The sequence below is a fragment of the Pseudomonas urethralis genome (assembly GCF_021602465.1).
GTDB lineage: Bacteria > Pseudomonadota > Gammaproteobacteria > Pseudomonadales > Pseudomonadaceae > Aquipseudomonas > Aquipseudomonas vlassakiae.
Genome location: NZ_BQIJ01000007.1, coordinates 57,440 through 284,161, shown reverse-complemented (window position 1 = coordinate 284,161; position 226,722 = coordinate 57,440). Strand labels below are relative to the sequence as shown.

The 226,722-nt window shown below is 61.7% G+C and carries 201 protein-coding genes, 13 tRNA genes and 1 pseudogene (2 of these 215 only partly in view); 139 read left to right on the top strand and 76 right to left on the bottom strand.

Annotation, left to right across the window (positions count from 1 at the left end):
- Both minD and minC read right to left on the bottom strand, forming a co-directional pair.
- A protein-coding gene (gene minD / locus L6D64_RS14460) for a septum site-determining protein MinD (protein WP_054886417.1) crosses the window boundary here: on the bottom strand, nucleotides 1-303 show its start. It extends 510 nt beyond the left edge of the window; only the first 303 of its 813 coding nucleotides appear in the window; it begins with the start codon at nucleotides 301-303; its stop codon lies off the left edge, out of view.
- Nucleotides 304-403: 100 nt separating this feature from the next.
- Nucleotides 404-1,168 carry a septum site-determining protein MinC gene (gene minC, locus L6D64_RS14455; protein WP_176507176.1) on the bottom strand — a complete coding sequence of 255 codons (765 nt, stop codon included), beginning with the start codon at nucleotides 1,166-1,168 and terminating at the stop codon, nucleotides 404-406.
- A gap of 111 nt (nucleotides 1,169-1,279) precedes the next feature.
- On the opposite strand from minC, the gene L6D64_RS14450 reads away from it, so the two are divergent.
- Both L6D64_RS14450 and L6D64_RS14445 read left to right on the top strand, forming a co-directional pair.
- The gene (locus tag L6D64_RS14450) at nucleotides 1,280-2,215 is read left to right on the top strand and encodes a lipid A biosynthesis lauroyl acyltransferase (RefSeq protein ID WP_176507175.1); all 936 of its coding nucleotides are present in this window, start codon (nucleotides 1,280-1,282) and stop codon (nucleotides 2,213-2,215) included.
- 84 nt (nucleotides 2,216-2,299) lie between these two features.
- Nucleotides 2,300-3,448, top strand: coding sequence for a patatin-like phospholipase family protein (locus L6D64_RS14445; protein ID WP_176507174.1), 1,149 nt, complete (start codon nucleotides 2,300-2,302; stop codon nucleotides 3,446-3,448).
- A 112-nt stretch (nucleotides 3,449-3,560) separates the two neighbouring features.
- Here L6D64_RS14445 and L6D64_RS14440 read toward each other — a convergent pair whose 3' ends face one another.
- Together L6D64_RS14440 and L6D64_RS14435 are read right to left on the bottom strand one after the other, a co-directional pair.
- Nucleotides 3,561-4,304, bottom strand: coding sequence for an MlaA family lipoprotein (locus tag L6D64_RS14440; RefSeq protein WP_371870300.1), 744 nt, complete (start codon nucleotides 4,302-4,304; stop codon nucleotides 3,561-3,563).
- Nucleotides 4,305-4,380: 76 nt separating this feature from the next.
- Nucleotides 4,381-5,679, bottom strand: a complete 1,299-nt coding sequence (locus L6D64_RS14435) for an alpha/beta fold hydrolase family protein (RefSeq protein WP_176507172.1) — start codon at nucleotides 5,677-5,679, stop codon at nucleotides 4,381-4,383.
- A gap of 189 nt (nucleotides 5,680-5,868) precedes the next feature.
- Between L6D64_RS14435 and L6D64_RS14430 the strand changes: the two genes are divergently transcribed.
- Nucleotides 5,869-6,234, top strand: coding sequence for a hypothetical protein (locus L6D64_RS14430; RefSeq protein WP_176507171.1), 366 nt, complete (start codon nucleotides 5,869-5,871; stop codon nucleotides 6,232-6,234).
- Nucleotides 6,235-6,261: 27 nt separating this feature from the next.
- On the opposite strand, the gene L6D64_RS14425 is transcribed toward L6D64_RS14430, so the two are convergent.
- Entirely contained in the window at nucleotides 6,262-7,827 is a 1,566-nt protein-coding gene (locus L6D64_RS14425; protein ID WP_176507170.1) for a glycoside hydrolase family 17 protein, read from the bottom strand.
- Between the two features lie 196 nt (nucleotides 7,828-8,023).
- Here L6D64_RS14425 and L6D64_RS14420 point away from each other — a divergent pair, with 196 nt between their 5' ends.
- The 3 genes from L6D64_RS14420 (at nucleotide 8,024) to L6D64_RS14410 (ending at nucleotide 11,127) form a co-directional block, all read left to right on the top strand.
- Nucleotides 8,024-8,884, top strand: coding sequence for a glycine betaine ABC transporter substrate-binding protein (locus tag L6D64_RS14420; RefSeq protein WP_176507169.1), 861 nt, complete (start codon nucleotides 8,024-8,026; stop codon nucleotides 8,882-8,884).
- A gap of 270 nt (nucleotides 8,885-9,154) precedes the next feature.
- On the top strand, nucleotides 9,155-9,466 hold the full coding sequence (locus L6D64_RS14415) for a DUF485 domain-containing protein (protein ID WP_054886409.1): 312 nt from the start codon (nucleotides 9,155-9,157) through the stop codon (nucleotides 9,464-9,466).
- Complete coding sequence (locus tag L6D64_RS14410) at nucleotides 9,463-11,127, top strand: cation acetate symporter (RefSeq protein WP_054886408.1); 1,665 nt, start codon at nucleotides 9,463-9,465, stop codon at nucleotides 11,125-11,127. The genes L6D64_RS14415 and L6D64_RS14410 overlap by 4 nt, the downstream gene beginning before the upstream one ends.
- Nucleotides 11,128-11,180: 53 nt before the next feature.
- Here the strand turns inward: L6D64_RS14410 and L6D64_RS14405 are convergent, their stop codons facing one another.
- The gene (locus L6D64_RS14405) at nucleotides 11,181-11,333 is read right to left on the bottom strand and encodes a DUF3309 family protein (protein WP_012271016.1); all 153 of its coding nucleotides are present in this window, start codon (nucleotides 11,331-11,333) and stop codon (nucleotides 11,181-11,183) included.
- Nucleotides 11,334-11,583: 250 nt separating this feature from the next.
- Here L6D64_RS14405 and L6D64_RS14400 point away from each other — a divergent pair, with 250 nt between their 5' ends.
- Nucleotides 11,584-12,393, top strand: coding sequence for an SDR family oxidoreductase (locus tag L6D64_RS14400; RefSeq protein WP_176507168.1), 810 nt, complete (start codon nucleotides 11,584-11,586; stop codon nucleotides 12,391-12,393).
- Nucleotides 12,394-12,521: 128 nt separating this feature from the next.
- On the top strand, nucleotides 12,522-12,704 hold the full coding sequence (gene csrA / locus L6D64_RS14395; protein WP_099814771.1) for a carbon storage regulator CsrA: 183 nt from the start codon (nucleotides 12,522-12,524) through the stop codon (nucleotides 12,702-12,704).
- 153 nt (nucleotides 12,705-12,857) lie between these two features.
- Here the strand turns inward: csrA and L6D64_RS14390 are convergent, their stop codons facing one another.
- The 5 genes from L6D64_RS14390 to mnmC form a co-directional block, all read right to left on the bottom strand.
- Nucleotides 12,858-13,085 (bottom strand): YheU family protein, encoded by a 228-nt coding sequence (locus L6D64_RS14390; protein WP_054886405.1) that lies wholly within the window; start codon nucleotides 13,083-13,085, stop codon nucleotides 12,858-12,860.
- Between the two features lie 55 nt (nucleotides 13,086-13,140).
- Nucleotides 13,141-14,325 carry an osmoprotectant NAGGN system M42 family peptidase gene (locus L6D64_RS14385; RefSeq protein ID WP_176507167.1) on the bottom strand — a complete coding sequence of 395 codons (1,185 nt, stop codon included), beginning with the start codon at nucleotides 14,323-14,325 and terminating at the stop codon, nucleotides 13,141-13,143.
- Between the two features lie 126 nt (nucleotides 14,326-14,451).
- Entirely contained in the window at nucleotides 14,452-16,197 is a 1,746-nt protein-coding gene (gene ngg, locus L6D64_RS14380; protein WP_176507166.1) for an N-acetylglutaminylglutamine synthetase, read from the bottom strand.
- A 3-nt stretch (nucleotides 16,198-16,200) separates the two neighbouring features.
- Nucleotides 16,201-17,988, bottom strand: coding sequence for an N-acetylglutaminylglutamine amidotransferase (locus L6D64_RS14375; RefSeq protein WP_176507165.1), 1,788 nt, complete (start codon nucleotides 17,986-17,988; stop codon nucleotides 16,201-16,203).
- Nucleotides 17,989-18,437: 449 nt separating this feature from the next.
- Entirely contained in the window at nucleotides 18,438-20,405 is a 1,968-nt protein-coding gene (gene mnmC / locus L6D64_RS14370) for a bifunctional tRNA (5-methylaminomethyl-2-thiouridine)(34)-methyltransferase MnmC2/FAD-dependent 5-carboxymethylaminomethyl-2-thiouridine(34) oxidoreductase MnmC1 (protein ID WP_236192478.1), read from the bottom strand.
- 106 nt (nucleotides 20,406-20,511) lie between these two features.
- Between mnmC and pap the strand changes: the two genes are divergently transcribed.
- Together pap and L6D64_RS14360 are read left to right on the top strand one after the other, a co-directional pair.
- Nucleotides 20,512-22,005 (top strand): polyphosphate:AMP phosphotransferase, encoded by a 1,494-nt coding sequence (gene pap / locus L6D64_RS14365; RefSeq protein WP_176507393.1) that lies wholly within the window; start codon nucleotides 20,512-20,514, stop codon nucleotides 22,003-22,005.
- A gap of 117 nt (nucleotides 22,006-22,122) precedes the next feature.
- Nucleotides 22,123-23,076 carry a DMT family transporter gene (locus L6D64_RS14360; RefSeq protein ID WP_176507392.1) on the top strand — a complete coding sequence of 318 codons (954 nt, stop codon included), beginning with the start codon at nucleotides 22,123-22,125 and terminating at the stop codon, nucleotides 23,074-23,076.
- Between the two features lie 71 nt (nucleotides 23,077-23,147).
- Here L6D64_RS14360 and L6D64_RS14355 read toward each other — a convergent pair whose 3' ends face one another.
- A complete protein-coding gene (locus L6D64_RS14355; RefSeq protein ID WP_176507391.1) occupies nucleotides 23,148-24,542 on the bottom strand; it encodes a class II fumarate hydratase in 1,395 nt (464 codons plus the stop codon).
- A 152-nt stretch (nucleotides 24,543-24,694) separates the two neighbouring features.
- Here L6D64_RS14355 and L6D64_RS14350 point away from each other — a divergent pair, with 152 nt between their 5' ends.
- From L6D64_RS14350 to L6D64_RS14320, 7 genes are all read left to right on the top strand, one after another.
- Nucleotides 24,695-25,219: a DUF2059 domain-containing protein gene (locus L6D64_RS14350; protein WP_027918170.1), complete on the top strand. Its 525-nt coding sequence runs from the start codon at nucleotides 24,695-24,697 to the stop codon at nucleotides 25,217-25,219.
- Nucleotides 25,220-25,229: 10 nt separating this feature from the next.
- Nucleotides 25,230-25,526 carry a BolA family protein gene (locus tag L6D64_RS14345; RefSeq protein WP_176507390.1) on the top strand — a complete coding sequence of 99 codons (297 nt, stop codon included), beginning with the start codon at nucleotides 25,230-25,232 and terminating at the stop codon, nucleotides 25,524-25,526.
- 109 nt (nucleotides 25,527-25,635) lie between these two features.
- A complete protein-coding gene (gene trhO, locus L6D64_RS14340; RefSeq protein ID WP_176507389.1) occupies nucleotides 25,636-26,568 on the top strand; it encodes an oxygen-dependent tRNA uridine(34) hydroxylase TrhO in 933 nt (310 codons plus the stop codon).
- Between the two features lie 3 nt (nucleotides 26,569-26,571).
- Entirely contained in the window at nucleotides 26,572-27,204 is a 633-nt protein-coding gene (locus tag L6D64_RS14335; protein WP_176507388.1) for a DsbA family protein, read from the top strand.
- Complete coding sequence (locus L6D64_RS14330) at nucleotides 27,197-29,029, top strand: ABC transporter ATP-binding protein (protein WP_176507387.1); 1,833 nt, start codon at nucleotides 27,197-27,199, stop codon at nucleotides 29,027-29,029. The genes L6D64_RS14335 and L6D64_RS14330 overlap by 8 nt, the downstream gene beginning before the upstream one ends.
- Nucleotides 29,030-29,252: 223 nt before the next feature.
- Nucleotides 29,253-31,709, top strand: a complete 2,457-nt coding sequence (locus L6D64_RS14325; protein WP_176507386.1) for an EAL domain-containing protein — start codon at nucleotides 29,253-29,255, stop codon at nucleotides 31,707-31,709.
- A gap of 40 nt (nucleotides 31,710-31,749) precedes the next feature.
- On the top strand, nucleotides 31,750-32,535 hold the full coding sequence (locus tag L6D64_RS14320; RefSeq protein WP_176507385.1) for an iron-containing redox enzyme family protein: 786 nt from the start codon (nucleotides 31,750-31,752) through the stop codon (nucleotides 32,533-32,535).
- Nucleotides 32,536-32,656: 121 nt separating this feature from the next.
- Here the strand turns inward: L6D64_RS14320 and L6D64_RS14315 are convergent, their stop codons facing one another.
- The 3 genes from L6D64_RS14315 to ubiG form a co-directional block, all read right to left on the bottom strand.
- A complete protein-coding gene (locus L6D64_RS14315; protein ID WP_176507384.1) occupies nucleotides 32,657-33,397 on the bottom strand; it encodes a YciK family oxidoreductase in 741 nt (246 codons plus the stop codon).
- A 61-nt stretch (nucleotides 33,398-33,458) separates the two neighbouring features.
- Complete coding sequence (mupP, locus tag L6D64_RS14310; protein WP_176507383.1) at nucleotides 33,459-34,130, bottom strand: N-acetylmuramic acid 6-phosphate phosphatase MupP; 672 nt, start codon at nucleotides 34,128-34,130, stop codon at nucleotides 33,459-33,461.
- Nucleotides 34,131-34,132: 2 nt separating this feature from the next.
- Nucleotides 34,133-34,831 (bottom strand): bifunctional 2-polyprenyl-6-hydroxyphenol methylase/3-demethylubiquinol 3-O-methyltransferase UbiG, encoded by a 699-nt coding sequence (ubiG, locus tag L6D64_RS14305; RefSeq protein ID WP_027918179.1) that lies wholly within the window; start codon nucleotides 34,829-34,831, stop codon nucleotides 34,133-34,135.
- Nucleotides 34,832-34,943: 112 nt separating this feature from the next.
- On the opposite strand from ubiG, the gene mtnA reads away from it, so the two are divergent.
- From mtnA to rpsA, 7 genes are all read left to right on the top strand, one after another.
- A complete protein-coding gene (gene mtnA, locus L6D64_RS14300) occupies nucleotides 34,944-36,020 on the top strand; it encodes an S-methyl-5-thioribose-1-phosphate isomerase (protein WP_176507382.1) in 1,077 nt (358 codons plus the stop codon).
- 351 nt (nucleotides 36,021-36,371) lie between these two features.
- Nucleotides 36,372-39,134, top strand: a complete 2,763-nt coding sequence (gyrA, locus tag L6D64_RS14295) for a DNA gyrase subunit A (protein WP_176507381.1) — start codon at nucleotides 36,372-36,374, stop codon at nucleotides 39,132-39,134.
- Nucleotides 39,135-39,394: 260 nt separating this feature from the next.
- Nucleotides 39,395-40,480: a 3-phosphoserine/phosphohydroxythreonine transaminase gene (serC, locus tag L6D64_RS14290; protein WP_176507380.1), complete on the top strand. Its 1,086-nt coding sequence runs from the start codon at nucleotides 39,395-39,397 to the stop codon at nucleotides 40,478-40,480.
- A complete protein-coding gene (gene pheA, locus L6D64_RS14285; RefSeq protein ID WP_085675434.1) occupies nucleotides 40,480-41,574 on the top strand; it encodes a prephenate dehydratase in 1,095 nt (364 codons plus the stop codon). Before serC ends, pheA begins: the two co-directional genes overlap by 1 nt.
- A gap of 137 nt (nucleotides 41,575-41,711) precedes the next feature.
- A complete protein-coding gene (locus L6D64_RS14280) occupies nucleotides 41,712-43,952 on the top strand; it encodes a bifunctional prephenate dehydrogenase/3-phosphoshikimate 1-carboxyvinyltransferase (protein ID WP_176507379.1) in 2,241 nt (746 codons plus the stop codon).
- Nucleotides 43,949-44,635 carry a (d)CMP kinase gene (gene cmk, locus L6D64_RS14275; protein WP_054886603.1) on the top strand — a complete coding sequence of 229 codons (687 nt, stop codon included), beginning with the start codon at nucleotides 43,949-43,951 and terminating at the stop codon, nucleotides 44,633-44,635. The genes L6D64_RS14280 and cmk overlap by 4 nt, the downstream gene beginning before the upstream one ends.
- A 124-nt stretch (nucleotides 44,636-44,759) precedes the next feature.
- Nucleotides 44,760-46,436: a 30S ribosomal protein S1 gene (gene rpsA / locus L6D64_RS14270; protein WP_012313291.1), complete on the top strand. Its 1,677-nt coding sequence runs from the start codon at nucleotides 44,760-44,762 to the stop codon at nucleotides 46,434-46,436.
- A gap of 147 nt (nucleotides 46,437-46,583) precedes the next feature.
- Here the strand turns inward: rpsA and L6D64_RS14265 are convergent, their stop codons facing one another.
- The gene (locus L6D64_RS14265) at nucleotides 46,584-47,177 is read right to left on the bottom strand and encodes a hypothetical protein (RefSeq protein ID WP_176507378.1); all 594 of its coding nucleotides are present in this window, start codon (nucleotides 47,175-47,177) and stop codon (nucleotides 46,584-46,586) included.
- 356 nt (nucleotides 47,178-47,533) lie between these two features.
- Here L6D64_RS14265 and ihfB point away from each other — a divergent pair, with 356 nt between their 5' ends.
- From ihfB to L6D64_RS14140, 25 genes are all read left to right on the top strand, one after another.
- Nucleotides 47,534-47,830, top strand: a complete 297-nt coding sequence (gene ihfB, locus L6D64_RS14260; RefSeq protein WP_176507377.1) for an integration host factor subunit beta — start codon at nucleotides 47,534-47,536, stop codon at nucleotides 47,828-47,830.
- Nucleotides 47,831-47,852: 22 nt separating this feature from the next.
- Entirely contained in the window at nucleotides 47,853-48,116 is a 264-nt protein-coding gene (locus tag L6D64_RS14255) for a LapA family protein (protein ID WP_176507376.1), read from the top strand.
- A gap of 102 nt (nucleotides 48,117-48,218) precedes the next feature.
- On the top strand, nucleotides 48,219-49,646 hold the full coding sequence (locus tag L6D64_RS14250) for an MBL fold metallo-hydrolase RNA specificity domain-containing protein (protein WP_176507375.1): 1,428 nt from the start codon (nucleotides 48,219-48,221) through the stop codon (nucleotides 49,644-49,646).
- A gap of 212 nt (nucleotides 49,647-49,858) precedes the next feature.
- Nucleotides 49,859-50,908, top strand: a complete 1,050-nt coding sequence (locus tag L6D64_RS14245; protein ID WP_176507374.1) for an LPS O-antigen chain length determinant protein WzzB — start codon at nucleotides 49,859-49,861, stop codon at nucleotides 50,906-50,908.
- A 114-nt stretch (nucleotides 50,909-51,022) separates the two neighbouring features.
- On the top strand, nucleotides 51,023-51,970 hold the full coding sequence (locus L6D64_RS14240; RefSeq protein WP_176507373.1) for a Wzz/FepE/Etk N-terminal domain-containing protein: 948 nt from the start codon (nucleotides 51,023-51,025) through the stop codon (nucleotides 51,968-51,970).
- 24 nt (nucleotides 51,971-51,994) lie between these two features.
- Nucleotides 51,995-52,267 (top strand): hypothetical protein, encoded by a 273-nt coding sequence (locus L6D64_RS14235; RefSeq protein ID WP_176507372.1) that lies wholly within the window; start codon nucleotides 51,995-51,997, stop codon nucleotides 52,265-52,267.
- Between the two features lie 445 nt (nucleotides 52,268-52,712).
- Nucleotides 52,713-54,023, top strand: a complete 1,311-nt coding sequence (wbpA, locus tag L6D64_RS14230; RefSeq protein ID WP_176507371.1) for a UDP-N-acetyl-D-glucosamine 6-dehydrogenase — start codon at nucleotides 52,713-52,715, stop codon at nucleotides 54,021-54,023.
- Nucleotides 54,024-54,094: 71 nt separating this feature from the next.
- Complete coding sequence (gene wbpB, locus L6D64_RS14225; protein ID WP_176507370.1) at nucleotides 54,095-55,045, top strand: UDP-N-acetyl-2-amino-2-deoxy-D-glucuronate oxidase; 951 nt, start codon at nucleotides 54,095-54,097, stop codon at nucleotides 55,043-55,045.
- A gap of 78 nt (nucleotides 55,046-55,123) precedes the next feature.
- Nucleotides 55,124-57,016 carry an acyltransferase family protein gene (locus L6D64_RS14220; RefSeq protein WP_236192476.1) on the top strand — a complete coding sequence of 631 codons (1,893 nt, stop codon included), beginning with the start codon at nucleotides 55,124-55,126 and terminating at the stop codon, nucleotides 57,014-57,016.
- Entirely contained in the window at nucleotides 57,013-57,600 is a 588-nt protein-coding gene (gene wbpD / locus L6D64_RS14215; RefSeq protein ID WP_176507369.1) for a UDP-2-acetamido-3-amino-2,3-dideoxy-D-glucuronate N-acetyltransferase, read from the top strand. Before L6D64_RS14220 ends, wbpD begins: the two co-directional genes overlap by 4 nt.
- Nucleotides 57,597-58,682: a DegT/DnrJ/EryC1/StrS family aminotransferase gene (locus tag L6D64_RS14210; RefSeq protein ID WP_176507368.1), complete on the top strand. Its 1,086-nt coding sequence runs from the start codon at nucleotides 57,597-57,599 to the stop codon at nucleotides 58,680-58,682. The genes wbpD and L6D64_RS14210 overlap by 4 nt, the downstream gene beginning before the upstream one ends.
- Nucleotides 58,676-59,920: an oligosaccharide flippase family protein gene (locus tag L6D64_RS14205; RefSeq protein WP_176507367.1), complete on the top strand. Its 1,245-nt coding sequence runs from the start codon at nucleotides 58,676-58,678 to the stop codon at nucleotides 59,918-59,920. The genes L6D64_RS14210 and L6D64_RS14205 overlap by 7 nt, the downstream gene beginning before the upstream one ends.
- A 31-nt stretch (nucleotides 59,921-59,951) precedes the next feature.
- A complete protein-coding gene (gene wecB, locus L6D64_RS14200; protein ID WP_176507366.1) occupies nucleotides 59,952-61,019 on the top strand; it encodes a non-hydrolyzing UDP-N-acetylglucosamine 2-epimerase in 1,068 nt (355 codons plus the stop codon).
- Nucleotides 61,020-61,125: 106 nt separating this feature from the next.
- A complete protein-coding gene (locus L6D64_RS14195; protein WP_176507365.1) occupies nucleotides 61,126-62,337 on the top strand; it encodes a hypothetical protein in 1,212 nt (403 codons plus the stop codon).
- Nucleotides 62,334-63,623, top strand: a complete 1,290-nt coding sequence (locus L6D64_RS14190; RefSeq protein WP_176507364.1) for a glycosyltransferase — start codon at nucleotides 62,334-62,336, stop codon at nucleotides 63,621-63,623. Before L6D64_RS14195 ends, L6D64_RS14190 begins: the two co-directional genes overlap by 4 nt.
- Entirely contained in the window at nucleotides 63,620-64,768 is a 1,149-nt protein-coding gene (locus L6D64_RS14185) for an N-acetyl sugar amidotransferase (RefSeq protein WP_236192475.1), read from the top strand. The genes L6D64_RS14190 and L6D64_RS14185 overlap by 4 nt, the downstream gene beginning before the upstream one ends.
- Complete coding sequence (gene hisH, locus L6D64_RS14180; RefSeq protein ID WP_176507363.1) at nucleotides 64,765-65,379, top strand: imidazole glycerol phosphate synthase subunit HisH; 615 nt, start codon at nucleotides 64,765-64,767, stop codon at nucleotides 65,377-65,379. Before L6D64_RS14185 ends, hisH begins: the two co-directional genes overlap by 4 nt.
- 14 nt (nucleotides 65,380-65,393) lie before the next feature.
- Entirely contained in the window at nucleotides 65,394-66,176 is a 783-nt protein-coding gene (locus L6D64_RS14175; RefSeq protein WP_176507362.1) for an AglZ/HisF2 family acetamidino modification protein, read from the top strand.
- Between the two features lie 31 nt (nucleotides 66,177-66,207).
- Complete coding sequence (locus L6D64_RS14170) at nucleotides 66,208-67,242, top strand: polysaccharide biosynthesis protein (protein ID WP_176507361.1); 1,035 nt, start codon at nucleotides 66,208-66,210, stop codon at nucleotides 67,240-67,242.
- Between the two features lie 3 nt (nucleotides 67,243-67,245).
- On the top strand, nucleotides 67,246-68,373 hold the full coding sequence (gene wbjC, locus L6D64_RS14165; protein WP_176507360.1) for a UDP-2-acetamido-2,6-beta-L-arabino-hexul-4-ose reductase: 1,128 nt from the start codon (nucleotides 67,246-67,248) through the stop codon (nucleotides 68,371-68,373).
- A gap of 12 nt (nucleotides 68,374-68,385) precedes the next feature.
- Complete coding sequence (wecB, locus tag L6D64_RS14160) at nucleotides 68,386-69,516, top strand: non-hydrolyzing UDP-N-acetylglucosamine 2-epimerase (RefSeq protein ID WP_176507359.1); 1,131 nt, start codon at nucleotides 68,386-68,388, stop codon at nucleotides 69,514-69,516.
- Between the two features lie 70 nt (nucleotides 69,517-69,586).
- A complete protein-coding gene (locus L6D64_RS14155; protein ID WP_176507358.1) occupies nucleotides 69,587-70,783 on the top strand; it encodes a glycosyltransferase family 4 protein in 1,197 nt (398 codons plus the stop codon).
- On the top strand, nucleotides 70,780-71,745 hold the full coding sequence (locus L6D64_RS14150; RefSeq protein ID WP_176507357.1) for a UDP-glucose 4-epimerase family protein: 966 nt from the start codon (nucleotides 70,780-70,782) through the stop codon (nucleotides 71,743-71,745). Before L6D64_RS14155 ends, L6D64_RS14150 begins: the two co-directional genes overlap by 4 nt.
- Nucleotides 71,742-72,761 (top strand): MraY family glycosyltransferase, encoded by a 1,020-nt coding sequence (locus L6D64_RS14145; protein WP_176507356.1) that lies wholly within the window; start codon nucleotides 71,742-71,744, stop codon nucleotides 72,759-72,761. Before L6D64_RS14150 ends, L6D64_RS14145 begins: the two co-directional genes overlap by 4 nt.
- Nucleotides 72,762-72,811: 50 nt before the next feature.
- Nucleotides 72,812-74,809 (top strand): polysaccharide biosynthesis protein, encoded by a 1,998-nt coding sequence (locus tag L6D64_RS14140; RefSeq protein WP_176507355.1) that lies wholly within the window; start codon nucleotides 72,812-72,814, stop codon nucleotides 74,807-74,809.
- A 79-nt stretch (nucleotides 74,810-74,888) separates the two neighbouring features.
- Here the strand turns inward: L6D64_RS14140 and rffA are convergent, their stop codons facing one another.
- From rffA to L6D64_RS14100, 8 genes are all read right to left on the bottom strand, one after another.
- Complete coding sequence (rffA, locus tag L6D64_RS14135) at nucleotides 74,889-76,025, bottom strand: dTDP-4-amino-4,6-dideoxygalactose transaminase (protein WP_176507354.1); 1,137 nt, start codon at nucleotides 76,023-76,025, stop codon at nucleotides 74,889-74,891.
- 116 nt (nucleotides 76,026-76,141) lie between these two features.
- On the bottom strand, nucleotides 76,142-77,011 hold the full coding sequence (locus L6D64_RS14130) for a class I SAM-dependent methyltransferase (protein WP_176507353.1): 870 nt from the start codon (nucleotides 77,009-77,011) through the stop codon (nucleotides 76,142-76,144).
- Between the two features lie 7 nt (nucleotides 77,012-77,018).
- A complete protein-coding gene (locus L6D64_RS14125) occupies nucleotides 77,019-77,447 on the bottom strand; it encodes a GtrA family protein (protein ID WP_176507352.1) in 429 nt (142 codons plus the stop codon).
- Nucleotides 77,448-77,452: 5 nt separating this feature from the next.
- Complete coding sequence (locus tag L6D64_RS14120) at nucleotides 77,453-77,689, bottom strand: acyl carrier protein (RefSeq protein ID WP_176507351.1); 237 nt, start codon at nucleotides 77,687-77,689, stop codon at nucleotides 77,453-77,455.
- A gap of 100 nt (nucleotides 77,690-77,789) precedes the next feature.
- Complete coding sequence (locus tag L6D64_RS14115) at nucleotides 77,790-78,413, bottom strand: hypothetical protein (RefSeq protein WP_176507350.1); 624 nt, start codon at nucleotides 78,411-78,413, stop codon at nucleotides 77,790-77,792.
- On the bottom strand, nucleotides 78,413-79,327 hold the full coding sequence (locus L6D64_RS14110; protein ID WP_176507349.1) for an LbetaH domain-containing protein: 915 nt from the start codon (nucleotides 79,325-79,327) through the stop codon (nucleotides 78,413-78,415). Before L6D64_RS14110 ends, L6D64_RS14115 begins: the two co-directional genes overlap by 1 nt.
- Nucleotides 79,327-80,301, bottom strand: coding sequence for a glycosyltransferase family 2 protein (locus tag L6D64_RS14105; RefSeq protein WP_176507348.1), 975 nt, complete (start codon nucleotides 80,299-80,301; stop codon nucleotides 79,327-79,329). The genes L6D64_RS14110 and L6D64_RS14105 overlap by 1 nt, the downstream gene beginning before the upstream one ends.
- The gene (locus L6D64_RS14100) at nucleotides 80,301-82,100 is read right to left on the bottom strand and encodes a DUF2339 domain-containing protein (RefSeq protein WP_176507347.1); all 1,800 of its coding nucleotides are present in this window, start codon (nucleotides 82,098-82,100) and stop codon (nucleotides 80,301-80,303) included. The genes L6D64_RS14105 and L6D64_RS14100 overlap by 1 nt, the downstream gene beginning before the upstream one ends.
- A gap of 233 nt (nucleotides 82,101-82,333) precedes the next feature.
- Between L6D64_RS14100 and rfbB the strand changes: the two genes are divergently transcribed.
- From rfbB to L6D64_RS14085, 3 genes are all read left to right on the top strand, one after another.
- Complete coding sequence (rfbB, locus tag L6D64_RS14095; protein ID WP_176507346.1) at nucleotides 82,334-83,416, top strand: dTDP-glucose 4,6-dehydratase; 1,083 nt, start codon at nucleotides 82,334-82,336, stop codon at nucleotides 83,414-83,416.
- Nucleotides 83,413-84,306, top strand: a complete 894-nt coding sequence (rfbA, locus tag L6D64_RS14090) for a glucose-1-phosphate thymidylyltransferase RfbA (protein ID WP_176507345.1) — start codon at nucleotides 83,413-83,415, stop codon at nucleotides 84,304-84,306. Before rfbB ends, rfbA begins: the two co-directional genes overlap by 4 nt.
- A 186-nt stretch (nucleotides 84,307-84,492) precedes the next feature.
- Nucleotides 84,493-84,825, top strand: a complete 333-nt coding sequence (locus tag L6D64_RS14085) for a ComEA family DNA-binding protein (RefSeq protein WP_176507344.1) — start codon at nucleotides 84,493-84,495, stop codon at nucleotides 84,823-84,825.
- 52 nt (nucleotides 84,826-84,877) lie between these two features.
- On the opposite strand, the gene L6D64_RS14080 is transcribed toward L6D64_RS14085, so the two are convergent.
- Complete coding sequence (locus L6D64_RS14080; protein WP_003252762.1) at nucleotides 84,878-85,045, bottom strand: DUF2897 family protein; 168 nt, start codon at nucleotides 85,043-85,045, stop codon at nucleotides 84,878-84,880.
- Nucleotides 85,046-85,228: 183 nt separating this feature from the next.
- Between L6D64_RS14080 and pyrF the strand changes: the two genes are divergently transcribed.
- Nucleotides 85,229-85,930, top strand: a complete 702-nt coding sequence (gene pyrF / locus L6D64_RS14075; RefSeq protein ID WP_054886624.1) for an orotidine-5'-phosphate decarboxylase — start codon at nucleotides 85,229-85,231, stop codon at nucleotides 85,928-85,930.
- Between the two features lie 54 nt (nucleotides 85,931-85,984).
- Here pyrF and kdsA read toward each other — a convergent pair whose 3' ends face one another.
- On the bottom strand, nucleotides 85,985-86,827 hold the full coding sequence (kdsA, locus tag L6D64_RS14070; protein WP_054886636.1) for a 3-deoxy-8-phosphooctulonate synthase: 843 nt from the start codon (nucleotides 86,825-86,827) through the stop codon (nucleotides 85,985-85,987).
- A 57-nt stretch (nucleotides 86,828-86,884) separates the two neighbouring features.
- Nucleotides 86,885-87,886 carry an NADP-dependent oxidoreductase gene (locus tag L6D64_RS14065; protein WP_176507343.1) on the bottom strand — a complete coding sequence of 334 codons (1,002 nt, stop codon included), beginning with the start codon at nucleotides 87,884-87,886 and terminating at the stop codon, nucleotides 86,885-86,887.
- Nucleotides 87,887-88,059: 173 nt separating this feature from the next.
- On the opposite strand from L6D64_RS14065, the gene L6D64_RS14060 reads away from it, so the two are divergent.
- On the top strand, nucleotides 88,060-88,821 hold the full coding sequence (locus L6D64_RS14060) for an SDR family oxidoreductase (protein WP_176507342.1): 762 nt from the start codon (nucleotides 88,060-88,062) through the stop codon (nucleotides 88,819-88,821).
- A 90-nt stretch (nucleotides 88,822-88,911) separates the two neighbouring features.
- Complete coding sequence (locus L6D64_RS14055; RefSeq protein WP_176507341.1) at nucleotides 88,912-89,739, top strand: lipopolysaccharide biosynthesis protein; 828 nt, start codon at nucleotides 88,912-88,914, stop codon at nucleotides 89,737-89,739.
- Nucleotides 89,740-89,748: 9 nt separating this feature from the next.
- Here L6D64_RS14055 and L6D64_RS14050 read toward each other — a convergent pair whose 3' ends face one another.
- On the bottom strand, nucleotides 89,749-90,909 hold the full coding sequence (locus L6D64_RS14050) for an MFS transporter (protein ID WP_176507340.1): 1,161 nt from the start codon (nucleotides 90,907-90,909) through the stop codon (nucleotides 89,749-89,751).
- Between the two features lie 228 nt (nucleotides 90,910-91,137).
- On the opposite strand from L6D64_RS14050, the gene L6D64_RS14045 reads away from it, so the two are divergent.
- The 3 genes and pseudogenes from L6D64_RS14045 to L6D64_RS28535 all read left to right on the top strand — a co-directional run bounded on the left by L6D64_RS14045 (nucleotide 91,138) and on the right by L6D64_RS28535 (nucleotide 94,590).
- On the top strand, nucleotides 91,138-92,535 hold the full coding sequence (locus tag L6D64_RS14045) for an aminotransferase-like domain-containing protein (protein ID WP_176507339.1): 1,398 nt from the start codon (nucleotides 91,138-91,140) through the stop codon (nucleotides 92,533-92,535).
- Nucleotides 92,536-92,652: 117 nt separating this feature from the next.
- Nucleotides 92,653-93,729, top strand: a pseudogene (locus L6D64_RS28540) (HAMP domain-containing protein); the annotation flags it as partial.
- Nucleotides 93,709-94,590 carry a methyl-accepting chemotaxis protein gene (locus L6D64_RS28535; protein WP_371858380.1) on the top strand — a complete coding sequence of 294 codons (882 nt, stop codon included), beginning with the start codon at nucleotides 93,709-93,711 and terminating at the stop codon, nucleotides 94,588-94,590. The pseudogene L6D64_RS28540 and the gene L6D64_RS28535, both read left to right, overlap by 21 nt.
- Nucleotides 94,591-94,716: 126 nt before the next feature.
- On the opposite strand, the gene L6D64_RS14035 is transcribed toward L6D64_RS28535, so the two are convergent.
- On the bottom strand, nucleotides 94,717-95,907 hold the full coding sequence (locus L6D64_RS14035) for a benzoate/H(+) symporter BenE family transporter (protein ID WP_176507337.1): 1,191 nt from the start codon (nucleotides 95,905-95,907) through the stop codon (nucleotides 94,717-94,719).
- 146 nt (nucleotides 95,908-96,053) lie between these two features.
- Here L6D64_RS14035 and L6D64_RS14030 point away from each other — a divergent pair, with 146 nt between their 5' ends.
- Entirely contained in the window at nucleotides 96,054-96,656 is a 603-nt protein-coding gene (locus L6D64_RS14030) for a glutathione S-transferase family protein (RefSeq protein WP_176507336.1), read from the top strand.
- Nucleotides 96,657-96,803: 147 nt separating this feature from the next.
- Here L6D64_RS14030 and L6D64_RS14025 read toward each other — a convergent pair whose 3' ends face one another.
- The 5 genes from L6D64_RS14025 to L6D64_RS14005 form a co-directional block, all read right to left on the bottom strand.
- Nucleotides 96,804-97,169: a glutathione S-transferase N-terminal domain-containing protein gene (locus L6D64_RS14025; RefSeq protein ID WP_176507335.1), complete on the bottom strand. Its 366-nt coding sequence runs from the start codon at nucleotides 97,167-97,169 to the stop codon at nucleotides 96,804-96,806.
- A gap of 58 nt (nucleotides 97,170-97,227) precedes the next feature.
- Nucleotides 97,228-97,773, bottom strand: coding sequence for a GTP cyclohydrolase I FolE (folE, locus tag L6D64_RS14020; protein ID WP_103449647.1), 546 nt, complete (start codon nucleotides 97,771-97,773; stop codon nucleotides 97,228-97,230).
- 69 nt (nucleotides 97,774-97,842) lie between these two features.
- Nucleotides 97,843-98,403 carry a Smr/MutS family protein gene (locus tag L6D64_RS14015; protein WP_060479984.1) on the bottom strand — a complete coding sequence of 187 codons (561 nt, stop codon included), beginning with the start codon at nucleotides 98,401-98,403 and terminating at the stop codon, nucleotides 97,843-97,845.
- A gap of 162 nt (nucleotides 98,404-98,565) precedes the next feature.
- Entirely contained in the window at nucleotides 98,566-98,886 is a 321-nt protein-coding gene (locus L6D64_RS14010; protein ID WP_176507334.1) for a hypothetical protein, read from the bottom strand.
- An 88-nt stretch (nucleotides 98,887-98,974) separates the two neighbouring features.
- Entirely contained in the window at nucleotides 98,975-99,565 is a 591-nt protein-coding gene (locus L6D64_RS14005; protein ID WP_054883673.1) for a cysteine hydrolase family protein, read from the bottom strand.
- 181 nt (nucleotides 99,566-99,746) lie between these two features.
- Between L6D64_RS14005 and prmB the strand changes: the two genes are divergently transcribed.
- A complete protein-coding gene (gene prmB / locus L6D64_RS14000; RefSeq protein ID WP_176507333.1) occupies nucleotides 99,747-100,655 on the top strand; it encodes a 50S ribosomal protein L3 N(5)-glutamine methyltransferase in 909 nt (302 codons plus the stop codon).
- A 37-nt stretch (nucleotides 100,656-100,692) separates the two neighbouring features.
- Here prmB and L6D64_RS13995 read toward each other — a convergent pair whose 3' ends face one another.
- Nucleotides 100,693-101,481, bottom strand: coding sequence for a hypothetical protein (locus tag L6D64_RS13995; RefSeq protein ID WP_176507332.1), 789 nt, complete (start codon nucleotides 101,479-101,481; stop codon nucleotides 100,693-100,695).
- Nucleotides 101,482-101,584: 103 nt separating this feature from the next.
- Nucleotides 101,585-102,547 carry an alpha/beta hydrolase gene (locus L6D64_RS13990; RefSeq protein WP_176507331.1) on the bottom strand — a complete coding sequence of 321 codons (963 nt, stop codon included), beginning with the start codon at nucleotides 102,545-102,547 and terminating at the stop codon, nucleotides 101,585-101,587.
- Nucleotides 102,548-102,768: 221 nt separating this feature from the next.
- Here L6D64_RS13990 and aroC point away from each other — a divergent pair, with 221 nt between their 5' ends.
- From aroC to L6D64_RS13975, 3 genes are all read left to right on the top strand, one after another.
- Nucleotides 102,769-103,860 carry a chorismate synthase gene (gene aroC, locus L6D64_RS13985; protein ID WP_110639703.1) on the top strand — a complete coding sequence of 364 codons (1,092 nt, stop codon included), beginning with the start codon at nucleotides 102,769-102,771 and terminating at the stop codon, nucleotides 103,858-103,860.
- A gap of 133 nt (nucleotides 103,861-103,993) precedes the next feature.
- Entirely contained in the window at nucleotides 103,994-105,151 is a 1,158-nt protein-coding gene (locus L6D64_RS13980) for an MFS transporter (RefSeq protein ID WP_176507330.1), read from the top strand.
- A complete protein-coding gene (locus tag L6D64_RS13975; RefSeq protein ID WP_176507329.1) occupies nucleotides 105,148-105,684 on the top strand; it encodes an oxidase in 537 nt (178 codons plus the stop codon). Before L6D64_RS13980 ends, L6D64_RS13975 begins: the two co-directional genes overlap by 4 nt.
- Nucleotides 105,685-105,807: 123 nt before the next feature.
- Here L6D64_RS13975 and L6D64_RS13970 read toward each other — a convergent pair whose 3' ends face one another.
- The gene (locus tag L6D64_RS13970; protein WP_054883680.1) at nucleotides 105,808-106,080 is read right to left on the bottom strand and encodes a DUF3509 domain-containing protein; all 273 of its coding nucleotides are present in this window, start codon (nucleotides 106,078-106,080) and stop codon (nucleotides 105,808-105,810) included.
- Nucleotides 106,081-106,348: 268 nt separating this feature from the next.
- On the opposite strand from L6D64_RS13970, the gene L6D64_RS13965 reads away from it, so the two are divergent.
- The gene (locus tag L6D64_RS13965) at nucleotides 106,349-106,891 is read left to right on the top strand and encodes an ankyrin repeat domain-containing protein (RefSeq protein WP_236192468.1); all 543 of its coding nucleotides are present in this window, start codon (nucleotides 106,349-106,351) and stop codon (nucleotides 106,889-106,891) included.
- Between the two features lie 60 nt (nucleotides 106,892-106,951).
- Nucleotides 106,952-107,482, top strand: coding sequence for a hypothetical protein (locus L6D64_RS13960; protein WP_176507328.1), 531 nt, complete (start codon nucleotides 106,952-106,954; stop codon nucleotides 107,480-107,482).
- Nucleotides 107,483-107,612: 130 nt separating this feature from the next.
- Here L6D64_RS13960 and L6D64_RS13955 read toward each other — a convergent pair whose 3' ends face one another.
- Entirely contained in the window at nucleotides 107,613-108,551 is a 939-nt protein-coding gene (locus tag L6D64_RS13955) for a ZIP family metal transporter (protein WP_176507327.1), read from the bottom strand.
- Nucleotides 108,552-108,674: 123 nt separating this feature from the next.
- On the opposite strand from L6D64_RS13955, the gene L6D64_RS13950 reads away from it, so the two are divergent.
- The 4 genes from L6D64_RS13950 (at nucleotide 108,675) to L6D64_RS13935 (ending at nucleotide 111,944) form a co-directional block, all read left to right on the top strand.
- Nucleotides 108,675-108,866 (top strand): PLDc N-terminal domain-containing protein, encoded by a 192-nt coding sequence (locus L6D64_RS13950; protein ID WP_176507326.1) that lies wholly within the window; start codon nucleotides 108,675-108,677, stop codon nucleotides 108,864-108,866.
- Between the two features lie 144 nt (nucleotides 108,867-109,010).
- Entirely contained in the window at nucleotides 109,011-111,068 is a 2,058-nt protein-coding gene (locus L6D64_RS13945) for an LTA synthase family protein (RefSeq protein WP_176507325.1), read from the top strand.
- Between the two features lie 132 nt (nucleotides 111,069-111,200).
- The gene (locus L6D64_RS13940; RefSeq protein ID WP_054883686.1) at nucleotides 111,201-111,437 is read left to right on the top strand and encodes a hypothetical protein; all 237 of its coding nucleotides are present in this window, start codon (nucleotides 111,201-111,203) and stop codon (nucleotides 111,435-111,437) included.
- A gap of 174 nt (nucleotides 111,438-111,611) precedes the next feature.
- Nucleotides 111,612-111,944, top strand: a complete 333-nt coding sequence (locus tag L6D64_RS13935) for a ribonuclease E inhibitor RraB (protein ID WP_176507324.1) — start codon at nucleotides 111,612-111,614, stop codon at nucleotides 111,942-111,944.
- A 95-nt stretch (nucleotides 111,945-112,039) separates the two neighbouring features.
- On the opposite strand, the gene L6D64_RS13930 is transcribed toward L6D64_RS13935, so the two are convergent.
- Nucleotides 112,040-112,840 (bottom strand): c-type cytochrome, encoded by an 801-nt coding sequence (locus L6D64_RS13930; RefSeq protein ID WP_176507323.1) that lies wholly within the window; start codon nucleotides 112,838-112,840, stop codon nucleotides 112,040-112,042.
- A 478-nt stretch (nucleotides 112,841-113,318) separates the two neighbouring features.
- Here L6D64_RS13930 and L6D64_RS13925 point away from each other — a divergent pair, with 478 nt between their 5' ends.
- Nucleotides 113,319-114,053: an amidotransferase gene (locus tag L6D64_RS13925; protein ID WP_054883689.1), complete on the top strand. Its 735-nt coding sequence runs from the start codon at nucleotides 113,319-113,321 to the stop codon at nucleotides 114,051-114,053.
- Between the two features lie 32 nt (nucleotides 114,054-114,085).
- Here the strand turns inward: L6D64_RS13925 and L6D64_RS13920 are convergent, their stop codons facing one another.
- From L6D64_RS13920 to L6D64_RS13910, 3 genes are all read right to left on the bottom strand, one after another.
- Nucleotides 114,086-115,057, bottom strand: coding sequence for a magnesium and cobalt transport protein CorA (locus L6D64_RS13920; protein WP_054883690.1), 972 nt, complete (start codon nucleotides 115,055-115,057; stop codon nucleotides 114,086-114,088).
- 96 nt (nucleotides 115,058-115,153) lie between these two features.
- Complete coding sequence (locus tag L6D64_RS13915; RefSeq protein ID WP_176507322.1) at nucleotides 115,154-115,873, bottom strand: lysophospholipid acyltransferase family protein; 720 nt, start codon at nucleotides 115,871-115,873, stop codon at nucleotides 115,154-115,156.
- A gap of 81 nt (nucleotides 115,874-115,954) precedes the next feature.
- Nucleotides 115,955-116,644, bottom strand: a complete 690-nt coding sequence (locus L6D64_RS13910) for a crotonase/enoyl-CoA hydratase family protein (RefSeq protein WP_176507321.1) — start codon at nucleotides 116,642-116,644, stop codon at nucleotides 115,955-115,957.
- A gap of 290 nt (nucleotides 116,645-116,934) precedes the next feature.
- Here L6D64_RS13910 and L6D64_RS13905 point away from each other — a divergent pair.
- Nucleotides 116,935-117,024: transfer RNA gene (locus L6D64_RS13905), tRNA-Ser, on the top strand.
- A gap of 87 nt (nucleotides 117,025-117,111) precedes the next feature.
- Here the strand turns inward: L6D64_RS13905 and L6D64_RS13900 are convergent.
- From L6D64_RS13900 to L6D64_RS13890, 3 genes are all read right to left on the bottom strand, one after another.
- Nucleotides 117,112-117,492, bottom strand: coding sequence for a hypothetical protein (locus tag L6D64_RS13900; protein WP_054883694.1), 381 nt, complete (start codon nucleotides 117,490-117,492; stop codon nucleotides 117,112-117,114).
- Nucleotides 117,493-117,611: 119 nt separating this feature from the next.
- Complete coding sequence (locus tag L6D64_RS13895) at nucleotides 117,612-118,793, bottom strand: MFS transporter (protein ID WP_176507320.1); 1,182 nt, start codon at nucleotides 118,791-118,793, stop codon at nucleotides 117,612-117,614.
- A 137-nt stretch (nucleotides 118,794-118,930) separates the two neighbouring features.
- Nucleotides 118,931-119,680 (bottom strand): 3-oxoacyl-ACP reductase family protein, encoded by a 750-nt coding sequence (locus tag L6D64_RS13890; protein ID WP_176507319.1) that lies wholly within the window; start codon nucleotides 119,678-119,680, stop codon nucleotides 118,931-118,933.
- Nucleotides 119,681-119,798: 118 nt separating this feature from the next.
- Here L6D64_RS13890 and L6D64_RS13885 point away from each other — a divergent pair, with 118 nt between their 5' ends.
- Nucleotides 119,799-120,731: a LysR family transcriptional regulator gene (locus tag L6D64_RS13885; protein WP_176507318.1), complete on the top strand. Its 933-nt coding sequence runs from the start codon at nucleotides 119,799-119,801 to the stop codon at nucleotides 120,729-120,731.
- A gap of 12 nt (nucleotides 120,732-120,743) precedes the next feature.
- On the opposite strand, the gene L6D64_RS13880 is transcribed toward L6D64_RS13885, so the two are convergent.
- Entirely contained in the window at nucleotides 120,744-121,214 is a 471-nt protein-coding gene (locus tag L6D64_RS13880) for a GreA/GreB family elongation factor (protein WP_176507317.1), read from the bottom strand.
- Between the two features lie 2 nt (nucleotides 121,215-121,216).
- On the bottom strand, nucleotides 121,217-121,603 hold the full coding sequence (locus L6D64_RS13875; RefSeq protein WP_176507316.1) for a hypothetical protein: 387 nt from the start codon (nucleotides 121,601-121,603) through the stop codon (nucleotides 121,217-121,219).
- 129 nt (nucleotides 121,604-121,732) lie between these two features.
- Between L6D64_RS13875 and earP the strand changes: the two genes are divergently transcribed.
- Together earP and efp are read left to right on the top strand one after the other, a co-directional pair.
- Nucleotides 121,733-122,866 (top strand): elongation factor P maturation arginine rhamnosyltransferase EarP, encoded by a 1,134-nt coding sequence (gene earP / locus L6D64_RS13870; RefSeq protein WP_176507315.1) that lies wholly within the window; start codon nucleotides 121,733-121,735, stop codon nucleotides 122,864-122,866.
- Nucleotides 122,867-122,914: 48 nt separating this feature from the next.
- The gene (gene efp, locus L6D64_RS13865; protein WP_054883702.1) at nucleotides 122,915-123,484 is read left to right on the top strand and encodes an elongation factor P; all 570 of its coding nucleotides are present in this window, start codon (nucleotides 122,915-122,917) and stop codon (nucleotides 123,482-123,484) included.
- Nucleotides 123,485-123,540: 56 nt separating this feature from the next.
- Here the strand turns inward: efp and L6D64_RS13860 are convergent, their stop codons facing one another.
- From L6D64_RS13860 to L6D64_RS13850, 3 genes are all read right to left on the bottom strand, one after another.
- The gene (locus L6D64_RS13860; protein ID WP_176507314.1) at nucleotides 123,541-123,969 is read right to left on the bottom strand and encodes an organic hydroperoxide resistance protein; all 429 of its coding nucleotides are present in this window, start codon (nucleotides 123,967-123,969) and stop codon (nucleotides 123,541-123,543) included.
- Between the two features lie 141 nt (nucleotides 123,970-124,110).
- A complete protein-coding gene (locus tag L6D64_RS13855) occupies nucleotides 124,111-124,566 on the bottom strand; it encodes a MarR family winged helix-turn-helix transcriptional regulator (RefSeq protein ID WP_054883704.1) in 456 nt (151 codons plus the stop codon).
- 55 nt (nucleotides 124,567-124,621) lie between these two features.
- Nucleotides 124,622-125,578: a LysR family transcriptional regulator gene (locus tag L6D64_RS13850; protein ID WP_054883705.1), complete on the bottom strand. Its 957-nt coding sequence runs from the start codon at nucleotides 125,576-125,578 to the stop codon at nucleotides 124,622-124,624.
- Between the two features lie 112 nt (nucleotides 125,579-125,690).
- Between L6D64_RS13850 and L6D64_RS13845 the strand changes: the two genes are divergently transcribed.
- Complete coding sequence (locus L6D64_RS13845) at nucleotides 125,691-126,440, top strand: sulfite exporter TauE/SafE family protein (RefSeq protein ID WP_176507313.1); 750 nt, start codon at nucleotides 125,691-125,693, stop codon at nucleotides 126,438-126,440.
- A 3-nt stretch (nucleotides 126,441-126,443) separates the two neighbouring features.
- On the opposite strand, the gene L6D64_RS13840 is transcribed toward L6D64_RS13845, so the two are convergent.
- Nucleotides 126,444-127,295 carry a LysR substrate-binding domain-containing protein gene (locus tag L6D64_RS13840; protein WP_176507312.1) on the bottom strand — a complete coding sequence of 284 codons (852 nt, stop codon included), beginning with the start codon at nucleotides 127,293-127,295 and terminating at the stop codon, nucleotides 126,444-126,446.
- 96 nt (nucleotides 127,296-127,391) lie between these two features.
- On the opposite strand from L6D64_RS13840, the gene L6D64_RS13835 reads away from it, so the two are divergent.
- Nucleotides 127,392-127,610, top strand: a complete 219-nt coding sequence (locus L6D64_RS13835) for a DUF1127 domain-containing protein (RefSeq protein WP_176507311.1) — start codon at nucleotides 127,392-127,394, stop codon at nucleotides 127,608-127,610.
- 128 nt (nucleotides 127,611-127,738) lie between these two features.
- Complete coding sequence (locus tag L6D64_RS13830) at nucleotides 127,739-128,959, top strand: winged helix-turn-helix domain-containing protein (RefSeq protein ID WP_176507310.1); 1,221 nt, start codon at nucleotides 127,739-127,741, stop codon at nucleotides 128,957-128,959.
- Here the strand turns inward: L6D64_RS13830 and L6D64_RS13825 are convergent.
- Nucleotides 128,940-130,286: a class II 3-deoxy-7-phosphoheptulonate synthase gene (locus L6D64_RS13825; RefSeq protein WP_176507309.1), complete on the bottom strand. Its 1,347-nt coding sequence runs from the start codon at nucleotides 130,284-130,286 to the stop codon at nucleotides 128,940-128,942. The genes L6D64_RS13830 and L6D64_RS13825 overlap by 20 nt on opposite strands.
- 116 nt (nucleotides 130,287-130,402) lie before the next feature.
- Here L6D64_RS13825 and L6D64_RS13820 point away from each other — a divergent pair, with 116 nt between their 5' ends.
- A complete protein-coding gene (locus L6D64_RS13820; protein ID WP_176507308.1) occupies nucleotides 130,403-131,158 on the top strand; it encodes a spermidine synthase in 756 nt (251 codons plus the stop codon).
- 432 nt (nucleotides 131,159-131,590) lie between these two features.
- On the top strand, nucleotides 131,591-133,273 hold the full coding sequence (locus L6D64_RS13815) for a DEAD/DEAH box helicase (protein ID WP_054883710.1): 1,683 nt from the start codon (nucleotides 131,591-131,593) through the stop codon (nucleotides 133,271-133,273).
- A 150-nt stretch (nucleotides 133,274-133,423) separates the two neighbouring features.
- Here the strand turns inward: L6D64_RS13815 and L6D64_RS13810 are convergent, their stop codons facing one another.
- A complete protein-coding gene (locus L6D64_RS13810) occupies nucleotides 133,424-134,176 on the bottom strand; it encodes a DODA-type extradiol aromatic ring-opening family dioxygenase (protein WP_176507307.1) in 753 nt (250 codons plus the stop codon).
- Between the two features lie 101 nt (nucleotides 134,177-134,277).
- On the opposite strand from L6D64_RS13810, the gene L6D64_RS13805 reads away from it, so the two are divergent.
- On the top strand, nucleotides 134,278-134,925 hold the full coding sequence (locus L6D64_RS13805; RefSeq protein ID WP_176507306.1) for a thiopurine S-methyltransferase: 648 nt from the start codon (nucleotides 134,278-134,280) through the stop codon (nucleotides 134,923-134,925).
- Nucleotides 134,926-134,975: 50 nt separating this feature from the next.
- Here L6D64_RS13805 and htpX read toward each other — a convergent pair whose 3' ends face one another.
- Complete coding sequence (gene htpX, locus L6D64_RS13800; RefSeq protein WP_003259721.1) at nucleotides 134,976-135,863, bottom strand: protease HtpX; 888 nt, start codon at nucleotides 135,861-135,863, stop codon at nucleotides 134,976-134,978.
- A 371-nt stretch (nucleotides 135,864-136,234) separates the two neighbouring features.
- Nucleotides 136,235-137,446 (bottom strand): pyridoxal phosphate-dependent aminotransferase, encoded by a 1,212-nt coding sequence (locus tag L6D64_RS13795; RefSeq protein ID WP_012313392.1) that lies wholly within the window; start codon nucleotides 137,444-137,446, stop codon nucleotides 136,235-136,237.
- 165 nt (nucleotides 137,447-137,611) lie between these two features.
- On the opposite strand from L6D64_RS13795, the gene msrB reads away from it, so the two are divergent.
- A complete protein-coding gene (msrB, locus tag L6D64_RS13790) occupies nucleotides 137,612-138,013 on the top strand; it encodes a peptide-methionine (R)-S-oxide reductase MsrB (protein ID WP_176507661.1) in 402 nt (133 codons plus the stop codon).
- Between the two features lie 2 nt (nucleotides 138,014-138,015).
- Nucleotides 138,016-138,504: a glutathione peroxidase gene (locus tag L6D64_RS13785; protein ID WP_054883714.1), complete on the top strand. Its 489-nt coding sequence runs from the start codon at nucleotides 138,016-138,018 to the stop codon at nucleotides 138,502-138,504.
- Here L6D64_RS13785 and L6D64_RS13780 read toward each other — a convergent pair.
- Complete coding sequence (locus tag L6D64_RS13780; RefSeq protein ID WP_176507660.1) at nucleotides 138,494-140,806, bottom strand: hybrid sensor histidine kinase/response regulator; 2,313 nt, start codon at nucleotides 140,804-140,806, stop codon at nucleotides 138,494-138,496. The two genes, L6D64_RS13785 and L6D64_RS13780, sit on opposite strands and share 11 nt — an antisense overlap.
- 224 nt (nucleotides 140,807-141,030) lie before the next feature.
- Here L6D64_RS13780 and L6D64_RS13775 point away from each other — a divergent pair, with 224 nt between their 5' ends.
- The gene (locus tag L6D64_RS13775) at nucleotides 141,031-141,918 is read left to right on the top strand and encodes an ATP-binding protein (RefSeq protein ID WP_176507659.1); all 888 of its coding nucleotides are present in this window, start codon (nucleotides 141,031-141,033) and stop codon (nucleotides 141,916-141,918) included.
- Nucleotides 141,919-141,920: 2 nt separating this feature from the next.
- The gene (locus tag L6D64_RS13770; RefSeq protein ID WP_176507658.1) at nucleotides 141,921-142,403 is read left to right on the top strand and encodes a GAF domain-containing protein; all 483 of its coding nucleotides are present in this window, start codon (nucleotides 141,921-141,923) and stop codon (nucleotides 142,401-142,403) included.
- A gap of 110 nt (nucleotides 142,404-142,513) precedes the next feature.
- Here the strand turns inward: L6D64_RS13770 and L6D64_RS13765 are convergent, their stop codons facing one another.
- Complete coding sequence (locus L6D64_RS13765) at nucleotides 142,514-143,281, bottom strand: hypothetical protein (RefSeq protein WP_176507657.1); 768 nt, start codon at nucleotides 143,279-143,281, stop codon at nucleotides 142,514-142,516.
- A 337-nt stretch (nucleotides 143,282-143,618) separates the two neighbouring features.
- Between L6D64_RS13765 and L6D64_RS13760 the strand changes: the two genes are divergently transcribed.
- From L6D64_RS13760 to L6D64_RS13740, 5 genes are all read left to right on the top strand, one after another.
- A tRNA-Glu gene (locus tag L6D64_RS13760) sits at nucleotides 143,619-143,694 on the top strand.
- A gap of 2 nt (nucleotides 143,695-143,696) precedes the next feature.
- Nucleotides 143,697-143,772 (top strand) — tRNA-Gly (locus L6D64_RS13755).
- Between the two features lie 92 nt (nucleotides 143,773-143,864).
- Nucleotides 143,865-143,940: transfer RNA gene (locus tag L6D64_RS13750), tRNA-Glu, on the top strand.
- A 3-nt stretch (nucleotides 143,941-143,943) separates the two neighbouring features.
- Nucleotides 143,944-144,019, top strand: a tRNA-Gly gene (locus tag L6D64_RS13745).
- Nucleotides 144,020-144,105: 86 nt separating this feature from the next.
- A tRNA-Gly gene (locus L6D64_RS13740) sits at nucleotides 144,106-144,181 on the top strand.
- Between the two features lie 48 nt (nucleotides 144,182-144,229).
- On the opposite strand, the gene L6D64_RS13735 is transcribed toward L6D64_RS13740, so the two are convergent.
- The 4 genes from L6D64_RS13735 to L6D64_RS13720 form a co-directional block, all read right to left on the bottom strand.
- A complete protein-coding gene (locus L6D64_RS13735; RefSeq protein ID WP_236192467.1) occupies nucleotides 144,230-145,723 on the bottom strand; it encodes a hypothetical protein in 1,494 nt (497 codons plus the stop codon).
- 56 nt (nucleotides 145,724-145,779) lie between these two features.
- On the bottom strand, nucleotides 145,780-147,972 hold the full coding sequence (locus L6D64_RS13730) for an autotransporter outer membrane beta-barrel domain-containing protein (protein ID WP_176507656.1): 2,193 nt from the start codon (nucleotides 147,970-147,972) through the stop codon (nucleotides 145,780-145,782).
- A gap of 187 nt (nucleotides 147,973-148,159) precedes the next feature.
- On the bottom strand, nucleotides 148,160-150,166 hold the full coding sequence (locus L6D64_RS13725; RefSeq protein ID WP_176507655.1) for a hypothetical protein: 2,007 nt from the start codon (nucleotides 150,164-150,166) through the stop codon (nucleotides 148,160-148,162).
- Between the two features lie 132 nt (nucleotides 150,167-150,298).
- Entirely contained in the window at nucleotides 150,299-155,212 is a 4,914-nt protein-coding gene (locus L6D64_RS13720) for an RHS repeat domain-containing protein (RefSeq protein ID WP_176507654.1), read from the bottom strand.
- Nucleotides 155,213-155,414: 202 nt separating this feature from the next.
- Between L6D64_RS13720 and L6D64_RS13715 the strand changes: the two genes are divergently transcribed.
- Genes L6D64_RS13715 through L6D64_RS13690 form a run of 6 tightly spaced genes read left to right on the top strand, consistent with a single transcriptional unit; the run spans nucleotide 155,415 to nucleotide 169,430 of the window.
- Nucleotides 155,415-157,220, top strand: a complete 1,806-nt coding sequence (locus L6D64_RS13715; RefSeq protein WP_176507653.1) for a hypothetical protein — start codon at nucleotides 155,415-155,417, stop codon at nucleotides 157,218-157,220.
- 26 nt (nucleotides 157,221-157,246) lie between these two features.
- On the top strand, nucleotides 157,247-159,706 hold the full coding sequence (locus L6D64_RS13710) for a hypothetical protein (RefSeq protein WP_176507652.1): 2,460 nt from the start codon (nucleotides 157,247-157,249) through the stop codon (nucleotides 159,704-159,706).
- A gap of 56 nt (nucleotides 159,707-159,762) precedes the next feature.
- Nucleotides 159,763-162,198, top strand: a complete 2,436-nt coding sequence (locus L6D64_RS13705) for a hypothetical protein (RefSeq protein ID WP_176507651.1) — start codon at nucleotides 159,763-159,765, stop codon at nucleotides 162,196-162,198.
- Between the two features lie 4 nt (nucleotides 162,199-162,202).
- Nucleotides 162,203-165,088 (top strand): hypothetical protein, encoded by a 2,886-nt coding sequence (locus tag L6D64_RS13700; RefSeq protein WP_176507650.1) that lies wholly within the window; start codon nucleotides 162,203-162,205, stop codon nucleotides 165,086-165,088.
- An 11-nt stretch (nucleotides 165,089-165,099) separates the two neighbouring features.
- Nucleotides 165,100-165,603 carry a hypothetical protein gene (locus L6D64_RS13695; protein WP_176507649.1) on the top strand — a complete coding sequence of 168 codons (504 nt, stop codon included), beginning with the start codon at nucleotides 165,100-165,102 and terminating at the stop codon, nucleotides 165,601-165,603.
- A 29-nt stretch (nucleotides 165,604-165,632) separates the two neighbouring features.
- Nucleotides 165,633-169,430, top strand: a complete 3,798-nt coding sequence (locus tag L6D64_RS13690; RefSeq protein WP_176507648.1) for an RHS repeat domain-containing protein — start codon at nucleotides 165,633-165,635, stop codon at nucleotides 169,428-169,430.
- A 48-nt stretch (nucleotides 169,431-169,478) separates the two neighbouring features.
- Here L6D64_RS13690 and L6D64_RS13685 read toward each other — a convergent pair whose 3' ends face one another.
- The 6 genes from L6D64_RS13685 to L6D64_RS13660 all read right to left on the bottom strand — a co-directional run bounded on the left by L6D64_RS13685 (nucleotide 169,479) and on the right by L6D64_RS13660 (nucleotide 177,674).
- Nucleotides 169,479-170,576: a fimbrial protein gene (locus L6D64_RS13685; protein ID WP_176507647.1), complete on the bottom strand. Its 1,098-nt coding sequence runs from the start codon at nucleotides 170,574-170,576 to the stop codon at nucleotides 169,479-169,481.
- 51 nt (nucleotides 170,577-170,627) lie between these two features.
- On the bottom strand, nucleotides 170,628-173,123 hold the full coding sequence (locus tag L6D64_RS13680; RefSeq protein WP_176507646.1) for a fimbria/pilus outer membrane usher protein: 2,496 nt from the start codon (nucleotides 173,121-173,123) through the stop codon (nucleotides 170,628-170,630).
- 33 nt (nucleotides 173,124-173,156) lie between these two features.
- The gene (locus tag L6D64_RS13675; RefSeq protein WP_176507645.1) at nucleotides 173,157-173,936 is read right to left on the bottom strand and encodes a fimbrial biogenesis chaperone; all 780 of its coding nucleotides are present in this window, start codon (nucleotides 173,934-173,936) and stop codon (nucleotides 173,157-173,159) included.
- Between the two features lie 53 nt (nucleotides 173,937-173,989).
- Complete coding sequence (locus L6D64_RS13670; RefSeq protein WP_176507644.1) at nucleotides 173,990-174,532, bottom strand: fimbrial protein; 543 nt, start codon at nucleotides 174,530-174,532, stop codon at nucleotides 173,990-173,992.
- 215 nt (nucleotides 174,533-174,747) lie between these two features.
- Nucleotides 174,748-175,158, bottom strand: a complete 411-nt coding sequence (locus tag L6D64_RS13665; protein ID WP_176507643.1) for a PA2817 family protein — start codon at nucleotides 175,156-175,158, stop codon at nucleotides 174,748-174,750.
- 68 nt (nucleotides 175,159-175,226) lie between these two features.
- Entirely contained in the window at nucleotides 175,227-177,674 is a 2,448-nt protein-coding gene (locus tag L6D64_RS13660) for an acyl-CoA dehydrogenase (protein ID WP_176507642.1), read from the bottom strand.
- A gap of 167 nt (nucleotides 177,675-177,841) precedes the next feature.
- On the opposite strand from L6D64_RS13660, the gene L6D64_RS13655 reads away from it, so the two are divergent.
- The 3 genes from L6D64_RS13655 to L6D64_RS13645 all read left to right on the top strand — a co-directional run bounded on the left by L6D64_RS13655 (nucleotide 177,842) and on the right by L6D64_RS13645 (nucleotide 180,318).
- The gene (locus L6D64_RS13655) at nucleotides 177,842-178,465 is read left to right on the top strand and encodes a glutathione S-transferase (protein ID WP_176507641.1); all 624 of its coding nucleotides are present in this window, start codon (nucleotides 177,842-177,844) and stop codon (nucleotides 178,463-178,465) included.
- 144 nt (nucleotides 178,466-178,609) lie between these two features.
- Nucleotides 178,610-179,542, top strand: coding sequence for an ABC transporter ATP-binding protein (locus tag L6D64_RS13650; RefSeq protein WP_176507640.1), 933 nt, complete (start codon nucleotides 178,610-178,612; stop codon nucleotides 179,540-179,542).
- Nucleotides 179,539-180,318, top strand: a complete 780-nt coding sequence (locus tag L6D64_RS13645; protein WP_176507639.1) for an ABC transporter permease — start codon at nucleotides 179,539-179,541, stop codon at nucleotides 180,316-180,318. Before L6D64_RS13650 ends, L6D64_RS13645 begins: the two co-directional genes overlap by 4 nt.
- Here the strand turns inward: L6D64_RS13645 and L6D64_RS13640 are convergent.
- A complete protein-coding gene (locus L6D64_RS13640; RefSeq protein WP_176507638.1) occupies nucleotides 180,202-180,828 on the bottom strand; it encodes a DUF2062 domain-containing protein in 627 nt (208 codons plus the stop codon). The two genes, L6D64_RS13645 and L6D64_RS13640, sit on opposite strands and share 117 nt — an antisense overlap.
- 142 nt (nucleotides 180,829-180,970) lie before the next feature.
- On the opposite strand from L6D64_RS13640, the gene L6D64_RS13635 reads away from it, so the two are divergent.
- From L6D64_RS13635 to murB, 8 genes are read left to right on the top strand one after another with little or no spacing between them, the layout of a single operon-like run.
- Entirely contained in the window at nucleotides 180,971-183,238 is a 2,268-nt protein-coding gene (locus L6D64_RS13635) for a DNA internalization-related competence protein ComEC/Rec2 (RefSeq protein ID WP_176507637.1), read from the top strand.
- Nucleotides 183,239-183,292: 54 nt separating this feature from the next.
- Nucleotides 183,293-183,928, top strand: coding sequence for a MotA/TolQ/ExbB proton channel family protein (locus L6D64_RS13630; RefSeq protein WP_016391244.1), 636 nt, complete (start codon nucleotides 183,293-183,295; stop codon nucleotides 183,926-183,928).
- Nucleotides 183,925-184,359 (top strand): ExbD/TolR family protein, encoded by a 435-nt coding sequence (locus L6D64_RS13625; RefSeq protein ID WP_176507636.1) that lies wholly within the window; start codon nucleotides 183,925-183,927, stop codon nucleotides 184,357-184,359. Before L6D64_RS13630 ends, L6D64_RS13625 begins: the two co-directional genes overlap by 4 nt.
- On the top strand, nucleotides 184,359-185,360 hold the full coding sequence (lpxK, locus tag L6D64_RS13620) for a tetraacyldisaccharide 4'-kinase (protein ID WP_176507635.1): 1,002 nt from the start codon (nucleotides 184,359-184,361) through the stop codon (nucleotides 185,358-185,360). Before L6D64_RS13625 ends, lpxK begins: the two co-directional genes overlap by 1 nt.
- Nucleotides 185,361-185,403: 43 nt before the next feature.
- Nucleotides 185,404-185,589 (top strand): Trm112 family protein, encoded by a 186-nt coding sequence (locus tag L6D64_RS13615; RefSeq protein WP_003247142.1) that lies wholly within the window; start codon nucleotides 185,404-185,406, stop codon nucleotides 185,587-185,589.
- Entirely contained in the window at nucleotides 185,586-186,350 is a 765-nt protein-coding gene (gene kdsB, locus L6D64_RS13610; protein WP_176507634.1) for a 3-deoxy-manno-octulosonate cytidylyltransferase, read from the top strand. Before L6D64_RS13615 ends, kdsB begins: the two co-directional genes overlap by 4 nt.
- A complete protein-coding gene (locus L6D64_RS13605) occupies nucleotides 186,350-186,814 on the top strand; it encodes a low molecular weight protein-tyrosine-phosphatase (RefSeq protein WP_176507633.1) in 465 nt (154 codons plus the stop codon). Before kdsB ends, L6D64_RS13605 begins: the two co-directional genes overlap by 1 nt.
- Entirely contained in the window at nucleotides 186,811-187,830 is a 1,020-nt protein-coding gene (murB, locus tag L6D64_RS13600; RefSeq protein ID WP_176507632.1) for a UDP-N-acetylmuramate dehydrogenase, read from the top strand. Before L6D64_RS13605 ends, murB begins: the two co-directional genes overlap by 4 nt.
- A gap of 98 nt (nucleotides 187,831-187,928) precedes the next feature.
- On the opposite strand, the gene rne is transcribed toward murB, so the two are convergent.
- Entirely contained in the window at nucleotides 187,929-191,207 is a 3,279-nt protein-coding gene (gene rne, locus L6D64_RS13595) for a ribonuclease E (RefSeq protein ID WP_176507631.1), read from the bottom strand.
- A gap of 801 nt (nucleotides 191,208-192,008) precedes the next feature.
- Between rne and rluC the strand changes: the two genes are divergently transcribed.
- From rluC to L6D64_RS13580, 3 genes are read left to right on the top strand one after another with little or no spacing between them, the layout of a single operon-like run.
- Complete coding sequence (gene rluC, locus L6D64_RS13590; RefSeq protein WP_027919450.1) at nucleotides 192,009-192,965, top strand: 23S rRNA pseudouridine(955/2504/2580) synthase RluC; 957 nt, start codon at nucleotides 192,009-192,011, stop codon at nucleotides 192,963-192,965.
- Nucleotides 192,955-193,635: an HAD family hydrolase gene (locus L6D64_RS13585; RefSeq protein ID WP_176507630.1), complete on the top strand. Its 681-nt coding sequence runs from the start codon at nucleotides 192,955-192,957 to the stop codon at nucleotides 193,633-193,635. The genes rluC and L6D64_RS13585 overlap by 11 nt, the downstream gene beginning before the upstream one ends.
- A gap of 2 nt (nucleotides 193,636-193,637) precedes the next feature.
- The gene (locus L6D64_RS13580) at nucleotides 193,638-194,672 is read left to right on the top strand and encodes a S49 family peptidase (protein WP_236192465.1); all 1,035 of its coding nucleotides are present in this window, start codon (nucleotides 193,638-193,640) and stop codon (nucleotides 194,670-194,672) included.
- 76 nt (nucleotides 194,673-194,748) lie between these two features.
- Here the strand turns inward: L6D64_RS13580 and L6D64_RS13575 are convergent, their stop codons facing one another.
- Complete coding sequence (locus L6D64_RS13575) at nucleotides 194,749-195,327, bottom strand: Maf family protein (RefSeq protein WP_176507629.1); 579 nt, start codon at nucleotides 195,325-195,327, stop codon at nucleotides 194,749-194,751.
- Between the two features lie 96 nt (nucleotides 195,328-195,423).
- On the opposite strand from L6D64_RS13575, the gene L6D64_RS13570 reads away from it, so the two are divergent.
- The 12 genes from L6D64_RS13570 (at nucleotide 195,424) to L6D64_RS13515 (ending at nucleotide 205,222) form a co-directional block, all read left to right on the top strand.
- Nucleotides 195,424-195,951: a YceD family protein gene (locus L6D64_RS13570; protein ID WP_027919446.1), complete on the top strand. Its 528-nt coding sequence runs from the start codon at nucleotides 195,424-195,426 to the stop codon at nucleotides 195,949-195,951.
- Between the two features lie 13 nt (nucleotides 195,952-195,964).
- Nucleotides 195,965-196,147, top strand: a complete 183-nt coding sequence (gene rpmF, locus L6D64_RS13565; protein ID WP_003247154.1) for a 50S ribosomal protein L32 — start codon at nucleotides 195,965-195,967, stop codon at nucleotides 196,145-196,147.
- 3 nt (nucleotides 196,148-196,150) lie between these two features.
- A complete protein-coding gene (plsX, locus tag L6D64_RS13560; protein ID WP_176507628.1) occupies nucleotides 196,151-197,161 on the top strand; it encodes a phosphate acyltransferase PlsX in 1,011 nt (336 codons plus the stop codon).
- A 127-nt stretch (nucleotides 197,162-197,288) separates the two neighbouring features.
- Nucleotides 197,289-198,227, top strand: a complete 939-nt coding sequence (gene fabD, locus L6D64_RS13555) for an ACP S-malonyltransferase (protein WP_082433413.1) — start codon at nucleotides 197,289-197,291, stop codon at nucleotides 198,225-198,227.
- Nucleotides 198,228-198,242: 15 nt separating this feature from the next.
- On the top strand, nucleotides 198,243-198,983 hold the full coding sequence (gene fabG, locus L6D64_RS13550; RefSeq protein ID WP_176507627.1) for a 3-oxoacyl-ACP reductase FabG: 741 nt from the start codon (nucleotides 198,243-198,245) through the stop codon (nucleotides 198,981-198,983).
- Nucleotides 198,984-199,186: 203 nt separating this feature from the next.
- A complete protein-coding gene (acpP, locus tag L6D64_RS13545) occupies nucleotides 199,187-199,423 on the top strand; it encodes an acyl carrier protein (RefSeq protein ID WP_009685065.1) in 237 nt (78 codons plus the stop codon).
- Nucleotides 199,424-199,596: 173 nt separating this feature from the next.
- Complete coding sequence (gene fabF, locus L6D64_RS13540; RefSeq protein WP_176507626.1) at nucleotides 199,597-200,841, top strand: beta-ketoacyl-ACP synthase II; 1,245 nt, start codon at nucleotides 199,597-199,599, stop codon at nucleotides 200,839-200,841.
- Nucleotides 200,841-201,656 carry an aminodeoxychorismate lyase gene (pabC, locus tag L6D64_RS13535; RefSeq protein WP_176507625.1) on the top strand — a complete coding sequence of 272 codons (816 nt, stop codon included), beginning with the start codon at nucleotides 200,841-200,843 and terminating at the stop codon, nucleotides 201,654-201,656. Before fabF ends, pabC begins: the two co-directional genes overlap by 1 nt.
- Before the next feature lie 4 nt (nucleotides 201,657-201,660).
- Nucleotides 201,661-202,788: an endolytic transglycosylase MltG gene (mltG, locus tag L6D64_RS13530; RefSeq protein ID WP_176507624.1), complete on the top strand. Its 1,128-nt coding sequence runs from the start codon at nucleotides 201,661-201,663 to the stop codon at nucleotides 202,786-202,788.
- Nucleotides 202,789-202,797: 9 nt separating this feature from the next.
- A complete protein-coding gene (gene tmk, locus L6D64_RS13525; protein WP_176507623.1) occupies nucleotides 202,798-203,430 on the top strand; it encodes a dTMP kinase in 633 nt (210 codons plus the stop codon).
- Entirely contained in the window at nucleotides 203,423-204,409 is a 987-nt protein-coding gene (locus tag L6D64_RS13520; RefSeq protein WP_176507622.1) for a DNA polymerase III subunit delta', read from the top strand. The genes tmk and L6D64_RS13520 overlap by 8 nt, the downstream gene beginning before the upstream one ends.
- A 30-nt stretch (nucleotides 204,410-204,439) precedes the next feature.
- Nucleotides 204,440-205,222 (top strand): TatD family hydrolase, encoded by a 783-nt coding sequence (locus L6D64_RS13515; RefSeq protein ID WP_176507621.1) that lies wholly within the window; start codon nucleotides 204,440-204,442, stop codon nucleotides 205,220-205,222.
- A 1,055-nt stretch (nucleotides 205,223-206,277) separates the two neighbouring features.
- Here L6D64_RS13515 and L6D64_RS13510 read toward each other — a convergent pair.
- Nucleotides 206,278-207,411, bottom strand: a complete 1,134-nt coding sequence (locus L6D64_RS13510; protein WP_176510210.1) for an aminotransferase class V-fold PLP-dependent enzyme — start codon at nucleotides 207,409-207,411, stop codon at nucleotides 206,278-206,280.
- Nucleotides 207,412-207,482: 71 nt separating this feature from the next.
- Here L6D64_RS13510 and L6D64_RS13505 point away from each other — a divergent pair, with 71 nt between their 5' ends.
- The 5 genes from L6D64_RS13505 to L6D64_RS13485 all read left to right on the top strand — a co-directional run bounded on the left by L6D64_RS13505 (nucleotide 207,483) and on the right by L6D64_RS13485 (nucleotide 210,954).
- Nucleotides 207,483-208,118: a TetR/AcrR family transcriptional regulator gene (locus tag L6D64_RS13505; protein ID WP_054883760.1), complete on the top strand. Its 636-nt coding sequence runs from the start codon at nucleotides 207,483-207,485 to the stop codon at nucleotides 208,116-208,118.
- Between the two features lie 107 nt (nucleotides 208,119-208,225).
- Complete coding sequence (locus tag L6D64_RS13500; RefSeq protein ID WP_176510209.1) at nucleotides 208,226-209,194, top strand: GTP 3',8-cyclase MoaA; 969 nt, start codon at nucleotides 208,226-208,228, stop codon at nucleotides 209,192-209,194.
- Nucleotides 209,195-209,260: 66 nt separating this feature from the next.
- Nucleotides 209,261-209,866 (top strand): DUF4823 domain-containing protein, encoded by a 606-nt coding sequence (locus L6D64_RS13495; protein WP_176510208.1) that lies wholly within the window; start codon nucleotides 209,261-209,263, stop codon nucleotides 209,864-209,866.
- Nucleotides 209,867-209,876: 10 nt separating this feature from the next.
- Entirely contained in the window at nucleotides 209,877-210,437 is a 561-nt protein-coding gene (locus tag L6D64_RS13490) for a DUF1285 domain-containing protein (protein ID WP_176510207.1), read from the top strand.
- Between the two features lie 100 nt (nucleotides 210,438-210,537).
- On the top strand, nucleotides 210,538-210,954 hold the full coding sequence (locus tag L6D64_RS13485) for a cupin domain-containing protein (RefSeq protein ID WP_371870338.1): 417 nt from the start codon (nucleotides 210,538-210,540) through the stop codon (nucleotides 210,952-210,954).
- A 276-nt stretch (nucleotides 210,955-211,230) separates the two neighbouring features.
- On the opposite strand, the gene L6D64_RS13480 is transcribed toward L6D64_RS13485, so the two are convergent.
- Nucleotides 211,231-211,306: transfer RNA gene (locus L6D64_RS13480), tRNA-Asn, on the bottom strand.
- A 62-nt stretch (nucleotides 211,307-211,368) separates the two neighbouring features.
- Nucleotides 211,369-212,565 (bottom strand): amino acid aminotransferase, encoded by a 1,197-nt coding sequence (locus tag L6D64_RS13475; protein ID WP_176510206.1) that lies wholly within the window; start codon nucleotides 212,563-212,565, stop codon nucleotides 211,369-211,371.
- 287 nt (nucleotides 212,566-212,852) lie between these two features.
- On the opposite strand from L6D64_RS13475, the gene uvrB reads away from it, so the two are divergent.
- Nucleotides 212,853-214,868: an excinuclease ABC subunit UvrB gene (gene uvrB / locus L6D64_RS13470; protein ID WP_176510205.1), complete on the top strand. Its 2,016-nt coding sequence runs from the start codon at nucleotides 212,853-212,855 to the stop codon at nucleotides 214,866-214,868.
- Nucleotides 214,869-214,980: 112 nt separating this feature from the next.
- On the opposite strand, the gene L6D64_RS13465 is transcribed toward uvrB, so the two are convergent.
- Both L6D64_RS13465 and L6D64_RS13460 read right to left on the bottom strand, forming a co-directional pair.
- Complete coding sequence (locus tag L6D64_RS13465; protein ID WP_189660721.1) at nucleotides 214,981-216,531, bottom strand: MDR family MFS transporter; 1,551 nt, start codon at nucleotides 216,529-216,531, stop codon at nucleotides 214,981-214,983.
- Entirely contained in the window at nucleotides 216,521-217,576 is a 1,056-nt protein-coding gene (locus L6D64_RS13460; protein WP_176510204.1) for an HlyD family secretion protein, read from the bottom strand. Before L6D64_RS13460 ends, L6D64_RS13465 begins: the two co-directional genes overlap by 11 nt.
- Nucleotides 217,577-217,718: 142 nt before the next feature.
- On the opposite strand from L6D64_RS13460, the gene gltX reads away from it, so the two are divergent.
- From gltX to L6D64_RS13400, 12 genes are all read left to right on the top strand, one after another.
- A complete protein-coding gene (gene gltX / locus L6D64_RS13455) occupies nucleotides 217,719-219,200 on the top strand; it encodes a glutamate--tRNA ligase (protein ID WP_176510203.1) in 1,482 nt (493 codons plus the stop codon).
- Nucleotides 219,201-219,487: 287 nt separating this feature from the next.
- Nucleotides 219,488-219,563 (top strand) — tRNA-Ala (locus L6D64_RS13450).
- 72 nt (nucleotides 219,564-219,635) lie between these two features.
- Nucleotides 219,636-219,711: transfer RNA gene (locus L6D64_RS13445), tRNA-Glu, on the top strand.
- A gap of 53 nt (nucleotides 219,712-219,764) precedes the next feature.
- A tRNA-Ala gene (locus L6D64_RS13440) sits at nucleotides 219,765-219,840 on the top strand.
- Between the two features lie 42 nt (nucleotides 219,841-219,882).
- A tRNA-Glu gene (locus L6D64_RS13435) sits at nucleotides 219,883-219,958 on the top strand.
- Nucleotides 219,959-220,022: 64 nt separating this feature from the next.
- Nucleotides 220,023-220,098 (top strand) — tRNA-Ala (locus tag L6D64_RS13430).
- Nucleotides 220,099-220,140: 42 nt separating this feature from the next.
- Nucleotides 220,141-220,216, top strand: a tRNA-Glu gene (locus L6D64_RS13425).
- Between the two features lie 172 nt (nucleotides 220,217-220,388).
- A complete protein-coding gene (locus L6D64_RS13420) occupies nucleotides 220,389-220,928 on the top strand; it encodes a TetR/AcrR family transcriptional regulator (protein WP_176510202.1) in 540 nt (179 codons plus the stop codon).
- Nucleotides 220,929-220,953: 25 nt separating this feature from the next.
- Nucleotides 220,954-221,781, top strand: a complete 828-nt coding sequence (locus L6D64_RS13415; protein ID WP_176510201.1) for an alpha/beta hydrolase — start codon at nucleotides 220,954-220,956, stop codon at nucleotides 221,779-221,781.
- Nucleotides 221,782-221,824: 43 nt separating this feature from the next.
- Entirely contained in the window at nucleotides 221,825-222,259 is a 435-nt protein-coding gene (locus L6D64_RS13410) for an acyl-CoA thioesterase (RefSeq protein ID WP_176510200.1), read from the top strand.
- A 50-nt stretch (nucleotides 222,260-222,309) separates the two neighbouring features.
- Entirely contained in the window at nucleotides 222,310-223,281 is a 972-nt protein-coding gene (locus tag L6D64_RS13405; RefSeq protein WP_176510199.1) for a tRNA dihydrouridine synthase, read from the top strand.
- 234 nt (nucleotides 223,282-223,515) lie between these two features.
- Nucleotides 223,516-223,959 carry an Hsp20 family protein gene (locus tag L6D64_RS13400; RefSeq protein WP_176510198.1) on the top strand — a complete coding sequence of 148 codons (444 nt, stop codon included), beginning with the start codon at nucleotides 223,516-223,518 and terminating at the stop codon, nucleotides 223,957-223,959.
- Between the two features lie 44 nt (nucleotides 223,960-224,003).
- Here L6D64_RS13400 and L6D64_RS13395 read toward each other — a convergent pair whose 3' ends face one another.
- Nucleotides 224,004-226,722: the 3' portion of a PAS domain S-box protein gene (locus L6D64_RS13395; RefSeq protein WP_176510197.1), read on the bottom strand. It continues 578 nt past the right edge of the window; 2,719 of the gene's 3,297 nt are visible here — the last part of the coding sequence; its start codon lies off the right edge, out of view — the gene reads right to left on this strand; its stop codon occupies nucleotides 224,004-224,006.

The following is a 226,722-nucleotide window of genomic DNA, read 5'->3' as shown; positions in this document are numbered from 1 at the left end:
GCCTTCCTGGGTCAGCGCGTCCTTGTCGCGGGTCTGGCTGGCGGCCAGCACGAACAGGTTCTCCAGGCGCTTGTCCTTGATCAGGGCCTGCTGCAGGTTGGCTTCGCCGTTGACCACGTTGACGAAGTCGTACACCACGCGGCGCTCGCAGCCCATGATCAGGTCGAGGTTACGCAGGCCCACGTCGAAGTCGACGATGACAGTCTTGTGGCCGCGCAGTGCGAGGCCGGTGCCGATGGCGGCGCTGGTGGTGGTCTTGCCCACACCCCCCTTGCCGGAAGTAACGACGAGAATCTTGGCCAAGGTGTTTCACCCCTAAATAAGTCGGGACAGGTGTCCCAGCAATATGCAAATAAACGGCAACAGATGAAAAAGTTGCTCTAAAAATGACGGCAAGTATCCGTTAAAGACGGGTGATGTTCAACACGTCACCGGACAGGCTGACTTGCACGCCAGCGCCCCACAGCGGGTCGCGGCGCAGGTCTTCGCACACTTTGTACTGGCCGGCGATCGAGACCATTTCAGCGGTCATCTGCTGGCAGAAGATACGTGCCTTGGTATTGCCTTTGATCCCTGCCAGGGCGCGGCCGCGCATGGCGCCGTACACATGGATGTTGCCATCGGCGAGAAGTTCCGCACCCGGGCTGACCGAGGCGGTGACCACCAGGTCGCCACCCTGGGCATAGATCTGCTGGCCGCCGCGCACGGGGGCGGTGATGATGCGGGTCGGGCGCACCTCTGGCACAAGCGCAGGCTCTGGTGCCGGAGCAGGCGCAGGCTCGGCCTTCTTGACCTCGGGTTCGGGCTCCAGCGGCCGCTCACGGGCGCCGGACGGTGGCAGTACCGGCAGGTCGATGGCGATCGCCGCCGCGATGTCCTCGATACGGTTGGCGCGGATCGCCAGGGTACGCAGGCCATGATGGCGGCAGATACGCATCAGCCCGGGCAGGTCGATTGCCCCTTCGTTGGCGGGCAGCTTGTCCAGCGCCAGCACCAGCGGCGTGTTGCTGAAGAAATTCGGTGCCTGGGCCACTTTCGCCGCCAGCTGGCGGTCGAGGGCTTCCAGGTCGTTGCGCCCCAGTTCCAGCACAGTGATGGCGAGCATGCTGCCCTTGAGCTGGAACACGGAGGCGGTGTCGGGTGTGGGGTTTGGGCTCATGGTCTGCATAGACGGCTTGTTGCGAAAAAAGTGCCCTGACTTATAACGATAAGACCGGTTGGCCGCAACCGGTGCCGATCCGATGTAGAATGCTCGGCCTTTGTCTTGCCGGAAGCTTCAATGGAACGCCCGCGTTTTCGACCCTATTTCCTCCACCCGCGATTCTGGGGCCTGTGGCTGGGCCTGGGCCTGCTGTGGCTGGTGGTGCAGTTGCCCTACCGTGCCCTGCTATGGCTCGGCGCTGCCCTGGGCGCGCTGATGTATCGCGTGGCCGGCGAGCGCCGGCGCATTGCCGCACGCAACCTCGAGCTGTGCTTCCCGGAGCTGTCCGGCGACGAACGGCGGCGCCTGCTCAAGGCCAACTTCGCCTCGACCGGTATCGCCTTCTTCGAAATGGCCATGAGCTGGTGGTGGCCCAAGGCACGCCTGGCACGCCTGGCCCACATCGAAGGCCTCGAGCACCTGCAGGCGGCGCAGCAGGCCGGGCAGGGCGCGATTCTGATGGCGGTACACTTCACCACCCTGGAAATCGGCGCCGCGCTGCTCGGCCAGGCCCACACCATCGACGGCATGTACCGCGAGCACGGCAACCCGCTGTTCGACTTCATCCAGCGCAGTGGCCGTGAGCGACACAACCTCGATTCGCTGGCCGTTGAACGTGATGACGTGCGGGGCATGCTCAAGCTGCTGCGCTCGGGCCGGGCGATCTGGTACGCACCGGACCAGGACTACGGCACCAAGCAGAGCATTTTCGTGCCGTTGTTCGGTATCCCGGCAGCCACGGTCACCGCGACCACCAAGTTTGCCCGCCTGGGCAAGGCCCAGGTGATTCCGTTCACCCAGAAGCGCCTGGAAGATGGCAGCGGCTACCGTCTGGTGATCCACCCGCCGTTGGCAGACTTCCCCGGCGAGAGCGAAGAAGCCGATTGCCTGCGTATCAACCAGTGGGTCGAGGGTGTGCTGCGCGAATGCCCAGAGCAGTACCTGTGGGCGCATCGGCGCTTCAAGTCGCGGCCCGAGGGTGCACCGCGGCTTTACGACAAGAAAAAACGCTAGGCCTTTTGTTGCCTGTGCCGGCCCTTTCGCGAGTTTACTCGTGAAAGGGCCGGGCCTGAAAACAGCTGATCCAGGAAGGAATCCATGGCGCCATCCCCGGTAACCGGTCTGATCCTCTCTGGCGGTGGCGCCCGCGCCGCCTATCAGGTCGGCGTCCTCGCCGGTATCGCCGAACTGCTGCCGCCCGGTGCGCACAATCCGTTCCCGGTCATCGTCGGCACCTCGGCCGGCGCCATCAACGCCGTCACCCTGGCCAGTGGTGCCAGCCGTTTCAACGACACCGTACAGCGCCTCACCGCCTTCTGGCAGAACTTCCGCAGCCACCTGGTGATCCGCAGCGACTGGCCTGGTGTGGTGCGCCAGGCCAGCCGTTTTGTCGGCCACAGCCTGTTGGGCCTGGGCGGGCAGGTGCCGGTCGCCCTGCTCGACAGCAGCCCCCTGCGAGGCCTGTTGCAATCGCACCTGGACCTGGATGGCATCGGCCATTCCATCGCCGCCGAGCAGTTGCGGGCGGTCGCCGTGACCGCCTTTGGTTACGAAAGCGGCCAGGCGGTGACCTTCTACCAGGGGCGCGGCACCATCGACGCCTGGCTGCGCCACCGCCGCATCGGCGTACCTACGCCATTGACCATCGATCACTTGCTGGCCAGCGCGGCCATCCCGCTGCTGTTCGCCCCGGTGCGCCTGGGCGACGAGTACTACGGTGACGGCGCGGTGCGCCAGTCGGCACCGATCAGCCCGGCCCTGCACCTGGGCGCCAGCCGGGTGCTGGTGGTCGGGGTCAGCGGCAACCCGCAGCGCCCGGCGGCGCCGTTGCCGACCCAGCGCGTGTTCAGCGGCCAGCAGCCGAGCCTGGCGCAGATTGGCGCGCACATGCTCAACAGCACGTTCATCGACAGCCTGGAGGACGATATCGAGCTGTTGCAGCGGCTCAACCACCTCAGCCGGTTGCTGCCGGCGCACCTGGATGCACGGCGCCTGGGGCTGGCGCCGATCGAGGTGCTGGTGGTAGCGCCCAGCCAACCGCTGGACGAGATTGCGGCGCGGCACCGACGCGAGCTGCCGGCGGCGTTGCGCCTGTTCCTGCGCGGCCCGGGGGCGACCCGGACCAGCGGAGCAGGGGTGTTGAGCTATCTGCTGTTCGAGGCCAGTTATTGCAGTGAACTGATCGAACTGGGGCGGCGCGATGCCCTGGCCAAGAAGCGCGAACTGTGCCAGTTCCTGGGGATTTGATGTCGCCGGTACTGGCCTCTCGCGGCTAAAGCTCCTACAGGGATTACCTCAGGCCTGAGACCAGCATTGGTACCTGCAGGAGCGGCTTCAGCCGCGAACAGGCCGGGCCTGCTTACTCGGCTATCTGCAGCTTGCGCGCCTGGGTGTACACATAACGCACCTTCTCATACTCGAACGGCGAGTTGAGCTGCCCATAACGGAATTTGGTGGTGTAGCGCTTGTCCACCACGCGCAAGGCAAAGATCTCCGGGTGATGCTCGCTGGCTTCGGCCACGTTCAGGTAATTGACCGCCTGCTCGCCGGCATAGTCCACCACCAGTCCGGTCGTGTCGCGCAGGTTTGACGGGCCGAGCACCGGCAGCATCAGGTACGGCCCCTCCGGCACGCCATAGAACCCCAGGGTCTGGCCAAAGTCCTCGCTCTGGCGCGGCAGGCCCATGCTGGTGGCCGGGTCCCACAAGCCGCCCACGCCGATGATGGTGTTGAACATCAGCCGCGCGGTGATCTCCGCCGAGCGTTTGGCCTTGAGCTGCAGCACGCTGTTGAACAGGTTCGGTATGTCACCCAGGTTGTTGAAGAAGTTGCTCACCCCAGTGCGCACGAAGCTGGGCGTGACGTACTGGTAACCGCTGACCAGCGGCAGCAGCACCCATTGGTCAAGGCGGTAGTTGAAGTGGTAGATGCGCCGGTTCACCGACTCCAGCGGGTCGTACACGTTCAGCGCTTCCAGGGTCGAGCGTTCGAATTCGCGCTGGTCCAGCCCTGGGTTGAATTTCAATTCGCGCAGCGGGTCGATGAAACCGTCGGCCTCTGGTGTCAGCGGCGCCTGGGTGACTTGCGGGTCGGCTTCGACCACGCTGGCCCGTGGTGCGGTTTCGGCTGCCAGGGCATTGCCGGCGGCGACGAGCAGCGCGGTGGCGAGGAGGAATTGGTTAGCCACGGAAGAACTCCAGCATGGCGTCGCTGTTGACGCGGTAATTGAGGTTGCCGCAATGGCCGCCATGGGGGTAAAGGGTCAGGCGATCGCCGAACACCTTGCGCAGGAAGCCGATATCACCGGGGCCGAGGATGACGTCGTCGGCGTTGTGCATCACGGCGATCTTGTCGCTGTTGCGCAGGTAGTCTTCCAGCGCATACAGGCTGACCTGGTTGACCAGCTGCAGGATGCTGTTGCCATCGGTACGCGCGCGCCACATCGGGATCACCTGTTCGGTCATGTAGCAGTCGAAGTCGCATTGCAGCGCCCGTTTGAAGAACGGCGTCAGGCTGCTGCCCTCGGTGATCGGGAACTTCGGCGGAATGATCAGGCCGCGGCGGTTGATCAGGTCGGAAGTAAAGGCGATGTCGGCCGCCGAGAAGCGGAACGAGGTGCCGATGAGCATGGCCATCTGTTCATTGGACAGGTGCTGTTTCGACTGCTGGAAGTCGTACAGCAGAGCGTCGTTGAGGTCGATGTAGCCCTTGTCCTGGAAGTAGCGGGTGAGCTTCGCCAGCATCAGTTCGTAGAAGGTCGTGCTGCGGTCGATGCCCTTGACCTGGGTCTGCACCAGTTTGTCCAGGTTGTTGATCGAGGTGTACAGGTTGACCGGCGGGTTGAGCAGCAGCACGCGCTTGAAGTTGAAACTGCGGCGGGTTTCGTCGAGGTGGCTGACGAAGGCAGCGTCCAGCGCGCCCAGGCTGTAGCCGGTCAGGTAGTACTCGCTGACCGGCAGGCGCGGGTGTTGGGCACGCACGGCCTGCATCACCCGGTACAAGTCCTCGGCGTCCTCCTGGCTGACCCCGGGGGTGGCGAAGCGCGAGGCGGCGCTCATGAAGTCGTAGCTGGTCGGCGACGACAGCTGCACCACGTGGTAGCCGGCCTGGTAGAACAACTTCTTGAGGTATTCGTTGATGCTGCTGGAGTAGGGCGCACCGGTACCGGCGATGAGGAAGATCAGCGGCGCCTCGTGGTCCTGGCGTGCCAGGCGATACTTGAGCTTCTTCACTGCCCAGAAGTTGTCGGGCAGGGAGAACTCGCGCTCCGGGCGCAGGTTCAGGCTGTAGTCGGACTGGTCGATGTCATCGTCGCTGGGCAGGGTCGGGCGCTGCTCCGGCGGCGTAGTGGCGATGGTCGCCTCGAACGGGTTGGTCAAGGGGTAGCCGTAGCTGGCGGCGTCGATATCCCGCGCCGAAGCGGCCGCAGCCATGAGCAGGCCGCCAAGTAGGGCGGCGAGGCGCCAAGATCGAAGCATGTATTCCCCCAGAAAGATCAAGGTCGTGCAGTACGCAGGCTAGGACCACGGTTGCCTGGGCAAAGTTGCCGAGTGCGGTGGCCTTTGGTGTGCTTGTTATCTGCAACATAGCTGCAGGGTTGTGATTTTGCCTTACAACAGGGCTTGGGCGATCATGGATGATTTCGATTACCGCTATTGGAGAACGGGATGTCTCGATCGCTGCCGGGCGCTCTATTGCTGATGTTTCTGGCCATCTGGCTCGCCGCCAGTTATGGCGTGCGCTATGGGCTGATGGAAGATGGCCAGTGGGTGGGGCTGTGCTCGACGCCGGGCGACCACTGGCAATGCCAGGTGCGTTCGCTGCTGGGGCTGGGCATTCATTTCCAGGTGTTGGCCTGGGCCGGGCTGGCGCTGGCCTTGCTGGCGCAGTGGGTTGCCGGGCGTGCCGGGTGGTGGCTGGCGGTGCTGGCGCTGTTCTTCGGCATTCCTGCCCTGGTGCTGTATACCGCCAGCATCGCGGTGTTCGTGGTGGTGCTGGCCGGGTTGCGCCTGGTCCGGCAACCTGCCGCCTAGGTGCTGCAAGGCCGCTCCCACAAAAACTCAGTGCTTGCTGGTAATCCGCAAGCTCCGCCACAAGGCTGCAGTCATCAACACACTGACCACCGCCCAGCCCCAGGCCTGCTGGTTCTCCAACCCTTCCCGAAACAGCTGCGGCAACACCCCGGCGCCGACGATGAAGGCCAGCAACGCCACCTCCGCTCGCCGCGCCGCCACCGGCCTCAGCAGGTACACCAGCGCCGGCAGTGCCAGCGCCACGCTGGGGAAGCTGCGGTAGCGCGGGTCGAACACCATCGCCAGCATGCTCACCGCCGCTGCAAAACCGGCCGCGAGCAACAGCCAACCCGCCCGAGCCTGCATAGCGTCGAACAGCCGCCGACGCCAGCCGTCGCGGTGGGCGAGGGAAAGGGCCGCATGCATCAGCACCAGCAGGTTCAACCCGGCAAGCACCACCGCCCACACCCATTCCCCGGCAAACCGCGCATGGGTGCGCATCAACTCGCCCCACAAGCCCAGGCAGCCCGCAGCGAACGCGGCCAGCACCGGCAACAGCAGGGCTGCCAGCGGTGTGGCGGGGCGCCCGGCCATCAGCAGCGTGGCCGCCATCAACAGCGCGCTCGCCAGCAACCACTGCGGCCAGTAATGCAAATTGCTGACCGGCCCTTCGAGCACGCCTTTGTCCTGCCGGTCGGCATCGTACAGCCCCCAATAGCCGCCCACGGCGCCTTCACTGGCGCGCTTCCACGGCTGGTCGAAGGCTTCGATCAGGTTGTAGTGCCAGCCATTGGCCTCGGCCATGCTGACGAAACCACGGATGAAACGCGCCTCGTTGGCCCGGCTGGGCACCGCGGTCTCGCGTTGGCGACCTTCGCTGGGCCACCCGGTTTCGCCGATGAAGATGTCCTTGGGCGCGAAACGGTTGCCGAACACCTGGCGCACGTCGGCAACATGGGCCAGGGCATCGTCGATGCCGCGTGGGTCGTCTTCCCAGTAGGGCAGCAGGTGGATGGTCAGGAAGTCCACGGCCGGCGCCACCTGAGGGTGCTGCAACCAGAACTCCCAGACATCGGCATAGGTCACCGGCACCCTGACCTGGCTTTTCACCTTTGCGATCAGCGCGGCCAGCTGCTCGCCGGTCACTTCCTTGCGCAGCAGCGCCTCGTTGCCGACGATGACTGCGCTGACCACGTCCGGGTTGGCATTGGCGGCGGCAATCAGCGCGTCCACTTCCTTGTTGGTGTCGACCGGGTTGGCGTTGACCCAGGCGCCGAGCATGACCTTCAGCCCATGCTTGCGCGCCAGCGCCGGGATTGCCTCAAGGCCGGTCATCGAATAGGTGCGGATGCACTGGAATCGCTCGGCCAGCAACGCCAGGTCGGCATCCATGCGCGCCGGGCGCAGGCGGAAAGGTTGGTCGAAGGGCGACTGGTCCTTGTCGAACGGGGTGTACGACGCACACTGCAATTTATGCGTGGGGCTGGCCGCGTCGGGCAACTGCACCGGCTTGCCCAGCCCGTACCAGAGCGCTCCCAGCCCGAGCAGGGCGAGCAGGCAGGCGAGCAGGTACAACGGCAGCAGGCGGGAGGCATCAGGCATCGGGCGGTCCATCGTCAGGCGCAAAACGTTAGATAGTAGCCTGACGCCAAACCTTTGGCATGCAAGGATCGCGCAGGGCGCTGTAGCTCGATGCCGCTAATGGCACAGTGCTGTCGCCTATGGTGTGGTACAGGTCGCAGTGGGAGCAGGTCGCGCTTTGTTGCAGGAAGATGATGCAATCTCCAAGACCTGACGAGGGGATGCTTTGATGGCTACTTTTACAAGAATGCGCCGTTTCCTGGGGGTGGGCACCGCCCTGGTATTGACCATGGGCGCTGCACAGGCCATGGCCAAAGAAGTCAGCATTGGTTACGTGGATGGCTGGGCTGACAGCGTGGCGACCACCAACGTCGCCGCAGAAGTGATCAAGCAGAAACTCGGTTACGACGTGAAGCTGCAGGCCGTGGCCACCGGCATCATGTGGCAGGGTGTGGCCACCGGCAAGCTCGACGCCATGCTCTCGGCCTGGCTGCCGGTCACGCACGGTGAGTACTGGACCAAGAACAAGGACAACGTGGTCGACTACGGCCCGAACTTCAAGGATGCCAAGATCGGCCTGATCGTCCCCGAGTACGTCAAGGCCGTGAGCATTGCCGACCTCAAGACCGATACCAGCTTCAAGCAGAAGATCGTCGGTATCGATGCGGGTTCGGGGGTGATGCTCAAGACCGACCAGGCCATCAAGGACTACGACCTGACCGGCTACAAGTTGCAGGCCAGCTCCGGCGCGGCCATGACCGCCGAACTGGGCCGCGCGTATGCCAAGCAGCAGTCGATTGCAGTGACTGGCTGGGTGCCGCATTGGATGTTCGCCAAGTGGAAGCTGAAATTCCTCGAAGACCCGAAAGGCGTATATGGCGCGGCAGAGACCGTGAACAGCATCGGCAGCAAGGAACTGGCGACCAAGGCGCCGGAAGTCGCGGAGTTCCTGAAGAAATTCCAGTGGCAGTCCAAGGATGAGATCGGCGAGGTGATGCTGGCGATTCAGGAAGGCGCCAAGCCTGAGGCAGCGGCCAAGGACTGGGTGGCCAAGCACCCGGACCGGGTGAAGGACTGGACTGGCAAGTAAACAACCCTTCTGGGCCGGTTTTGATTGATCGCGGATAAATCCGCTTCTACAGGGTGAGTTGCGCCCCATTGGTTGGACAAGAATCCAACCGCAGGGGCCCAGTTCAGGGGCCCGGTAGGAGCGGATTTATCCGCGATGGGCCATCACGTTGTTACGCAATCGGTAAAACACCGTTGCATCTAAGACTAAGGTCGTCTGGTTGGCGTCCAACAGCTGCATAAAGTAAGGGTGTGGGTTCCATCCCCTACCTGTGCTGCTAGGACAAAAACAATGAACGACAGCATTTACCTCTCGATACAAAACAGCCCGCGCTTCAAGGAGCTGGTCAGCAAACGTGAACGGTTCGCCTGGATTCTCTCGGCGATCATGCTTGGCCTCTACTGCGCCTTCATCCTCCTGATCGCCTACGGTCCACAGATTCTGGGCACCAAGCTCAGCCCTGGCTCGTCGATTACCTGGGGCATTCCCCTGGGCGTCGGCCTGATCGTTTCGGCATTCGTCCTGACCGCCATCTACGTGCGCCGCGCCAACGGTGAATTCGATGAGCTGAACAAGGCCATCCTGAAGGAGGCGCAACAATGATTCGCCACGCCAAAGCCCTGGCCATCATGGCCTGCGGAGCCTTCGCACCCGCCGTGTGGGCCGCCGATGCCCTGACCGGCGAGGTGCAGAAACAACCGCTGAACGTCCCTGCGATCGCCATGTTCGTGGCCTTCGTCGCCTTCACCCTCGGTATCACCTACTGGGCCTCCAAGCGCAACAAGTCGGCGGCTGACTACTACGCCGCCGGTGGCAAGATCACCGGCTTCCAGAACGGCCTGGCGATTGCCGGCGACTACATGTCGGCGGCCTCGTTCCTGGGTATTTCGGCCCTGGTGTTCACCTCTGGCTACGATGGCCTGATCTACTCGATCGGCTTCCTGGTCGGCTGGCCGATCATCCTCTTCCTGATTGCCGAACGCCTGCGCAACCTCGGCAAGTACACCTTCGCCGACGTTGCCTCGTACCGCCTTGGGCAAAAGGAGATCCGCACGCTGTCGGCCTCCGGTTCGCTGGTGGTGGTGGCGTTCTACCTGATCGCGCAGATGGTCGGCGCGGGCAAGTTGATCGAGCTGCTGTTTGGCCTGGATTACCACGTCGCGGTGATCCTGGTGGGTATCCTGATGTGCCTGTATGTGCTGTTCGGCGGCATGCTGGCCACCACCTGGGTGCAGATCATCAAGGCCGTGTTGCTGCTGTCCGGTGCCAGCTTCATGGCGCTGATGGTGATGAAACACGTCGGCTTCGACTTCAATACGCTGTTCTCCGAAGCGATCAAGGTGCACGCCAAGGGCGAGGCGATCATGAGCCCGGGTGGCCTGGTGAAAGACCCGATCTCGGCGTTCTCCCTGGGCCTGGCGCTGATGTTCGGTACCGCTGGCCTGCCGCACATCCTGATGCGCTTCTTCACCGTCAGTGACGCCAAGGAAGCCCGCAAGAGCGTGCTGTACGCCACCGGCTTCATCGGCTACTTCTACATCCTGACCTTCATCATCGGCTTTGGCGCGATCCTGCTGGTCAGCACCAATCCGGACTTCAAGGACGCCGCTGGCGCCCTGATCGGCGGCAACAACATGGCGGCGGTGCACCTGGCCGATGCCGTGGGCGGCAGCGTGTTCCTCGGCTTCATCTCGGCCGTGGCCTTCGCCACCATCCTGGCGGTGGTTGCCGGCCTGACCCTGGCCGGTGCCTCGGCGGTTTCCCACGACCTTTACGCCAGCGTCTGGCGCAAGGGCAAGGCCAACGACAAGGACGAGATCCGCGTGTCGAAGATCACCACCATCGCCCTTGGCGTGCTGGCGATCGGCCTGGGCATCCTGTTCGAGAAGCAGAACATCGCCTTCATGGTCGGCCTGGCGTTTTCCATTGCCGCCAGCTGCAACTTCCCGGTACTGCTGCTCTCGATGTACTGGAAGAAGCTGACCACCCGCGGCGCCATGATCGGCGGCTGGCTGGGCCTGGTGAGCGCGGTGACGCTGATGATCCTTGGCCCGACCATCTGGGTGCAGATCCTCGGCCATGAGAAAGCCATCTACCCGTATGAATACCCGGCGCTGTTCTCGATGATCATCGCCTTCATCGGGATCTGGTTCTTCTCGATCACCGACAAGTCCAAGGCAGCGGATGACGAACGTGCCAAGTTCTTCCCGCAGTTCGTTCGCTCGCAGACCGGCCTGGGCGCTTCCGGCGCGGTTTCGCACTGATCCACCGGCAATGAAAAAACCGCGCCTTGGCGCGGTTTTTTCATGGGCTGCGGCTAGATCATGCCTAGCAGCAATAGCACCAGCAGAATCACCAGCACCACGCCAACGATGCCGGACGGGCCGTAGCCCCAGCTGCGCGAGTGCGGGAAGACCGGTAAGCCACCAATCAGCAGAAGGATCAGGATGATGATGAGAATCGTGGTCATGACGGAGTCCTTGCGTGGTTGAAGGTCAAGGGCCTCGGACTGCTGGCCTCTTGTAAATTCGGACTGTTGCCGCTTGTGAAAGATTCCATTTGTGTATTGCCTGTAGCGGCCTCTTCGCGGCTAACGCCGCGAAGAGGCCGGCACCGACTACACAGTCATGCCCGGCCATTCACTATCCTGATGGATCCTGCCTCCGGCCGAAGCCTTGATTAGACTCGCTGCACAACCTGTCAGAACAAGGCGTGCCACCATGCAAAACCGCATCATGATCACTGGCGCCGGCTCCGGCCTTGGCCGCGAGATCGCCCTGCGCTGGGCGCGTGAGGGCTGGCACCTGGCGCTGGCCGATGTCAACGAAGCGGGCCTGCGCGAAACCTTGGCGCTGGTGCGGGGTGCAGGGGGCGAGGGCTTCGTCCAGCGTTGCGACGTGCGCGACTACAGCCAGCTCACCGCCCTGGCCCAGGCCTGCGAAGAGAAGTTCGGCGGCATCGATGTGATCGTCAACAATGCCGGCGTTGCCTCGGGCGGCTTCTTCGCCGAGCTGTCGCTGGAAGACTGGGACTGGCAGATTGCGGTCAACCTGATGGGCGTGGTCAAGGGGTGCAAGGCGTTCCTGCCGCAGCTGGAGCGCAGCAAGGGCCGCATCATCAACGTCGCGTCAATGGCGGCGCTGATGCAGGGGCCTGGCATGAGCAACTACAACGTGGCCAAGGCCGGGGTGCTGGCTCTTTCGGAGAGCCTGTTGGTGGAGCTGCGCCAGCTCGAGGTGGCGGTGCACTGCGTGTGCCCGTCGTTCTTCCAGACCAACCTGCTCGACTCGTTCCGTGGGCCCAACCCGGCGATGAAGGCCCAGGTCGGCAAGCTGCTGGAAGGCTCGCCGATCAGCGCGGCGGATATCGCCGACTACATCCACCAGCAAGTCGCGGCGGGTGAGTTCCTGATCCTCCCCCATACGGCCGGGCGCGAGGCTTGGCAGCTCAAACGCCAGGCGCCGGAGCGGCTGTACGATGAGATGGCGGACATGGCGGTGAAGATGCGGGCCAAGGCGCAGCCGCGTTGATTGTAGGAATTGTCTGTAGGAGAAATTACCTGCCTGCGTAGGCTTGCTCTGAATTGCAGGCGAAGTATTGTCCAGAGGAATATCCCTAAGCACTCTGCGGTCTTTTCCTGTTGTGAGAGGGCCGGGACATGTTGGTGATCACGCGTGAAATCGGTGAAGTCATCACCATTGGTGACGATATTCGGATCAAGGTAGTGGAAACGCGCAATGGCGTGGTGCGCTTTGGCGTGGATGCGCCGCGCAAGGTGCCGGTGCACCGGGCCGAAGTCTATCGGCGGATCAAGGCTGCGCTGGCGCGCAAGGCTGATTGACCTGCACCGGCCTCTGTGGGAGCGGCCTTGCGTCGCGAAAGGGCCGCAAAGCGGCCCCAGGATATCAGCGACTACGCCGAGATTGCTGGGGCTGCTCTGCAGCCCTTTCGCGACGCAAGGCCGCTCCCACAGGACCCGCGACAAGGCACGATGTCACTCGAGCAGCTCGCGGGGTACGTCATGCCTGGCCAGCAGCTGGCACTGCTGGCTCTCCGGGTCGAACAGGATGAACGCCTGGCCCTTGGCCAACGCCTGGCGCACCCGCAGCACACGGGTCTCCAGCGGGGTATCGTCGCCGTTATCGGTACCGTCGCGGGTGACGAAGTCTTCGATCAGGCGGGTCAGGGTTTCGGCTTGCAGTTGGTCGTAGGGGATCAGCATGGGCAGCGCACAGTCTCGTTCATGAGGGTCTGCATGCTACGCGATTCCACGGCCATCAGCTTTTGTTTCCTACCAGGCTGTCCACGGCCGGCACGCGGGTATCGCTCTCCATCTGTGCATCGTGCTCCAGCTGGTGGCTGAAGCGCTCGAGCGAGGCATTGGCCGGTTGCGAGTCGCTGGCAAACACAGGTGGGCTGAGCAGGTAGGCCGAAAGCAGGCGGCTGAGCGCAGCCAGGCTGTCGATATGGGTACGTTCGTAGCCATGGGTGGCATCGCAGCCGAACGCCACCAGCGCGGTGCGGATGTCATGCCCGGCGGTCACGGCCGAGTGGGCATCGCTGAAGTAGTAGCGGAACAGGTCGCGGCGCACCGGCACGTCCTGGTCGCCGGCCAGTTTCAGCAGGTGGCGTGACAGGTGGTAATCGTATGGCCCGGACGAGTCCTGCATGGCCACGCTCACCGCATGCTCGCTGGAGGCCTGGCCGGGGGCGACCGGGGCGATGTCGATGCCGACGAACTCGCTGACATCCCAGGGCAGGGCAGCGGCGGAACCGGAGCCGGTTTCCTCGGTGATGGTGAACAGCGGGTGGCAGTCGATCAGCGGCTGGCGGCCGCTTTCCACCACTGCCTTGAGGGCGGCCAGCAGGGCTGCCACGCCGGCTTTGTCGTCCAGGTGACGGGCGCTGATGTGGCCGCTTTCGGTGAACTCTGGCAGTGGGTCGAAGGCGACGAAATCACCGATGGCAATGCCCAGCGTTTCACAATCGGCGCGGGTGGTGCAGTAGGCATCCAGGCGTACCTCGACATGTTCCCAGCTGATCGGCATCTGGTCGATGGCGGTGTTGAAGGCATGCCCGCTGGCCATCAACGGCAATACGCTGCCACGGAATACGCCAGTGTCGGTGAACACGCTGACCCGGCTGCCCTCGGCGAAGCGGCTCGACCAGCAGCCTACCGGGGCCAGGGCCAGGCGGCCGTTGTCCTGCAACTGGCGCACGCTGGCGCCGATGGTGTCGAGGTGGGCCGAGACGGCGCGGTCGGGCGAGCTTTGCCGGCCCTTGAGGGTGGCACGGATGGTGCCGCGGCGGGTCAGTTCGAAGGGGATGCCCAGTTCGTCCAGGCGTTCGGCCACGTAACGCACGATGGTATCGGTGAAACCGGTCGGGCTGGGGATGGCGAGCATCTCCAGCAGGACGCGCTTCATGTAGTCGAGGTCGGGTTCGGGGAGTCGATCGGACATGGGGATTCCTCGTTTCCTGTGCTGGCCTCTTCGCGGCTGAAGCCGCTCCTGCAGGAACGGCGACGCTATCAGGGGGTGTGAAATCCCTGTGGGAGCGGGTTTACCCGCGAAGAGGGCATTGATGTGTTACGCCAAAGGCCGGCTATGCGGGAACAGCAAATCGACAAACCGCTCGGCCGTCGGCTGCGGCTCATGATTGGCCAGCCCGGCCCGCTCGTTGGCTTCGATGATCACGTAATCCGGTTGCTCGGCATCGCGCACCATGAAGTCCAGGCCCACCACCGGAATTTCCAGCGCGCGCGCCGCACGCACCGCCGCATCTGCCAGCACCGGGTGCAGGCGTTCGGTGACGTCTTCCAGGGTGCCACCGGTATGCAAGTTGGCCGTGCGACGCACCGCCAGGCGCTGGCCGGCAGGCAGCACGTCGTCATAGCCGTGCCCGGCACTGTGCAGGGTGCGTTCGGTCTCGTCGTCCAGCGGGATGCGGCTTTCGCCACCGGTCGCCGCCTGGCGCCGGCGGCTCTGCGCCTCGATCAGCTGACCAATGCTGTGCTTGCCGTCACCGATCACCTGGGCCGGGTGGCGAATCGCCGCCGCCACCACTTCATAGCCGATCACCAGAATGCGCAGGTCGCTGCCGGCATGGAAGCTCTCCAACAGCACCCGGCTGTCGAAGCGGCGGGCGCTTTCCACGGCCTGTGTCACTTCCTCGATGCTGGTGAGATTGACCGCCACCCCCTGGCCCTGCTCGCCGTCCACAGGCTTGACCACCACCGCGCCATGCTCGTCGAGAAACGCCAGGTTGTCGTCGGCATTGCCGGCCAGCTGCTGCGCCGGCACCTGCAGCCCGGCGTTGCGCAGGGCATGCTGGGTAAGGCGTTTGTCCTGGCACAAGGTCATGGTCACGGCACTGGTCAGGTCACTCAGCGACTCGCGGCAGCGGATCCGGCGCCCGCCCAGGCTGAGGGTGAACAGACCGGCAGCGGCATCGTCGACCTGCACCTCGATACCGCGGCGCAACGCCTCGTCGACGATGATGCGGGCGTATGGGTTGAGGCCGGCTTCCGGGCCGGGGCCGAGAAACAGCTGCTGGTTGATGCCATTCTTGCGCTTGACCGCAAAGGTCGGCAGGTTGCGGAACCCGAGTTTCTCGTACAGCCGCTTGGCCTGGTGGTTGTCGTGCAGCACCGACAGGTCGAGGTAGGCCAGGCCCCGGCTCATGAAGTGCTCGACCAGGTGGCGCACCAGCACCTCGCCAACCCCCGGACGGGTGCACTGAGGGTCCACGGCCAGGCACCACAGGCTGCTGCCGTGTTCGGGATCGTCGAACGCCTTGCTGTGGTTCAGGCCCATGACACTGCCGATCACCGCGCCGCTGTCCTCATCTTCGGCCAGCCAGTACACCGGGCCACCAAGGTGGCGGGGGGTGACCAGCTCGGGGTCGACCGGCAGCATCCCGCGCGCCTGGTACAGGGTATTGATCGCCTGCCAGTCGCTGGGGGTTTGCGCCCGGCGCACACGAAAGCCGCGGAACACCCGCTGCGCCGGGCGGTAATCGGTGAACCACAGGCGCAAGGTGTCGGAAGGGTCGAGAAACAGCTGCTGCGGTGCCTGGGCGAGCAACTGCTGGGGGGCGGCCACGTAGAGGGCGATATCGCGCTCGCCGGGGCGCTCCTCCTGCAAGGCGGCGGCCAGGCTGGCTGGGTCCGGGTAGGTATGACCGATCAGCAGACGCCCCCAACCGCAGTGCAATACACGCGGCTGGTCGTGGGGCTCGCTGCCGTCGCCGGCCAGGCGCGCCTGCAAGCGCTCGTAGGACGGCGCCTGGCCGCGCAGAAGGCGCTGACCGTAGGCGATTTCGTGGGTTTTCATCGGTCAGATTCCTTGTTCGCTGAGCCACAGGTTCAGGGCCGCCAGCTGCCACAGTTTGGAACCGCGCAGCGGGGTGAGCTGGCCGTGCGGATTGCTCAGCAGGCGGTCAAGCATGGCCGGGTTGAACAGGCCACGGTCCTGGCTTGGGTCGGTCAGCAGGTCGCGCACCCAGCCGAGCGTTGCGCCTTCCAGGTGCTTGAGGCCGGGCACCGGGAAGTAGCCCTTCTTGCGGTCGATCACCTCGTGGGGGATCACCCGCCGCGCGGCTTGCTTGAGCACCTGCTTGCCGCCGTCGGGCAGCTTGAAGCGTGCCGGAATGCGTGCCGACAGTTCGACCAGGCGGTAGTCGAGGAACGGGGTGCGCGCCTCCAGGCCCCAGGCCATGGTCATGTTGTCGACCCGTTTGACCGGGTCATCGACCAGCATCACCGTACTGTCCAGGCGTAATGCCTTGTCCACGGCTTCGGGGGCGCCGGGGCGGGCGAAGTGCTCGCGGACGAAGTCGCCGGCCGCGTCGGTCTCCAGCAGCCATGGGGCCTGGACCGTGTCGCGGTACTCGTCATGGCTGCGGTCGAAGAAGGCGTCGCGGTAGGCGGCGAAGGCATCCTCGGCACCGTTCACCTTCGGGTACCAGTGGTAGCCGGCGAACAGCTCGTCGGCGCCCTGGCCGCTCTGCACGCCCTTGCAATGCTTGGCCACTTCCCGCGACAGCAGGTAGAAGGCGATACAGTCGTGGCTGACCATCGGTTCGCTCATGGCACGGAAGGCCGCCGGCAACTGCTCGATGACCTCGTGCTCGGCGATGCGCAGCTGGTGGTGGCGGGTGCCGTAGTGCTTGGCGATCAGGTCGGAATACTGGAACTCGTCACCGCGCTCGCCGCCGGCATCCTCGAAGCCGATGGAGAAGGTCGACAGGTCGTCCACCCCGACCTCCCGCAGCAGGCCGACCAGCAGGCTGGAATCGACACCGCCAGACAGCAGTACGCCGACGTCCACGGCGGCGCGCTGGCGGATGGCCACGGCGTCGCGGGTGGCGTCGAGCACGCGGGTGGTCCAGCCTTCCAGGTCGAGGTCGCGCTCGTCCGGGTTGGGGCCATAGTGCAACTGCCACCAGGTCTGGCGCTCGACTTCGCCGTGACGGTCGATGCGCATCCAGGTGCCGGGCTCGAGCTTCTGCACATTGGCCAGCAAGGTGCGCGGTGCGGGCACCACGGCGTGGAAGTTGAGGTAGTGGTTGAGCGCCACCGGGTCGATCATCGGATCGATATCGCCCCCCTTGAGCAGCGCCGGCAGTGTCGAGGCGAAACGCAGGCGCTCGCCGTTGCGCGACAGGTACAGCGGCTTGACGCCCAGGCGGTCGCGGGCCAGGAACAGGCGCTGGTTGTCGCGCTCCCAGATGGCCAGGGCGAACATGCCGTTGAGCTTGGGCAGCAAGGCCGCGCCCCAGGCGTGGTAGCCCTTGAGCAGCACCTCGGTGTCGCCGTCGGACCAGAAACTGTAGCCCAGCGCCTGCAATTCCTGGCGCAGCTCGGGGAAGTTGTAGATGGCGCCGTTGAAGGCCAGTGACAGGCCCAGGGTGTTGTCGACCATCGGCTGTGCCGAACCGTCGGACAGATCCATGATCTTCAGGCGGCGGTGGCCGAGGGCGATCGGGCCCTGGCTATGGAAGCCCCAGGCGTCGGGGCCACGGGGCGCCAGGTGGTGGGTTATGCGCTCTACCGCAGCCAGGTCGGCTGGGCGAGGGGCCTGGTCGATGGGGGTGAAACGCAACTCTCCTGCTAATCCGCACATAGGTCCTTACCGGTTTTTCCGTTGGGGAATGAGTGCCCCGGATTAGGGCACCCTGTAAGGAACTGACCTGTGCGGTTTGTGGGAGTTTTAGATCGATCTGTTATAAGCGGGGGTGAGGCTTGAAGTTTAGGCCGATCAATCTGTGTCGCCTGTGAGATCGAGCGCCGCCCGCGCGGCGCATCGCGGGCAAGCCCGCTCCCACATCTGTTTCGGGCCAATTTCGCCTGTGCCGCCAACAGGGACCGCCTTGTTTGTTCCTTTCGAAATTGTGGTGGGCGCTACTGCTTTTCATCGATTTTCGGTCATGCACCAAGGCGGATCCTGTTGGCGGTACAGGACAGACTGGCCCGAAACAGATGTGGGAGCGGGCTTGCCCGCGATGCGCCGCGCGGGCGGCGCTCGATCTCACAGGCGCTGCAAATCCATCGCCATACGCCCCCAGCCCCCCCTCACTTCCCGCGAATCAGCCGGCGCAGCATGAACCGGTTCGGGTGGCAGGCCTCAGCCACCGCCCGTGGCAACGGCAACGGTTCGCCACTGGCCCAGGCCGCAATCAGCTCGCCACTCAACGGCGCCGTGATCAACCCTCGCGAGCCATGCCCACTGTTCACATACAGCCCATCCAGCCACGGGCACGCCACCTCTGGTACCTGTCGCGCATCTTTGCCGAGCACGGCATACGCCTGGGCAAACACTTCAGGGTCGGCGACCGGGCCGACTATCGGCAGGTAATCCGGACTGGTGCAGCGAAACGCTGCCCGCCCCTGCAGTCGCTCGGCGTCGAGTGCCTCCGCGCCCAGCCGTGCGGCCAGGTCGGTGGAAATCTCATCCAGCAACGCCAGGTTGCCTTGGTGCTCGGCAACGGTCGGGGTCAGGTCATCATTGTGGAAGTCGAAACTGGCGCCCAAGGTGTGCTCATCACCCCGGGGCGGTGCGACGTAGCCATCGGCACACACCACGGTGCGCAAGGCACGGCTGGCTTCGGTGGCGGGCAGGCGCGTGATCTGCCCGCGAATGCGCTTGAGCGGCAGTTGCGCGCAAGGCGCGAAGCGGCGCACATCGGCGGCCCCGGCCAGCACCACCAGCGGCGCGCTGGCCAGCAAACGCTCCCCATCCCAGGCCTGCCACAGGCCGTCGGCCTTGCGCAGCTCGACCACATCTTGATGGAGTTGAACGCGAATGTTCGGGTGCTGCAACTGCGCCTGGCACAAGGCAGGCGGGTGGACCCAGCCACCCTCGGGGTAGAACAGGCCGCCCGCAGGCAGCGCCACCCCGGCAATCGCTTCGGCATCAGCCTGCTCCAGCGCCCGCAGCAGGCTGCTGTCGAAGGCCTCGGCAAGCTTGGCCTGGCGCGCGCCTTCCTGGCTGTCGAAGGCCAGCTGCAGCACACCGCAGGCGTCCCAATCGCGGCCACGCTGCAACCGTTCGAGCTGGCGCCGGGTAAAGCCGAAACCGGCCAGGATCATCTGCGACAAGGCGGTGCCATGGGCGGACAACTTCAGGTACAGCACACCCTGCGGGTTGCCCGAAGCCTCCTGCGCGGGCGCCGCGTGGCGTTCCAGCACCGTGACCTGCCAGCCGCGTGCGGCCAGGCTGGCGGCGCTGGCGCTGCCCGCCAGGCCGGCACCGATCACCAGTGCCTGGCGCGGGCCTGCAACAGGCGCGGGGCGGGCGTACCAGGGCGTGGCGATGGCCGGCGATGGATGGCCGGTGTATTCGCCACTCATCACCTCCCACTTCTTGCCGATGCCTGGGATCTTCTTCATGGTGAAGCCCGCATCGATCAGCCCGCGGCGTACCCAACCGGTGGTGGTGAAGGTGCCCAGCGCGGTGCCGGGGTGGGCCAGCCTTGCCAACTGGCCGAACAGCTCCGGGGTCCACATGTCAGGGTTCTTCGCGGGGGCGAAGCCGTCGAGAAACCACACGTCGATGCTGGCGTCGAGCTGCGGCAGTTGCTCCAGTACGTCGCCGATCAGCAGGGTCAGGGTGACCCGGCCGTTGTCGAAACTGAACTGCTGGAAGCCCGGGTGCACTGCCACGTACTGCGCCAGGAAGGGCTCGGTGAAAGCCGCCATCTCCGGCCACAAGCGCGCGGCGCGAGCCATGTCGTCGCGGCCGAGCGGGTACTTCTCGACGCTGATGAAATGCAGGCGTGCATCGGCAGGGGCCTGTTCGGTGAACAGCTGCCAGGCGCAGAAGAAGTTCATGCCGGTACCGAAGCCGGTCTCGCCGATCACCAGGCAAGCGTGTGGGGCCAGGGCGGCGAAGCGCTGCGCCAGGCGCGTCTGTTCGAGGAATACGTAGCGGGTTTCGTCGGTGCCTTCATTCTTGGAGAAATAGACGTCGTCGTACTGCCGCGAGTGGGGGCGGCCCTGGTCGTCCCAGTCGATCTGGGCATGCTGGAGGAGGGTGGACATGGTTGGCTCGGTTGCAGCGGATGTGCGGATTTTATGTCATCTGCCGGGTTTGCGCAGGCGCTACGCAAATCCGCTAGTCTTGCTTATCCAATGAAGGAGCCAGTGCATGTTCGAATCCGCAGAAATCGGTCACAGCATCGACAAGGAAACCTACGACGCAGAAGTGCCTGCCTTGCGCGAAGCGCTGCTTGAGGCGCAATACGAACTCAAACAGCAGGCGCGGTTCCCGGTGATCGTGCTGATCAATGGCATCGAAGGCGCCGGCAAGGGCGAAACGGTCAAGCTGCTCAACGAGTGGATGGACCCGCGCATGATCGACGTGCTCACCTTCGACCAGCAGACCGATGAAGAACTGGCCCGGCCACCGGCCTGGCGTTACTGGCGAGCGTTGCCACCCAAAGGGCGGATGGGTGTGTTCTTCGGCAACTGGTACAGCCAGATGCTGCAGGGGCGGGTCCATGGCCAGTTCAAGGACGCCGTGCTCGACCAGGCCATCACCGGTGCCGAACGGCTTGAGCAGATGCTCTGCGACGAAGGCGCACTGATCATCAAGTTCTGGTTCCACCTGTCCAAGAAGCAGATGAAGGCGCGCCTGAAATCGCTCAAGGACGACCCGTTGCACAGCTGGAAGATCAGCCCGCTGGACTGGCAGCAGTCGGAAACCTACGACCGTTTCGTGCGCTTCGGCGAACGCGTGCTGCGCCGCACCAGCCGCGATTACGCGCCGTGGCATATCGTCGAAGGCGTCGACCCGAACTACCGCAGCCTGGCGGTGGGGCGCATCCTGCTGGAAAGCCTGCAGGCGGCGCTGGCCAACAACCCCAAGGGCAAGCACCAGGGCAACGTCGCTCCGCTGGGCCGGAGCATCGATCAGCGCAGCCTGCTCGGTGCCCTGGACCTGACCGTGCGCCTGGACAAGCAAGACTACCAGGAGCAGCTGGTCACCGAACAAGCCCGCCTGGCCGGCCTGCTGCGCGACAAGCGCATGCGCCGGCATGCCCTGGTGGCGGTGTTCGAAGGCAACGATGCCGCCGGCAAGGGCGGCGCCATCCGCCGCGTGGCGGCCGCGCTGGACCCGCGCCAGTACCGCATCGTGCCGATTGCCGCGCCCACCGAAGAAGAGCGTGCGCAGCCTTACCTGTGGCGATTCTGGCGGCACATCCCGGCGCGCGGCAAGTTCACCATCTTCGACCGCTCCTGGTACGGCCGGGTGCTGGTGGAGCGGGTGGAGGGCTTCTGCACGCCGGCCGACTGGATGCGTGCCTACAGCGAAATCAATGACTTCGAAGAGCAATTGGTCAATGCCGGCGTGGTGGTGGTCAAGTTCTGGCTGGCGATCGACCAGCAGACCCAGCTGGAGCGCTTCGAGGAGCGCGAGCAGATCCCGTTCAAGCGCTACAAGATCACCGAGGACGACTGGCGCAACCGCGACAAGTGGGACGATTACACCCAGGCCGTGGGCGACATGGTCGACCGCACCAGCAGCGAGATCGCACCGTGGACGCTGGTCGAAGCCAATGACAAGCGCTGGGCGCGGGTGAAGGTGCTGCGCACGATCAACCAAGCCCTGGAGGCAGCTTTCGCCAAGGACAAGAAATAGCCAGGCATGCCGCCGAGGAATGACCCGATGAATTTATTTCCCGGCATTTTCCTCCGGCTCGGTGCTCCAAGCCCTTAGAATTCGGTTACCCCCACCAAGGGCACATTCGAGGACTGTATGCACACAACTTCCGGCCGTTGGGGCTACGGCCTGTTTCTGGCACTGCTGACCGCGCTGCTCTGGGGCATCCTGCCGATCAAGCTCAAGCAGGTGCTGCAGGTGGTCGACCCGATGACCGTCACCTGGTATCGCCTGCTGGTTTCCGGCGGCGTGCTGTTCGCCTGGCTGGCCGCGCAGCGGCGCCTGCCGTCGCTGCGCAAGCTGGCGCCCAAGGGCAAGGCCCTGATCGTGGTCGCCGTGTTCGGGCTGATGGGCAACTATGTGCTGTACCTGATCGGCCTGAACCTGCTGAGCCCGGGCACTGCCCAGCTGGTGGTGCAGATCGGCCCGGTGTTGTTGCTGGTGGCCAGCATGTTCGTGTTCAAGGAGCGCTTCAGCCTGGGGCAGGGCATTGGCCTGCTGGTGCTGCTGGGCGGTTTCGGCCTGTTCTTCAACCAGCGCCTGGAAGAGCTGCTGACCTCGCTGGGCGCCTACACCACGGGTGTGCTGACCATTCTCCTGGCCACCAGCATCTGGGTGTTCTATGCCCTGAGCCAGAAGCAGCTGCTGACGGTGTGGCATTCGCAGCAGGTGATGATGGTCATCTACCTGAGTTGTGCGGCCCTGTTGACGCCCTGGGTGCATCCGCTGGAGGCGCTGCAATTGAGCCCGGTGCAGGGGTGGCTGTTGCTGGCCTGTTGCCTGAATACCCTGGTGGCCTATGGCGCGTTTGCCGAGGCGTTGGCGCATTGGGAGGCGTCACGGGTGAGCGCCACGCTGGCGCTGACACCGCTGGTGACCTTTGTCGCGGTGGCGCTGGCTGCCGTAGTGTGGCCTGAGTATGTGCACGCCGAAGACATCAATACCCTGGGCTATATAGGCGCGGTGACGGTGGTGGCGGGGTCGAGCCTGGTGGCGCTGGGGCCTTCGCTGGTGGCCGGGTGGCGCGCCAGAAGAGCACGCCTGGCTTGAACTGGAGGGTTGCCTGTGCCGGCCTCTTCGGGGGTTCAACCGCGAAGAGGCCGGCACAGGGTTTACATCATTCAGCCCTTGCCGCCAGGCGCAAGCATGTGCTCCGGCCTGACCCACTGGTCGAACTGCTCGTTGGTCAGGTACTTCAACTCCAGCGCCGCCTCACGCAAGGTCTTGCCCTCGCTGTAGGCCTTCTTGGCTATCTCCGCCGCCTTGTCATAGCCAATGTGCGGGTTCAGCGCCGTCACCAGCATCAGGCCACGTTCCAGATGCGCCGCCATCTGTTCGGCATCCGGCTCGATTCCGGCCACGCAATGCTGCTGGAAGTTGCGGCAACCATCGGCCAGCAGCTCGATCGATTGCAGCAGGTTGTGGATGATCACCGGCTTGAACACGTTCAGTTGCAGGTGACCCTGGCTGGCGGCAAAGCCGATTGCCGCGTCGTTGCCCAATACCTGGCAGGCCAGCATCGACAGCGCCTCGCACTGGGTCGGGTTGACCTTGCCGGGCATGATCGAGCTGCCCGGCTCGTTGGCCGGCAGGCGCACTTCGGCCAGCCCGGCCCGCGGGCCGGAACCGAGCAGGCGCAGGTCGTTGGCGATCTTCATCAGCGCCACTGCCAGGGTCTTCAGCGCACCGGCCAGGCTGGTCAGCGGCTCATGGCCGGCGAGGGCGGCGAACTTGTTGGGGGCAGTGACGAAGGGCAGGCCGGAGAGGGCGGCCAGCTCGGCGGCCACGGCCTCGGCAAAACCATGCGGAGCGTTCAGCCCGGTGCCGACGGCGGTGCCGCCCTGCGCCAGCTCGCACACCGCCGGCAAGGTGGCGCGGATGGCGCGCTGGGCGTAGTCGAGCTGGGCGACGAAGGCCGACACCTCTTGGCCGAAGGTGATCGGTGTGGCATCCATCATGTGCGTGCGGCCGGTCTTGACCAGCTTGCTGTGGCGCGCCGACAGCTCGGCCAGGCCCGACGACAGCTCGGCGATCGCCGGCAGCAGCTTGTCGTGTACCGCCTGGGCGGCGGCGATGTGCATGGCGGTGGGGAAGCAGTCGTTGGAGCTCTGCGAGCGGTTGACGTGATCGTTGGGGTGGACTGGCGCCTTGCCGCCGCGGCCTTTGCCGGCCAGCTCGTTGGCGCGCCCGGCGATCACCTCGTTGACGTTCATGTTGCTCTGGGTGCCGCTGCCGGTCTGCCAGACGACCAGCGGGAACTGGTCGTCATGCTCGCCATCGAGCACTTCGTCGGCGGCTTGTTCGATCAGCCGGGCGATGTCGGCGGGCAGGTCGCCGTTGCGGTCGTTGACCCGCGCGGCGGCTTTCTTGATCAGTGCCAGGGCGTGCAGCACCGCGAGCGGCATGCGTTCCTTGCCAATGGCAAAGTTGATCAGCGAGCGCTGGGTCTGCGCGCCCCAGTAGGCGTCCTCAGGAACTTCGACCGGCCCCAGGCTGTCTGTCTCGATACGGCTCATGCTGCGTTCACTCCTTGTCAGTCAGAATCAGCAGTTTAGGCCCTCATGCGTGCGAGCGGTTCATTCGCTCGTCGTGCCACTTGAGCGCTGCGCCCCTGCGGGAGCAGAATGCTCTACTCTGAGGTACCGCCTCCCCTCCTGAAGGAAATGCAATGACCCGTCTCCGTGTCCTCTGTGCTGCCGTCGCCCTGGCCTGTGCCAGCGGCCAGGTACTCGCTGCCACCGCCAGCCACAATGCTGCCGCCGAGAAATTCCTGACCCTGGCCAATGCCGACAAGCTGGGCACTCCGGTGTACATGCAGGTCCAGCAGATGTTCGCCCAGCGCTTCGCCCAGACCAAGGCCCCAGCCTCCAAGCAGCCGGTGCTCGAGAGCTACCAGGCCAAGGCCAACGCTGCCCTGGACAACGCCATCGGCTGGAACAAGCTGAAGCCGAAGATGGTCGACCTGTACACCCAGACCTTCACCGAGCAAGAGCTCAAGGACCTGGTCAAGTTCTACGAGTCGCCGCTGGGCAAGAAAGTCCTGCGTGAAATGCCCAAGGTCACCCAGCAGTCGGCCCAGCTGACCCAGACCAGCCTGGAACCGGCGGTACCTGTGGTCAACAAGCTGCTCGACGACATGACCAAGGAGCTGGACCCGAACGCTGGCAAGGCCGCCGCCCCGGCCAAGAAGTGAGTAACACCCGATGAGCATGCAGCACCGCATCGAGCAGCAACTGGCCGCGCTGGCCCCGCAACACCTTGAAGTGCACAACGAAAGCCACATGCACAGCCGTGGCCAGGAAACCCACTACAAGGCGGTGATCGTCAGCGAGCAGTTCGCCGGGCTCAACAGCGTCAAGCGCCACCAGAAGGTCTACGCCACCATGGGTGAGCTGATGGGCGAGATCCACGCCCTGGCGATTCACACCTACACGGCCGAGGAGTGGGCCAAGGTGGGTGTGGCGCCTGCCTCGCCGGTGTGTGCTGGCGGCGGGCACTGAATCCTTTCCGGCATTCTGTTAGACTGCACGACGCGCCGCTTGCCGGCGCGTTTTTATTTGTCATTCCGGTCCGCCCCTTACGAGGGTGACCACCTGGAGAACCGATTTCATGTCCCAAGCTATCGTCGTGGCGGCGCTGTACAAGTTCGTCACCCTGGAAGATTACGTCGAGCTGCGTGAGCCGCTGCTCAAGACCATGCTCGACAACGGCGTCAAAGGCACCTTGCTGCTGGCCCACGAAGGCATCAACGGCACCGTTTCGGCCACTCGCGAGGGCATCGACGGCTTGCTCGCCTGGCTGCGCAACGACCCGCGCCTGGCCGATGTCGACCACAAGGAATCCTACTGCGACGAGCAGCCGTTCTACCGTACCAAGGTCAAGCTCAAGAAAGAGATCGTCACCCTCGGCGTGCCGGGTGTCGACCCGAACCAGGCCGTCGGCACCTATGTCGAGCCCAAGGACTGGAACGCCCTGATCAGCGACCCGGAAGTGCTGCTGATCGACACCCGCAACGACTACGAAGTGGCCATCGGCACCTTCAAGGGCGCCATCGACCCGAAGACCGAGACCTTCCGCGAGTTCCCCGAGTACATCAAGGCCAACTTCGACCCAAGCAAGCACAAGAAGGTCGCGATGTTCTGCACCGGCGGCATCCGTTGCGAAAAAGCCTCCAGCTACATGCTCGGTGAAGGCTTCGAGGAGGTCTATCATCTTAAGGGTGGCATCCTGAAATACTTCGAGGAAGTGCCTCAGGAAGAGAGCCTCTGGGACGGCGACTGCTTCGTCTTCGACAACCGCGTCACGGTGCGCCATGACCTGAGCGAGGGCGAGTACGACCAGTGCCATGCCTGCCGCCACCCGGTCGATGCCAAGGACCGCGAGTCGGAGCACTATTCGCCAGGCGTGAGCTGCCCGCATTGCTGGGACACCCTGAGCGAAAAGACCCGCCGCAGCGCCATCGATCGGCAGAAGCAGATCGAGCTGGCCAAGGCCCGCAACCTGCCGCACCCGATTGGTTACAACTACAAAGCCGAGGCTTGAACCATGACCGCCCGCCTGATCTATGTGATGGACCCGATGTGCTCCTGGTGCTGGGGTTTCGCACCTGTGGCTGCGGCCCTGATCGCACAGGCCGCCGAGGCGGGCGTCAGTACCCGCCTGGTGCCGGGCGGCCTGCGCACGGGCGGCAGCGCGCTGGATGGCTCGACCCGCAAGTACATCCTCGAGCACTGGCAGGCGGTGGCCGAGGCCACCGGGCAACCGTTCCGTTTCGACGGCGCCATGCCTGATGGTTTTGTCTACGACACCGAGCCTGCCTGCCGCGCCCTGGTCACGGCCCGCGAGCTGGATGCCGAGCGTGTCTGGCCGCTGCTGGGGCTGATCCAGCGCGCTTTCTACGAGCAAGGCGTGGATGTCACGCGTGCCCCGCAACTGGTCGAACTGGCCGAACAGGCCGGCTTCGACCGTGAGCGCTTCGCCCAGCAGTTCACCAGCCATGATATTCGCGCCGCCACCAGCGCCGACTTCAGCTGGGTGCAGGACCTTGGCATCGCCGGCTTCCCCACCCTGCTGGCTGAGCGCAACGGCCAGCTGGCGTTGCTGACCAACGGCTACCAGCCGCTGGACAGCCTGCAACCGCTGCTTGGCCGCTGGCTACAGCAGGCCGTCTGTGCTTGATCTGCCAGGGTCGCCCGACCCTGTGCCAGGGAAGCCCGCCGCTGTGTCCGATCGCCTGAGCTGGGCGGAAATCCGTCGTCTGGCCCTGCATCACAAGAAAAACCTCTGGGCCGCCAACCTGGTCGCCGTACTGGCAGCCTGCTGTGCCGTGCCGATCCCGTTGCTGTTGCCGTTGCTGGTCGACGAAGTGCTGCTGGGCCACGGCGACGCCGCGCTGAAATGGATGAACCAGCTGCTGCCGAGCGCCTGGCAAGTGGCGGCCGGCTACATCGGCCTGATGCTGGTGGCCACGTTGTGCCTGCGCCTGGCGGCGCTGGCCTTCAACGTGGTGCAGGCCAAGCTGTTCGCCGGCCTGGCCAAGGACATCGTCTACCGCCTGCGCATTCGCCTGATCGAGCGCCTCAAGCGCATTTCGCTGAAGGAATATGAAAGCCTCGGCAGCGGCACCGTGACCACGCACCTGGTCACCGACCTGGATACCCTCGACAAGTTCGTCGGCGAGACCTTGAGCCGCTTCCTGGTGGCCATGCTGACCCTCACCGGCACGGCGGCAATCCTGATCTGGATGCACTGGAAACTGGCGTTGCTGATCCTGTTGTTCAACCCGCTGGTGATCTACTTCACCGTGCAGCTGGGCAAACGCGTCAAGCACCTGAAGAAACTCGAGAACGACAGCACCTCGCGTTTTACCCAGGCATTGTCGGAGACCCTGGATGCCATCCAGGAAATCCGTGCCGGCAACCGCCAGGGCTATTTCCTCGGCCGCCTTGGCCTGCGGGCCCGCGAAGTGCGCGACTATGCCGTGGAATCGCAATGGAAGAGCGATGCCAGCGGCCGCGCCAGTGGTCTGCTGTTCCAGTTCGGTATCGACATCTTCCGTGCGGCGGCGATGCTGACCGTGCTGTTTTCCGACCTGTCGATCGGCCAGATGCTGGCGGTGTTCAGCTACCTGTGGTTCATGATCGGCCCGGTGGAACAGCTGCTCAACCTGCAGTATGCCTACTACGCCGCCGGCGGTGCGCTGAGCCGGCTCAATGAGCTGCTGTCGCGGGCCGACGAGCCGCAGTACCCGGGGTCCTGTGACCCGTTCAGCGGCCGCGAGACGGTGGGTATCGAGGTACGCGACCTGCGGTTTGCCTATGCCGACGAGCCGGTGCTGGACCAGCTGAACCTGGCCATTGCCCCCGGTGAGAAAGTGGCCATCGTCGGTGCCAGTGGTGGCGGCAAGAGTACCCTGGTGCAGTTGCTGCTGGGCCTGTACAGCGCGCAGGCCGGGACTATCCGCTTTGGCGGTGCCAGCCTGCAGGAAATCGGCCTCGAGACCCTGCGCGAGAATGTCGCGGTGGTGCTGCAGCACCCCTCGCTGTTCAACGACAGCGTGCGCGCCAACCTGACCATGGGCCGCGAATGCACTGACGAAGCGTGCTGGCAGGCACTGCGCATCGCCCAGCTGGACGCCACCATTGCCGCCTTGCCGCAAGGGCTGGACAGCGTGGTCGGCCGGTCCGGGGTGCGCCTGTCCGGTGGCCAGCGCCAGCGCCTGGCGATTGCCCGCATGGTCCTGGCCGAGCCCAAGGTGGTGATTCTCGACGAAGCCACCTCGGCGCTGGATGCTGCCACCGAGTACAACCTGCACCAGGCATTGGCGCGCTTCCTCAGTGGCCGCACCACGCTGATCATCGCGCACCGCTTGTCGGCGGTGAAACAGGCCGACCGGGTGCTGGTGTTCGACGGTGGCCATGTGGCCGAGGATGGCGACCATCAGCAGCTGATTGCCGAGGGTGGGCTGTATGCCAAGCTGTATGGGCATCTGCAGCAGACTTGACCTTTTGATTTTGCCTGATCCGGCCTGTTCGCGGGTGAACCCGCTCCCACAGCGCCTGTGCTGATCTCGAGCGCAGTGCAGTACGGGTGGGGGCGGGTTTACCCGCGAAGAATCCAGCGCCGCTCTCCAGGCACAAAATTCCCCTCCACTCAGATGGCAAATGGCCTACGCTGTGCTTGTCTGGGTTGATTCAAAGTCTTATCTGCTCTGCGACAGGGACTAAATGAAGGGAAATCGCACACAAGAAGCGCCTAGGTTGGCAGGTATCATCTGGCCCTTCATCGCCGTTGTCGTGTTCCAGGTGTTGCTGGGTAGCCTCAGCCTTTATGCGTTGTCGGCGGTGCGTGCCTACGTCGCCGGTGAAAGCCTTTGGTCCAAGGCGCAGAAAGACGCCATCTATTACCTCAACCTGTATGCCGATGACCGCGACGAGCGTACCTATCAGCGCTATCGCCAGGTCATGGCCGTGCCTCAGGGCGACCACGAACTGCGTGAACTGCTCGACCAGGCCAGCCCGGACCTGCAAGGCGCCCGCCAGGCTGTGCTGCAGGGGGGCAACCACCCGGACGATGTCGACCGGATCATCTGGTTCTACCGTAATTTTCGCCAGGTCAGCTACATGCAGACGGCGATCGATTACTGGAACATCGGCGACGATTACCTGATCAAGCTCGATATGCTGGCCAGCGACATGCACGCGGGTTTTGCTGCGGGGCAGGTCAGCGCTGCCCAGCTCGCTGACTGGAAAGCCCGCATCGTCGCGATCAACGAAGGCGTCACGCCGGCCGCCAAGGCCTTCAGCGATGCGTTGGGCGAAGGCTCGCGGATGCTGCTGCGGGTGCTGCTGGTCACCAACCTGCTGACTGCGCTATTCCTCATCACCTTTGCCTGGCGCCGTTCGAGCAAGCTGCTGGCCCAGCGCCAGGCCTTCGCCAATGCCCTGCGCGAGGAGAAGGAGCGGGCGCAGATCACCCTTGAGGCGATTGGTGACGCGGTGATCACTGCCGATGTCGAGGGCAATATCGGCTACATGAACCCCGCTGCCGAGCAGTTGACCCACTGGCAATCCGGGCAGGCCCTGGGGCTGCCGTTGGGGGCGTTGTTCAGCCTGCTCGACGAGCAGGAGGAGGGCGAAGGCAGCACGCTGGTCGAGCAGGTGCTCAGCGGCAGCCTCAAGGGCGGCGCTGAGCATGCCCGGCTGATACAGCGCCTGGATGGCAGCACGGTCTCGGTCAACCTGGTCGGTTCGCCGATCATCAACAACGACCAGGTGGCGGGCATCGTGCTGGTGCTGCACGACATGACCCAAGAGCGCCAGTACATCGCCAACCTGTCCTGGCAGGCCACCCATGACGCCTTGACCGGCCTGGCCAACCGTCGCGAATTCGAATACCGCCTGGAACAGGCGCTCAATAGCCTGGTGCGCCAGGCCGGGCGGCATTCGCTGATGTTCCTCGACCTCGATCAGTTCAAGCTGGTCAACGACACCAGTGGCCATGCGGCGGGTGACGAGCTGCTCAGGCACATCTGCGCGGTGCTGCAGTCCGGGCTGCGCGAAGGTGACACCCTGGCGCGCCTGGGCGGCGATGAATTTGGTGTATTGCTGGAGAATTGCCCGTCCGAACAGTCCGAGCGCATCGCCGAGAACTTGCGCCAGGCCGTGCAGAGCCTGCACTTCGTGTGGAAGGGCAGGCCGTTCGTGACCACCGTCAGTATCGGCCTGGTGCACATCGCGCAGGTGCCGGGCACGCTGGAGGCCTCGTTGCGAGCTGCCGACATGGCCTGCTACATGGCCAAGGAAAAGGGCCGTAACCGGGTACAGGTGTACCACGCCGACGACAGCGAGCTGTCCATGCGCTTTGGCGAGATGGCCTGGATCCAGCGCCTGCACGTGGCCCTGGAGGAGAACCGCTTCTGCCTCTATTGCCAGGAAATCGCCGCGCTGAAAGACATCGAGGGGCCGGGCCATATCGAGATACTGCTGCGCCTGCATGACGAAAGCGGTCGCACCATCCTTCCCGACAGTTTCATCCCGGCCGCCGAGCGCTATGGCCTGATGACGGCGCTGGACCGCTGGGTGGTGCGCAACGTCTTCCAGGTCATCCGCCAATGCCTGGATGAAGGGCGGGAGGGGCCGTTGGCAATGTGCGCGATCAACCTTTCAGGGACGAGCATCGGTGATGACAAGTTCCTAGAGTATCTGCAGCGGTTGTTCGTCGAATATGCCATTCCGCCGCGCATGATCTGCTTCGAGATCACCGAGACCAGTGCCATCGCCAACCTGGGCAGCGCAATCCGCTTCATCAATGAATTGAAGGGGCTGGGTTGCAAGTTCTCGCTGGATGACTTCTGTGCCGGGATGTCGTCATTCGCCTATTTGAAACATTTACCGGTCGACTTCTTGAAGATCGACGGAAGTTTTGTCAAAGATATGCTCGACGACCCGGTCAATCGTGCCATGGTCGAGGTGATCAATCACATCGGCCACGTCATGGGCAAGCGGACCATCGCCGAGTTCGTCGAAACACCGTTGATCGAGCAGGCCTTGCAGGAGATCGGCGTGGATTACGCCCAGGGCTATCTGATTGAACGACCGCAGGTGTTCACCTGCGACAGTCTGCAGCGCCAACGGATTGCTGCGCGGCCCTTGCTGCATCGGGCGCCAGGTACTTTTCGCTGAACACACGTCCGCCAAATCACAAGGATCAAGGAGCTGAAAAGTGATTGATGCATTCGTACGTATCGGGCCCTTGATGGACCCGGCCAGTTACCCCCAGTGGGCCCAGCAGCTGATCGAGGATTGCCGCGAAAGCAAGCGCCGGGTGGTCGAACATGAGTTCTACCAGCGTCTGCGCGATGGCCAGCTGCGCCAGTCGACCATTCGCCAGTACCTGATCGGTGGCTGGCCGGTGGTCGAGCAGTTTTCCTTGTACATGGCCCATAACCTGACCAAGACCCGCTACGCCCGCCACCCTGGCGAAGACATGGCGCGGCGTTGGCTGATGCGCAATATCCGCGTCGAGCTCAACCATGCCGACTACTGGGTCAACTGGTGCCAGGCCCATGGCGTGCACCTGCACGAGCTGCAAGCGCAGGATGTACCGCCAGAGCTGAACGGGCTGAACGACTGGTGCTGGCGGGTGTGCACCACCGAGTCGCTGGCGATTGCCATGGCGGCGACCAATTATGCGATCGAAGGGGCGACGGGCGAGTGGTCGGCGGTGGTCTGCGCTGAGGACACCTACGCCATGGGTTTCCCCGAGGATCAGCGCAAGCGGGCGATGAAATGGTTGAAGATGCATGCCCAGTACGACGACGCGCACCCGTGGGAGGCGCTGGAGATCATCTGCACGCTGGCGGGCGAGAACCCGACCCTGGGGCTGCGCACCGAGCTGCGCAAGGCCATCTGCAAGAGCTATGACTGCATGTACCTGTTCCTGGAACGGTGCATGCAACTGGAAGGGCGCCAGCAAGGGCGCATGCGCCCGGCGTTGGCCGCTGGCTGAGTCCTGAACTGGCCTCTTCGCGGGTAAGCCCGCTCCTACAGGTATTGCATAGGCCTCTAGGCAGTGAAAATCCTGTGGCAGCGGGTTTAGCCGCGAAGAGGCCGAGCAGGCGACACAAGCCTTACTGGGCGTTGAACGCCTGGCCGTTCACCGCTTTGCTATCCGGCCCCATCAGGTACAGATAGACCGGCATGATTTCTTCCGGCAGCGGGTTGTTCTGCGGGTTCTCGCTCGGATACGCCTGGGCCCGCATCGCCGTGCGCGTAGCGCCGGGGTTGATGCTGTTGGAGCGCACCGGCGCCACGCCTTCCAGTTCATCGGCCAGGGTCTGCATCAGCCCTTCGGTGGCGAACTTCGACACCCCGTAGGCACCCCAGTAGGCCCGGCCCTTGCGCCCGACGCTGCTGGAGGTGAACACCACCGAGGCATCTTCAGACAACTTGAGCAGTGGCAACAAGGTGCTGGTGAGCATGAAGGTGGCGTCGACGTTGATGTGCATCACGCGCATGAAGTTGTCGCCCGACAGCTGCTCCAGCGGCGTGCGCGGGCCGATGATCGAGGCATTGTTGAGCAGGCCGTCGAGGCGGCCGAACTGCTCCTCGATCATGACCGCCAGCTCGTCGTACTGATGGGGCAGGGCGGTTTCCAGGTTGAACGGGATCACCACCGGCTGCGGGTGGCCGGCGGCCTCGATCTGGTCGTAGACCTCGTTGAGGTTGGCCTCGGTCTTGCCCAGCAGCAGCACGGTAGCGCCCACGGCGGCATAGGCCTTGGCAGCAGCGGCGCCGATGCCGCGGCCGGCGCCGGTGACCAGGATGACGCGGCCGGCGAGCAGGCCGGGGCGGGCGGTGTAGTCGAACATGGTTCTGTCCTTCGAGTTCGTGGGAGCGAACACCCGCTCCCACAAGGGCATAGGGCGGTGTTCAGCAGCCGCACAGGGCGCTGTCGATCACCTTGCGCAGTTCCAGCGGGTGGTCCACCACCACATCGGCGCCCCAGTTGTTCGGGTTGTCCTCTGGATGAATATAGCCGTAGCGCACCGCCGCCGTGCGGGTGCCGGCGTCGCGGCCGGACTCGATGTCGCGCAGGTCGTCGCCGACGAACAGCACGCTGGCAGGGTCCAGGTCCAGCGTCTTGCACGCGAGGATCAGCGGCTCCGGGTCGGGTTTGCTGTTCTTCACGTGGTCCGGGCAGATCAGCAGGGCCGAACGCTCGGCCAGGCCCAGTTGCTGCATGATCGGCTCGGCGAAGCGCACCGGCTTGTTGGTCACCACGCCCCACAGCAGGTTGCCCTTTTCGATGTCGGCCAGCAGCTCGCCCATGCCGTCGAACAGCTTGCTGTGCACGGCGCAGTCACGCTGGTAGCGCTCGAGGAATTCCAGGCGCAGGGCCTCGAAGCCTTCGGCCTCGGGGGCCATGGCGAAGGTGGCCGCAACCATGGCGCGGGCGCCGCCGGAAATCACGTCGCGGATCCGCTGGTCATCGATGGCCGGCAGGCCGCGCTCGGCGAGCATGGCCTGGCAGATGGCGATGAAGTCCGGCGCCGTGTCGAGCAGGGTGCCGTCCATGTCGAAGAGTACTGCTCGCAAACGCATGGTCATTCCTCGCGCAGGGTCTGGATCATGTAGTTGACGTCAACGTCGCTGCTGAGCTTGTAGTGCTTGGTCAGCGGGTTGTAGGTCAGGCCGATGATGTCCTTGACCTCGAGGCCGGCGACACGGCTCCAGGCGCCGAGCTCGGACGGGCGGATGAACTTCTTGAAGTCGTGGGTGCCGCGCGGCAGCATCTTGAGGATGTACTCGGCGCCGACGATGGCCAGCAGGTAGGCCTTCGGGTTGCGGTTGATGGTCGAGAAGAACACCTGGCCACCGGGCTTGACCATGCGGTAGCAGGCGCGGATTACCGACGACGGGTCGGGTACGTGCTCGAGCATTTCCAGGCAGGTGACCACGTCGAACTGCTCGGGCATCTCTTCGGCCAGGGCTTCGGCGGTGATCTGCCGGTATTCGACCTCGACGCCCGACTCCAGCTGGTGCAGCTGGGCGACCGCCAGGGGAGCCTCACCCATGTCGATGCCAGTCACGGTGGCGCCGCGCAGGGCCATGGCCTCGCTGAGGATGCCACCGCCGCAGCCGACGTCCAGCACCTTCTTGCCCGCCAGGCCGACGCGCTCGTCGATCCAGTTGACGCGCAACGGGTTGATGTCGTGCAGCGGCTTGAACTCGCTTTCGCGGTCCCACCAGCGGTGGGCCAAGGCTTCGAACTTGGCGATTTCGGCGTGGTCGACGTTGCTCATTGAACAATCCTCTGGAACTTGCACTTCAAATGGGGCGCAGTATACCCGAGCGTCTGCGGCCCAGGGTCGCTATAATCGCCGGCTTTTGATATCCGAACGACGGGGAGAGGCAATGCGCGAGCGACTTTTGGCGGCGGAGAAGGTGACCGGGATGCGCTGGCAAGGCGGCGCCCTGCACCTGCTCGACCAGCGCCTGCTGCCGTCGGAAGAACGCTGGCTGACCTGCGACAATGTCGCGCAGGTGGCGGCGGCGATCCGCGACATGGCTGTGCGTGGCGCCGCTGCCATCGGCATTGCCGCTGCCTATGGCCTGGTCCTGGCCCTGGAAGAGCGCCTGGCCCAGGGTGGCGACTGGGAAATGGACCTGGAAGAGGACTTCCTCTGCCTGGCCGAAGCCCGGCCCACCGCGGCCAACCTGTTCTGGGCGCTGAACCGCATGCGTGAGCGCCTGCTGCGGGTGCGTGGCGCCGAAGACGTGCTGGCCGCGCTGGAAGCCGAAGCGATTGCCATCCATGAAAGTGACCGCGAAGCCAACCTGACCATGGCCCAGCACGGTATCGAGCTGATCCGTCGCCACCAGGGCAACGAGCAGACCTTGCTCACCTACGGCAACGCCGGCGCCCTGGCCAGTGGTGGCATCGGTACGGCCCTGGGGGTGATTCGCGCCGGTTATCTGGAGGGGATGGTCGAGCGGGTGTACGCCGGCGAGACCCGCCCTTGGCTGCAGGGCTCGCGCCTGACGGCCTGGGAGCTGGCCAACGAGGGCATCCCGGTGACGCTGTGCGCCGACTCGGCGCTGGCCCACCTGATGAAGACCAAGGGCATCACCTGGGTGGTGGTCGGCGCCGACTGCATCGCCGCCAATGGCGATATGGCGAGCAAGATCGGCACTTACCAGCTGGCCGTCAGTGCCATGCACCATGGCGTGCGCTTCATGGTGGTGGCGCCGAGCACCAGCATCGACCTCAACCTGGCCACCGGTGAGGACATTCCGCTGGAGGAGCGTGAGGCCGATGAGTTGCTGGACTACGCCGGTACCCGTGTGGCACCGCCGGTAGAGGCGTTCAACCCGGTGTTCGACGTGACCCCGGCCGACCTGATCGACGTGATCGTCACCGAGCGCGGCATCGTCGAACGGCCGGATACTGCCAAGCTGGCGCAGTTGATGTGTCGCAAGCGGTTGCATTGATTTTCTCCTGTGCCGGCCCTTTCGCGGGTAAACCCGCACCCACAGGTGTATCACTGCCCTCAGGTCCGGTGATATCTCTGTGGGAGCGGGTTCAGGCCGGCACAGGTGATGAAATTCACAAGATTCACACCGGCTTGAAGCAACCTGCCATATCTCCCCACCGCCCCGCCTTTGTGATAACATCCGGCAGTTTCCAAGACCGCCCACGAAGGCGGCCTTCATTGCGCAGATCCATGCAACAACTCATTGATTTGTCGTAAGTCGTCGCACCCCTATGCGTTGCGGCGGCGAGCTTCGTTCGGCCCTTGATGGAGCTGCGAAGTTTCACCAGAAAAAGGAATCAGGCTTCTCATGGGCGAACTGGCCAAAGAAATCCTCCCGGTCAATATCGAAGACGAACTGAGACAGTCTTACCTCGACTACGCGATGAGCGTGATTGTCGGGCGAGCGCTGCCCGATGCGCGTGATGGCTTGAAGCCCGTGCATCGTCGCGTTCTCTATGCGATGAGCGAACTGGGCAACGACTGGAACAAGCCGTACAAGAAATCCGCCCGTGTGGTCGGTGACGTGATCGGTAAGTACCACCCGCACGGCGACACTGCGGTCTACGACACCATCGTGCGTATGGCGCAGCCGTTCTCGCTGCGCTACCTGCTGGTCGACGGCCAGGGCAACTTCGGTTCGGTCGACGGCGACAATGCCGCCGCCATGCGATACACCGAAGTGCGCATGACCAAGCTGGCCCACGAGCTGCTGGCCGACCTGCACAAAGAAACCGTCGACTGGGTGCCCAACTACGACGGCACCGAGCAGATCCCGGCAGTCATGCCGACCCGTATCCCCAACCTGCTGGTCAACGGTTCCAGCGGTATCGCCGTGGGCATGGCGACCAACATCCCGCCGCACAACCTCGGTGAAGTCATCGATGGTTGCCTGGCGCTGATCGACAACCCGGACGTCACCGTGGATGAGCTGATGCAGTTCATCCCCGGCCCGGACTTCCCGACTGCCGGCATCATCAACGGCCGTCAGGGCATCATCGAGGCCTACCGCACCGGCCGTGGCCGCATCTACATGCGCGCCCGCTCCGAAATCGAAGACATCGACAAGGTCGGTGGCCGCCAGCAGATCGTCATCACCGAGCTGCCGTACCAGCTGAACAAGGCCCGCCTGATCGAGAAGATCGCCGAGCTGGTCAAAGAGAAGAAGATCGAAGGCATCACCGAGCTGCGCGACGAGTCCGACAAGGACGGCATGCGCATCGTCATTGAGCTGCGCCGCGGCGAGGTGCCGGAGGTGGTGCTCAACAACCTCTACCAGCAGACCCAGCTGCAGAGCGTGTTCGGCATCAACGTGGTCGCCCTGGTCGACGGTCGCCCGCGCCTGCTCAACCTCAAGGACCTGCTCGAAGCGTTCGTCCGTCACCGCCGCGAAGTGGTGACCCGCCGCACCGTGTTCGAGCTGCGCAAGGCCCGTGAACGCGGCCACATCCTCGAAGGCCAGGCGGTCGCGCTGTCCAACATCGACCCGGTGATTGCCCTGATCAAGGCTTCGCCGACGCCGTCCGAGGCCAAGGAAGCGCTGGTTTCCACGCCCTGGGAATCCAGTGCCGTGCAGGTCATGGTCGAGCGCGCCGGCGCCGATTCCTGCCGCCCTGAGGACCTGCCGGAGCAGTACGGCCTGCGTGAAGGCAAGTATTACCTGTCGCCGGAACAGGCCCAGGCCATCCTCGACCTGCGCCTGCACCGCCTGACCGGCCTGGAGCACGAGAAGCTGCTGGCCGAGTACCAGGAGATTCTCGAGCAGATCGGCGAACTGATCCGCATCCTCAGCAGCGCCCAGCGCCTGATGGAAGTGATCCGCGAAGAACTCGAAGCGATCCGTGCCGAATACGGCGATGCCCGTCGCACCGAAATCCTCGATGCCCGTCACGACCTCAACTACGGCGACATGATCCCGGAAGAAGAGCGCGTGGTGACCATCTCCCACGGCGGCTATGCCAAGACCCAGCCGCTGTCCGCCTACCAGGCCCAGCGCCGCGGCGGCAAGGGCAAGTCGGCCACCGGCGTGAAGGACGAGGACTACATCGAGCACCTGCTGGTCGCCAACAGTCACGCCACCCTGTTGCTGTTCTCCAGCAAGGGCAAGGTGTACTGGCTGAAAACCTACGACATCCCTGAAGCCTCGCGCGCTGCCCGTGGCCGCCCGCTGGTCAACCTGCTGCCGCTGGAAGAGGGTGAGCGCATCACCGCCATGCTGCAGATCGACCTGGAGGCCCTGCAGCAGAACGCCGACCCGGAAGAAGAACTGGAAGACGGTGATGAGGGTGTCATCGAAGGCGAAATCGTCGAAGCGGAAGAAATCGACGAGGAAGACGGCGACACCCCTGAGTGGGTCGCTGAGCCGACCGGCGCCTATATCTTCATGGCCACCGCTTCCGGTACCGTCAAGAAGACCCCGCTGGCACAGTTTGCCCGCCCACGCTCCAGCGGCCTGATCGCCCTGAAGTTGAAGGAAGGCGACACCTTGATCGCAGCGGCGATCACCGACGGCGCCAAGGAAGTCATGATGTTCTCCGACGCCGGCAAGGTCATCCGCTTCGCCGAGAGCGTGGTTCGCGAAATGGGCCGTACCGCCCGCGGCGTGCGCGGCATGAAGCTGGGCAAGGGCCAGCGGATCATTTCGATGCTGATCCCGGAGTCCGGGGCGCAGATCCTCACCGCTTCCGAGCGTGGCTTCGGCAAGCGCACCCCGCTGTCCAAGTTCCCGCGTCGCGGGCGTGGCGGCCAGGGCGTGATCGCCATGGGCACCAAGGGGCGCAACGGCTTGCTGATCGGCGCCATCCAGGTGCAGGAAGGCGAGGAAATCATGCTGATTTCCGACCAGGGCACCCTGGTGCGCACGCGGGTCGGTGAGGTGTCGAGCCTGGGGCGTAACACCCAGGGTGTGACCCTGATCAAGCTGGCCACCGATGAAACCCTGGTGGGCCTGGAGCGTATCCAGGAGCCATCCGAGGACGAACTCGATGATGTGATCGAGACGGACGAGGAGGGCGTCCAGGCCGATGCGCCGGACGATGAAGCTGCAGGTGCCGAAGAGGCTCCGCAGGAATAAGCAAGCGTGAACCCGAGCGGGGCGACCAAGGTCGCCCCGTTTGACTGATTACAGCAGGCAACGCGATTGTGGAATCTGCCCTTTGTGGGAGCGGCCTTGTGTCGCGAAAGGGTCGCGAAGCGGCCCCCCTGATTCCAGCGTCAACGCATGGATTGCCGGGGCTGCTTTGCAGCCCATTCGCGACACAAGGCCGCTCCCACAAGGGTGTTGTGCGGCCCGCAACTTAAGATTTTGTTCTATTTGGCAGAGCGAGAGTGGATGTGAGCAAACGAGCCTTTAACTTCTGCGCAGGCCCTGCCGCGCTTCCTGACGCTGTGTTGCAGCGTGCCCAGGCCGAAATGCTGGACTGGAACGGCAAGGGCTTGTCGGTGATGGAGATGAGCCATCGCAGCGACGACTACGTGGCCATCGCCGAAAAGGCCGAGCAGGACCTGCGTGACCTGCTGTCCGTCCCCTCGAACTACAAGGTCCTGTTCCTGCAGGGCGGTGCCAGCCAGCAGTTCGCGGAAATTCCGCTGAACCTGCTGCCGGAAAACGGCACTGCCGACTACATCGAAACCGGTATCTGGTCGAAAAAGGCGATCGAGGAAGCGCGCCGCTTTGGCACCGTCAATGTGGCCGCCAGCGCCAAGCCGTACGATTACCTGGCCATTCCGGGCCAGAACGAGTGGAAGCTGACCAGGAACGCCGCTTACGTCCACTATGCGTCCAACGAGACCATCGGTGGCCTGCAGTTCGACTGGGTTCCGGAAACCGGCGACGTCCCGCTGGTGGTCGACATGTCCTCCGACATCCTCTCGCGCCCGATCGACGTTTCGCAGTACGGCATGATCTATGCCGGCGCGCAGAAGAACATCGGCCCGAGCGGGCTGGTGGTGGTGATCGTTCGTGAAGACCTGATCGGCCGCGCCCGCAGCAGCTGCCCGACCATGCTCGACTACAAGGTCGCAGCCGACAACGGCTCGATGTACAACACCCCGGCCACTTACTCCTGGTACCTCTCGGGCCTGGTGTTCGAATGGCTCAAGGAGCAGGGTGGCGTCGAGGCCATGGAGCAGCGCAACCGCGCCAAGAAGGACCGCCTGTACGGCTTCATCGACGCCAGCGAGTTCTACACCAACCCGATCAGCCACAACGCCCGTTCGTGGATGAACGTGCCGTTCCGCCTGGCTGACGAGCGCCTGGACAAGGCCTTCCTCGCCGGCGCCGATGCCCGTGGCCTGCTCAACCTCAAGGGCCACCGCTCGGTTGGCGGCATGCGCGCCTCGATCTACAACGCCCTGGGCCTTGAGGCGGTAGAAGGCCTGGTGGCCTACATGGCCGAATTCGAGAAGGAGCACGGCTGATGTCCGAACAGGAACTCAAAGCCCTGCGCGTGCGCATCGACAGCCTCGACGAAAAGATCCTCGAGCTGATCAGCGATCGCGCCCGTTGCGCCGAAGAAGTGGCGCGGGTCAAGACCGCGTCCCTGGCTGAAGGCGAGAAGCCGGTGTTCTACCGCCCCGAGCGCGAGGCCGCCGTGCTCAAGCGCGTGATGGAGCGCAACAAGGGCCCGCTGGGCAACGAAGAGATGGCGCGGCTGTTCCGCGAAATCATGTCCTCCTGCCTGGCCCTGGAGGAACCGCTCAAGGTCGCCTACCTCGGCCCTGAGGGCACCTTCACCCAGGCTGCGGCCATGAAGCACTTCGGTCACGCCGTGGTCAGCCGCCCGATGGCGGCCATCGATGAAGTGTTCCGCGAAGTGGCGGCCGGTGCCGTCAACTTTGGCGTCGTCCCGGTGGAAAACTCCACCGAAGGTGCGGTCAGCCACACCCTGGACAGCTTCCTCGAGCACGACATGGTGATCTGCGGCGAAGTCGAGCTGCGCATCCACCATCACCTGCTGGTGGGCGAGAACACCAAGACCAACAGCATTACCCGCATCTACTCCCACGCCCAGTCACTGGCCCAGTGCCGCAAGTGGCTGGACGCGCACTACCCGAATGTCGAGCGCGTGGCGGTTTCGAGCAACGCCGAGGCGGCCAAGCGGGTCAAGGGCGAGTGGAATTCGGCGGCGATCGCCGGCGATATGGCGGCCAACCTGTATGGCCTGACTCGTCTGGCCGAGAAGATCGAAGACCGCCCGGACAACTCCACGCGCTTCCTGATGATTGGTCAGCAAGAAGTACCGCCGACCGGCGACGACAAGACCTCGATCATCGTCTCGATGAGCAACAAGCCAGGGGCGCTGCATGAGCTGCTGGTGCCATTCCACGAGAACGGCATCGACCTGACCCGTATCGAAACCCGCCCGTCGCGCAGCGGCAAGTGGACCTACGTGTTCTTCATCGACTTCGTCGGTCACCACCGTGACCCGCTGATCAAGGCGGTACTGGAGAAGATCAGCCAGGAGGCCGTGGCGCTCAAGGTGCTGGGTTCCTATCCGAAGGCAGTGCTTTGATCTGAGGTTGTTGGGGCCGCTCCGCGCCCCTCGCGGCTGAAGCCGCTCCCGTAGGAGCGGATTTATCCGCGATGGGCGGCAACGCCGGCCCAATGGTCTCGCAGAACTGCCTAGATTTCTGAACAGGGTTCGCACCAGTGGTAAATGCAGCAAAAACCAAACCCGCGCCAATCATCGATCGCCTGGTCGTAGTCGGCCTCGGCCTGATCGGTGGCTCCTTCGCCAAGGGCCTGCGTGAAAGCGGCCTGTGCCGCGAAGTGGTCGGCGTCGATCTGGACGCCCCGTCGCGCAAGCTGGCTGTCGAGCTGGGCGTGGTCGACCGTTGCGAAGAAGACCTCGCGGCCGCCTGCATCGGCGCCGACGTCATCCAGCTCGCCGTGCCGATCCTGGCCATGGAAAAGGTCCTCGCCCGCCTGGCCCGGCTTGACCTCGGCAATGCCGTGATCACCGACGTCGGCAGCGCCAAGGGCAATGTCGTGCGTGAAGCGCGTGCCGTCTTCGGTGAGCGCCTGCCGCGCTTCGTGCCCGGCCACCCCATCGCCGGTTCCGAGCAGAGCGGGGTAGAGGCCTCCAACGCTGCCCTGTTCCGTCGGCACAAGGTCATCCTTACGCCGCTGGAGGATACCGACCCCACCGCCCTGGCCCTGGTCGACCGCCTGTGGCGTGCGCTGGATGCCGATGTCGAACACATGCCGGTGGCGCGCCATGACGAAGTGCTGGCTGCCACCAGTCACCTGCCGCACCTGCTGGCCTTTGGCTTGGTCGATTCGCTGGCCAAGCGCAATGAAAACCTCGACATCTTCCGGTACGCTGCGGGAGGTTTCCGCGATTTCACGCGGATCGCCGGTAGCGACCCGACCATGTGGCACGACATCTTCCTCGCCAACCGCGAGGCCGTCCTGCGCACCCTGGACACATTTCGCAGCGACCTCGACGCCTTGCGCGACGCAGTCGATGCTGGGGACGGGCACCAGCTGCTGGGTGTTTTCACTCGTGCACGCGTTGCCCGCGAGCATTTCAGTAAAATCCTGGCCCGCCGGGCCTATGTGGACGCTATGAACGCCAACGATCTGATTTTCCTGGCCCAACCGGGTGGCCGCCTGACCGGGCGAATCCGCGTACCGGGCGACAAGTCGATTTCCCACCGTTCGATCATGCTCGGCTCGCTGGCCGAAGGCACGACCGAAGTCGAAGGTTTCCTCGAGGGCGAGGACGCCCTGGCGACCCTGCAGGCATTCCGTGACATGGGTGTGGTCATCGAAGGCCCGAACCATGGCCGCGTGACCATCCACGGCGTCGGCCTGCACGGCCTCAAGCCGCCACCTGGGCCGCTCTACGTCGGCAACTCCGGCACCTCGATGCGCCTGCTCTCCGGCCTGCTGGCCGGCCAGCCGTTCGATGTCACCATGACCGGCGACGCCTCGCTGTCCAAGCGCCCGATGAACCGCGTGGCCAACCCGCTGCGCGAAATGGGCGCGGTGGTCGAGACTGGCCCCGACGGCCGACCGCCGCTGACCATTCGTGGCGGTAGCAAGCTGAAGGCGCTGACCTACACGCTGCCGATGGCCAGTGCCCAGGTCAAATCCTGCCTGCTGCTGGCAGGCCTGTACGCAGAAGGCAAGACCACCGTCACCGAGCCGGCCCCGACCCGTGACCACACCGAGCGCATGCTGCGCGGCTTCGGCTACGCGGTCGAGAGCAACGGCCCGGTCGCCTCGCTGCAATCCGGTGGCAAGCTCACCGCTACCCGCATCGAAGTGCCGGCAGACATCTCGTCGGCGGCATTCTTCCTGGTGGCTGCATCGATTGCCGAAGGCTCCGAGCTGGTGCTCGAGCACGTCGGCATCAACCCGACCCGTACCGGCGTGATCGACATCCTGCGCCTGATGGGCGGCGACATCACCCTGGAGAACCAGCGTGAAGTCGGCGGCGAGCCCGTGGCCGACCTGCGCGTGCGGGGTGCCAAGCTGAAGGGTATCGATATCCCTGAAGAGCTGGTGCCGCTGGCCATCGACGAATTCCCGGTGCTGTTCGTGGCCGCTGCCTGCGCCGAAGGGCGTACCGTGCTGCGTGGTGCCGAAGAGCTGCGGGTCAAGGAATCGGACCGCATCCAGGTCATGGCCGACGGCCTGATCACCCTAGGCATCAAATGCGAGCCGACCCCGGATGGCATCATCATCGAGGGCGGCCAGCTTGGCGGTGGCGAAGTGCACGGTCACGGTGACCACCGTATCGCCATGGCCTTCAGCGTTGCCTCGCTGCGTGCCAGCGCACCGATCCGCATCCATGACTGCGCCAACGTCGCCACCTCGTTCCCGAACTTCCTCAAGCTGTGCGCCGACGTCGGCATCCGCGTCGCCGAAGAGGGCAAAGCGTGAATAGCCTGGCACCGGTCATCACCATCGACGGCCCAAGCGGCTCGGGTAAAGGGACGGTCGCCGGGCTGCTGGCCCGCGAGCTTGGCTGGCACCTGCTGGATTCCGGCGCGCTCTACCGCTTGCTGGCCTTCAACGCCAGCAATCACGGCGTCGACCTGACCAACGAAGAGCTGCTGACCAAGCTTGCCGCCCATCTGGATGTGCAGTTCATCGCCGCCCAGCCCGGTAAGCTTCAACAGACCATTCTCGAGGGCGAGGACGTCAGCCAGGTCATCCGTACCGAAACCGTCGGTGCCGGTGCTTCGATGGTCGCCTCGCTGCCGGCAGTGCGTGATGCGCTGCTGGAGCGCCAGCGCGCGTTCCGGGAAATGCCAGGCCTGATCGCAGACGGTCGCGACATGGGTACCGTGGTGTTCCCGGACGCGCCGCTGAAGGTGTTCCTCACCGCCAGTGCCGAGGAGCGCGCCCGTCGCCGCTACCTGCAGTTGAAGGGCAAGGGTGAAGATGTTAGTCTGTCGAGTCTGCTAGATGAGATTCGTGCGCGTGATGAACGTGACACACAGCGTGCAGTGGCCCCGCTGAAACCAGCGGCCGATGCCATTCAGCTGGACTCTACCGAGTTGTCCATCGAGCAGGTGTTGCAACGTATCAGGAGCGAGCTCGCCCAGCGCGACTTGGTCTGATAGCCAGGAGAGCAGGCGGGGGCACCAGTCAACGTCCTGCCGGCTTTCCTTTACTTAAAACAAACCCACATTGTCTGGAATGTGGCGATGGGCGTCTGTTTCGCCCGAATCTACAGGAATTAAAATGAGCGAAAGCTTTGCAGAACTCTTTGAAGAAAGCCTGAAAACCCTCAATCTTCAGCCGGGTGCCATCATCTCCGGTATCGTTGTCGACATCGACGGCGACTGGGTTACCGTACACGCTGGCCTGAAGTCCGAGGGCGTCATCCCGCTCGAGCAGTTCTACAACGAAGCTGGCGAGCTGACCATCAAGGTCGGTGACGAAGTTCACGTTGCGCTGGACGCGGTCGAAGACGGCTTTGGCGAAACCAAACTGTCCCGTGAAAAAGCCAAGCGCGCCGAGTGCTGGATTGTTCTGGAAGCAGCTTTCGCCGCCGAAGAAGTGGTCAAGGGCGTTATCAACGGTAAGGTTAAGGGCGGCTTCACTGTCGACGTTAACGGCATCCGTGCGTTCCTGCCGGGCTCCCTGGTTGATGTCCGCCCAGTGCGCGACACCACCCACCTGGAAGGCAAAGAGCTGGAATTCAAGGTCATCAAGCTGGACCAGAAGCGCAACAACGTTGTCGTTTCCCGTCGCAGCGTGCTGGAAGCCGAGAACTCCGCCGAGCGCGAAGCCCTGCTGGAAACCCTGCAGGAAGGCCAGCAAGTCAAAGGTATCGTCAAGAACCTCACCGACTACGGCGCATTCGTGGACCTGGGCGGTATCGACGGCCTGCTGCACATCACCGACATGGCCTGGAAGCGCATCAAGCACCCATCGGAAATCGTTAACGTTGGCGACGAAGTCGACGTACGCGTTCTGAAGTTCGACCGTGAGCGCAACCGCGTTTCCCTGGGTCTGAAGCAGATGGGCGAAGATCCGTGGGTCGCTATCACTGCACGTTACCCAGAAGGTACCCGTGTACAGGCTCGCGTTACCAACCTGACCGACTACGGCTGCTTCGCTGAGCTGGAAGAAGGCGTTGAAGGTCTGGTACACGTTTCCGAAATGGACTGGACCAACAAGAACATCCACCCGTCGAAAGTCGTTCAGGTTGGCGACGAAGTGGAAGTCATGGTTCTGGACATCGACGAAGAGCGTCGTCGTATCTCCCTGGGCATCAAGCAGTGCAAGTCCAACCCATGGGAAGACTTCTCCGGCCAGTTCAACAAGGGTGACAAGATCACCGGTACCATCAAGTCGATCACCGACTTCGGTATCTTCATCGGTCTGGACGGCGGCATCGACGGCCTGGTTCACCTGTCCGACATCTCCTGGAACGAAACCGGCGAAGAAGCCGTACGTCGTTTCAAGAAGGGCGACGAGCTGGAAACCGTCATCCTGTCGGTTGACCCAGAGCGCGAGCGCATCTCCCTGGGCATCAAGCAGCTGGAAGACGATCCGTTCTCCAACTTCGTTGCTGTCAACGACAAGGGCGCTATCGTCAAGGGCATCGTGAAAGAAGTTGACGCCAAAGGCGCCATCGTCACCCTGGCCGACGACATCGAAGCCACTCTGAAAGCTTCCGAAATCAGCCGTGACCGCGTTGAAGACGCGCGTAACGTCCTGAAGGAAGGCGAAGAGATCGAAGCCAAGATCATCAGCGTTGACCGCAAATCGCGCGTCATCAGCCTGTCGATCAAGTCGAAAGACGACGCTGAAGAGCGTGAAGCCATCCAGAGCCTGAAAAACGCTCCGGAAGCGGCTGCCGACACCACCATGGCCGCGCTGCTGCGCGAAGCTATGGCCAAGCAGAACTGAGTTCTGTTTGATCGGTAAAAAGGGGTGGCCTTCGGGCCACCCCTTTTTTTTGCCTGCGATTTCGTTGAAGTAATGCGTTTCGTGTAGGGCGGTTTAACACGGTGTCAAACCACCGAGAGCACGGGAGAAGCCCCAGGCCTCTCTAGCTCAGCGAGCAGCAGTTTGTTCGCTTGGGGTGCCGGCTGCCGAGTTAGCGCCCAAAGTTTTGAGGTCTGCTGCCGAAGGTGTGAACGTCACGGTATAGCGACTCAGGTCGCTTTCGTTTCGCTGGAAATGCACTGCGACTCGCTTGCCTTGCCACGAGATGGTCTTCATCTCATAGGAAGCGCCCGAGCTTAGCTGGATCCGGCGGCTCAAGCTCGAGCTAGGTTGCCCTAGGGTATCCGTCAGAAAATCATTGACCAATTCGAGGCTGCTGGAATTGCCGGTCAACATCAGCTGACTGACAGCGTCGTCCTTCACGGCCGCGAAAAGCTGGTATCCAGAACTGATCGGAAGGTAGGGCAGTCCGTGAATCTCATACTTGTCAGGATCCGTGGTGCTTGTCCGGCACAGCGTCGCTTGGCGTGGGCTGCTGTCAGGGCATTCAGGAACCTGGGCTTTGAAGTCGCCCTGAAACGGGACGCCTAGAAACTCTGATGGCTCATTGTCCCAAGGTTGCGGCTGGCCGCCGGATTGAGCAAAGCTGACAGAGGTGGTTAAGAGGGGCGCAAGTGCGAGCGAAAGGGGAGAGATCCGCATAAACGATCCTTGTGAGTACGGCTCAACGAGCAGGGTAGGTTAGGTATTTTGGCATCCGCTTCAAGTCAGATCAAAGCAGATGCGTCCTACTCGCGATTATGACAAATCCTACAAGGCTTAGGTGTGTCGCGCTGACGATTTTCACGTATACGCTGGCTACCTTTCCGGTTTATGACATCAACGCTGCCTCCAGCAAAAGGCGGCATGACCGTCAAAAGCGGGGGTCAGCTCTTATTTCTTAACAATCCAATCTTGAATTTTTTTATTAAGTCAAGAACCACCCTGTTCAAATCCCTCCGAGCGTGCTACAAACTGATTAAGCAATGATCTAGCTGCTTGATAACGAAGGGAAAAATATGACGAAGTCGGAGCTGATCGAACGTATTGTCACCCATCAGGGGCTGCTCTCGTCCAAGGACGTGGAGTTGGCCATCAAGACCATGCTTGAACAGATGTCCCAATGCCTGGCCACCGGAGATCGTATCGAAATCCGCGGTTTCGGCAGTTTCTCCTTGCACTACCGCGCTCCGCGGGTAGGTCGCAACCCCAAGACCGGCCAGTCGGTCGAGCTCGAAGGCAAGTTCGTGCCGCATTTCAAGCCGGGCAAAGAGCTGCGTGACCGGGTCAATGAAGAAGAGCACGAGCACTCTTGAGTTTTAAACAAGGAGCAACCTGATGCGTAACCTTAAGCGCGCCTTGGCTGCGTTATTCGTGCTGCTGCTGGCGGCTGTGGTGCTGTTCTTTGTGCTGGAGAATCAGCAAGCCGTATCATTAGTGCTCTTCGGTTGGTCGGCGCCGGCATTGCCGGTGGCTGTGCCTGTGCTTGCCGCCCTGGTGGTGGGCCTGGCTGTCGGTCCGCTGCTCGGTGCTTACGGCGTCCAGCGCAGCAAGCGGAAGATTCGCGCGTCGGCACGCCAGGCGATGCTCAGCGGCAACTGACGAAAATGCCTACAGCTTTGTAAGAATGCATCACCTATGCACGCAGCCGGTGAAATGGAGTAATACGCATTCCATTCAGCAGCCCGGCGAGCGTGCGACTCAATGCAATTCCCCAGCATTTCCCATCACGGTGGCGTCAGTGGCGTAGCAGGGTCCTGCCACCGGCTCCATCTGAATTCGACTACCAGCCTGTTGGTGGATTGCGGCCTGGAGCAGGGCGCCGAGGCGCCCCCGGGGGCGGGTTCGCTGCCTCCCGACTTTGCAGTGCAGGGTATCCAGGCCCTGGTGATCACTCACGTGCATCTCGACCATGTCGGGCGAATCCCGGCACTGCTCGCCGCCGGTTATCGTGGCCCGATCCTGTGTAGTGAACCATCTGCAAAGTTGTTGCCACTTGTTCTGGAAGATGCCTACAAGCTGACCATCAGCACTGAGCCTGCCCACGTAGCGCGATACCTTGAGATCATCGATAGTCTGGTAGTGCCGGTTCCCTTTGGGTATTGGCACACAGTGGTCGAAAAATCTGAGCTCAAGTGCATGATTCGTTTGCAGCGTGCTGGGCATTTGTTGGGCTCCGCCTACGTGGAATGTGATGTGCAAGCGGCTGACGTCAATCAGCGTATCGTCTTCTCCGGTGACCTTGGTCACGAGGGTAATCCACTACTACGCCAGGTTCAGCCGCCGGAGCGGGCAGATGTACTGGTGCTGGAAAGCACCTACGGTGACCGCCTTCATCCGGATCGCAGCGATCGACAGCAGCAGCTAGAGCGGATCATCGATCGCGCACTGCAGGACCGCGGCACTGTCCTCATTCCTGCGTTCAGCCTGGGCCGCACCCAGGAGTTATTGTTCGAACTCGAAGATATCCTTCACCGCAAGGCATTGCTTGGCGACCCTGCGGTGGTGCAGGGCGATGACACCTATGCATGGTCGCAGCTACCCATTATTCTCGACTCGCCACTGGCTCAGCGTATAACGGGTGCATACCGGCAGTTGCATGACTACTGGAATGACGAGGCCAATGCGCGGGTGAGCCAGGGGCGCGACCCCTTGGGGTTTGGTCAGCTAGTGTGCGTCGATACGCACGCCCGCCACCGGCAGGTGGTGAATTACCTGAAAAGCACCGGGCGGCCGGCGATTGTCATTGCTGGCAATGGTATGTGCTCAGGAGGGCGGATTGTCGGCTATCTCAAGGCGATGCTGGCGGACCCGCGGCATGAGGTGGTGTTTGTTGGTTACCAGGCCAAAGGCACTCCTGGGGCTGTGATCCAGGCTAGTGAAGGTGCGGAAGGATTTGTGCAGATTGATCTGGATGGTGAGCTGTATGAGATCCGGGCCAAGGTGGTTTCGCTTGGAGGTTATTCGGGGCATGCGGATCAGGCGGGGCTGGTGAGATTTGCGCGGGGTTGTAATGCTCAGCATGTAGTGTTGGTGCATGGAGAGGGGCGGGCGAAGCAGGCGCTGGCACGGGTGTTGAAGGAAACGTTTGCAGCGGCGGGAAATGAGTTGAGCGTCACAATTGCGGAATGACCGTTGGGCGGGAAGCGCGTATTCTGGCAAAAGTGAGGAACTTCTTAAGGTTGGGTCTCTCTACTGCTAATTAAATCGAAGTGATTGAATTATCGCAGGCAGGTTGGCAAATTGCCGCTACGCTGGACCCGATAGGGGTGGGAGGGCCTTGCTGCTTGGAGGTGGCCCCCTCTGTTGACGCAATCAGACGGACCCAAGGAAAAAAAGACTAAATGCGCAATGAACGCGAGCGCCTGAGTGGTAGCGATGAGATTGACCTAGTTGAGCTTGTGCGGGGAGTTTGGCGGCAAAAGCTTTGGATGGCGCTAGTCGCGGTACCAGTGATTGGAATGGCTTTGGCGTATGTGATGCTCGCCTCTCCGGTGTACGAGGCGAAGCTGTACATTCGGCCCCCTACTCAGAATGAGATTGCACAGCTGAACTTCGGCCGAGGGGAGGGTACGGGGCTGACCCCGCTGAACGCCAAGGATGTATACAGCATTTACATGAAGGCACTTCAATCTGAAGCAGTTCGCGACAAGTTCTTCCGAAATGCCTTTCTACCCACGTTAACCCAAGAGGAGCGTCAGGGCTCGCGTGACGCGTTGTACGCTCAATTCAACGGCATGTTGACGGTGGCTCTCGCGGCTAGGGACATGCCTGATCGATATGTTATTACCGCTAGCATTGAGGACCCGCGGCTAGCTGCGATATGGGTGTCCAGCTATGCCGAAATGGCCGCAGACCGGGCAAAGGATGAGTTGTTAAGCGGTACTCGCAGCGATATATCAATCATGGCAGACAACCTGGAGCAACAGATACGGGCTTCGCGTGCCAGTGCGAGTAATCAGCGTGCCGATCAGATTGCGCAGCTTAAAGAAGCGTTGCGGATTGCGAAATCTATAGGTTTGGAGAAGCCTCCGATCATCTCAAACACCTTATCCGGCGAGGTGTCTGCCGGGATGGGGGGCGCTCTCACGTACATGCGCGGTGCAAAGGCTCTGGAGGCTGAGATTGCGAACCTCGAGGCCCGCTCTTCAAATGATCCCTATATACCGGGTCTACGCGAGAGGCAGGAGAGGCTTAATTTTCTGCGCAATCTGAAAATTGACCCTTCGCTGGTCGCTATGTATCAGCAGGATGGCGCGGTGTCTCCTCCGGATAAGCCTGTCAAGCCACGCAAGGCGATCATCATGATGCTCGCAATACTTGTAGGCATCGGTATGGGGGCGTGTGTAGCGATCGGTCGCGAGCTGTGGTTGAGGAGACGACGCACCGAGTGATTTAATTAAGCTAGCTAAATCAGGTCGCGGGGCGTTGTTGTCGACTGTGGAAGGTGCAACAATGCGCCCTCGCCGCCGATGACATGGATAGCTGGAAGATGGTGCACGAAGCGCTTGCCTGCCCTGCCTGTCTTGGATGATACCACCGTAGCTTGCAGGCAAATCATTTTGAATATTGATCCTCGTGGCCCCTTCGTGGCCGCTTCTGGCGAAGCAGACATCATTGGTCTTTTCCGTATTATCTGGCGCAGGCGTGCTTTCATCCTCGCAACGGGGTTGGCTTTTGCGATCATCGGTGTCGCCCTGAGCTACGTCATTCCTCCAGTATACGAAGTCTCTACCACCTTGCGCCCAGTTGAACTCAATCAACTGGATGCGTTGAATCGCTCGAAAATCTACTCACTGCCCCCGGCAGAAGCGTTGAAAAAGGTGGGTGCAAGACTGGACTCCTATAATGCTAGGTTAGAGTTTTTTCGAATCAGGCCAGATCTAATCGAAGCCTTCCAGGATGAGGGGCAGAATATTGAACAGGCTTTTCAGGAGTTCAACAAAACAGCACTTAGTGTGGTTCTGGCTGATCGCAAAAAAACCGATTTGTTAAGCGAATTTATTGGTTTGAAGATGCACTATGGGAAAGATATCAATGGCGCGGCTGTCCTCAATGAGTTGGTTGATTATGTCATTGAGCAAGAGCGGACCCAGCTGTCCAGGGATATGCAGGTCATTCTGTCCAATCGCATGCTCGAGGTAGATGCCAAACTGCACTCCGCGCTTTCAGAATACCGGGCTGGGAACGATGGGCGTATCGCTCGCCCCGAGGAAGATGACGCTATCAGGCGTACGCAACTGGATGATGAGCTCGAGGCGTTGCGTGTGCAATTGAAACTGCAGCGTCAGGCACGTTTGGCAGGGCTTGATGAGGCTATATCCACTGCAAGTAGCCTAGGTTTGAAGAAGCCATCTACACCATCCCTGATGGCTGATGAAGTTTCCGCGAGTAGTAATATCATTCGTACCGAAGTTAATGGTCGTCCGGTTCCGTTGTACTTCATGGGTACATAGGTGCTAGTGGCCGAGCGAGCAGCCTTGCTCAAGCGCACGTCTGACGACTTTGTTGAGCCAAGAATCGGCCAGATACGCAAGGAGCTCATTCTGCTCTCTAACAATCGCAGTGTGGAGGGTATTAAGGTGCGCGCAAACGAGCAAGATTTCCTGGAGGGTGTCGAAGCACTGCGGGTAGAGCGTGCTCGCCTGCAATCCATTGATATTCAATTGATTGGCTTGCATCTCGTCAGTATCGACCAGCGAGCGGTGGCTTCTGATAAACCGATAAGCCGCGCAAGGTATTTGTTCTGGTGATTGCATTGGTAGTCGGCCTCGTTCTAGGGATAATCATTGCTTTGGTGCGGGCAGCTTTCAAGAGTCGTGTGCGTCAAATGCGTACGCTAAGGCCAGGGGTCGCTGTTGCGCCTGTAGTGCCTGAGTACCTTTCGCGTCAGGGCGGCGTACTGTTGTCGGAGGCTCAGGTCAGGCCTGCGAAAGGGTGATGGTATTTCGATGGCCTTCTGCTTGTCGGTTCCAGAGGAAAACACCGATGGAATGCGGCAGCTGAACAGCCTATGATTGTGGCGCCTTTCATTTTTGGCAGCCATCGGGCGTGTCGGCTGGGTGCTTTGCGGAGGGGCGGCGAGTGCCTGCTGCTGGTGGATGGATTCACTCGACAGACGAATGAATCGCTATAGGTTCTTTGACCCGTTATGCAAAAAAGGCGACGGGCGGCTAAATTCAAGGTGAGTTGCAAAGCATGACAGACAAGAATACGGTAGTTGAAAAGTTTAAAAGCCGACAGGCATTGATTGGTATTGTCGGTCTCGGTTATGTCGGCTTGCCGCTAATGCTTCGTTATAACACGATTGGTTTTAACGTACTGGGCATTGATATTGATCACAGCAAGGTAGAAAAGCTCAATCGTGGCGAGAGTTATATTGAGCATATACCAGGATCTAGTATTGGCAAGGCACGCCAAACCGGTTTTGAAGCGACCGCTGACTTTAAGCGTGCCAGTGATTGCGATGCGCTGATCCTTTGCGTGCCAACGCCGTTGAACAAATATCGCGAACCAGATATGAGTTTCGTGATCAATACTATCGATGCACTCAAGCCTTATTTACGCGCCGGTCAAGTGGTCTCGTTAGAAAGTACAACCTATCCAGGTACCACTGAAGAGGAGTTGCTGCCACGTGTGCAGGAGGGTGGTTTGGTGGTCGGTGAGAACATTTATCTGGTTTATTCACCTGAGCGTGAGGACCCGGGTAACCCTAACTTTGAAACCCGCACCATTCCAAAAGTCATCGGTGGCCATACTCGCGAGTGTCTTGAGGTAGGTATCGCGCTGTATGAACAAGCAATTGATAGGGTAGTACCTGTCACCTCGACCAAAGCTGCCGAGATGACAAAACTGCTGGAAAATATCCATCGCGCAGTGAACATCGGCTTGGTAAACGAGATGAAGATCGTTGCCGATCGTATGGGAATCGATATTTTCGAAGTTGTTGATGCAGCGGCTACCAAGCCATTCGGTTTCACTCCGTATTATCCCGGCCCCGGCCTGGGTGGTCATTGTATTCCCATCGACCCATTCTATCTTACTTGGAAAGCTCGAGAATATGGTTTGCATACCCGTTTCATTGAGCTTTCAGGTGAAGTGAACCAAGCGATGCCCGCGTATGTTTTGGGTAAGCTCATGGATGGCTTGAATGATAGTGGCAAGGCGTTGAAGGGCAGTCGCGTGCTAGTACTTGGCATCGCGTACAAGAAAAACGTCGACGACATGCGCGAGTCACCTTCTGTTGAAATCATGGAACTCATCGAGGCCAAGGGGGGGGTTGTTGCTTACAGCGATCCACACGTACCGGTCTTCCCTAAGATGCGTGAGCACCATTTTGAGCTGAGCAGTGAAGCACTAACTGCGGAAAACCTGGCCAGCTTTGACGCTGTGGTGTTGGCAACCGATCACGACAAATTTGACTATGAGTTGATCCAGGCCAAGGCTCAACTGATTGTTGATAGTCGAGGAAAATACCGCGATGTCACGGCCAATGTGATTAAAGCGTGATCGGAAGTTTTACTGTGTTCCGCCTGGGGTAATAGCCGGGCGGTTTTTTCGTTGTTTTGGAAGGTAGACGCATGAAAAACTTTGCTCTGATCGGCGCCGCTGGTTACATTGCCCCGCGACACATGCGAGCCATCAAGGATACCGGTAACCGTCTTGTCTCTGCCTATGATGTGAATGATTCCGTAGGCATCATCGACAGTATTTCCCCTCAAAGTGAGTTTTTCACGGAATTCGAGTTTTTCCTGGATCATGCTTACTCGTTGAAGCGAGATCCGGCAAATACATTGAATTATGTCGCTATTTGCTCGCCCAACTATCTGCACTATCCACATATAGCTGCCGGATTACGTTTGGGGTGCGATGTTATCTGTGAAAAGCCGCTTGTTCCAACCCCGGACATGCTTGATGAACTCTCTCTCATCGAGCAGGAAACCGGTAAGCGGCTTTTCAATATTCTTCAACTTCGGCATCATCAAGCGATTATCAAGCTGAAGGAGAAAGTTGCGAGAGAAGAGCGAGCACACAAGTATGAAGTTGATCTTACCTATATTACTTCTCGTGGTAACTGGTACCTGAAAAGTTGGAAGGGAGATCCACGCAAATCGTTCGGCGTAGCGACGAATATTGGCGTACATTTCTATGATATGCTGCATTTCATTTTTGGTAGGCTACAGCGTAACGTTGTTCACTTTACATCGGACCATAAGGCTGCAGGCTACTTGGAGTATGAGAAGGCGCGAGTGCGCTGGTTCTTGTCAGTTGATGCCAATGACTTGCCGGAATCTGTTAAAGGCAAAAAGCCAACTTATCGCTCGATCACCGTTGACGGTGAGGAGATGGAGTTCTCTGAAGGCTTTACGGATTTGCATACTACCAGCTACGAAGAAATACTCGCTGGTCGTGGATATGGCATTGAAGACGCGCGCCACTGTGTTGAAACTGTGAATACCATCAGGAGTTCTGTTATTTCGCAGGCAAAAGACAACGAGGCGCATCCTTTTGTCCTTGGGCTTTTTCGCTGATAGAGCGTAATATTTAGGGTGGCCTTAGGCCACCCGGCTCAGCATGTAATTACACATATTCACAAGGTCTTGGCTAGCGTGGTTACCATTAATCCATCCCCCTCTGCCGTATCGGGTTCGCCAAAACCAGTTGGGGGCATCCGTTTGGATGTCCAGGGGTTGCGCGCGGTCGCAGTCTTGGCTGTCATTCTCTATCACGTGAACGGGGAGTGGCTAAAAGCTGGGTTTATTGGGGTTGATGTATTTTTCGTCATATCCGGATTTATTATTACGACGTTGTTGACTGAGCCTGGCCGCAAAGTTGATCTGTTGGCGTTCTATGTCGGTCGCGTCAAACGGATTGTACCGGCCTATGCGGTCATGTTTACCATTGTCTGCCTGCTTTCAGCCTTTCTTTTCCTTCAGCCTGATTTCAGTTTTTTCTATCGAAGCCTTAAATCGGCTGCGCTTTTCATTAGTAATCATTATTTTGCTGAGTTTGGTAGCTATTTTGCTCCCAAGGCCGAAGAGTTGCCTTTGCTGCACACATGGTCGCTGGCCGTTGAAATGCAGTTTTATGTATTCTTTCCATTGTTGATATTGTGCTTGCCACGGTCCTGTCATCTACCGGTATTGTCATTGATTGCACTGGTTTTGTTTGCGTGGTCGGGTGTCCAGGTTTCATTGGGTCAACAGGATAAGCTCTACTTTTCTTTGATTGCGCGTGTACCTGAGTTCATGGTTGGCGCAATTGTAGCGATCGGTATGCGCCGCGCGGTAATATCCTCACTATTATCAACGCTTCTCGGTGTGTTGGGCGCAGTACTGCTTATTTTTGGTTTTCTATTCATTGACAAAGAAAGCTTTCCGGGTTTTTTGTCGATAGTGCCTTGCGTCGGAACGGCCGCGATAATAGTCGCGCGCCGTGGGCCTATCAACGATTTACTCTCGACACGTGGCCTGGTTTGGCTGGGTGGCATCTCCTACTCGCTCTACCTCTGGCATTGGCCAGTTCTAGCATTTATCCGCTATTACACGGGGCAGTATGAACTTGGTTCGGGATGGGTGGTATTGGCTTTGATAGCATCTTTGGCGTTGGCTTGGTTGTCGTATCACTTCGTCGAAGTGCCGGGGCGTAGGAAGTCGAACATCGGTAAACCATTTGCTAAATGGGCTGCCGTAGCAGGCTTGATGCTTCTATTCATCCTGCTGGCGCGCCATGGCAATCGTCTATTGGATAGCCCTTTGCCCGTAGAGCAGAAGCGCTATGCGGACGCTGAATTGATTTGCCATGGGCATCAAGTGGGGGACTGCAAGCGAGGTGCTAAAAAAGTTCGGACTTCCATCTTGGTAATTGGGGATAGTCATGCAGCCCAGCTAAATTACTTTTTCGATCAAGCTGGCAATGAGCTAGGTATAGCTTATCGCGTGTTGACAGCGAGTAGCTGCGTGCCTATTCCAGGCTTTGATATTGAGCGCTTGCCTGAATGGGCTCGAGAAGCTTGCAAGGCACAGATTGATGCTGTGGAAGAGGCGCTGCCGCATACAGATAAACTCATAATCGCTGCCATGTGGGAATACCAGATGCAGAGTGTACCATTCGTAACGGCGCTAAGGTCATTTTTAGATAATGTCGAGCGATCTGGCAAGCAAGTTGTTGTCATGGGTCAAGTGCCGATGTTCAATTCTAATGTTCAGCGCGTCAGGCGATTTCAGGAAATCGGATTACCTGCTTCTCTTACGTTAGGCGATGACTGGCGTATTGCCAATCGCCAAGTCGAGGCATTAGCTGCAAGTCATAAGTCTGTGCATTACATAGACTTCTCCAGTTCGACTTTTTTTGCAGATGCCCCTTACGAGCAGGGCGATCTGATTTACTTGGATAATCAACACTTGAATGAGGTCGGCTCGCGTCGCTACGGGCATTTTGCTGGCGCGAAATTACAGAGCTTGTTCGAGCAATCCCAATCTGAGGTGAGTCTTAAACAATGAACCACTATCAACATCCCAGTGCGATCGTCGATGAAGGCGCCCAGATTGGTGCAGGGTCGCGTGTATGGCACTTTGTGCATGTCTGCGGGGGTGCGCGCATTGGAGCAGGCGTTTCCTTGGGACAAAATGTCTTTGTCGGCAACAAGGTAGTTATCGGCGACCATTGTAAAGTTCAAAACAATGTTTCGGTCTATGACAATGTTACGCTTGAAGAGGGCGTATTTTGCGGCCCCAGCATGGTTTTTACCAACGTTTATAATCCGCGCTCCTTGATCGAACGTAAAGATCAGTATCGCGACACCCTGGTGAAGCGGGGGGCGACCTTGGGGGCAAACTGCACGGTTGTTTGCGGGGTCACTATTGGTGCGTTCGCTTTCATCGGAGCGGGTGCCGTGATAAACCGTGATGTGCCTGACTATGCTCTTATGGTTGGTGTCCCGGCTCGTCAGATCGGTTGGATGAGTGAGTATGGAGAGCAGCTAGCTTTGCCGTTAAGCGGTGAGGCATCGGTCATGTGTGAGCACAGCGGTGTCACCTATATGTTGCAAGGCAACGTTATCTGCAAAATGGAAGCTGTTAAATGATCGAATTCATTGACCTGAAGAAGCAGCAATCACGCATCAAAGATAACCTTGATGAGGCTATTCAGCGAGTTCTAAGCCATGGCCAGTACATCTTAGGCCCTGAAGTGTCAGAGCTTGAAGAGAAACTGGCGTCTTTCGTTGGTGTCAAGCACTGTATTACGTGTGCCAACGGAACTGATGCTCTTCAAATTGCTCTCATGGCCTTAGGTGTCAAAGCTGGCGATGAGGTTATAACGCCCGGATTCAGTTACATTGCCACCGCCGAGGCCGCTGCAGTGCTCGGTGCCAAAGCTGTGTACGTTGATGTCGATCCTAAGACCTACAACATGGATGCAGACCTGCTGGAGGCACGGATCACGGAAAAAACCAAAGCAATTATTCCAGTCTCCTTGTACGGCCAATGTGCAGATTTTGACAAGATTAACGCAATTGCAAGCAAGCACAAGATCCCCGTTATCGAAGACGCAGCGCAGAGTTTCGGTGCCGTTTACAAAGGCAGGCGCTCCTGCAGTCTCAGTACCGTAGCTTGCACGAGTTTCTTTCCGAGCAAGCCGCTGGGTTGCTATGGTGACGGCGGTGCTATGTTCACCAATGATGATGATATTGCATTAGCTTTGCGGCAAATTGCGCGGCACGGGCAGGATCGTCGATATCACCACGTCCGCGTGGGGATGAATAGCCGTTTGGATACGCTCCAGGCTGCGATTATCTTGCAAAAACTCACTATCTTCGATGAGGAAATTTCGCTTCGTCAACAAGTGGCTGATCTATACGAGGAGAAATTGAGTGGCTTGGGTTTGCTAAGCCTGCCTTACATAGAGGAGCATTCAACTAGTGTGTATGCTCAATATACAGTAAGGGTTGCTGATCGCCCTTCGGTGCAGGAGACCCTCAAGGCTGAAGGAATTCCGAGTGTGGTTCACTACCCTATTCCTCTGAATAAACAGCCGGCAGTGGCGGATGAAAGCGTCTTTTTGAATGTAGGTGACGAAGTCGCTGGTCAGGTGCTAAGCCTGCCCATGCATCCGTATCTCACGGAACAAGAGATCAACCTTGTTGCTGCAGCGCTAGAGAAATGCTGACTCGAATTTATTCGAAGTTCAACACTGGCTTTGTTCGCGCCGTGGTTTTGGTGGCGGGCGGGGCCTTTGTGTCTCAAGGGCTGATTGTTGCTGTCACTCCGCTCCTAACGCGGTTATTTAGTCCGGAAAGCTTTGGGGTGCTCGCGGCGTTTACGTCGGCCCTCACGATAATGATATCGCTTGCATCGCTAAAATTTGAGTTGGCTATTCCTCAAGTCAAGGTGGAAAGACAGGCCTTTGAGGTGGCAGTTCTATCTTTTTATATTCTCGGCGTGTTGGCCGTGATATCAATAGTCCTGCTGGTAGGGTTATGGCTGCTGGTGCCCGATTCATTTCAGGATTATTACTGGTTAGCTCCCCCGGGCTTGCTATTTGGTGGGGCATTTCAGATTGCGACGTACATTGCTATCAGAAATAAGGACTTTAAAGGGCTGACCAGTGCTAATATTCAGCGAAGTGTGGTTCAGTCTATTCTGCAAGTGGCAGCTGGCTTGGCCTCGCTGGGCGGCTTTGCATTAGTTATTGGTTATGTTGTTAGCCAGGCCGCTGCGGGTTTGCGTATTATCAGCAGGGCCTTTGAAGGGCGTAGGGCTCCCAGCAGGCTCAGGCTGGTAGCGCTTGTGAAGAAGTATAAAAATTTCCCACTCTTGGCTGCGCCTGCAGCCATGCTGAATGCTGCTGCGCTAAATGTCTCCCCATTTGTCATCATCTATACATTCGGTATGCATGAGGCGGGACTTTTTGCGCTCGCGCAACGGGCAATGGGCGTGCCTATGGCGTTTTTGGGTACAGCAATTGCGAATGTCTACTTATCTGAAATACCAAGGGTTGTTGAGGCTTCCAGGCCGGATGCCGCTAACTTCTATAAACGTTCCTTAAGAAATCTGACGATTGCAGGGTTGCCGGTGGTCATTCTTGCGGCCGTGGTCCTCTATTTGACAGTTGACATGATTTTTGGCGCAGAGTGGTCTGAGGCATCAGGGATCATGATCCTGCTGGTCCCAATGTTTCTTGGGCAGTTCGTGGTGTCGCCGTTAAGCCAGACGTTGAATGTGATTCAGCGGCAAGATGTTCAACTGAAATGGGATTTTGCAAGACTCATCGTGCCCAGTTCTGGCTTGGTGATAACCGCCGTTTCAGGCGCGAGTTTCGCCATGAGTATGTTGGCGTTTAGTGTGCTGATGTTTGTCATGTATGCAATCAATGTTGTTGTGACATTGCGGGTTCTGAAAGATTAAACACGGATTGAGTTCTGGGGGTTGTAGAGAAATGAAAGTATTCACCGTCGTAGGTGCAAGACCGCAATTCATCAAGGCTGCAGTGGTATCGAGAGCGCTTGCCGAGGCAGACTTCCCGGTTAAAGAGATTCTGGTTCATACGGGACAACATTATGACAATAATATGTCGGATGTATTTTTCGATGAGTTGAGTATTCCGAAGCCGGATTACAATTTGGGCCTGGGCGGGGGAACCCATGGACAGAACACCGGAAAAATGATTGAGGGTCTTGAGGCTCTAATGCTAAAAGAGCAGCCGGATTGGGTTCTAGTCTATGGGGATACTGATAGTACCCTTGCCGGTTCGATTGCCGCAGCTAAGTTGCACATACCTATTGCGCATGTCGAAGCTGGCTTGCGCTCGTTCAATCGAGCGATGCCTGAGGAGATCAATCGGGTTTTGACTGATCACGTCTCTAGCGCGCTCTTTGCACCTACTGTAGTTGCTAAACGCAATCTCGAGCGAGAAGGTATTGGAGCGGAAAAGATTCACGTAGTAGGGGATGTGATGTGTGACGCGACGGCATTCTACAAGAGCAAAGCTGAAAAGCCCAATTGGTTTGAGGCGCTCAATCTTGCAGAGTATGATTTCATTCTTTGTACAATCCATCGTGCTGAAAACACAGATTCGGAAGTGCGTCTGAAAAGTATTGTAAAAGGCCTTCGGGAATCACGGTTGCCAATCATTCTGCCTCTCCATCCGAGAACGCGTAAAAAAATAAAAGATTTGGATATTGCTTTTTCAGAAAATATTCATGTCGTAGATCCGCTGGGCTACCTTGAAATGAATTGGCTAGAATCCAGGTGCAAGATGATTGCAACCGATTCCGGTGGAGTACAAAAAGAAGCGTATTTCCATGGTAAATTCTGCGTCACATTGCGCGACGAGACTGAATGGGTGGAGCTCACAGAGAAAGGGGTAAACGTCCTTGTAGGTGCTTCCGCAGAAAAAATCGCTGCAACGCTTCGATCAAATTTCGAGCATGATTTTGGTGAAGACTTGTATGGAAATGGTCAGGCTGCGAGCAACATAGTTCAGGTGTTGAAACAGTTGGCTTGATTCAGGTTGCTGTCATACTTAACGTGCAAGGGTGAGTCAATTGTATAGAGGTTTGGGTACTAAATTATTCTCCCCACGATTCGGGTTCTTCCTGTTCGTGTGTGCCGTGGGCTTTACCTACGGCATATTGCCATTTTATTTGTATTCATGTGGAGGAGCCAGCGAGTACTTTCTGAAGCTTTCGCTTCTTACTGCTGTGTCTATACTTGGACTTTTTTCAGGTTACATGCTTCCTGTGCTGGATGGTCAATTTGTTTCAGGTGCGCCGAGAATTATTCTGTCGAGTGACTTATTTAACTTTATTGTATGGGGTTTCTTCTTCATATTTGCATTTTATACGTTTTACACTGCCCCTTCCATACCGTTGCTAAGTGCAATTCAGGGGGCGAGTGCTGATGATCTCAGTCAGCAGCGAGGAGACTTTTTCAAAGGGCGTAGTGGTTTTGAGGCTGCCTTGCTGTATTTGAGTACTATTTTTACAACTGTGCTGATTCCATATAGCTTGGTACTGATGTTTCTGAAGCGGTCAGCACTCAGGTATCCGTTTCTCTTGGTTGCGTTTGTCTTCTGCATCAGCTTTCTGCAGAAGTCTCTTTTTTTAAATGTATTCATGCCCGTTATGGTCTGCTTTGCTTTATCCGGCAGGCTGTCGTTTAAGGCGTTGGTTTTGTGCATGACTCTAGCCGTTCTGTTGTTGTTGGCCGCAGTCTTCATATCGCTGGGTGGTGGGGATGGCGGCGCCGGCTTTGCAGAGAGTACACCGTTGGCAGAATATTTTTCAGCCACCTATTTACCCATCGGTGGAGGGGATTATTTTATCTGGCGTGCGTTCGCGGTACCGCTATTCACGGCGACAGATACGTTGCAGGTGCACACAGAAATTTTCAATGGCGAGTACCTGATGGGGGCGACCAGCCTTCTTTTATCTCTTCTCACTGGCGCTGAGCGAATCAATATCGAGCGCTACGTGTTTCAACACCAGTTTGGTAGTTGGAATGAGATTGCCAATGCTAATGCGGTATTCATAACGGATGCGTTTGTTAATTTTGGTTGGCTGGGGGTGATACTTTTCAGCATGGTGATCGGGCAGGTGTTCAGGTGGTTTAGACTATCGAAAGACATAGCGTTTAAGTCGCTTTGGCCCGTTTTCGCGTTTACCTTGTTTTCCGCGTCGCTGATAGGTATGCTTATAAGTAACGGCTTTGTGTATATGTTGTTACATGCTTTGTTGATTCGGGTCAATTTGGGTGTAGGGAATAGAGCTATCGCTGGCGATCAGTTCGATTCGCCAAGTGTGCAAAAGGTGCATGTAGAATGAATATTGTTTTTTTGGTTCATTATTTTCCGCCGGTGAATAGCTCTGGTGCGAAACGCGTTGAGGCGATCTCGAAGTATCTTGCTGCTGACGGTCACGATATCACGGTTATTACGACTAGTAAAAGTGCCGCTGATGGTCGCTTTACAGAAGTCTACCCGAAAGGCGTTCGTGTTATAGAGCTTGATGCCTTCGGCCGCTTACAAAAATCTCAGGAGTCGTCGGGCGTTTTCGAGCCGATGTATACAGAGCGTCCTTCGTTGAAGCGACGAATAAAAGACGTTGTCTTGAATCTCTTCGGCCAAGTACCTGATCCTCGGCTTCCATTTGCGATTTCTTTCGCGAGTCCATGGGTGAATGTGGATGTCAAGAACGCTCTGAGTAAGGCGGATGTAGTAATCGGATCTGCTCCCCCGTGGCCGATGCTGCTCGCCGCGGTTATTTGCAAAAAGCGATTTAAAGTTCCTTGTATCCTGGATTATCGTGATCACTTTAGCGAATGTCATGAAATGCCAGGGGGGGCATTCGCTAAATGGTTAGAGCTTAAGATCGACAGGTGGCTGGTTGGAAATGCCAATCAATTGGTTACTATTTCTGAGCCGATGAGTTCTTATTACCGGACTATGTCGCCAAACGTGGCAACGATCATGAATGGCTATGATCACGAGGTCCTCGATGCTGCCAGGCTTCAAGCGGGAGCGTCAACTGCTGGTGTTGTTGTGCTTCGCTATATGGGTATCGTTTCACCAGGCCGAGTTCCACATAACATCATGCAGGCTTTGGTTAAACTTAAGCAGGTTTCGCCAGAAATGTTCGGGCGCTTTCGCATTGAATATTATGGAGGCGCAGATTTGATCAAGGATGCCGTCTCTCGGCAGTATCCTGCCATCGCTTCGGCATTCTCCTATTACTCAGCAGTTCCTTATCTTGACTCGCTGCGTTTGATTGTCGAAGCGGATTATTTACTTTTTGCAGAGACGTCTTCAACTCAGACGTTGAGTGCTCAAGGTATTTTGACTACCAAGCTCTTTGAATACTTGGGTGCGGGCCGGCCGGTGCTTGGTGATATTTCAACCGAAACGTTGGCGGGATCTTTCCTGAAGCGTGCGGGCGATGAAAATGTGATTGGTGTTCGCTCGGAGATTTTCTTCGAGAGATTTTGTGAGCCCGCATTTTATGAGCGTAAACCTAACTCGGTTTCGGAGTTTGCTCAGGGGTTGTCGCGGCGCTCGCAGGCGACACAGTATGCGGAAGTTATTGGCCAGGCAAAGGCAAGAGATCACAAATGATTATTAAAAACCCGAGTTATAAAATTTGCGCATCTTGCATTATGGATACTTCGGACCCAAATATTGCGTTTGATGCTCAGGGTGTGTGCGAATATTGCAATAACTTCAACACTAACATCAAGCCTAATTGGGACACTGGCTCGGCGGGAGAGGCCGAGTTGATGAAGGTCGCTGAAAAGATCAAGGCTGATGGCAAGGGCCGAGATTATGATTGCATCATCGGACTGAGCGGTGGCCTAGACAGCTCCTACCTTGCTTACGTTGCTAAGGAAAAAATGGGCCTACGCCCTCTGCTGTTCCATGTCGATGCTGGTTGGAACACTGACCAGGCTGTCGGCAACATTGAACGTCTGGTGGATGGCCTTGGCCTCGAACTCTTTACCGATGTAATCAATTGGGAAGAGATGAAAAGCCTGCAAGTGGCGTTCCTCAAGGCGCAGGTGCCGGATCAGGATATACCGCAGGATACCGCTTTTTTCTCTGGTCTTTACAAGTTCGCTAAGGCAAACAAGATAAAGTATGTGCTAACCGGGGGTAACTACTCGACGGAGTGCTGCCGTGAGCCAGAAGAGTGGGGTGCATACCCTGGTATCGACACAACCCTGATCAACGATATTCACGGCAAGTTCGGCACGCGCAAGCTCAAGTCGTTCCCGCTGGTAGATGTGCTGTCGTACAAGATTTACTACAGATATGTTCTGGGTATGCAAGTTGTCCGGCCGTTGAACCACGTTCCCTATGTCAAGCATGAAGCAGAAGCGACGCTGGAGCGCCTGTTCGGCTGGAAGCGATTTCAGCACAAGCACCATGAATCCCGTTTCACTCGCTTCTACGAAGACTACTGGATGCCGCGCAAGTTCGGTTACGAGAAGCGCCGCGCGCATTTCTCCAGCCTGATCATGACCGGGCAGATGACACGTGAAGCAGCGCTGGAGCGCATCGCCAAGCCTGAACTGGACGAAAATTTCCTCAAGTCGGAATTTGAGTATGTCGCTCACAAGTTGGACTTGACCGTGCCCGAGCTTCAAGGCATTTTCGAGGGTGAGAACAAGACCTATCATGACTACAAAAATAAGCGTTTCTTGATTGGTATCGGCGCTCGGGTGCTCAGTGCCATCGGACTGGAGAGAAGGCTGTTCAGATGATCACCATCATTGACTATGGTCTCGGCAATATCCAGGCCTTCGTAAACGTTTATCGACGCTTGCATATCCCCGTGGCAGTCGCACAGAACGCAGCGCAGTTGGACGGCGCGACAAAGCTGATCTTGCCTGGGGTGGGTGCTTTCGACCACGCGATAGAGCGCCTGGATGCGTCCGGTATGCGACCGACGCTGGATGAACTTGTACAAAAGCACAAGGTACCGGTGCTCGGTATCTGCGTCGGCATGCAGATTCTTGCCAACAGCAGCGACGAGGGCCGTCTGCCGGGTTTGGGCTGGGTGCCGGGACGGGTGCGCTCGTTCAAGTCGGTGCCTGACCTGACCGACCTTCCATTACCTCACATGGGCTGGAATGACGTAGCGGCACTCAATGACAACGCCTTGTTCAAAGGTTTCGAGGAGGAGGCACGCTTTTATTTCCTCCATTCGTACTTCTTCGAATGTGAGCAAGAGCAGCATCGGGCAGCCATGTCTTCCTATGGCTTGGAATTCAGCTGCGCTGTACAGGCAGAAAACGTATATGGTGTGCAGTTCCATCCAGAGAAAAGCCACCATTTTGGCGTAGGCCTGTTGAAAAACTTCGCGGAATTGTGAGCGGAAACTGACAAATGCTAAGACCCAGGATCATTCCATGCTTGCTCATCCAGGACGGTGGGCTGGTAAAGACGGTTAAGTTCAAGGAACCGAAGTACGTCGGAGATCCCATCAATGCGGTGAAGATCTTCAATGAAAAGGAAGCTGATGAGCTGATCGTCGTCGATATCGATGCAACCGCGCATGGTGTCGAGCCGAACTACACGCAGATTGCCAAGCTTGCCGCCGAGTGCCGCATGCCGTTGTGCTATGGCGGTGGCATACGCACTGCCGAGCAGGCCAAGAAAATCATCCAGCTGGGCGTCGAGAAAGTCGCCATCAGCTCAGCTGCGCTCGACAACCCGCGCTTGATCACCCAGATTGCCGAAGAGATTGGTAGCCAGAGTGTGGTTGTGGTGCTTGATCACAAGTCTCGTCTGCTGAGCAAGACCCAAGAAGTGTGGACCCACAACGGCACGCGCAATACCAAGCGCAGCGTGCTGGAAGTCGCCCAGGAATTTGAACAGCTCGGTGCCGGTGAAATAGTCCTCAACTCCATCGAAAATGATGGAAAGATGAAGGGTTATGACATCGAACTGGCAAGCAAGCTCCGCGCTGCTGTTCATATTCCGATTACCATCCTTGGAGGTGGCGGTTCGCTTGAAGATATGGCTAGCGTGATCAAGGCATGCGGTGTGGTTGGTGTGGCTGCGGGCAGTTTCTTTGTGTTCAAAGGGGCCTACCGCGCTGTGTTGATCAGCTATCCAAGTGCTCAGCAGAAAGACGACATCATTTATTCAGCTCTGCGGGCTCGATAACTCTTCAGGCGCGTGGCAAGGGTCAGATCATATGTTCAAGGGTAAAAAGCTTCTCATCACCGGTGGTACCGGTTCGTTCGGCAATGCAGTTCTAAAGCGGTTTCTCGACAGCGACATCGCGGAGATTCGTATATTCAGCCGTGATGAAAAGAAGCAGGACGACATGCGCAAGCGTTATGACAACGCCAAGCTGAAGTTCTACATCGGTGATGTCCGCGATTATCAGAGTGTGCTCAACGCTACGCGGGGTGTTGACTATATCTTCCATGCGGCGGCGTTGAAGCAGGTACCTTCTTGCGAGTTTCACCCCATGGAGGCGGTGAAGACCAACGTCATCGGTACCGAGAATGTTCTTGAGGCAGCCATTCAGAATGAAGTGCGACGTGTCGTTTGCTTGAGTACCGACAAGGCGGTCTACCCCATCAATGCGATGGGTATTTCCAAGGCGATGATGGAAAAAGTCATGGTGGCCAAGTCGCGCAATGTCGATGAGGCCAAAACCGTCATTTGCGGAACCCGTTACGGTAACGTCATGGCGTCCCGCGGTTCGGTCATTCCGTTGTTCATTGATCAGATCCGTGCCGGCAAGGCGCTGTCAATCACCGATCCCAACATGACCCGCTTCATGATGACCCTGGCGGATGCCGTGGATCTGGTGCTATACGCCTTCGAACACGGCAACAATGGTGATCTGTTCGTGCAAAAGGCTCCAGCAGCGACTGTTCAGACGCTGGCAAAGGCTCTGACCGAGTTGCTCGGTCAGGACAAGCATCCCATTCAGGTCATTGGCACGCGCCATGGCGAGAAACTTTACGAAGCCTTGTTGAGCCGTGAGGAAATGGCGTGCGCCGAAGACATGGGGGATTACTTCCGTGTGCCGCCGGATCTGCGTGACCTTAACTACAGCAAGTTCGTCGAGCAGGGCGAAGAGAAGATTTCTCACACCGAAGACTACAACTCGCATAACACCGAGCGCCTCGACGTCGCCGGCATGCAGGCGCTCCTGCTGAAGCTCGAGTTCATCAAGGCCATCCAGCGTGGCGAGCATGCAACGCCGGAGGAGTGATTGATGAAAGTCCTGGTTACCGGTAGCAACGGTTTCATTGCTCGCAACCTGCTGGTTCATTTGGGTGAGCGTAAGGATGTCGAGGTAAGCCTGTTCGCCCGCAGCGATGATCTGAAAGCGCTGCATGCAAAAGTGGCCGAGGCGGATTGCATCTTCCATCTGGCAGGGGTCAACCGGCCTCAGGACCCCATGGAGTTTAGCAGCGGCAACAGCGAGCTCACCCAGCAGCTCTGTGACGCAGTAAAAGCATGCGGGCGCAAGCCGACGGTGCTCTATACCTCGTCCATCCAGGCCGAACGTGATAACCCGTACGGTATCAGCAAGTTGGCGGCCGAGCGCGCGCTGCTCCAACTGGCTGAGCAGCATGGCAGCCCGGTTTACATATTCCGTCTGCCGAATGTATTCGGTAAATGGGCGCGCCCGAACTATAACTCGGCAGTAGCGACGTTCTGCCACAACATCGCGCGTGACCTGCCAGTTCAAATACATGACGAGTCGGCTGCACTGAACCTGGTCTATGTGGATGACGTGGTTCGGCGTTTCGTCAGCATCATGGATGGGGCCGCGATGGCGCCCGGCATGGTCGATGTAGAGCCCGTTTATTCCACAACAGTGGGCGCACTGGCTGAGCAACTTCGCCGCTTCCGCGGCAGTCGCTCTACACTGGTCACCGAAAATGTCGGGGTTGGATTGGTGCGAGCACTTTATTCTACCTACCTGAGCTACCTGCCGCCGGAATCGTTCACCTACGAAGTGCCAAAATATGGCGACCCTCGTGGTGTGTTCGTGGAAATGCTAAAAACCCCGGAGGCGGGGCAGTTCTCTTATTTCACTGCACATCCAGGGATTACCCGCGGCGGTCATTATCACCATTCCAAGACCGAGAAATTCCTGGTCATCAAGGGAAGGGCCAACTTCCGCTTCCGCCATGTAGTCACTGATGAATTCTACGAGCTGCAGACCAGTGGCGATACGCCAACTATCGTCGAAACGGTGCCTGGTTGGACCCATGACATCACCAACATTGGTGATGACGAAATGATCGTCATGCTCTGGGCCAACGAAATCTTCGACCGCGAACTACCGGATACCTATGCCTTGCCAGTCTGCCCCGACCTGGCAAAAGCATGAATTGAGGTTTTTATGAAAAAGCTGAAAATCGTTACCGTCGTTGGCACTCGTCCTGAGATCATTCGTTTGTCGCGTGTTTTGAGCGCGCTTGATGAGCACTGTGATCACATTTTGGTCCATACCGGACAAAACTACGATTACGAACTGAATGAGATCTTTTTCCAGGACTTGGGTATTCGCAAGCCGGACCACTTCCTCAATGCGGCGGGTGCATCCGGCGCTGAGACAATTGGTAATGTGATCATTGCAGTGGATAAGGTGCTGGCCGAGGTGCAACCGGAAGCCATGCTGGTACTCGGGGATACCAACAGCTGCATGGCAGTGATCCCGGCCAAGCGCCGCAAGATTCCGACGTTCCACATGGAGGCAGGAAACCGTTGTTTCGACATGCGTGTGCCGGAAGAGATCAACCGTCGTATCGTCGATCACACCGCAGACATCAACCTCACCTACAGCACCATTGCCCGTGATTATCTGTTGCGTGAGGGCCTGCCTGCAGATCGCGTCATCAAGACTGGCAGCCCGATGTTCGAAGTCCTCAACTTCTACCGGGAAGGCATTGAGACTTCTGACGTGCTAGAGCGCCTGGGCCTGGAGGCAGGCAAGTTCTTCGTGGTCAGTGCACATCGTGAAGAGAACATCGATTCCGACAAGAACTTCCTCAAGCTGGTCGATGTGCTCAACACCGTGGCCGAGCAGTTTGACCTCCCGGTAATCGTCTCTACTCACCCGCGTACGCAGAAGCGGGTCGATGCCATGGGTGTGACATTCCATGCCAATGTACGTCTGCTCAAGCCACTCGGTTTCAAGGACTACAACAAACTGCAGCTGACTTCCAAAGCGGTGCTATCTGATAGCGGCACGATCAACGAAGAAGCTTCGATACTCAACTTCCCAGCGCTGAACATACGCGAAGCGCATGAGCGCCCGGAAGGCATGGAAGAGGCCGCAGCGATGATGGTTGGGCTCGATACGGAGCGCGTGCTGCAAGGTCTGAGGATTCTTGAAAGCCAGCTGCGTGGTGCAGAACGTAGCTTGCGCCTGGTCGGCGATTACAGCATGCCCAATGTTTCGGACAAGGTCGTGCGAATCGTTCACAGCTACACCGATTACGTGAATCGAATTGTCTGGAAGCGGTACTGATCACGTGGATGGACTAACGCAAAAGCAGCTGAAGATTCTCGTTGTAACCCAGTACTTCTGGCCCGAGAACATGCGTGTCAACGACATGGTTCGCGACTTTGTTGAGAAAGGCCATGAGGTTACCGTGCTTACTGGGTTGCCCAACTATCCGGAAGGGCAGGTGTTTCAGCGATACAAGGATGATCCCGCTGCGTTTTCCAGCTATGAAGGCGCAGAAATCGTGCGCGTACCGCTGGTTCCGCGCGGGAAACGTAGTATTCAGCTGGTTCTGAACTACCTGTCGTTTCTCGTTTCGGCATCGATTGTTGGCGCTTTCAAGTTAAGAGGGCGCCGCTATGATGCAATGTTCGTCTATGCAGTGTCGCCGATTCTTTCTGCGATTCCTGCAGTTCTGCTTGGCAAACTAAAGCGCGCTCCGGTTTTTGTCTGGGTTCTCGATCTTTGGCCTGAAACGCTTCGCGCGGTGAATGTCATCCATAACCCTAAACTGTTGGGGTTGGTTGGCAAGGCGGTGTCTTGGATTTACAACCGTACCGATTATTTGCTGTTGCAATCGCATGGTTTCTTCGACAACGTTCGTCAGTACTGCACCCGGCCTATCGATGCAGAGCGCCTGGTGTACTTCCCCAGCTGGGCTGAAGATGATTTCTCGGCCAAAGACCTTGAGCCTTCAAAGCTGGTCGTGCGTGATGACGCCACCTTCACTGTTGTGTTCGCAGGCAACGTAGGGGAAGCGCAGGATTTTCCGGCGATTCTCGACGCAGCCGAAGCGCTACGCGGCAAGCTGTCCATCCGTTGGGTGATCGTCGGCGACGGGCGAATGAGCGGTTGGCTTGAGGAGCAGGTTCGCAACCGGTCGCTGGACAATGTGCTGCTGCTTGGCCGTCATCCACTGGAGGCCATGCCGCCCTTGTTCGCCCAGGCGGATGCGCTGTTGGTATCTTTGCGCACCAATGATGTGTTCGAAAAGACCATTCCCGGCAAGGTGCAAGCCTACTTGGCTTCCGGCCGGCCTGTGATCGGTATGATTAATGGTGAGGCTGCGCGGGTTATCGAAGAGTCGGGTGCCGGCTTTGCTTGCGAGTCTGGAAATGGCTTGGCGCTCGCCGCCGTTACCGAGAAACTGGCGGGCTTGCCGTTGACTGAGCGCAACAAGATGGGCGAGTCCGGGCGCCAGTATTATGAACGCGAGTTCGCCAAGTCCGCCTTGCTATCGCGTCTGGAACGTCTGTTCAGCGAGGCTACTTTGAGAAGGTCAGGACGATGACACAAAAGGTTTTTCTCACCGGAGCCAGTGGTTTCGTGGGTAGCGCCGTACTGCGCAGGCTCAGCTCTGAGGGGCGTGAGGTGATCGCCGCTGTGCGCCAGGGGGGCTCGAAGCTGCCTGCAAGCGTGCGCACCTTTGCCTTTGAGGCATTAGGGGAGGGTAATGACTGGCATGGAGTTCTGACTGAATGCGAAGTAGTCATTCACAGTGCTGCCCGTGTCCACGTGATGAACGATACCGAAACCGACCCACTGGCGGCCTTTCGCAAGGTCAATGTCCAGGGAACGCTTGCATTGGCACGGCAAGCGATCGCCGCTGGTGTTAAGCGCTTCGTGTTCATCAGTTCGATCAAGGTCAACGGCGAGGGAACCCCCAAGGGTAAGCCCTATACTGCTGATGATCAGCCCATGCCTCTGGACCCTTATGGCGTTTCCAAGATGGAGGCGGAAGTGGAGCTGCGCAAGCTGGCACAGCAGTCTGGCCTGGAAGTGGTGATCATCCGTCCTGTGCTGGTCTATGGGCCGGGAGTGAAGGCTAACTTCCTCAACATGATGCGCTGGCTCGATCGCGGTGTGCCACTGCCATTCGGTGCCATCGACAATCGCCGTAGCCTGGTGGCTTTGGATAACCTGGTCGATTTGATCGTGACGTGTATCGATCACCCGGCGGCGGCCAACCAGACCTTCCTGGTCAGCGACGGTGAAGACCTTTCCACCACGGCATTGCTGCGGCGAATGGCAATGGCGCTGGGCAAAACTGCGCGGCTATTGCCTATCCCGGCTTGGGCCCTGAGCGCAGCCGCTATTTCGCTCGGCAAGCGCTCGCTGTCCCAACGCTTATGTGGGTCGCTGCAGGTGGATACTCGTAAAACCCGCGAGTTGCTCGGATGGCAACCACCGGTCAAAGTTGATGTGGCCTTGCTGGCCGCTGCCAGGCACTACCAGGAAACCGTTAAGAAATGATGCTTTTGTGGTCTCTTCTCGCCTTATTGATCGTGTCGTTGGTGATGACGGCTGCATTGCGACGCTACGCGTTGGCGCGTAGCGTCATCGATGTGCCCAATGCGCGCAGCTCTCACACGGTGCCCACGCCACGTGGCGGTGGGGTGGCCATTGTCATGTCGTTCCTGCTGGCGATTGTGGCGTTGACTATGACCGGTGCCGAGCACATTTCCACTCTCGTTGCGCTTGGCGGGGGTGGTGCGCTGATCGCGATCATCGGTTTCATGGATGACCACGGCCATATCGCCGCACGCTGGCGGCTGCTCGGGCATTTTGCCGCTGCGGCATGGATCTTAGCCTGGATGGGTGGGCTGGCCCCCTTGTCACTGTTTGGCTGGGACTTGGACTTGGGGTGGGTCGGGGGCGTGCTCGCAGCTGTCTATCTGGTCTGGTTGCTCAATCTCTATAACTTCATGGATGGGATTGATGGCATCGCCAGTATTGAGGCAATCACTGCATGCTTGAGCGGCGCTCTGTTGTATTGGCTTTCTGGCCTTAACGGGCCCGCCATCCTGCCATTGCTCATGGCCGCAGCGGTGGGTGGTTTTCTGTTCTGGAACTTTCCGCCAGCTAAAATTTTCATGGGCGACGCTGGCAGTGGCTTCATAGGCATCGTGCTGGGTGGGCTGTCGTTACAAGCGGCCTGGGTTTCGCCGCCGATGTTCTGGTGCTGGCTGATTCTGCTCGGCGTGTTCATCGTCGATGCTACTTACACCTTGATCAGGCGCTTGTTGCGGGGTGATAAGGTGTACGAGGCGCACCGCAGTCATGCTTATCAGTTTGCTTCGCGCAAGTATGGCAAACACCTGCCTGTTACGCTCGCCGTCGCAGCGCTCAACCTGTGCTGGCTGCTGCCAGTTGCATATTGTGTGGCGCAGCTTGGGCTGGACGGCGCTTTGGGTGTCGTTATCGCCTATGTTCCGCTAGTCGCCCTTGCGGTTCGCTATCACGCAGGCGACCTGGAAGATAGGCACTAGAGTTGGGTAGAGCGTTTCGCTTAGGTAATGTGGAAGCCTTCAGGGGATTTATGGATAACGTGCGTACAAAACTGCTAGCTCTGCCACGCCGGCACAAACGGCTGTTGCAGGTCATGACTGATATCGTGCTGATATGGGTTGCCTTGTGGCTGGCTTTTGTCGTGCGCCTGGGCATCGATGAGATGGCCAACCCGATCATCGATCACACATGGCTCTTCGTGTGCGCGCCACTGGTGGCGATTCCGCTGTTTATCCGGTTTGGCCTCTATCGCGCCGTGATGCGCTACTTCGGTAACGACGCGCTAATTGCCATCATTAAGTCGGTCACACTCTCGGCTCTGATTCTCGGATTCGTCATCTACTGGTCGAGCAACCATCAGAATGTGGTACCGCGCTCAATTACCTTCAACTACTGGTGGTTAAGCCTGATCATGGTTGGTGGTCTGCGCTTGGCGATGCGCCAGTATTTTCTTGGCGACTGGTTCACCGCCGCGGTGCAGCATGTGCCGTTCGCTAGCCGTGACGATGGCCTGCCTAAAGTCGCTGTTTACGGTGCTGGTGCAGCAGGCAACCAGCTGGTGGCTGCGTTGCGGATGGATAAAGTCATGCGTCCGGTAGCCTTCATTGATGATGACGCTAGCCTGACCGACCGCGTAATTGCCGGCCTGCAGGTGTATCACCCGGAGCAGTTGCAGCGGCTGATCGACGTAACGGGCGCTCAAGAAATTCTGCTGGCAATTCCATCGTCCACTCGCACGCGTCGCCGGGAGATCCTCAATTTCCTTGAAGGCTTCCCGCTACATGTACGGACGATCCCCGGATTCATGGATCTGGCCAGTGGCAGGGTCAAGGTCGATGATATTCGCGAAGTCGATATTGCCGATCTGCTTGGCCGCGATGCAGTCCCTGCACAGCCTGACCTATTGCAGCGTTGCATTGTGGATCAGACCGTACTGGTGACGGGGGCAGGGGGCTCGATCGGTTCGGAACTGTGTCGCCAAATACTCGGCCAGGCGCCACGCACCTTACTGTTGTTCGACCACAGTGAGTTCAACCTGTACAGCATCCTTTCGGAGTTGGAGCAGCGTATCGCTCGTGAGTCCCTGACAATTCGCCTAATACCGATTCTCGGTTCAGTGCGCAACCAGGCGCAGCTGCTGGACATCATGAAGACCTGGCACGTCGACACGGTTTATCACGCCGCAGCTTATAAGCATGTGCCTATGGTCGAGCACAACATTGCTGAAGGCTTACTTAACAACGTGATCGGCACTTTGCATACCGCCCAAGCTGCGTTGCAGGCTGGCGTGGCCAACTTCGTGCTTATCTCCACCGACAAGGCTGTGCGTCCGACCAACGTGATGGGCAGCACCAAGCGTCTCGCCGAAATGACTTTGCAAGCGCTTAGTCGGGAGCTGGCACCGGTACTGTTTGGTGATGTAGGGAATGTCTCGCAAGTTAACAAAACCCGTTTCACCATGGTGCGCTTCGGCAACGTGCTGGGCTCGTCAGGTTCGGTGATTCCGCTGTTCCACAAGCAGCTGAAGTCTGGTGGCCCCCTCACGGTCACGCATCCGAAGATTACCCGCTACTTCATGACCATTCCGGAAGCTGCGCAACTTGTCATCCAGGCTGGGTCGATGGGCAAGGGCGGGGATGTATTCGTCCTGGACATGGGCGAGCCGGTTCGCATCGTTGAACTGGCCGAAAAAATGATTCATCTGTCAGGTTTCAGTGTTCGTTCCGAGCGCAACCCCATGGGTGACATTGCCATCGAGTTCACCGGTTTGCGCCCGGGAGAGAAGCTTTACGAAGAACTCCTGATTGGCGACAACGTGCTTGCCACGCGGCACCCGATGATCATGAGTGCCAACGAAGACTTCATCCAGTGGGATACACTCAAGGATGCGTTGGCGCAGTTGCTGGACGCAGCATCGCATGATGATTTTGTGCGGGTCCGTCAGTTGCTGCGTGAAACCGTGATTGGCTATGCCCCTGAGGGAGAGATCGTCGACTGGATCTACCAGCAGCGCCGGCTTGAACCCTAAGCCAAACCCTGATGTTAAGAAAAGTTTGAGCCCCGTGCCAATCGCCAAAGATCGTTCTACGAATGGCACGGGCAGACGATCAGGCCATAGCGTTGTGTATTGTCCGCACAATTCGCTCCTGCTGTTGCAGTGGCAAGCTGTGCCACAGCGGTAGGCGCAACAGACGTTCCGAGTGCCCCTCGGTCACCGTCAGGTCACCATGGGTACGCCCGTAGCGTTGCCCAGCTGGTGATGAATGCAGCGGAACATAGTGGAATACAGCGTTGATGTCGTTTTTCTTCAATTCAGCCAGCACGTGTCGGCGGTCAATCTCGGGCGCCAGCAGTACGTAGTACATATGGGCGTTGTGCTGGCATTCTGCCGGAATGATTGGCCGCCGCAAGAGTCCCTGTTGTTCCATCGGTTGTAACAGGTCATGGTAGCGTTGCCAGATGGCCAGGCGGTCTTCGGTGATCTGCTCGGCTTCTTCAAGTTGTGCCCAGAGAAACGCTGCGATCAGCTCACCTGGCAGGAACGACGATCCCACTTCTTGCCACGTGTATTTGTCTACCTCGCCGCGGAAGAAACGACTGCGGTCAGTGCCTTTTTCACGAATGATCTCTGCGCGCTGCGTCAGTATCGGATTGTTGACCAGCAGCGCCCCGCCTTCACCAGAGATAACGTTTTTGGTTTCATGGAAGCTGTAGGCGCCCAGGTCGCCGATGCTGCCCAGCGGTCGACCTTTGTAGGAGGCCATTACCCCTTGGGCGGCATCCTCCACCACTTTCAGGCCGTGGCGTGCGGCGATTGCCATGATGGCGTCCATCTCGCAGGCAACGCCTGCGTAGTGCACTGGTACGATTGCGCGGGTGCGTGGCGTGATGGCGGCTTCGATAAGGCGCTCGTCAAGGTTCAACGTGTCTTCGCGGATGTCGACGAAAACCGGTACGCCGCCGCGCAGTACGAAGGCATTGGCTGTCGAAACGAAGGTATACGACGGCATGATGACTTCGTCGCCTGGCTGAATGTCCAGCAACAGGGCCGCCATTTCCAGTGCGGCGGTGCAGGAGTGGGTGAGCAAGGCTTTGTTGCAACCGCTCTTATGTTCCAGCCACTCGTGGCAATACATGGTGAAAGGGCCATCGCCGGCCAGTTTGTTCCCGAACTTGGCTTCGGCAATGTAGTACAACTCTTTACCGGTCATGTAGGGACGGTTGAACGGAATCTTTTCAGTCACAGGTTGGTACCTTTTAACTTAAGATGGCTGTCGACAAGTTCGAGACGGATCATCAGCGTTCGCTGGTGTGGGATGAAAGCGCAGCTTGGACGTCCGAGCGGGGTTGAGGTACGCGACTAAGCGTCCTTGATTCCGACCAGCAGGCGGGAGCCGCCTACGGGGAGGTCAAGTCCCCATTTGATGAGCTGGAGTTCGACGCGCATGATCGCTTCAAAAATTCGCTCAAGTGTCGGGTTCAGTAAAATGGCCTCGCTGCCCCCGGCACGACCGGTGCGTCGAGCCTTCCAGCGTGCTGCCATCATCATTGGCAATAACAAGGTTACGAATGAGGTGCTGCGCACAATGCGGAAACCCGCAGCTGTCACTTTGTTGTGCAGATCTTCGGGGCTGTAACGGCGCTTGTGGCAGGCCGCATCGTCAGCCGGACTCCAAAGCCACTGGTGCTGCGGTACCGTCAACAGACAAAGCCCACCGGGTTTGGTGGCGCGATAGAAGTTCTTCAACACCAGTTCGTCCTCGACGATATGCTCTATTACGTCGAATGCGGCGACAACATCGAATTCGGCTTCGTAGGGCAGTCGACGTGCGTCCATTTGCAACAGTTCGGCGCCTGGCAGTCGCTTCGCTGCGAATGAAAGCCCGGCAGTGTGGATCTCGCTGCCGCAAATCCGCGCATTTGGGAAACTGTTAGCGATGCCGGACAGTACGAACCCGGTGCCACAGCCCACCTCCAGCAGCGACTGGAAACTCGGAAAGTAGTTGCGTAGTGCCCATTTCACGATCGCATTACGTGATTTGAACCAGAAGCTGCCGGCTTCTACGCGAGCTAGCCCTTCGAAGCTTGTCTCGTGAAAACTGTCGTTATGCTTTGCAAGTTCAGGCGCCCAAGCCAGGAAACCATCGACCCGTACGGGTTCGAAGTGACATTGAGGGCAGGCCTGTTCGGCTTTGATGTTCTGTTTACCGCACGAAGGGCATAGAAGCATGATTAGCTCAAGATGGCATTGGGCGATTGGGGAAAACGAACCAACGGAACAGTATGAACAGAATGCCGGCCACCGCGAAAATAGCGAAAATCTGCACCAACTGATGAGCAAATCCCAATTTGTCGGAAAACAAGTAAAGGATACCGATGTTTGCGCTGTAACCGATCGCATGGGCAATACAATAACGAAGTGCCCCGTGCGCCGCGCTTCCCTTATATGAAAATGAATAGCGCGCATGGCCGAAGTAAGCCAAGGTGGCTCCAACGGGGTACATGATGGCCACCGCTGTCTTGGGTTCGATCCAGAGCCACGTCAGCAGCAGGTAGATCAAGTAGCCACGCAGGTTATTGAGCACGCCGACGATGCCATACCGAACAATTGGATAGCGGGTGCCTTTTCGAAACAGATCGACGAGGCGCCCGCAGCTTGCACTCATGGTTTTCACGCGGTGTGTGTGTTGGCGTAAGCCACCAGGTCATCGAGGGTTTGCAACTGGTCGACCTCGGCATCGTTGTTGGCGATGCCATAGGCATCCTGTACGGCCAGTACAACGCTGAACAGGCCGAGAGAGTCAACGCCCTGCTCGGTAATGCTCATTTCAGGTCGCAGGCTTTCCGGTGCTTCGATCGCCTTTGCCTTCCGGATTACCTCAATAATATCTTCGCGGGTGATGGGCATTGAGTGTTCCTCTTGTTCTGATACACGTTGCTGCTGTGCAGATATTGTGTCGAGCCTACGGTGGCCTGGCCATACGGTCGCCATTCTGCGCCGGAGCCTATCACGATGCTGGCTTGGCGCTGAAATAGATTTGTCCTAGCTGACAGTCGTTCAACATGACGTCGGCACGGGTCAGACGTGATCCCAGCGTTTGTCTCAGAATGATCTCGGCGTGGGTCAAGTCCTCGGGCATGGGCCGGTCAGAGCTGTGCCAGCGGCAAAATACCCATTGCATGTCGGCAGGCTTCTCAAGCACGGCCAAGTGCAAGGCTTTGTTCATCGATACCAGTTTTTCGATGCTGCTGTGGCCGGAGCAGTCCTCAGCCAATCGAACTCTTCTGTCTGCGCTATTGATCAGGCAATGCCGGGTGACCAGCGATTCGTCATAAGGCACGCGAGCCTGCGGTGCGCCTGGAATTGTCATCAAGCGCGCGAAAAACCGTTCTTCGCCAATCGTGAATTTGAGCACGGCAACATCATCGGGAGCGGCACTTCGAGAGCCTTCCGCCTTTTCAATTTCAAGTTGCAAGTGCTGGGTGGCCATGCGCTGGATGATAAAATCGATATCGCGGATTTCCCCCAATTGATTTTTACGAATGACGCGCATCGCCTGATTGAACATATCCGTGCCATGGATATAGTTGCGTTCCCCTTTGAAACCAATGTCCAGCGGATAGCGTTCCATCAGGCTGTTCCCTTCAGGTAGCGGACCATGTTCACCCGGTGATTGACGGCAAAGTTACCCGACATTACAGCGCCGGCCGGAACATCGGCCACCACCACTGCGCCCATCTTGATTTGCGCGCCTTGGCCCACGACCAGCCCTTGCGCGACAGATGCCGAAGTACCCACCCATACACGATCTTCCAGGCGGCTGCGCCCGGCAATGACGGAATTGCCCGAGATGACGCAGGCCTCACCCACGTAAGCGCCATGGCCAATGTTAGTCATGATGCCGATCTGAGTGTGTGGGCCTATGAACGTGAACCCGCGAAACAGCGACTTGGCAATTACCGCGCCCGAGAGGATTTGGCAGCCCTCACTGATCGTGACGCCGCCGGCATGGCTGACTCGCACCAGGCGCCCGTCGGCCTGGCGAAGGGTGAGCAGGCCCTCAGCACCGATGACCACATTGGCGCCTATCTCGACATCGTCGCCGAGTTCGCAATAATCTTCGATGACGCTGTGGGCGCCAATGACCACGCGATTACCCAGCCGGGCCTTGGGCGATACCACTGCACTGGGATGGATACTGCATCCTTCACCGACTCCAAAGCTAATCTGTGGAAGGATGTCTCCGCTGGCCTTGAGGCGTAGATACAGTTCAAAGAAGGTGTGGCGTGGGTTCTCCGCGGCGATGATTGCCTTGCCGGCACTGGCGAGGTCGTCGATCAGCGCGGGAGTACATATTACCGCAGAGACATTTGGATTCTTTGCGGCCTTCTGCAGGTAATGCAGGTTCTGGCAGTACACCAGGCTACCCGGTGTGGTGGTGTCGGCTTCATCGAGAGTGGCGAAGCTGCCGCCCTTGACGATGACTTCAGTGGCGAAGTGATCACTGATGTCGAAGCGGTGAGCGTAGTCGAGGCGGGTGGTCATCAGAGCTTCTCTTCAAAAACCGAAAACTGTTCAACGTTGCTGGCTTCTTCCACCAGGCGGCCAAGGTATTCCCCAAGTACGCCCAGCGCCAGAAGTATGTTGCCGCTCAGGAATGAAACCAGCACGGCCAGAGATGCCCAGCCCGGTGCGGAATGCTCGGCAAAGATGGATTGGATGATGACCCATGCGGCATAGGCGATACTCAGCAGGCTGATCACCACCCCCCAGCCGATCATAAAACGCAGTGGGAGATAAGAGTGGTTGATGACGAGATATGACAACGTCTTGATCAGTTTCGCCACTGAGTAAGTCGTCTTTTGCCCATCCAGCCGAGAGGCATGGCGGATGGGCACGTTGCAAATCAACGAGTGTGGCACCGATTTGAACAGCATGGCAGCGATGTGCGGGTGCGCGCCTTTGTAGGCGGTCAACTTGCGTGCCACGTCCAGAGTCATGGCACGAAAGCTGGACAGCCCCATCGCCTTGGGTTTTCCGATGATTTTGCCCGCGAGGTGCAGGTTCACCCGTGAGCCGATGTTGCGCCACCAGTGATGCTGTTTCTCGGTAGCGTCGATCTTGCCGATGACTACTCGTTTTCCCGCATCAAGTTGTTCGGTGAACAGCGGCAAGTCTTCAGGAAAGCACTGCAGGTCGTCATCGATGGTAAAGACGTAGCCCTTGCTGGCATAGCTCAAGCCACACAAGGTAGCGTGTTGCTGGCCAAAGTTGCGCGCCAGGCGGATGCATCTGACACGTGCGTCCTTTTCATGCAGCTCACACGCGGTAATCCAGGTGTCGTCCGGGCTCGCGTCGTCAACCAGAATCAATTCCCAATCATCGGTAAGGGCATCCAGTTGTCGTGAGATCCTCTCGTGGAAGGTATGCAGCGTCCCTTTACTGCGATAGACCGGCACTACCACACTAATTCCCGGGTGCTGGCCGTGAGTAGTCGAAAGCTTCTCAGTGTTAGGCATCATTGTTCTCTTTTGGCCAGGCAAGCACGTGTAGTGTTTTCGACGTTGACAGGAACATAGAGCACTTGTTCCCGCTCAAAGTCATATCCGCCAGCACCACGTGCAGTGCGCCAAGTGCCCACTTGGCGATAGTCGTCCGGGAACCGAGCACCTTGCTGCAATAGTGTTTCAATGGGCAGACTGCGCGGGCCATCTGGCTCCCAGAGCACCCACGAAACGGCGACCATCTCGCAATCCACCAGCGAGAGCGCTTCGCTTGCGCGCTTGAGGCTGCCAGGGTAGCCGCCAACTAGCCATGCCTGTCCGATGTTTTGGGCACCAAGCGCATAAAGGATGCCTGGCGACTGGCCGGACAGATCGATCATCGGCGTACCCGGCTGCAGCCCGGCCGTTCGCGCAACCTGGATCGCGCTGGAGAAGTACAGAGCGTATCCTTCGGATAGTTGGAGCTTGGCCCCGTTGACCCCCAGTGATTGAGTGCTGGTGTTGAGCTTCAGGGGCTGGGGCTGTCGGTAAGGTTGCTCCAGACCGGTTTGCAAGAGAGTGGCTACCATTGCCTGGGTAGCGAGTGTGGCCGGAAGCAGAGGGAACAAGGAAGCCTGTTGGCGGATCAGCGGCCCCAGCAAGGTGAATCCGGCGAGTAACCAGAAGATCGCGGCGTACCCTCCGGTATTCCAGTAGTTGCCATTGGTGCCGAATGCGTACATGTGAGGAGTAACTATGAGCACCACGGCCATGACCCATTGCGCGAGGGTGATGTTCGTCAGTGCCTTGAGGCGTCCAATGGTGAGAAGGGCCACCAGCGCGGCCAGCATCACAGCGAAGATCCACAGGCTTTGATATGGTCCGAGCTCTACAGCCCATGCCGGGTGGCCGAGCACCAGTGATGCCGTTAAAACGAAGAATGCGAGTGACAATGGCAAGCTCAAATAATGCCAACGCTTGTCTTTAGTAAGCAGGAACCCCGTGGCGACGAAAATGGCGAAGGCCGTCGCCAGCAGCGGGTACAGAAGCATGTCGTCCAACGTAAAACTGTCGACCCTCATGATATTGAACAGGGTATGTCCTCCACCTAGGTCCTGAGTAAGCTGGATACCCTTTTTTATGCGAGCCGCAAACGTGACGACAGAACCGTCGATCAGCCAAGCACTGGCGAGCAATGGCAGTAACGCACTGACACCCGTGAGCAGCAGCGAGCGCAAGGTGCACCGTCGCAAAGCCAGTAACCACAGGATCACTGCGAGCGTTAGTGCCATCGCGCTGCTCGGTTTGGCCATGAACGCAAGCCAACCACCAATACCGATCAGCGCCCAGCCTGTCAGGCTGGCGCGATACAGGAGTTTGTCCGCCATCAGCAAACCGGTGGTCGTAATCAGCAGCGCCTGCAACGTCAGGCTGTTGTAGCTCGGAGTTACAAGCCAGGTATCGAAGATCAGTAAGACAGCCGTTGCTAGGCCTGCACTCAAGGTTGCTCGCAGTAGGTTTTCCCCTGATTGCTTAGGCAAGATTGAGTTGAGGAAGGTTTGCGACAGTCCCCACGCCAGCGCAAAGGTGATGAGTATGTTCGCTTGCCGTAAGGCGGTGATATCCCCTCCCAGCAGTTGATAAAGCGGGTGGTAAACAAAGCCGAACTGGGTAGTGGAGGCACTGTAGAGGTACGGTGTGGAGATCCAGACCAGATAGAAGCTTTCGTCAGTGAAATCGATTCCGTATGCGCTGAACTTGAGCAGCCAACCCAGCAACATCAATGTACCGAGTGCGCACGCTATGATCGATGCTCGGCGAAACAGTGCATTCACGGTGTTGAATTCCTTATCGAATCTGACAATTGAAGACGGATCAGTCATTGATTTAAAAATGGAGGCACTTTACGCGCTGGTGCACGTGTTGTCAGTAGAATGAGCCTTACACCGTCCATGCGTCCGCAGCCTCGGCCCTCAAGACAGCCCCCACCCCAGCCGATACGATTTCAATGATCTCGTTTACACTTACGGCACCTTACCTACCGACCGCATGAGACCGACCTGAACCCATGACTATCCTGGTTACCGGCGGCGCCGGCTTTATCGGTGCGAACTTCGTGCTGGATTGGATGAACCAATCGGGCGAAACCCTCATCAACCTCGACAAATTGACCTACGCTGGCAATCTGCAAAGCCTGGCCAGCCTGCAGGGCAATCCGCAGCATGTGTTCGTGCACGGGGATATCGGCGACGGTCCGCTGCTCCAGCGGCTACTGACCGAGTATCAACCGCGTGCGGTGCTCAACTTTGCCGCCGAATCGCATGTTGACCGCTCCATTCACGGTCCGCAGGCATTCGTCGAAACCAACGTGGTCGGTACCTTCCAATTGCTCGAAGCGGTACGCAGCTATTGGCAGGGGCTTAAGGATGCTAGGCAGGATTCGTTCCGGTTTCTGCATGTGTCCACCGATGAGGTGTACGGCTCGCTCAAGGCCGGCGAGCCGGCGTTCACCGAAACCCATCAGTACCAGCCCAATAGCCCCTACTCGGCGAGCAAGGCGGCCAGCGATCACCTGGTACGCTCCTACCACCACACTTACGGCTTGCCCGTTCTGACCACAAACTGCTCAAACAACTACGGGCCACTGCACTTTCCGGAAAAGCTCATTCCGCTGATGATTGTCAACGCGTTGGCTGGCAAAGCGCTTCCAGTGTACGGTGATGGTCAGCAAATTCGCGACTGGCTTTATGTCAAGGACCATTGCAGCGCCATTCGCCGGGTGCTTGAGGCTGGCATGGTGGGCGAGGTTTACAACGTCGGTGGCTGGAACGAGAAACCTAACCTGGAGATCGTCGAGCGCGTCTGTTCCTTGCTCGACGAACTGCGTCCACGGGCTGACGGCAAGCCCTACGCGGATCAGATCAGCTATGTTGCCGACCGTCCGGGGCATGATCGACGCTATGCCATTGACGCCCGCAAGCTTGAGCGCGAGCTGGGCTGGAAACCGAGTGAAACCTTCGAAACCGGTATCCGTAAGACGGTGCAGTGGTACCTGGACAATGCTGCGTGGGTAGAGGGCGTACAGTCGGGCAGTTATCGGGAATGGGTTGAAAAGAATTACAGCTGCCGTTCAGGGAAGCACAACAAATGAGCACACTGAAGCAACGCAAAGGCATCATTCTCGCCGGCGGCTCCGGCACACGCCTACACCCCGCGACACTGGCGATCTCCAAGCAATTGCTGCCGGTGTACGACAAGCCGATGATCTATTACCCGCTAAGTACGCTGATGCTTGCGGGCATTCGCGACATCTTGATCATCTCAACCCCCCAAGACACACCTCGTTTCGAGCAGCTGCTTGGTGACGGCCACAAGTGGGGCCTCAACATCACCTACGCCGTGCAGCCATCACCAGACGGCCTGGCTCAGGCCTTCATCATTGGCGAGGACTTTATCGGTAACGACCTGTCGGCACTGGTACTGGGAGACAATATCTACTACGGCCATGACTTCCAGTCGCTGCTACTCGATGCGATGGACCGCAATCAGGGAGCAAGTGTGTTCGCCTACCACGTGACCGATCCAGAGCGTTACGGTGTGGTCGAATTCGACAACCGCGGCAAGGCCATCAGCCTGGAAGAGAAACCGCTCAAACCCAAGTCCAACTATGCGGTCACCGGGTTGTATTTCTACGACCAAGATGTGATCGAGATGGCCAAGGGCCTCAAGCCTTCACCTCGCGGCGAGCTGGAAATCACCGACCTCAACCGCCTGTACCTTGAGCGCGAGCAGTTGTCCGTCGAGGTGATGGGGCGCGGCTATGCCTGGTTGGATACCGGCACACACGATTCGCTGCTCGAAGCCAGCGGTTTCATCGCCACCATCGAACGCCGTCAGGGCCTGAAAGTCGCCTGTCCTGAAGAGGTTGCCTACCGTCAACGCTGGATCGACGCTGAGCAACTGGAGAAGTTGGCCGCGCCGCTGATGAAGAACGGCTATGGTCAGTACCTGCAGCGGGTCCTGCGCGACACCATCTTCTGAGTCTGAAGGGACTGTGCACGCCTGCTGTGGGATGTTTTACCTGGGCGGGCGTGCAACATGCGGTGACGTCTAATCTGGTTACCATTCCCTTGCGACAAATGCTGGGAGAATGGTCTGTGAGCCGCTAGCTTTAGGGGGCAGCCAAGGATATTGCTGCTTTCTAACTCAACTCACAGGAGTGACCTCATGCGTAATACCGTCCTTAGCTACCTGCTTTTGCCGCTGTTTGCCAGCTTGTCGTTTTCGCTCAGCGCCGCGCCAGCGTCGGCCACCGCACCGAAGGAACCGGTGCCGATGGTAAGCCAGGTTCAAACTTCTTCCAGCATGCTGAATCTGAACACCGCAGATGCGCCGACCTTGCAAAAGGAGCTCAATGGCATTGGCAAAGCGAAGGCCGAGGCGATCGTGGCTTATCGGGATGCAAACGGGCCATTCGCTTCGGTAGATGAATTGCTGGAGATAAAAGGGATAGGCAATGCGCTGCTGGAGCGTAACCGTGACAAGTTGGTAGTGGAGTAGGGGAGTTGGCCGGGGCTGGCATCCGTCTGCCCCGGCGTCATCATATATAGCATCACCGGTCCTGCGCATCCTTGGCATCGGCCTCGGCATTGCGTTCATGCACCTTGCGCAGCTGTTCTTCCGTCAGCGGCAGCTTCTTCGCCGTATCGCGCAACATCATCAACCCGCCCACGATCGAGCCGAGGGCTATGATGAGTATCAGCCAGGCATACCAGGGCATTGTCGTTCTCCTATGCGCTTTGAAGGCTTCGCTTGTACAAAATATGAGCGATGGCCATATCCGTTGGTTCAATTATAGGAGCCGTACCTGTCTAGGCCAATTCTGATGGCGCCCTGGCCCCCAAGGCACGCTGACTTCGTTTACAATGCGCGCCGTTTACGACTTGCCAAGAGACCCCTGACCATGTCCGCCTGCCAGACGCCCCTGATCGTCGCCCTGGATTTCCCCACCCGTGACGCCGCCCTGAAGCTGGCTGACCAGCTCGACCCCGCCCTGTGCCGGGTAAAAGTCGGCAAGGAGCTGTTTACCAGCAGCGCTTCGGGCATTGTCGAAACCCTGTGCGCGAAGGGCTTCGAGGTGTTCCTCGACCTCAAGTTCCACGACATCCCCAACACCACGGCCATGGCGGTCAAGGCCGCTGCCGAGATGGGTGTGTGGATGGTCAACGTGCATTGCTCCGGTGGCCTGCGCATGATGGCCGCCTGTCGCGAAGAGCTGGCCAAGCGCAGCGGCCCGCAGCCGTTGCTGATCGGCGTGACGGTGTTGACCAGCATGGAGCGTGAGGACCTGGCGGGTATCGGCCTGGACGTGGACCCACAAGAACAAGTACTGCGCCTGGCGGCGCTGGCCGAAAAGGCGGGCATGGATGGCTTGGTGTGCTCGGCTCTGGAAGCTCCGGCGCTGAAGGCTGCGCATCCGGCGTTGCAGCTGGTCACTCCGGGCATTCGCCCTGCGGGCAGTGCCCAGGATGACCAGCGCCGTATCCTCACCCCGCGCCAGGCGCTGGATGCAGGTTCCGACTACTTGGTGATCGGCCGCCCGATCAGCCAGGCAGCAGACCCTGCTCAGGCGCTGGCAGCTGTGGTAGCGGAAATCCGCGGCTGAATCCAAGGCAAAGAAAAAGGGCTGCATTGCAGCCCTTTTTCATGCTCCGCCGACTCAGGCAATAACCAACGGCTGGAAGCCTTTGATCAGGTCATCCAGCGCCTTGATCTGCATCAGGAACGGCTCCAGCTTGTCCAGCGGCAGTGCGCTCGGCCCATCGCACTTGGCCTGGTCCGGGTTCGGGTGAGCCTCCAGGAACAGCCCGGCCAGGCCAACCGCCATGCCAGCACGGGCCAGGTCGACCACCTGCTCGCGGCGTCCACCGGAAGCAGCACCGGACGGGTCGCGGTTCTGCAGGGCGTGGGTCACGTCGAAGATGATCGGCAAGTCGTCACAGGTACGCTTCATCACGCCAAAGCCCAGCATGTCCACCACCAGGTTGTCGTAGCCCATGCAGGTACCGCGGTCGCACAGGATCAGCTGGTCGTTACCGGCTTCCTTGAACTTGTGCACGATGTTCTGCATCTGCGACGGGCTGAGGAACTGTGGCTTCTTGATGTTGACCGGCTTGCCGGTCTTGGCCAGGGCCACTACCAGGTCGGTCTGACGGGCCAGGAACGCCGGAAGCTGCAGCACATCGACCACTTCGGCCACTGGCGCGCATTGGTAGATCTCGTGCACGTCGGTGATGATCGGCACGCCGAACTCGGCCTTGACCTTCTCGAAGATGCGCAGGCCTTCTTCCATGCCCGGGCCGCGGTAGGAGTGGATCGAGGAGCGGTTGGCCTTGTCGAAGCTGGCCTTGAACACGTAAGGGATGCCCAGTTTCTCGGTAACCCGAACGTACTCGGCGCAGGCGGTCAGGGCCAGGTCCTCGGACTCGAGCACGTTGATGCCGCCGAAGAGGACGAACGGGGCGGTGTTGGAGCACTCGATGGTGGGGGTGATCTTGATCATGGTCTACTCTGCAAATCCCAGTCACTGGTATCAGTGGCGATAGCCAATCTTACAGACTCACACCTTCAACACCAACTTGCCGAAGTTCTCGCCGCTGAACAGCTTGAGCAGCGTCTCGGGGAAGGTCTCCAGCCCCTCGATCACATCCTCCTTGCTCTTGACCTTGCCCGTGGCCAGCCAGCCGGCCATTTCCTGGGCGGCCTTGCCGTAGTCCTTGGCGTGGTCCATCACCACGAAACCTTCCATGCGCGCGCGGTTCACCAGCAGCGCCAGGTAGTTGGCCGGGCCTTTGACGGCTTCCTTGTTGTTGTACTGGCTGATGGCGCCGCAGATGACGATGCGCGCCTTAAAGTTGATGCGGGTGAGCACGGCGTCGAGGATGTCGCCGCCGACGTTGTCGAAGTACACGTCGACGCCTTTGGGGCATTCGCGCTTGAGGCCGGCCAGCACGTCTTCGGCCTTGTAGTCGATCACGCCGTCAAAGCCCAGTTCGTCCTTGAGGTACTGGCATTTCTGCGCGCCACCGGCGATGCCGACCACATGGCAGCCCTTGAGCTTGGCGATCTGGCCGACGATGCTGCCGACCGCGCCGGCCGCGCCGGAGATGACCACGGTGTCGCCGGCCTTGGGCTGGCCGACCTCGAGCAGGGCGAAGTAGGCGGTCATGCCGGTCATGCCCAGGGCCGAGAGGTAGCGGGGCAGTGGGGCGAGGTTGGGGTCGATCTTGTGCAGGCCCTGGGGCTCGCCGGTGAAGTAGTCCTGCACGCCGAGGGCGCCGCTGACGTGGTCACCGGGCTTGTAGTCCGGGTGGTTGGAGGCGACCACTTCACCGACGCCCAGGGCGCGCATCACTTGGCCAAGGGCCACGGGGGGGATGTATGACTTGCCTTCGTTCATCCAGCCGCGCATGGCCGGGTCCAGCGACAGGTACAGGTTGCGCACCTGGATTTGCCCGGCGGCGGGGGCTTCGGCGGGTACCGTCTCGAAGGTGAAGTCGTCACGGCGCACGGCGCCGACCGGGCGTCTGGCTAGCAGGAAGCGGCGGTTGGTCTGGGTCATGGCAGGTTCCTTATGGGCAATGAGGCGCAGCGGTCAATTTAACCTGCTGATGCAGGTTGGTCCGCAAAATCACTGCTAAGCATGGTAGCCCAACCGTTGCCCTGATGATGCTGCCCAGCCGGGCGGTGGGCTGACTAGACTCTGAGCCCATCCATTCCCCTCAGGAGCAGACAATGAGCATGACCTTTTCCGGCCAGGTAGCCCTGGTCACCGGTGGCGCGGCGGGCATCGGCCGGGCGACGGCGCAGGCCTTTGCCCGCGAAGGCCTGAAGGTGGTGGTGGCCGACCTCGACCCGGTCGGTGGCGAGGCCACGGTGGCCTTGATTCGCCAGGCGGGTGGCGAGGCGCTGTTCGTGGCCTGTGATGTGACCCAGGATGCTCAGGTGCGCGAGCTGCATGAGCGAGCCATCGAAACCTATGGCCGGCTCGATTATGCCTACAACAATGCCGGCATCGAAATCGAACAGGGGCGCCTGGCCGAGGGCAGCGAGGCCGAGTTCGACGCGATCATGAGCGTCAATGTCAAAGGCGTGTGGCTGTGCATGAAATACCAGCTGCCGCTGTTGCTGGCCCAGGGCGGTGGAGCGATCGTCAACACCGCCTCGGTGGCGGGCCTGGGGGCGGCGCCAAAGATGAGTATCTACGCCGCCTCCAAGCACGCAGTGATCGGCCTGACCAAGTCGGCGGCCATCGAGTATGCCAAGAAGGGTATCCGGGTGAATGCCGTGTGCCCGGCGGTGATCGACACCGACATGTTCCGCCGCGCCTACGAGGCCGACCCGCGCAAGGCCGAATTTGCCGCAGCGATGCACCCGGTCGGGCGTATCGGCAAGGTCGAGGAAATTGCCAGTGCGGTGCTGTACCTGTGCAGTGACGGGGCGGCGTTCACCACCGGGCATAGCCTGACGGTGGATGGCGGGGCTACCGCGATCTGAGCCTCCCCGGGGGCAGGCGGTACGGCCCGTGTATAGCCGGTTTGCTGATTCGCTGTATATACTCTGGCTGTTCTGGTTTTGGAAAGCGACATGGAGACAGTCAGCGCCCAAAAGCCCGGCTGCCGTGCCTCGATACTGGATTTCGAGGCGTGCCGGGGCGTAGCCGAAGGGCCGGTATTCATCGTGGCCTCGGGGGCCTCTGCCAAAGGCTTCCCACTGCAGCGTTTTGCCGGCGTGCCGATGATCACCGTCAATGGCGCGATTTCGATGTTCGCGGAGCATGGCGTGCGCCCGTATTTCTATGTGTGCACCGACACTGGGTTTGCGCAGCAGCAACCTGATCTTTACGCCAAGGCGCTACGGCTCAGTCAGCGCCTGGCGATCTGGCCGGATGAAATCGGTCTGTTGCCGGTGCCGACCAAGGCGCAGGTTTTCCCATTGGCCAAGGCCACCCGCGCCAGCCTGCAAGAATCCCTGTTCAATACCGAGCCAATGTTGGTGCGCAGCCGTACCTTATGGGGTAGCCGCTCGCGCTCGGTAGGCTTCAGCAAGGATCTCTCGCTGGGGTTTTTCGATGCGCGTACGGTAGCTTATGCGGCGTTGCAGCTCGCCTGTCACCTGGGCTTCAATCAGGTTTTCCTGGTGGGTGTGGACCTCGACCAGTCGGTAGGGCGCTTCTATGAAGAACCCGGCCAGGCGGTTTCGCGCTGTCACCTGGACGAGTCATTTGAGCGGCGCATCCTGCCCTCGCTGAAGCTGATGGCCGATCGGGTTGTGAACGAGCACTTCGCCGTCTACAACCTGTCTGCCACATCGAAGATCCCCGCATCGGTCATCCCCAAGATCAGCCTCGATCAGGCCGAGACGCTTATCCACGGCCGCGCGCCTCAGGCGTTCTTGTGCAGCCACCCTGCGTGACTCGAAACGTTACGGGTTGCTCGGCTGATGTACGCCTTGCCTTGCACCTGGTAACGCCGCGGCAACGGCCATGCACCCGGCCAGCAGCACCCCACCAAACCCCAGCAAGGCCACGCCTGAGCCAAGGTGGTCGCTCAGCACCCCGGTCAGGATCACCGGCACGCTGAAGCCCAGGTAGGCCAGCAGGAAGAACCCCGCACTGGCGCGGGTCTTTTCGGCGCCGGCCATTTCATTCACCGCCGCCAGCCCGCCCAGGTAGATGAAGCCGTAGCAGGCGCTACTCGCCGCCACCGCGCCGGCCAGCACTGCCCAGAGGCGGCCGCTGTCGGCGCCCCAGGCCAGCAAGGCATAGCTGCACGGCAAAATTGCCATGCCCAGCAAGGTGGCCGCGCGGCTCGACATACGCCTGGCCAGCGGCTGGAACAGCAGGCCGCAACTGATCACGCAGAATGTCGAGAACCCCGACCAGGCGCTCTGGCCGTGCTGGCGCAGGATCCCGGGCAGCAGGGCGATCACCAGCCCGACGCAGGCCCAGGCCAGCAGAATGGCCAGGCCATAGACCACGCTGCCTCGGGGGTAGCAGGGCAGGCGCAGCATGGCACTGCGTTGTGCCGGTCGCGGGTCGGGCAAGCGCCAGACCAGCAGCACGGCAACTGCGCCCAGCAGCAACTGCAGGTGGAAGCTGCCGGGCGTCAGGCTCGGGCCTCGCAGCAGGAACAGGCTGGTCAGCGCTGCGCCCAGGCCAAAGCCCAGTGAGGTACTGGCGGTGACCCAGTTGGCAGCGCGGGCACTGGTGTCGGCGCCCATCAGTTCCGTCATGTAGGCGGTTGCCGTGGCCGAGGCCAGGCCGGTGCCCAGGCCCAGGAAAAAGCGTGCCACGCCGAGGGTTTGCAGGCTTGGAGCAAACAGCATTAGCAGCGTGGCAATCATCGACAGCACCAGCGCGGCGAGGATCAGTGGCCGTCGCCCGACCCGGTCGGCCAGCCCACCCAGGGCCAGCAGCACCGGCAGCACGCCCAGCACGTAGCCGGAGAAGGCCACTGCGGTGGCAGCGGCGCCCTGGCCCGAGAGGTCGGCGTAGGTGATGTAGAGCGGGGCCTGCAGGTTGACGGCCAGGGTGATCAGGCACAGGGCGAAGGCCAGCAGGGCGGGGGAGTGACGCGAGGGCATTGGGTACGATCCTGGTTCTCGGGTTGTCTGTTCCGTCCCTTTCACGGGTAAACCCGCTTACACAGGATCCACACAGATTCCACCGTCTGCGCTGTACGTGTGGGAGCGGGTTCACCCGCGAAAGGGCCATTTCAGGAGACATTGCCCTCAGGGCAAACACCCAACAAGGCACACCCAAGCTCCATTTGTGCTTAACTGTTCGCTCAAAATAAGCGAACACCCGCCGCCATGCACTTCACCCTCGACCGCCAAAGGCCCACCCCACTGGTGCAACAACTCACCGAAGAACTCCAGGCCTGGATCGAACAGCAGCGCCTGCGTCCCGGGGCCCGCCTGCCGTCGATCCGCAGCCTGGCCCGCAACCAGTCAATCAGTGCCTCCTGCGTGATCGAAGCCTACGACCGCCTGGTCGCCAGCGGCTGGCTGGAGGCGCGCCATGGCACTGGCTTCTTCGTTGCCGAGCGCAAAGTCACCCTGGAAAGCGACAATCCGCCGGTCTGGGGCGAGGCAGGCGATGGCAGCTGGCGCCAGTTCCGTGAAGGCCACGACGAACTGCTCAAGCTCGGCTGCGGCTGGCTGCCGAACAGCTGGCGCGCAGACGTCGAACTGGCCCAGGCGATCCGCCAGGTCAGCCGCGGCACTCCCCAGGACCTGTTCGACTATTGCCCGCCGCTGGGGCTGGCCAGCCTGCGGCTGCACGTGCACAAGCGCCTGGCACGGCTGGACATCGCTGCCGGCCCCGAACGTATCCTCACCGTCCAGGGTGCCAGCCATGGCCTCGACCTGCTGGTGCGGACCTTGTTGCGGCCCGGCGACACCGTGCTGGTGGAAAACCCTGGCTATTACAACCTCTTCAACCTGTTACGCCAGCATCAGGTGCACATGCTGCCGGTACCGCGCACGGCGGCCGGCCCTGACCTGGCGGTGCTCGAACGCGTGCTGGCCGAGCACCGCCCATGCTGCCTGTTCACCAACAGCCTGTACCACAACCCCACCGGCACCAGCCTCGCACCCAAGGTTGCCTATCGCCTGCTGGAGCTGGCCCGCGAGCACGACCTGCGCATCATCGAGGACGATATCTACGCCGACTTCCAGGAAGGCCCGGCCACCCGCCTGGCCACACTCGACAGCGAGCAGCGGGTGATCTACCTGGCCAGCTTTTCCAAGACCCTGAGCAGTTCGCTGCGGGTCGGCTACCTGGTGGCCGATGCGCCGCTGCTGGCGCGTCTGGCCGAACTGAAGATGGTCAGTGGCATTGGCACCTCGCGCTTTGCCGAGCAGGTGGTCGGGCAGATGCTGGCCAACGGCAGCTACCGCAAGAGCGTGCAGCGCCTGCGGGTGCGGCTGGGCCAGCACATGGCCAAATTGCTCGGGCAGCTGGAGCAGTACGGCTGGCAAGTGTTCTGCGAGCCGTATGGCGGCATGTTCGTCTGGGCGCGGGTGCCTGGGCGTGACTTCGCCAGCCTTGAGCGCCTGGCGCTGGAGCATGCGGTGTTGCTGACCCCGGGCAGCGCCTTCGACTACCAGGGCGCTGGCAGCGACTGGCTGCGTATCAATGTCGCCTACGGGCAGGACACCCGCGCCCAGGGCTTCCTTCAGCACGCAGGGCGACCTTCAGCTAGCTGATCGCGACACGCTCATAGCCATTTGACACCATTTTCCCTTCACCCCCTTGTGAGCAGGGCAATAACGTTGCCACGCTTGGCCCACGGCAAAACCTTGCACGATGAAGGGGGATCGGCGATGGCGACGAGCAGGCACGGTGTTCTGGCCAACCTGGGCATGGCCCGTAAACTGGGCCTGGGGTTCGCCTTGGTGTTGCTGCTGACCGTCGCGGTGGCGGCCATCGGTATCGCGGCGCTGCACAGTGTTGGCCAGCGCTTCGACGGCCTGCGCCAGCTGGGCCAGGTCAATACCGACCTGCTGCGGCTGCGCCAGCACGAGCAGGCCTTTGCCCTGCGCTCCGACATCAAGGAGGCCGAGGCCTTGCGCAGCGGCCTGCAAAACCTTGCCGAGCGCGCTCGCAGCCTGCCAGCACTGGCGGCGGCCGAGGCTGACCTGGCGGCTTACGGCCAAGCCTTCGAAGCCTTCGTCGAAGCGGTACAGGCCAAGGAGCTGGCGCTGGACATGGCCAGTTGGTCGGTGTCCAGCGTGGCCAACAACCTCGATGTGTTGCAGGCCGGCCTGGCCGACGATGGCACCTACACCCTCAAGCAGTCCCAGGGCCAGCAAGGTGGCGAGTTCCTCGAGCAGGCGGGCCAGGTGGCGCAGGTGTCGCGGCTGATGTTGCAGGCCATGGACGAAGCGCGGGTGCGCCTGGACAAGAGCCGCAAGGGCGAGGAGGGGGAGCAAGGCCGCATCGCCCAGACGGTCGAAGCGGCGCAGCTGGTCGAGCAGCTCAAGGCCACCGTCGGGGATGCGGGTTACCAGAGTGTGCTCGGCGAGGTAGCCGGGCACATTGCCAGCTTCTCCGACAAGCTCAACGAATACACCGACCTGCTGGGCAAGGAGCAAGGCATCAAGGCGCAGCTGCAGGCGCGTGCCGAGCAGGTCACCGGGCGGGTCGACCAGGCCTATGCCGTCGATCAGCAAGCCATGCAGGCTGAGCTGGCGCGCAACCGCCTGGCCATCGCCCTGGCCACCGGGCTGGCGTTATTGGTGGGTGTGCTCGCCGCCTGGCTGATCACCCGCGCCGTGGTCGGCCCGCTCAAGCGCGTGATCGGCCGAGCCCAGCGCATTGCCGCCGGCGAGTTGAGCCTGGACAGCGAGGCGCCGCGCAGCGATGAAGTCGGCCAGTTGATGCAGGCCATGCAGCAGATGGCCGCTGGGCTGTCTGGCGTGGTCAGCGGCCTGCAGCAGGGGATCGAGCAACTGGCTGGCAGCGCCCAGGCGTTGTCGGCGGTCACCGAGCAGACCAACCGCGAAGTCGGCAGCCAGAAGGAGGAGACCGAGCAGGTGGCCACGGCCATGCAGCAGATGACGGCCACCGTGCACGATGTGGCACGCAATGCCGAAGAAGCCGCACAGGCGGCGCAGGCCGCCGATGACAAGGTTGACGCTGGCCAGCGCGTGGTGCGCGAGAGCATGCAGCGCATCGAGCAACTGGCCACGGCAGCGGACACCGCCAGCGCTGGCATCGACAGCCTGAGTGCCGAGATCCACACCATTGGTGATGTGCTGGAGGTGATCAAGAGCGTGGCCGAGCAGACCAACCTGCTGGCGCTCAACGCGGCCATCGAGGCCGCCCGGGCGGGTGAGCAGGGGCGTGGTTTTGCAGTGGTGGCCGACGAGGTAAGGGCGCTGGCCAGGCGTACCCGCCAGTCGACCGAGGAAATCGAGCGCTTGGTGGCCAGCCTGCGCGGCAATGCCCAGCAGTCGGTGGCGCAGATCCGCGGCAGTACCGAGCTGGTGCGCCTGGCCGTGGCCGATGCGCTGCAGACCGAGAGCGCGCTGGGCAGCATCGCGGTGGCGGTGTCGTTGATCCAGCAGATGAACCAGCAGATTGCGGCGGCGGCCGAGCAGCAGAGCTCGGTGGCCGAAGAGATCAGCCGCAGCGTGACGCAGATCCGCGGCAGTGCCGATCAGGCGGCGTTGGCGATGCAGGACAATGCCCGGTCCAGTATCGAACTGGCGCAGCTGGGCAATGACCTCAAGGGCATGGTCGGCCACTTCAGGCTGTGATCGCCTGTACTGGCCTCTTCGCGGGTAAACCCGCTCCCACAGGTATGCCACCGACCTCAGGTCCAGTGATATCCCTGTGGGAGCGGGTTTACCCGCGAAGAGGCCAGCATAGGCAGCAGAAAATCTTCAGGCCTTGCGCGGATTGAGGATCAGCAAGGTCAAAACCCCCGCCACGATCCCCCAAAACGCCGAACCAATCGAGAACAGGGTCAACCCCGAAGCCGTCACCATGAAGGTGATCAGCGCCGCCTCCCGCTCCCGTGCCTCGCTCATGGCCACGGTCAACCCGTTCATGATCGAACCGAACAGCGCCAACGCCGCAATCGACAGCACCAGCTCCTTCGGCAACGCCGCGAACAATGCCGCCAAGGTGGCGCCGAAGGTACCGGCAATCCCATAGAAAATCCCGCACCACACCGCCGCGGTATAGCGCTTGCCCGGGTCTTCATGGGCATGCGGCCCGGTGCAGATCGCCGCACTGATCGCCGCCAGGTTGACCCCGTGCGAGCCGAAGGGGGCCAGCAGCAGCGAAGCCAAGCCCGTCGTTGAAATCAGCGGCGAGGCAGGCACCTGGTAGCCGTCGGCGCGCAACACGGCCACGCCAGGCATGTTTTGCGAGGTCATGGCCACCACGAACAGCGGAATGCCGATGCTGATGGTCGCGGCCAGCGAGAAGCTTGGCGTAGTCCACACCGGGGTCGCCACTTCCAGCTTGAAGCCGCTGAAGTCGAGCAGGCCGAGGGCGCCGGACAATGCCGTGCCCACCAGCAAGGCGGCCAGCACGCAGTAGCGCGGCGACAGGCGCTTGACCAGCAGGTAGCTGAAGAACATGCCGAGCACCAGCAGCGTGCGGTGCTGGGCGGCCACGAAGATTTCGCTGCCGATCTTGAACAGGATGCCGGCCAGCAAGGCCGAGGCCAGCGACGCCGGGATGCGCTTGACCAGGCGCTCGAAGCTGCCGGTCAGGCCGCAGATCACCACCAGCACCGCACAGGTGATGTAGGCACCGATGGCCTCGCCGTAGCTGACCCCACCCAGGCTGGTGATCAGCAGCGCCGCACCGGGTGTCGACCAGGCCACGGTGATCGGTGTGCGGTAGCGCAGCGACAAGCCGATACTGCACAGCGCCATGCCGATCGACAGCGCCCAGATCCACGAAGAAATCTGCGCATTGGTCAGGCCGGCTGCCTGGCCGGCCTGGAACATCAGTACCAGCGAACTGGTGTAGCCAGTCAGCATGGCGATGAAGCCGGCGACGACCGCCGACGGGGAAGAGTCTGCCAGGGGCCGCAGGCGCGCGGAGGTGGCATCGGTCATGGGGTTGGGTCCTTGTCCAGGTGTAAGCAGTTTTTTCAGACTAACGCGGGCCGAATTGATCCTTGCCATACAGCAGGCATTGCTTTTAGCCGTACAGTCGCCAACTATTGGGCGAATTTTTGAAACTGCATGGGAGGGGACGGGCGATGTTCAAGGTGTATGGTGATTACCAGTCAGGCAACTGCTACAAGGTCAAGCTGATGCTCAGCCTGCTTGACCGCCCGTATGAATGGCAGTCGGTGGATATCCTCAAGGGCGAGACCGAAACGCCAGAGTTCCTGGCCATGAACCCCAACGGCAAGGTACCGGTGCTCAAGCTCGAGGACGGTACCTGCCTGTGGGAATCGAACGCCATCCTCAACTACCTGGCCGACGGCAGCGAATTCCTGCCTAGCGAGCCGCGCCTGCGCACCCAGGTGTTGCAGTGGCAGTTCTTCGAGCAGTACAGCCATGAGCCGTACATTGCCGTGGCACGGTTCATCCAGTTCTACCTGGGCTTGCCAGACGAGCGCGTCGAGGAATACCGCAAGCTGCACAAGGGCGGTTACAAGGCGTTGAAGGTGATGGAGCGGCAGTTGCAGATGACGCCGTACCTGGTTGGTGACCAGTACTCGATTGCCGATGTGGCGCTGTATGCCTACACCCATGTGGCGCATCAGGGCGGGTTCGACCTGGCTGATTACCCGGCGGTGCGCGCCTGGCTTGAGCGGGTGGCCAGCCATCCGCGGCATGTGCCGATGGTCGAGTAAGGCAGGTCCGGCCCCTGTGGGAGCGGCCTTGCGTCGCGAAAGGGCTGCAAGGCAGCCCCAGCAATAGTGGCACCGCTGCTGGAATCCTGGGGCCGCTCTGCGGCCCTTTCGCGACGCAAGGCCGCTCCCACATGGGGCGCGCAGGGCTTACGCGAAGCGCTTGTCCAGGTAGGCAATGATGGCCTTGGATTCATACATCCAGGTCACCTTGCCCGCCTCTTCGATGCGCAGGCATGGCACTTTCACCCGGCCGCCGCCTTCGAGCAGCGCCTGGCGATGCACGTCGTCGTTCTTGGCATCACGCAGCGCCACCGGCACATTCAGGCGGTGCAGGGTGCGGCGGGTCTTCACGCAGAACGGGCAGGCATGGAACTGGTACAGCGCGAGGCCCTTGGCCTCTTGCTCGACCCGCGCCTGGGCCGCCACATCGCGCTTGCGCTTGGCCGGGCGGCTGATCCAGTCGCCGAACACGATGAGCTGGCCGAGGCCGACCCGCAGGGCTTTGACGATCATGGGCTACTCCTGAAATGAAAAAGCCGACCCCTGGGGGCCGGCTCGAATCGTGCGCCGATCACTTGATCAGGCTGAGGAACTCGCTGCGAGTCGAGGCGTTTTCACGGAACTCACCCAGCATCACCGACGTGAGCATGGTCGAATTCTGCTTCTCCACGCCGCGCATCATCATGCACATGTGCTTGGCCTCGATGACCACCGCCACGCCTGCGGCGCCGGTCACCTGCTGCACGGCCTCGGCGATCTGGCGGCTGAGGTTTTCCTGGATCTGCAGGCGGCGGGCGAACATGTCGACGATGCGCGCCACCTTCGACAGGCCCAGGACCTTGCCCTTGGGCAGGTAGGCGACGTGAGCCTTGCCGATGAAAGGCAGCATGTGGTGTTCGCACATCGAATACAGCTCGATGTCCCGGACCAGCACCATCTCGCTATTGTCGGAGGTGAACAGCGCGCCGTTGGTGACTTCTTCCAGCGTCTGCTCGTAACCGCGGCAAAGGTACTTCATGGCCTTTGCAGCCCGCTTGGGCGTGTCGAGCAGGCCCTCACGGGAGACGTCCTCGCCAAGTTGGCTGAGGATCTCGGTGTAGTTCTGTTCCAGGGACATGTATCTACCTGTGGGAAAAATCGCAAAAATGAAGGGTACGGCGCCGCGCGCGGCGCTGCAAGCACGGCGTTACTCGTCGCGGCCTTCCATCATGGTTCGCTTGAGCATCACATACACCGCGCCAGTGCCGCCATGGCGAGCCTGGCACGAGGTGAATCCGAGCACTTGCGGGTGCTGACGCAGCCAGGTGTTGACGTGGCTCTTGATCATCGGGCGCTTGCCGTCCAGGCGCGCGGCCTTGCCGTGGGTCACCCGCACGCAGCGGACTTCCAGCTGAGTGGCCTCGGCGATGAAGGCCCACAGGGTTTCACGGGCCTTCTCCACGCTCATGCCATGCAGGTCGAGGCTGCCCTCGAAGGCGATCTGGCCCAGCTTGAGCTTGCGGATCTGGCTTTCCTGTACGCCATCGCGGCGCCACATCAGCTCGTCTTCGGCACCCACGTCGATGACGAACTGATCAGACAGGCCGTCGATCACCAGGGTCTGGTCACTGCGCACGGTAGCGGCCTGGCGCAGGCCGGCCAGCTGTTTGCGGTCGGTTTTCGGCTTGCCCACGTCAGCGCGGTCGTGCTTGATCGGCTTCACGCCGCGCACTTCGGCGCTGAACAGGGAAAAATCGTCGTCTTGCATGGTGCCTCCACGTGGGCGGCGTAGTTTACGCGATCAACCCTGCGTCGTCAGTACCGGCCTCTTCGCCGGCACGCCCGGTCCCACAGGATTGCATCGAGGTTGAGTGTTGCGCCGTCCCTGTGGGAGCGGGTTTACCCGCGAAGAGGCCCGCAGCACAAACCACTAATCATGCTTTTTCATCAGGTGCGGCGACAGGTTCAGCTCGCGCCCGCGGCGCAGGCGGATACGGCTGCGTCGCCAGAAGCGTACGCCAAGGTACAGCAGCAACAGCCCGGCCACGGCCAGGATGCTGGCCAGCGGGCGGTTGGCATTGAGTTCGGCAAGGGCGGGGTAGTTGCCGAGCAGCCCGGCGATGCCGGCCATGGCCAGCAACACGCCGAGCGTGGCGATCAGGGCCGACAGGCCGGCGGCAATACGCGCACCCCAGTTACGCGGTTCACGCGGGCGCAGACGCTTGGCGTCGAAACTGCCTTTGAGCTTCATTCCAGTTTCCTCTGTGGACATCCGGAATTCGACCTGGGCCGGGCCCTTGGGTTCCGCCCGGCTGCCGGGCGGTCATCGCAACGTCAGCTCAGATCAGGCTGGCGGTAGGGGCGACACAGGCGAAGTTGTCGGCCATCACGGCCATTTCGCACGCGTGGATCTGCGCGGCAGGGATCACCTGGTCCTTGAGCGCCAGGTCGCGAGTTGCCGAGGCGTCTTCCACCAGGGTGCAACGATAACCATAGTCCTTGGCGCGGCGCACGGTGGTGCTGACGCTGGAGTGGCTCATGAAGCCGCACACGATCAGGTCCAGGTGCCCCAGCTCCTGCAATGTGTCGTGCAGCTTGGTGTTCTTGAAGGCGTTGGGCATGCGCTTTTCGATGACGATTTCACCTTCGCGTGGCTCCAGGCCGGGGATGAACTGGCCGGCCGGCCCCTGCGGGTCGAAGCGCCCGCCAACGGTACCGAGGTGGCGAACGTGGATGATCGGACGGCCGGCCTTGCGGGCGGCGTCGAGCAACCGGGCGATGTTGGCCACGGCCTCGTCCATGCCCGACAGTTGCAGAGGACCGCTCAGGTATTCCTTCTGCGCATCGATGATGATCAGGCTGGCTTGGCTCAGCTTGGCCGGCGGGTAATCGCGGCCAGTGAGGCGGAACATCGTGGTTGGAACGGACATCAAGGGCTCCTTGGGTCAGGGCTTTTGTATACCTATTCTCCCTTGCCTTGGCGCCAATGGGAATGGTTGACATCGCAAGCGGCATGTTTACTGGCCTGTGGCTTGCCGTCGGGGCATAGCGGGGAACAAATGTGCGGGTGGGGCTGTTAGACTTTTGTACGGTCTGAATTAGGAGTACCCCGTGATCACATCTCGTCTGCGCACGTTGCGCGACCACATCCGCTGGGCGGTCAGCCGCTTCCATGAGCACGAGCTGTTCTTCGGCCACGGCGCCGACAATGCCTGGGACGAAGCCCGCCTGCTGGTGCTGGGCGCCGTGCACCTGCCATGGGAAATCGCCGATAGCTACCTGGACTGCCAGCTGGAGGATGACGAGCGGGTACGCCTGCAGCATCTGCTCAAGCGCCGCATCGAAGACCGCGTGCCGACCGCCTACCTGCTGGGCGAAGCCTGGTTCTGTGGCATGTCGTTCATCGTCGACGAGCGCGTACTGGTGCCCCGTTCGCCGATCGGCGAGCTGATCGAAAAGCGCTTCGAGCCGTGGTTGGCGCAGGAGCCGGCGCGCATCCTCGACCTCTGCACCGGCTCCGGCTGCATCGGTATCGTGGCTGCCGAAGTATTCCCCGAGGCCGAAGTGGTGCTGGCCGACCTGTCGTTCGACGCGCTGGAGGTGGCCAACCTGAACATCGAGCGCCATGGCCTCGACGAGCGCGTGTTCACCGTACAGGGTGACGGCTTTGCCGGCCTGCCGGGGCAGCGTTTCGACCTGATCCTGTCCAACCCGCCGTACGTCGACGCCGAGGACTTCGGTGACATGCCGGCCGAATATCACCACGAGCCGGAAATGGGCCTGGCCTGCGGCAAGGATGGCCTGGACCTGGTGCGACGGATGCTGGCCGAGGCGGGCGACCACCTGACCGAGAAAGGCTTGCTGATCGTCGAGGTTGGCAACAGCCAGGTCCATGTCGAGGCGCTGTACCCGGAAGTCGACTTCGCCTGGCTGGAATTCGAGCGTGGCGGGCATGGCGTGTTCATGCTCACCGCCGAGCAGTGCCGCCAGCATCAGGCACTGTTCAAGGCCCGCGTCTGAGATTGGCCTGCCGGGGCTGCAAAGCGGCCCCGGCTGTTTACCGGGTGGCGATCCAGATCAGCAACCCGGCCTGGAACACGGCGAACGCCACCAGGCAAGTGATGGTAAAGCGCAGCCCGCTGTCTTCGCGACGGTACTTGGCCACCCGTTCATCGCGCTCGCGCAGCTGCCCCTCTTTCTCCAGCAACTGTTGCTCGGCCTGTTGCAACATCGCCGCCGTATCGAGAACCGCCAGCTGCTGCACCTTCTCGGTATTCCAGCCGCCCTTGAGCTGGCTCACCGTGGTGTCGAGGGTGCGACCCTTGAGGTGCTGCGGGTCGGCGTATTCCACTTCCAGGCCGCTGGCGGTGATGAAACGGTCGCGGCGCAGGCGAGTGTCTTCGTTCAGCGCATCCTTGTTCGGCAACGCCATGCCTTCGACCCGGTAGTTCGACCAGCGACGCTGCAGCCACTGCACGGCCTGGCCGAGCATGAAGCGGCCAAGGCCACGGTTGAGCGGCTCCAGTTGCAGGCCGCTGTCGCTGCCGAGGGTCACCAGGCGCTCGGTGTGGTCTACCCGCACATCCAGCTGGTTCTGCTCCTTGCGCACCTTCTGCCCCGGCAGGCGGATTTCCATGCGCAGCAGGCTGTGGGCCTGGTCATGGCGCTCGGCGTAGGCGAACTCGACGAAGCGCAATGGCCGCGCACCGCTGTTGCGGTCGGTGGGCAAAGGCGCCAGGCGCAGCAGCTGGAAATGTTCGACGGCAAGGTCGGCCCAAGGCAGGGCGGCAGGTTCCGGGGCGTGCGGCTGTTCGGCCGGTTCGGCGGCGGCGGGGGCATCGGTCATCTAGGCGTTTCCTCAGATACGGGCGGGTGCTGAAAAGGGCCGCAAAACGGTCCCGTTCAGCACCAATACCGCGTTATCGGCAGGTTTTGCCGATGTTTGAGGGTCAGGCCGAAGGCAACTGGTGAATGAAGCTGACCACCCGCTCGCCAAGCTCCCGTGCCAACGGCAACTCCGGATTGAGGTAGCTGTCACGCTGCTGGTGCATGTCCTTGGGGCTGATGCGCAGCATGTGGTTCATGCCATCGATCAGCACCAGCTGGGCATCTGGCTTGGCCGCCTTGAGGCGTTCGGCGTCGGCCACGTCGACTTGCACGTCATTGCGGCCCTGGACGATCAGCGCCGGCATCGGCAAGCGGGCGAAGGCCTGCGCCGGGTCCTGCTGGAGCAGGGTGATCAGGTAGGGCTGCACGCTGGGGCGGAACACCTGGCGCAGCGGTGCTGGCACGTCCAGGCTGGTCTGCCCGGCCTGCAGGCGGTCGAGCAGGGCGCTGCCACCGGCCAGTAAAGCGGGCGACATGCGCTGGGCCAGTTGTTCGCGCAGCACGTCCGCCAGTGGCCGGCCCATGCCGGCCAGGGTGATCACCGCGCTGGCGCCGGCACGTTCGGCGGCCAGGCTGGCGATCAGCGCCCCTTCACTGTGGCCGATCAGGATCAGCGGGCCGAAGCGTGGGTCGGCCTTGAGCTTGCGGCTCCAGGCCACCACGTCGTCGACGTAGCGCTGCACACTGAGGTCGCGCTCATCGGGCGTAGCCGGCTGGCTGGCGGCCACCCCGCGCTTGTCGTAGCGCACGCTGGCGATGTGCTCGTTGGCCAGCACCAGGGCCAGGCGCTTGAGGTTGTCGACGCGCCCCGAGGCCGGGTTGTTGCCGTCGCGGTCGGTGGGGCCGGAGCCGGCGATGATCAGCACCACCGGCGGTGGCGTGGCCTGTTGCGGCAGCAGCAGGCTGCCGTGCAGCACGCCTTGGCCGGTATCGAGGTCGATGGGGCGTTGCAGCACGGTAGGGGCGGCGGCCTGGGCCAGGCCAGCGCACAGCAGGAGGAACAAGGCGACGAGGCGCGACATCATGCGGTACTACAGTGGGGAGATGACGGTTTGACCCAATGTTTGCGGGAAGGTTCGCCAGCTGTATCTGGCTGGTCTGGCCTCTTCACCGTTAAACCCGCTCACACAGGCTTTGTGCAGTCCCTGTGGGAGCGGGTTTACCCGCGAAGAGGCCCGCACAGGCAAGCAATCCATCTGTATACTGCCCGCTTTCGTTCATCTCAGGCAGATTTCGCGGAGCGTCCATGTCCGGCAATACCTACGGCAAGCTGTTCACTGTCACCACCGCTGGCGAAAGCCATGGCCCGGCGTTGGTCGCCATTGTCGATGGTTGCCCTCCTGGCCTGGAAATCTCCCTCGCCGACCTGCAGCATGACCTCGACCGGCGCAAGCCCGGCACCAGCCGGCACACGACCCAGCGCCAGGAAGCCGATGAAGTGGAGATTCTCTCCGGCGTGTTCGAAGGCCGCACCACTGGCTGCTCGATCGGCCTGCTGATCCGCAACACCGACCAGAAGTCCAAGGACTACTCGGCGATCAAGGACCTGTTCCGCCCGGCCCACGCCGACTACACCTACCACCACAAGTACGGTATCCGCGACTACCGCGGCGGTGGTCGCAGCTCGGCGCGGGAAACCGCCATGCGCGTGGCCGCCGGTGCCATTGCCAAGAAATACCTGGCCACCCAGGGCATTCAGGTGCGTGGCTACATGAGCCAGCTGGGCCCGATCGAAATCCCGTTCAAGAGCTGGGATTCGGTGGAGGAAAACGCCTTCTTCAGCCCTGACCCGAGCAAAGTGCCGGAGCTCGAGGCCTACATGGACCAGCTGCGTCGCGACCAGGATTCGGTCGGGGCCAAGATCACCGTGGTGGCCGAAGGCGTGATGCCGGGCCTGGGCGAGCCGATCTTCGATCGCCTCGACGCCGAACTGGCCCACGCGCTGATGAGCATCAACGCGGTGAAGGGCGTGGAAATCGGCGCCGGTTTCGCCAGCGTTGCCCAGCGCGGCACCGAACACCGTGACGAACTGACCCCGGAAGGTTTCCTCAGCAACAACGCCGGCGGCATCCTCGGCGGTATCAGCTCGGGCCAGCCGATCGTCGCCCATCTGGCGCTGAAGCCGACGTCCAGCATCACCACCCCGGGGCGTTCCATCGACGTCGACGGCAACCCGGTCGACGTGATCACCAAGGGCCGTCATGACCCGTGCGTCGGCATCCGCGCCACCCCGATCGCCGAAGCGATGATGGCCATCGTGCTGATGGACCACCTGCTGCGCCACCGTGCGCAGAACGCTGACGTGAAGGTCAACACCCCGGTGCTGGGCCAGCTCTGATCAGCCTGCAAGGGCCCCTTCGCGGGTGAACCCGCTCCCACAGGACCACCACGATTTCCAATATTGTGCGGTCCCTGTGGGCGCGGGTTTACCCGCGAAGAGGCCGGCACAGGTCCCCCACAAGGCTTATCCCATGCCTGCAATCCCCTACTGGCGCCTGTCCAGCTTCTACCTGTTCTACTTCGCCCTGCTGGGCTCCACCGCCCCGTTCCTGGCCCTGTACTTCGACCACCTGGGGTTCTCCCCGGCCCGCATCGGCGAGCTGGTGGCCATCCCCATGCTGATGCGCTGCGTTGCCCCCAACCTGTGGGGCTGGCTCGGTGACCGTAGCGGCCAGCGCCTGCTGATCGTGCGCTTGGGCGCCTTGTCGACCCTGGCCACCTTCTCGCTGATCTTCTTCGGCAAGAGCTATGTCTGGCTGGCGCTGGTCATGGCGCTGCATGCGTTCTTCTGGCACGCGGTGCTGCCACAGTTCGAAGTCATCACCCTGGCCCACCTGCACGGGCAGACCTCGCGCTACAGCCAGGTGCGCCTGTGGGGTTCGATCGGCTTCATCCTCACCGTGGTCGGCCTGGGGCGGCTGTTCGAATGGCTGAGCCTGGACATCTACCCGGTGGCCCTGGTGACCATCATGGCCGGTATCGTCGCCGCCAGCTTGTGGGTGCCCAACGCTCAGCCGGTGGAGCAGGGCGAGCGACGTGAGGCGGGTGGTTTCCTGCGCCAACTGACCGCGCCGGGGGTGATCGCCTTCTATGTCTGTGTGGCGCTGATGCAGCTCAGCCATGGCCCGTACTACACCTTCCTTACCCTGCACCTCGAACACCTGGGCTATAGCCGCGGTGCCATCGGCTTGCTGTGGGCCTTGGGCGTGGTGGCCGAGGTACTGATGTTCATGGTGATGAGCCGCCTGTTTGCCCGCTTCAGTGTGCAACGGGTGCTGCTGGTCAGCTTCCTGCTGGCGGCGCTGCGCTGGCTGCTGCTGGGCAACCTGGCAAGTGAGCCGGCGGTGCTGGTGTTCGCCCAGTTGCTGCACGCGGCCACTTTCGGTTGCTTTCACGCCGCGTCCATCGCCTTCGTGCAGGCCAGTTTCGGTGCCCGCCAGCAAGGCCAGGGCCAGGCACTGTACGCGGCGCTGTCGGGTACCGGTGGTGCGCTGGGCGCCTTGTATTCAGGCTACAGCTGGAAACTGCTGGGGCCGTCCTTCACCTTTGGTATGGCCAGCGCCGCAGCGTTGGCGGCAGCCGTTATCATTGCCACTCGTTCGAAATCGACCAGGACCAGCAGCCGATGAGCATCCTCTGTGTTTTCCACCCGTCCAGCCCAGGCTTGCCGAACAAGGTGCTGACCCACCACGACGACATTACCGCGACCCTGGCCGAGCAGGGCGTGCGCTTCAGCCACAGCCCGCTGGCGCTGCGCGTGCGCCCGGGCAGTAGCGAGGCTGACGTGCTCGAGGCCTGCCGTGAACACCTCGACCTGTGGATGACGGCCCACGGCAGTGCGGCGTTCACGCTGCTCAACCGTGATGGCCTCGACCCGGCCCAGGTGGATGTGCGTGACGAGCACGTGCACGCCAGCGACGAAGTGTTCGCCGTGGTGGCTGGCCGCGCGCAAGTCGGCCTGCGCCTGGGCGAGTACGTGTATGCGGTATTGTGCGAGAAGGGTGATCAACTGGTGGTGCCGGCGGGGACGCGGCGCTGGGTGGAGCTGGGGGACAATCCGTTCTGCCTGGCGTTGCGCCTGTTTGGCAGTGAGCAGGGCGTGGAGCCTCGCTTTACCGGCGATGTGACTGCCCGGGCGTTTCTTGGGGTCGACGAGCTTTAGTGTCTGACCGGACCTCATCGCGGATAGATCCGCTCCTGCACACAGGTACCCCGCCATCCCTAGGGGCAATGCAGTACCTGGGTAGGAGCGGATTTATCCGCGAGAGGCCGGCACAGACGAACCTCAGCGATAGGTCGGCAGGGCAAACCGCTGCTGACTCTGCAGCATGGAAATCACAGGCAGTTCACTGGCTTGCTCGGCCAGGTCACGGCGGATGGCACTGATGGCCCAGGAGAGCTGCTCGGCACTGTGCAGTTGGCCGTAGGTCAGTACGCGGCGGGTCACTTTGCCATCGGCGGCGCGCAGGGTCAGCAGCACGCCACCGTCAGGGCGGGGCTGGGTAGCGACCTGGTAGGCCGGGAATACCGAGACGAATTTTTCCTGAATGAGGTCCATATCAACTCCTGACTGTTTGGGGGTGCAGACGTGAGTTGATTGTTGCAGTGACCGTGCCAGAACTCGGAAATCGGGAAAAGCCAGTAAATACAGGGGGTTAGGGGAGTTTTTCAGCAGCGGCATCGTGCAGGCTGCAAGGTCGTGCATTTTGCACAGTGCATTTTGCACGGCGTGGGTTGTTCCTATCGGCGCAATAGAATCTGAACCTTTGACCGCAATGGCGTGCCTGACAAAGACTTGGGCAATCATTTATGCCAGGAGGTTCCCGATGTCCGCTCAATCCACCGCCACCGCCACCGCCACCGCCACCGCCATGACCGAGGACGAAACCGCCGTGTTTGCCGAGCAGGTCTTCGAGCGTGCCCGCCAGGGCGACGCCGAGATGCTTGGTCGCCTGTTGGCCAGTGGCCTGCCGGCCAACCTGCGCAATCACAAGGGCGATACCTTGCTGATGCTGGCCAGCTACCACGGCCATCATGAAGCGGTGCGGGTGCTGTTGGCCCAGGGGGCCGACCCGTTGATCGCCAACGACAACGGCCAGTTGCCCATCGCCGGTGCGGCATTCAAGGGTGACCTGGCGATGATTCGCCTGCTACTGGAAAGCGGCGTCCCTGTGGATGCTGCTGCGCAGGACGGGCGCACCGCACTGATGCTGGCGGCGATGTTCAACCGCACAGAGATTCTCGACTATCTGCTCGCCCAGGGTGCCGACCCGGCGCACCAGGACGCCCGTGGCGCCACGGCGCTGATGGCGGCGCAGACCATGGGCGCGGTTGACGCTGCCGCACGCCTGCAAGCGCTGGCCGGCTAACCGCCCGGGGGCATTTGCGGCTATCCTTGGCGACTTTTCACCCGTCGCAGGCCCCCTTTCATGAAAAACCAGTTGCTCGAATTCATCAGCCTCGTCGGCGCCGGCTGCATGCGCGATGAGGATATCGAGCGCATCGCCGACGAGGCCGCCCAGGCCTACGCCGACCCCGCTGCCTTCCTCGCCGCCAACCCAGACATCAACTACGACGACAGCTTCCCGATCCCGCTGGGTGAGTGGGTCGTGCTCGGCAGCCTGCCAGACACCGTGGTATTCCAGGCCGACAGCTACCAGGAGCTGTTCCAGCGCATCAGCGATTCGTTCGACCAGAGCGTGCCGTTCACCCTCAAGCCCAAGCAGCTGGCGCGTACCGAGCCGCTGATCGCACTCAACCGCATCCAGGTGCAGATGGGGGCTTTGAACAAGGAAGCCGGTGGCTATGTGCTGCTCAACTTCAGCCAATTGCTCGACGATGAGCTGCAGATGGTGATGGTGGGCCAGCAGGACCTGGAGCGGGTGCTGGAACTCGGGGCAGCGCTGGGGATCAAGGTCGAGCCTGCGTTGGAGGCCTTGAAGGTCGCGGTTCACGTTTGAGTTGTAGCGCCTGGGGATCGAGCGCCGCTCGCGCGGCGCATCGCGGATGAATCCGCTCCTACAGGCATGCGCCAAGGCTGGCAGGCGGCGCTCGATCTCAGCGACACCGCAATGACATCGGCGACCCCATCTAACCCAACGCCGTATCGAGAAACATCATCACCGCAAACCCACCCATCAGCCCCAGGGTCGCCGACGTCTGGTGACCATTACGGTGGGTTTCGGGAATCACCTCGTGGGACACCACGAAGATCATCGCCCCCGCCGCCAGCCCCATGCTGATCGGATAGGCCAGGGCAAAGCCGGTGGAGATGCCCAGGCCGATCACCGCGCCCAAGGGCTCCATCAGCCCCGAACCAATCGCCACCAGCGCAGCTTTGAGGTTCGACAGCCCGGTCGCCCGCAAGGCCAGGGCCACGGCCAGGCCTTCGGGGATGTCCTGGATGGCGATCGCGCTGGTCAGTGGCAGGCCGATGTTCATGTCGCCATTGGCGAAGCTCACCCCGATCGCCATGCCTTCGGGCAGGTTGTGCAAGGTGATCGCCAGCACGAACAGCCAGACCCGGCTGATGCGCTCGGCCTCCGGCCCGCAAGGGCCGGTGCTCTCATGCTCGTGCGGGGTGAAGCGGTCGAGGCCGAGCATCAGCAGCACGCCCAGGCCCATGCCCAGCACCACGGTGAACGCCGCTGCCGGGCCATTGCCGGTGATTGCGCGGGCAGCATCCAGGCCCGGCAGGATCAGCGAGAACGAACTGGCAGCGAGCATCATGCCGGCGGCAAAGCCGAGCATCACATCCTGGCTGCGTGCGCTGACATCGCGCAGCACTACCGCCAGCACCGCACCCAAGGCGGTTGCGGCAAAACCGGAAAGCCCGCCGAGCGCAGCCAGGTGCAGGTTGTCGGCGTGGTCGCCGTTGATGGCGTTCCAGAAGCTGGCCACCAGCAGCACGGCGACCGCCAGCAGGCTCACGGCCAGGCCCGCGCTGAGCCATGGGCTGCTGAGCAATTGCTCGCGCCAGGCGTTCAGCAGGGAGGGTGGGGTGGCGCTTTGGCTGTGAGCAGGGGGCATGGGAACCTCGAATGCAGGAATGCTTGCAGTGTAGGTAGTGACCTGCGCGGCAGGCCAAGGATTCACTTCTATCGCTCCAATAGAGGACTATGCTGAGCAACAGCCTTTCAAGGAGAACGTTGCATGGGCTCTACCTTCAATGGCCTGGTCGGCCTGATTATCCTCGCCCTCGACATCTGGGCAATCCTCAACGTGATCAAGAGCGGCAGCGAGGTAGGGATCAAGGTGTTGTGGATCCTGCTGATAGCCCTGCTGCCGGTGATCGGCCTGGTGATCTGGGCGATTGCCGGGCCGCGGGGCAATGTCCGTCTGTGAAAGCTGCGTCCCAGACAAAATCAGCAATAGTGACGTGACAAAATTTTCACATTGGATTAAACAGAATCCGCTCCCGCATAATGCTTGCGTTGGGCCAGCCCCAACGCCACCTCCGCAAACCGCAATCCTAGGACCTTCCCATTCATGGCTAACACGGATGCCTTGAGGCAACAGGGCGCGCGAGCGTTCACGCCGACCTTGAAATCGCACCTGGCCTATACGCTGCTCAGCGGCCTGGTGATCATGTTGATGCTCAGCCTGGTGCGCCTGGCGCTGCTGGTCTACAACAGCGACATGATCGGCGACACCCCTTACTCGACTGTCGCCGAAGGCTTCTTCAACGGATTGCGCTTCGACCTGCGGGTGGTGGTGTACCTGAGCATTCCTCTGCTGCTGGCGATGCTGAGCCCTTGGCTGATGGCCCGGCGCGGGCTGTTCCGTTTCTGGCTGACCCTCGCCTCGAGCGTGGTGATGTTCCTCGGCTTGATGGAGATGGACTTCTACCGTGAGTTCCACCAGCGCCTCAACGGCCTGGTCTTCCAGTACATCAAGGAAGACCCGAAGACCGTTCTGAGCATGCTCTGGTACGGCTTCCCGGTGGTTCGCTACCTGCTGGCCTGGGCCTTCGGCACCTGGCTGCTGAGCCTGCTGTTCAAGGGCATCGACCGCCTGACCCGGGGTACCGGCGAACAACGTGTGGCGCCATGGTACGCCCGCGTGGCGGTGTTCATGGTGGTCCTGCTGGTGGCGGTGGTCGCCGCCCGTGGCACCCTGCGCCAGGGCCCGCCGATGCGTTGGGGTGATGCCTTCACCACCGACTCCAACTTCGTCAACCAGCTGGGCCTGAACGGCACCCTGACCCTGATCGACGCAGCCAAGAGCCGCTTCGGCGAAGACCGCGCCAATATCTGGAAACCGGTGCTCAAGCAAGAGCTGGCCACCGAGACCGTGCGCAAGCAGCTGCTGACCGCCAACGACACCCTGGTCGATGCCGACGAGGCCGCCGTGCGCCGCGATTTCGTGCCGCCGGCCGATCGCACCTTGCCGATCAAGAACGTCGTGGTGATCCTCATGGAAAGCTTCGCCGGCCACTCGGTCGGTGCGCTGGGCAGCCCGAACAACATCACCCCGTACTTCGACAAGCTGGCCAAGGAAGGCCTGCTGTTCGACCGCTTCTTCTCCAACGGCACCCATACCCACCAGGGCATGTTTGCCACCATGGCCTGCTTCCCCAACCTGCCAGGCTTCGAATACCTGATGCAGACCCCAGAGGGTGGCCATAAGCTGTCGGGCCTGCCGGCACTGCTCAGTGCCCGCGACTACGACGACGTCTATGTCTACAACGGCGACTTCGCCTGGGACAACCAGTCCGGATTCTTTGGCAACCAGGGCATGACCACCTTCATCGGCCGTAACGACTTCGTCAATCCGGTGTTCTCCGACCCGACCTGGGGCGTGTCCGACCAGGACATGTTCGACCGCGGTAACGAGGAACTGGCCAGGCACGACCAGAAGAAGCCGATCTACGCGCTGCTGCAGACCCTGTCCAACCACACGCCGTACGCGTTGCCAAGCAACCTGCCGGTGGAGAAGGTCACCGGCCAGGGTCGCCTGGACGAGCACCTCACCGCCATGCGCTACTCCGACTGGGCGCTGGGCCAGTTCTTCGAGAAGGCGCGCAAGGAGCCGTACTTCAAGGACACCCTGTTCGTGATCGTCGGCGACCACGGCTTCGGCAACCAACAGCAGGTCACCGAGCTTGACCTGGGCCGCTTCAACGTGCCGCTGCTGCTGATCGCGCCGGGCATCCAGGAGAAGTTCGGTGCGGTCAACCACACCGTGGGTACCCAGGTCGACATCGTGCCGACCATCATGGGCCGCCTGGGTGGCGAAACGCGTCACCAGTGCTGGGGCCGCGACCTGCTCAACCTGCCTGAGGGTGACCCGGGCGTCGGCATGATCAAGCCATCGGGCAGCGAGCAGATCGTCGGCCTGGTCAAGGGCGATCACCTGCTCATCGAGTCCAAGGACATGAGCCCGCGCATGTACCGCTACCAGCTGGGCAGCGAGTTCAAGGCCGAACTGATCGAAAGCCCGGAGCAGCCGCAGATGCTGCAGCAGCTCGAGGCCTTCATCCAGACGGCGACCAAGAGCTTGCTGGACAACACCGCCGGTGTCGTTCACGGTACGCCGAAGAAATAAGCATCAGGCAGCAATCAGTGAACAAAGGGGCCGCAATGCGGCCCTTTTCGTTGCCGGAACGAATGCCTGAGGCCAAGGTCTGCATCTACAGGCGTCACTAACCGGGTGTTCTTTGATTGAGAGGGCTAGTCAATGAAAGAGTGGGAAGTCATCTTTGCCGATCAGAAAGGCGAGCCAACCACCTTGCTGCTGCACGGTGAACAGTGCCCCAGCGAAGAGGAGGCGGCCCGCGCCATCCGTTCGCATCTGTTTCCGGTCATGGATGAGCTGGACCTCAACGACTTCCAGGACCGCGCCCCATCCCCCACTGCACGCTGGCTCAAGGAGCAGACCGGCGTGATCATCACCAGCATCCACGAAGCGCCCTGAATCACCGGTTGGCGTGGTGCCGGTGCAGGCACTACGCTGGTGGAAGGTGCCGGCCTTTTCTGCGGGCCTGTACCCCTTCAATTCGCGTCTTGCATCAGCTCGATCTGTCGGCAGTGCCGGCAGGTGCGTAGTGCACGGAAAGTCTATCCATCGCATTATTCGGGAGGACGATTCATGAGCAGCCTGAACGACGATATCAGCAGCAATGTCCTGCGCCAGATGAAAGCTGGCGGTTTCGACTTTACCCGCATCCACCCCATCGAGTTCTACGCGGTATTTCCAGATGAAGCCGGCGCGCGGCGGGCAGCCGGGCAGTTTCGTGGCGAATCGTTGAATGCTCAGGTGCGTGAACTGGACGATGGCGCGTGGCACCTGGAACTGAGCAAGGTCATGTATGCCACCTATGGTGGGATTGGTGATTTCGAAGAGGCCTTCGAGCAGGTCGTTTCACCCTGTGGCGGCGAAGTGGAGGGGTGGGGCGTCAAGCAGGAAAGGCTGATTGCCTGAAGGCATGTGTCACCTTCTTCGCGGGTACATCACAAGGCCCGAGGTAGTGATCTCCCTGTAGGAGCGGTTTTACCCGCGAAGAAGGTTACCCAATTTCAAGGCCTGCGCCCGGCCATATGTGTCAGATAAGCCAGCAGCGCATCCAGCTCCTGTTCACTCAGCACGCTATCGGCGAATCCGGGCATCCGCCCCTGCGGCCATCGCCGCAAGCTCTGCGGGTCACGAATGTAGCTGCGCAGATACTCAGGCCGGAAATACTCGGTCGGGTTGTGCGGCACATTCAGGTCCGGCCCGAACTGGGCATCCCCCGCACCATTGAGCCGATGGCAGGCCAGGCAGTTCTGCTGGAACAGGGCGAAGCCCTGGCGTACCGGGTCATTGGCTGCCAGCCTGGGGTCGGGCAGCAGTGCCGGGTAACGTTGTTCGACCGGCGCCAGGCGGCGGATCGTTGCGACCTGGAACGGCCATTGTTCGGGGCGAATGCCGCTGGCCTGCGGGTTGGTCCACACCAGGTAGAACGGCCCGGCGCTCGGCTTGCCGTCACCCAGCGCAGGCCACGGTTTTGCAGGGTCCTCGACGGCCAGCCAGGCGCGTGCCGGCGCCTGCTGCAGTAGCGGCCCGGCTGGCATTTCCGCGGCAAAGCCGTCCAGCGCCACCGCCTGCAGATGGTCGTCGGCCTTGACCCCTTGCAGCAGTGCCGCCAGTGGCACGGCGCGAAAATGCATGGGCCGCTTGTACGAAACGTCCTGATCGATGTCGATATCGCGGGCCTGAGGGTGCTTCAACAGCGCTTCGCTGGACCATTGCCGGGCATTGTCACCCAGCTCCAGGTGCAACTGCGCCGCCGACAGCGGCAGGCTCACCAACAGGGCTACCAGGGCCAGGCAATGACGCATGGGCAATCTCCGATCAGAAAACCGCAAGATTAACCCAAGCGAAGCATTGACGCTGTCAGCCGAACAACCGCGTGAGGTTGGGAAGAATCAGCAGCAAAGTCGTGGCGAAGAGAATGAGCCCGGCTTGGCGAAGTTTCGATTGTCTGAACATGGCGGACCGCCTTCTTGTTGTTATTCCTGAATACCCGGTGGCTTCCTTGTCGGGTCTGCTTGCCTCATGTATGTGGATATAAACCACCCACAGGGCGAGCGTCATGCATTGTCGAGAACGCTTTGTTCTAAAGGGGTAAAATACGATGCCGTTTGGCTATGAGGCCTTTAGCCATCGCGCTGGTAAGCTCTGCCTAGACAGCCGCAGATCCCCCCTTGGATATTCGACAAAATGTGACCGTTCGTCAGTGCAGCCTACTTGCTTGTACGTGGCTTTCGCGTCAGTCTCTACAGCAGATTCCCACCCATGTCGTTCAGGACTATCCCTATGTCGTTACGCATCTGCATCCTTGAAACCGATGTCCTGCGACCGGAGTTGACCGCGCAGTACCAGGGCTACGGAAGGATGTTCGAGCAGCTCTTCTCGCGTCAGCCGATCGCAGCCGAGTTTCGTGTGTACAACGTGATGAACGGCGTGTACCCGCCCGACGGCGAACGCTTCGATGCGTACCTGGTGACCGGCAGCAAGGCCGACTCGTTCGGCAGCGACCCCTGGATCCAGACGCTCAAGGCCTACCTGCTCAAGCTCTACGAGCGTGGCGAGAAGCTGCTGGGTGTGTGCTTCGGCCATCAACTGCTGGCATTGACCCTGGGTGGCAAGGCCGAGCGCGCCGACCAGGGCTGGGGCGTGGGCGTGCACCGCTACTCGCTGGCGGCGCATGCACCGTGGATGGACCCGGAGGTTTCCGAGCTGACCTTGCTGATCAGCCACCAGGACCAGGTCACCGAGTTGCCGGAAGGCGCCACGGTAATCGCCTCCAGCGACTTCTGCCCGAATGCGGCGTATCACATCCGCGACCAGGTGCTTTGTTTCCAGGGCCACCCGGAGTTCGTCCACGACTATTCGCGGGCGCTGCTCGATGCGCGTCAGGAATACCTCGGGGACGAGGTGTACCAAAAGGCGATTGCCAGCCTGGCCACTGAGCACCAGGGCGACCTGGTGGGCGAATGGATGCTGCGCTTCATCCAGCAGCCGGCCAAGGCCAGCGACAGCGCCGCCTGATTCGACCCGGGCCGCACAGCGGCCCCGGCACGCTAAAGCCAGCCGGCTTTCTTGAAGCTGGCAAACAACCCCGTACACCCCAGCGCGATCACACCCAGTACTGCGAAGTAGCCATAGTGCCACCCCAACTCTGGCATGTTCTGGAAGTTCATCCCGTAGATCCCGGCAATCGCCGTGGGGAAGGCCAGGATCGCCGCCCACGCGGCGAACTTGCGCTGCACGATGCTCTGCCGTGACGATTCCAGCAGCATGCCGATTTCGATGGTCTGGCTGGCGATGTCGCGAATCCCGGCCAGGTCCTCCATCTGCCGCGTCACGTGGATCTGCACGTCACGAAAGTACGGGCGCATGTTCTTGTCGATGAACGGGAAGCTCAGGCGCTGCAGTTCCTCGCTGATTTCCACCATCGGCGCCACATAACGGCGCAGGCGCAGGATGTCGCGGCGCAGGCCGTGCAGGCGCTGGATATCCTCCTCCTGCAGCGTGGTGCTCAGCACGCTCTGTTCCAGCTCCTCGATCTCGCCATGAATGGCCTCGCTGACCGGCTGGTAGTTCTCGGTGACGAAGTCGAGCAGGGCATACAGCACGAAGTCTTCGCCATGTTCGAGCAGCAGCGGGCGCGCCTCGCAGCGCTGGCGCACCAGCGCGTAGGATTTCGAGTGGCCATTGCGGCAGGTGATGATGTAGCCGTTGCCAGCGAAGATGTGGGTCTCGATGAACTCCAGCTTGCCCTGATGGCGGACTGGCGAATAGGTGACGATGAACAGCGCGTCACCGAACGTTTCCAGCTTGGGCCGGCTGTGTTTTTCCAGCGCGTCCTCGATGGCCAGTTCGTGGAGGTTGAACTGGCACTGCAAGTTGGCCAGTTCCTCGGCGTTGGGCTCTTCCAGGCCGATCCACACGAAGTGCCCCGGCTTGCGCGCCCACTCGCTGCCTTCGTCGATATTGATGTTGGTGACCTTTCTGCCAGCGGCATACACCGCCGATGCCACGACTCGACCCATGGTTATCCACTTGTTCGGTTGTACACGGGTTACAGCTTGGGCTGTAGTTGGCTGCAGAGCAACTGGCGGCGCAAGCTTGCTCGCGATCAAAGCAACCTAGGCCTTTGCCAGTTCGTTTTCCATGTTGTCGATGCACAGCTGCATCTGTGTGCGGCACTGTTCGATCAGTGCGGGCAGGTCCTGCTGGCTGAGGCCGCGGGTGGCGATCGGCGGCAACGAGCGCACGATCACGGTCCGCCGCCGCCAGCTGTTCAGGCTCAGGCGCCGGGCATAGCGGCTGACGCACACCGGGACGATCGGCACGCCGGCCTCCACGGCCATGTGAAAGGCGCCTTTCTTGAACGCCAGCAATTGTTCGTCGGGGTTGCGCGTGCCTTCCGGGAAGATCCAGATCGAAGTGTCATCCTGCAGGATACGCGTGGTGGTCTGCATGGCCTTGCGCGCCTGGTAGGCGTTTTTACGGTCGACCAGCACATTGCCACCGAGCCAGAACAGCTGGCCGAACAGCGGGATCCAGCCGAGGCTCTTCTTGCCAATGGCAACGGTGCGTTGCGGTACCACATGGCCGAGGATGAACAGGTCGAAGTTGGACTGGTGATTGGCGACGATCACGCAGCCGGGCGGCTGGTCCCACAGCGGGCCGACTTCGGCCTTGACCTTGATGCGCATCAGCCAGGTGGCTGGCACGCTGTAGAGGCGCGCGAAGACACGGCTGTTATCGCGGTTGAAGGGGCGCAGCAGGCCGATCAGCAGGCCGATGACGCCCACCAGCAGAAAATGCAGCCCCAGCAGGAACATGCGAAGCGAGTAAAGCATGGTACGACTCACACCAGACAGTCGCGAGGCAGTGTACGGCTGTGCACTGGCCGCGGCAAACCCTGGTGTGAGCCGGTGCACTCAGCCCATGTGGCCCTGGTCGAGCAGGATCGCTTCGTCGAGGCTATCCAGCAGCGCCTTGCGCACCTTCAGCTTGGTGTTCTTGTGCGCCAGCATGTTCAGCTTCTTCAGCTCGCGGGCCACGCCCTGGGCGACCTCAAGCAGCTGCTCGGCTGGCACGACCTTGTCGAGGAAGCCGGCATCCAGGGCATCCTTGGGCTCGAACATTTCGGCATTGATCACCGAGCGGTGGAAGGCCGAGCGACGCAGGCGGTCGCGGGCCAGTTCGATGCCGGCGTGGTGCATGGTCATGCCGATCTGCACTTCGTTCAGGCCGATCTTGTACGGCCCTTCGACGCCGATGCGGTAGTCGGCCGACAGCAGCAGGAAAGCGCCCTTGGCCACGGCATGGCCGGGGCAGGCGACGATCACCGGGAACGGGTGCGACAGCAGGCGGCGGGCCAGGGTGGAACCGGCGGTGACCAGGGCGACGGCTTCTTTCGGGCCGGAGGTCATCACCTTGAGGTCGTAGCCACCCGAGAGGATGCCTGGCTGGCCGGTGATGATCACCACGGCGCGTTCCTGCGTGGCGCGGTCGAGGGCGGCATTGAAGGCCGCGATGACATCCGGCGAGATGGCGTTGACCTTGCCGTTGTTCAGGGTCAGGGTGGCGATGCCGTCTTCGGCGTGGTAGGTAATCAGCTCGCTCATGGCGCTATCCTTAGGGTGACGTGGCGAAGACGTTACCCAGCACCGCGAGCCAGGTAAAGCAGCAAGGCTGACCGGCCAGTCAGCGTCGGGCTGCAATGCCTTGTGCGGCGAGGGTGCAGCGTTTGTGACGAGTAAAAGCGCTGGCCAGATTGGCCGCTTTGCCCTGACAACCCCGGCTTTTCAGTGGGTTGGCTTAAATGCATGAAAAATTTGAAAAAAATGCTTGCCAAAGAAAAGCTCTTCTACTAAATTAGCGCGCCTCGACGGGGTGAAAGCCTTGAAGAGAAAACGGTGAAGTGTCCGAGTGGTCGAAGGAGCACGCCTGGAAAGTGTGTATACGAGAAATCGTATCAAGGGTTCAAATCCCTTCTTCACCGCCACATTCTGCAAAAGCCCCCGAGCTGAAAAGCTCGGGGGCTTTTGCATTTTGAGGCCGCGTAGCAACCGGGCCCGGGCCTCGCCGGGGCTCAATCGGCAGGTGGCGGGCGGCGATGCTGGCGCCAGGTGTCGTCGATCTTCGACCAGGTCTTGCCGTCGGTGATGGCCATCAGTTTGCGCCCATCCTTGAAGGTGGCCAGGAAGGTGGCTTCTTCCTCTTTGCCGCCCAGCCAGAGCCCGGCCAGCAACCCCACCGGGCCGGCCACCAGCGCCCCGGCCACGCCCCAGCCGAGGGCGGTGCCCAGGCTGCGGCTGGACTCCAGGCTGGCCAGGCGCAGGTCAGCGATGCGGGCCAGTGAGATGCGCTCCCCGGGTGAAGGGCTGCGCGGGGTCTTGAGTGTGAGCGATCCATTGCGAAACTCGCCTTCACCTTGCAAGAAATCGCCGGATTGCACCGTGAGTCTTGTCATTGAGTCGTCCTGTCAGTGAAAGGTCTGTGACCAGCGCTTACTGAGCGCCGCCGGGGCAGGCAAGTCAACGGCCAGGCGACGGAGGGTAATGCGGCGGGTCGTCACATCCGCTGATGGCCTCAAGCCAGTTGCGCGGCGGCCTTGCGCTGCGAAACGCCCCAGACCACCAAGGCCAGCGTGCCGATCACCAGGCCTGCCACCACGATGCCCATCCACCCTTGGCGCTGGAACAGTTGCGTGCCCAGCAACGAGCCTAGCGCACCGCCGATGAAGTAACAGGTGATGTACCCGGCATTCAGCCGCGTGCGTGCTTCGGGGCGCAAGGCGATCACGGCATTCTGGTTGCTCACGTGTACCAGCTGCACGGCCAGGTCTAGGGCCAGTACGCCGACCAGCAACGCCAGCAGCGAGGTTTCGGCAAAACCCAGCGGGACCCACGACAGCAGCAGCGCCGCCAGGCCAACAGTGGTGCCCAGCGAGCCCTTGCCACGGTCGGCCAGGCGCCCGGCCCAGTTGGCCGCCAGTGCCCCCGCGGCGCCGGCCAGGCCGAACAGCCCGATGGCCGCGTCGGAGTAGTGATAGGGCTCGCGTGCCAGCAGGAACGCCAGCGGTGTCCAGAACAGCGCGAACAGGCTGAACGCCAGCAGGCCGAGCAGCGAGCGCAGGCGCAGCACCGGCTCTTCGATGAACAGGCGGAACACCGAGCCGATCAGCGCCGGGTATTTCAAGCCGGCATGGCTATTGTGTTCGGGCAGGTTGCGGTACAGCGCCAGCGCGGTGAGTGCCATCAGCACGGCGGCCAGCACATAGATGCTGCGCCAGCCGCCCAGCTCGGCCATGAAACCGGCGGCTGTGCGCGCCAGCAGGATGCCGAGCAGCAACCCACTCATCAAGGTGCCCACTGCGCGGCCGCGCTGATGCGGCTCGCTCAGGGTAGCCGCCATGGGCACGAGGATCTGCGCCACCACCGAGAACAGACCGGTGAGCGCGGTACCGAGCAGCAACCAGGGCAAGCTTGGGGCGCAGGCGCTGATGACCAGGCCCAAGGTGGAGATAGCGGTCATCACCACGATCAGCCGGCGCTGCTCGAACAGGTCACCCAGCGGTGCCAGCAGTAGCAGGCCGGCACCGTAGCTCAGTTGCGCGGCGATGACGATGCTGCCGGCGCTGGCGGTACTCAGGCCGAACTGTTGGGCGATGCTGTGCAGCAGCGGTTGGGCGTAATAATTGCTGGCCACGGCCAGGCCGGTGGCGGTGGCCATCAGCAGGATCAGCGCGCGGCTCAAGGAGGGGGATTTCATGGGGTTCTCGTTGGGGGCTGAGGGTGTTCGTCGATAAATTTGTTGCGCCTGTGAGATCGAGCGCCGCCCGTGCGGCGCTCGATCTGCGTACCAGCATACAACTTAAGGCATGCGCATCGCCGCCCTGACACTCTCCCTCAAGCCGCAAACCCACCATCGGCCAGCAAGCTGGCCCCGGTGATGTAACCCGCCTCAGGCCCGGCAAGGTACGCCACGAAGCTGGCAATCTCGTCTGCCTGCCCATACCGCCCGATCGCCATCAGCGGAATCAGGCTTTCGGCGAACTCGCCACTGGCCGGGTTCATGTCGGTGTCCACCGGCCCTGGCTGCACGTTGTTCACGGTAATCCCCTGCGGCCCGAGGTCGCGGGCCATGCCCTTGGTCAGGCCGACCAGCGCCGACTTGCTCATGGCATACGGGGCGCCTCCGGCGAACGGCATGCGTTCGGCGTTGGTGCTGCCGATGTTGATGATGCGCCCGCCCTGGCCCATGTAGCGGGCTGCGGCCTGGCTGGCGACGAACACGCTGCGCACGTTGACTGCGAGGGTGCGGTCGAAGTCCGCCAGGTCGAACTCGGCCAGCGGCGCAACCGCCAGCACGCCGGCATTGTTGACCAGGATGTCGAGGCGGCCGAAAGCCTTCACCGCGTCGTCGATCGCCAGTTGCAGGGCAGAGGCGTCGGCGCTGTCGGCGCGCAAGGCCAAAGCCTCGCCGCCAGCAGCCTTGACCTCTTCGGCCAGCGCTTCGGCCGGGCCGGCAGAACTGACGTAGGTGAAGGCCACCTGTGCACCTTCTCGGGCCAGGCGTCGCACAATGGCTGCGCCGATACCGCGCGAGCCGCCTTGGACGAAGGCGACTTTGCCTTCGAGGGTAAGTTGCTTGGACATGCTGATCTCCTGCTGGAAGCAAGGCCGAATGCCTTGGATGGACGCAGTATCGACCGCTGATTACCTGCTGATAAGATGGCAATCACTATTAGCAGAGTAAACCTTTGGTTGGTAATCAATGGCCATGGAATCCTTCAACGCCCTCGAGTGCTTCATCCGAAGTGCCGAGGTGGGCAGTTTCGCCGAGGCAGCCCGGCGCCTGAGCATCACCCCGGCGGCGGTGGGCAAGCACGTTGCCCAGTTGGAGGCGCGCCTCGGGGTGCGGCTGTTCCAGCGTAGTACGCGCAAGCTGACCCTGACCGAAGCCGGGCAGCGATTTCTCGGCGAGGTGAGCGAGAGCTTTCGCACCATCCAGTACGCCGTGGCCAACCTGGCCAGCGCCGAGGGCCAGCCGGCCGGGCTGCTGCGGGTGAGCATGGGCACCGTGTTCGGCCGCTTGTACGTGCTGCCGCTGCTCGGCGAGTTTCTGCAGCGTTATCCGGCGATCACCCCCGACTGGCATTTTGACAACCGCCAGGTCGACCTGATCGGCCAGGGCTTCGATGCCGCCATAGGCGGTGGTTTCGAGCTGCCGCTGGGCGTGGTGGCACGCAAGCTGACCCCGGCCCATCGGGTGCTGGTGGCGGCGCCCGGCTACCTGCACCGGCACGCTGCTATCGAAGACCCGCAGGTATTGCAGCGTCACGACGGAATTCTGATCCGTTCCCCACAGACCGGGCGGGTACGTTCCTGGCCCTTGACCAGTCGATGGCAGGAACAACAGCCGTTGCTGTTGCGCCAGGCGATGACCATGAGCGATTCGGACGCGGCGTGTGCGGTGGCGCAGCAAGGGTTGGGCATCGCCCTGGTCAGCTTGCCGTTCGCCGTGCCGTACCTGGAGGCCGGGCAACTAAAGCGGGTGTTGCCGGACTGGTATGTGGATGACGGGCATATCAGCCTGTATTACGCGGAGCACAAGCTGTTGCCGGGCAAGACCCGGGCGTTCATCGACTTTGTGGTGGAGCAGTTTGCCGAGCGGGGGTTGGCGAGGCGGTTTGATGCTTTGGTCTAGAGTGGTGCCGCCTCAGGCGACATCGATGATGTAGAAAAGCTGATCCCCAAGCCTCACCTCATCCTCGACCTTCTTGCCCACCAGCTGCTGCCCGAGGGGCGAACGGGGCGTGATCACGGTCACCCACTCATCGCCTTCGCCAATCTTCAATCCTGCCGCTTCAGGCCCAAGGAACAGCACACGCTGCCCGCCGTCCTCATCCTCCAGGGTCACCAGATTGCTCACCTGCACCCCTTGCGCCGGGTCATACTCGCGCAACAGCAACTGCTGATAAGTCAGCAGCGCCTGGCGAATCTCGGCCGTGCGCCGCGCCTGCCCGGTGGCCAGGTACGACGCCTCAAGCCCCAGGGTGTCGTACTTGTTCTCGGCGATGTTCTCTTCGGCGGTGGCCGCTTCGTAGGCGGTCTGAGCCGCGCGGCGCAATACCTCCATGTCGGTTTCCAGGGCTGCGACGATGCGCGTGAGCAGGGTGGCCTTGTCCATGGTCAGTAACAGAACTCCAACACGTTGGCCTGGCTCTTTTCGGTCGGCGCGGTACGGTTCTGCGCAAGCCAGAACTGGCACTTGGGGCTGTTGAGGTTGCGTGGGTTGCCTTGGGCAGCCTCAGCGGCCTGCTGCATTTCCTGCTGGTGCAGGATGTCCTTGTAGCGCTCGAACATCTCGCTCTGCGCGTCCACCGGCTGTGCCGGTGCAGGCTTGCTGTAGGCCGGCGCCACCGCCTGGGCCACGGGGGCCACCTGTTCGGGCCACAGCTGCAGCGCCAGCCACAGGCTCAGGCCAATCGCCACGGCGCCGAGCCACAGGCCCAAGGCCACGCAGAAAATCAGTTGCAGCGGTTTGAGGGTGATCTTCAATTCACGTTGGCGGGGCATGGCAGCTTCCTGGCAGAGCGGGCGAAGGGGGCATTGTCGCATGCTGCTGGAGAATTTTTGTGCGGCGCTTTTGTCGACGACAAATTATCCGCAGAATTCGCCCTTTTCGCGCAAGGCAAGGCAGGGCATATGAAAACCACCTGGGACATTTTCTGCAGTGTCGTCGACAACTATGGCGATATTGGCGTGACCTGGCGCCTGGCCCGGCAGATGGTGGCCGAGCACGACCTGGCGGTGCGCCTGTGGGTGGACGACCTGAATGCCTTCGTGCCGCTGTGCCCGGGCGCCGATGCCGGTGCCGCGCAGCAATGGCAGCAGGGGGTCGAGGTGCGTGCCTGGCCTGCCGACTGGCAGCCCGCAGAGCCGGCCGACGTGGTGATCGGTGCCTTTGCCTGCCAGTTGCCGGCGGCCTACATCGAGGCGATGCGTGCTCGCCCGGCACCGGTGCTGTGGCTGAACCTTGAATACCTCAGTGCCGAGGACTGGGTCGAAGGCTGCCATGGCTTGCCATCGCCCCAGCCCAATGGCCTGCGCAAGGTGTTCTTCTTTCCGGGCTTCACCGACAAGACCGGTGGGCTGTTGCGCGAGGCTAGCCTGCTGCCGCGCCGGCAAGCCTTTGAGCAGTCGGCCGAGGCGCGTGCGGCGTTTCTCCAGAGCCTGGGCGTGCAGGCGCAGCCTGGCGCGCTGCTGGTGTCGCTGTTCGCCTACGAAAACGGGCAGCTGGGGCGCTGGCTCGATGCGCTGGCCGAGGATGCCCAGCCGGTTCACCTGCTGGTCCCGCAAGGGCGCATCCTCGGCGACCTGGGGGCCTGGCTGGGTGAGCAGCAACTGCAAGCTGGCGCTGTGCACCAGCGCGGCACCTTGACCGTGCAAATCCTGCCGTTCGTCAGTCAGGATGACTATGACCATCTGCTGTGGAGCTGCGATTTCAACGCGGTGCGCGGGGAAGATTCGTTCGTCCGCGCCCAGTGGGCCGGCCGGCCGATGCTGTGGCACATCTATGTGCAGGAGGAAAATGCCCACTGGGAAAAGCTCGAAGCCTTCCTCAGCCATTATCGACAGGGCTTGTCGGACGCCGCCAGCGAGGCGCTGATGGCCTTTTGGCGTGCCTGGAACATGAACCGCGACATGCACGCGGCCTGGCAAGGGGCCCGCAAACACTGGGCGGAACTGCAGCAGCACGCCCGTGATTGGGCCACTTGCCAGGCCGCTCGGCCGGACCTTGCCAAGGCGCTGGTACAGTTTTACCGAAATTGGCTATGATATGCGGCCTCGATTTTTATAAATCCATCCAGATTCGGATACTTCGTAATGAAAACTGGTAAAGAACTGAAACCCGGTACCGTACTGCGGATCGACAACGACCCGTGGCTGGTTCAGAAAGCCGAGTTCACCAAGTCGGGTCGCAACAGCGCGATCATGAAGACCAAGCTGAAGAACCTGCTGACCGGCTACAAGACTGAAACCGTCTACGGTGCAGACGACAAGCTGGACGACGTGATCCTGGATCGCAAAGAAGCGACCCTGTCGTTCATCAACGGTGACGAATACACCTTCATGGACACCACCGACTACACCATGTACGAGCTGAACGCCGAGGACATCGAAGCCGTTCTGCCGTACATCGAAGAAGGCATGGAAGACGTCTGCGAAGCCGTGTTCTTCGAAGGCCGCCTGGTATCGGTTGAACTGCCGACCACCATCAGCCGTCAGGTCGAGTACACCGAGAACGCTGCTCGCGGCGATACCTCGGGCAAGGTCATGAAGCCTGCCAAGCTGAAGAACGGTACCGAGATCTCGGTAGCCGACTTCATCGAGATCGGTGAGTTCATCGATATCGATACTCGCGACAACAGCTTCAAAGGCCGCTCCAAGAAGTAATCCTTCTTGCGAAACGCAAAAACCCGGCCTTGGCCGGGTTTTTTTGTGCCTGTGATTTACACGGTCACGTGCAGGCGCACGTCCACATTGCCGCGGGTGGCGTTGGAGTAAGGGCAGACCTTATGAGCCTTTTCCACCAGCGCTTCGGCGTCAGCCTGGGCCAGGCCTGGCAGGTTGATGTTCAGGTCGATGTCCAGGCCGAAACCACCGGGGATCTGGCCGATGCCGACCTTGGCGGTGATCGAGGCATCCGCGGGCAGGGCTTTCTTCTCCTGGCCGGCAACGAACTTCAGTGCGCCGATGAAGCAGGCCGAGTAGCCGGCGGCGAACATCTGTTCAGGGTTGGTGCCGTCACCACCGGCGCCGCCGAGCTCCTTGGGGGTGCTCAGCCTGACTTCCAGCTTGCCGTCGCTGGAGCGGGATTTGCCGTCGCGACCGCCGGTGGAAGTGGCTTCTGCGATGTACAGCGGAGTGACCTTTTGCATCTTGAGCCTCGCTAGTGTGCTGTGCGCCCCTGGTGATCAGGTGGCGTCGTGTGAGTACGGGATTTAAATTAGCGCGCAATTAGTTAGTGCGCAAGATAAATATTCACCGTTCATCGGAACGAGCAACACACAGCGTAGCCGTCAGAGGTTTTTTTGCAGGCTGTCGCGCAGCTCCAGCAGGTCAGTCTGCAGCTGTTGCAGGCGTTCGAGGCTGCGGCCGCTCGCCTTCAGAATGCATTGAGGCACTTCCCGAGCCTGCTGCTGCAGGGCGCGGCCCTTGTCGGTCAGCTGCACCAGCACCACACGCTCATCTTCGCGGCTGCGGTTGCGCTGCAGCAGGCCTTCGCTTTCCAGGCGCTTGAGCAGGGGCGTGAGCGAACCGGGGTCGGTCAGCAGGTGCTGGCTGATTTCGCCTACGGTAAGACCGTCCTGCTCCCACAGCACGAGCATGGCCAGATACTGCGGGTAGGTCAGGCCCAGTGCTTGCAGCAGAGGCTTGTAGACCTTGGTCATCAGCAACGAGGTGGAGTGCAGAGCAAAGCAGACCTGGTTGTCCAGCAGCAGCTCGTCACAAGAGGCTTGAGTGTTGGCGTTCATGCAGGTCCTTGAATGTCATCAATGGAGAAATCTAGCACGCTGAAGGTTGGGGCGCTTACTGCCAGCGCAGTTCACTGCGCAGCGCCAGGTCCCAGGGTGGAACCGGGCTGAAGCGGCTCTTGAGAAATTCGAGCAGCAAACGGCTGCGAGAGTTCGTTTCATGTTCAAGGCGCAGTGCATAAATGCCGCTGGTTTCGGCTTCGGGCAGGCCGCTGTCGCAGAACAGCGGCAGCAGTTCGCCGCGCAGCAGGTAGTCGCTGATCAGCCAGGTAGGCAGGTGGGCGATGCCGAGGCCGGCGAGGGCGCCGAACAGCAGGGTCTCGGCGTTGTTGGCAGCCATGCGCATGCGCGCCGGGCGGTACAGGCGCATCTGCCCGTCGACTGCGAAGCGCCAGGCGAACGGTGGTGCCAGGCCGTCCCAGTCGAGGCCGTCGTGGCCGGGCAGCTCGCTGGGGCAGCTGGGCATGCCGCGGCTGGCCAGGTAGGCCGGGCTGGCGCAAGCGATGCGTACCATATGCGCCAGCTTGGTGGCCACCAGCCGGGTATCGGCCAAGGGGCCGGCGCGCAGCACCAGGTCGACCTCGCCCAGGTGGCTGCCATGCAGGTCGACGAAACTGTCGATCAGGCGCAATTGCACGTCCAGGCCCGGATAGGCCACCAGGAAATCGGCGATTGCCGGCGCCAGGTGACGGCGGCCGAAGGCGGCCGGGGCATCGATGCGGATCAAGCCTTCCGGGGCACTGCTCAGCGATACGGCTTCGGCGCGGGCCAGGCGCAGCTCTTCGAGAATGCGCCGGGCGCGTTCGGCAAAGGCATTGCCCGCCGGGGTGGCGCGTACGGCATGGGTGCTGCGCGTGAACAGGCGGCTACCGACGGCGCTCTCCAGGTTGTCGATGCGCCTAGCCACGGCGGACGGGGTCAGTGGATGGCGGCGAGCGGCGGCAGAGAAGCTTCCGCTCTCCAGCACATCAAGAAACAGGCTCAACTGGTCAGTCAGGGTGTCGGGGTTCATGATCATTCGCTTTTGCAAGAAACGCATAGCCATTGTGCGTTGCTGTGCGTTTCCCCGCCAGAGCGCAATCGTTAGCATGCCCGCATTACCAACGCAGGCGGATGAGGCCCTGATGATCGAGTGGTTGTTGTATATCGTACTGGGCGCTGGCCTGGGCACCATGGGTGGGTTGTTCGGTATCGGCGGCGGGCTGATCGCCATCCCGGCACTGGGCGTGCTATTTGGCCTCGACCAGCAGTTGGCGCAAGGCACGGCGCTGGTCATGGTGGTGCCGAACGTGCTGCTGGCGCTGTGGCGTTATCACCAGCGCAACCGCATCGAGCTGCGCCATGCCGTGCCGCTTTCTTTGTGCAGCTTCCTGTTCGCCTGGCTCGGCTCGGTCTGGGCGGTGGGTATCGATGCCCACTCGATGCGCCTGGGCTTTGTCGGCTTCCTGGTGGCGCTGGCCATCTGGAACGTGGCGCGGATGTTCCTCAAGGTCTCGCCGCCCAGCGCCGAGCTGCGTTACGCCTGGCCCTGGCTCGGTGTGCTGGGCAGCTTTGCCGGCACCATGGGCGGGTTGTTCGGTGTCGGCGGTGCCGTGGTGGCCACGCCGATCCTGACCAGTGTGTTCGGTACCACCCAGGTGGTGGCGCAGGGCCTGTCGCTGGCGCTGGCGGCACCGAGTACCTTGGTGACCCTGGTGACCTATGGGGTGCACCACAGCGTCGACTGGAGCGTGGGCATTCCCCTGGCAGTCGGCGGGCTGCTGAGCATCAGCTGGGGGGTAAGGCTGGCGCATGCGCTGCCCGAGAAAGTACTGCGGGCGATGTTCTGTGTGTTCCTGGTGGTGTGTGCGGTGATGCTGGGCCTCGAGGTGTAGGGGTCACATGAACCCCTCGACGATGTAGTCGGCCATGCAGTCGGTGATCGGCGACTGGCTCTGGCTGTTGCGCAACAGCATCACGTTGGCCACCGGCAACTGCGGCAAGCCTTCGTTTTCGCCGAGAATGCGCAGGTTGCCGCCGATCAGGCTCTGCAATTGCGCGGTCACTGCCAACCCTGCGGTGACGATGGCAAAGATCGCCGCCAGGCTGGGGCTGGTGTAGGCGATGCGGTAGTCGATGCCTTGGGCCTCCAGAGCGTTGCAGGTCCAGGCACGGCAGAAGCAGTCGGTGTTGAACAGCGCCAAGGGCATTGGCCGTTGCTCCTGCGGGCAGAAGCCTTCGGCGGCTGCCCATACCAGGCGTTCCTGGCGCAGCAACTGGCCAACCTCGTTGCCCGGTTCGCGGGTGACGATGGTCAGGTCCAGGTCCTGGCGCAGCATCAATTGCCTGGACGAGTCGCAATGCACCTCCACCTGCACCAGCGGGTAGGCCTGGGCGAAGCTGGAGAGGATGGTCGGCAGGAAGCGCATGGCGTAGTCGTCCGGCGTGCCGATGCGCACCATCCCGACCATGTGTGGCATGCGCAGGGTGTTGAACACTTCGCCATGCAATTTGAGGATGCGCCGGGCGTAGCCGAGCAGCACCTGGCCCTCGGCGGTAAGCCGGACCTGACGGCCGTCACGCTCGAACAACTGGCGCTGCAGGATGTCTTCTTCCAGGCGTTTCATCTGCATGCTCACCGCCGACTGGGTGCGGTTGACCACTTCACCGGCGCGGGTGAAGCCGCCTTGTTCGGCGATGGCGACAAAGGTGCGCAGCACGTCGGCATCAAGGCTCTGGTACTGGGACATTGCATCAATCTCCGAGATGCATGGCATCAGAAACATTCGTTGGATTGATCTTAAGCCTGGGCGGAGACTGAAGCCATCAACACGGAGGGCTTCACGATGAAAGGTCATGTCAGCAGCATCCAGCAACCTGCCTTTTCCCTGAACCACCTGTGGCATGTGGCCCTGGACCGTCCTGCCCGGTGGCTGCAGCTGTACCGCCAGCGCCAGGAACTGGCCAGCCTGAGTGATGAGACCTTGCATGACTTGGGCTTGAGCCGGGCAGACATCCAGCAAGAGGCCGAGCGGCATTTCTGGGATGACCCGTTGCGTAAATGAGCTAGGTTTGTCGGTGGGTCTACCGGCCTCATCGCGGCTAAAGCCGCTCCTGCAGCGGACGCGGTAGCCTCTGTAGGGGCGGCTTTAGCCGCGATGACGCCGGTAGACCCACCACAAGGAGGCCAGGCTTGCCGCTCAAACTGTCCATCACCCAGGCCCGGCGCCTGGCCCTGTCTGCCCAAGGCTTCGGCAAGCAGCCTGGCTCCGCGCCGACCCTGCCGGCACTCAAGCGCATGCTGCAACGCCTGGGCGTGGTGCAGATCGACTCGGTCAACGCCGTGGTCCGCTCCCATTACCTGCCGCTGTTTTCTCGCCTCGGCAACTACCCAGTGGAACTGCTCGACCAGCTCGCCTGGGGCCGTGGCCGCCAGCGCCAGCTGTTCGAATACTGGGGCCACGAAGCCTCGCTACTGCCGCTTAACCTCTACCCCCTGTTGCGCTGGCGCATGGCCCATGCCGCCGATGGCCGGGGCATCTACCGCCAGCTCGCGCGGTTCGGCCGCGAACGCCAGGACGTGATCGCCCGCGTGCTGGCCGCCGTGCGTGAGCAGGGCGCGCTGGGCGCGGGCAGCCTGTCCACCCGGCAGGAGCGGGCGGGCCCGTGGTGGGACTGGAGTGAAGAAAAGCACGCGCTGGAATGGTTGTTCGCCGCCGGTGAAGTGACGGTGGCGGGGCGGCGCGGTTTCGAGCGGCTCTACGATGTGCCGGAAAAGGTCCTGCCCAAGGCCATTCTCGACCAGGCCCTGCCAAGTGAAACCGAGGCCCGCCAAGGCTTGATGCTGCACGCCGCCACGGCGCTGGGCGTGGCCACCGAGCGCGACCTGCGCGACTACTTCCGCCTCGAGCCAGGCCAGGGCCGGGCGGCATTGCAAGCCCTGCTCGCCGACGGCCGCCTGCAGCCGGTCGAAGTGCAGGGCTGGAAGCAACTCGCCTACTGCGCCGGCACACCGCGCATCCCCCGACGCGTCGAGGCCAGCGCACTGCTGTCGCCGTTCGATTCACTGGTCTGGGAGCGCAACCGCACCGAGCGACTGTTCGATTTCCACTACCGCCTGGAGATCTACACCCCGGCGCACAAACGGGTCTATGGCTACTACGTGCTGCCGTTCCTGCACCGCGAGCGCATCGCCGCGCGCCTGGACCTGCGCGCCGAGCGCGCCCTTGGGCAACTGGCGGTGCATGCCGTGCACGCGGAGTCGGTGGCGTTGGACGAGGAGGGCTATCAAGCCCTGGCGGCTAATCTGCTGCGCCTGGCCCAGTGGCTGGGCCTGGAACGGGTGCAACTGAACTGCCCGCGGGCTGAGGGCAGCCAGTTGCGTCAGGCTTTGCTCAGCGCCGCACCTGCTTGAGGGTTTCGGCGATCAGGAAGGCCAGTTCCAGCGACTGATCGGCGTTCATCCGTGGGTCGCAGTGGGTGTGGTAGCGGTCGGACAGGGCATCTTCGGTGATCGGCCGGGCGCCGCCGATGCACTCGGTGACGTTCTGCCCGGTCATTTCGATATGGATGCCGCCGGCATGGCTGCCCTCGGCCTGGTGCACCTGGAAGAACTGCTTCACCTCGTCGAGGATCTGCGCAAAGTCTCGGGTCTTGTAACCGCTGCTGGCCTTGATGGTGTTGCCATGCATCGGGTCGGAGCTCCACAGCACCTTGCGCCCCTCGCGCTCGACGCTGCGAATCAGCCCTGGCAGGTGCGCGCCGACCTTGCCGGCGCCCATGCGCACGATCAGGTTGAGGCGGCCGGGGTCGTTGGCCGGGTTGAGCGTGTCGATCAGGCGGATCAGCTCGTCGGGGTTCATGCTCGGGCCGACCTTTACCCCGATCGGGTTATGTACGCCGCGCAGGAACTCGACATGGGCACCGTCGAGCTGGCGGGTACGGTCGCCGATCCACAGCATGTGCGCGGAGCAGTCGTAATAGTCGCCGGTCAGGCTGTCCTGGCGTACGAAGGCTTCTTCATAGTTGAGCAGCAGCGCCTCGTGGGCGGTGAAGAAACTGGTTTCGCGCAGTTGCGGCGCGCTGTCCAGGCCGCAGGCGCGCATGAACGCCAGGGTTTCGTCGATGCGGTTGGCCAGCTGGTGGTATTTGTCGGCCAGCGCCGAATTGGCGATGAAGTCGAGGTTCCACTTGTGCACCTGGTGCAGGTCGGCGAAACCGCCCTGGGCGAAGGCGCGCAGCAGGTTGAGGCTGGCAGTGGCCTGGTGGTAGGCCTGCAGCAGGCGCTCCGGGTCCGGCACGCGGCTCTTTTCGTCGAAGCCGATGCCATTGACGATGTCGCCACGGTAAGCCGGCAGGGTGACGTTGCCGATGGTTTCGTCGCCTGAGGAGCGCGGCTTGGCAAACTGCCCGGCCATGCGCCCGACCTTCACCACCGGGCAACCGGCGGCGAAGGTCATGACGATGGCCATCTGCAGCAGTACCTTGAAGGTGTCGCGGATCTTCGCTGCCGAGAACTCGGCGAAGCTCTCGGCGCAGTCGCCACCCTGCAGCAGGAAGGCGCGGCCCTCGGTAACTTCAGCGAACTGCCGGCGCAGCTCGCGGGCCTCGCCGGCGAACACCAGGGGTGGGTAGCTGGCCAGGGTCTGCTCGACCTTGCGCAGGTGCGCGGCGTCGGGGTAGGTCGGTTGCTGCTGGATCGGCAGGGCACGCCAGCTGTCGGGGCTCCACGGTCGGTTCATCACAGGCTCGGTTTTGTCTGTTATAGGCTGCCTGCCATGGTAACAGCGGCGCCGAGCTTGTTGCATCCGGGGCGTTGGCGGACAATGCGCGTTTTGCGCGGGTGGGTGGCAGGTAGATGGCGACGGAGCGGGAAGAGAAGCTGTTGGCCCGGGTCGAGGATGCCTTTGGCGTCATCAGCGTGTACGAGGTGGAGGATTACCGCTTCCTCGAGTTCGGCGATGCCATCGAGCAGAGCTGCGTATTCACCGCAGACCCCAGCTGGCTGGAGTACGACTACACCCGCGCCATGCTGGTCGGTGCGCTGTGCCATGAACAGCCGGAAAGTGCGCTGTTTCTTGGTTTGGGCGCCGGTACCCTGACCCAGGCCTGCATGAAGTTCCTGCCGCTGGAGGACATCGAGGCCATCGAGCTGCGTGCCGACGTGCCGCGTCTGGCCATGCAATACATGGGGCTGGATGACGACCCCCGGCTGTACGTGCGCATTGGCGACGCCCTGGAGCTGCTGCCCACGGCCGAGCAGGCAGACCTGCTGTTCGTCGACCTGTACACCGACCATGGGCCGGGTGTCGGGCACCTGGCGTGGAATTTCCTCGAGAACTGCCAGAAGCAACTCAACCCGGGTGGCTGGCTGGTGATCAACCAGTGGGCCAACGACGACGGCAAGCCGTTGGGCGCGGCGCTGCTGCGCGGGTTGTACCACCGGCATTACTGGGAGCTACCGGTGAAGGAGGGCAATGTGATCTTGCTGGTGCCGGCGGACCTGGAGCAGGAGCTGGACCTCGCTGGTCTGCGGGCGCGGGCCGAGGCGCTGGCGCCGCGGCTGGGGTACAGCCTGGAAGGCTTGATCCGCGAGATACGCCCGGCAACCTGAAGATCGCGTCGCCTGCTTCGCGGGTAAACCCGCTCCTACAGGGGTATCACTGCCCTCAGGCTTAGCGCGGTACCTGTGGGAGCGGGTTCACCCGCGAAGAAGCCAGCACGGAGCTTCAGAAGAAAACCGATTCAGCTGCCTCCGCCTGATGGCCCGATACTGGCTGTTGGGACAGAAAAATTTACTCACTCCCCGGCATTAATTCGGGTATAGTACGCGCCGGTCTTTTAGCGGACCTCAAAATCAGGTGGTGCAAATCCTCCGAGTCCAGCTTCGGCTGCACGTCCGCTAGGCGGACCTTCTCAAGTTTTTCTTTTTCAATCGTTTTCGCAAATCCCCGCCGACAAAGCTGCCTGGGTGACCGTTCCGGTCTTTCAAGGCATGTGCAGCTTTGCAGCATGGGTCTTTGCGGATGCACTTAGAGGCAGACCCATGACCCAGGAAACCGGCGGCTTCGCCGCTCTCGATCTTAATCAGAACATTGTTGCTGCCGTACTGGCTACCGGCTACGAAGAGCCATCGGCCATTCAGCAACAATCGATCCCGATCATCCTCGCCGGTCACGACATGATCGGCCAGGCGCAGACTGGCACCGGCAAGACCGCTGCCTTCGCCCTGCCGATCCTCAACAAGATCGATGTGAGCAAGCGCGAACCGCAAGCCCTGATCCTGGCGCCAACCCGTGAGTTGGCGCTGCAAGTTGCTACCGCTTTCGAAACCTACGCCAAGCAGATGCCAGGCGTAAACGTAGTGGCCGTGTACGGTGGTGCCCCGATGGGCCCACAGCTGCGCGCCATTCGCAACGGCGCGCAAATCGTCGTCGCCACCCCGGGCCGTCTGTGCGACCACCTGCGTCGTGACGAGAAAGTCCTGTCGACCGTGCAGTACCTGGTGCTGGACGAAGCCGACGAAATGCTCAAGCTGGGCTTCATGGACGACCTCGAAGTGATCTTCGATGCCATCCCGGCCAGCCGCCAGACCGTGCTGTTCTCCGCCACCCTGCCATCGTCGATCCGCTCGATCGCCGAACGCCACCTGCGCGAGCCCAAGCACGTCAAGATCCAGAGCAAGACCCAGACCGTCACCGCGATCGAGCAGGCCCACCTGATGGTCCACGCCGACCAGAAGATCCCGGCCGTGCTGCGTCTGCTGGAAGTCGAAGAGTTCGACGCGCTGATCGCCTTCGTGCGCACCAAGCAAGCCACCCTGGACCTGGCCGCCGCGCTGGAAGCCAAGGGCTACAAGGCTGCCGCGCTGAACGGCGACATCGCTCAGAACCAGCGTGAGCGGGTGATCGACTCGCTGAAGGATGGCCGCCTGGACATCGTCGTCGCCACCGACGTCGCTGCCCGTGGTCTGGACGTACCGCGCATCACCCACGTGTTCAACGTCGACATGCCGTACGACCCGGAATCCTACGTGCACCGTATCGGCCGTACCGGCCGTGCCGGCCGCGATGGCCGTGCGCTGCTGCTGGTCACCCCGCGTGAGCGCCGCATGCTGCAGGTGATCGAGCGCGTGACCGGGCAGAAGGTTGCCGAAGCCCGCCTGCCGAACGCCCAGGCTGTGCTGGACGCCCGCATCAAGAAGCTGACCAACAGCCTGGCGCCGCTGGTTGCCGAAGCAGAAGCCACCCATGGCGAGCTGTTCGACCGCCTGACTGCCGACCTCGGCTGCAGCGCACGCGCCCTGGCTTCGGCCCTGCTGCGCAAGGCCACCAACGGCCAGGCGCTGGACCTGGCGACCGTCGAGCGCGAGCAGCCGCTGGTACCAAGCTTCGCCCCGCGTGGCGAGCGGACCGAGCGTGGTGAGCGCAGCGACCGTGGCGATCGCGGTGGTGACCGTGAGCGTCGTGCGCCAATGCCGCTGGCCGAAGGCCGCGTGCGCTGCCGTACCGCCCTGGGTGCCCGTGACGGTATCGCTGCCAAGAACCTGCTGGGCGCGATCCTCAACGAAGGTGGCCTGGCCCGTGACGCCATCGGCCGCATCCAGGTACGCGACAGCTTCAGCCTGATCGAGCTGCCGGAAGATGGCCTCGAGAAGCTGCTGTCCAAGCTCAAGGACACTCGCGTAGCCGGCAAGCAGCTGAAGCTGCGCCGTTATCGCGAAGATTGATCCTGATGCAGTGAAAAATCCCCGGCCCAGGTCGGGGATTTTTTTTGCCTGTCAGGGCCTCTCGCGGGTAAACCCGCTCCTACAGGGGCTTCACAGGCCTTGAGGGCTGTGAGGTTCCTGTAGGAGCGGGTTTACCCGCGAGAGGGCCCTTCAGTCGAACCGGTAGATGTCCATCCCCAGCGCCCCCAGGGTGAAGCCTTGGTGCACGATCCCGAACCTGTCCCCGGCCCCCATGGCAAAGAACAGCGGTAACAAATGCTCGTCGCTGGGATGGTTGCGCGCCGCAAATGGCGCCTGTTTCCGGTAGTCCAGCAGCGCCGCCTGGTCATCTGCCTGCAGCCGCTCCACCACCCAGTCGCGAAACGCCAGTGCCCAGGGTTCGACTGCATCCGGCCCCGCGTGCCAGTCCAGTTCACCGAGGTTGTGGGTAATGCTGCCGGAGCCAATCAGCAGGATGCCTTCGTTTCGCAGCCCAGCCAGCGCCTGGCCGACCTTGACCTGCAACCCGGGCCCCATCTGGCTGGGCAGCGATACTTGAATGACCGGGATGCTCGCATCCGGATACATCAGCGACAGCGGCACCCAGGCGCCATGATCGAACGGTCGTTGCGGGTCCAGGCGCGCCTGCAGCCGTTCAGCGACCCGGCTTGCCAGGTCTGGTTCGCCCGGCGCCGGATACTGCACCGCGTACAGCGCCGGCGGGAAGCCGTAGAAGTCGTGCCACGTCTCTGGTCGCGCGCCACTGGTTACCAGCAGCCCAGGGCTTTCCCAGTGCGCCGACACCACCACGATCGCCTTCGGCCGTGGCAGGGCGTTGGCCAGCCCGGCCAATGCCGGCCCGCTGGCGCCTGGTTGCAAGGCGAGCATGGGAGAACCGTGGGAAATGAACAGGCTGGGCAGCATGGCGGGGTCCTGAAGGTTAAGATGCAATCATCTTCAATCAACTATCGATCGAAATCCAAACCAAGTTTTACCGACAAACCATCTAAAAATCGGGAGTAATCATGGAACCAGCGTTCTGGCAGAAGCGGTGGGCCGACAACCAGATCGGTTTTCATCAAGCTCAAGTGAACCCTTTTCTGCAGAAGTATTGGCCGCAATTGCAGCTGGCGCCGGGCAGCCGTGTGCTGGTTCCGCTGTGCGGCAAGAGCCTGGACCTCGCTTGGCTGGCGGCGCAGGGGCACCGGGTGTTGGGGGTAGAGTTGTCACGCCAGGCAGTGGAGGCCTTCTTCCGTGAGCATGGGCTGGAACCATGGGTAGCGCAGCAGGGGGCCTTCGAAGTCTGGCGCAGCGGTGATGTGGAGCTTTGGTGTGGCGACTTCTTTGCCTTGCAGGCCGAGGATGTAATGGATTGCGCGGCGCTCTACGATCGCGCCGCACTTATTGCCTTGCCAGCGGAAATGCGTGCGCACTACATGCGCTTGCTTTCACAGGCATTGCCGGCCGGTGCTGGGCTGCTGCTGACACTGGATTACCCGCAGGCACTGCTGGCCGGGCCGCCGTTTTCGGTGGCTGACGATGAGGTGAGGCGCGGGTTTGCCGGTTGGCAGGTTGAGGCGCTTGACGAGCAGGAGGTGATCGGCGAGAGCCCCAGATTCCTGGAGGCGGGGGTCAAGAGCCTGATCGAGCGGGTGTACCGCGTGAAGTTCTGAGCGCAAACGAAAAAGGGCGACCGAGGTCGCCCTTTCCTTTACCGGTTGGATCAACCGCGGCGGCGCAGGGCCTCGATGCGGTCTTCCAGCGGCGGGTGGCTCATCAGCAGGCCAGCCAGGCCGTGCTTGAGGCCGCCATTGATGCCGAAGGCCTTCATGGTGTCGGGCATGTGCACCGGCAGGCCTTGCTCCACGCGCAGGCGCTGCAGGGCGCCGATCATCGCGGCGGTGCCGGCCAGTTGGGCACCGGCTTCGTCGGCACGGTATTCGCGGCGGCGCGAGAACCACATGACGATCATGCTGGCCAGAATGCCCAGGATCAGCTCGGCAACGATGGTCGCCACGTAGTAGGCGATGCCCTGGCCTTCTTCGTTCTTGAAGATCACCTTGTCGACGAAGTTGCCGATGATGCGGGCGAAGAACATCACGAAGGTGTTCACCACGCCCTGCACCAGCGCCAGGGTGACCATGTCACCGTTGGCCACGTGGCCGATCTCGTGGGCCAGCACGGCGCGCACTTCATCGGGCGAGAAGCGCTCCAGCAAGCCCTGGGACACGGCTACCAGCGCGTCGTTGCGGTTCCAGCCGGTGGCGAAGGCGTTGGCCTCGTAGGCCGGGAAGATACCCACTTCGGGCATCTTGATGCCGGCCTCGCGCGACAGCTCTTCGACCGTTTGCAACAGCCACTGCTCGTGGCGGGTGCGCGGCTGGCTGATGATCTGGGTGCCGGTGGTCATCTTCGCCATCCACTTGGAGATGAACAGCGAAACCAGGGAGCCGGCGAAGCCGAACACGGCGCAGAACACCAGCAGGCTGCTGAGGTTGAGGTCAACCCCGTTGGCGGCCATGAACCCGTTGAAACCGAACAGGCTCAGGGTAATGCTTGCAACCAGCACCACCGCGAGGTTGGTGGCTACAAACAACAGAATGCGCATCATGGTTGTTACGTTCTCCTGACGGATGAGTTGTTGCTTACTGCGGGGTATATAAGGTGCCGGTCGCAGGGTTTCAATCGGGCGACTATTTCAAACTGTGTACGGCGGAGTATGGCAGAGGTTTTTGCGCGGGCTGTGAGATAGAGCGTTGCAGGATGTAAGAAAAGGTGTTCGCGTTGAGGGTTGCGGCGTCTGTGCGATCGAGCGCCGCCCGCGCGGCGCATCGCGGATAAATCCGCTCCTACAGTTTGTTGCAACGCGCCGAACCTGTTACGCCATGGTTGCCCGCCTTGGCGCACGTTGTAGGATTTATCCGCGATGCGCCGCGCGGGCGGCGCTCGATCTCGGCGCCACCGCAAATCCCCCGTCGAACCCTACTGCGAATAGGTCCGCAGAAAATTACCGATCCGCCCGATCGCCGCCTCGAGGTCATCCACCCGCGGCAAGGTCACCACGCGGAAGTGGTCCGGCCACGGCCAGTTGAACGCCGTACCCTGAACGATCAGCAGTTTTTCCGACAGCAGCAGGTCGAGGGCGAACTTCTCGTCGTTGAGGATCGGGCAGACTTTCGGGTCGATCCGCGGGAACGCATACAGCGCGCCCATCGGCTTGACGCAGCTGACGCCCGGGATGTCATTGAGCAGCTCGTAGGTGCGGTTGCGCTGCTCCAGCAGGCGGCCCGGCGGCAGTACCAGGTCGTTGATGCTCTGGTAGCCGCCCAGGGCGGTCTGGATGGCGTGCTGGGCCGGCACGTTGGCGCACAGGCGCATGTTGGCCAGCATGTCGATGCCTTCGATGTAGCTCTGGGCGTGGTGCTTGGGCCCGGAGATGATCAGCCAGCCGGAACGGAAGCCGGCCACCCGGTACGACTTGGACAGGCCGTTGAAGGTCAGGCACAGCAGGTCCGGGGCCAGCGAGGCGGTGCTGATGTGCACGGCTTCGTCGTACAGGATCTTGTCGTAGATCTCGTCGGAGAACACCACCAGGTTGTGCTGGCGGGCCAGCTCCAGCATGCCCAGCAGCAGCTCTTTGGAGTACACCGCGCCAGTCGGGTTGTTCGGGTTGATGATCACCAGCGCCTTGGTGTTCGGGGTGATCTTGGCCTTGATGTCTTCCAGGTCCGGGAACCAGTCGGCCTGCTCGTCGCACAGGTAGTGCACCGGCTTGCCACCGGCCAGGCTCACGGCCGCAGTCCACAGTGGGTAGTCAGGGGCCGGGATCAGCACTTCGTCGCCGTTGTTGAGCAGCGCCTGCATCGACATCACGATCAGCTCGGACACCCCGTTGCCGAGGTAGATGTCCTCGATGGTGACGCCTTCGATTTCCTTCTGCTGGCAGTACTGCATCACCGCCTTGCGCGCGCTGAACAGGCCTTTGGAGTCGCTGTAGCCCTGCGCGGTCGGCAGATTGCGGATCACATCCTGGAGGATTTCGTCCGGCGCTTCGAAGCCAAACGGCGCCGGGTTGCCGATGTTCAGCTTGAGGATGCGGTGGCCTTCCTCTTCCAGGCGTTTGGCGTGCTTGAGCACCGGGCCGCGAATGTCGTAGCAGACATTGGCGAGCTTGTTCGATTTGCTGAACTGCATGATGTGATCCCGATTGAGAATACGCGGCGCCGCCGTCTAAGGTTTGAAAGGGCGGGGCGCGGGTGCCAGACTGGAGGCCTTGCACACGAAGCCGACTAATATACGTGCCACCCGCGTTACGGAAAAGACGGCGCGAGGTGAAATTCAGCCTGCCGAGGTTCACTTATGCAAAAGATCGACAAGACACTCGAAGAATGGCGCGCCATGCTCGACCCCGCGCAGTATCAGGTATGCCGCCTCAAAGGCACCGAACGGCCATTCAGTGGCAAGTACAACAGCGAGCGCCGGGCTGGCGTGTACCACTGCATCTGCTGCGACCTGCCGCTGTTCGACGCGCAGACCAAGTTCGATTCCGGCTGCGGCTGGCCCAGCTTCTACGCGCCGATCGAAGCCAGCGCGATGATCGAAATCCGCGACACCTCCCACGGCATGATCCGCACCGAGGTCACCTGCGCCCAGTGCGACGCCCACCTGGGCCATGTGTTCCCCGATGGCCCGCCACCGACCGGCCTGCGCTACTGCATCAACTCGGTGTGCCTGGACTTCAAACCCCGTGACGGAGCCTGAGAATGGCCGGATCGATGCTGGACATCCCTTGTGTCACCTTGGGCGGTGAGCAGAAAAAGCTCGGCGACTTTGCTGGCAAGGCGCTGCTGGTGGTCAACACCGCCAGCCAGTGCGGCTTCACCCCGCAGTACCAGGGGCTGGAGCAGCTGTGGCGGGACTACCGCGAACGTGGCCTGGTGGTGCTGGGCTTCCCTTGCAACCAGTTTGGCCAGCAGGAGCCGGGTGATGCGCGGGACATCGCGCAGTTCTGCGAGGCCAATTTCGGCGTGAGTTTTCCGCTGTTTCGCAAGATCGAAGTCAATGGCCCCGGCGCCCACCCGCTGTTCGTCGAACTCAAGCAGCGTGCACCAGGCTTGCTTGGCACGCAGAAGATCAAGTGGAACTTCACCAAGTTCCTGGTCGACCCGGCCAGCGGCAAGGTCACTCGCTACGCGCCGACCACCAAGCCACAGGCGCTGCAAGCCGACATCGAGCGCCTGCTCAGCCGCTGAGCGGCACCCAGTGGTCGATCAGCGCCAGTAGCTCCTCGCGGCGGAACGGCTTGGCCAGGTAGTCGCTCATGCCTGCCGCGCGGCAGCGCTCGCGCTCTTCAGGCATGGCGTTGGCGGTCAGGGCGACGATCGGCAGCTCCGGCCAGCGCCCGCTCTGGCGAATCCGCCGGCTGGCCTCGTAGCCGTCCATCACCGGCATGTTGCAGTCCATCAGCACCAGGTCGAAGTCTTCTCGCTCCAGCCATTCCAGGGCCTCGACGCCTTGGGTGGCAACTTCTACCTGGCAGCCGAGCTTGGCCAGCATGCCCTTGGCCACCAGCTGGTTCACCGGGTTGTCCTCCACCAGCAGGATGCGCGCACGCCCTTCGGTGGCGGTGAGCAGCGGGGTGGCCAGAGGGTGCTCCGGGGCATGCCCCTGCAAGGTGCGGCGCAGGGTCTGATACAGCGCGTTGCGCGCCAATGGCCGGGCCAGTTGGTGCAAGGGCGCCAGTTGCGCCGATTGCTCGCCGGGCAGGAAGTTGCCATAGGCGGTCACCAGCAGGATCGGCGCCTTCAGTGCCGGGCGCAGCTGGAACAGCTGCTCCAGGTCGTCGGTGATCAGCAGGTCGACGCTGGCGTCGAGCGTGGCGCGGCCGTCGTGCCGTTGATAGTCCAGCCCCCAGCCCGGCAGCAGGCCCTGCAGCAGTTCGCTGAGGCCGCTGCCGGCGTCGCTGAGGGCGACGACCTTGCCCTGCAGGGCGGCCGGTGCGATGGCCTCGGTGTGGGTGGGCAGTGGCAGCTCGGCGCTGAAGCGGCTGCCAAAGCCAGGCTCGGACTGGATGTGCAGATGCCCCTGCATGGCCTTGCACAGGTTGCGGGTCAGGGCCAGGCCCAGCCCGGTGCCGCCGTACTGCCGGGTAATGCCGGCGCCTGCCTGGGTAAACGGCTGGAAGATCCGCGCCTGGGCCGCTTCGGGGATACCGATGCCGGTGTCGCGCACTTCCAGGCGCACACCGCCGACGATGCGTGCCAAGCGCACGTCGACGCGGCCGAAGCGGGTGAACTTGAGGGCGTTGGACAGCAGGTTGCTGACCACCTGGCGTACCCGCGTGGGGTCGCCGAGCACCGAGCTCGGGAAGTCGCCAGCGATCAGGCAGGTCAGCTCGACGTTCTGCGCGGCATTCTGCGACAGCAGGTTGGCGGTGTCCTCGACCATGGCGCCCATGTCGAAGGGGATGCGCTCCAGTTCCAGCTGCCCGGCATCGAACTTGGACAGGTCGAGAATATCGTTGAGCAATTCCACCAGCACCTTGCCCGAATCGTGGGCAATCGACAGCTGCTGGCGCTGTTCGCCAGCCAGTGGGCTGTCCAGGGCCAGGGCGATCATGCCGAGCATGCCGTTGAGCGGGGTGCGGATCTCGTGGCTCATGTTGGCCAGGAACGCAGCGCGCGCCTGGGCCATGTCCAGGGCACGCTGGCGGGCCTCTTCCAGCTCCTGGTTGGACTGGCTGAGGCGATTGTTGCTGGCCTTGAGCTCTTCGGTGCGGGCCGAGACGATGTCTTCCAGTTCGTTGAGGTACTGCGTCAAGCGGTTTTCCGCGGTGCGCCGCTGCTGGATCTCGGTGGCCATGCTGACGAACTGCTGGTTGGCGACCCGGACCAGCACGCCGATCTCGTCCTGTTCGTGCCCGGGTGGGCAGTCCACCCGGGTTTGCCCCGGCTGGCGCGGGTCGCGCCCGGTGAGGGCGGCGATCACGGTGACCAGCGGTTTGGTCAGCATCAAGTAGAACAGCGCAAGGAGGATGCCGGTCAGCACCAGGCTGCGGGCGAAACCATTGAGCAGGGTGACCTCGGCGCGGTCGAGGAAGCGGCTGCCGAAGGTGAAGGTGTCGACGTCCAGGTACAGCGTGCCGAGGTATTCCTCGGGCATGTGGGTCAGGTACAGGCGTTCCTTGAACTGGCGTTTTTCACCGAACAGAAAGTCGCTCAGCGGCCGGTAGCGGTCCTCGAGCCGTGGCCGTTCGACATCGGCCAGCACCGTTTCGTTGTTGTCGATCAGCCGCGCACGGATGACTGCTGGCGACTCCAGCAGGCCGCGGGTGAGTTCCAGCGCCAGTTCCGCATCGATGTTGTAGGCGATGCGCGAGGCCGGGTTGTGGCTGATTTGCAGCAACGCCTGCACTTCACGGTTGATGGATGCGTCTTCGCTGGCATAATCGATGCCGATCTGGATGAGACTGAGCAATGTTCCCAGGATGAAGCCGACCAGGACTGTCAACCGGGCTTGCTTGTATGACAGGCGATTGGTGAACTTGATATCCATGAGTCCCGAGCCGGTTTAACGTTCCTTGCGCTGCGCAAGCATAGCCGATCAACCTTGGCTACTGGCGGGTCTGTCGCACATTCGGCTTTGATTGCTCATTTGCCAGTGCCGGCCTCTTCGCGGCTAAAGCCGCTCCTACAGGACGGGTGCGATCCCTGTGGGAGCGGCTTTAGCTGTGAAGAGACCGGCACAGCAGCCTAGAATCTGAATTTGTAGGAGTCGTCATGGACGCTCGCTTGAATGCTTTCCTGGAACGCGCGGAATCGGTGCTGGCGCGTCTCGAACCTTTGTTGCCGGCGCCACGCCCGGAAATCGACTGGAACACCACCCTGGCGGCGCGCTGGCAGCGCGATGGCCGCACGGGCTACCTGATGCCGCTGGAAGTCAGCCTGGACATCCGCCTGAGCGACCTGATCGGTGTCGACAAGCAACGCGACCAGCTGGGCCGCAACACCCACCAGTTCATCAACGGCATGCCGGCCAACCACGCCTTGCTGTGGGGCTCGCGTGGCACCGGCAAATCGTCGCTGGTACGTGCCCTGCTGGCCGAGCATGCGGGCGCCGGCCTGCGCCTGATCGAAATCGAGCGCGACCACCTGGCCGACCTGCCGCGGGTCGTCGAGCAGCTGCAGAAGCTGCCGCAACGCTTCATCCTGTTCTGCGATGACCTCTCGTTCGAAGCCGGGGAGGGCGACTACCGGGTGCTCAAGAGCGTGCTCGACGGCTCGCTGGAGCAGGCACCGGACAACGTGCTGCTGTACGCGACGTCCAACCGCCGCCACCTGGTGCCGGAAAAGCAGAGCGACAACGAAAACTGGAAAATGGTCGACGGCGAGCTGCACCCCAACGAAGCTGTGGAGGACAAGATCGCCCTGTCCGACCGTTTCGGTCTGTGGCTGTCGTTCTATCCGTTCAGCCAGGAGCACTTCCTCGACGTGGTCGAACACTGGATCGGCCAGCTGGCCCGCCCTGCCGGCCTGGCCTGGCAGCGTGACGAAGCCCTGGACATTCTCGCCGTGCGCTGGGCAACCGGGCGCGGCAACCGTAATGGCCGTTGTGCCTATCAGTTCGCCCGCTACTGGGTCGGGCTGCAATTGCTGGAGCAAAAGTAAACATGATCGACCTCAATGCCAGTGGCACCGGCCTCGACGGCTACAACCTGCTGGCCGCGCAAGTACAGGCGCTGTTTGCCGACGAGCGCGACTTCATCGCCAATGCCGCGCAGTTTTCGGCGTTTCTCTACCACCAGGTGGATGACCTGAACTGGGCCGGGTTCTACCTCAACCGCAACGAGGAACTGGTGCTCGGCCCGTTCCAGGGCCAGGTGGCCTGTGTGCGCATTCCATTCAGCAAGGGTGTGTGCGGCGCGGCTGCAGCCACCCGGCAGACCCAGCGGGTCGAGGACGTGCATGCGTTCCCGGGGCATATTGCCTGCGACAGCGCGTCCAACAGCGAGCTGGTGATTCCGCTGGTGAAGGACGGGCGGTTGATTGGTGTGCTGGACCTGGACAGCCCGAAACTGGCGCGTTTCAGTGAGGCGGATCAGGTGGGGCTGGAACGGTTGGCGGCGATCTTTCTGCAGCTGACCGACTGCTGATGTTGCGTTGCCTGTACCGGCCCCATCGCGGCTGAAGCCGCGCCTACAAGGACCGCGCGATCGCCGTAGGAGCGGCTTCAGCCGCGAAGAGGCCGGTACAGGTCAAAGGATCAGTCGTAGATCACGCGCTTCTTCCAGGTCTCTTCGTCATCGGTCTTGAGCCCCTGGGTCAGTTCGTTCTGCTCGTTCTCCGCCGGTTCCATCTTGTCCAGCACCTGGGCATTGGCCCGCGCCAGCAGTTTCTCCAGATAGGTCAGCTGCTCTTCATACATTTTCGGTTCCGGCTGCTTGCGCAGGTATTGCACGCCGCGTTCGAAAGCCAGGCGCGCCTGGCCAGGCTGCTCCTGCTGCAGGGCCTGCTGGCCAAGGTTGTTGAAGAACTCTATGTGCAGCAGCACCAGCATGTGGCGGATTTCTCTGACCCAGTGCTTGCCTTCGTTGGTCTGCAGGACGTTTTCCTGGGTGCCTTTGACGATCTGGGTGTGCAGGGCTTCCAGCAAGAAGCGCACATCCTTGGCCTTGGCCTCGGTCTGGATCGGGCAGGGCGGGTTATTCACCGGAATGCGCTCGCCTTGGGCAATCAGCCCTTCGAGTTCGGCGACGCGTGCCTTTAGTTGCGCATTGTGCTTGTCCAGCGCCAGTTGCCGCTGGTTGAGGTTCAGCTCCAGGCGTGCCAGCAGCAGCTTGAGCGCCGGGGTCATGAACTGGCCCGGGAAGGTCTCGGTGATTTCGCCGCAGCGGCGCACCCGGTCGGCGAGTTCGACTTTCAGTCGCGCGCGTTCAAGCTTGCTGTTTTCGACCACGTTGTTGAGGTAGCCGATCACGATCAGCAACGCGATACCCGCCACGATGAGCAGAGTGATCAGAAGTGGTGTCACCGTTAACGCCTCATCAAGAAGTTTTACTTAATAGAGTGTAGTGGTAGCGGCCGCTACCGCGAAGGGACCGACGTGGCCGCCTTGCTGCACTTTGTCGGCCGAGCGCCGCTTTCCTCAAGTGATGGCACTTTGCGACGACTGCGCCAGGAAAGCAACGCCAATCCTTCGGCGTCGCCTGGCGGCACCGTCTATATGGACCGAAGTCATTGATTTAAATAAATTTCTACAAAGGGGTTGACGACCCTTTCAAGCATCCATAGAATGCGCGCCACTTGCAGCGTAAAGCACACAGCGAAACGCGGCAGGGAGTGAAAGCAGGCAGCAATGCCAGCAGCGTGTCCCCTTCGTCTAGTGGCCTAGGACACCGCCCTTTCACGGCGGTAACAGGGGTTCGAGTCCCCTAGGGGACGCCAATGCGGGAATAGCTCAGTTGGTAGAGCACGACCTTGCCAAGGTCGGGGTCGCGAGTTCGAGTCTCGTTTCCCGCTCCAGATTCTCCGGCAACGCTTGACGGCGGGGCAGGAAATAAAAATCCAGTCTGAATCGTGAGGTTCAGGTGCTGGTGCACTGAAAAGTGTTGTGTGTCCCCTTCGTCTAGTGGCCTAGGACACCGCCCTTTCACGGCGGTAACAGGGGTTCGAGTCCCCTAGGGGACGCCAAATGCGGGAATAGCTCAGTTGGTAGAGCACGACCTTGCCAAGGTCGGGGTCGCGAGTTCGAGTCTCGTTTCCCGCTCCAGTTTAAATACTGTGGCGTTCGCACGGTGCAGTGGTGGTGAAGGTCGTCAAGGCGCTTCACGCCGATTAGCGGTAAAGCTTCACATTGCGGGAATAGCTCAGTTGGTAGAGCACGACCTTGCCAAGGTCGGGGTCGCGAGTTCGAGTCTCGTTTCCCGCTCCAGATACAGAAAACGCCACTCTTTCGAGTGGCGTTTTTTTTTGCCCTGCGCTATGCCTTGTCTTCCAGCTGGGCTGCCGCATCGGGGAATGGCAACCAGCTCACCTTGTCGTCGAACGTCACTTCGACCGATACCCGGAACTGATAGTTGATCGCCAGCTTCAACAGATCGGTTTTCGCCACTGTACCCAGCACCATCATGCCTGCCTCGGTGGGCACCTTCAGCCCGGTGGCGATGGGCAAGGTGATCTCGACCGAAGGATTGCGGCGGTCCACGCCTTCGATCCAGGCGTTTACGTACTGCGAGGTATGACGGAACGACCAGTCGTCCAGGGTGAAAGTGGCGTGATCGCCCATGCTGCGCAGGTTCAGCGCACCGTTGCGGATATCGCTGCACTGCACGATGGGCAGGCCTTCGATTCTGCGCACCGTCACGTAATGCGAAGGGGAAGGGGGGACGTCAGGTTTGTCGATCTGGTAATACAGCTCTGCGCGGCTGTTCATGTGCGGCGGAATATGTACGCGAGGGATCAGGTATTCACGTGCGCCCGGTGTGATCGGCGTGCTGGTGGAGTAACCGCCGAGCGTGCCAGGCTCGCCCCAGAAAATGGTGACGGTTTCATTCGGCCTGATATCCGCATCGTCCGGGATGACAAATGTCACGCCACTGGTCGCCTTGGCGGGGTCAAGGGTGCTGAAGTAATCACTGCCAAGCGCCTCCTTGATGCGTGGCGGTGGCAATTCGCGCGGTGGCGGGGAAGGGTCCGCCATCAACGAGCGAGCCAGGGCACGTTGAGGGGCGGTGCCGGCCCGGTCTTGCACTTCGTAACGGACGAAGCGCACGCCGTTTCCGGCCTGCCGAATGAAATTGCCCGGGAAGATGAGTTCGATCGGCTTACTGATACTTTGCGTGCCCCGCGTTTCGATGTGCTCCTGGGTCAAGGTCATCATGTCGACCATCTGCTGGCCGACAGGGTCGTCGCTGAAAAACCACTTCACGACGTCGCCGGGCTCCGCACCCAGGATTGGCGGGACTGTGCCGACAAGCTCATCATCGTTGGCCTTGAGGTACTCCTCGGTGACGCCTTCGCGAATCACGTACTCGGGAAGCCCCAGGCGATCATCATCCGGGTCGAGCATTGGCGGCGTCTTGTCGATGTAGATATCCAGCGGCCGCGAAGTCGCAAGGTTATCGGTATAGATCACCACCTCGTAGTGCAGTCGGTGCGGGCCTTCAATCAACTTGTCGACCGGCACCATGATAAATAGCTCTTCAGGCCGGATGGGTTGGCTGAAGGTCTTCTTCTCGACCAATTGATCATTCCAGTAGAGGGAAAGATACTCGTCCTCAATTTCCGGGTGCGAGTTTGCCCACTGCTTGAACTCTACCCTCAGGGGCAGGTAGGTTGCCCGGAATTCGACCGTGTTGGATCTTCCCCCTTCGACATCGGGCACCAGCTTTGGCACGGTCGGGGGAATGAGGAGGGCGGTGTCCAGCTCTGGGACTGGAACGCTGGGGCTAGCGGAATGCTTGTTGCTGGTCATGAACGTTCTCCATCACTCATGAAAAAAGGGAAGGCACGTGGCCTTCCCTTGTGTGTCTACCAGTTGTAACGGGCGCCGATACTCACGCCCCAGGGTTGTTCCAGCTTGCTGCCGTGGCTGTAGTCGAAGTCGGCGTGAGCCTGCCACTTGTCGCTCCAGGCGACCGCCACCCCGGCACCGATCTCCCCGCGTGAACCGGACAGGTTGCTGCCAAAGCGGTTGTCGTTGACTTTCACCTGGTTGTCGTTGACGAACTCATGAACCGCCGCCACCCGCAAGTAGGGCTGTACGCTACGGCCTGAACCGGCGCTGAAGGTGCGCCCGACCGTGGTGCCAACCTTGCCCAGAAGCGAGTGGGTCTTTTCGCTGTCGGCGTGCATACCGTTGTCCAGGCTGTAATCCTTGCCCTGGACCACGAGCCCGGACAGCTGAGCGAACGGTTCGAGGAACCAGTCATCGGCCAGCAGCAGATGGCGCCCGGCTTCCAGCGACACGCCGGCGCCCAGGTTGCGGTAGTCGCCCTTGGCCTTGCTGCCATCGCTCAGGCGCACGTCGGCCTGGTTGCGGAACTGGTTGATGCGCGCCACGGTGTCGATGTAGTAACCGCTGTCGGCGTCGAGCCAGGTGGCGTAGGCACCGGCATGGTAGCTGTCGACGCTGGCCGACGCGCCGCGGGTGAGGTTCAGGTCGGAATGGCTGTAGCCGGCCGTGATGCCTACCAGCCAGTTGCCATCGCCCGCTGCCAGGGGCGTATCGGCGCCGATCGACAGGCCTTGTTGCTGTTGCTGGTAAGCCGCGCCGGAGGCCGCCGAAACGTTGTACTGGTTGCCGTAGCTGCGCACCCAGCCACCGGCCTTGCCAGGGTTGCGGCGCACGTCGCCCATGCGGTTGCGCAACACGCCGAGTTCGCCGTACCAGATGGTGGGCGCGACGTTGGCCAATGCCATCACCGTTTGAGTGCCGGGGCTGACCGTGCGGGTGGTCGCGTCCAGGTACCAGTCGTTGCCGCCGCGTTGCACCAGGTCGTAGGAATAGGCGCCCAGGTCGACAGGGCCGCCCTGCAGCGAGAATTGCGCATCGCCAGCGGCGCTGTGTACCACGTGCAGGCTGTTGTCCGCCGCTGGCTCGCTGCCGCTGGCGCTGATCAGCAGCTGGTGGTCGCCGCTGGCGCTGCCGGTTACATTGAGGAAGTCGGCCTGTGCAGTGCTGAAGTCGGCCTCCATGATGAAGGTGCCGTTACCGGCGAGGTTGGCCACGGAGAGGGTGAAGAATTCCCCAGGCCCACCGAAGCGCACGGCACCGTGATCCAGGGTCAGGTCGGTCACCTGGCTGTTTTCGACCAGGGTCCATTCGCTACCACTGCTGAGACCCAGGCTGGCGACATTGTCCAGCCGGCCCTTCAGGGTGGCGAAGTTGTCCAGCAGCACGTTGGCGCTACCGCCGCTGGCGACGACGATATCGCCGACCAGGTGGCTGTCGTTGACCCGCAGGGTGGCAGAGGCATCGTCCGCCACTTGCAGCAGCACACCGCTGCCAGCGTTCAGGCGTCCCCCGTTGAGCACATCGATCTGCGCCGATGCCGGCGCACCGGCACCGCGGCCGACGGCGATCGCCGGCCCGTTGCGCCCCTCGATCAGGCTGTTGTCGACCACCAGCGTGGATCCGCGCCCGTTGTCATCGAGTATGCGCGCGCCATAGTTGCCGCCGCTGACGGTGCTGCCATCCCTGGCAACCAGGGTGCCGGATAGCAGGCGTACGCCCTCGCTGCTGTCACCGCTGCCCCACAGCTCGCTGCGCTGCAGTTCGGCAGCGCTGGCATTGATGGTTGCGCCCTGCGTGCCACCTTCGATCACGCTGTGACGGATGATGGCGCTTGCGCCGTTGCCAGCGCCTGCCGCATTCAGCGCCAGGCCACGGGTGTTGCTGCGGATGGTGGAGCCTTGCACGGTGGCACTGGCGCCAATCAGCGCCAGGCCATTGGCATTGGTTTCGGCGGTGACCCGGCTGTCTGTCAGGTTCACCGTGGCGCCTGCCTCGGCGGCGATCTGAAAGGTTGTCGCGCCGGTGGCGGTCAGCACAGCCGGGCCGTATACCCGGAAGCTGTCCGGCGTACTGTTGGCATCGAGCTGGGTATCGTCGTGGATGGGGTTTTCCGCATAGGCAGCACTGGCAAAAAGCAGTGGGCCGGCCAGCATGAGCTGAGCAGGTCGTGAACATTGACGAAGGGTATGAAGAAGGCGAATTGGCATGAGGGTAACCTCCAAACGAACATTTGCTGTAAGGCCCTTCCCTTTTTGATGAGAGAAGGATCTCGATACCGCGAGGTTAGGCGCGCCAATTCGCAATAAATGTAGGAAAACCCCTACTTAATTAAGCGAAAATTCTTGCTTTGCCGGACGGCAGCGGCCCTGGCTGCAGGCCGCTGCTGGTAGTGGCTTATGGCATGTTCAAGTCACAGGAGCCCCCCGTGCTCTGGTCGGAAATATTGATTCTGTTTGTAGTGGGGTCGGAAACAATATCCGTCGGCATCTCGATGACGTAGCTCACCTCTGCGCGTCCGCCCGTCGGCGCAACGCCAAAGATCGGCTGGATGTGCACGTCGTAGGGCTCGACCCGCCAGACAAAGCCGTTGTTGATCTGCTCCGCGCTCAACATCACCGGTTCTGACTTCTCGAGCCCGGGAATCAGGTTGCCGCCTGACGTGGCGTCATACACCACCCAGGTCAGCCGCATCGTGGTGTTCGGCGGGACATTGAAGCGGCTGCAGGGCGGTACCTGGACCCTGATCGCCGGGGCCGCACCGGGGTTGGCGGGGTCCCAGATCGAGGCACAACTCAGCCAGCCGCGGTCTGTCACGCCGAGGAACTCAAGATCGTCGGGGGTCATGTCGATGGCCGACACCGCCACGAACTTGATAATCGACTCTTGCTCGTTGCGCGGCTCGACCCCGCTGTGAACGGCGTAATGCACGGGCAACGCCGGGTTGTTGCCCGCATCCTGGATATAGTCCCAAGGTATCGTGACGGTCTTCTCGGTGCCGGGCACCTGATCGACAATCCATTGTGCCTCGGTCACCCGCGTGCCGCCCCAGTAGAAATCCACCACCAGGCCGTCGACCGCGCCTTCGAAAACCTCGAAGGTCAGGGAGGCCTCCTGCCCACGGTCGGCCGGGATGATTGCGTCTGTCTGGCCAGTGAAACTGATGATTTGTGGGGCGAGCATCTTGTCGTTGACCGGGTCCGGCCAGCCGTCGTCCGGGTCAGGGCGTTCTGGGCCGACCACGGAAAAGTCGACAGCGAAGTTGTCGGCTGCAGGGCCATAGGCGGCTTCGCCACGCAGGACCTGATAACTGACCGGGGTAGATACCACGCCGGTAGCCTTGCCATACTCGTCACGCAGGACTTCATCGGGCACGCGGATCGGGATAGGGAATCCGCGTGAACCTACCTGTTCCTTGTCAAGCGGCCTGGAGCCCCACTTGACCGCGATCCGGTCTCCGTGCTGGTGATTGTCGTAAACATCGACCTCCACGAATACCGCCTTGGTTTGTGCGTCTGCCAGGCTTAGCACACCGTCATCTTGCGCGAGTGGTACCCTTGGCAGCTGCAGGGCAGCGGGCTCGTCGGTCAGCACCACATCGACCGTGGCCGGCAAGCGGATGCGGCTGCGGTTGAATGCTTTGTCGAACAGGTAGTAGACGATGTAGAACCTGCCATCGCCCAAGGGCGTGACTACATCTGCCGGCAGGGTGATCTTGAGGTCGTCAGGGACCGCCCCCACGGCGACCGGGTTTTCGTAGTCCGCGTCCTCCTCGGGCCACTCCTTCAGATAGAAAAGCTGGAAGTTGTCGCCCGCTACCTTGTCCGGATAGGCCGGAATTTCCAGCTCTATGCCGCCTTTGGCGGTCAGGTAGTCCTTGTTGATGATGCCTGTGACGGGGAGCACCGGGATCAGCGGGGGGGCCGGCTCATCACCCCAAGGTGCAACGCTGTCGCAGATCAATTCGATCGGCTTTGAGAGAAAACGGTTGGGCAAATGGTCATAAAGCTCGTAGCGAATCCACAGTTTGCCGTTGCGTGGAATGGACTGTTGGGGGAACGACAGTTCGAGCGGAAACATGTCGGACGTCAGCGGGTAGTCGAAACGTTCGACAGGCCCTATGGCCGTGTAAGCGCCCTCTGCACCGGTCAAGGCAAACTGAAGCTGCAGTGTCACGTAATCCCCAGGATCCTCGGGTAGAAACGGCCATTCGGGGATTTCGACAATCAGGTCGCTTTTCAAACAGTCTTTGTGCAATGTGCCGTCATTGCGGTCGACAATGCCCTGGACGTCGGGCTCGGTCAATTCAGCCCGTGCCGCTTTGGTAAGGGCATCTTGTAACTTCAGATACTTGCGCCGGGATTTAGTGAGTCTGTCGGAACCAGGAAAGTTTAGTGCTTTCATGTGTGCTCTCCAGTTACAAAATCTACATTGTGGTCAGCAGCGCTTGATACCGCTTTTTTTAGCGGTGATTGTGTAATCACGATTGAGTTTGTATGTCGCTTTTGCTTGTATGGGGTGAGTGGATTGAACTCACTAGATTCTTGTGGATGTACTTGGACCGGGGTGGGGTTGTCTGAACTGGTTTAGCCATGCAAGTCTGCTGGGTAATGGGGAGGGAGCTGGATAGGCTCCTCTCCACATGTTTATCGATGAGAGTCCACTGGCCGCTGCGGTTGTTGCAGACAGCGTCGCGTTGAACGTGCTGGTGACGACGGGTCCCGCCGCAGACTGTGCCAATACATACATGCCAACGCGCGATAGCGCTTTCGTAACTGAACCTACGAGATGCCCAATCGCGCCCCCCGCCACCCCTACAAGAGCACCTGCATAGTTCAGAATTGCCCCAATATTGCTCCGCGTTTCATGGCCTGAAAGGATCGCTTCCGTTTGTACCACCGTGCCGCCAACCGAAAGCGTGGCCGCAGCGATCCCCGAGGCCAGTTTGATGCCGGTGGCCAGCGATACCGCAGCAATCGCCGATACCCCTGCTGAAATTGCCGCACCTGTACCCGCCAGGCCACCGCCGGCGGCACTCCAGGCGGCCGCCATCGCTGGCGCTGCCACACCCGCGGTCATTACGATGGCTGCCACCGAGGCAACGGCTGCAATGAGAATGCCGACGCTCAGGCCGATCCAGCCCATCACGCCCAGAACGACACGCGGTGTGAACTGTTTCACTCTCAGGTCGTCCAGGGACCGGCTCTGTCCGCTATAACCAATACTGTAATGCCCGGTCGGGTCGCGGTAGATCGCCGGGTTGTTGTCGCCATAGGCGTAGTAATTCAGCCCCCCTTCGCCAAACGGGCCGCCGGGATCTTCACTGTGGAAGCACTTCGTGCTCGGGTTGTAGAGGCGGGCACTGCCCAGCAGGTACAAGCCGCTGTCCGGGTCGAGGGCTTCGCCGTTGTAGCCCAGGTCACAGAGCAGCGGTTCGTCGGCGTGGCGCTGGCCATAGGCGGTGTAGCGAATGCCACGGGTGCTGCCGGCCTGGCTCTCGGCGATCACGCTGTGGCTGGCGCTGGTGTGCAGCAGCAGCGGCGATTGCGCACCGCTGCCTTTTTGCTGCTGCCCCAGCGGTTGCTCGCCGTGGTGCAGGTACAGGGTCTGCAGGCCGTCACGCACGGCCATGCGCAAACGCAGGCCGTCATGCAGCAGCAGCGTCCGCTTGCCGGCCTCGGGCCTGCTGACCAAGGTACCGTTGGCGTCGTAGCCGTAGGTATCGGTGGCGCCGGGGTTGTTCAGGCCCAGCAGCCGGTTCTGGCTGTCGTAGCGAAGCGTGCGGCCCAGCTCGTCGCGGGTCATGTTGCCATTGGCGTCGTAGCTGAACTCAGGGTCCGGTAGTGCGCGCGCGGGTGTGTACTTGATGCGCTGCAACTGGCAGGCGTCGCGGTCGGCGCGAACGAATTCGGCCCGTTCCGGCCGGGGCCCGCCCGTGAAGCTGGTGGTGATGAAGTGGATGTTGTTGTAGGCATCGAAGCTGAACACCTGCGAGGCAATACTGCGATCCAGCTCATCGCGGGGCAGGTCAGGGCCCGTGCAGGTGTACTTGTTCAGGCGCGCATGGTTGTCGTAACCGAAGACCTCGACCAGTCGCGACTTGCCGTCGACCTGCAGGGTGCGCTCGAGCAACAGTTCGTCCTCGCCCCAGCGGGTCTCCAGCGTGCGTTCCACTTGCCCGGCCTGGCGCCAGATGCGTCTGGCCTCATGGTCCTGGTCGTCATATTCGATCTCGGTTTGCAGCGACCGCTTGCCGGTCAGGTCATGGCTGGTGATGAATTGCACGCGACCCAGGTCATCGTATTCGAACTTTGCCTGCAGCTGCCCCTGAAGGGTGGAAGCCAAGCGGCCATGGGCGTCGTATTCGTGAGTGGTATCGACACCATTGGCTTCGCCGATGTGCGTCACGCGGTCCTGCAAGGTGCTGATATAGGTTCGGCTCCAGGTCTTGCCACTGTCCTTGTCATCCCAATGCTCGGCGATCACCTGGTTGGCCTTGTTGTAATCGAAACGCCGCTTGCCTTGCCCATTTTCGTTACTCAGCAAGCGCGCGCTGGTGGGGTCGTAGGCGAAGCGGGCCAGGTCCTCGGGCGCGGTACTGCTGATCGGCTCATCGGTCAGTTGCGGGTTATAGTCCAGCTCGATGGTTTCTCCGGCAGGGGTGATGCGCTGGCGCGGCATCGACTCACCGTCACGGAACACGAAGTACTGGATCCGGTCAGCGGTGGTGGCGCCGATCAGCCGGTTCAGGCCGTCATGGTACTGGGCACCGATCTGGCGGGCGGGCAGTTGCACATTGGCCGGGGTCACCACCAGTCTGGCTGGCAGGTTTTCGCTGGAATGTTCGGCGTAGGCAAGGCTGAGCAGGGTGTTGTTCGGCTGCCGGGTGGTGAGCATCCGGTCATGGGCGTCGTAGGTGAACCAAGTGGTGGTGTTGCGCTCATCGGTTTCGCTCAGCGTGCGCCCGAGGCCGTCATAGCTGTAGCGGCGTTCGCCCACGACTTCATCGAGGGCATCCAGGCGTTTGCGCAATACCGGTTTGTTGAAGCGGTTGAGCCAGGTCTCGGTCTTGCCGCTGATGGCCCGTGCCTCGCGGCTGAACCGCACGCGCCTGCCGTTGCGGTTGAGCAGGTGGGTACGCGCTTGCACGTCCCCGCCTTCGCGCCAGCTGTAGCGGATTGCGCCCTTGTGGGTGGCGTTGCCGATCGGGTCCAGCAGGTTGTGCTGTTCGACGCCGTCCGGGCCAATGCTGCAGCACTCCTCGCCCCAGTCGTCGTACAGCGTTCTGGTCGTCAGCTGGCGGTACTGCTTGCCTTCCAGCCAGTCGGTAACACGTTCCTCGATTCGGTTGCCGAAGGTGTCGTATTGAATGGCCAGGGTTTCGAACAAGCTGCCAGGCCTGGCCTCGAGGATGTTGTCGCGGCGTTCGATGACCGGCCTGCCGAGCCCGTCCAGTTCGGTTTCGGTGGTGATGCCGCGGGCGTTCTTGACGCGATAGTAGGCAGTGTGATCGTCGCTGGCACACAGCGCATAGGCGTAGGTTCGGCTGGCCGCGAACGGCGTATCGGGCGACAGCCATTCTTCCTTGACCCGGTGCAGGGCGTCGTATACCCATTGGCTGCGCACGCCGTTCTCATCGAGTTCATAAAGCTTCTCGCCATGCAACAGCGAGTGCCGTTGCACCGTCGTGCGCTGGGTGTCGTCAAAGCCCAACAGCGTCTTGCGGGTTTCCAGTACCTGATGCTGGGTGAATGGGTCGACCATCGCCTTGAACTGGTACTGCGTGGTGGTTTCCGTCTGGTTGCGCTTGAGCAGTTCCTGGTATCGGCGGCCATGCAGCAACGTGGAGCTTGGCGCGTCGATGTAGGCGTAGAACGTCTGCTCCAGCGGTTGTGCCGGGTTGCTCTCATCCACCAGGGTTTCACTGTGCTCGACAACCATGGGATTGAGTGTGAAGCCAGTGCCTGCCAGTGGTGCCAGCGCCCGGTATCGGTAATGACGTGTGAGGGTAGGCGCCTGCCCCTCACCGCCGCTGGCCGGGGTGGTGGTGCTGCTCTTGAGGTGGCGGACAAAACCATTGGCATCACCGGGGTAGCCTTCGTCTGCGTCGATACCATACCAACACTTGGTCTCGATCACGTCATTGGCCAGCTTGCGCCAGGTGATGTTGCCATGGCTGTCGTAGCGGGTTTCGACGGTCTCGAAGCGGCTGCGGGTGATATCGTCGGCCAACGACCAGCGAGTTTCCTCCTTGATGGGCAGCTGCAGGGTCGAGTCCTGATCGTAGAATTTCCCCTCCACCAGGTTGTAGGTGGTGGTGACCTCGTGAACGTTGTTGTTCTGCACAGTTTTGGTCGAGGTCAGCAGATGGAAGCGGTTGAAGGTGCGGGTGGTGCTGCGCAGTTCGGTGCCCTGCGCGTCACACAGGGTTTCGATACTCTGGTATTGGAAGTCGAACCTCGCCGACTCGTACAGGTTGTCCAGCCCATTGTCAGACCAGTCGACCCCGGCCCCATTACCCAGGAAGTTGTTCGTCCCCGGGTAGTCATAGCAGCGCTGGAACTTGGCCTGGCCACCGCGCGGCTCGATGACATGCCGGGTGACACGTGGCAGGTTCAGCGGCCTTGCGCTACCGGGGAACGGGTGGCCTTCGTCCTCGTAGTACAGGTACTCACGCGCCCCCGTGGGGGGCTCGACCTTGCTCACGCACAGCAGGCCGAGCATTTCTGTGTAGTCCAGGCGCCAACTGGCCAGCTCATCGGTCGGCAGTACGATCGATGTGACCCAGTCGGTATTGCTCAGGTTCATCGTATAAAGGGCAACGGGTTCGCCGTTGTCACCCTGATCAGGCCGTTCGCGCATCTCGATCCAACCATCTTTGCGTTCGATTTCCAGCAGGGTGCGATGCGCGTCTCTGATCAACCAGAGCATCTTGTAGTTCTGGTTGAACGATTTGTACGTGAGGTCAATCTTGTGCCCAGTGGCCGAGTAGACCTCCACCGGTAGCGCCATGCGCCCCTCGTCGCTGCCCATTTCTTGAAGGATTTCCACCAGGCCCGAACGGTGCACCACGCGGTAGCGCGCGTCGCCACCCGGCCCGGCAGGTTCCCTGTAGAAATGAAAGTGCGCCAGGCGTTGCTCGGACATCATCAGGCGTTTACCCGAATTGCCCGTCACTTTGAACGATTCACCGCGATGGGTGGTGATGACTTTGCTATGCGGGGAATATTGCGTGAGTGACAGGTTCCAGCCTCTGCCCCAACCCGAATCGAGGATATTGAGCGGATTGAAGTTCACGCTCAGCTCAAGGTCGGGCCCACAGAAGTAATTGGCAGACAATTCAGGAAGTTTGATCGACAAGGTGTACTGCCCGGTGCGGCTATCGACGCCGCTCTCCATGAAACTCATGAAGTTCAGGGCGTTGGAGTGCAACGAAGTTTCCGTACTCATCGTGAAGTTTCTCGTTCAGTGTTTGAATTGTACCGCTGGCTGCTTCCGCGGGATCAAAGCCACCTGCTTGCGAGCACGTCCCGACAATAAGTTAAGTTTGGCCTGCTGGCACCTGGTAGTTTTGCTAGGTGTCGGCGCACAGGCGCGGTGCTATATCTACGGTCACTTACTGTCTGGTCCCGTTAGCGGCGGAGATGAATACATGGACATGCCTGAGATCGAGCACCTTGATGAACGCACCAACTCGGTGGATTACGAGGCGTTAGGCGGCGCAGCATTGCAGACCTGGATTACCTATCCCGGTATCGACGTCGGCGATCAGATACTTATCAATTGGCGCGGTTGCAGGGCTGATAACACGGTCGATGACATATTTGTCCCACGCGAGGTCTTGAGCCTGGATCCCCAGCAGCGCTGGATGTTTTCGGTCGCTAACCCGCGCATCAGAGACTTGAGCGGTGGCCAGGTGTTCTACTCGTTCATGCGCCTAAATGCCGCTGGTAACCCTGTGGGTGACGAATCCAGGCGGCGGTTCTTTTATGTTGACCGGGCGGTTGAAGACAGTTGGACGTTAGCAGTAGCTCACCTGCAGGATGCACATGATGGCTTGATCGATGTCAGTGCGCTCAAGCCTGAGGGGGTAGTGCTGGCGACCGCTCCTTATGCCGCCATGGCCAGCGGCGACCAGGTTTTCCTGACCTGGGAGCCCTGGTACGACGAATTCGCGTCAGGCACGCCGATCGAACAGAAGTTCGAGGTGAAGGCGTCAGACCTCGGGCAGCCGCTGCAATGGCATCTGGAACTGGGCGATATCTATAACTATTTGTATGGCTTCGCCTTTTTGTACTATCGCATCGAATTCGCCGATGGCGGCAGCAGCCGGTCGCCGGTGCAGCGTTTCGATATTGTCTGGCCCGAGCCGACCGATCCGCAACCCGCCCCATTGCTGGCGGCACCACGGATCGCCGGGCATACGGGAAGCACGCTCGATCCGGATGACGACGCCTATCGCGATGGCCTGTGGCTGGAGGTCGAAGCCTATGCGGAACTGGCGCTGGGCGACTCGCTGGTGCTCTATGCCATAGGGCCAGAGGTCACGCTGCGCAGCCTGCGCGTTGATGTCAGCTCGCTGGACAGCGAGCGCCTGGCTTTTCACCTGGAGCGTGAATGGCTGCAGAGCGAGGTCAACCGCGGCAAGCGAATCGTGTTCAGCTATGAGTTCGCGCGCCAAGGTGTGAGCAGGCGTTCGCAGGTACTGGAAGTGGTCTTGCAGCGCAAGCTGCACCTCCCTCTACCGGTAATCAAGCATGTCAGGAAGGAGCAGGGGGACGAGGCGCATCAGGGCTGGGTCCACGCGCTCAACCTGACCGCTGGCGCCGAAGTGCGAATTCCTGCGGAAGCGGAACTCGGTGACGGCGAGCTGCCTGCGCCGCAAGTGAACCTGCACTGGGAAGGCCATGGCAGTACCGGTGCAGTCATCATCCCGCGGCCAATCTCTGGCGACCGTCACCTGTTCAAGGTGCCGCGCTCGGCCATGGCCGCCAATCTGGGCAGGCGTTTGTGGGTGTACTACTCGGTCACCCGTACAGGCGAAATACCGCGCACGTCAGAGAAGTTCGAGCTGCGGGTAGTCGATTTCGATAATGACAACTACCCCTTTGTCCAGGTGCAGGGCAAAGAGGACGGAAAATTATCATTGAGCAAGGTCCCGGCCAGTGGTGCCGTGTGCACCCTGGATCCGTGGACGTTCATGGCACCCGGTCAGTTGCTGGGCATCGAGGTGCAAGGGACGTCGAAAGCGGACAAGCCCGTCAGTCAGATCTTGCGTCCGCTCAAAACCGAAGTGTCAGAGGACGAATATTACGACGGTATCGAGGCCACGCTTCCCAAAGAGTTTCTCAAAGGCCTGAAGTTGAACGTGCCGTTTAGATTGATCGCATCTGCAAGTTTCGACGATGGCGAAACGTGGCGGGATTTCCGTTCGGTGGATACTGATCTGGTTTCTTGATAATACATTCAAGCGTGAGGTGGCTCATGTCGGGTAATTCAAAACAGGTCGTGCTGGACGTATTAAAGTCCGACGACTGGATGCTGGGGCGCGATTTGGTTTTTTTCATCCAGAAAGACAAGTCCGATACCTTGTTGACCCAGGAATATATACGGCGTTTCAACACGCAGTCGTACCTGCCCCCTGTCAACGGTGAAACGCCGCCGGACAATGGTTACAAGGTCTATATGCAGAACTTTATTCTGGACCATCCACGTTTGTCATTTGACAATGTCGATATCACCAGTTCGCGGGCCAGTTTGCGCATGACTGTGCTCGGCGGCAATCAGGTAGGCCTGAAGCAAGTCGGCGGCTATTGGTACCCGCAGCGTATCGATCGAATAGAGCCGTTGGTCGGTCCCGAGTTGCGCTTGCGGCTCGAACTGTCCGATGTGCCTGGGTATGTGGCTGACGACGGATCGCTGACGCTGGATCTGCGCAACAGTGACGACTTTGTGTTGACCTTCTCTGACTCCACGCGCATTCGCACGCTGGGAGGCGATTTCTTCAAGGCGCTGTTCAGGGCGCTGCCTGATGAGAAGCGCATCTGGTCGTTCGGCCGTATCGAACACGGCGATGATGATTTGCTGCGACCTGAATCGTTCCTGCTGCGCACCCAGCGTAATCCTGCGGTCGGCAAGGCGCCGCTGGAAAACACCGACGAGGTCGTGGACGGCGCGTTGGTAGGGCTGGTCAGCATGGTTGCCAGTACCGGGGGGCAGGACCTGCCAGGCCCGGAATACCCTTACCTTATTCCCGATGACAGTGACGATTATTCGGCGACCGTACTGCTTGAGCGTTACCGAGTCGCGCTGGCAACCGTGGTCAAAGGTCTCCCGCGGCAGTATTTCAAGAACCTTGAACTGAAGATCGAGCGTGAGGATAACGGTGATCTTACCGCGACTGCAGTGTCGGGCGAGCTCCTCGTTCAGGATGACCGATATATCGACAGTTATGAGGAGGAGAACGACCGCGGCAGTGTTCATTGTGAGGCGCATGTTCGTACGGTCACCGCGGAGCTGCCGGTCAAGGACCTGCTGAAGTTTCGTGTATCAAAGGATCGAGTGTTCATGGAGCTGATAGCCGATCAAGTAGCTCACGTGGTTTTTGAAAACTACGTCGAAATCAGCGCCACGCCGCATCCCTGGCTCTGGGGGAAATCGTTGATTGGCTACTGGACCTGCGACGTTCGCTTGATCATCCAAGGGGAATGGACCACAGAAGACATTCAAGGCGCTACCTTGAAGCTGGAGCACTTCAAGAGCGATGTATACTCCCTCGGTAATCTGAAAAAAATATGGGGGGCGCCGGTTGAGGACGCTGAAAAAACCTTGAGCGCAAAGCATGCGATCTGGGGTTTCAGCGTTTTTTTCAATGCATTTCGCAACAATGTCACCACCAAGGGTGCCTTCCTCTCGTTAAGAGCCGCGCTGGCCAAGGACCTTCGAACCGACCTGTACATGCGTGATGTGATCGAACAGACCATCAAGCTGAATTTCGGCGGCGCGATACTCAGTGATGAACAACACCTGCCGCGTGACATCGCCTGTTTCGGCAAGGTCGCTCCACGGCTGACCACGTTCACTGCCACACCACTGGAAGAAATGGTGATCCATGGTGGCAAGTTGCAGCTTGCCACGGTCCCAGCGCAAGCCGACGTGAACTGGACGGTCGAGCGGATAGAGGGTTCGACAGATGAGACAGGAGGGTTCCACCAGGACATCAAGGGCCTGTACCTGGCGCCTGGCGCCACAGGCATCCGCGGTGAATTTACCCGGGTGCGTGTCACTGCCACGGATGAGCGCACAGGGTTTGCCAGTTCGGCCTTGCTGACCGTGGTCAAGAACGCCCTGCAGATCAGCCCGTTGCTGGAGGTCTGCCAGGTGGGCGACGCCGGCGTCAACCTCAAGGCCGACTGTATCGACCCAGGTGAACTGCACTGGCGCATCCTCGGTTCGCAGCCCTTTGGCACGTTGACGCACAAGACGGGCACGGCCAACACCTACGTTCCTGGTGGGGACCTGGCCGACAGGTCGTTCATCGTCGAAGAGATAGAGGTGCGCAACAGCCTGACCGGTGAAAGCCGCAACCTCTGCCTCGTTACCCAGATGATCGGCAAACGTCCCGCTGATGTGCTGGTGGACCAGCGCGATGTCGAGCAAGGCAAGGTGTGGCTGTCGATCACCGCCGGTGGCCAGGTGGGTATCAGCGAGTTGTCGGTGGTGCATGGCCCAGGTCGGATCGCCTCGGATGAAACCGGCAAGCCCTACTACCAGGCCGCCACCGAAAGCCCCGCGCATTTCTGCGTGGTCCGTGCCTTCTGGGTGCCCATACCTGATTTTCCGTTCAACTTCGAGGGCTTCATCGTGCTGCCGCTGCCACTGGGCGAGCACACCAGGGCCTACCAGGACCTTGAGCAGGCGGCGCTAAGGGCAACGCGCAGGTAATCGCCCGGCGTCACACACCAATACCTTTCAGCACATCAGTTGAGCGGGGCCACATCATGCCTACCCATTATTCCTCGGCCATCACAGCCTGGATGAAGCAAAACCGTAGCCATCTGAACTGGGACCTGACGTTCGCCACACGTCCCGAGCCGATCAATGACCTGGTTGCATTGGCGCATTACAGCCACGAGGACAGCGCCTTGGGCGACATCGAAGGTGAAGTCGCCCTGCCCAATTCCGATGTCACCCATATCCTCACCGGTTACCGCATGGGGGCGCCGTCCCTGGTGGAACTGCAAGCGAACTATACGTCGCCCAAGGTCCGGCAGAGCATCGCCCTGGAAGGCGGGACCCATCTGGTCATGGACAAGACCGAAGGGCTGCTTGGCCTGTCGGTGCATGATCTGCTCGACCCGTTGCGGGTGACCCAGACATTGCCGCTGACGGCCGATGCCCAAGGGGTGCGCGCCGACCTGCGCGAAGGCACGGACACCGAACTGGACCTGGGCGGCGGCTTGCCGCAGCGGCTGGCCGCCGGGCGCCTATTCAAGGATGTGGTCAGTAGCTTGGGCAGCGCCCGGCAGGTTTACCCGTTGGTGGATTTTCAGGGGCTGTCCGCCAACCCTTACCTGCAAGTCCGTCATAGTGAAGTGCGCACCCACGTCAGCAAGGCCAGTGGCAAGCCTGCGCTGGTGGTATTCGCGGGTGTGAACAATGGCCCTTTGGGCAACTTTCCCGGCGAACAGTCCGATTACCCGTTCCTGCTCCCCGATGACCTGGCGCAACCTGTCGACAGTACACTGCTGCTGACGACACGCTTCCTGCATCGTGCCGCCTATGCCACCGGCCTGGCGCAGATGCTCGAGGGTGGGGCGTTCGATGCCCGCTTTGATCTGGACAAGACCTTGCAACGGCTGGACGCCAAGGCCGGCCGTTTGCAGGTGCACCCCAGCACGTATGAGAGCAACAACTATAAGTTCTCGTGCGAGGCATTCGACATTGCCGTGGGGGCCGGGGCGCCGCTTGACACCGAGGGTAGCCAGCCCATGGCCACCGGCAATGGCCAGACCTGCTGCTGCGCCTGCTGCACGGGTGCCGCGGTCGATGAACAGGCGACGGCACCCCTGGCGGATTTCCAGTCACCGCTCAGTGTCACCTTCGAGCATGATGAAGTCCGCCAGCACTGGAAGTCCTACTGCACGCTGAGGCTGAGTTACAAAGCCAAGCCCGAGGGCGCCTGGCAAGCCCACACGGCGACCTTCCAGTTCGACCTGCAGACCGCGTTCACGCTGAATGAACCTGTATCGCCCGAGGAAAGCGCTGGCTGCATGCTGCTGGGCCAGGTTTTGTGGCCGTGGCAACAGGCGGCCGAGGTGACCCCGGTCAGCGGCTTGCCAACCGACATGCTGCCGGCAGTGCGCGAGGAAATCTGTGCGTTTGTCGCCTTCGTCATCAAACAGGCGGTGCTCGAAGGCCTGGCCAGGCAGCTGACCGCGATGATCCCGGAACAGGTGATGGCAGGCCTGTCGTTGGCAGGCGGAGAACGCCTGCTGCCGTTCCACTTCCAGCTACCCGATGGCATGGCCATGTTCGCCAGGGGCCATGGCGCCGCCGGTATGCGGATTGTCGATCGGCCGATGCTGCTTCAACCGGCGCAGCGGCACACGTTCAGCGTCGAGCCACACCGCGAAGGGTTGGTGTGGTCGCGCGAGGCGCTGCCGGGTACCGTCGGTGACCTTGGCCGGATCGACCCGGTCAGCGGTGAGTACCGCGCACCCCCCGCGCACGCCATGCTGGGTGAGCCTGTGCGGCTCCAGATCATCGCCACCGATCCGCTTACCGGTCAGCGCAGCACCAGCATGGCCACTGTGTCGCCCGCAAGCTTGACGGCCAATCCGTTGATCCAGGTCTGTTACTTCGAGGACAGCCTGACCTTTACCGCGGGCACGCTGGTCGGTGCCCTCGTCTGGTCGGTGGTCGATGAAGGTGAACCCGGGCGGGGCTCGGTCACGCCCCACGGCGATGGCAGGGGTTGCACCTACACCGCAGGTGCCAAGCTTGAAGACAACGTGACCTACCTGCTCGACGAAGTCAGGGTGCGCAACACGGTGACCGGCGAGTCGCGCTCTATCCATGTGCTGGTACGCCAGCGCCGGCCTGAACTGGTGATCGAAGTCGAGCAGCTGCCGGATGGCGACCTGCAGTTGCGCGGGCGGGTCTATGGCCAGGTCATGCCTGATACCCAGTGGAAGTTGCCAATCGAAGGTACCGGGGAGATCGACGAAAGCACAGGCCGATACTCCGCGGCATCCGCGCACAGCGATGCGCGCTTCGCGCTGATCACTGCCAAATGGGCACTACCGGATACGCCCTTCATTTTCGAAGGCCATCTGAGCCTGCTGCTGCCCTTGTCCCTGCACTTCGATGCTGCGCGTCGCGCTGCCCACCCGGCAGGGCTGCGGGTGGCCAAATCACCATCGTTTGGAGGTTGAAGTCATGTCCAATTCACTGGAAGAACTGCGCGAAATCATGCGCAAGGGCTCTGTGACCCTGGGCTGGGGTGCAGTCGCGGCCTACAGCCGGCACCGGCTCAACCGCTTGCTGGAGCAGCAATACCTGGCGCGCCTTGAAGACAACAACTACCTCCCGCCGTTCAGCTACACGTTGATTCGCGCGGGGGTGGACGAGGCCGTGATCGTTCAGGGGCTGGAATTCGGCTCGCCCTTGCTGTCATTCAGCAATGCTTCGATTAGCAACTCCAAGGCTGTTTTGACGTTGAACATCATCAAAGGAACGGTGCGCAACAGCAGCCGGCTGGTCGGCAGCTTCGAGATCACCGAGGCGCTGAATTACTGGCTGCAGATGGAGGTCGACCTGGAAACCGTGCGCGGAGAGGTCGACCCCTATGGCCGCATTGCGCTCAACCTGGCCAGAGGCGCGACATTCAGCAGCAACCTGTTCGGCAATGAAGCTGACCTCAACACGCAACTGGTCAAGGCACTGGAAGCCTGGATGGTTGAAATGCCTGCCCGTTGCGCCATGTTCGAACTGGGTACCGTGGACTTCAGGGGTTATGGCCCGCTGACACCGACGCAATTCACGTTGCGCACCCAGGCGGCAGCCGGTGCGAGAATACGTGATGCGAACAACTACGGGGACGGTGCGGTACTGGTGTTCATGGAGTTGCGTGGCAAGCCGGGCAAAGGTCAGCTGCCTGACGACAGATACCTCTACCTGGTGCCCGATGGTGACTACTCGGCGACACTGGTGCTGAACCAGGACCTGCTTGGCCACGCCTCCGAGGATGGACTGGAGCTGCTCGCCCGGCTGTTGTTCCCTGACCTCAATGCCTTTATCAAGAAAGACGACGTTACAGAGGTGGACCGGGCCATCTTCGGCAACATCGACCCGTTGCGTACCAGCCTGACGGTGAAGCCGGCCAAGGGCGCCGTGGTGGTCGCGGGCAAGACGCAGCAGTTCGTACTGCACGATGGCAATGACCAGCCGATCCAGGCCAGCGCCTGGTCGGTGCTCAATCCGCAAAGCCACGATAACGCAGGCCATGGTTCGATCGATGCCAAGGGTCTGTACACAGCCCCTTCAGCCGAAGAAATGGGCCAGGACCTGCTGACGATCATCGTTCACGCTGAATACGTGGAAAAGGGTCAGACATATCGCGGCGTCGCCCGCGCACAGGTGATTTCCCAGGAAGTACTGGCGATGCCCGCCGTGGGCACCTATCGCCCGCAGCAAAGTGCGAACGGGGTCGAGTTGTGGAATGCAGGCAAAGGTTCGGCCTCGTTCGAAATGCAGGGGCAGCAACTGGGCGAGATTGCCCGGCTGGGTAACGGGCGATCGCGGTTCGTGCCGCATCAGCGAGTTGGCCGACGAATCATGGGCGTACAGCAACTGCGGGCCAGTACTGTCGAAAAGGGCCATAGCGCGCTTGTGCTCGTGCATAACCAGCCACTGGTTTCGCTCGACCCGCCCTTCGTGCCGAAGCTTGGCTTCGGTGTTGCTACCCAGCTGAGCGAAGTGAACCGGATCATGCCCAATGCAAGCAGGCGCTGGCGGATGCTGGCCGGGCCGGGCAGCGTCTCGCCGTCGGGCCAGTTCACCGCTTCCGGGCTCAATGTGCCACAACCCAACGTGGTGGCCTGTGAAGTGGTGCGCAATGGTGTGGTGTTCGCCGCCGGTTACAGCGTGGTCAAAGAGACCCAGGTGCGGGCACTGAACAGTTGGACGACGGTGAATCGTTTCGACATCACCGTCGGCAAGAGCCCAGAAGGCACGCGCGGCGCGGTGACGTCCAATGGCTTCCAGCAACTGGAAGTCGAGATCACCGTGACAACCGATCAAGAGGATGGCAAGGATTACAAGTTGAGCCCAACGGAGATTGCGAGCTTGACGCTGTTCGACCGGTCGGGGCAGAAGATTGCCGGCCTGTGTGATAACGAGGAAGGGATTGGCTCGGTATTTGGCAACGTGTGGCGCACCAGCCGGGCGCCAAACCGTTTCGTCTTGGCCAATGAAGGGGTCATGAGGCCCGATGAGCGGGCGGCGCAGCCTGCAGCGGAACGTGGCGTGGAGGACCGTACCATTCGCGAGAGCTTATACCTGCACCGGCGCGGAGTCTCCGGCTCGCAAGTGTTCTATGCGGGTTTCCAGGCGGCGAGCGGGACGTGGTTCTACTCCAATAGCACCGAGCATAGAAATGGCACCATCGAGGTCCAGGTCATTACACCACTACCTTATAAGACTGCGGATTACACGTTGGTCCGCAAGCGTGTGGCCGGGGGCGGCGGGAGTTCAGGCGGGGCTGATCCGGAGCATGAAGATTTTGACCTGCATCCGGTGACCGATGATTACTGGTTGCTCGACTACACCAAAGGGACGTTCTACACCGCGGAATTCGTCAAGGCCAAGGAAAGTGACAGTGACGGTGGTGTCAATGCGTCGATGGTGCGTTGGGAAAGTCCGTATGTTTGGGAGAACTTCCATAGCTACACCGGCTACCTCTTTCAGAACCATGGTGAGGCCGAGCCGGAGCGCGTTTCGTTCGACCCGGCAATTGCCAAGGTTTTCGAAGGGTTGAACTATGAGCGGTCGGTGGCCAATGAATATGAAGCAGGGTTATTGGTCATCGCCAACTTCCGCAATATGAATCGCTACCTCGGCGATGTTCGCGAGATGGAAGAATTCAAGAAAATGTCCAAGCCATTGCGCGTGCAGTTGCGCGATGAAAAGGGCAATGTGCATCTGCTGCAAATAGATTATTTGTCTGCTGACACCATCGGCGACCGCAATGTGCTGGTACACAGTGTGCCCTCGCGACCGTCGGCCAGTGCTGGCTCGATTGTCCGCCTGAATGACAAAGAGTGAGGAACTTGCGCATGAAACTTCATATGATGATGAGCCTGCTGGCGTGTTCGCTGGTCGCCTGCAGCACCACGCTTACAGCCAATGCAGGAACTCTGCCGATGTCCGGAGGCACGATCGAATTTGCACAAAAAATGGAACAGCCGGAGCACCCGAGTGGCAAGATGTGTACCATCACGCTACCCAAGCCGACGACGGATGGAAGTACGAAATACTATAAGATGACGGACGTCGGTTGTGGGGATAATGTGGCCACCTTCTTTAAATTCAATAACGTTCCTTCGACGACAGTCGTAAGGCTGTCTTCCGAAAAAGACTGTAGTGCAGGGGACTGGCGGTTCCAACTGCAAGCAATTAAAAACCCGTCTAGCACCTCCTGGGTCAATATCAAAACCCTGAGGGGGGCGGAAGTAAACAAGGTCGTGGTCCCGGGGATGCTCCTGCTCGCCGACGAATATGATCATGGCAACATCGAAGGCAAACTTTCCTGCGTGTCGGTAACGCCGGCAAAGCTCTGACCTGTTTGATCTACGCAAGGAGCTGAAAGATGAGTGCCTCGACATCGGTACATTCCAATGCCTTCAATTTTTCGTCCTATATTCAAACCGGTGTTGACCCGCGCACCGGGCAATACACTGTCTCGATCCGGTTACCGGAACTGAAAGGCAATGACCTGCAAGGCCCAGGCTTCGAGCTGGGGCTGTTCTACAGCCCCCTGAACATCGAAGATTCCGGGTTCGGTAAAGGCTGGAACCTGCAACTGACACAAGTGCGCAAGCGCATCGTGACCTTGAGCAGTGGTGAAACCTACCAGTTCCACAACTCGTCCGAGCCCGGAACGCGGCTGACCATGGACGAACAGAAGCTCAGGCACTTCGATCTCTATCGTGACCTGCCCGGGCCTGGCGACGCCGAACGTTATCGGGTGGAGCACCGCTCCGGGCTGGTCGAGATACTGCAAGTGATGGGCTCGGGGGAGGGCGAGGTGGCGCTGCCCGTGGAGCTGCACTCACCGCTTGGGCACGTGCTTTACCTGCACTACCTGCCGTTCGGCAACGGCCACATGTTGTTGAACCAAGTATGGGATGAACATGACTGGCTGCTGGATCTAAAGCGCATTGACGACAGCCGTGTCGAGATTCGCTGCCACCCCTTCGCAGGGGATGACGGTGGCCAGCTGGCCCGCTATGAGATGACCTTGAGCGAGAGCGACCACCGTGTCAGTGAAATCATCCTGCCCACCGGCAACCGGGCCCGCTGGCGCTTCAGCTATAAAGAGGTGCTGGGGTACCTGTGCCTGAGTGAATCGAGAACACCTTATGGCGGGCTCGAGCGTGTGTACTATGAAGATGGCGGGCACGAATTTCCAATTGCCGCCGGGCGTGGAAACCTGCCGCGGGTGAGCCGCCATGAAACGGACGCGCGCTTCGGCCAGGCGGGCAAAGTGGTGCTTTATAAGTACCCTGGCCCGTTCAACTTCCTCGGCGGTGGTGAACCCATTGAATGGTCTGACGATGGGCTGGACAACCTTTATAAGGTGGCAGAGGGCTACACCTACCAGTCGATCGAGATCCACCAAGTGCAAGGGCAAGATGTGCGCTGGATCACGCGTACGTTCAACCGCTTCCATCTGCTTCTTGAGCAAGCCACCGCCCAGGGTGACAAGCTGTTGCAATCCATCACCCGTTACGCTGACAAGCCTGGCACGTTCAAGGATCAGGACGCCTTTTTCCAGCTGCCCCATGAAGAAACCCAGCGTTGGTCGCTGATCAGCAACCCGAGCCGGCAACGCGAAGAGCGGCAGGTCAGCCAATACGACAGCCACGGCAACGTGCTGAGCCGGCTGTTACCGACCGGGGTACTGGAAACCAATGTCTGGTACACGGCTGCCGAGGAGGGAGATGAACAGGGCTTCGTACGCAACCTGAAGACCCGGACCGTGAAGCCGGCTGCCGGCCAGGGGGCGGCGCCCACACTGATCCAGGAATATCAGTACTGCGAGCTGGCGCCTTTGGGCAGCGCCCTGAAGCAAGCCTGGCGCTTGCTGGAAAGCGAGACCCTGAGCGAAGCAGGGAGCCCGCCCGGTATGTTCCTGGAGCGAATCAGCAGGCTTTACCATGAAGCGCCGGCCGAGCGCTTCAGCTATGGGCGGATCAGCAGGCAGACCGTGAGTTACCCCGGCGATGGGGGCACGGTTCTCGACACGGTCACCCACTACGACTACAGCGTGCTGGAAGACGAGCGCGCGCTGCAGACCGTGGAGAAGCTTGTGGGCTGTGACGATGAGCACAAGACCATTACCTTGCAGCATTCGCTGGAAACCGGTGAGCCACTGCTCAACCGCGACGACAACGATGCCGAAATCCGCTATCAGTACGATGCCTTGCGCCGTGTGACACGTGAAACCGTGGCACACGGCAAACCGTTCATGGCGGAGCGAACCTACAAATACTTCCTCTGCGCCTATGACAATGAACAGGCCCAGCAGTGGGCGTATGACGTCAAGCAAATCGAGACCCACACGTGCTTCGATGGCGCCAATCGGCCCATTTTCGAAGAGCGCGAGGACAAGGACAGCAAGACCTTCGCCGGTGCGTCACGGCCGATCTATCGGGCGCTGTACGACGAACTGGACCAGCTGATCGAGGAAACCGAAATCGACTGGCTGGGCGATTGCCTGCTGGAACTGACCCGCCACATCCGCTACGACGACTGGGGCCAGCAGTATTCGGTGCTGAACCCGGATGGCACGACCGACGTCGAGCAAATCGACCAGGTGGCCAGTAAAGGCGGGCCGGTGCATCGCACCTGGCGTGAACTGAGCCGCACCAGGATCAGCGGCATCACCGAAACCTGGAACAACCTGTTCGAGAAGCCGACCCGGATCGAGCGTTTTGCCCTGGATGGCAAGACCAGCGTCAGCGTGCATACCAGTGAATACGACGGACTCGGCAGGCTCAGCCGCGACACGCAAGGAAGCGGGGTAGGCCAGCGTATCGAGGAGTACCGATACGACGCCTTCGACCGCGTGCTCGAGCATCGCCTGGGGGATCGTGTCAGCACGGTGTATCGCACCTATGCCGGGCACAGCCGCAACGACCTGCCAGTCAAGATCAAGGTCGGTAACACTGAAGCGACCGCCAAACTGCTGGGCGAGCAGGCCTTCGATGGTCTCGAGCGGCGAGTCAGTGCTACCACCGGAGGTCGGGTCCAGACATTCGAGTATGACCAAGGTGAGCGGCAACCGCATTGGGTGGTCGCGCCAGACGGCACGCGGATCGAGTACTTCTATGAGCCAGCGCTGGGAGAGGAGCCGGTCAGACGGGTCCTTGCCGGGAAGACGGCACGCTACGATTTCGACCCCAAGAACGCCAGGCCGACGCATTGCGAAGAGCCCGGGGATGACGAGAATACGTCCTATAGCGTGGACCGCAGCTATTTTCTCAGCAATGGCGAGGTCAAGCGCGAGTTGCGTACCGTGGGTGGCGAGCCGTTCACCATGATCTACGACTACAGTTTCCGCAGTCGCCTGCGCGCCTATATGGATGTGCTGGGCCAGACCCAACTCTATGATTACGACCGTTTCGGGCGTCTGGAAAGGACTGCTCTTTACGCGCCGCAGCCCGACGCGGCGCGCTTGCGGTTACGGCGTGCGCCAGCCGAGGAACTGTTGCTGCTGGAGACGGCCTTCGCCTATGACCATCACGGGCGCATGGCCTCGTTCATTACCACGGATGTCAGCACCGGGCAGACCTTGGCGACGCTGCTCGAATACGACGAATTCGACCGGGAGATCCTGCGCACCTTTGATTTTGGTGACACCTTGCAAACCCTGGAGCAGGACTACGACGAGTTCGATTGCCTGAAATACCGGATCCTCAAAGAGCGCACCAAGGGCAGTGACGAAGGTGAAGCCAGGCTGCTGCGCCATGAGACCTACCTGTACGACCGGCGCGGCCGGCTGCAGGTTTATACCTGCGATGGCCCTGAAGCACCTGTCGATCCGTCCGGGCAAGTCATTGCCAGGCAGACATTCGGTTTCGACGGGATAGACAACATCATCTCGGTGATCACCCAGAGCCCAGGCGGGACACCGCAGCGGACCTTGTACGAGTTCAACAATCCCGAAGACCCGGCACAGTTGAGCAAGATCGTCCCGCCTGCTTCGCAACCGGCCATCGACCTCCGGTATGACCGCAATGGCAACCTGATCCAGGACGAACAGGGCCGGGTGCTGGTGTATGACGCGCTCAACCGCCTGCGCAGGGTCGACACGCCCACAGGCGAACACTGCCGCTACGACTTCGACCCGGAGAACATACTGTCCGGTACCACACCCGTCTGAGGGGCATGCCATGCGCCAAGGCCGGCCTGATGGCCGGCCTTGGCGTGCCTAGCGGTAGCGAATGGTGAAGTTCAGCGCCCCTTTGGCCGAGCCGGCCCGCACGGCGCTGCTCGGCTCGGTCTGGAAGAAGCGCGCCTTGAAGTTCAAAGTTACGTTGCCGCGGGTCACGGGCACCAGGTCGAGCTCCTGGTTCAGGGGCATCGGATCGCCGTTGTAAAGCATCTGGATACCCATGCCACGGGCTTCGGAGTCGTGAGTCAGGCTGAACACGTTTTCACCCGGAGGGCCGACCGGACCAGAGCCATTGCTGCCATCGAGCTCGATGGTGGCAAGGGTCTGGTTATCCTCGTCAGGGTCTACCTGGCAGTTGTTCAGGCGGATCTGGAAGTCGGTTGGCAGGGTGGTATAGCCGAGATGGGTGAAGTCGCTGGTGTTCCAATGGCCAAGGTCCACCGGGTTGGCGCTGACCGCATCGGCCTGCACCTCGCACTGGGTCTGGATGATGGTTGCCCTGACAGAAAACTCCTGGACCTTGCCGAACCCCTTCCAGCCCAGGTGGCCGGTAACCAGCGGGCCATCCAGCTGATGCACGCCCGGCGTCAGCTCGCCGGTCTTGACCAGGGTGAGCCTGTGACGAAACGAGCCTATCGCGACCGGACTCAGCCGGGTCTGCTCGTAGTAGGACGTGAAGGGGACCATTGGCGGGTAGCTGTCGGGGATGAACTGATCGGCGCCGCCAAGAAACGGGGCCAGCATCTCTACGATCGCGCCGACCCCCGGGATGTTGGTCTTGAGAATGGGGGCACGGTGAAATTGCCCGTCAACCGCCTGCACGTGAGTATGGATGCCGTGTACGGCCTTGTGTTCGAAATTGATGCGCTCGCCGTAGGTCGAGCAGGTCAGGACGAGATTGTTCTGGTCGGCGGTGGGGTCGGGCGAGCCTGGTGTGCCGATCGTCGTGCCGATTCGCGCATCGCGTGGCACATACAGTGTGCCCATTTCGCGAACATGGACCTTGAGGTAACCACTGCGCAGCTCCTGGAACTCACAGTAGTTTTCATCGTTAGTCATGGCCATGGCGTGTGCCGCAGGCAATGTCAGGGTGGCCAGCAGAGCCTGGCACAGGGTCTTGTTGATGGTTTTCATGGGGGTCCTGAGGCGCGCAGCCGCGGGCACGGCTGTCGCGCGAGCGGGTTGCTAGAGACAGGTCAGGGTTTGCAGGCGATAGCCGTCGACGATGGGTGCATCAGCTGCATCCAGGTGCAGTTCGCAGCGGGTGTCAGGCTGGTCGCCCCAGCGCACGTGCAACGGCTGCGCATGGCTTGGCGTGGTGAGCATTACCAGGCCGGCCTGGCCTACCATGCCGAGAGGGTCGCCATCTTCGCCGCGTACCTGGGCTCCGAAGGGCAGCGGCTTGCCGTGGGCATCGTGCAGGGTCAGCACCAGACGTGAAACGTGACGAGCCTCGAAGCGGTGCTTGATGATCGCACCTCGGCGTGGCACCACCTGGGCGACCCCGTTGTCGATTTCCACCTGTGGGTCAAGGCGGTCGGTTTCCAGTACCACCGCATTGTTCCGGTAGGGCTGCAGGTAAGGCAGCAGTGCATAGCCGCGCGCATTGGTGCGAGTTCCGGTTGCGTTCTGCAGCCCGACATCGGCCACGCCGGGGACTTCGATCAACGCAGCGGTGTCCCCCAGGTAGCGGCCGAATTCCAGCCCGTCGGCATGCAACAGCACGGCGCCACTGGCATTCAGTGACAGGCTGCGATAGTCGTCGGCTTCGGTGTAACCCGCACCCAGGCTGGCATAGGGCGCCTGATGGCCGAGCGACAGCGCGGCGGTCTGGCGCGCGTGCTCGTCGCGGCTCAGGCTGGTGCTGTAGCTTAGCGCACGCTCGTGGTCACTGCCGTTGAGCGTGGCGCGCTGGCTGTAGCCCCTGGCGTTGTGCTGAAGGTCAAAGCTGGCATTGGCAGAGCGACCGAAATGCAAGGGCATCGTCACGCTCAGGCCGAACTGACGATCACTGCCATAGCGGTCGGTCAACGACTGTGAGGCGAACAGGTTGTAGCCAACGCCCCGATGATGGGTGTTGAAATTGAACTGGTATTGCCGTTGGGTCGCACTGCGCTGCCAGTAGTCCTGCTGCGACAGGGTCAACGTCAGCGAGCTGGCCTTGCCCAGATTCTGGTGCACCGACGCCTCCAGGCGGCTGCGACGGCTGCCGTTGTACTTCGCGTCGTGGTTGCGCTGGCGCACGGCTTCATCGAAGTCGCGGTAGCCTTGCGTTGAGTAGCGGTAGCCGGCAAAGCGCAAGTTGGTCTGGGTGGTGAAGGCCTTGGCATACTTCAGCGCATAGCTGGAACCCTGCACTTCGCGTTCATGGGCATTATCGATTGCGCTGTAGGCCTGGGTCACATCGAAGGCCACGGCACCCAGGCTGCCCAGGTCCTTGCTCAGCCCCAGGTTGCCTGCGCGGTAGAATTCGCTGGCCATCAGGCCGCCGTAAAGCGTGGTGTTCCAGTGCGAGCCCATGGCCAGCGTGCCCTGCCAGAGCAGGGGGGTATCGAAATCACTGGAAGGGTTGTACTGCCCGAGCGTGGCGCTGTAACGCCAGACACCTGGGCGCAGCAGGTTGCTGATGGTCGAGTAGGGCTGGCTGAAGCGGCGTACCTGACCATCGGCCTCGGTCAGGACGATTTCCAGTTCGCCGCTACCTGCCGTGCTGAGGTCGTCGATGGCATAGGGGCCGGCACTCACGTACGTCGAGTAGATCGGATAACCATTCTGCCAGACTTCGACTTTCGCCCGGCTCTGCGCAACACCGCGAATGATCGGGGCGTAGCCGCGCTGGTTGTCGGCCAGCATGCCCATGTCCGAGGCCACGCGCACGCCAGTGATCGGTACCGAGCGGAACACGTCACCTTCGGTGAAGGTCTCGCCAATCGTCAGGTTGGCGCGGGTGCCCGGGATATCGCGCTGGGCGTAGGCCTGTGCCCGGGTCCATTCGGTCTCGCCCTGGCTGCCCTGGCGCCACGACTGGCTGCTGCGCAGGCGCCAGTCGCCCAGGTTGATGCCGCTGTTCAGGTACAGGTCATTACTGGTGTAACGGCCAGAATAGCGATTGTGGCCCTGCAGTGTGGAGGCCTGATAGTTGACGAATGCGGCATTGATACCGCTGTCCCAGCGTGAAGGGTCGACCTGGCCGATGCTGTCCCGGCGCATGGCGATCTGTGGAATCGAGAGGGCCAAGTGCAACTCCCCCGGGGTGAAGACAATCTGCGCACCTGGGACCACTGCCGGCAAATCCAGGCAGGTTGCGGCCTGGTCATCCGGGTTGGCCAATGCGTCCAGGCGCAGCCCCCATTCGCCAAGCAGTGCGGCGGGGAGGCACGGCAGCAGTGCTTCGTCCGGACCAGGCTGGAAGTCCAGTTCGTGTTGGCCGACAGGCTCGAGGTTGACCTGTACGCTTACCCGGTAGCGGCCAGGCGCGAGTGCCTGATCGCTGGTCAACAGGCTCAGGGACCAGGCGTTGGTTTCTTCGGTCTGGCCAGGTACCTGGCGCAGGAACCCGCTCTGAAATACTGGGTCGGCTTGTGTGCCGGGCATTGCGAGCAATGACGAGCTGCCCAGCAGGCACAGCAAGGCGCTGCGCTGCCTGCGCGACGTGCGCCAGCGTAGTGAGGAGGGGATCATGATGACGATTCCTGGATGCGTGCGGGGCAGGCCCTAGTTGGCCGGTTGGACAGGCGCGCTCAGCGGGTCGGTGTAGCCACCGTAGTCATTGATGACGGAAAAATGCGCTTGCAGGCCAGCAGTTCGAGCGATGCCGGGCAGTGGATACAGTCGTTCACTGAACGGCGCCAGCATGGCGGTATTCTTCAGCGTGTGTTGCTGCCCTTGGCCATCCACTTTCAGGCGAATGAAGGTGATGTGGAACGGCGAAGGGTTGTTGACCAGCAACTGTTTCACCCCGTCACGTTCAGTCACGGAAAACGTCAGCGACTTCAGGTGGTCTGTAGGCTTGCCCTTGAGCTTTGCCGGCCGATAAAACAGTTTGACGCGTGTGCGCATGGCAATGTTGAGTTGGTTGCTGGTCTCGGTGGTGGCTTGCGGAATCTCCTGCAGATTGAAGAAAAACAGCGACTCGCGGTCGTGTGGCAATGTATTGGGCAGTCCATTGATTTGCAGAAGTTGTTCACCGCTCGGATTGATCTTGAACAGGGGCGGGGACGTAGCAAAGGGTACGCTGGTCGTATTGTCGTCAGCCTCGGTGTTTATCCAGGTCTGTACGGCATAGGTATTTTTTGACGGATTTCTTATGACCACGGATGAACTGCGTTTGTCGCCGTTGAAAACGATGCGGGTACTGTTCAATGTCAAGGCAGCATGGCTGGTTAGCGAAACGGTGAGCATCGATAAACTCAGGCAGGCGCAGGCGACGACACGAACGGGTATCGTGAGAATGAACTGTTTGATCATCGGGTGACTCGCTGCATCCAGACGCATGATTACGCCTGGATGGTCTGGCTCGTGCCAGAAGGCACAGAATTAAAGGGTTATCAACGATAGTCGACGGTATAGCTAACTTTCGCCGATGCAGGGCCGTGAGTTACGTCGGTTGCGGTGGAGCGGTAATAGGCGTCGAACCGAAGGTCGGTTGGGCCTGTAGCGTTGAGTGGGTAATCAACCGAGGTTTCACCGGGTTTGATTGAGGCCGTGGTGCGGTCCCTGATGACGATCGAGACGTTTTTTGCCGCGTCTGCAACGGGGTCAACCCTGAAATAATCGCCACTGATGTCTGCATCACCATCAAACTTCACGAAGGCGTTGTCCTTGTCGATGGCGCAGGTCGCTTTATCGGGTATGCGGATATCAAAGGAAGCACCGCGGACTTCAATGTTGGGGCCGGTGAACCGCCCCACGGGAATGTCGCCCATAGAGACGCGGTCATTCGCACCACCGTCGCCAGGGTTGACGACTTCGATAGGGCAAGTTTCAGGTGTGATACTGCCTTCAAGGAATATCGAGCCGGTTTTAGCGAACGCAGTATTGCCTGCCAGGCCAGTAAGCAGGCCGAGCGATAGAACTAAGGACTTCTTCATGACATAACCTGATTGAATGGGTTAGTTAGATTTCAGAGCGAGGTGTGAATTGGGTGTTTCCAATTATTGCCTCGGTGCTGATTCTAATTGTCATGAGTATGATCAGGCTGTAGGAATAAGTGAGTTAGTTGTGTGACTTTTCGCTTTGTTGCCTACTCTGACGGTGTGAAACTGCATGGGCGCTCTGGTATGACCAGAGCGCCTATGCAATCAGATCAGTGAGTATTGCCAGGAGCGCTGTGGCTCAGCAGTTGCTTTTCGAGATTCCAGTCAAATGGTTCGCCTGCCTGTTCGGCCTCAAAGCGACGCTCTTCAAGCTGCTGGTAAAGCGCCAGCTCTTCGTCCGGCATGAAGTGCAGGCAGTCGCCAGCGAAGAACCACAACAGGTCACGTGGCACCAGGTGGGCAATTTGCGGGTAGCGCTGGATCACCTGACAGATCAGGTCCTGGCCCAGGTACTGGCTTTCCAGCGGGTCCTGCGGCAACAGCGTCAGCAGTTCGTCGAAGCGTTCGAGGAACAGGGCGTGGCTTTCTTCCGGCACCTGTTCTGCTTCACCCAATGCGACCAGGATGGTGCGCAGGTGCTGGAGCAGTTGCAGGTGATATTCCAGGTAGGGGTTGGCCATGGAATGGGTCCTCGGTATGGCTGAAACGGGGGGCGGAGTATACGCCGCCCCCCGGTGCTCGCGAAGGGTCAGCGTACCTTGCCGGGCTCGGCGAGCAATTGCGCCTTGTCGAAGGCATCGACATCGATCACCCTGCGCCGCGCCTGTTCGGCAGCGTGCAGCCGCTGGCCTTCACCGGGTTGCAGCACGCCGGCCTCGACGGCGGCATCGATGCCGGCCTGGCCGGGGCCTGGCTGGACTTTGCCTTCCTTGATGGCCTGATGCAGTGCCTTGCGCAGCGGCGCCGTGTCGTCGAGCAGGTCGCTGGCCCGTTGCAGGGCTGCGACCGGGTCGTTTTCTGCCTGCGGGCGGTAGCAGCCGGCCAGCAACTCTTCCAGCGCCGGGTCGCCCTTGCGTCGCCCGATCAGCTCGGCCACCTCGGCATCCAGTTCATCACTGGGGCCGGTATGGCGACGGCCAAAGGGGAACACCAGCAGCCGCAGTGCGCAGCCGACGAAGCGGTTGGGGAAGTTGTCGAGCAGGCGGTCCAGTGCACGCTCCGCCTGGCCCAGGCTTTCTTCCATGGCCCAGCGCAACAGCGGCTGCAGGTACTCGGGCGAACCCTGGTCGTGATAACGCTTGAGCGCGGCGCTGGCCAGGTACAGGTGGCTCAGCACATCGCCGAGGCGGGCACTGAGGCGTTCGCGGCGCTTGAGCGCCCCGCCCAGCAGCATCATCGACAGGTCGGCCATCATCGCGAATGCCGCCGCCTGGCGGTTGAGGGCTCGGAAGTAGCCCTGGCTCAGGGCATCGCCCGGCACCCGCTCCAGACGACCCAGCCCAAGGCCGTAGACCAGGGTGCTGGCCGCATTGCCGGCGGCGAACATGATGTGCTTCATCAGCAGGTCATCGAACTCGACCAGCGCCTGGTCGCGGTCCTCGCGGGCGGCCAGGGCCATTTCCCGGAGGACGAACGGGTGGCAGCGGATCGCGCCCTGGCCGAAGATCATCAGGTTGCGCGAGAGGATGTTGGCGCCCTCGACGGTGATAAAGATCGGCGCGCCCTGCCAGTTGCGTCCCAGGTAGTTGTTCGGGCCCATGATGATGCCCTTGCCGCCATGCACGTCCATGGCGTGCTGGATGCATTCGCGGCCGCGCTCGGTGAGGTGGTACTTGAGGATCGCCGACAGCACCGAGGGTTTTTCGCCCAGGTCTACGGCCTTGGCGGTGAGCAGGCGGGCGCTGTCCATCAACCAGGCGTTGCCGCCGATGCGCGCCAGTGATTCCTGGATGCCCTCGAAGGCTGCCAGCGGCACGTTGAACTGCTCGCGGATGCTGGCGTACTGGCCGGTGACCAGGCTGGTGTACTTGGCGGCACCGGTGCCCACGGCGGGCAGCGAGATCGAGCGGCCGACCGAGAGGCAGTTCATCAGCATCATCCAGCCCTTGCCGAGCATGGCCTGGCCGCCGATCAGGCAGTCGAGCGGCACAAACACGTCCTTGCCGCTGTTGGGGCCGTTCATGAAGGCGGCGCCCAGGGGCAGGTGGCGCTTGCCGATCTCCACGCCAGGTGTGTCGGTGGGGATCAGTGCCAGGCTGATGCCCAGTTCTTCTTCTTCGCCCAGCAGATGGTCCGGGTCGTAGGCCTTGAATGCCAGGCCCAGCAAGGTGGCGACCGGGCCCAGGGTGATGTAGCGCTTCTCCCAGTTCAGGCGCAGGCCGATGACCTCTTCGCCCTTCCACTGGCCCTTGCAGATCACGCCAGTGTCGGGCATGGCACCGGCGTCGGAGCCGGCCAGGGGGCCGGTGAGGGCGAAGCAGGGGATTTCCTCGCCACGTGCCAGGCGGGGCAGGTAGTGGTTGCGTTGTTCATCGGTGCCGTAATGCAGCAGCAATTCGGCGGGGCCAAGGGAATTGGGCACCATCACCGTGGAGGCCAGGTCACCGCTGCGGGTTGCCAGTTTCATCGCCACCTGTGAGTGGGCGTAGGCGGAGAAGCCTTTGCCGCCGTACTCCTTGGGGATGATCAGGGCGAAGAAGCCATTCTGCTTGATATGCGCCCAGGCTTCGGGCGGCAGGTCGAGGTCCTGGCCGATCTGCCAGTCGCTGACCATGGCGCATAGCGCTTCTGTCGGGCCATCGATGAAGGCCTGTTCTTCTTCGCTGAGTTTCGGTGCCGGGTACGCGAGCAAGGTGCGCCAGTCGGGACGACCGCTGAACAGTTCGCCATCCCACCACACGGTGCCGGCATCGATGGCTTCGCGCTCGGTCTGCGACATCGGCGGCAGGGTGCGCTGGAACCATTTGAACACCGGGCCGCTGAACACCTTGCGGCGCCACTCCGGCAACGCCACCAGGGCGATCTTCAGCGCCAGCACGATCCAGATCAGGGTCAGCAGCCAGCCAGGGGCGTTGCTGAAGAGGCCCATCAGCAGCACGTAGGCCGCCATGATGCCGAGAATCTGCAAGGGCGCCAGGCGCCGGTGCGTGAGGTACGCCGCGCCGATCACCAGCACTACCAACCACAACAGCAACATAATCGGTCCTCCTTGGAACCAGGGGGGGCTTGAGCCGTCCCAGACAGCTTAGACGCAACACTGTGAACGGCAGGTTCAGAACAGTGACAGGGTGTGGCGGCGGTAGTTTCAGCGCATCGTTTGCCTGGAGTAGACTGTCCCACCTCTGCATTCATAAGGACGTTGCCATGCTGAAGATCTGGGGCCGCAAGAACTCGAGCAATGTGCGCAAGGCGCTGTGGATCGCCCACGAACTGGGCCTGGATTTCGAGTCGATCGACGCCGGCGGCGCCTTCGGCGTGGTCAACGAGCCGCATTACCGCGCCCGCAACCCCAACGGCCTGGTGCCAATGCTCGAGGACGGCGACCTGACCCTGTGGGAGTCCAACACCATCGTCCGCTACTTGTGCGCCGAGTATGGCGCGGAGCAAGGCTGGTATCTGCAGGACCCTCGCCAGCGCGCCCTGGCCGACAAGTGGATGGACTGGACCACCTCGTCCTTCGCCGCGCCGTTCCGCCCGCTGTTCTGGGGCCTGCTGCGCACCCCGGAAGACCAGCGCGACTGGGTGGCAATCAACGCCGCACACAAGCAATGCGCCCAGTTACTGGCCATTGCAGACGAGACCCTGGCCAAACAGCCGTACCTGTCCGGTGACCAGATCGGCATGGGCGACATCCCACTGGGTAGCTTCGTCTACGCCTGGTTCGAAATGCCCATCGAACGCCCGGCGATGCGCCACCTGGAAGCCTGGTATGCGCGCCTCAAGGCCCGCCCGGCTTATCAGGCCGCCGTGATGACCGCGCTGACCTGATCGAACACCACGGCTGTTTCGATAGTCACTATCAATACACATGACTGTACATGTGCGACCTGGCCTTGCACCATGGCCGCACTCACTGCGCCAGTGATCTGCCCTGGCGTGTCCTGCACCTTTTTCTTCGGTAAGTGACCCGCTATGAGTTCCGCCCTGTCCATCCGACAGCTGACCAAGACCTACGGCAACGGCTTCCAGGCCCTCAAGGGCATCGACCTGGACGTCGCCGAAGGCGATTTCTTTGCCTTGCTCGGCCCCAATGGGGCCGGCAAGTCCACCACCATCGGCATCCTCTCGACCCTGGTCAACAAGACCAGCGGCACGGTCAACGTGTTCGGCCACGACCTGGACCGCGAGCCTTCGGCGCTCAAGCGCTGCCTGGGCGTGGTGCCGCAGGAGTTCAACTTCAACCAGTTCGAGAAGTGCTTCGACATCGTCGTGACCCAGGCGGGCTACTACGGCATCCCGGCGAAAATCGCCAAGGAACGCGCCGAGCAGTACCTGACCCAGCTGGGCCTGTGGGACAAGCGTGACGTGCCGTCGCGTTCGCTGTCCGGCGGCATGAAGCGCCGTCTGATGATCGCCCGTGCGCTGATCCACGAGCCGCGCCTGTTGATCCTCGACGAGCCGACCGCGGGCGTGGACATCGAGCTGCGCCGCTCGATGTGGAGCTTCCTCACCGAGCTCAACCAGAAAGGCATCACCATCATCCTCACCACCCATTACCTGGAAGAGGCCGAGCAGCTGTGCCGGAACATCGGCATCATCGACCACGGCACCATCGTCGAGAACACCAGCATGCGCCAGCTGCTGGGCAAGCTGCATGTCGAGACCTTCGTCCTCGACCTCAAGCAGGACCTGGCAACGGCGCCTGTGCTGCAGGGCTACCCGTGCCGGCTGCTGACCCCGCACACCCTGGAAGTGCAGGTGGAAAAAGACAGTGGCATCACCGCGCTGTTCGGCCAGCTGGCGCTGCAGAACATCGAAGTGCAGAGCCTGCGCAACAAGACCAACCGACTCGAGGAGCTGTTCGTGTCCCTGGTGGAAAAAAACCTGTCGAAGGTGGCCGTATGAGTGTGGAGCTGCGCACCAACTGGGTCGCCCTGCAGACCATCGTCTATCGCGAAGTGCGGCGCTTCCTGCGCATCTGGCCGCAGACCCTGCTGCCGCCGGCGATCACCATGGTCTTATACTTCGTCATCTTCGGTAACCTGATCGGCCGGCAGATCGGCGACATGGGCGGCTTCACCTACATGCAATACATCGTGCCAGGCCTGATCATGATGTCGGTGATCACCAACTCCTACGGCAACGTGGTGTCGAGCTTCTTCGGCAGCAAGTTCCAGCGCTCGATCGAAGAGCTGATGGTGTCGCCGGTGTCGCCGCACACCATCCTGGTCGGCTACGTGCTGGGTGGCGTGCTGCGGGGGCTGGCGGTCGGAGTGATCGTGACCATCCTGTCGCTGTTCTTCACCGACCTGCAGGTGCATCACCTGGGCGTGACGGTGATCGTGGTGCTGCTGACCGCGACCATCTTCTCGTTGCTGGGCTTCGTCAACGCGGTGTTCGCACGCAACTTCGACGATATCTCGATCATCCCGACCTTCGTGCTGACGCCGCTGACCTACCTGGGCGGGGTGTTCTACTCGATCAACCTGCTGCCGCCGTTCTGGCAGACCGTGTCGCTGGCCAACCCGGTGCTGCACATGGTCAACTCGTTCCGCTACGGCATCCTAGGGGTGTCGGACATCAGTATTGGCACGGCGATCACCTTCATGCTGGTGGCCACTGCGGTGCTCTACGTGCTGTGTGTGCGCCTGCTGGTCAGCGGCCGCGGCATGCGCGCCTGACACCCGTTGCTTGCGCCGGCGCCACTGCCGGCCAATCCACCAACGCCAGTACAGCAGGGTGGCGAAGTAGGCGACCACGCCGAGCACCACCCCGCACACCACCGAGCCCAGCAGAAACGGCTGCCACAGCGTGGCCAGCTGGTCGGTGATCCATTCGAAGGTCAGCTCGTCGGGCAACGAGCGCGGCGGGATCTGCATCAGCCAGGCGCCGGTCATGTAGGTGACGAAGAACACCGGTGGCATGGTCAGCGGGTTGGTCAGCCAGACCAGGCTGACGGCGATCGGCAGGTTGCCGCGCACCGGAATTGCCAGCGCCGCAGCCAGCAGCATCTGCATGGGAATGGGGATCAACGCCGCGAACAGGCCCACCCCCATTGCCCGCGCCACTGAGTGGCGGTTCAGGTGCCAGAGGTTCGGGTCGTGCAGCAGCTTGCCGAAAAAGCGTAAGGACTTGTGTTCCCGAATGCTGGTCGGATCCGGCATGTAGCGTTTGAAAAGTCGGCGCGGCATGTAGGCTCCCGGAGCGTTGATTGGGGCAGTATGCCTTTATTCGCGTTCAGCCTCGTTTAGAGTTTGTGACAATTGTTGAGCGGGCCATGCCGGCTTTTCGTCTATGCCTCAGTAAGCGATTCCGCTTCTGGAGCTCTACCTCATGCGCACAGGGATGTTTGCGCTCGCGCTCGGGCTGTTGTGCCTGGGCTTTCTCCCCGCATTGCCGTCGGTCGGGTGGCTGCTATTGCTGTTGCTGGTGGGTGGCGCCTGCGCGTGCACCCGCCTGTGGCCGCTGGGCTGTTTTCTGCTGGGGCTGTGCTGGGCTTGCTGGTCGGCGCAGTTGGCGCTGGATGACCGCTTGGCCCCCGGCCTGGATGGCCGCACGTTATGGTTGCAAGGCCGTGTCGTCGGGTTGCCGACGCGCACCGCGCAGGGCGTGCGCTTCGAGCTGGAGCAGCCGCATTCGCGCCGCGCCGAACTGCCAAGGCGTCTGCAGCTGAGCTGGTTCGATGGCCCGACCATCCATGCTGGCGAACAGTGGCGCATGGCAGTCACCTTGCAGCGCCCGGCCGGGTTGCTGAACCCGCATGGCCCGGATCGCGAGGCGCAGCTGCTGGCCCGCCGTATCGGCGCCACTGGCACGGTCAAGGCGGGCCAGTTGATGCGCTCAGTGGCGCCAGGGTGGCGGGACGCACTGCGCGAGCGCCTGCTGAAGGTCGATGCCCAGGGGCAGGAGGCGGCATTGGTAGCCTTGGTGCTCGGCGACGGGGCGGGCCTGGCCCGCGAACAGTGGCAGGCGTTGCAGGCGACCGGTACGGTGCACTTGCTGGTGATTTCCGGGCAACATATCGGGTTGGTCGCGGGCTTGCTGTATGCCTTGGTTGCGGGCCTGGCGCGCTGGGGGCTCTGGCCGCAGGGGTGGCCATGGTTGCCGTGGGCGTGCGGCCTGGCACTGGCGGCGGCGTTGGGCTATGGCTGGCTGGCCGGTGCGGGCGTGCCGGTGCAGCGTGCCTGCTTGATGCTGGCGGTGGTGCTGCTGTGGCGTCTGCGCTTTCGCCAGCTGGGGGCGATGTTCCCACTGCTGCTGGCGTTGAACCTGGTATTGCTGGCCGAACCCCTGGCGGCGCTGCTCCCCGGCTTCTGGCTGTCGTTCGCGGCGGTGGCGATCCTGATCTACAGCTTTGCGGCACGGCTTGGCGGCTGGCGACCCTGGCAGGCGTGGACGCGGGCCCAGTGGGTGATCGCCGTCGGCCTGCTGCCGGTGCTGTTGGCCACGGGGTTGCCGGTCAGCCTGAGTGCGCCTGCGGCAAACCTGCTGGCGGTGCCCTGGGTCAGCCTTGCGGTATTGCCGCTGGCATTGCTCGGTACGCTGTTGTTGCCGCTGGCGGGCGTTGGTGAGGGGCTGCTGTGGGTCGCGGGTGGCTTGCTGGATATGCTGTTCCACCTGCTGGGTCTGATGGCGGAGTGGCGGCCGGCATGGATACCGCCGGCCCTGCCGCTGTGGGCCTGGTTGCTGGTGTATATCGGGGCGTTGCTGGTGCTGTTGCCTCGCGGTGTGCCGCTGCGTGGGTTGGGCGGGGTCATGCTGCTGGCCTTGTGGGTGCCGAGGGAGCCGGTGCCCCATGGGCAGGTTGAAGTCTGGCAACTGGATGTCGGCCAAGGCTTGGCGATGCTGTTACGCACGCAGCATCACACCCTGCTGTACGACGCCGGGCCGGCCAAGGGCGAGATCGATCTGGGCGAGCGGGTGGTGCTGCCAACCCTGCGCAAGCTGGGGGTGGACCACCTGGACCTGATGCTGATCAGTCACGCCCATGCCGACCATGCCGGCGGTGCTGCGGCCATCCTGCGCAGCTTGCCGGTCGAGCGGGCAATTGGCGGTGAAGCGCTGGATGACGTGCAGTTGCAGCCTTGTGCCAGTGGTGAGCAATGGACATGGGACGGCGTGTATTTTTCGCTATGGCGCTGGGTGGACGGGCAAAGCAGTAACGACCGCTCCTGCGTGCTGATGGTCGAGGCACAAGGCGAGCGGATGTTGCTGGCGGGGGATATGGAGGCCGGCGCCGAGCGGGCTTGGCTGGCGGATACCGAAACGCCCGCTATCGATTGGCTGCAGGCGCCGCACCATGGCAGCCGTACATCCTCCACCGAGGCCTTCATCCGCGCCACGGCACCGCGGGGGGTGCTGATTTCGCGGGGGCGTAACAACAGCTTCGGGCATCCGCATGCTCAGGTGGTCGAGCGGTATGGGCGGCATGGGGTATTGGTGCATGACACGGCGGTGGACGGGGCTTTGCGCTTGGTTTTGGGCGGGCAAGGTGAAGTTGAAGGTGTGCGGCGGCAGCGACGTTTCTGGCGTGATACCTGGGGGAGCGGGCAAGCCCGCGAAGAGGCCGGCCCTGCCATTTCCCTGACCTCCGGCAGATGAGCCCCTTGCGCTCCTGTGTTAGAGTGGCGGCCTTTTTCCAGAGGGGCGTTTACTGTGTGGGAATTGGTCAAGTCCGGTGGTTGGATGATGCTGCCGATCATTCTGAGTTCCATCGCCGCCATGGCTATCGTCGTCGAGCGCCTGTGGACCCTGCGCGCCAGCCGCGTTACCCCGCCGCACCTGCTGGGCCAGGTGTGGATGTGGATCAAGGACAAGCAACTCACCAGTGACAAGCTCAAGGCCCTGCGTGCCGATTCACCGCTGGGCGAGATCCTCGCGGCGGGCCTGGCCAATTCGCGCCATGGCCGCGAGATCATGAAAGAGTGCATCGAGGAAGCCGCCTCGCGCGTCATCCACGAACTCGAGCGCTACATCAGCACCCTCGGCACCATCGCCGCCATGGCGCCGCTGCTCGGCCTGCTGGGCACCGTGCTGGGCATGATCGACATTTTCAGCGCCTTCATGGGCTCGCAGATGACCGCCAATGCCGCGGTGCTGGCCGGTGGTATCTCCAAGGCCCTGGTCACCACCGCAGCCGGCCTGATGGTCGGTATCCCGGCGGTGTTCTTCCACCGCTTCCTGCTGCGCCGCATCGACGAACTGGTGGTGGGCATGGAGCAGGAGGCGATCAAGCTGGTGGAGGTGATCCAGGGCGACCGCGAAGTGGAAGTGGCCGGAGGCAAGGCGTGAAGTTCCGGCGCAATCGCCAGCGGGAGAACGTCGACATCAACCTCGCATCGCTGATCGATGTGGTGTTCGTCCTGCTGCTGTTCTTCGTGGTCACCACCACCTTCACCCGCGAGACCCAGTTGCGTGTCGAGCTGCCCGAGGCGGCGAGCGCCGAGCAGCCGCCGGCGGACCAGGGCAAGCTGGTTGAAGTGACCATCAGCGCCGATGGCGTGTATTCGGTGAACAATCACCTGCTACCCAAGAGCGACCTGGCGACCCTGACCGAGGCCATCGAGCGCGAGTCGGGGGGTGACAACAAGTTGCCGCTGGCCATCAGCGCCGATGGCAAGACCCCGCACCAGGCCGTGATCACCGCAATGGATGCCGCCGGCAAGCTCGGTTTCAGCCACCTGCGCATGACCACCGTCGAGGCTGCCCAGGGGACACCTTGATGGCGCTCGCCGACCGCTTGATCGCCGCCTGGTATGCCGGGCATCCGGCCCTGGCACTGCTGCGCCCGCTCGAAGCGCTGTACCGGCGCGTGGTGACGCGCAAGCGTGCGCGTTTTCTCCGCGGGGACAGCGCCAGTTACCGGGCGCCGGTTCCGGTCATCGTGGTGGGTAACATCACCGTGGGCGGTACCGGCAAGACGCCGATGATTCTCTGGCTGATCGAGCATTGCCGTCGCCAGGGCCTCAAGGTTGGCGTGGTCAGCCGTGGTTACGGTGCCAGGCCGCCACACTACCCATGGCGTGTGGACGCCAGCCAGCCAGCCACACAGGCCGGCGACGAACCCTTGCTGATCGTCCAGCGCACGGATGTGCCGCTGATGATCGACCCTGACCGATCTGCTGCGGTGAAGGCGCTGCTGGCCAGCGAGCCACTGGACCTGATCCTGTGTGACGATGGCATGCAGCACTACCGCCTGGCCCGTGACCTTGAACTGGTGCTGATCGATGCTGCCCGTGGCCTTGGCAATCGCCGTTGCCTGCCGGCCGGGCCGCTGCGCGAGCCTGCCGAGCGGCTGCAGGATGCCGACGCCGTACTGTTCAACGGCGCCAGTGAAGACCGCGACGAGGGGTTCGCTTTCCGCCTGCAGCCTTCCGCCCTGGTCAACCTGCGCAGCGGCGAGCGCCGTGGGCTGGATCATTTCCCGGCAGGCCAGCGCCTGCACGCGGTTGCCGGTATCGGCAACCCGCAACGTTTCTTCAATACCCTGCTGGGGCTAAACTGGCAACCGGTGCCGCATCCCTTTGCCGACCACGCGCAGTTCAGCGCCGAAAGCCTGGCATTCAGCCCGCCGCTGCCGCTGGTCATGACCGAGAAGGATGCGGTGAAATGCCGGGCCTTCGCTGGCGATGACTGGTGGTACCTGGCTGTCAAGGCACAGCCCACGCCAGCCTTTGGCGCCTGGTTCGACAGCCAGCTGCAGCGCTTGCTGCGTAAGCCCTGAGCCCTTCTTCAATTTCTGGCCATCTGGCCTCAAGGACGCTTCCATGGACACCAAACTGCTCGATATCCTGGCCTGCCCGATCACCAAGGGCCCGCTCAAGCTCAGCGCCGACAAGACCGAGCTGATCAGCAAGGGCGCGGGCCTGGCCTACCCGATCCGCGACGGCATCCCGGTGATGCTGGAAAGCGAGGCGCGCACCCTGACCGATGACGAGCGCCTGGACAAATGAGCGTGAACTTCACCGTGGTCATTCCTGCCCGGCTGCGCTCCACGCGCCTGCCAGGCAAGCCATTGCTGCCGATTGCTGGCAAGCCGATGGTGCAGCATGTCTGGGAGCAGGCGCGCAAGAGTGGCGCCAGCCGTGTGGTCATCGCCACCGATGACGCCAGCATCTTCGAAGCCTGCCAGGCCTTCGGCGCCGAAGTGCTGATGACCCGCGCCGACCATGAATCGGGCACCGACCGCCTGGCCGAAGTGGCCGAGCACCTGGGCCTTGCGGCAGAGGCCATCGTGGTCAACGTGCAGGGTGACGAGCCGCTGATCCCACCAGTGATCATCGACCAGGTGGCCGCCAACCTGGCTGCCCACCCGGAGGCGGGTATCGCCACCCTGGCCGAGCCGATCCATGAGCCGGACACGGTATTCAACCCCAATGCCGTCAAGGTGGTCAGCGACAAGAACGGCCTGGCCCTGACATTCAGCCGCGCGCCGCTGCCTTGGGCCCGTGATGCCTTTGCCAGGGATGGTAACGTGCTGCCGGAAGGCGTGCCGTATCGCCGCCATATCGGCATGTACGCCTACCGCGTCGGCTTCCTCCAGGATTTCGTCAGCTGGGGCCCGTGCTGGCTCGAGCAGACCGAGGCCCTGGAACAGTTGCGTGCGCTGTGGCATGGCGTGCGCATTCACGTCGAGGATGCTATCGAAGCGCCAGCCGTGGGCGTCGATACCCCTGAGGACCTGGAGCGCGTACGGCGCTTGCTGGAGGCCTGATGCGCATCCTGTTCGTCTGCCTCGGCAACATCTGCCGCTCGCCCACCGCCGAAGGCGTGCTGCGCCATCAGTTGCAGGTGGCCGGCCTGGCTGAGCAGGTGCATGTGGCGTCTGCCGGTACCGGCGGCTGGCATGTCGGCAAGGCACCTGACAGCCGCACCTGCAAGGCTGCGCTGGCGCGTGGTTATGACTTGTCGCAGCAACGTGCCCAGCAGGTCAAGCCGGCGCACTTCGCCGAATACGACCTGATCCTGGCCATGGATGAAAGCAACCTTGGCCACTTGCGCGCCCTGCGCCCACACGACGCCGCTGGCGAACTCGACCTGTTCCTGCGCCGCTATGGCGCGGCCCTGGACGAGGTGCCGGACCCTTACTATGGCGGTGCCGAGGGCTTCGAGCAGGTGCTCGACCTGATCGAGGCTGCGTGCCGCGAGCTGGTCGTGGAAATCAAGGGGCGGTTATGACAGCGGTCTGGCAGGAACAGGTTTCGCTGAAGCCCTACAACACCTTTGGCATCGATGTGAAAGCCCGTTATTTCACCCAGGCGCACAGCGATGAAGACGTGCGCGAGGTGCTGGCTCAGGCGCGCCAGCGCGAGCTGGCGGTGCATGTGATCGGGGGCGGGAGCAACCTGCTGCTGACCCGCGATATCGACGCAGTGGTGTTGCACATGGCCAGCCGTGGTCGGCGGGTGATGAGCGACGATGGCGAACGTGTGGTGGTCGAAGCGCAAGCGGGTGAACCCTGGCACCCGTTCGTGCAATGGTCGTTGGCCCAAGGCTACTGCGGCCTGGAAAACCTCAGCCTGATCCCCGGCACCGTGGGGGCTGCGCCGATGCAGAATGTCGGCGCCTATGGGGTCGAGATCAAGGATGTGTTCGCCGGCCTGACTGCGCTGGACCGTGAAACCGGAGAACTGCGCGATTTCAACCTGCAAGCCTGTGCTTTCGGTTACCGCGACAGCGTGTTCAAGCGCAACCCGGGGCGTTGGTTGATTCTGCGTGTACGCTTTGCCCTGCGCCATGAGCTGCAGGCCCATCTGGACTATGGCCCGGTGCGCCAGCGGCTGGCGGAGCAGGGCGTCGAACAACCGACCGCGCAGGCGATCAGTGACGCGATTTGCAGCATTCGTCGCGAGAAATTGCCGGACCCCGCCGAGCTGGGAAATGCCGGGAGCTTCTTCAAGAACCCGGTCGTGTCGGCTGAGCAGGTGGCGCGCATCCGTACCCAGTATCCGGGTGTGGTCGCTTATCCTCAGGCTGACGGCCAGGTGAAGCTGGCAGCGGGCTGGTTGATCGAACAAGCGGGCTGGAAAGGTTATCGCGAGGGAGATGCCGGGGTGCATCGGTTGCAGTCGCTGGTGCTGGTCAATTATGGCCAGGCGAGTGGTGCGCAGGTGCATGCGCTGGCGCAGCGGATCCAGGCGGATATCCTGGAGCGGTTCGGGGTGGCGTTGGAGATGGAGCCCAACCTGTACTGATCGATCTGCCGCTATTGCCCGCTTCGTGGGTAAACAGATAGCCAAGAAAAAGCCCCGCCAGTTCGCACTGGCGGGGCTTTTTCATTCAGCGTTGGCTATCAACCGTGATGAGGCTTTTGCTCATCGGCGGTTTCCAGCACGCCCTTGGCAGCTTCCTCGGCGGCTTTGGCAGCAGCCTCGGCCTCACGCTTGCGGCGACGCACTTCACGTGGGTCGTTCGGGGCGCGGCCGTTTGGCAGCATTACGGTGGCGGCCGGAGCTTGTTCCGCAGGGGCCTGCTCGACAACTACCGGTGCGGCTTCGACGACTGCAGGTGCAGGTTCTGCGGCCACTTCAGGCTGGGCATCGGCCACAGGCGCTGGCTGCTCGGCGACGGGGGCTTGCTCGACCACGACCTGGGCCTTCTCGGCTTCGCCGGCCTCGACGACCGCCGCTTCGGCAACTGGCGCTTCAACGGCGGGTGCATTTTCAGCGGCAGGCACTGCGACCGGCGCTTCGGCAACGAGCACTGGCTCCGCAGCGGCAGGGGCTTCTTCAGCCACCGGCTGTGGTGCGACTTCGACCACTGGCTCGACGCCGGCTTCGACCACGGCGACGGGGCCGCTGACTGGCTGTTCGACCACGGGGGCGATGGCTGCCTGCTCGGCCTGGGCAACCTCTTCAACCTGCTCGGTCGGCTGGGCGACTTCGCTGTTTTCAGTGGTCACAGCTTCCGCGCTGGCGCGTTCGGCCTGCTGGTTGGCTTCAGCCTCTGCATTGGCGCTGATGTGGCTGCTGGCGACAGCGGCGGTGACGGCCAGGCCGGCAGCCAGCTCGGCGCCAAGCGCAGTGGCCTGGTGCTGTTGCGGCTGTTCTTCGCTGCCTTCTTCCTCGCTGCCTTCGATCAGCTCGCCATTGGCATTGCGCTGACGCTCACGGCGGTTGCTGCGGCGACGCTGGCCACGGGAGCGACGACGCGGACGCTCATCATCGGTGCCTTCCTGCTCATCCTGCAGGAGCTCTTCGTTCGGCAGTTGCTCTTCAGCGAGCTCGGCAGCCTGCTCGGCGGCTTGTTCGGCCGGGCGTGGCTGGCGCTCTTCGCGCGGTGGGCGAGGCTGGCGCTCTTCGCGAGGTGCGCGCTCTTCACGCGGGGCGCGTTCTTCGCGAGGGGCGCGTTCTTCACGTGGGGCACGCTCTTCGCGTGGGGCACGTTCTTCGCGAGGTGCGCGTTCTTCGCGTGGGGCACGCTCTTCACGAGGTGCACGCTCCTCGCGGGCTACCCGTTCTTCACGCGGCTGACGCTCTTCGCGTTCGGCTGGTGCGGCGTCCAGCGGCTCACGCAATTCGCGTACGCGTTCTTCGCCGCGGTTGCCACGGCGGTCTTCGCGTGGCGGGCGTGGGGCGCGTTCTTCACGCGGAGCGCGCTCTTCGCGAGGTGTGCGTTCTTCACGTGGGGCGCGCTCTTCGCGAGGTGCGCGTTCTTCACGCGGTTGGCGCTCTTCACGCGGGGCGCGCTCGCCACGCTCTTCACGCGGCTTGCGCTCTTCATCGCGACGGCCGTTGCGGTTGCGGCTCTGCTGGCGACCGTTGCGGCGCTCTTCGTTGCGTTGGCTGCGCTCGGCGGCCGGCTTTTCAGCGGCAGCGACGACCGGTGCGGCGGCAGGCTCTTGCTTGCCGGCGAACAGGCTGACCAGCGACTTCACCAGGCCCTTGAACAGGCTTGGCTCAGGTGCGCTCGGCGCACGTGCTGCCGGTGCGGCCGCTTGAGGTTGCTCTTCGGCGGTGCTCGGTACCGGGGCGTTGGCGCGGGCCGGGGCGGTCTTCACCGCAGCTTCCTGGCGAACCAGGGTGCGGGTGGCGGTCGGCTGCGGCGCTTCTTCGGCTTCGGAGGCGGCGATTTCGTAGCTGGACTGGTTGTTCAGCACTTCCGGGTTGTCGTCGCGCAGGCGCTGGACTTCGAAGTGCGGGGTTTCCAGGTGGTCGTTCGGCAGGATGATGATGCGGGCGCGGGTGCGCAGTTCGATCTTGGTGATCGAGTTGCGCTTCTCGTTGAGCAGGAAGGCTGCGACCGGGATCGGCACCTGGGCGCGTACTTCGGCCGTGCGGTCTTTCAGGGCTTCTTCTTCGATCAGGCGCAGGATGGCCAGCGACAGCGATTCGACGTCACGGATGATGCCGGTGCCGGAGCAGCGCGGGCAGACGATGCCGCTGCTTTCGCCGAGCGATGGGCGCAGGCGCTGACGGGACATTTCCAGCAGGCCGAAGCGCGAGATGCGGCCAACCTGCACGCGGGCACGGTCGGCTTCCAGGCATTCACGCACACGCTCTTCCACGGCGCGCTGGTTCTTCGCCGGCGTCATGTCGATGAAGTCGATGACGATCAGGCCGCCGATGTCACGCAGGCGCAGCTGGCGGGCGATTTCCTCGGCCGCTTCCAGGTTGGTCTGCAGGGCGGTTTCTTCGATGTCGCTGCCCTTGGTGGCGCGCGCCGAGTTGATGTCGATGGACACCAGGGCTTCGGTCGGGTCGATCACGATCGAGCCGCCGGACGGCAGGTCGACGACGCGCTGGAAGGCGGTCTCGATCTGGCTTTCGATCTGGAAACGGTTGAACAGCGGCACGCTGTCTTCGTAGAGCTTGACCTTGCTGGCGTACTGCGGCATCACCTGGCGGATGAACGTCAGGGCTTCTTCCTGGGCATCGATGCTGTCGATCAGCACTTCGCCGATGTCCTGGCGCAGGTAGTCGCGGATGGCGCGGATGATGACGTTGCTTTCCTGGTAGATCAGGAAGGGTGCGGCGCGGTCCTGGGACGCTTCCTTGATGGCGGTCCACAGTTGCAGCAGGTAATCGAGGTCCCACTGCATTTCTTCGCTGCTGCGGCCAAGGCCGGCAGTGCGCACGATCAGGCCCATGTCGCCCGGTACGGTCAGGCCGTTCAGGGCTTCACGCAGTTCGTTGCGCTCTTCGCCTTCGATGCGGCGCGAGATGCCACCGGCACGCGGGTTGTTCGGCATCAGCACCAGGTAGCGGCCAGCCAGGCTGATGAAGGTGGTCAGGGCGGCGCCTTTGTTGCCGCGCTCTTCCTTCTCGACCTGGACGATGACTTCCTGGCCTTCGCTCAGGACTTCCTTGATGTTGACCCGGCCTTCAGGGGACTTCTTGAAGTACTCGCGGGAGATTTCCTTCAGCGGCAGGAAGCCGTGACGTTCGGAGCCGAAGTCGACGAAGGCGGCTTCGAGGCTGGGCTCGATCCGGGTGATCTTGCCTTTGTAGATGTTGGCCTTTTTCTGCTCGCGCGCGCCGGACTCGATGTCCAGGTCGTAGAGACGTTGGCCGTCCACCAGGGCTACACGCAACTCTTCAGGTTGAGTTGCGTTAATCAGCATTCTTTTCATGTTGTACCGTCGGTTTCCGGGCTGCCGGAAACGGCGTGCGGCACACACGACTTCTCATGGTCGGTGCCAAGGTGCGCAAAGGGTGGCCGGGCCACCCCCGTGTCGAGCAACGTTCGGCACCAGCCGGTTGCCCAGCCTGCCGTTGTCGCGACGACGCGTCCTGTTTGCTGCGGTGCCTACCAGGCCCCGGTGGCTTCGAATGGGTATCCGAATCAACCAAGCGGGCCTCGTGCACTCAGTCAGGAGGAGGAATCAACCGTCAGCCGTGGACGCCCGGAGGCATCTGTTCAGGACCTTATCCGCTCGCCGGCCATTCAGTGGGCCGGTGGCCGGACGCGGTGCTACACGGTCCGAGGGCTGTGCATCTCCACCCTGCACGTATCCCTGATAATTCGGGTGCTGCCGCGCGCTGAATCCGCAACGGGTTGCATTTTTCGCCAGCTTCGAACGGGAAGCTGACGCCATTACATGTCCAAGGCAGGTATTTCCGAAGCATTCGCCTTGCGTTGCGTGGAAGCGACGGGGGCGGGCAGAGGTGCAGCGAAAAGAATCGGGAAGCAGGTGAAAAACCACACTTGTCGTTTTTTTTCGGTCTTCTCTACACAGCGCTGGTGGCGATTCCAGGCAATTCGGTAAACTGGCGAAAACCCCGTAGGACGGCCTCGCGTCCTGGAGAACTGCGTAGGTCAGGAACCGGCCCAGGGCCTGGTTTCACTGGCCTGCCGCTTTTGGCGGCGTTCGCGACTATAGCAGTAATGATTAACTGCTTCAATTCCATAAATAATTGTTATGATCCCCTCCATGACGACCAATACCCCCCCGACTTCCGGCGTCCAGCTGATCGAAGTCGCGCCGGAACTTGCCGGCCAACGCATCGACAATTTTCTTATCACCGCGCTCAAGGGCGTGCCCAAGACCTTGGTCTACCGCATCCTGCGCAAGGGTGAGGTGCGCGTCAACAAGGGGCGGGTCAAACCCGAGTACAAGATCCAGGCCGGCGATATCGTGCGCGTGCCGCCCGTGCGCTTGCCCGAACGTGACGAGCCGGCGCCGGTGGCCCAGGGGCTGCTGCAGCGCCTGGAAGCCGCCATCGTCTACGAAGACAAGGCGCTGATCGTGATGAACAAGCCAGCCGGCATCGCCGTGCACGGTGGCAGCGGCCTGAGCTTCGGCGTGATCGAGGCGCTGCGCCAGCTGCGCCCGGACGCCAAGGAGCTGGAGCTGGTGCACCGCCTGGACCGCGACACCTCCGGCCTGCTGATGATCGCCAAGAAGCGCAGCATGCTGCGCCACTTGCATGCGGCCTTGCGCGGTGATGGCGTGGACAAGCGCTACATGGCGCTGGTGCGCGGTCACTGGCCAACCTCGAAGAAGCAGGTCAACGCCCCGCTGCTCAAGAGCAACCTGCGCTCCGGCGAACGCATGGTCGAAGTCAACGATGAGGGCAAGGAAGCGCTGACCCTGTTCCGCGTGCTGCGCCGGTTCGGCGAGTTCGCCACCATTGTCGAGGCGCGCCCGATCACCGGTCGCACCCACCAGATTCGTGTGCATACCCTGCATGCCGGGCACATGATCGCCGGTGACAGCAAGTATGGCGACGAGGATTTCAGCCGCGAGATCCGCGAACTGGGTGGCAAGCGCCTGTTCCTGCATGCCTACGCATTGACCGTGCCGCTGCCAGATGGCGGCGAGCTGAAACTCGAAGCGCCTGTGGACGAAGTCTGGGCCAAGACCGTGGAGCGTTTGAGTGCGCCGTGACTATGAGCTGCTGATTTTCGACTGGGACGGCACCCTGGCCGATTCCATTGGCCGCATCGTCGAGGCGATGAATGCCGCTGCCGAGCGTGCCGGCGAGGCGCCAAGCCCTGAGGGTGCGGTCAAGGGCATCATTGGTCTGGCGCTTGGGGAGGCCATCTCGACACTGTATCCACACCTTGATCCGCAGCAGGTCGAAACCTTCCGTCAGCACTACGCCGACATTTATATGGCCCTCGATCAGCAACCTTCGCCGCTGTTCGAAGGTGTGGTCGAATCGCTGGATGCCTTCCGTGCCGAGGGCTATCGCCTGGCAGTAGCGACCGGCAAGGCGCGCCGCGGCCTGGATCGGGTGCTCAAGGCCAATGGTTGGGAGCGGTTCTTCGATGTCACTCGTGCCGCCGACGAAACCCGTGGCAAGCCTCACCCGCTCATGCTTGAGGAAATCCTCGGGCATTGTGGTGTCGAACCTGGTCGGGCGCTGATGGTCGGAGATTCGGCATTCGACCTGCAAATGGCCAGCAATGCCGGCATGCATTCGGTGGCGGTGGGCTACGGTGCGATGTCGCTTCAGGCACTGGCCGAGTTTGGTCCGCAAGTATGCATCGATCATTTTTCCCAGCTGCGCGAGTGGCTGGCTGGTTCCAGGCAAGTCCAATTCCAAGGTAGGTGAGCATGGCTGACGAGTGGAAAGCGCCGGTTAACGAGACCGAAGAGGAGCGTCTCGCTCGCGAAGCGCGTGAAGCGCGGAACGAAGAGGCTCGTGTCGAGCAGAAGAGCTGGAAGTTGCTTGAAAAGACCTTGCTGGCCGGGGTCCAGGAGCAGCGTCGGTCCCGGCGGTGGGGGATCTTCTTCAAGCTCCTGACCTTCATCTACCTGTTTGGCATTCTCGCCCTGTTCCTGCCGTTCATGGATGTGGACAAGGCCGCGTCGCGCAGTGGCAATCACACGGCGCTGGTTGAAGTGCGCGGGGTGATTGCCGACCAGGAAGCGGCCAGCGCCGACAATATCGTCAAGAGCCTGCGCGATGCGTTCAAGGACCCCAAGACCAAGGCGGTGGTCCTGCGCATCAACAGTCCGGGCGGCAGCCCTGTGCAGGCAGGCTATGTGTATGACGAGATCCGTCGCCTGCGTGCTGAGCACCCGGATATCAAGTTGTATGCAGTGATAGCCGACCTGGGCGCTTCCGGGGCTTACTACATCGCCAGTGCCGCGGATGAGATCTATGCCGACAAGGCCAGCCTGGTCGGTTCCATTGGTGTGACGGCGGCCGGCTATGGTTTCGTGGGTTCCATGGAGAAGCTAGGTGTCGAGCGTCGTACCTACACCGCTGGCGAGCACAAGGCGTTCCTTGATCCGTTCTCGCCTGAAAAACCTGAAGAGCGTGCGTTCTGGCAGGGTGTGCTCAATACCACGCACCAGCAGTTCATCGCCATGGTCAAGCAGGGGCGGGGCGACCGCCTGAAGGACAAGGAGCATCCGGAGCTGTTCAGTGGCCTGGTCTGGTCGGGTGAGCAGGCCAAGGCACTGGGGCTGGTGGATGGGCTGGGCAGTGCCAGCTACGTGGCGCGTGAGATCGTCGGTGAAAAGGATCTGGTCGATTACACCGTGCAGGAATCGCCGTTCGATCGCTTCTCCAAGCGCATCGGTGCCAGCGTTGCCGAGCATCTGGCCATGTGGATGGGGTTCCAGGGGCCGCAGTTGCGCTGAGTCTGTCGTGCGTCTTGTGGTGTCTGTGAGATCGAGCGCCGCTCGATCTCGCAGGCGCAAAAAATCCCAAGCCAGGCTAAGGCACCACCACCCCCTCCCGCGTCAGCATATCCACCAGCCGAATCAGTGGCAGCCCGATCAGGCTGGTGGCATCGCACCCATGGGTGCTCTGGAACAAGCTCACCCCCAATCCTTCCGCCTTGAAGCTCCCCGCGCAATCCAGCGGCTGCTCCGCCTGCACATAGCGCTCCACCTGCTCCCGATTCAGCTCGCGCATGATGACCGTGAACGGCACGCAGTCGACCTGGCAGAGCCCGGTTGCGGTATTGAGCAGCGCCAGCCCGGTCAGGAAGGTCACCTGCTGGCCGCTGGCTTCGAGCAGTTGCTCGCAGGCGCGATCGAAGGTGTGCGGCTTGCCGAGGATCTGCTCGCCCAATACCGCGACCTGGTCGGAGCCGATGATCAGGTGCCCCGGATGGCTGGCGGCAAGCGCTTCGGCCTTCTGCCTGGCCAGGCGTTTCACCAGATCCACGGCGGGTTCGTCAGCCAGGCGTCGCTCGTCTAGGTCGGGGCTTGCCCAGGTGAAGGGCAGGCGCAGGCGCGCGAGCAGTTCGCGCCGGTAGGCAGAGCTGGAAGCCAGCAACAGAGGCAGCATGATAGACTCCTGGGCAGTTGAACCCGATTCTAACATGCGAGATGCCGCCTAATTTCCTTTGACAGGGGCGGGGGGCATCCCTAGAATGCTGCGCCTATGTTGAATGACCCGATTCCACCTCACGTTGACCCGCGCAAATTAGCCGACCGAGGCGTATCCATCACTGGTACGCTGCAACTCGCTGATTTGGAAAGACTCTGCGACCCGCTTTCCGACGATGTCGGTACGGTGCAGGCGAAGTTCGATTTTGAACGAGATGAACAGCACGTGGTGGTTATCCACAGCGAGCTGGACGTCGAAGTCAAAATGGTTTGCCAGCGTTGTCTTGAGCTGGTCACCCTGCCGATCCACAGCGAATGTACTTACGCCGTGGTGAAGGAGGGTGCGAATACCCAGTCGTTGCCGAAAGGCTATGACGTGCTGGAACTGGGCGAAGATCCTTTGGATCTGCAGGCCTTGGTCGAGGAGGAGCTGCTGCTCGCCTTGCCTATCGTGCCTGCTCACCATCCGGAAGAATGCCAGCAGCCGGCGGGCGCAGACGAGCCCGAATCGAGCAAGGACGAGGTATCGCGGTCCAACCCGTTCAGTGTTTTGGCGCAGTTAAAGCGTGACCCAAACGTTTAGGAGTTAATCAATTATGGCTGTTCAGCAGAACAAAAAATCCCGCTCTGCCCGTGACATGCGCCGTTCCCACGACGCCCTGTCGGAAAACGCGCTGTCGGTAGAAAAGACCACCGGTGAAGTGCACCTGCGTCACCACGTTTCGCCAGAAGGCGTATACCGTGGCCGCAAAGTGGTCGACAAGGGCGCTGACGAGTAATCCTTGTCCGCTCAGATCATCGCGATCGACGCAATGGGCGGGGACTTCGGTCCCCGCAGCATTGTCCAGGCTAGCATTGCCTGCCTTTCGGCTACCCCCTCGCTGCACCTGACCCTCGTCGGTCAACCCTCCCTCCTTGAAGATCTTGTCAGCGGCCTTGCGGCTGCGGATCGCGCGCGCCTGCAGATTGTCGCCGCCAGTGAGGTAGTCGGTATGGACGAGCGGCCATCCCAGGCGTTGCGCGGCAAGCCGGACTCGTCGATGCGCATCGCCCTCGAACTGGTGCGGGACGGCAAGGCCCAGGCCTGCGTAAGTGCCGGCAATACCGGGGCGCTGATGGCATTGTCGCGTTTCGTGCTCAAGACCTTGCCGGGTATCGATCGGCCGGCCATGGTCGCGGCGATCCCGACCCAGGCGGGTTACTGCCAGTTGCTCGACCTGGGCGCCAATGTCGACTGCAGTGCCGAAAACCTCTACCAGTTCGCCGTCATGGGGTCCGTGGCTGCCCAGGCCCTGGGTATTCACCGGCCACGCGTGGCGCTGCTGAACATCGGTACCGAGGACATCAAGGGCAACCAGCAGGTCAAGCTGGCCGCCACCCTGCTGCAGAACGCCCGTGGCCTCAACTATGTCGGCTTCGTCGAAGGTGATGGCTTGTACCGCGGTGAGGCCGATGTGGTGGTGTGTGATGGTTTTGTCGGCAACATCCTGCTCAAGTCCAGCGAAGGTCTGGCGACCATGATCGGCGCGCGTATCGAAAAGCTGTTCAAGGGCGGTACGTTGTCGCGGGTGGCAGGGGCAATGGCGATGCCGTTGCTCAAGCGCCTGCAGGCCGACCTGGCGCCAGCGCGGCACAATGGCGCGAGCTTCCTCGGCCTGCAGGGTATCGTCATCAAGAGCCATGGTTCGGCGGGCGTGCAGGGCTTCCAGAGCGCGATCCAGCGAGCGCTGATCGAGATCCAGGAAAACCTCCCGCAGCGGCTGCATGGTCGCCTCGAAGATTTGTTGCCTTAGGCATTTCGCCGATGAAGTGCTTAAATGTGACCGCTTGGTCTGTGTTTCCATCCAAGTTTTCAGATTCCGCGCCCGGCCCAAGGCCCGGCGCACCCTATCCGATGACAAGATCATAAGGGCTTGTTCAATGTCTGCATCCCTCGCATTCGTCTTCCCCGGTCAAGGTTCCCAGTCGCTGGGCATGCTCGCCGAACTCGGCGCTGAAAAGCCGGTGGTCATCGAGACCTTCAAGGAGGCTTCCGAGGCTCTGGGCTACGACCTGTGGAAGCTGGTCCAGGAAGGCCCGGAAGAACAACTCAACCAAACCGACAAGACCCAGCCAGCGATCCTCACCGCCTCCATCGCCCTGTGGCGCCTGTGGCTGGAAGAGGGCGGCGCACAACCGGCGTTCGTTTCCGGCCATAGCCTGGGGGAATACAGCGCCCTGGTCGCCGCTGGCGCCCTGTCGCTGAAAGATGCCGTGCGCCTGGTCGAACGTCGTGGTCAGCTGATGCAGGAAGCCGTGCCTGCCGGTCACGGTGCCATGGCTGCAATCCTGGGCCTGGATGACGCCGTCGTGGTGGAAATCTGCGCCGAAGCGGCCGAAGACCAGGTGGTCAGCGCCGTGAACTTCAACTCGCCAGGCCAGGTGGTCATCGCCGGTAACAAGGCTGCGGTCGACCGCGCCGTGGAACTGTGCAAGGCCAAGGGTGCCAAGCGCGCCCTGCCGCTGGCGGTCAGCGTGCCATCGCACTGTGCCCTGATGAAGCCGGCTGCCGAGCGCTTTGCCGACTCCGTCAACGCCATCGAATGGAAGGCCCCGCAGATCCCGGTGGTGCAGAACGTCACCGCCGCTGTCGCCGCCGACCTCGATGCCCTGAAGCGCGACCTGCTGGCACAGCTGTACCAGCCGGTACGCTGGGTTGAATGCGTGCAGACCCTGGCCGCCAACGGTGCGGTCAACCTGGTCGAGTGCGGCCCGGGCAAGGTCCTGGCTGGCCTGAACAAGCGTTGCGCCGACGGCGTGACCACCTACAACCTCAATACCCCTGACGCTGTCGCCGCCACCCGCGCGGCGCTGGCCTGATTTGGAGAAGCTTGCATGAGCCTGCAAGGTAAAGTTGCACTGGTCACCGGCGCCAGCCGTGGTATTGGCCAGGCCATCGCCCTCGAACTGGGCCGCCAGGGCGCGACCGTGATCGGCACCGCCACCTCGGCTTCCGGTGCCGAGCGCATCGCCGCCACCCTGAAAGAACATGGCATCGCCGGCACCGGCATGGAACTGAACGTCACCAGCGCCGAGTCCGTGGAAGCCGTGCTGGGCGCCATTGGTGAGCAGTTCGGCGCACCGGCCATTCTGGTCAACAACGCCGGTATCACCCGCGACAACCTGATGCTGCGCATGAAGGACGACGAGTGGTTCGACGTGATCGACACCAACCTGAACAGCCTCTACCGTCTGTCCAAGGGCGTGCTGCGTGGCATGACCAAGGCGCGCTGGGGTCGTATCATCAGCATCGGCTCGGTCGTCGGGGCCATGGGCAACGCCGGCCAGGCCAACTACGCGGCGGCCAAGGCCGGCCTCGAAGGCTTCAGTCGCGCCCTGGCACGTGAAGTCGGCTCGCGTGGCATCACCGTCAACGCGGTGACCCCGGGCTTCATCGATACCGACATGACCCGCGAACTGCCAGAAGCGCAGCGCGAAGCCCTGCAGACCCAGATTCCGCTGGGCCGCCTGGGCCAGGCTGACGAAATTGCCAAGGTGGTTTCGTTCCTGGCGTCGGACGGCGCTGGCTACGTTACCGGCGCCACCGTGCCGGTCAACGGCGGGATGTACATGTAAAACTGCAACTCAATGTGACGGATTGCTTCAAAAAAGAGTCATACTGCGAGCCTAAAATCCGTTATAAAGCTGCAACCAGATTCCAGGCAGCGGGTGCGGTGGCTAAAGGGAAGCTGCGTTCCGCTTGAAAAGCGAACGTCTTTCTATAAACTTGGTCACCGGCCAGCTGCCTGACATATGTCCATTAGGAGTGAAAACTAGGTATGAGCACCATCGAAGAACGCGTCAAGAAAATCGTCGCCGAGCAACTGGGCGTCAAGGAAGAGGAAGTGACTGCCGAGAAGTCCTTCGTCGATGACCTGGGTGCCGATTCGCTTGACACCGTTGAGCTGGTGATGGCTCTGGAAGAGGAATTCGAGACCGAAATCCCTGACGAAGAAGCCGAGAAGATCACTACCGTTCAAGCTGCAATCGACTACGTCAAAAACCACCAGGCTTAAGACGTTGTAGTCGACGCTTCTTGTCGAGAAGAACCGCACTGCCTTTGCCGGCGTGCGGTTTTTTCTTTGCGAGCCAGCGCCGTCGTTTCGCTCGCTACGAGAGCTTGTTGCCATTTCATTCCATTGCTTGAATGCAATGGCAAGAAACTCTGTGATTAGAAAAGGAGAGTACTGTGTCGCGTAGACGCGTCGTGGTCACCGGTATGGGCATGCTGTCGCCACTGGGTACCGATGTACCGAGCACCTGGCAGGGCATTCTGGCTGGCCGCAGTGGCATTGGTCCGATCGAGCATACGGACCTGTCTGCCTACTCCACCCGTTTTGGCGGCTCGGTGAAAGGCTTCGAGGTTGAGCAGTACCTGTCGGCCAAAGAGGCCCGCAAGCTCGACCTGTTCATTCAGTACGGCCTGGCGGCCGGTTTCCAGGCGGTGCGTAATGCCGGCCTGGAAGTCACCGACGCCAACCGTGAGCGCATTGGCGTGGCCATGGGCTCGGGTATCGGCGGCCTGACCAACATCGAAGAAACCAGCCGTACCTTGCACGAGCAAGGCCCGCGCCGTATTTCGCCGTTCTTCGTACCCGGTTCGATCATCAACATGATCTCCGGCTTCCTGTCGATCCACCTCGGGCTGCAGGGGCCGAACTACGCCATCGCCACCGCTTGCACCACCGGCACCCACTGCATTGGCATGGCCGCACGCAACATCGCCTACGGTGAAGCCGACGTGATGATTGCCGGTGGCGCCGAAATGGCTGCGTGTGGCCTGGGCATGGGGGGCTTCGGTGCGTCTCGGGCGCTGTCCACCCGCAACGATGAGCCAACCCGTGCCAGCCGTCCGTGGGACAAGGGCCGTGATGGCTTCGTGCTGTCCGACGGTGCCGGCGCCCTGGTGCTCGAGGAACTGGAGCACGCCAAGGCCCGTGGTGCGACCATCTATGCCGAGCTGGTCGGTTTCGGCATGAGCGGTGACGCCTACCACATGACATCGCCGCCCGACAGCGGTGAAGGTGCTGCCCGTTGCATGGCCAATGCCCTGCGCGATGCCGGCATTCAGCCTGAAGCGGTCAGTTACATCAACGCCCACGGTACCTCGACCCCGGCCGGCGATATCGCTGAAGTCGCGGCGATCAAGCGTGTGTTCGGCGAGCATGCCTACAAGCTGGCGGTCAGCTCGACCAAGTCGATGACCGGTCACCTGCTCGGCGCCGCCGGTGCAGTCGAGGCGATCTTCAGCGTGTTGGCGATCAACAGCCAGATGGCGCCGCCGACCATCAACCTCGATGAGCCGGACGAAGGTTGCGACCTCGACTTCGTACCGCACCAGGCGCGCAGCATGCCGATCGACGTGGTGTTGTCCAACTCGTTCGGCTTTGGTGGCACCAACGGTTCGCTGGTGTTCCGCCGGTTCGCCGATTGATGCACAGCTGGATCGACGGCCAGCCCGCGACTGCGATCAATTTGCAGAACCGCGGCCTGGCCTACGGCGATGGCCTGTTCGAGACCATCGCCGTGCGCGCTGGCCGGCCCAGTCTGCTGGACGGCCATCTGGCCCGCCTGGCGCTGGGCTGCCAGCGGCTGATGATCGACGCCGATCTGGCGCTGGTGCGTGATGAAATGCTGCGCTTTGCCCGTCAGCTCGGTGACGGAGTCGCCAAGCTGGTCCTCACCCGTGGCGACAGCCAGCGGGGCTACGCGCCGGTTGCCGGCGTTGCACCGCGGCGGATTCTCCAGGGCAGCCCTTTGCCCAGCTATCCTGTCGAACATGCCGAGCACGGCGTGCGGCTTTTTCCCTGCCTGACCCGGCTTGGGGAACAACCGTTACTGGCCGGTCTCAAACACCTCAATCGCCTGGAGCAGGTGCTGGCCCGTGCCGAATGGCAGGACAGCGAACATGCCGAAGGCCTGATGCGTGACGGGCAGGGCAGGGTGGTCGAAGGTGTATACAGCAATCTGTTCCTGGTGCGCGATGGCGTGCTGCTCACGGCTGACCTCAGCCGTTGCGGCGTGGCTGGCGTGATGCGCGGTGCCCTGCTGGAGCAGGCGCAGCGGCTGGGCATCCCGGTACAGGTGCGGGATATCGCGTTCGACGAATTGCAACAGGCGGACGAAGTGTTTGTCTGCAACAGTGTCTATGGCGTCTGGCCCGTGCGCGGAATTGCCGCGCTGAACTGGTCGCCGGGCCCACTCACCCGTAAACTGCAGGCCGTTGCCCGTACGTTACTGGATACCTGAATTCGTGAGACGCAAATTCCTGCTGCTGCTGGAAATGGGCTTGATCCTCGCCGGCCTGGCCCTGGGCTGGTCGGCCTGGAAGATCAACTCGGTGCTGGAGCAGCCCCTGCATGTGGCCGAAGAGCGCCTGCTCGACGTGCCCAGTGGCACCAACCCCAACCGCATGTTCTATCGCATGCAGGCCGAAGGCTTGCTCGATGACGCCGTCTGGCTGCGTCTGTACTGGCGCTTCAACATGGCCGGCACGCAGTTGCATACCGGCGAGTATCGCCTCACCCCCGGCATGACCGTGGAACAACTGTTCGACGTCTGGCGCCGTGGCGATGTAGTGCAGTACAACCTGACCCTGGTCGAAGGCTGGACCTTCCGCCAGGTGCGTTCGGCGGTGGCCAGGCATGAAAAGCTCAAGCACACCCTGGATGGCCTTTCCGACGCTGAAGTGATGGACAAGCTCGGCCACACCGGTGTGTTCCCTGAAGGCCGCTTCTTCCCCGATACCTATCGCTTCGTGCGCGGCATGAGTGACGTCGAGCTGCTGCAGCAGGCCTACATGCGCCTGGACGAAGTACTGGCCAAGGAATGGGCCGAGCGCGCCACTGACCTGCCTTACCGTGATCCCTACCAGGCCTTGATCATGGCCTCGCTGGTGGAGAAGGAAACCGGCATTCCCCAGGAACGCGGGCAAATCGCCGGGGTTTTCGTCCGCCGCCTGCGCCTGGGCATGATGCTGCAGACCGACCCGACGGTGATCTATGGCATGGGGGAGCGCTACAACGGCAAGATTTCCCGCGCCGACCTGCGTGAGCCGACCCCTTACAACACCTACACCATGACCGGCCTGCCACCGACCCCGATCGCCATGGTCGGGCGGGAGGCGATCCATGCCGCGCTCAACCCGGCCGATGGCACCAGCCTGTACTTCGTGGCCCGTGGCGATGGCAGCCACGTGTTTTCCGATGACCTGGACGATCACAACTCGGCGGTGCGTGAGTTTCAGCTCAAGCGTCGTGCGGATTACCGGTCCAGCCCGGCGCCGCAAAGTGCGCCTGCAGACCCGGCCGAACCCGCCGAGCAGGATCCTGCCAGCGACGCCGCGCCGGCCGACGCGGCAACGCCCGACGAACAACATTAAGGACTGCCAGTGAGCGGCTTGTTTATTACCCTTGAGGGCCCCGAAGGCGCGGGCAAGAGCACCAATCGCGATTACCTGGCTGCGCGCCTGCGTGAGCAGGGCCTGGACGTGGTGTTGACCCGCGAGCCTGGCGGTACGCCGCTGGCTGAAAAAATCCGCGAGCTGTTGCTGGCGCCAAGCGCTGAAGTGATGGCCGCAGACACCGAACTGCTGCTGGTATTCGCTGCCCGTGCCCAGCACCTGGCCGAAGTGATTCGCCCGGCGCTTGCCCGTGGCGCAGTGGTGCTTTGCGACCGCTTCACCGATGCCACCTACGCTTACCAGGGCGGCGGCCGCGGCCTGTCGGTGGAGCGTATCGCTGCGCTGGAACAATTCGTCCAGGCCGACCTGCGTCCGGACTTGACCCTGGTCTTCGACCTGCCGGTGGAGGTCGGCCTGGCCCGTGCTGCCGCTCGCGGTCGCCTGGACCGTTTCGAGCAGGAAGGCCAGGCCTTCTTCGAAGCCGTGCGCCAGGCCTATCTGCAACGCGCCCACGGCGCGCCGCAGCGCTACAGCCTGCTCGACGCCGCCCAGCCACTGGAGGCCGTGCAGCGCGCCATCGATGCGTTGTTGCCGGGCATCGTGGAGCGTTGCCGTGGCTGAGGCCTACCCCTGGCAGCAAGCGCTGTGGCAGCAACTGGCCGGGCGCGCCCGCCACGCCCACGCTTATCTGCTGCACGGGCCGCAGGGCATCGGCAAGCGCGCCCTGGCCGAACGGCTGATGGCGCGTCTGCTGTGCCAGCAGCCGCAGGCGCTGGATGCCTGCGGGCAGTGCAAGTCGTGCCTGTTGCTCAAGGCAGGCAGCCACCCGGATAACTTCGTGCTGGAGCCGGAGGAGGCCGACAAGCCGATCAAGGTCGATCAGGTGCGCGAACTGGTGTCGTTCGTGGTGCAGACGGCGCAGCTGGGCGGGCGTAAAGTGGTGCTGATCGAGCCGGTCGAGGCGATGAACGTCAACGCTTCCAACGCCTTGCTCAAGAGCCTGGAGGAGCCTTCGGGCGATACCGTGCTGCTGCTGGTCAGTCATCAGCCCAGCCGCCTGTTGCCGACGATCAAGAGCCGCTGCCAGCAAGTCGTCTGCCCACAGCCCAGCCTGGCGCAGAGCCAGGCCTGGCTGGCCACGGCATTGCCCGAGAGCGACGAGGCCGAGCGCGAAGAGCTGTTGACCCTCGCCGCCGGTTCGCCGCTGATGGCGGTCAGCCTGCAAGCGCAAGGTGTGCGTGAGCAACGGGCCTTGGTGACTGACGGGGTAAAGAAGCTGCTCAAGCAGCAGCAATCGCCCAGTCAGCTGGCCGAGGCCTGGAGCAATGTGCCGTTGCTGTTGCTGTTCGACTGGTTTTGCGACTGGTCGCACTTGATCCTGCGCTACCAGTTGACCCAGGATGAAGCGGGGTTGGGCTTGGCCGACATGCGCAAGGTGGTGCAGTACCTCGCGCAGAAGGCTCGTCAGGGCAAGGTGCTGGAGGTCCAGGCATGGATCCTCGAACAGCGCCAGAAGGTGCTCGGCAAAGCCAACCTCAATCGTGTATTGCTGCTGGAAGCGCTGCTGGGCCACTGGCTGCAGCTGCCCGGTTCCCGCTGACTCTCCATCTTTTCATGTGTGCCGCCTCCCATGCTCGTAGATTCCCATTGCCATCTCGACCGTCTTGACCTGAGCGCCCATCAGGGCTCCCTCGATGCAGCCCTGCAGGCAGCGCGCGAGCGTGGGGTCGGGCATTTCCTGTGCATTGGCGTCAGCGCCGAAAATGCCGGGGCGGTGAAGGCGCTGAGCGAGCAGTACGCCGATGTCGACTGCTCGGTGGGCGTGCACCCGCTGGACCTTGCGCCGGGCGAGACGCCGGCGCTGGAGTGGCTGCTGCGCGAGTTGGCGCACCCGCATGTGGTGGCGATCGGCGAAACCGGCCTGGACTACCACTACGAGCCGGAAGCCGCCGAGTTGCAGCAGGCGTCGTTCCGCCTGCACCTGGAGGCCTCGCGGCAGACCGGCAAACCGGTAATCGTGCATACCCGTGCGGCGCGGGCCGACACCCTGGCGCTGTTGCGTGAAGCGAACCTGCCGCAGGCGGGCGTGTTGCACTGCTTCACTGAAGACTGGGACATGGCCAGGGCGGCGCTGGACCTAGGCTACTACATCTCGTTGTCCGGTATTGTCACCTTCCGCAATGCCGATGCCCTGCGCGAGGTGGCGCGGCAGGTGCCGGTCGACCGTCTGCTGGTTGAAACCGACTCGCCGTACCTGGCGCCGATCCCGTATCGCGGCAAGCCGAACCTGCCGCAGTATGTACGGGAGGTGGCGGAGTATGTGGCATCGTTGCGTGGGGTCAGTTACCAGCAGTTGGCGGAGCAGACCACGGGCAACTTCAAGCGCCTGTTCCCGCTGGCGCGAGTGGCCTGAATCCAGACCAATCGCTTTAGCTCTGCTTTTGCTTTTGCTTTTGCTTTTGCTTCTAAGCGCGCGATAGTCCAGGCGACGCAGAGTGCGACTTCAGGAGGCCGAACGCAGGCGTCTGGAGGGCCAGGGTGCGTAGCACCCCTTCGGCGTAGCCGAAGGCGCGAGATGTAGACTTGCGTAGCAAGTCGTAGGCCGCGCGGGCCCGGAAGGCGCCGGAGTGAGGGGACCCCGGAGCGCAGCGTAGGGGCCGGATGATGGGAGCCGGGGTTTTTGGTTACTTTTTGCCCAGTCAAAAAGTGACCCGCCGTAAGGGCGGAAAGGTGATTCAGCGCCACCATGGCAAATGAATGTAGACCAGTTTCAAAGGCCCACTTCTGAAAAAGCAAAAAGCAAAAAGCCAATGCGATAGTTTTGATTTTTCTAAGCGCATTCATTGACGATGGCGACGCACACTCACCTTTCCGCCCTTACGGCGGGTCACTTTTTGTCAAACGCGACAAAAAGTAACCAAAAAACGCTGGCTCCCATCATCCGGCCCCTGCGCTGCGCTCCGGGGTCCCCTCGCTCCGGCGCCTTCCGGGCCCGCGCGGCCTACGACTTGCTGCGCAAGTCTACATCTCGCGCCTTCGGCTACGCCGAAGGGGTGCTGCGCACCCTGGCCCTCCAGACGCCTGCGCTCGGCCTCCTGAAGTCGCATTTCGCGTTGCCTGAACTACCGCGCGCTTAGAAGCAAAATCAAAAGCCAGAGCCAGAGCCAGAGCCAGAGCCAGAGCCAGAGCAAGAGCAAGAGCAAGAGCCAGAGCCAGAGCCAGAGCCAGAGCCAGAGCTGGGTGGCTGTCCCTGGGCAAAAAAAACCCGGGTTCTGGGGGGGGAATCCGGGTTAAGACCATTAGGAGTAAAACAAAGGTACGCGGTCCCTGAGCACCTTTATTGGCGCGCCACTTGGGGGGGATGCGCCGCGCCAACACTTCAAGTATTGGTCAGGTTTGGCACAGTGCCAGTGCTTCTCTGTTCGTTTTTTAAACAGATTTGGAATACGCCTGCCGTCCCTTCCTCCCTCAGTGCATGGCCAGGCGCCGTACTTGCTGGACAGCTTCGTCGATCAGCTGCTCACTGGAATAGAAATGTGGCGAAAATCGTATACCTGGCCCTCTTAATGCGCAGATCGTCTGCTCCGCCAACAGGCTTTGATAGACAGTCGTGTTGTCCTGCCCCTGAAGGCTGAAAGTAACGATGCCCGCCCGTTTTTCCGGGGATACCGGGCTATGCAGGTGTACGCCGGGAATACTGGCCAGGCCCTGAAGCAGTTGCTCGACCCGCAGTTGCAAGTGCCGGCCAACTTCTGTCATGCCTAGCTCCTCCAGCAATGACAGGCTGGCCTCCAGGGCGCACGCACCCAGCATGTTCGGGCTGCCGCATTCAAAACGCCTTGCGCTGCGTGCCGGCTGCCACTCGCGGCGGTCGAAGTCGCCCAACCGTTCGAGCATATGCCAGCCATAAGCGTGCAGCTTCAACTGCGGGCGCAGTGCCGCCCGGCAATAGAACAAGCCCATGCCCTCGGGGCCCAGCATCCACTTGTGGCCGTCGGCCATGGCGAAGTCGCACTGATAACGCTGCACGTCGAAAGGCAGGGCGCCAATCTGCTGGATGGCATCGACGCAGAACAGGACATTGCGCGCCCGGCAGCCCTCACCGAGGCGGGGCAGGTCCAGGCGCAGGCCGCTGGCGAACTGCACGGCGCTCACTGCCAGCAGGCGTGTACGCGGGCCGCAGGCCGCGAGCAGTGCTGCTTCAGGGTCAGGCCCGGCAAGGCTCACCTTGGTTACCTCGACGCCATGCACGCCTAAGGCTTCCCAGACGACCCGGTTGGAAGGAAATTCCTCGTCGCTGATCACCACCTGGTCACCGGCTTGCCAGTCGAGGCCGAACGCGACCAGCGAAAGCGCCTCTGACGTGTTTTTCACCAATGCGATGTCTGCCTGGGATGGGGCGTTGACCAGGCGTGCCAGCCTTTCCCGCAGCCTGCGTTCGGTGGCCAGCCATGCCGGGTAGTCACTCGCACCCAGGCGCACGTTGACCTGAGCAAAGCGTGCCACGGCCTCGCTGGCCCGGCGTGGCCAGGGCGCGATGGCCGCGTGGTTCAGGTAACGCAGCCCCGGCGCCTGGGCAAACTCATCGAGAAACATAGACATGGTTGGATGATCCGTGCAATTTGCTGCAAGTTAGGCATAATAAACCGCTTCAATGTCATCCAGTCCTTCCTATGCAGAAAGAACCTCGTAAGGTCCGTGAGTTTCGCCGTCGCGAACAGGAAATCCTCGATACAGCCTTGAAGCTGTTCCTCGAACAGGGTGAAGACAGCGTCACTGTCGAGATGATCGCCGACGCCGTGGGGATCGGCAAAGGCACGATCTACAAGCACTTCAAGTCCAAGGCGGAGATCTACCTGCGCCTGATGCTCGACTATGAGCGTGACCTGAACGCGCTGTTGCACTCGGCCGATGTCGATCGCGACAAGGAGGCGCTGTCGCGCGCCTACTTCGAGTTCCGCATGCGCGACCCGCAGCGCTACCGGCTGTTCGACCGCCTGGAGGAGAAGGTGGTCAAGGGCAATCAGGTACCGGAAATGGTCGAGCAGTTGCACAGCATCCGCGCGTCCAACTTCGACCGCCTGACCCAGCTGATCAAGGGCCGCATCAGCGAAGGCAAGCTTGAAGACGTGCCGCCGTACTTCCACTACTGCGCCGCCTGGGCGTTGGTACATGGCGCCGTGGCGCTGTACCACTCGCCGTTCTGGAGCAACGTGCTGGAAGATCAGGAAGGCTTCTTCCAGTTTCTCATGGATATCGGCGTGCGCATGGGCAACAAGCGCAAGCGTGATCCGGAAGCCACTCACTAAAGGCACTTGTCGTCAGCGGGTGAGCCCGGGGTGTAAAGGGGACTTGCAAAAACTTGAACCATGAGTCAAGTTTTGCCAGCCCCGATTCATCCATGCCGGAGTCATCCATGATCGTCGATCGTCAAGGCAGGCGTTTTCGCAACCTGCGCGTCAGCCTGACGGCTGCCTGTAACTACGCCTGCAGCTACTGTGTGCCGGACGGCAAGCGCCTGGTAGCAGCCCAGGATGAACTGTCCGCGGATACCCTGGCGCGGGGCGTGGCCTACCTTATCGAAGCTGCTGGTATCGAGCGCTTGCGCATTACCGGTGGCGAGCCGTTGGTCAGCCCTCGACTGGATGCCTTTCTGGCGGCGGTAGCCAAGCTCGACCTTGACGACATCACGCTGACCACCAATGGGCAGCTGCTCGCGCGCAAGCTGCCACGACTGCAGGCGGCCGGTATTCGCCGCTTGAACGTGTCCCTCGATACCCTAGATCCCCACGCGTTCCGCCGCATCGCCCGTGGCGGTGACCTGGCCAGCGTGTTGGCGGGCATGGATCAGGCCAGCGCCATGGGCATGCGGATCAAGGTCAACATGGTGCCGATGCGTGGGCAGAACCTCGATCAGGTGCTGCCGATGCTCGATTACTGCATGGCGCGGGGGTTCGAGCTGCGTTTCATCGAGCTGATGCGCATGGGCCACCTGGCCCGGGACAACAATGCGTTCCTGCAGCAGTTTGTCGGGCTCGATGCCTTGCTCGATGTGATCGGCGGCCGTCATGCCTACCAGCCGGTCGACGCACCGCCGGATGCTACGGCGCTGCGCTACCAGATCCCGGGGCATGGCCATTTCGGCGTCATCGCCAATGAAAGCGTGCCGTTCTGCCGCACCTGCTCGCGGCTGCGCCTGTCCTCTACCGGCTGGCTGCACGGCTGCCTGTCCTCCGGCAATCGTCACTTTATCGGCGACCTGTTGGAGAAACCCCGTCATCAGGCGCTCCCTGGCTTGCAGCGGCTGCTGGTAAAAGCCTTGGCAGACAAGCAGGAACTGGCGTTTTCAGGAGGGGTGATGGTGATGAAAGTGATCGGCGGCTGAAGCTGGCGCAAAAGCTGCATCCGCCGGCTATTCGCCGGTTTTTCGTCACCGGTCACTGGAGGAAAGATGCGTAGCCTGGTCTTGCTGCTGACGCTGATGGCGTTGGGCGGTTGCATGAATGTCAGCGATATGGGCGAAGGCGTCCGTTACCACATGAGCGACGCCGGCTTGCTCGACCACAGCGATACCCGTCGTAGCTTGTCGATTCGTCTGCAGCCTGATTCGTTCATCTTCATCGGCCAAGGCGCGTTCATGCCGCCAGGCAAGGGGCCGTTGCCGAAGCAGAACGTGGTGGCCGAGGAGGCATTCAAGAGTTTCATCGAGTATTTCCCGCTGGTGCGTCGCGCCCAAGCGCCGCTGGGGCTCGAAGAAGCGATTACCCAGGCCCGCTCGGTGGGCGCCGACTATGTCCTGTATACCCGGTTCGCTCGCACGGATGACCGTATCGGCAACGGCGACCAATGGTATGACGAGCAGGCCGTCGACCGCGTGGGTTGGGACACCGGTGTCGTCCAGATGATGCTGATCGAGACCAACACGCGCTACCTGATCGACACGGTACGCATCAAGAGCCGCGGCGGTTTGTTGACGTTCCACGACCAGTCGCCCCAGGATTTGCTTGGCGCACCGATGCGCGAGTACGCTCGTAGCCTCCTGGGCATGAGCGAGTGAGGGCAGGGCGATGACGGATTCCGGCAAGGCCAACGATCTATTGGCGCAAGTTCCCAAGCACAAGGGGCTGCCGCCGGTGCATCTGTGGAACCCGGATTTCTGCGGCGATATCGACATGCGTATTGCCCGCGATGGGACCTGGTACTACCTGGGTACGCCCATCGGGCGGAAACCAATGGTTCGCCTGTTCTCGACAATCATACGCCGCGATGGCGATGACTATTTCCTGATTACCCCGGTGGAGAAGGTCGGCATCCGCGTCGATGATGCGCCATTCGTGGCCGTGACGCTTGAGGTGCTAGGGAGTGGTGAGGCACAGGTGCTGCGCTTTACCAGCAATGTCGAGGATCAGGCTGAGGCCGGGCCGCAGAACCCGTTGCGGGTCGAGATCGATCCCCAGACCCAGGAGCCGTCGCCTTATGTACTGATGCGCAGCAATCTCGAGGCATTGATCCACCGCAATGTGTTCTACCAATTGGTCGACCTGGCGGTGCCGCGGGTAATCGATGGCGAGGAGTGGCTCGGGGTGTGGAGCCATGGCGTGTTCTATCCGATCGGGCGCAATGGCTGAGAGCGTTCCGGCTGGCCCCCTGCTTTTCCTTCTGATTGGCCGTTTGCACCCTGTGCCGCCGGGCCTAACCTGCAGGCAATCGCCAGTCAGGAGAAAGCCCGTGAAATCTGCCAACTTTTCGTTTGCCTTGCTTATTGCCGCTGGATTGCTGGGTGGCCAGGCCACTGCCTGGGCCCACGGCGACGCCGCAGACCCAGTAAAAGTCCTTCAGCGACAACAGCCCTCGAATGCCCCAGGCAAGAGCGCCGTCATGCTCACGGTCAGCTATGCCCCCGGGCAAGCTTCACCTGCCCACCAGCATCCCGGGGCGGTAATGGCCTATGTGCTGGAAGGGGCGGTGGTATCGAAACTCAACGATGAGCAGGAAAAAACCTACACGGCCGGTGAGTACTGGTACGAAGCGCCCGGCACCGAGCACAGCGTTTCGCGAAACGCCAGCAAGACCCGGCCTGCCAAATTGCTCGTATGGAGCCTGGTGGATGAAGGCAAGCCGGTGACTGAGCCGGTCAGGAAGTGATGTGTGGGCCCTGAGATGCCTGGCTGGAGATCTTCAGCGCCTGTGAGATCGAGCGCCGCCCGCGCGGCGCATTGCGGAGAAAATCCGCTCCTACGGTTTGTTGCAACGTGCCGAACCTGTTACGCCATGGTTGGCCGCCTTGGCGCATGACTGTAGGAGCGGATTCATCCGCGATGCGCCGCGCGGGCGGCGCTCGATTTCACAGGCGCCAAAGATCTTCCGCCAGACAACGAAAAAGCCCCCGATGCTTGCGCATACGGGGGCTCTCTCAGTGTTTGGCTCCGCGACCTGGACTCGAACCAGGGACCCAATGATTAACAGTCATTTGCTCTACCGACTGAGCTATCGCGGAATCTGCGCGTATCTTACCGATTGCCAGGAGGAAGTCAAGCGACCTCCTGACAAATCAATCAGTTACAGCACTTCAACGATGGCCTTGGTGACCACGTGGATGTTGCTCTGGTTCAGCGCGGCGACAGCAATGCGGCCGGTGTCCAGCGCGTAGATGCCGAAGTCGTTCTTCAGGCGGGCAACCTGCTCGACGGTCAGGCCCGAGTAGGAGAACATGCCCACCTGGCGGCCGACGAAGCTGAAGTCGCGCTTGGCACCGTATTCGGCCAACAGCGAGACCATCTGCTTGCGCATGCCGTGGATGCGTTCGCGCATCTCGCCAAGCTCCGCTTCCCACATCTGGCGCAGCTCGGCGCTGTTGAGCACGGTGGCGACGATGGTCGCGCCGTGGGTCGGCGGGTTGGAGTAGGTGGTGCGAATCACACGCTTGACCTGCGAGAGGACGCGGGTGCTTTCGTCTTTCGAGGCGGTGACGATCGACAGTGCGCCGACGCGCTCGCCATACAGCGAGAACGACTTGGAGAACGAGCTGGATACAAAGAACTCCATGCCCGATTCGGCGAACAGGCGCACGGCAAAGGCGTCTTCGCCGATGCCATCACCGAAGCCCTGGTAGGCCATGTCGAGGAATGGCACGTGGCCCTTGGCCTTGACCACTTCCAGAACATTCTTCCAGTCGTCCAGGGTCAGGTCGACGCCGGTCGGGTTGTGGCAGCAGGCGTGCAGCACGACGATCGAACCGGATGGCAGGGCGTTGAGGTCTTCGAGCATGCCGGCGCGGTTGACGTCGTTGCTCGGCGCGTCGTAGTAACGGTAGTTCTGCACCGGGAAACCCGCGCTTTCGAACAGCGCCCGGTGGTTTTCCCAGCTCGGGTCGCTGATGGCAACCACGGCATTCGGCGAAACGCGCTTGAGGAAGTCGGCGCCGATCTTCAGAGCGCCAGTGCCGCCCACGGCCTGCACGGTGACCACGCGGCCAGCGGCCAGCAGTGGCGATTCGGCACCGAACAGCAGTTTCTGCACGGCCTGGTCGTAGGTGGCGATACCATCGATCGGCAGGTAGCCGCGCGAGGCGTGCTGGGCTGCACGCTGGGTTTCGGCTTCGATCACGGCGCGCAGCAGCGGAATGCGGCCTTCCTCATTGCAGTACACGCCTACGCCCAGGTTGACCTTGTCGGTACGTGGGTCGGCGTTGAATGCTTCGTTGAGGCCCAGGATAGGGTCGCGGGGTGCCAGCTCGACAGCGGAAAACAGGCTCATTGTTACTTCGGCTCTGATTGGAGAGTGATAGGGCGTACACGCTCCAGCCGAATGCACTGAAGCGGTGCACAAACGGGGAGTCAGTATAGTGATACCGACCGGTCACTGCGACAGTCGGGCGCAGGTTTTCCGGCGATTTGCGCAAATATTTTTCGACCATTGGTCGAAATGCCCGGTCCACCGTAATGCGCGCTCACAGCTTGGCCTTGATTCCGGCCCCTGGCGGGCGCATTTGGGTATAGACTACTGGCTAAATTTACAGTTACTGCGTTACCGCGAGGTCCGTCATGTCCGAGTTCCAGCTCGTCACCCGTTTCCAGCCGGCCGGCGACCAGCCCGAGGCCATCCGCCAGATGGTCGAGGGTATCGACGCAGGCCTGTCGCACCAGACCCTGCTAGGGGTGACCGGTTCGGGCAAGACCTTCAGCATCGCCAATGTCATCCAGCAGGTGCAGCGGCCAACCCTGGTGCTGGCGCCGAACAAGACCCTGGCGGCGCAGTTGTATGGCGAGTTCAAGGCGTTCTTCCCGAACAACGCGGTGGAGTACTTCGTCTCCTACTACGACTACTACCAGCCAGAGGCCTACGTGCCGTCCTCGGACACCTTCATCGAGAAGGATGCCTCGATCAACGACCACATTGAACAGATGCGTTTGTCGGCGACCAAGGCGCTGCTGGAACGGCGCGATGCGATCATCGTCACCACCGTGTCGTGCATCTACGGCCTCGGCAGCCCCGAGACCTACCTGAAGATGGTCCTGCACGTCGACCGGGGCGACAAGCTCGACCAGCGCGCCCTGTTGCGCCGGTTGGCCGACCTGCAATACACCCGCAACGAGATGGACTTCGCCCGTGCCACATTCCGTGTGCGTGGTGACGTGATCGACATCTTCCCGGCCGAATCCGACCTCGAGGCCATCCGCATCGAGCTGTTCGATGACGAGGTCGAGAATATCGCCGCCTTCGACCCGCTGACCGGCGAGGTCTTCCGCAAGCTGCCACGCTTCACCTTCTACCCCAAGAGCCACTACGTGACCCCGCGGGAAACTCTGCTGGAGGCGGTGGAGGGCATCAAGGAAGAGCTGCAGGACCGGCTCGAGTACCTGCACAAGGCCAACAAGCTGGTCGAAGCCCAGCGCCTGGAGCAACGCACCCGTTTCGACCTGGAGATGATCCTCGAACTGGGTTACTGCAACGGCATCGAGAACTACTCGCGCTACCTGTCCGGGCGCCCGGCCGGCGCGCCGCCGCCCACGCTCTACGATTACCTGCCCGCCGATGCCCTGCTGGTGATCGACGAGTCCCACGTCAGCGTTCCGCAGGTTGGCGCCATGTACAAGGGTGACCGCTCGCGCAAGGAAACCCTGGTCGAATACGGCTTCCGCCTGCCCTCGGCACTGGACAACCGGCCGATGCGCTTTGACGAATGGGAGGCTGTCAGCCCGCAGACCATCTTCGTGTCAGCCACCCCTGGCCCCTATGAAGCCGAGCATGCCGGCCGGGTGGTGGAGCAGGTGGTGCGTCCGACCGGCCTGGTCGACCCACAAGTAGAAGTGCGCCCGGCGCTGACCCAGGTCGACGACCTGCTGTCGGAGATCCGCAAGCGCGTCGCCCAGGGCGACCGGGTGCTGGCGACCACGCTGACCAAGCGCATGGCCGAAGACCTGACCGACTACCTGGCCGACCACGATGTGCGGGTACGCTACCTGCACTCGGACATCGACACGGTGGAGCGCGTGGAAATCATCCGTGACCTGCGCCTGGGCACCTTCGATGTGTTGGTGGGCATCAACCTGCTGCGCGAGGGCCTGGACATGCCTGAGGTGTCGCTGGTGGCAATTCTGGATGCCGACAAGGAAGGCTTCCTGCGTTCCGAGCGCTCGCTGATCCAGACCATTGGCCGTGCCGCACGTAACCTCAATGGCCGGGCGATCCTGTATGCCGACAACATCACAGGCTCCATGCAGCGCGCCATCGATGAGACGGAGCGGCGCCGCGAGAAGCAGATCGCGTTCAACCAGGCCAACGGCATCGTGCCCAAGGGTGTGGTCAAGGACATCACCGACATCATGGAAGGCGCCACCGTGCCCGGCGCGCGCAGCAAGAAGCGCAAGGGCATGGCCAAGGCGGCGGAGGAGAGCGCCCGTTACGAGGCCGAGCTGCGAACGCCGGGCGAGATCACCAAGCGCATCAAGCAGCTGGAAGAGAAGATGATGCAGCTTGCCCGCGACCTGGAGTTCGAAGCCGCCGCGCAGCTGCGGGACGAGATTACCCAGTTGCGCGAGCGCCTGATCACCAGCTGATTGATCTATAGCCTGTACGGGCCTCTTCGCGGGTAAACCCGCTCCCACAGGGATTTCACAGTGCTTGAGGGCTGTGTGGGAGCGGGTTTACCCGCGAAGAGGCCCGTACCGGCTAATGAGCTTCCCCAGCCTTCAACCCCTCCGGCAGCTTGCGGGTCAACAACACCGCCACCATGCTCACCGCCAGCCCGATGCCGACAAAGTGGAAGGCATCGTTGTAGGCCATGATCAGCGCCTGCTGGTGGGCAATTTCGCTCAGCTTGCCCAGCGCCGCATTGTCATTGCCCAGCCGTTCCGTCAACTGCGCCAGCCGCTCCGCCACCTGCGGGTTGCTCGGCACCACCGACTCCCTCAGGTAGTCGAAATACACCTTGGTCCGCGCATCCAGCAAGGTGGCCAGCAAGGCGATGCCGATCGCGCCGCCCAGGTTGCGCAGGATGTTGAACAGGCTCGACGCAGACCCGGCATCCTGCGGCTGGATATACGCCGTGGCGATCAGCGAAATGGTCACCATGATCATCGGCTGGCCGAGGGCGCGGATGATCTGGATATGGTTGAACTGCGGCCCGGCGAAGTCCGGGTTCAACACCCCCGAGCCGAAGCTGGCGACCCCGAACAGGCAGAAACCGAGGGCGCACAGCAGCTTGGGCGACACCACCTTCATCAGTTGCGGCACCAGCGGAATCAGAAACAGCTGCGGAATGCCCATCCACATGATCACTTCGCCGATCTGCAGGGCGTTGTAGCCCTGGATCTGTGCCAGGTACAACGGCAGCAGGTAGATCGAACCATAAAGCCCCACGCCCATGCCCAGGCTGGCAATGCTCGACAGGCCGAAATTGCGGTTGCCGAGGATGCGCAGGTTGATCAAGGGGTGCGGTTTGGACAGCTGCAGGATGACGAAGGTGGCCAGGCTGATCGCAGCGACAGTCGCCAAGCCGACGATCAGGTTCGACTCCAGCCAGTCCTTGCGATGGCCTTCCTCAAGGAAGACCTGCAGGCAGCCCAGGCCCACGCCCAGGGTGACGATGCCGGCATAATCGGTGCTTTTCAGCAGTTCCCAGTGTGCTTCTTTCTTCTCCAGGCCATAGAGCAGGCCGGCGATCATCACCAGCCCGGGCGGGATGTTGATATAGAAGATGTATTCCCAGCCCCAGTTCTCGGTCAGCCAGCCGCCAAGGGTCGGGCCGATCGACGGGGCGAAGGTGGCAGTCATGGCGAACATGGCCATGCCTTTGGCACGGTGATGCTCGGGCAATTTGATCAGGGTCAGGGTGAATGCCAGCGGGATCAGCGCGCCGCCGGTGAAGCCCTGCAGGGCACGGAACAGGATCATGCTTTCGAGGTTCCAGGCCATCGAGCAGAGCAACGAGGACACCAGGAAACCACCCGACACCCACACCGCCAGGCGCCTCGCCGAGAGCAGCTGCACCAGCCAGGCGGTCAGCGGAATCATGATGATTTCCGCCACCAGGTAGGAAGTGGATATCCATGAGCCTTCCTCCAGGGTCGCTGAAAGCGCGCCCTGGATGTCCTTGAGCGAGGAGTTGGTGATCTGGATGTCCAGCACGGCCATGAAGGCTCCCAGCATCACGCTCATCACTGCGATCCAGTCTCGCCGGGTCGGCTCCGCAGTCGGGCGGAGCAGTTGATCACCGGCCATCGTGGCCTTCGTCTTGGTGACGCAGGTCGACGGTGGCGGTGACCGACATGCCGGGGCGAATGCGCCCATGCAACGGGTTGTCGGCGGCGAACGTCAGCTTCACCGGGATGCGCTGCACCACCTTGGTGAAGTTGCCGGTGGCATTGTCTGGCGGCAGCAGGCTGAACTGCGCGCCCGACGCGGCGAACAGGCTATCGACGCGGCCTTCGATCGGGGTGTCGGGGTAGCTGTCGAACAGCAATTCGGCGCGCTGACCGGGTTGCATCTTGCCGATCTGGGTCTCCTTGAAGTTGGCCTGCACCCAGATGTTCTCATCGGGCACGATCGACAACAGGTAGGCGCCGGCCTGTACAATCTGGCCACTGCGGGCATTGCGCTGGCCGATGGTGCCGCTGAGTGGCGCGCGAATCTCACAGCGGGTCAGGTTCAGTTGCGCCTGGGCCAGGTCGGCGCGGGCATTGGCGATCTGCGCGTCGAGGCGTTTGAGGTCGGCGGTCAAGGCGTTGACCTGCTGGCGCTGGCTTTGCAGGTCGGCACGTGCTTTGTCGACCTGGGAACCGGCCACATGGCTGTCTGCCGACAGGGTGGTCACCCGCTCTTCGGAGACGAAGCCGGGCTTGCGCAGCTTTTCGGCGCGGCTCAGGTCCAGGCGCGCGCGGTCGAACGTGGCCTGGTTGGCGGCGACCTGCGCCTGCCCTGCGGCGATCTGGCTGCCTTGCTGGGTCAGTCGGCTCTGGGCCTGGGCATATTCGGCCTCGCGGGTGGCGAGGGCGGCGCGGGCGCGTTCCACGGCCAGCTCGAAGTCGGCGGCCTCCAGACGCACCAGCAGGTCGCCTTTGTTCACGTGCTGATTGTCGTCGACCCGGACCTCGTCGATGCGTGCGCCGAGCTGGCTGGAAATACGGGTGATTTCGCCCTGCACGTAGGCATTGTCGGTGCTCTCGAAGAAGCGGCCTCTGAAATACCACTCGGCCAGGAAGGCGAGGGCGATGAGGGCCACCAAGGTGAAGAAGATCGCCAGGCGGCGTTTGAGTTGGGCAGGCATGGGGACTATCGTTCCAGAAATGTAATTAAATTTAACAGCGGCACATGGCCAGCCGACAAGTGACGTTCGCGCCATTGCTGGAGCCCGGTGCCTGCTCCCTGCTAACATCCCGCCTTTGTTTCATCTTTCGTTCGAGACTCTCATGACCACCGTTCGCACGCGTATCGCGCCATCGCCCACTGGCGACCCCCATGTCGGCACCGCCTACATCGCCCTGTTCAACTACTGCTTTGCCAAGCAGCACGGCGGTGAGTTCATCCTGCGTATCGAAGACACCGACCAGCTGCGCTCCACGCGCGAGTCGGAGCAGCAGATCTTCGACGCCCTGCGCTGGCTTGGCATCGAATGGAACGAAGGCCCGGATGTCGGTGGCCCGCACGGTCCGTACCGGCAAAGCGAGCGTGGCGAGATCTACGCCAGGTACGCCAAGGAGCTGGTCGATGCCGGCCATGCCTTCTACTGCTTCTGCACTGCCGAAGAGCTGGAGCAGATGCGTGCCGAGCAGATGGCCCGTGGTGAAACCCCGCGCTATGACGGCCGTGCCCTGCTGCTGAGCGCCGAAGAAGTGCAGCGCCGCCTGGCCGCTGGCGAGCCGCATGTGATCCGCATGAAGGTGCCGAGCGAAGGTGTCTGCGTGGTTCCGGACATGCTCCGTGGCGACGTCGAAATTCCATGGGACCGCATGGATATGCAGGTGCTGATGAAGAATGACGGCCTGCCGACCTACTTCCTGGCCAACGTGGTGGATGACCACCTGATGGGCATCACCCATGTCCTGCGCGGCGAAGAGTGGCTGCCGTCGGCACCGAAGCTGATCAAGCTGTATGAGTACTTCGGTTGGGAGCAGCCGAAGCTTTGCTACATGCCGCTGCTGCGCAACCCGGACAAGTCCAAGCTGTCCAAGCGCAAGAACCCGACCTCGGTGACCTTCTACGAGCGCATGGGCTTCATGCCCGAGGCCATGCTCAACTACCTGGGCCGCATGGGCTGGTCGATGCCGGACGAGCGCGAGAAGTTCTCCCTGGCCGAGATGGTCGAGCACTTCGACCTGTCGCGTATCTCCCTGGGTGGCCCGATCTTCGACATCGAGAAGCTGTCTTGGCTCAATGGCCAGTGGCTGCGCGAGCTGCCGGTAGAAGAATTCGCCGCACGTGTGCAGAAGTGGGCATTCAACAGCGACTACATGATGAAAATCGCCCCGCATGTGCAGGGCCGTGTCGAGACCTTCAGCCAGATCGCCCCGCTGGGTGGCTTCTTCTTCGAGGGCGCGCTCAAGCTCGATGCCAAGCTGTTCGAAAGCAAGAAGCTGTCCGCCGACCAGGTGCGCCAGGTGATGCAGTTGATCCTGTGGAAACTGGAAAGCCTGCGCCAGTGGGAGAAAGAGCGCATCACCGGCTGCATCCAGGCCGTGGTCGAAGCGCTTGAACTGAAGCTGCGTGATGCCATGCCACTGATGTTCGCCGCCATTACCGGCCAGGCCAGCTCGGTGTCGGTGCTCGATGCCATGGAAATCCTTGGCCCCGACCTGACCCGCTACCGTCTGCGCCAGGCCCTGGACCTGCTCGGTGGTGTGTCGAAGAAAGAAAACAAGGAATGGGAAAAGCTGCTGGCGAACATCGCCTGACAGCCTTGCGAAGCGATAACTGAACCTGTGGGAGCGGGTTCACCCGCGAATACGCTGATGCATTCACCGCAGCATTCGCGGGTAAACCCGTTCCTACAAGGCTCGATGTTCAGGTTTGCAGGGGGCAGGGCGGTAAGTGATTGTTATCTGTGAAAAAAATTTTGAATATTTTCAAAATTTAGTTTGACAGCCCTGCAATCCGATCTTAATATGCGCCCCGTCCACAGCGATGAACGAAAACGAAACGCCAGGCACCCAGCCAGCGCTTCTGTTCAGAGCGACATTGTGGGGCTATAGCTCAGCTGGGAGAGCGCCTGCATGGCATGCAGGAGGTCAGCGGTTCGATCCCGCTTAGCTCCACCAAATTCCGCTTGACAGCCATGGCTGTCGAGCAAGAGCGGGTCCAGCAACCCGATCTTGAAGGTAAGAAGGTTCGTCCCCTTCGTCTAGTGGCCTAGGACACCGCCCTTTCACGGCGGTAACAGGGGTTCGAGTCCCCTAGGGGACGCCAGTTTTGCACAAGCGATGTTTCAGGATGTCGCTGGGCCGAGAGGCTAGAAATCCGGGGCTATAGCTCAGCTGGGAGAGCGCCTGCATGGCATGCAGGAGGTCAGCGGTTCGATCCCGCTTAGCTCCACCAATTCTGCCAGGGTTCGATGCGTCGAACCTTCGCGAAGGTTACGTCCCCTTCGTCTAGTGGCCTAGGACACCGCCCTTTCACGGCGGTAACAGGGGTTCGAGTCCCCTAGGGGACGCCACTTTTACCCGCGTTTTGCGGGACTTAAAAAGGCTCGTTCGCATATTGAATGAGTCTTTTGTTTCGGGGCTATAGCTCAGCTGGGAGAGCGCCTGCATGGCATGCAGGAGGTCAGCGGTTCGATCCCGCTTAGCTCCACCAATTCTGCCAGGGTTCGATGCGTCGAATCTTCGCGAAGGTTACGTCCCCTTCGTCTAGTGGCCTAGGACACCGCCCTTTCACGGCGGTAACAGGGGTTCGAGTCCCCTAGGGGACGCCATTTTTACCCGCGTTTTGCGGGACTTTTAAGGCTCATTCGATTATTGAATGGGCCTTTTGTTTTTCTCCCATCGAAAAAAAGCTGCTGTCGACAAGCGGTGGCAAATTCTGCTTGCCAAAAAATATGATAGGAATAATATTTCGATCATCATATTTTGATCGGCAGCCGGCCAATGAGCGACAAGAAGAGCAAGACCCGCGAACGCATTCTCGAAGCCGCCCGCAGCGCGTTGATCCAGCATGGCCCGGCCGAGCCGAGCGTCAGCCAGGTAATGGGCGCGGCAGGCCTGACCGTGGGTGGTTTCTATGCGCACTTCGAGAGCAAGGACGAACTCATGCTCGAAGCCTTCCGCCAGTTGCTGGGCGAACGGCGTGCCTTGCTCGCCCAGATAGACCCGAACCTCGATGGGGAAGGGCGCCGTGCCCTGGCGAGCGCCTTCTACCTGTCGCGCAAGCACCGTGACGCCGAGGTGCATGCCTGCCCGCTGCCGAACTCGCTCGGCGAGATGCAGCGACTGCCTGCAGCCTTCCGTGAAGTGCTGGCCGAGCACATCGAGCTGATGACGGCGGCGATGGTCGACCGCCCGGAAGACGCCGATAAAGCCTTGGCTGACCTGGCCCTGATGATCGGTGGCCTGGCCCTGGCGCGGGCCTTGGGCCCGGGCGAGTTGTCCGATCGCATTCTGCGTGCCGCCAAGTCGGCAGTTCTCTGATACCCCCTGGTCCTGGAGCAAGGCGATGACTACCCTGAGCTGGATTCGTGGCGTAAATGGCGCCTTGGGTCGACTGGCCCCCGAGCATGTCGCCGGCAAGATGCGCCGTGCCTTCATGACCCCGCGCAACCTGCCGCCCCGGCAGTGGGAGTTGCCGCTGCTGGCCAGTGCCGAGCGCATCACCTTGCGCTTCGGCTTGTCGGCCTTGCGTTGGGGCAAAGGGCCGACGGTGCTGCTGATGCACGGCTGGGAAGGGCGCCCGACCCAGTTCGCGGCGCTGATCGAAACGCTGGTGCGGGCCGGGCACACCGTGGTCTCGCTGGAGGGCCCGGCCCACGGTCGCTCGCCCGGCCAGCAGGCGCATGTGGTGCTGTTTGCCCGGGCACTGCTGGAAGCGGCTGCCGAGTTGCCGCCGCTACGTGCCGTGATCGGTCACTCCATGGGCGGTGCCAGCGTGTTGCTGGCGCTGCAGATGGGGCTGCGCGCCGAGGCCGCAGTGAGCATTGCGGCGCCAGCGCAGCTGCTGGGTGTGTTGCGTGGCTTTGCCCAGCGCCTGGGGTTGCCGGCGCGGGCCAGGGCGGCATTCATCCGCCAGGTCGAGCGCGATGTCGGCATGCAGATCGCTCGCCTCGATGTCAGTGGCTACCAGCTGGAGCTGCCCGGGTTGGTGGTGCATGCTGCGGATGACGCGCTGGTGCCCGCGGGTGAGGCGCAGGTCATCCACAAGGCCTGGTTCGACAGCCGGCTCATGCTGCTGGAGGAGGGTGGGCATCAGCGCCTGCTGGCTGACCCGCGTCTGAGCGAGGCGGTGCTGGAGCTGCTGGCCCGTGAGCCTTCGCGGCAGAGTGCCTGAACATCCGTTACACTCGGCCCGTTCATTGAGATTGGGAGCGGGCATGAGCTGGGACCTGGAAGCGCCATTCATCATCGACCTGCGTGTCGGCAGCGAGGACATCGACGGCCTCGGCCACGCCAATAACGCGGTCTACGTCACCTGGCTGGAGCGCTGCGCCTGGCGCCACTCCCAGCGTCTGGGCCTGGACCTGGCCGAGTACCGGCGCCTGGACCGGGCCATGGCGGTGGTGCGCCACGAAATCGACTACCTTGCTGCGGGCTACGAGGACGATGAGCTGCAACTGGCCACCTGGATCATCGACTGGGACCAGCGCCTGCGCATGACCCGGCGCTTCCAGCTCAAGCGTCCACGTGATGGTGTGACCTTGCTACGTGCACAGACCACCTTCGCCTGCATCGAGCTGTCCAGCGGCAAGCCCAAACGCATGCCGGCGGAGTTTCTCGAAGGTTACGGGCCGGCGCTGATCGGCAACTGAAACCACGGTTTTTTTTGCTAGACTGCCGCCTTTTCCGCCGAGACCCCGACATGCAAATTGCCCTGGCCCCCATGGAGGGGCTGGTCGACAACATCCTGCGCGACGTCCTGACCCGAGTGGGCGGCATCGATTGGTGCGTCACCGAGTTCATCCGCGTGTGCGACCGCCTGCTGCCGGCCTCCTCGTTCGACAAGCTCGCCCCTGAGTTGCGCCAGGGCGCGCGCACGGCCGCTGGCGTGCCGATGCGTGTGCAGTTGCTGGGCTCGGACCCGGTGTGCCTGGCGGAGAACGCCGCGCTGGCCTGCGAGCTGGGGGCGCCGGTCATCGACCTGAATTTCGGCTGCCCGGCCAAGACCGTGAACAAGTCGCGTGGAGGCGCGGTGCTGCTCAAGGAGCCGGAGTTGTTGCATGCCATCGTTCGCGAAGTGCGCCGTGCGGTGCCCGCGCATATCCCGGTCACTGCCAAGATGCGCCTGGGTTTCGATAGCCCGGATGGGGCGCTGGAGTGTGCCACGGCGTTGGCCGAGGGCGGTTCGGCGCACCTGGTGGTGCATGCGCGAACCAAGGTCGAAGGCTACAAGCCACCCGCCCACTGGGAGTGGGTGGCGCGGGTGCAGGATGTCGTGCGGGTGCCGGTGTTTGCCAATGGTGAAATCTGGAGCGTTGACGACTGGCGGCGTTGCCGCGAAGTCAGCGGTGCCGAAGACATCATGCTGGGGCGCGGGCTGGTGTCGCGCCCGGACCTGGCCCTGCAGATCGCCGCGGCGCGCGATGGGCAGCCATACCAGCCGATGAGCTGGGTGCAGCTGCTGCCGTTGTTGCGCGAGTTCTGGCGCCAGGCCCAGGCCAAGCTGTCGCCGCGCTATGCGCCGGGGCGGATGAAGCAGTGGCTGGCAATGCTGACCCGCAGTTATCCCGAGGCGGTGATGCTGTTTGCCGAGTTGCGCCGAGAGGACGATTGCGCCCGCATAAGCCGGTTGCTTGGGGTTGAGGCGATCTCCTTCGAGTCTTGTGTTGCCTGATCCGGCCTCTTCGCGGGTAAACCCGCTCCCACAGGTACAACGCTGCCTTCAGGGCTGGTGGCATCTCTGTGGGAGCGGGTTTACCCGCGAAAAGGCCATCAGCCCTAAAGCTGAATTCAGATTTTTTCAGGGCACCCCTTGAAAGCTTTCTTGTAGTCCCTATCTCTTGAGTACGCGATGCCGAAGTCGGGTCGCGCAGTGACTTTACTTGCTGAAACTCAGGAGTTTATGACCATGACTACCGCTTTCTCTCTCGCTCCACTGTTCCGCCATTCCGTTGGCTTCGACCGTTTCAACGACCTGTTCGAGTCTGCGGCGCGCAATGAGGCGGGTAGCAGCTACCCTCCCTACAACGTGGAAAAACATGGCGATGATCACTATCGCATCGTGGTTGCCGCAGCCGGCTTCCAGGAGCAGGACCTCGACCTGCAAGTCGAAAAAGGTGTCCTGACCGTAACCGGTGGCAAACGCGAGAACGGCACTGCTGAAGTGACTTACCTGCACCAGGGCATTGCCCAGCGTGCCTTCAAGCTGTCGTTCCGCCTGGCCGACCATATCGAGGTCAAGTCGGCTGGCCTGGCCAACGGCCTGCTCAGCATCGACCTGCTGCGCATCGTGCCGGAAGAAGCCAAGGCCAAGCGCATCCCGATCAATGGCGACCAGCCAGCACTGAACTGAGTTCAGTATGAAGAAAGGGCACCTTCGGGTGCCCTTTTTTCGTTTCAGTAATCTGCCGGTGCTTCCAGCAACATCTGCCTGAACTCCGGCAGCGGCAATGGCCGGCTGTGCAGGTAGCCCTGGTACAGGTAGCAGCCCAGGCGTTCGAGAAACGCCAGTTGTTCGGTCAGTTCGACCCCTTCGGCAATCACCGCCAGGTCCAGGCTGCGGGCCATGGCCACGATGGCACGGACAATCTCGGCATCGTTGGGGTCATCGGGAGCGTCGCGGACAAACGTCTGGTCGATTTTCAAGGCATCCACCGGCAGGCGCTTGAGGTAGGTGAGCGAGGAATAGCCGGTGCCGAAGTCGTCCATGGCAAAGCTCACGCCATAGCGCTTGAGTTCACGCATCTTGCTGATGGTGTCTTCCAGGTTCTGGATGACGATGCCCTCGGTGATCTCCAGCTTCAGCATCTGCCGTGGCAGGCGGTAGTCATCCAGGCTGCGCAGTACCCGCTCGACGAAATCGTTCTGGCGGAACTGCCGCGGGCTGATATTCACGCACAGGCTGAAATCATTGGCGTCGATCAGGCCGTCTTCGAGCATGTGCGCGCAGGCATCGCAGGCTTCGTCGAGAATCCAGCTGCCAACTTCCAGTATCAGGCCGCTTTCTTCCAGCACCTGGATGAACTGCGCCGGCGGTTGCTGGCCCAGTTGCGGATGATGCCAGCGCAGCAACACTTCGGCACCGACGATGCGATTGTCGCGGGCATCGACCTGGGGCTGGAAATGCAAGGCCAGTTCGCCCCGCGCAAGGGCCAGGCGCAGGTCGCTCTCCATGCGCAGGCGCTCGCTGGCGGCCTTCTGCATGGTGGTATGGAACAGTTCGGTGGTATTGCGCCCGGAGTCCTTGGCCCGGTACAGGGCGATATCGGCGCGCTTGAGCAAGTCGGCCGGCGTGGTGCCGTGGTCGGGGATCAATGCCACGCCGATACTCGGCGTCACCTGCAGGCGCTGGCCATCCAGCGACATCGGTTCGGCCAGCAGTTCGCGCAGGGTGTCGGCCAGTTCGCGGACCTTGCCTTCCACGGCCTCGCGGCTGCCTTCCAGGCCGCTGAGCAGCACCACGAACTCATCGCCGCCCAGGCGCGCCACGGTGTCTTCCAGGCGCACACTGGCTTCCAGGCGGGCGGTAATGATCTTCAGCACGGTGTCGCCCACCGGGTGCCCGAGCGAGTCGTTGATGTGCTTGAAGTGGTCGAGGTCGAGGAACAGCAGCGCGCCGCGCAGGTTGTGGCGGCGCAGCAGGGCGATCTGCTGGCTCAGGCGGTCCATCAGCAAGGCGCGGTTGGGCAGGTTGGTCAGCGGGTCGTGGTAGGCGAGGTGGCGGATCTGCGCCTGGGCGTTCTTCAGCTGGCTGACATCGCGGGCAGTCAGCAGCAGGCAGTCCGCCTCGTTGAGGCTGATCGGCTCCACCGACACCTCGACGGTGAGGATATCGCCGCGCTTGTTGCGCCCGAGCATCTCCCGGTGGTGCACCCGGCCACGCTCCTTGAGCTCGCTGAGCAGTGCGCTGCGCTGCTTGTCGTCGGCCCAGATGCCGATTTCGTAGACGCTGCGGCCGATCACTTCGTCAGCGCTGTAGCCCGTCAGCCGGCAGAAGCCGTCGTTGACCTCCAGGTAGCGGCCGCTGCGGCGTTCGGTGATGGTGATGGCGTCCGGGCTGGAGTGGAAGGCCTTGGCGAACTTCTCTTCGCTGGCTTTGAGCGCCGCTTCGGCGCGTTGCTGCTGGGTGATGTCGCGCAGCGTGGTGACGCTGCACGGCTGGTCATCGACGCTGATCAGGCGGCTGGCAATGACGCAGGTCAGTGGCGCGCCATTGCGGTGGTTGACCACCACCGCCACATTGCTCAGTGCCTGTTCGCGGATCACCCGCTCGATGCGCTGGGCGCGTTCGATCGACTCGGCCCACAGGCCGATCTCTTCGGCGGTGCGGCCGATCACCTGTTCGGCGCTCCAGCCGAAGGTCTGGGTGAAGGCCGGGTTGATCTCGATGAACTGGCCGGTGTCCTGGCGGGTCACGCAGATCGGGTCGGGGCTGACCTGGAACAGGCTGGCGAATTTTTCTTCCGAGGCGCTCAGGCGCTGTTCGCGCTCTACCTGCTCGGTGATATCCAGCAAGGTACCGGCCATGCGCAACGGGTTGCCCTGCTCATCGCGGTACAGGCGAGCACGGCTTTCGATATAGCGCGAAGTGCCGTTTTCCAGCTGCACGCGGTAGGTGATCTGGTAGTTGCCCGCCGGGCCTTCGCGCAGGCTGCGGTAGGCCTGGCGCATGCTGGAGCGTTCGTGTTCCGGCACGCCTTCGAAGAACGAATCGAACGACTCGTGGAACGGCACCGGGTCCAGCCCGTGCAATTGCGCAGCGCGGGCCGAGCCGTAGAGCATGCCGCTGGGGATGTGCCAGTCCCAGGTACCCAGTTGCGCCGAGTCCAGCGCCAGGTCCAGGCGTTCCTGGCTGTCCTTGAGGGCCTGCTCGGCGCGTTTGCGCTCGGTGGTGTCGACAAAGGTGCTGATCAGGTAGGTCACGCCCTCCATCTCGATGCTCTGGGTGCACAGGATGCCGTCGTGGAGCTTGCCGGTGCTGGCGCGGAACTGCACTTCCATGATCGCCGGCCCATGGTTGCCGCGGGTGGCCTCGATGACCTGGTGACGTTGTTCGGGATTCACCCACAAGCCCAGCTCGAGACTGGTCTTGCCGATCACCTGGCCGCCGGGCCAG

Bases quoted from the DNA above. Each gene is read 5' to 3' on its own strand.
- minC (WP_176507176.1), bottom strand. From the start codon at position 1,168: ATGCAGACCATGAGCCCAAACCCCACACCCGACACCGCCTCCGTGTTC.
- L6D64_RS14450 (WP_176507175.1), top strand. From the start codon at position 1,280: ATGGAACGCCCGCGTTTTCGACCCTATTTCCTCCACCCGCGATTCTGG.
- L6D64_RS14445 (WP_176507174.1), top strand. From the start codon at position 2,300: ATGGCGCCATCCCCGGTAACCGGTCTGATCCTCTCTGGCGGTGGCGCC.
- L6D64_RS14435 (WP_176507172.1), bottom strand. From the start codon at position 5,679: ATGCTTCGATCTTGGCGCCTCGCCGCCCTACTTGGCGGCCTGCTCATG.
- L6D64_RS14430 (WP_176507171.1), top strand. From the start codon at position 5,869: ATGTCTCGATCGCTGCCGGGCGCTCTATTGCTGATGTTTCTGGCCATC.
- L6D64_RS14425 (WP_176507170.1), bottom strand. From the start codon at position 7,827: ATGGACCGCCCGATGCCTGATGCCTCCCGCCTGCTGCCGTTGTACCTG.
- L6D64_RS14420 (WP_176507169.1), top strand. From the start codon at position 8,024: ATGGCTACTTTTACAAGAATGCGCCGTTTCCTGGGGGTGGGCACCGCC.
- L6D64_RS14415 (WP_054886409.1), top strand. From the start codon at position 9,155: ATGAACGACAGCATTTACCTCTCGATACAAAACAGCCCGCGCTTCAAG.
- L6D64_RS14410 (WP_054886408.1), top strand. From the start codon at position 9,463: ATGATTCGCCACGCCAAAGCCCTGGCCATCATGGCCTGCGGAGCCTTC.
- L6D64_RS14405 (WP_012271016.1), bottom strand. From the start codon at position 11,333: ATGACCACGATTCTCATCATCATCCTGATCCTTCTGCTGATTGGTGGC.
- L6D64_RS14400 (WP_176507168.1), top strand. From the start codon at position 11,584: ATGCAAAACCGCATCATGATCACTGGCGCCGGCTCCGGCCTTGGCCGC.
- csrA (WP_099814771.1), top strand. From the start codon at position 12,522: ATGTTGGTGATCACGCGTGAAATCGGTGAAGTCATCACCATTGGTGAC.
- L6D64_RS14390 (WP_054886405.1), bottom strand. From the start codon at position 13,085: ATGCTGATCCCCTACGACCAACTGCAAGCCGAAACCCTGACCCGCCTG.
- L6D64_RS14385 (WP_176507167.1), bottom strand. From the start codon at position 14,325: ATGTCCGATCGACTCCCCGAACCCGACCTCGACTACATGAAGCGCGTC.
- ngg (WP_176507166.1), bottom strand. From the start codon at position 16,197: ATGAAAACCCACGAAATCGCCTACGGTCAGCGCCTTCTGCGCGGCCAG.
- L6D64_RS14375 (WP_176507165.1), bottom strand. From the start codon at position 17,988: ATGTGCGGATTAGCAGGAGAGTTGCGTTTCACCCCCATCGACCAGGCC.
- mnmC (WP_236192478.1), bottom strand. From the start codon at position 20,405: ATGTCCACCCTCCTCCAGCATGCCCAGATCGACTGGGACGACCAGGGC.
- pap (WP_176507393.1), top strand. From the start codon at position 20,512: ATGTTCGAATCCGCAGAAATCGGTCACAGCATCGACAAGGAAACCTAC.
- L6D64_RS14360 (WP_176507392.1), top strand. From the start codon at position 22,123: ATGCACACAACTTCCGGCCGTTGGGGCTACGGCCTGTTTCTGGCACTG.
- L6D64_RS14355 (WP_176507391.1), bottom strand. From the start codon at position 24,542: ATGAGCCGTATCGAGACAGACAGCCTGGGGCCGGTCGAAGTTCCTGAG.
- L6D64_RS14350 (WP_027918170.1), top strand. From the start codon at position 24,695: ATGACCCGTCTCCGTGTCCTCTGTGCTGCCGTCGCCCTGGCCTGTGCC.
- L6D64_RS14345 (WP_176507390.1), top strand. From the start codon at position 25,230: ATGAGCATGCAGCACCGCATCGAGCAGCAACTGGCCGCGCTGGCCCCG.
- trhO (WP_176507389.1), top strand. From the start codon at position 25,636: ATGTCCCAAGCTATCGTCGTGGCGGCGCTGTACAAGTTCGTCACCCTG.
- L6D64_RS14335 (WP_176507388.1), top strand. From the start codon at position 26,572: ATGACCGCCCGCCTGATCTATGTGATGGACCCGATGTGCTCCTGGTGC.
- L6D64_RS14325 (WP_176507386.1), top strand. From the start codon at position 29,253: ATGAAGGGAAATCGCACACAAGAAGCGCCTAGGTTGGCAGGTATCATC.
- L6D64_RS14315 (WP_176507384.1), bottom strand. From the start codon at position 33,397: ATGTTCGACTACACCGCCCGCCCCGGCCTGCTCGCCGGCCGCGTCATC.
- mupP (WP_176507383.1), bottom strand. From the start codon at position 34,130: ATGCGTTTGCGAGCAGTACTCTTCGACATGGACGGCACCCTGCTCGAC.
- ubiG (WP_027918179.1), bottom strand. From the start codon at position 34,831: ATGAGCAACGTCGACCACGCCGAAATCGCCAAGTTCGAAGCCTTGGCC.
- mtnA (WP_176507382.1), top strand. From the start codon at position 34,944: ATGCGCGAGCGACTTTTGGCGGCGGAGAAGGTGACCGGGATGCGCTGG.
- gyrA (WP_176507381.1), top strand. From the start codon at position 36,372: ATGGGCGAACTGGCCAAAGAAATCCTCCCGGTCAATATCGAAGACGAA.
- pheA (WP_085675434.1), top strand. From the start codon at position 40,480: ATGTCCGAACAGGAACTCAAAGCCCTGCGCGTGCGCATCGACAGCCTC.
- rpsA (WP_012313291.1), top strand. From the start codon at position 44,760: ATGAGCGAAAGCTTTGCAGAACTCTTTGAAGAAAGCCTGAAAACCCTC.
- L6D64_RS14265 (WP_176507378.1), bottom strand. From the start codon at position 47,177: ATGCGGATCTCTCCCCTTTCGCTCGCACTTGCGCCCCTCTTAACCACC.
- ihfB (WP_176507377.1), top strand. From the start codon at position 47,534: ATGACGAAGTCGGAGCTGATCGAACGTATTGTCACCCATCAGGGGCTG.
- L6D64_RS14255 (WP_176507376.1), top strand. From the start codon at position 47,853: ATGCGTAACCTTAAGCGCGCCTTGGCTGCGTTATTCGTGCTGCTGCTG.
- L6D64_RS14250 (WP_176507375.1), top strand. From the start codon at position 48,219: ATGCAATTCCCCAGCATTTCCCATCACGGTGGCGTCAGTGGCGTAGCA.
- L6D64_RS14245 (WP_176507374.1), top strand. From the start codon at position 49,859: ATGCGCAATGAACGCGAGCGCCTGAGTGGTAGCGATGAGATTGACCTA.
- wbpA (WP_176507371.1), top strand. From the start codon at position 52,713: ATGACAGACAAGAATACGGTAGTTGAAAAGTTTAAAAGCCGACAGGCA.
- wbpB (WP_176507370.1), top strand. From the start codon at position 54,095: ATGAAAAACTTTGCTCTGATCGGCGCCGCTGGTTACATTGCCCCGCGA.
- wbpD (WP_176507369.1), top strand. From the start codon at position 57,013: ATGAACCACTATCAACATCCCAGTGCGATCGTCGATGAAGGCGCCCAG.
- L6D64_RS14210 (WP_176507368.1), top strand. From the start codon at position 57,597: ATGATCGAATTCATTGACCTGAAGAAGCAGCAATCACGCATCAAAGAT.
- L6D64_RS14205 (WP_176507367.1), top strand. From the start codon at position 58,676: ATGCTGACTCGAATTTATTCGAAGTTCAACACTGGCTTTGTTCGCGCC.
- wecB (WP_176507366.1), top strand. From the start codon at position 59,952: ATGAAAGTATTCACCGTCGTAGGTGCAAGACCGCAATTCATCAAGGCT.
- L6D64_RS14190 (WP_176507364.1), top strand. From the start codon at position 62,334: ATGAATATTGTTTTTTTGGTTCATTATTTTCCGCCGGTGAATAGCTCT.
- L6D64_RS14185 (WP_236192475.1), top strand. From the start codon at position 63,620: ATGATTATTAAAAACCCGAGTTATAAAATTTGCGCATCTTGCATTATG.
- hisH (WP_176507363.1), top strand. From the start codon at position 64,765: ATGATCACCATCATTGACTATGGTCTCGGCAATATCCAGGCCTTCGTA.
- L6D64_RS14175 (WP_176507362.1), top strand. From the start codon at position 65,394: ATGCTAAGACCCAGGATCATTCCATGCTTGCTCATCCAGGACGGTGGG.
- L6D64_RS14170 (WP_176507361.1), top strand. From the start codon at position 66,208: ATGTTCAAGGGTAAAAAGCTTCTCATCACCGGTGGTACCGGTTCGTTC.
- wbjC (WP_176507360.1), top strand. From the start codon at position 67,246: ATGAAAGTCCTGGTTACCGGTAGCAACGGTTTCATTGCTCGCAACCTG.
- wecB (WP_176507359.1), top strand. From the start codon at position 68,386: ATGAAAAAGCTGAAAATCGTTACCGTCGTTGGCACTCGTCCTGAGATC.
- L6D64_RS14155 (WP_176507358.1), top strand. From the start codon at position 69,587: ATGCGTGTCAACGACATGGTTCGCGACTTTGTTGAGAAAGGCCATGAG.
- L6D64_RS14150 (WP_176507357.1), top strand. From the start codon at position 70,780: ATGACACAAAAGGTTTTTCTCACCGGAGCCAGTGGTTTCGTGGGTAGC.
- L6D64_RS14145 (WP_176507356.1), top strand. From the start codon at position 71,742: ATGATGCTTTTGTGGTCTCTTCTCGCCTTATTGATCGTGTCGTTGGTG.
- L6D64_RS14140 (WP_176507355.1), top strand. From the start codon at position 72,812: ATGGATAACGTGCGTACAAAACTGCTAGCTCTGCCACGCCGGCACAAA.
- L6D64_RS14130 (WP_176507353.1), bottom strand. From the start codon at position 77,011: ATGCTTCTATGCCCTTCGTGCGGTAAACAGAACATCAAAGCCGAACAG.
- L6D64_RS14125 (WP_176507352.1), bottom strand. From the start codon at position 77,447: ATGAGTGCAAGCTGCGGGCGCCTCGTCGATCTGTTTCGAAAAGGCACC.
- L6D64_RS14120 (WP_176507351.1), bottom strand. From the start codon at position 77,689: ATGCCCATCACCCGCGAAGATATTATTGAGGTAATCCGGAAGGCAAAG.
- L6D64_RS14115 (WP_176507350.1), bottom strand. From the start codon at position 78,413: ATGGAACGCTATCCGCTGGACATTGGTTTCAAAGGGGAACGCAACTAT.
- L6D64_RS14110 (WP_176507349.1), bottom strand. From the start codon at position 79,327: ATGACCACCCGCCTCGACTACGCTCACCGCTTCGACATCAGTGATCAC.
- L6D64_RS14105 (WP_176507348.1), bottom strand. From the start codon at position 80,301: ATGCCTAACACTGAGAAGCTTTCGACTACTCACGGCCAGCACCCGGGA.
- rfbB (WP_176507346.1), top strand. From the start codon at position 82,334: ATGACTATCCTGGTTACCGGCGGCGCCGGCTTTATCGGTGCGAACTTC.
- rfbA (WP_176507345.1), top strand. From the start codon at position 83,413: ATGAGCACACTGAAGCAACGCAAAGGCATCATTCTCGCCGGCGGCTCC.
- L6D64_RS14085 (WP_176507344.1), top strand. From the start codon at position 84,493: ATGCGTAATACCGTCCTTAGCTACCTGCTTTTGCCGCTGTTTGCCAGC.
- L6D64_RS14080 (WP_003252762.1), bottom strand. From the start codon at position 85,045: ATGCCCTGGTATGCCTGGCTGATACTCATCATAGCCCTCGGCTCGATC.
- pyrF (WP_054886624.1), top strand. From the start codon at position 85,229: ATGTCCGCCTGCCAGACGCCCCTGATCGTCGCCCTGGATTTCCCCACC.
- kdsA (WP_054886636.1), bottom strand. From the start codon at position 86,827: ATGATCAAGATCACCCCCACCATCGAGTGCTCCAACACCGCCCCGTTC.
- L6D64_RS14065 (WP_176507343.1), bottom strand. From the start codon at position 87,886: ATGACCCAGACCAACCGCCGCTTCCTGCTAGCCAGACGCCCGGTCGGC.
- L6D64_RS14060 (WP_176507342.1), top strand. From the start codon at position 88,060: ATGAGCATGACCTTTTCCGGCCAGGTAGCCCTGGTCACCGGTGGCGCG.
- L6D64_RS14055 (WP_176507341.1), top strand. From the start codon at position 88,912: ATGGAGACAGTCAGCGCCCAAAAGCCCGGCTGCCGTGCCTCGATACTG.
- L6D64_RS14050 (WP_176507340.1), bottom strand. From the start codon at position 90,909: ATGCCCTCGCGTCACTCCCCCGCCCTGCTGGCCTTCGCCCTGTGCCTG.
- L6D64_RS14045 (WP_176507339.1), top strand. From the start codon at position 91,138: ATGCACTTCACCCTCGACCGCCAAAGGCCCACCCCACTGGTGCAACAA.
- L6D64_RS28535 (WP_371858380.1), top strand. From the start codon at position 93,709: ATGCAGGCCATGCAGCAGATGGCCGCTGGGCTGTCTGGCGTGGTCAGC.
- L6D64_RS14035 (WP_176507337.1), bottom strand. From the start codon at position 95,907: ATGACCGATGCCACCTCCGCGCGCCTGCGGCCCCTGGCAGACTCTTCC.
- L6D64_RS14030 (WP_176507336.1), top strand. From the start codon at position 96,054: ATGTTCAAGGTGTATGGTGATTACCAGTCAGGCAACTGCTACAAGGTC.
- L6D64_RS14025 (WP_176507335.1), bottom strand. From the start codon at position 97,169: ATGATCGTCAAAGCCCTGCGGGTCGGCCTCGGCCAGCTCATCGTGTTC.
- folE (WP_103449647.1), bottom strand. From the start codon at position 97,773: ATGTCCCTGGAACAGAACTACACCGAGATCCTCAGCCAACTTGGCGAG.
- L6D64_RS14015 (WP_060479984.1), bottom strand. From the start codon at position 98,403: ATGCAAGACGACGATTTTTCCCTGTTCAGCGCCGAAGTGCGCGGCGTG.
- L6D64_RS14010 (WP_176507334.1), bottom strand. From the start codon at position 98,886: ATGAAGCTCAAAGGCAGTTTCGACGCCAAGCGTCTGCGCCCGCGTGAA.
- L6D64_RS14005 (WP_054883673.1), bottom strand. From the start codon at position 99,565: ATGTCCGTTCCAACCACGATGTTCCGCCTCACTGGCCGCGATTACCCG.
- L6D64_RS13995 (WP_176507332.1), bottom strand. From the start codon at position 101,481: ATGACCGATGCCCCCGCCGCCGCCGAACCGGCCGAACAGCCGCACGCC.
- L6D64_RS13990 (WP_176507331.1), bottom strand. From the start codon at position 102,547: ATGATGTCGCGCCTCGTCGCCTTGTTCCTCCTGCTGTGCGCTGGCCTG.
- aroC (WP_110639703.1), top strand. From the start codon at position 102,769: ATGTCCGGCAATACCTACGGCAAGCTGTTCACTGTCACCACCGCTGGC.
- L6D64_RS13980 (WP_176507330.1), top strand. From the start codon at position 103,994: ATGCCTGCAATCCCCTACTGGCGCCTGTCCAGCTTCTACCTGTTCTAC.
- L6D64_RS13975 (WP_176507329.1), top strand. From the start codon at position 105,148: ATGAGCATCCTCTGTGTTTTCCACCCGTCCAGCCCAGGCTTGCCGAAC.
- L6D64_RS13970 (WP_054883680.1), bottom strand. From the start codon at position 106,080: ATGGACCTCATTCAGGAAAAATTCGTCTCGGTATTCCCGGCCTACCAG.
- L6D64_RS13965 (WP_236192468.1), top strand. From the start codon at position 106,349: ATGTCCGCTCAATCCACCGCCACCGCCACCGCCACCGCCACCGCCATG.
- L6D64_RS13960 (WP_176507328.1), top strand. From the start codon at position 106,952: ATGAAAAACCAGTTGCTCGAATTCATCAGCCTCGTCGGCGCCGGCTGC.
- L6D64_RS13955 (WP_176507327.1), bottom strand. From the start codon at position 108,551: ATGCCCCCTGCTCACAGCCAAAGCGCCACCCCACCCTCCCTGCTGAAC.
- L6D64_RS13950 (WP_176507326.1), top strand. From the start codon at position 108,675: ATGGGCTCTACCTTCAATGGCCTGGTCGGCCTGATTATCCTCGCCCTC.
- L6D64_RS13945 (WP_176507325.1), top strand. From the start codon at position 109,011: ATGGCTAACACGGATGCCTTGAGGCAACAGGGCGCGCGAGCGTTCACG.
- L6D64_RS13940 (WP_054883686.1), top strand. From the start codon at position 111,201: ATGAAAGAGTGGGAAGTCATCTTTGCCGATCAGAAAGGCGAGCCAACC.
- L6D64_RS13935 (WP_176507324.1), top strand. From the start codon at position 111,612: ATGAGCAGCCTGAACGACGATATCAGCAGCAATGTCCTGCGCCAGATG.
- L6D64_RS13930 (WP_176507323.1), bottom strand. From the start codon at position 112,840: ATGCGTCATTGCCTGGCCCTGGTAGCCCTGTTGGTGAGCCTGCCGCTG.
- L6D64_RS13925 (WP_054883689.1), top strand. From the start codon at position 113,319: ATGTCGTTACGCATCTGCATCCTTGAAACCGATGTCCTGCGACCGGAG.
- L6D64_RS13920 (WP_054883690.1), bottom strand. From the start codon at position 115,057: ATGGGTCGAGTCGTGGCATCGGCGGTGTATGCCGCTGGCAGAAAGGTC.
- L6D64_RS13915 (WP_176507322.1), bottom strand. From the start codon at position 115,873: ATGCTTTACTCGCTTCGCATGTTCCTGCTGGGGCTGCATTTTCTGCTG.
- L6D64_RS13910 (WP_176507321.1), bottom strand. From the start codon at position 116,644: ATGAGCGAGCTGATTACCTACCACGCCGAAGACGGCATCGCCACCCTG.
- L6D64_RS13900 (WP_054883694.1), bottom strand. From the start codon at position 117,492: ATGACAAGACTCACGGTGCAATCCGGCGATTTCTTGCAAGGTGAAGGC.
- L6D64_RS13895 (WP_176507320.1), bottom strand. From the start codon at position 118,793: ATGAAATCCCCCTCCTTGAGCCGCGCGCTGATCCTGCTGATGGCCACC.
- L6D64_RS13890 (WP_176507319.1), bottom strand. From the start codon at position 119,680: ATGTCCAAGCAACTTACCCTCGAAGGCAAAGTCGCCTTCGTCCAAGGC.
- L6D64_RS13885 (WP_176507318.1), top strand. From the start codon at position 119,799: ATGGCCATGGAATCCTTCAACGCCCTCGAGTGCTTCATCCGAAGTGCC.
- L6D64_RS13880 (WP_176507317.1), bottom strand. From the start codon at position 121,214: ATGGACAAGGCCACCCTGCTCACGCGCATCGTCGCAGCCCTGGAAACC.
- L6D64_RS13875 (WP_176507316.1), bottom strand. From the start codon at position 121,603: ATGCCCCGCCAACGTGAATTGAAGATCACCCTCAAACCGCTGCAACTG.
- earP (WP_176507315.1), top strand. From the start codon at position 121,733: ATGAAAACCACCTGGGACATTTTCTGCAGTGTCGTCGACAACTATGGC.
- efp (WP_054883702.1), top strand. From the start codon at position 122,915: ATGAAAACTGGTAAAGAACTGAAACCCGGTACCGTACTGCGGATCGAC.
- L6D64_RS13860 (WP_176507314.1), bottom strand. From the start codon at position 123,969: ATGCAAAAGGTCACTCCGCTGTACATCGCAGAAGCCACTTCCACCGGC.
- L6D64_RS13855 (WP_054883704.1), bottom strand. From the start codon at position 124,566: ATGAACGCCAACACTCAAGCCTCTTGTGACGAGCTGCTGCTGGACAAC.
- L6D64_RS13850 (WP_054883705.1), bottom strand. From the start codon at position 125,578: ATGAACCCCGACACCCTGACTGACCAGTTGAGCCTGTTTCTTGATGTG.
- L6D64_RS13845 (WP_176507313.1), top strand. From the start codon at position 125,691: ATGATCGAGTGGTTGTTGTATATCGTACTGGGCGCTGGCCTGGGCACC.
- L6D64_RS13840 (WP_176507312.1), bottom strand. From the start codon at position 127,295: ATGTCCCAGTACCAGAGCCTTGATGCCGACGTGCTGCGCACCTTTGTC.
- L6D64_RS13835 (WP_176507311.1), top strand. From the start codon at position 127,392: ATGAAAGGTCATGTCAGCAGCATCCAGCAACCTGCCTTTTCCCTGAAC.
- L6D64_RS13825 (WP_176507309.1), bottom strand. From the start codon at position 130,286: ATGAACCGACCGTGGAGCCCCGACAGCTGGCGTGCCCTGCCGATCCAG.
- L6D64_RS13820 (WP_176507308.1), top strand. From the start codon at position 130,403: ATGGCGACGGAGCGGGAAGAGAAGCTGTTGGCCCGGGTCGAGGATGCC.
- L6D64_RS13815 (WP_054883710.1), top strand. From the start codon at position 131,591: ATGACCCAGGAAACCGGCGGCTTCGCCGCTCTCGATCTTAATCAGAAC.
- L6D64_RS13810 (WP_176507307.1), bottom strand. From the start codon at position 134,176: ATGCTGCCCAGCCTGTTCATTTCCCACGGTTCTCCCATGCTCGCCTTG.
- L6D64_RS13805 (WP_176507306.1), top strand. From the start codon at position 134,278: ATGGAACCAGCGTTCTGGCAGAAGCGGTGGGCCGACAACCAGATCGGT.
- htpX (WP_003259721.1), bottom strand. From the start codon at position 135,863: ATGATGCGCATTCTGTTGTTTGTAGCCACCAACCTCGCGGTGGTGCTG.
- L6D64_RS13795 (WP_012313392.1), bottom strand. From the start codon at position 137,446: ATGCAGTTCAGCAAATCGAACAAGCTCGCCAATGTCTGCTACGACATT.
- msrB (WP_176507661.1), top strand. From the start codon at position 137,612: ATGCAAAAGATCGACAAGACACTCGAAGAATGGCGCGCCATGCTCGAC.
- L6D64_RS13785 (WP_054883714.1), top strand. From the start codon at position 138,016: ATGGCCGGATCGATGCTGGACATCCCTTGTGTCACCTTGGGCGGTGAG.
- L6D64_RS13780 (WP_176507660.1), bottom strand. From the start codon at position 140,806: ATGGATATCAAGTTCACCAATCGCCTGTCATACAAGCAAGCCCGGTTG.
- L6D64_RS13775 (WP_176507659.1), top strand. From the start codon at position 141,031: ATGGACGCTCGCTTGAATGCTTTCCTGGAACGCGCGGAATCGGTGCTG.
- L6D64_RS13770 (WP_176507658.1), top strand. From the start codon at position 141,921: ATGATCGACCTCAATGCCAGTGGCACCGGCCTCGACGGCTACAACCTG.
- L6D64_RS13735 (WP_236192467.1), bottom strand. From the start codon at position 145,723: ATGACCAGCAACAAGCATTCCGCTAGCCCCAGCGTTCCAGTCCCAGAG.
- L6D64_RS13730 (WP_176507656.1), bottom strand. From the start codon at position 147,972: ATGCCAATTCGCCTTCTTCATACCCTTCGTCAATGTTCACGACCTGCT.
- L6D64_RS13725 (WP_176507655.1), bottom strand. From the start codon at position 150,166: ATGAAAGCACTAAACTTTCCTGGTTCCGACAGACTCACTAAATCCCGG.
- L6D64_RS13720 (WP_176507654.1), bottom strand. From the start codon at position 155,212: ATGAGTACGGAAACTTCGTTGCACTCCAACGCCCTGAACTTCATGAGT.
- L6D64_RS13715 (WP_176507653.1), top strand. From the start codon at position 155,415: ATGGACATGCCTGAGATCGAGCACCTTGATGAACGCACCAACTCGGTG.
- L6D64_RS13710 (WP_176507652.1), top strand. From the start codon at position 157,247: ATGTCGGGTAATTCAAAACAGGTCGTGCTGGACGTATTAAAGTCCGAC.
- L6D64_RS13705 (WP_176507651.1), top strand. From the start codon at position 159,763: ATGCCTACCCATTATTCCTCGGCCATCACAGCCTGGATGAAGCAAAAC.
- L6D64_RS13700 (WP_176507650.1), top strand. From the start codon at position 162,203: ATGTCCAATTCACTGGAAGAACTGCGCGAAATCATGCGCAAGGGCTCT.
- L6D64_RS13695 (WP_176507649.1), top strand. From the start codon at position 165,100: ATGAAACTTCATATGATGATGAGCCTGCTGGCGTGTTCGCTGGTCGCC.
- L6D64_RS13690 (WP_176507648.1), top strand. From the start codon at position 165,633: ATGAGTGCCTCGACATCGGTACATTCCAATGCCTTCAATTTTTCGTCC.
- L6D64_RS13685 (WP_176507647.1), bottom strand. From the start codon at position 170,576: ATGAAAACCATCAACAAGACCCTGTGCCAGGCTCTGCTGGCCACCCTG.
- L6D64_RS13680 (WP_176507646.1), bottom strand. From the start codon at position 173,123: ATGATCCCCTCCTCACTACGCTGGCGCACGTCGCGCAGGCAGCGCAGC.
- L6D64_RS13675 (WP_176507645.1), bottom strand. From the start codon at position 173,936: ATGCGTCTGGATGCAGCGAGTCACCCGATGATCAAACAGTTCATTCTC.
- L6D64_RS13670 (WP_176507644.1), bottom strand. From the start codon at position 174,532: ATGAAGAAGTCCTTAGTTCTATCGCTCGGCCTGCTTACTGGCCTGGCA.
- L6D64_RS13665 (WP_176507643.1), bottom strand. From the start codon at position 175,158: ATGGCCAACCCCTACCTGGAATATCACCTGCAACTGCTCCAGCACCTG.
- L6D64_RS13660 (WP_176507642.1), bottom strand. From the start codon at position 177,674: ATGTTGCTGTTGTGGTTGGTAGTGCTGGTGATCGGCGCGGCGTACCTC.
- L6D64_RS13655 (WP_176507641.1), top strand. From the start codon at position 177,842: ATGCTGAAGATCTGGGGCCGCAAGAACTCGAGCAATGTGCGCAAGGCG.
- L6D64_RS13650 (WP_176507640.1), top strand. From the start codon at position 178,610: ATGAGTTCCGCCCTGTCCATCCGACAGCTGACCAAGACCTACGGCAAC.
- L6D64_RS13645 (WP_176507639.1), top strand. From the start codon at position 179,539: ATGAGTGTGGAGCTGCGCACCAACTGGGTCGCCCTGCAGACCATCGTC.
- L6D64_RS13640 (WP_176507638.1), bottom strand. From the start codon at position 180,828: ATGCCGCGCCGACTTTTCAAACGCTACATGCCGGATCCGACCAGCATT.
- L6D64_RS13635 (WP_176507637.1), top strand. From the start codon at position 180,971: ATGCGCACAGGGATGTTTGCGCTCGCGCTCGGGCTGTTGTGCCTGGGC.
- lpxK (WP_176507635.1), top strand. From the start codon at position 184,359: ATGGCGCTCGCCGACCGCTTGATCGCCGCCTGGTATGCCGGGCATCCG.
- L6D64_RS13615 (WP_003247142.1), top strand. From the start codon at position 185,404: ATGGACACCAAACTGCTCGATATCCTGGCCTGCCCGATCACCAAGGGC.
- kdsB (WP_176507634.1), top strand. From the start codon at position 185,586: ATGAGCGTGAACTTCACCGTGGTCATTCCTGCCCGGCTGCGCTCCACG.
- L6D64_RS13605 (WP_176507633.1), top strand. From the start codon at position 186,350: ATGCGCATCCTGTTCGTCTGCCTCGGCAACATCTGCCGCTCGCCCACC.
- murB (WP_176507632.1), top strand. From the start codon at position 186,811: ATGACAGCGGTCTGGCAGGAACAGGTTTCGCTGAAGCCCTACAACACC.
- rne (WP_176507631.1), bottom strand. From the start codon at position 191,207: ATGAAAAGAATGCTGATTAACGCAACTCAACCTGAAGAGTTGCGTGTA.
- rluC (WP_027919450.1), top strand. From the start codon at position 192,009: ATGACGACCAATACCCCCCCGACTTCCGGCGTCCAGCTGATCGAAGTC.
- L6D64_RS13580 (WP_236192465.1), top strand. From the start codon at position 193,638: ATGGCTGACGAGTGGAAAGCGCCGGTTAACGAGACCGAAGAGGAGCGT.
- L6D64_RS13575 (WP_176507629.1), bottom strand. From the start codon at position 195,327: ATGCTGCCTCTGTTGCTGGCTTCCAGCTCTGCCTACCGGCGCGAACTG.
- L6D64_RS13570 (WP_027919446.1), top strand. From the start codon at position 195,424: ATGTTGAATGACCCGATTCCACCTCACGTTGACCCGCGCAAATTAGCC.
- rpmF (WP_003247154.1), top strand. From the start codon at position 195,965: ATGGCTGTTCAGCAGAACAAAAAATCCCGCTCTGCCCGTGACATGCGC.
- fabD (WP_082433413.1), top strand. From the start codon at position 197,289: ATGTCTGCATCCCTCGCATTCGTCTTCCCCGGTCAAGGTTCCCAGTCG.
- fabG (WP_176507627.1), top strand. From the start codon at position 198,243: ATGAGCCTGCAAGGTAAAGTTGCACTGGTCACCGGCGCCAGCCGTGGT.
- acpP (WP_009685065.1), top strand. From the start codon at position 199,187: ATGAGCACCATCGAAGAACGCGTCAAGAAAATCGTCGCCGAGCAACTG.
- pabC (WP_176507625.1), top strand. From the start codon at position 200,841: ATGCACAGCTGGATCGACGGCCAGCCCGCGACTGCGATCAATTTGCAG.
- L6D64_RS13515 (WP_176507621.1), top strand. From the start codon at position 204,440: ATGCTCGTAGATTCCCATTGCCATCTCGACCGTCTTGACCTGAGCGCC.
- L6D64_RS13510 (WP_176510210.1), bottom strand. From the start codon at position 207,411: ATGTCTATGTTTCTCGATGAGTTTGCCCAGGCGCCGGGGCTGCGTTAC.
- L6D64_RS13505 (WP_054883760.1), top strand. From the start codon at position 207,483: ATGCAGAAAGAACCTCGTAAGGTCCGTGAGTTTCGCCGTCGCGAACAG.
- L6D64_RS13500 (WP_176510209.1), top strand. From the start codon at position 208,226: ATGATCGTCGATCGTCAAGGCAGGCGTTTTCGCAACCTGCGCGTCAGC.
- L6D64_RS13495 (WP_176510208.1), top strand. From the start codon at position 209,261: ATGCGTAGCCTGGTCTTGCTGCTGACGCTGATGGCGTTGGGCGGTTGC.
- L6D64_RS13490 (WP_176510207.1), top strand. From the start codon at position 209,877: ATGACGGATTCCGGCAAGGCCAACGATCTATTGGCGCAAGTTCCCAAG.
- L6D64_RS13475 (WP_176510206.1), bottom strand. From the start codon at position 212,565: ATGAGCCTGTTTTCCGCTGTCGAGCTGGCACCCCGCGACCCTATCCTG.
- uvrB (WP_176510205.1), top strand. From the start codon at position 212,853: ATGTCCGAGTTCCAGCTCGTCACCCGTTTCCAGCCGGCCGGCGACCAG.
- L6D64_RS13465 (WP_189660721.1), bottom strand. From the start codon at position 216,531: ATGGCCGGTGATCAACTGCTCCGCCCGACTGCGGAGCCGACCCGGCGA.
- L6D64_RS13460 (WP_176510204.1), bottom strand. From the start codon at position 217,576: ATGCCTGCCCAACTCAAACGCCGCCTGGCGATCTTCTTCACCTTGGTG.
- gltX (WP_176510203.1), top strand. From the start codon at position 217,719: ATGACCACCGTTCGCACGCGTATCGCGCCATCGCCCACTGGCGACCCC.
- L6D64_RS13420 (WP_176510202.1), top strand. From the start codon at position 220,389: ATGAGCGACAAGAAGAGCAAGACCCGCGAACGCATTCTCGAAGCCGCC.
- L6D64_RS13415 (WP_176510201.1), top strand. From the start codon at position 220,954: ATGACTACCCTGAGCTGGATTCGTGGCGTAAATGGCGCCTTGGGTCGA.
- L6D64_RS13410 (WP_176510200.1), top strand. From the start codon at position 221,825: ATGAGCTGGGACCTGGAAGCGCCATTCATCATCGACCTGCGTGTCGGC.
- L6D64_RS13405 (WP_176510199.1), top strand. From the start codon at position 222,310: ATGCAAATTGCCCTGGCCCCCATGGAGGGGCTGGTCGACAACATCCTG.
- L6D64_RS13400 (WP_176510198.1), top strand. From the start codon at position 223,516: ATGACTACCGCTTTCTCTCTCGCTCCACTGTTCCGCCATTCCGTTGGC.